The sequence below is a fragment of the Mycobacterium montefiorense genome (assembly GCF_025823255.1).
Classification (GTDB): Bacteria; Actinomycetota; Actinomycetes; order Mycobacteriales; family Mycobacteriaceae; genus Mycobacterium; species Mycobacterium montefiorense.
On sequence record NZ_JACKVL010000009.1, the window covers coordinates 170,452 to 343,559 of the forward strand.

At 65.8% G+C, this 173,108-nt stretch carries 150 protein-coding genes, 11 pseudogenes and 1 riboswitch (1 of these 162 running past the window's edge); of the genes and pseudogenes, 88 read left to right on the plus strand and 73 right to left on the minus strand.

Annotated elements, in window-relative coordinates:
• A protein-coding gene (locus H7K34_RS08420) for a PPE family protein, SVP subgroup (protein WP_264061410.1) crosses the window boundary here: on the minus strand, positions 1–10 show its 5' end (the start). Its footprint begins 1,322 nt before the window's first position; only the first 10 of its 1,332 coding nucleotides appear in the window; it begins with the start codon at positions 8–10; its stop codon lies off the left edge, out of view.
• 2 nt (positions 11–12) lie between these two features.
• A complete protein-coding gene (locus tag H7K34_RS08425) occupies positions 13–1,794 on the minus strand; it encodes an NAD-binding protein (protein WP_264061581.1) in 1,782 nt (593 codons plus the stop codon).
• 503 nt (positions 1,795–2,297) lie between these two features.
• On the opposite strand from H7K34_RS08425, the pseudogene H7K34_RS08430 reads away from it, so the two are divergent.
• Positions 2,298–4,214: pseudogene (locus tag H7K34_RS08430) on the plus strand (APC family permease); the annotation flags it as partial.
• An 11-nt stretch (positions 4,215–4,225) separates the two neighbouring features.
• Positions 4,226–6,160: pseudogene (locus tag H7K34_RS08435) on the plus strand (APC family permease); the annotation flags it as partial.
• Here the strand turns inward: H7K34_RS08435 and H7K34_RS08440 are convergent.
• Genes H7K34_RS08440 through H7K34_RS08450 form a run of 3 tightly spaced genes read right to left on the minus strand, consistent with a single transcriptional unit; the run spans position 6,154 to position 9,405 of the window.
• The gene (locus H7K34_RS08440; RefSeq protein WP_108921343.1) at positions 6,154–6,888 is read right to left on the minus strand and encodes a class I SAM-dependent methyltransferase; all 735 of its coding nucleotides are present in this window, start codon (positions 6,886–6,888) and stop codon (positions 6,154–6,156) included. The pseudogene H7K34_RS08435 and the gene H7K34_RS08440 sit on opposite strands and share 7 nt — an antisense overlap.
• Positions 6,885–8,036: a homoserine O-acetyltransferase MetX gene (gene metX, locus H7K34_RS08445; RefSeq protein WP_264061411.1), complete on the minus strand. Its 1,152-nt coding sequence runs from the start codon at positions 8,034–8,036 to the stop codon at positions 6,885–6,887. The genes H7K34_RS08440 and metX overlap by 4 nt, the downstream gene beginning before the upstream one ends.
• A 10-nt stretch (positions 8,037–8,046) precedes the next feature.
• On the minus strand, positions 8,047–9,405 hold the full coding sequence (locus tag H7K34_RS08450; RefSeq protein ID WP_264061412.1) for a bifunctional o-acetylhomoserine/o-acetylserine sulfhydrylase: 1,359 nt from the start codon (positions 9,403–9,405) through the stop codon (positions 8,047–8,049).
• A 174-nt stretch (positions 9,406–9,579) separates the two neighbouring features.
• A riboswitch (SAM riboswitch) is annotated at positions 9,580–9,701 on the minus strand.
• Positions 9,702–9,827: 126 nt separating this feature from the next.
• Between H7K34_RS08450 and H7K34_RS08455 the strand changes: the two genes are divergently transcribed.
• Positions 9,828–12,065 (plus strand): NADP-dependent isocitrate dehydrogenase, encoded by a 2,238-nt coding sequence (locus H7K34_RS08455; RefSeq protein WP_264061413.1) that lies wholly within the window; start codon positions 9,828–9,830, stop codon positions 12,063–12,065.
• A gap of 26 nt (positions 12,066–12,091) precedes the next feature.
• The gene (locus H7K34_RS08460) at positions 12,092–13,327 is read left to right on the plus strand and encodes an NADP-dependent isocitrate dehydrogenase (protein WP_264061414.1); all 1,236 of its coding nucleotides are present in this window, start codon (positions 12,092–12,094) and stop codon (positions 13,325–13,327) included.
• Here H7K34_RS08460 and H7K34_RS08465 read toward each other — a convergent pair.
• A complete protein-coding gene (locus tag H7K34_RS08465; protein WP_264061582.1) occupies positions 13,324–14,145 on the minus strand; it encodes an alpha/beta fold hydrolase in 822 nt (273 codons plus the stop codon). The two genes, H7K34_RS08460 and H7K34_RS08465, sit on opposite strands and share 4 nt — an antisense overlap.
• Positions 14,146–14,272: 127 nt before the next feature.
• On the opposite strand from H7K34_RS08465, the gene trpS reads away from it, so the two are divergent.
• Both trpS and yhjD read left to right on the plus strand, forming a co-directional pair.
• Entirely contained in the window at positions 14,273–15,292 is a 1,020-nt protein-coding gene (gene trpS, locus H7K34_RS08470) for a tryptophan--tRNA ligase (protein ID WP_264061415.1), read from the plus strand.
• A 27-nt stretch (positions 15,293–15,319) separates the two neighbouring features.
• A complete protein-coding gene (yhjD, locus tag H7K34_RS08475; protein WP_264061416.1) occupies positions 15,320–16,348 on the plus strand; it encodes an inner membrane protein YhjD in 1,029 nt (342 codons plus the stop codon).
• On the opposite strand, the gene nagA is transcribed toward yhjD, so the two are convergent.
• Both nagA and H7K34_RS08485 read right to left on the minus strand, forming a co-directional pair.
• Positions 16,345–17,472, minus strand: a complete 1,128-nt coding sequence (gene nagA / locus H7K34_RS08480) for an N-acetylglucosamine-6-phosphate deacetylase (RefSeq protein WP_264061417.1) — start codon at positions 17,470–17,472, stop codon at positions 16,345–16,347. The two genes, yhjD and nagA, sit on opposite strands and share 4 nt — an antisense overlap.
• Entirely contained in the window at positions 17,463–18,827 is a 1,365-nt protein-coding gene (locus H7K34_RS08485; RefSeq protein WP_264061418.1) for a sugar porter family MFS transporter, read from the minus strand. Before H7K34_RS08485 ends, nagA begins: the two co-directional genes overlap by 10 nt.
• A gap of 130 nt (positions 18,828–18,957) precedes the next feature.
• On the opposite strand from H7K34_RS08485, the gene H7K34_RS08490 reads away from it, so the two are divergent.
• Positions 18,958–20,259, plus strand: coding sequence for an MFS transporter (locus H7K34_RS08490; protein WP_264061419.1), 1,302 nt, complete (start codon positions 18,958–18,960; stop codon positions 20,257–20,259).
• On the opposite strand, the pseudogene H7K34_RS08495 reads toward H7K34_RS08490, so the two are convergent.
• Positions 20,256–23,160: pseudogene (locus tag H7K34_RS08495) on the minus strand (MMPL/RND family transporter). The gene H7K34_RS08490 and the pseudogene H7K34_RS08495 overlap by 4 nt on opposite strands.
• A gap of 85 nt (positions 23,161–23,245) precedes the next feature.
• Entirely contained in the window at positions 23,246–24,478 is a 1,233-nt protein-coding gene (locus H7K34_RS08500) for a D-alanyl-D-alanine carboxypeptidase family protein (protein WP_264061420.1), read from the minus strand.
• A gap of 248 nt (positions 24,479–24,726) precedes the next feature.
• Between H7K34_RS08500 and H7K34_RS08505 the strand changes: the two genes are divergently transcribed.
• Positions 24,727–24,942, plus strand: coding sequence for a hypothetical protein (locus tag H7K34_RS08505; RefSeq protein WP_264061422.1), 216 nt, complete (start codon positions 24,727–24,729; stop codon positions 24,940–24,942).
• Here the strand turns inward: H7K34_RS08505 and H7K34_RS08510 are convergent.
• Together H7K34_RS08510 and H7K34_RS08515 are read right to left on the minus strand one after the other, a co-directional pair.
• On the minus strand, positions 24,917–26,248 hold the full coding sequence (locus H7K34_RS08510) for an aspartate aminotransferase family protein (protein WP_264061424.1): 1,332 nt from the start codon (positions 26,246–26,248) through the stop codon (positions 24,917–24,919). The two genes, H7K34_RS08505 and H7K34_RS08510, sit on opposite strands and share 26 nt — an antisense overlap.
• Positions 26,249–26,280: 32 nt before the next feature.
• The gene (locus tag H7K34_RS08515; RefSeq protein WP_264061425.1) at positions 26,281–27,114 is read right to left on the minus strand and encodes a mycofactocin-coupled SDR family oxidoreductase; all 834 of its coding nucleotides are present in this window, start codon (positions 27,112–27,114) and stop codon (positions 26,281–26,283) included.
• 114 nt (positions 27,115–27,228) lie between these two features.
• Here H7K34_RS08515 and H7K34_RS08520 point away from each other — a divergent pair, with 114 nt between their 5' ends.
• On the plus strand, positions 27,229–28,137 hold the full coding sequence (locus tag H7K34_RS08520; RefSeq protein WP_264061426.1) for a sigma-70 family RNA polymerase sigma factor: 909 nt from the start codon (positions 27,229–27,231) through the stop codon (positions 28,135–28,137).
• Here H7K34_RS08520 and H7K34_RS08525 read toward each other — a convergent pair.
• The 3 genes and pseudogenes from H7K34_RS08525 to H7K34_RS08535 form a co-directional block, all read right to left on the minus strand.
• Positions 28,100–28,675, minus strand: a complete 576-nt coding sequence (locus tag H7K34_RS08525; protein WP_264061427.1) for a class I SAM-dependent methyltransferase — start codon at positions 28,673–28,675, stop codon at positions 28,100–28,102. The genes H7K34_RS08520 and H7K34_RS08525 overlap by 38 nt on opposite strands.
• A 57-nt stretch (positions 28,676–28,732) precedes the next feature.
• The gene (locus H7K34_RS08530) at positions 28,733–29,467 is read right to left on the minus strand and encodes a helix-turn-helix transcriptional regulator (RefSeq protein ID WP_264061428.1); all 735 of its coding nucleotides are present in this window, start codon (positions 29,465–29,467) and stop codon (positions 28,733–28,735) included.
• 17 nt (positions 29,468–29,484) lie between these two features.
• A pseudogene (locus tag H7K34_RS08535) lies at positions 29,485–30,100 on the minus strand (carboxymuconolactone decarboxylase family protein); the annotation flags it as partial.
• Positions 30,101–30,149: 49 nt separating this feature from the next.
• Here H7K34_RS08535 and H7K34_RS08540 point away from each other — a divergent pair.
• Complete coding sequence (locus tag H7K34_RS08540) at positions 30,150–30,596, plus strand: condensation domain-containing protein (protein WP_264061429.1); 447 nt, start codon at positions 30,150–30,152, stop codon at positions 30,594–30,596.
• Here the strand turns inward: H7K34_RS08540 and H7K34_RS08545 are convergent.
• The 4 genes from H7K34_RS08545 to sdhC are packed head-to-tail and all read right to left on the minus strand — an operon-like array spanning position 30,568 to position 33,941.
• Complete coding sequence (locus H7K34_RS08545; protein ID WP_108921289.1) at positions 30,568–31,371, minus strand: succinate dehydrogenase iron-sulfur subunit; 804 nt, start codon at positions 31,369–31,371, stop codon at positions 30,568–30,570. The genes H7K34_RS08540 and H7K34_RS08545 overlap by 29 nt on opposite strands.
• On the minus strand, positions 31,371–33,125 hold the full coding sequence (gene sdhA / locus H7K34_RS08550) for a succinate dehydrogenase flavoprotein subunit (protein ID WP_264061431.1): 1,755 nt from the start codon (positions 33,123–33,125) through the stop codon (positions 31,371–31,373). The genes H7K34_RS08545 and sdhA overlap by 1 nt, the downstream gene beginning before the upstream one ends.
• Before the next feature lie 13 nt (positions 33,126–33,138).
• Positions 33,139–33,606 carry a succinate dehydrogenase hydrophobic membrane anchor subunit gene (locus H7K34_RS08555; protein WP_108921287.1) on the minus strand — a complete coding sequence of 156 codons (468 nt, stop codon included), beginning with the start codon at positions 33,604–33,606 and terminating at the stop codon, positions 33,139–33,141.
• On the minus strand, positions 33,603–33,941 hold the full coding sequence (gene sdhC, locus H7K34_RS08560) for a succinate dehydrogenase, cytochrome b556 subunit (protein WP_235616671.1): 339 nt from the start codon (positions 33,939–33,941) through the stop codon (positions 33,603–33,605). The genes H7K34_RS08555 and sdhC overlap by 4 nt, the downstream gene beginning before the upstream one ends.
• A 233-nt stretch (positions 33,942–34,174) precedes the next feature.
• Between sdhC and H7K34_RS08565 the strand changes: the two genes are divergently transcribed.
• From H7K34_RS08565 to H7K34_RS08575, 3 genes are read left to right on the plus strand one after another with little or no spacing between them, the layout of a single operon-like run.
• Entirely contained in the window at positions 34,175–34,576 is a 402-nt protein-coding gene (locus H7K34_RS08565) for a cytidine deaminase (protein WP_264061432.1), read from the plus strand.
• Positions 34,573–35,874 (plus strand): thymidine phosphorylase, encoded by a 1,302-nt coding sequence (locus H7K34_RS08570; RefSeq protein ID WP_264061433.1) that lies wholly within the window; start codon positions 34,573–34,575, stop codon positions 35,872–35,874. Before H7K34_RS08565 ends, H7K34_RS08570 begins: the two co-directional genes overlap by 4 nt.
• Positions 35,871–36,959 carry an adenosine deaminase gene (locus tag H7K34_RS08575; protein WP_264061434.1) on the plus strand — a complete coding sequence of 363 codons (1,089 nt, stop codon included), beginning with the start codon at positions 35,871–35,873 and terminating at the stop codon, positions 36,957–36,959. Before H7K34_RS08570 ends, H7K34_RS08575 begins: the two co-directional genes overlap by 4 nt.
• Here H7K34_RS08575 and H7K34_RS08580 read toward each other — a convergent pair.
• Genes H7K34_RS08580 through H7K34_RS08590 form a run of 3 tightly spaced genes read right to left on the minus strand, consistent with a single transcriptional unit; the run spans position 36,956 to position 39,387 of the window.
• On the minus strand, positions 36,956–38,374 hold the full coding sequence (locus H7K34_RS08580; RefSeq protein WP_264061435.1) for an HNH endonuclease signature motif containing protein: 1,419 nt from the start codon (positions 38,372–38,374) through the stop codon (positions 36,956–36,958). The genes H7K34_RS08575 and H7K34_RS08580 overlap by 4 nt on opposite strands.
• Positions 38,375–38,407: 33 nt before the next feature.
• Positions 38,408–38,671 carry a CDGP domain-containing protein gene (locus H7K34_RS08585; protein WP_108921340.1) on the minus strand — a complete coding sequence of 88 codons (264 nt, stop codon included), beginning with the start codon at positions 38,669–38,671 and terminating at the stop codon, positions 38,408–38,410.
• Positions 38,672–38,709: 38 nt separating this feature from the next.
• On the minus strand, positions 38,710–39,387 hold the full coding sequence (locus tag H7K34_RS08590; protein ID WP_264061436.1) for a GntR family transcriptional regulator: 678 nt from the start codon (positions 39,385–39,387) through the stop codon (positions 38,710–38,712).
• Between the two features lie 133 nt (positions 39,388–39,520).
• Here H7K34_RS08590 and H7K34_RS08595 point away from each other — a divergent pair, with 133 nt between their 5' ends.
• Positions 39,521–40,552 carry a cupin domain-containing protein gene (locus tag H7K34_RS08595; RefSeq protein ID WP_264061437.1) on the plus strand — a complete coding sequence of 344 codons (1,032 nt, stop codon included), beginning with the start codon at positions 39,521–39,523 and terminating at the stop codon, positions 40,550–40,552.
• A 45-nt stretch (positions 40,553–40,597) separates the two neighbouring features.
• A complete protein-coding gene (locus tag H7K34_RS08600; protein ID WP_264061438.1) occupies positions 40,598–41,605 on the plus strand; it encodes a VWA domain-containing protein in 1,008 nt (335 codons plus the stop codon).
• Between the two features lie 16 nt (positions 41,606–41,621).
• On the opposite strand, the gene H7K34_RS08605 is transcribed toward H7K34_RS08600, so the two are convergent.
• The 3 genes from H7K34_RS08605 to H7K34_RS08615 are packed head-to-tail and all read right to left on the minus strand — an operon-like array spanning position 41,622 to position 44,889.
• Positions 41,622–42,605 carry a VWA domain-containing protein gene (locus tag H7K34_RS08605; protein WP_264061439.1) on the minus strand — a complete coding sequence of 328 codons (984 nt, stop codon included), beginning with the start codon at positions 42,603–42,605 and terminating at the stop codon, positions 41,622–41,624.
• Between the two features lie 15 nt (positions 42,606–42,620).
• The gene (gene satS / locus H7K34_RS08610) at positions 42,621–43,928 is read right to left on the minus strand and encodes a protein export chaperone SatS (RefSeq protein ID WP_264061440.1); all 1,308 of its coding nucleotides are present in this window, start codon (positions 43,926–43,928) and stop codon (positions 42,621–42,623) included.
• A 58-nt stretch (positions 43,929–43,986) separates the two neighbouring features.
• On the minus strand, positions 43,987–44,889 hold the full coding sequence (locus H7K34_RS08615) for an alkaline phosphatase family protein (RefSeq protein WP_264061441.1): 903 nt from the start codon (positions 44,887–44,889) through the stop codon (positions 43,987–43,989).
• A 103-nt stretch (positions 44,890–44,992) separates the two neighbouring features.
• Between H7K34_RS08615 and upp the strand changes: the two genes are divergently transcribed.
• Complete coding sequence (upp, locus tag H7K34_RS08620; protein WP_264061442.1) at positions 44,993–45,727, plus strand: uracil phosphoribosyltransferase; 735 nt, start codon at positions 44,993–44,995, stop codon at positions 45,725–45,727.
• Here the strand turns inward: upp and H7K34_RS08625 are convergent.
• A pseudogene (locus H7K34_RS08625) lies at positions 45,618–47,105 on the minus strand (phospho-sugar mutase); the annotation flags it as partial. The gene upp and the pseudogene H7K34_RS08625 sit on opposite strands and share 110 nt — an antisense overlap.
• Before the next feature lie 15 nt (positions 47,106–47,120).
• On the minus strand, positions 47,121–47,927 hold the full coding sequence (locus H7K34_RS08630) for a purine-nucleoside phosphorylase (protein WP_443677681.1): 807 nt from the start codon (positions 47,925–47,927) through the stop codon (positions 47,121–47,123).
• A gap of 102 nt (positions 47,928–48,029) precedes the next feature.
• Between H7K34_RS08630 and H7K34_RS08635 the strand changes: the two genes are divergently transcribed.
• The 3 genes from H7K34_RS08635 to H7K34_RS08645 are packed head-to-tail and all read left to right on the plus strand — an operon-like array spanning position 48,030 to position 51,036.
• Positions 48,030–48,632: a cutinase family protein gene (locus H7K34_RS08635; protein ID WP_108921271.1), complete on the plus strand. Its 603-nt coding sequence runs from the start codon at positions 48,030–48,032 to the stop codon at positions 48,630–48,632.
• A 50-nt stretch (positions 48,633–48,682) separates the two neighbouring features.
• On the plus strand, positions 48,683–49,867 hold the full coding sequence (locus H7K34_RS08640) for a M20 family metallopeptidase (RefSeq protein ID WP_264061444.1): 1,185 nt from the start codon (positions 48,683–48,685) through the stop codon (positions 49,865–49,867).
• A complete protein-coding gene (locus H7K34_RS08645; protein WP_264061445.1) occupies positions 49,864–51,036 on the plus strand; it encodes an amidohydrolase in 1,173 nt (390 codons plus the stop codon). The genes H7K34_RS08640 and H7K34_RS08645 overlap by 4 nt, the downstream gene beginning before the upstream one ends.
• A gap of 3 nt (positions 51,037–51,039) precedes the next feature.
• Here H7K34_RS08645 and H7K34_RS08650 read toward each other — a convergent pair whose 3' ends face one another.
• The gene (locus H7K34_RS08650) at positions 51,040–51,858 is read right to left on the minus strand and encodes an alpha/beta hydrolase (RefSeq protein WP_264061583.1); all 819 of its coding nucleotides are present in this window, start codon (positions 51,856–51,858) and stop codon (positions 51,040–51,042) included.
• An 84-nt stretch (positions 51,859–51,942) separates the two neighbouring features.
• Positions 51,943–52,422, minus strand: a complete 480-nt coding sequence (locus tag H7K34_RS08655; RefSeq protein ID WP_108921268.1) for a gamma-glutamylcyclotransferase — start codon at positions 52,420–52,422, stop codon at positions 51,943–51,945.
• A gap of 86 nt (positions 52,423–52,508) precedes the next feature.
• Here H7K34_RS08655 and H7K34_RS08660 point away from each other — a divergent pair, with 86 nt between their 5' ends.
• From H7K34_RS08660 to H7K34_RS08670, 3 genes are all read left to right on the plus strand, one after another.
• Positions 52,509–53,924 carry an NAD(P)H-quinone dehydrogenase gene (locus tag H7K34_RS08660; RefSeq protein ID WP_264061446.1) on the plus strand — a complete coding sequence of 472 codons (1,416 nt, stop codon included), beginning with the start codon at positions 52,509–52,511 and terminating at the stop codon, positions 53,922–53,924.
• A gap of 96 nt (positions 53,925–54,020) precedes the next feature.
• Positions 54,021–55,727, plus strand: coding sequence for a glycerol-3-phosphate dehydrogenase/oxidase (locus H7K34_RS08665; protein ID WP_264061584.1), 1,707 nt, complete (start codon positions 54,021–54,023; stop codon positions 55,725–55,727).
• Entirely contained in the window at positions 55,724–56,596 is an 873-nt protein-coding gene (locus tag H7K34_RS08670) for a pseudouridine synthase (RefSeq protein WP_264061447.1), read from the plus strand. Before H7K34_RS08665 ends, H7K34_RS08670 begins: the two co-directional genes overlap by 4 nt.
• Positions 56,597–56,928: 332 nt before the next feature.
• On the opposite strand, the gene H7K34_RS08675 is transcribed toward H7K34_RS08670, so the two are convergent.
• Positions 56,929–57,306: a DUF732 domain-containing protein gene (locus H7K34_RS08675; RefSeq protein WP_264061448.1), complete on the minus strand. Its 378-nt coding sequence runs from the start codon at positions 57,304–57,306 to the stop codon at positions 56,929–56,931.
• A gap of 142 nt (positions 57,307–57,448) precedes the next feature.
• Here H7K34_RS08675 and H7K34_RS08680 point away from each other — a divergent pair, with 142 nt between their 5' ends.
• Complete coding sequence (locus H7K34_RS08680; RefSeq protein ID WP_264061449.1) at positions 57,449–58,366, plus strand: CE1 family esterase; 918 nt, start codon at positions 57,449–57,451, stop codon at positions 58,364–58,366.
• 20 nt (positions 58,367–58,386) lie between these two features.
• Here H7K34_RS08680 and nei2 read toward each other — a convergent pair whose 3' ends face one another.
• From nei2 to hglS, 5 genes and pseudogenes are all read right to left on the minus strand, one after another.
• Complete coding sequence (nei2, locus tag H7K34_RS08685; RefSeq protein ID WP_264061450.1) at positions 58,387–59,142, minus strand: endonuclease VIII Nei2; 756 nt, start codon at positions 59,140–59,142, stop codon at positions 58,387–58,389.
• A gap of 3 nt (positions 59,143–59,145) precedes the next feature.
• Positions 59,146–63,725: pseudogene (locus H7K34_RS08690) on the minus strand (ATP-dependent helicase).
• A 38-nt stretch (positions 63,726–63,763) separates the two neighbouring features.
• Positions 63,764–64,435 (minus strand): TetR/AcrR family transcriptional regulator, encoded by a 672-nt coding sequence (locus H7K34_RS08695; protein ID WP_264061452.1) that lies wholly within the window; start codon positions 64,433–64,435, stop codon positions 63,764–63,766.
• Positions 64,436–64,481: 46 nt separating this feature from the next.
• On the minus strand, positions 64,482–66,005 hold the full coding sequence (gene amaB, locus H7K34_RS08700) for an L-piperidine-6-carboxylate dehydrogenase (protein WP_264061453.1): 1,524 nt from the start codon (positions 66,003–66,005) through the stop codon (positions 64,482–64,484).
• A complete protein-coding gene (gene hglS, locus H7K34_RS08705; protein ID WP_264061454.1) occupies positions 66,002–67,237 on the minus strand; it encodes a 2-oxoadipate dioxygenase/decarboxylase in 1,236 nt (411 codons plus the stop codon). Before hglS ends, amaB begins: the two co-directional genes overlap by 4 nt.
• Positions 67,238–67,297: 60 nt before the next feature.
• Here hglS and H7K34_RS08710 point away from each other — a divergent pair, with 60 nt between their 5' ends.
• From H7K34_RS08710 to H7K34_RS08735, 6 genes and pseudogenes are all read left to right on the plus strand, one after another.
• Complete coding sequence (locus H7K34_RS08710; protein WP_264061585.1) at positions 67,298–67,705, plus strand: Lrp/AsnC family transcriptional regulator; 408 nt, start codon at positions 67,298–67,300, stop codon at positions 67,703–67,705.
• A gap of 53 nt (positions 67,706–67,758) precedes the next feature.
• Positions 67,759–69,099 (plus strand): annotated as a pseudogene (gene lat / locus H7K34_RS08715) (L-lysine 6-transaminase).
• A 51-nt stretch (positions 69,100–69,150) separates the two neighbouring features.
• A complete protein-coding gene (locus tag H7K34_RS08720; protein ID WP_264061455.1) occupies positions 69,151–69,534 on the plus strand; it encodes a hypothetical protein in 384 nt (127 codons plus the stop codon).
• Between the two features lie 60 nt (positions 69,535–69,594).
• The gene (gene usfY / locus H7K34_RS08725) at positions 69,595–69,906 is read left to right on the plus strand and encodes a protein UsfY (protein WP_108921255.1); all 312 of its coding nucleotides are present in this window, start codon (positions 69,595–69,597) and stop codon (positions 69,904–69,906) included.
• Positions 69,907–70,182: 276 nt separating this feature from the next.
• Positions 70,183–70,620 carry an ATP-binding protein gene (locus H7K34_RS08730; RefSeq protein WP_264061456.1) on the plus strand — a complete coding sequence of 146 codons (438 nt, stop codon included), beginning with the start codon at positions 70,183–70,185 and terminating at the stop codon, positions 70,618–70,620.
• On the plus strand, positions 70,617–71,414 hold the full coding sequence (locus tag H7K34_RS08735; RefSeq protein WP_264061457.1) for an RNA polymerase sigma factor SigF: 798 nt from the start codon (positions 70,617–70,619) through the stop codon (positions 71,412–71,414). The genes H7K34_RS08730 and H7K34_RS08735 overlap by 4 nt, the downstream gene beginning before the upstream one ends.
• Here the strand turns inward: H7K34_RS08735 and H7K34_RS08740 are convergent.
• From H7K34_RS08740 to H7K34_RS08755, 4 genes are all read right to left on the minus strand, one after another.
• On the minus strand, positions 71,385–71,807 hold the full coding sequence (locus H7K34_RS08740; RefSeq protein WP_264061458.1) for an STAS domain-containing protein: 423 nt from the start codon (positions 71,805–71,807) through the stop codon (positions 71,385–71,387). The two genes, H7K34_RS08735 and H7K34_RS08740, sit on opposite strands and share 30 nt — an antisense overlap.
• Before the next feature lie 192 nt (positions 71,808–71,999).
• Complete coding sequence (locus tag H7K34_RS08745; RefSeq protein WP_264061459.1) at positions 72,000–73,793, minus strand: acetyl/propionyl/methylcrotonyl-CoA carboxylase subunit alpha; 1,794 nt, start codon at positions 73,791–73,793, stop codon at positions 72,000–72,002.
• Positions 73,794–73,899: 106 nt separating this feature from the next.
• Complete coding sequence (locus tag H7K34_RS08750) at positions 73,900–74,331, minus strand: SufE family protein (protein WP_264061460.1); 432 nt, start codon at positions 74,329–74,331, stop codon at positions 73,900–73,902.
• Positions 74,331–75,221, minus strand: coding sequence for a sulfurtransferase (locus H7K34_RS08755; protein WP_264061586.1), 891 nt, complete (start codon positions 75,219–75,221; stop codon positions 74,331–74,333). The genes H7K34_RS08750 and H7K34_RS08755 overlap by 1 nt, the downstream gene beginning before the upstream one ends.
• A gap of 93 nt (positions 75,222–75,314) precedes the next feature.
• Between H7K34_RS08755 and H7K34_RS08760 the strand changes: the two genes are divergently transcribed.
• A complete protein-coding gene (locus H7K34_RS08760; RefSeq protein ID WP_264061461.1) occupies positions 75,315–76,052 on the plus strand; it encodes a class I SAM-dependent DNA methyltransferase in 738 nt (245 codons plus the stop codon).
• A gap of 37 nt (positions 76,053–76,089) precedes the next feature.
• On the opposite strand, the gene H7K34_RS08765 is transcribed toward H7K34_RS08760, so the two are convergent.
• Genes H7K34_RS08765 through H7K34_RS08775 form a run of 3 tightly spaced genes read right to left on the minus strand, consistent with a single transcriptional unit; the run spans position 76,090 to position 78,678 of the window.
• The gene (locus H7K34_RS08765) at positions 76,090–76,743 is read right to left on the minus strand and encodes a Maf family protein (protein WP_264061462.1); all 654 of its coding nucleotides are present in this window, start codon (positions 76,741–76,743) and stop codon (positions 76,090–76,092) included.
• On the minus strand, positions 76,740–76,982 hold the full coding sequence (locus tag H7K34_RS08770; RefSeq protein WP_235616665.1) for an acyl-CoA carboxylase subunit epsilon: 243 nt from the start codon (positions 76,980–76,982) through the stop codon (positions 76,740–76,742). The genes H7K34_RS08765 and H7K34_RS08770 overlap by 4 nt, the downstream gene beginning before the upstream one ends.
• Before the next feature lie 58 nt (positions 76,983–77,040).
• Positions 77,041–78,678, minus strand: a complete 1,638-nt coding sequence (locus H7K34_RS08775) for an acyl-CoA carboxylase subunit beta (protein ID WP_264061464.1) — start codon at positions 78,676–78,678, stop codon at positions 77,041–77,043.
• Positions 78,679–78,713: 35 nt separating this feature from the next.
• Between H7K34_RS08775 and H7K34_RS08780 the strand changes: the two genes are divergently transcribed.
• Genes H7K34_RS08780 through H7K34_RS08790 form a run of 3 tightly spaced genes read left to right on the plus strand, consistent with a single transcriptional unit; the run spans position 78,714 to position 81,664 of the window.
• Positions 78,714–80,282, plus strand: a complete 1,569-nt coding sequence (locus H7K34_RS08780; RefSeq protein WP_264061465.1) for an FAD-binding protein — start codon at positions 78,714–78,716, stop codon at positions 80,280–80,282.
• Positions 80,283–80,308: 26 nt separating this feature from the next.
• On the plus strand, positions 80,309–81,136 hold the full coding sequence (locus H7K34_RS08785; protein WP_264061467.1) for a biotin--[acetyl-CoA-carboxylase] ligase: 828 nt from the start codon (positions 80,309–80,311) through the stop codon (positions 81,134–81,136).
• Positions 81,137–81,145: 9 nt separating this feature from the next.
• Positions 81,146–81,664 (plus strand): PH domain-containing protein, encoded by a 519-nt coding sequence (locus H7K34_RS08790; RefSeq protein WP_108921244.1) that lies wholly within the window; start codon positions 81,146–81,148, stop codon positions 81,662–81,664.
• Here the strand turns inward: H7K34_RS08790 and H7K34_RS08795 are convergent.
• Positions 81,619–82,278, minus strand: a complete 660-nt coding sequence (locus H7K34_RS08795; RefSeq protein WP_108921243.1) for a GtrA family protein — start codon at positions 82,276–82,278, stop codon at positions 81,619–81,621. The two genes, H7K34_RS08790 and H7K34_RS08795, sit on opposite strands and share 46 nt — an antisense overlap.
• A 109-nt stretch (positions 82,279–82,387) precedes the next feature.
• On the opposite strand from H7K34_RS08795, the gene H7K34_RS08800 reads away from it, so the two are divergent.
• The 6 genes from H7K34_RS08800 to H7K34_RS08825 all read left to right on the plus strand — a co-directional run bounded on the left by H7K34_RS08800 (position 82,388) and on the right by H7K34_RS08825 (position 88,680).
• On the plus strand, positions 82,388–83,614 hold the full coding sequence (locus H7K34_RS08800) for a 5-(carboxyamino)imidazole ribonucleotide synthase (protein WP_264061473.1): 1,227 nt from the start codon (positions 82,388–82,390) through the stop codon (positions 83,612–83,614).
• A complete protein-coding gene (gene purE / locus H7K34_RS08805) occupies positions 83,611–84,126 on the plus strand; it encodes a 5-(carboxyamino)imidazole ribonucleotide mutase (protein ID WP_264061475.1) in 516 nt (171 codons plus the stop codon). Before H7K34_RS08800 ends, purE begins: the two co-directional genes overlap by 4 nt.
• Before the next feature lie 23 nt (positions 84,127–84,149).
• Positions 84,150–85,319, plus strand: coding sequence for an acyl-CoA dehydrogenase (locus H7K34_RS08810; RefSeq protein WP_264061477.1), 1,170 nt, complete (start codon positions 84,150–84,152; stop codon positions 85,317–85,319).
• A 150-nt stretch (positions 85,320–85,469) separates the two neighbouring features.
• Positions 85,470–86,657 carry a PP2C family protein-serine/threonine phosphatase gene (locus tag H7K34_RS08815; protein ID WP_264061479.1) on the plus strand — a complete coding sequence of 396 codons (1,188 nt, stop codon included), beginning with the start codon at positions 85,470–85,472 and terminating at the stop codon, positions 86,655–86,657.
• Positions 86,651–88,237 carry a sensor histidine kinase gene (locus H7K34_RS08820; protein WP_264061481.1) on the plus strand — a complete coding sequence of 529 codons (1,587 nt, stop codon included), beginning with the start codon at positions 86,651–86,653 and terminating at the stop codon, positions 88,235–88,237. Before H7K34_RS08815 ends, H7K34_RS08820 begins: the two co-directional genes overlap by 7 nt.
• Positions 88,234–88,680 (plus strand): response regulator, encoded by a 447-nt coding sequence (locus H7K34_RS08825; protein ID WP_264061483.1) that lies wholly within the window; start codon positions 88,234–88,236, stop codon positions 88,678–88,680. The genes H7K34_RS08820 and H7K34_RS08825 overlap by 4 nt, the downstream gene beginning before the upstream one ends.
• A gap of 7 nt (positions 88,681–88,687) precedes the next feature.
• Here the strand turns inward: H7K34_RS08825 and H7K34_RS08830 are convergent.
• The 8 genes and pseudogenes from H7K34_RS08830 to H7K34_RS08865 form a co-directional block, all read right to left on the minus strand.
• Positions 88,688–90,936: pseudogene (locus H7K34_RS08830) on the minus strand (SulP family inorganic anion transporter).
• 273 nt (positions 90,937–91,209) lie between these two features.
• Positions 91,210–92,397: pseudogene (locus H7K34_RS08835) on the minus strand (CoA transferase).
• Between the two features lie 15 nt (positions 92,398–92,412).
• Positions 92,413–93,327, minus strand: a complete 915-nt coding sequence (locus tag H7K34_RS08840; RefSeq protein WP_264061484.1) for a class I SAM-dependent methyltransferase — start codon at positions 93,325–93,327, stop codon at positions 92,413–92,415.
• Positions 93,328–93,397: 70 nt separating this feature from the next.
• Positions 93,398–94,246 carry a phosphate ABC transporter permease PstA gene (pstA, locus tag H7K34_RS08845; RefSeq protein WP_264061486.1) on the minus strand — a complete coding sequence of 283 codons (849 nt, stop codon included), beginning with the start codon at positions 94,244–94,246 and terminating at the stop codon, positions 93,398–93,400.
• A 1-nt stretch (position 94,247) separates the two neighbouring features.
• Positions 94,248–95,261 carry a phosphate ABC transporter permease subunit PstC gene (gene pstC / locus H7K34_RS08850; RefSeq protein ID WP_264061587.1) on the minus strand — a complete coding sequence of 338 codons (1,014 nt, stop codon included), beginning with the start codon at positions 95,259–95,261 and terminating at the stop codon, positions 94,248–94,250.
• 14 nt (positions 95,262–95,275) lie between these two features.
• Positions 95,276–96,412, minus strand: a complete 1,137-nt coding sequence (gene pstS / locus H7K34_RS08855; protein ID WP_264061487.1) for a phosphate ABC transporter substrate-binding protein PstS — start codon at positions 96,410–96,412, stop codon at positions 95,276–95,278.
• Between the two features lie 62 nt (positions 96,413–96,474).
• Complete coding sequence (gene pstS / locus H7K34_RS08860) at positions 96,475–97,602, minus strand: phosphate ABC transporter substrate-binding protein PstS (protein WP_264061488.1); 1,128 nt, start codon at positions 97,600–97,602, stop codon at positions 96,475–96,477.
• A 22-nt stretch (positions 97,603–97,624) separates the two neighbouring features.
• Positions 97,625–98,419 carry an ATP-binding cassette domain-containing protein gene (locus tag H7K34_RS08865; protein ID WP_264061589.1) on the minus strand — a complete coding sequence of 265 codons (795 nt, stop codon included), beginning with the start codon at positions 98,417–98,419 and terminating at the stop codon, positions 97,625–97,627.
• Between the two features lie 240 nt (positions 98,420–98,659).
• Here H7K34_RS08865 and pstS (H7K34_RS08870) point away from each other — a divergent pair, with 240 nt between their 5' ends.
• A complete protein-coding gene (pstS, locus tag H7K34_RS08870; protein WP_264061489.1) occupies positions 98,660–99,769 on the plus strand; it encodes a phosphate ABC transporter substrate-binding protein PstS in 1,110 nt (369 codons plus the stop codon).
• Between the two features lie 22 nt (positions 99,770–99,791).
• A pseudogene (locus H7K34_RS08875) lies at positions 99,792–101,729 on the plus strand (serine/threonine-protein kinase PknD).
• Between the two features lie 42 nt (positions 101,730–101,771).
• Here the strand turns inward: H7K34_RS08875 and ctpC are convergent.
• From ctpC to H7K34_RS08895, 4 genes are all read right to left on the minus strand, one after another.
• Positions 101,772–103,967, minus strand: coding sequence for a manganese-exporting P-type ATPase CtpC (gene ctpC / locus H7K34_RS08880; protein ID WP_264061490.1), 2,196 nt, complete (start codon positions 103,965–103,967; stop codon positions 101,772–101,774).
• 10 nt (positions 103,968–103,977) lie between these two features.
• On the minus strand, positions 103,978–104,259 hold the full coding sequence (locus H7K34_RS08885) for a DUF1490 family protein (protein ID WP_264061491.1): 282 nt from the start codon (positions 104,257–104,259) through the stop codon (positions 103,978–103,980).
• Between the two features lie 177 nt (positions 104,260–104,436).
• Positions 104,437–105,162 carry a TIGR03089 family protein gene (locus tag H7K34_RS08890; RefSeq protein WP_264061492.1) on the minus strand — a complete coding sequence of 242 codons (726 nt, stop codon included), beginning with the start codon at positions 105,160–105,162 and terminating at the stop codon, positions 104,437–104,439.
• Positions 105,150–106,616 (minus strand): LCP family protein, encoded by a 1,467-nt coding sequence (locus tag H7K34_RS08895; protein ID WP_372510716.1) that lies wholly within the window; start codon positions 106,614–106,616, stop codon positions 105,150–105,152. Before H7K34_RS08895 ends, H7K34_RS08890 begins: the two co-directional genes overlap by 13 nt.
• Before the next feature lie 84 nt (positions 106,617–106,700).
• On the opposite strand from H7K34_RS08895, the gene rfbD reads away from it, so the two are divergent.
• From rfbD to manB, 3 genes are read left to right on the plus strand one after another with little or no spacing between them, the layout of a single operon-like run.
• On the plus strand, positions 106,701–107,615 hold the full coding sequence (gene rfbD / locus H7K34_RS08900; RefSeq protein WP_264061495.1) for a dTDP-4-dehydrorhamnose reductase: 915 nt from the start codon (positions 106,701–106,703) through the stop codon (positions 107,613–107,615).
• Positions 107,608–108,504 (plus strand): glycosyltransferase family 2 protein, encoded by an 897-nt coding sequence (locus H7K34_RS08905; RefSeq protein WP_264061496.1) that lies wholly within the window; start codon positions 107,608–107,610, stop codon positions 108,502–108,504. Before rfbD ends, H7K34_RS08905 begins: the two co-directional genes overlap by 8 nt.
• A gap of 1 nt (position 108,505) precedes the next feature.
• Complete coding sequence (gene manB, locus H7K34_RS08910; RefSeq protein WP_264061498.1) at positions 108,506–109,585, plus strand: mannose-1-phosphate guanylyltransferase; 1,080 nt, start codon at positions 108,506–108,508, stop codon at positions 109,583–109,585.
• 73 nt (positions 109,586–109,658) lie between these two features.
• Here the strand turns inward: manB and H7K34_RS08915 are convergent, their stop codons facing one another.
• From H7K34_RS08915 to cofD, 4 genes are read right to left on the minus strand one after another with little or no spacing between them, the layout of a single operon-like run.
• Positions 109,659–110,195, minus strand: a complete 537-nt coding sequence (locus H7K34_RS08915) for an NUDIX domain-containing protein (RefSeq protein WP_264061499.1) — start codon at positions 110,193–110,195, stop codon at positions 109,659–109,661.
• Positions 110,192–111,781 (minus strand): class I SAM-dependent methyltransferase, encoded by a 1,590-nt coding sequence (locus tag H7K34_RS08920; protein WP_264061501.1) that lies wholly within the window; start codon positions 111,779–111,781, stop codon positions 110,192–110,194. The genes H7K34_RS08915 and H7K34_RS08920 overlap by 4 nt, the downstream gene beginning before the upstream one ends.
• 10 nt (positions 111,782–111,791) lie before the next feature.
• Positions 111,792–113,153: a coenzyme F420-0:L-glutamate ligase gene (locus tag H7K34_RS08925; protein WP_264061502.1), complete on the minus strand. Its 1,362-nt coding sequence runs from the start codon at positions 113,151–113,153 to the stop codon at positions 111,792–111,794.
• A complete protein-coding gene (gene cofD / locus H7K34_RS08930) occupies positions 113,150–114,139 on the minus strand; it encodes a 2-phospho-L-lactate transferase (protein WP_264061503.1) in 990 nt (329 codons plus the stop codon). The genes H7K34_RS08925 and cofD overlap by 4 nt, the downstream gene beginning before the upstream one ends.
• Before the next feature lie 318 nt (positions 114,140–114,457).
• Between cofD and H7K34_RS08935 the strand changes: the two genes are divergently transcribed.
• Positions 114,458–114,835 (plus strand): WhiB family transcriptional regulator, encoded by a 378-nt coding sequence (locus H7K34_RS08935; RefSeq protein ID WP_308203175.1) that lies wholly within the window; start codon positions 114,458–114,460, stop codon positions 114,833–114,835.
• A gap of 21 nt (positions 114,836–114,856) precedes the next feature.
• Here H7K34_RS08935 and H7K34_RS08940 read toward each other — a convergent pair whose 3' ends face one another.
• Positions 114,857–115,279, minus strand: a complete 423-nt coding sequence (locus H7K34_RS08940) for a metallopeptidase family protein (RefSeq protein WP_264061504.1) — start codon at positions 115,277–115,279, stop codon at positions 114,857–114,859.
• Positions 115,280–115,452: 173 nt separating this feature from the next.
• On the opposite strand from H7K34_RS08940, the gene H7K34_RS08945 reads away from it, so the two are divergent.
• From H7K34_RS08945 to manA, 4 genes are all read left to right on the plus strand, one after another.
• Entirely contained in the window at positions 115,453–115,911 is a 459-nt protein-coding gene (locus H7K34_RS08945; RefSeq protein ID WP_264061505.1) for a DUF3499 domain-containing protein, read from the plus strand.
• 101 nt (positions 115,912–116,012) lie between these two features.
• The gene (locus H7K34_RS08950; protein WP_264061506.1) at positions 116,013–117,410 is read left to right on the plus strand and encodes a phosphomannomutase/phosphoglucomutase; all 1,398 of its coding nucleotides are present in this window, start codon (positions 116,013–116,015) and stop codon (positions 117,408–117,410) included.
• The gene (locus tag H7K34_RS08955; protein WP_264061507.1) at positions 117,407–118,531 is read left to right on the plus strand and encodes a TobH protein; all 1,125 of its coding nucleotides are present in this window, start codon (positions 117,407–117,409) and stop codon (positions 118,529–118,531) included. Before H7K34_RS08950 ends, H7K34_RS08955 begins: the two co-directional genes overlap by 4 nt.
• An 8-nt stretch (positions 118,532–118,539) precedes the next feature.
• Positions 118,540–119,775, plus strand: coding sequence for a mannose-6-phosphate isomerase, class I (gene manA, locus H7K34_RS08960; protein WP_264061508.1), 1,236 nt, complete (start codon positions 118,540–118,542; stop codon positions 119,773–119,775).
• Here manA and H7K34_RS08965 read toward each other — a convergent pair.
• Positions 119,753–121,159 carry an FAD-dependent oxidoreductase gene (locus tag H7K34_RS08965; protein WP_264061509.1) on the minus strand — a complete coding sequence of 469 codons (1,407 nt, stop codon included), beginning with the start codon at positions 121,157–121,159 and terminating at the stop codon, positions 119,753–119,755. The two genes, manA and H7K34_RS08965, sit on opposite strands and share 23 nt — an antisense overlap.
• A gap of 64 nt (positions 121,160–121,223) precedes the next feature.
• On the opposite strand from H7K34_RS08965, the gene H7K34_RS08970 reads away from it, so the two are divergent.
• From H7K34_RS08970 to lpqB, 10 genes are all read left to right on the plus strand, one after another.
• Positions 121,224–122,699, plus strand: coding sequence for an amino acid permease (locus H7K34_RS08970; RefSeq protein WP_264061510.1), 1,476 nt, complete (start codon positions 121,224–121,226; stop codon positions 122,697–122,699).
• Positions 122,700–122,799: 100 nt separating this feature from the next.
• The gene (locus H7K34_RS08975; protein ID WP_264061511.1) at positions 122,800–124,035 is read left to right on the plus strand and encodes an alkane 1-monooxygenase; all 1,236 of its coding nucleotides are present in this window, start codon (positions 122,800–122,802) and stop codon (positions 124,033–124,035) included.
• Positions 124,032–124,205, plus strand: coding sequence for a rubredoxin (locus H7K34_RS08980; RefSeq protein ID WP_264061512.1), 174 nt, complete (start codon positions 124,032–124,034; stop codon positions 124,203–124,205). The genes H7K34_RS08975 and H7K34_RS08980 overlap by 4 nt, the downstream gene beginning before the upstream one ends.
• Positions 124,202–124,384, plus strand: coding sequence for a rubredoxin (locus tag H7K34_RS08985; protein WP_108921211.1), 183 nt, complete (start codon positions 124,202–124,204; stop codon positions 124,382–124,384). The genes H7K34_RS08980 and H7K34_RS08985 overlap by 4 nt, the downstream gene beginning before the upstream one ends.
• Positions 124,385–124,411: 27 nt before the next feature.
• On the plus strand, positions 124,412–125,059 hold the full coding sequence (gene alkX, locus H7K34_RS08990; RefSeq protein WP_264061514.1) for a TetR family transcriptional regulator AlkX: 648 nt from the start codon (positions 124,412–124,414) through the stop codon (positions 125,057–125,059).
• A gap of 121 nt (positions 125,060–125,180) precedes the next feature.
• Positions 125,181–126,638 carry an adenosylhomocysteinase gene (gene ahcY, locus H7K34_RS08995; RefSeq protein ID WP_108921209.1) on the plus strand — a complete coding sequence of 486 codons (1,458 nt, stop codon included), beginning with the start codon at positions 125,181–125,183 and terminating at the stop codon, positions 126,636–126,638.
• A gap of 16 nt (positions 126,639–126,654) precedes the next feature.
• Positions 126,655–127,287: a dTMP kinase gene (locus H7K34_RS09000; RefSeq protein WP_264061515.1), complete on the plus strand. Its 633-nt coding sequence runs from the start codon at positions 126,655–126,657 to the stop codon at positions 127,285–127,287.
• 80 nt (positions 127,288–127,367) lie between these two features.
• The gene (gene mtrA / locus H7K34_RS09005) at positions 127,368–128,054 is read left to right on the plus strand and encodes a two-component system response regulator MtrA (RefSeq protein WP_007168097.1); all 687 of its coding nucleotides are present in this window, start codon (positions 127,368–127,370) and stop codon (positions 128,052–128,054) included.
• A gap of 88 nt (positions 128,055–128,142) precedes the next feature.
• Positions 128,143–129,834 (plus strand): MtrAB system histidine kinase MtrB, encoded by a 1,692-nt coding sequence (mtrB, locus tag H7K34_RS09010; RefSeq protein ID WP_264061518.1) that lies wholly within the window; start codon positions 128,143–128,145, stop codon positions 129,832–129,834.
• Positions 129,834–131,645 (plus strand): MtrAB system accessory lipoprotein LpqB, encoded by a 1,812-nt coding sequence (gene lpqB / locus H7K34_RS09015; protein ID WP_264061522.1) that lies wholly within the window; start codon positions 129,834–129,836, stop codon positions 131,643–131,645. The genes mtrB and lpqB overlap by 1 nt, the downstream gene beginning before the upstream one ends.
• Positions 131,646–131,648: 3 nt before the next feature.
• On the opposite strand, the gene H7K34_RS09020 is transcribed toward lpqB, so the two are convergent.
• Both H7K34_RS09020 and H7K34_RS09025 read right to left on the minus strand, forming a co-directional pair.
• A complete protein-coding gene (locus H7K34_RS09020; protein ID WP_264061523.1) occupies positions 131,649–132,692 on the minus strand; it encodes a class I SAM-dependent methyltransferase in 1,044 nt (347 codons plus the stop codon).
• A gap of 1 nt (position 132,693) precedes the next feature.
• Positions 132,694–133,992 carry an FAD-binding oxidoreductase gene (locus tag H7K34_RS09025; RefSeq protein WP_264061524.1) on the minus strand — a complete coding sequence of 433 codons (1,299 nt, stop codon included), beginning with the start codon at positions 133,990–133,992 and terminating at the stop codon, positions 132,694–132,696.
• A gap of 80 nt (positions 133,993–134,072) precedes the next feature.
• On the opposite strand from H7K34_RS09025, the gene H7K34_RS09030 reads away from it, so the two are divergent.
• Both H7K34_RS09030 and H7K34_RS09035 read left to right on the plus strand, forming a co-directional pair.
• Positions 134,073–135,110 (plus strand): AraC family transcriptional regulator, encoded by a 1,038-nt coding sequence (locus H7K34_RS09030; protein ID WP_264061525.1) that lies wholly within the window; start codon positions 134,073–134,075, stop codon positions 135,108–135,110.
• 64 nt (positions 135,111–135,174) lie between these two features.
• Complete coding sequence (locus H7K34_RS09035) at positions 135,175–136,158, plus strand: AraC family transcriptional regulator (protein WP_264061527.1); 984 nt, start codon at positions 135,175–135,177, stop codon at positions 136,156–136,158.
• An 18-nt stretch (positions 136,159–136,176) separates the two neighbouring features.
• Here the strand turns inward: H7K34_RS09035 and H7K34_RS09040 are convergent, their stop codons facing one another.
• Positions 136,177–137,142: an AraC family transcriptional regulator gene (locus H7K34_RS09040; RefSeq protein WP_264061528.1), complete on the minus strand. Its 966-nt coding sequence runs from the start codon at positions 137,140–137,142 to the stop codon at positions 136,177–136,179.
• Positions 137,143–137,452: 310 nt separating this feature from the next.
• Here H7K34_RS09040 and H7K34_RS09045 point away from each other — a divergent pair, with 310 nt between their 5' ends.
• Genes H7K34_RS09045 through H7K34_RS09070 form a run of 6 tightly spaced genes read left to right on the plus strand, consistent with a single transcriptional unit; the run spans position 137,453 to position 143,991 of the window.
• Complete coding sequence (locus H7K34_RS09045) at positions 137,453–138,301, plus strand: Crp/Fnr family transcriptional regulator (protein WP_264061529.1); 849 nt, start codon at positions 137,453–137,455, stop codon at positions 138,299–138,301.
• Positions 138,294–139,316: a nitronate monooxygenase gene (locus tag H7K34_RS09050; protein ID WP_264061530.1), complete on the plus strand. Its 1,023-nt coding sequence runs from the start codon at positions 138,294–138,296 to the stop codon at positions 139,314–139,316. Before H7K34_RS09045 ends, H7K34_RS09050 begins: the two co-directional genes overlap by 8 nt.
• A 40-nt stretch (positions 139,317–139,356) precedes the next feature.
• A complete protein-coding gene (locus H7K34_RS09055; RefSeq protein WP_201263441.1) occupies positions 139,357–139,515 on the plus strand; it encodes a hypothetical protein in 159 nt (52 codons plus the stop codon).
• Positions 139,516–139,530: 15 nt separating this feature from the next.
• Positions 139,531–141,165, plus strand: coding sequence for an FAD-binding protein (locus H7K34_RS09060; protein ID WP_264061531.1), 1,635 nt, complete (start codon positions 139,531–139,533; stop codon positions 141,163–141,165).
• A 58-nt stretch (positions 141,166–141,223) separates the two neighbouring features.
• Positions 141,224–142,801 (plus strand): GMC family oxidoreductase, encoded by a 1,578-nt coding sequence (locus H7K34_RS09065; RefSeq protein ID WP_264061590.1) that lies wholly within the window; start codon positions 141,224–141,226, stop codon positions 142,799–142,801.
• The gene (locus H7K34_RS09070; RefSeq protein WP_264061532.1) at positions 142,798–143,991 is read left to right on the plus strand and encodes a cytochrome P450; all 1,194 of its coding nucleotides are present in this window, start codon (positions 142,798–142,800) and stop codon (positions 143,989–143,991) included. The genes H7K34_RS09065 and H7K34_RS09070 overlap by 4 nt, the downstream gene beginning before the upstream one ends.
• Here H7K34_RS09070 and H7K34_RS09075 read toward each other — a convergent pair.
• Positions 143,966–144,169: a hypothetical protein gene (locus H7K34_RS09075; RefSeq protein WP_261861450.1), complete on the minus strand. Its 204-nt coding sequence runs from the start codon at positions 144,167–144,169 to the stop codon at positions 143,966–143,968. The two genes, H7K34_RS09070 and H7K34_RS09075, sit on opposite strands and share 26 nt — an antisense overlap.
• A gap of 89 nt (positions 144,170–144,258) precedes the next feature.
• On the opposite strand from H7K34_RS09075, the gene H7K34_RS09080 reads away from it, so the two are divergent.
• From H7K34_RS09080 to H7K34_RS09090, 3 genes are read left to right on the plus strand one after another with little or no spacing between them, the layout of a single operon-like run.
• Positions 144,259–145,425, plus strand: a complete 1,167-nt coding sequence (locus H7K34_RS09080; protein WP_264061534.1) for an aromatic ring-hydroxylating dioxygenase subunit alpha — start codon at positions 144,259–144,261, stop codon at positions 145,423–145,425.
• Positions 145,422–145,919: an aromatic-ring-hydroxylating dioxygenase subunit beta gene (locus H7K34_RS09085; protein WP_264061535.1), complete on the plus strand. Its 498-nt coding sequence runs from the start codon at positions 145,422–145,424 to the stop codon at positions 145,917–145,919. Before H7K34_RS09080 ends, H7K34_RS09085 begins: the two co-directional genes overlap by 4 nt.
• Positions 145,920–145,952: 33 nt before the next feature.
• Positions 145,953–146,312, plus strand: coding sequence for a non-heme iron oxygenase ferredoxin subunit (locus tag H7K34_RS09090; RefSeq protein WP_264061536.1), 360 nt, complete (start codon positions 145,953–145,955; stop codon positions 146,310–146,312).
• Here the strand turns inward: H7K34_RS09090 and H7K34_RS09095 are convergent.
• Positions 146,261–147,154 (minus strand): SDR family oxidoreductase, encoded by an 894-nt coding sequence (locus H7K34_RS09095; protein ID WP_264061537.1) that lies wholly within the window; start codon positions 147,152–147,154, stop codon positions 146,261–146,263. The two genes, H7K34_RS09090 and H7K34_RS09095, sit on opposite strands and share 52 nt — an antisense overlap.
• Before the next feature lie 193 nt (positions 147,155–147,347).
• Here H7K34_RS09095 and H7K34_RS09100 point away from each other — a divergent pair, with 193 nt between their 5' ends.
• The 9 genes from H7K34_RS09100 to H7K34_RS09140 all read left to right on the plus strand — a co-directional run bounded on the left by H7K34_RS09100 (position 147,348) and on the right by H7K34_RS09140 (position 157,459).
• Positions 147,348–147,797 carry a MarR family winged helix-turn-helix transcriptional regulator gene (locus H7K34_RS09100; RefSeq protein WP_264061538.1) on the plus strand — a complete coding sequence of 150 codons (450 nt, stop codon included), beginning with the start codon at positions 147,348–147,350 and terminating at the stop codon, positions 147,795–147,797.
• Between the two features lie 37 nt (positions 147,798–147,834).
• The gene (locus tag H7K34_RS09105) at positions 147,835–148,467 is read left to right on the plus strand and encodes a ComF family protein (protein ID WP_264061539.1); all 633 of its coding nucleotides are present in this window, start codon (positions 147,835–147,837) and stop codon (positions 148,465–148,467) included.
• Positions 148,468–148,802: 335 nt separating this feature from the next.
• Entirely contained in the window at positions 148,803–149,477 is a 675-nt protein-coding gene (gene hpf / locus H7K34_RS09110) for a ribosome hibernation-promoting factor, HPF/YfiA family (protein WP_372510722.1), read from the plus strand.
• 136 nt (positions 149,478–149,613) lie between these two features.
• Positions 149,614–152,457, plus strand: a complete 2,844-nt coding sequence (secA, locus tag H7K34_RS09115; RefSeq protein WP_264061543.1) for a preprotein translocase subunit SecA — start codon at positions 149,614–149,616, stop codon at positions 152,455–152,457.
• 64 nt (positions 152,458–152,521) lie between these two features.
• The gene (locus H7K34_RS09120) at positions 152,522–153,268 is read left to right on the plus strand and encodes a hypothetical protein (RefSeq protein ID WP_264061544.1); all 747 of its coding nucleotides are present in this window, start codon (positions 152,522–152,524) and stop codon (positions 153,266–153,268) included.
• A 31-nt stretch (positions 153,269–153,299) separates the two neighbouring features.
• Positions 153,300–154,868 (plus strand): HD domain-containing phosphohydrolase, encoded by a 1,569-nt coding sequence (locus tag H7K34_RS09125; protein ID WP_264061545.1) that lies wholly within the window; start codon positions 153,300–153,302, stop codon positions 154,866–154,868.
• Positions 154,869–154,936: 68 nt separating this feature from the next.
• Positions 154,937–155,692 (plus strand): methanethiol S-methyltransferase, encoded by a 756-nt coding sequence (gene mddA / locus H7K34_RS09130; protein ID WP_264061546.1) that lies wholly within the window; start codon positions 154,937–154,939, stop codon positions 155,690–155,692.
• A gap of 122 nt (positions 155,693–155,814) precedes the next feature.
• Positions 155,815–156,297: a cation:proton antiporter regulatory subunit gene (locus H7K34_RS09135; protein ID WP_264061547.1), complete on the plus strand. Its 483-nt coding sequence runs from the start codon at positions 155,815–155,817 to the stop codon at positions 156,295–156,297.
• A 4-nt stretch (positions 156,298–156,301) separates the two neighbouring features.
• The gene (locus tag H7K34_RS09140) at positions 156,302–157,459 is read left to right on the plus strand and encodes a cation:proton antiporter (protein ID WP_264061548.1); all 1,158 of its coding nucleotides are present in this window, start codon (positions 156,302–156,304) and stop codon (positions 157,457–157,459) included.
• A 3-nt stretch (positions 157,460–157,462) separates the two neighbouring features.
• On the opposite strand, the gene H7K34_RS26615 is transcribed toward H7K34_RS09140, so the two are convergent.
• The gene (locus tag H7K34_RS26615; RefSeq protein ID WP_264993209.1) at positions 157,463–157,948 is read right to left on the minus strand and encodes an Rv3235 family protein; all 486 of its coding nucleotides are present in this window, start codon (positions 157,946–157,948) and stop codon (positions 157,463–157,465) included.
• Between the two features lie 238 nt (positions 157,949–158,186).
• Between H7K34_RS26615 and H7K34_RS09150 the strand changes: the two genes are divergently transcribed.
• The 5 genes from H7K34_RS09150 to H7K34_RS09170 all read left to right on the plus strand — a co-directional run bounded on the left by H7K34_RS09150 (position 158,187) and on the right by H7K34_RS09170 (position 163,708).
• Positions 158,187–159,596, plus strand: a complete 1,410-nt coding sequence (locus tag H7K34_RS09150) for a WS/DGAT/MGAT family O-acyltransferase (RefSeq protein WP_264061550.1) — start codon at positions 158,187–158,189, stop codon at positions 159,594–159,596.
• A 46-nt stretch (positions 159,597–159,642) separates the two neighbouring features.
• The gene (ppk2, locus tag H7K34_RS09155) at positions 159,643–160,506 is read left to right on the plus strand and encodes a polyphosphate kinase 2 (protein ID WP_264061551.1); all 864 of its coding nucleotides are present in this window, start codon (positions 159,643–159,645) and stop codon (positions 160,504–160,506) included.
• A 2-nt stretch (positions 160,507–160,508) separates the two neighbouring features.
• Positions 160,509–161,021 (plus strand): DUF6912 family protein, encoded by a 513-nt coding sequence (locus tag H7K34_RS09160; protein WP_264061553.1) that lies wholly within the window; start codon positions 160,509–160,511, stop codon positions 161,019–161,021.
• Positions 161,022–161,176: 155 nt separating this feature from the next.
• Complete coding sequence (locus tag H7K34_RS09165; RefSeq protein WP_264061554.1) at positions 161,177–162,328, plus strand: ferredoxin reductase; 1,152 nt, start codon at positions 161,177–161,179, stop codon at positions 162,326–162,328.
• 84 nt (positions 162,329–162,412) lie between these two features.
• A complete protein-coding gene (locus H7K34_RS09170) occupies positions 162,413–163,708 on the plus strand; it encodes a fatty acid desaturase family protein (protein WP_264061555.1) in 1,296 nt (431 codons plus the stop codon).
• 10 nt (positions 163,709–163,718) lie between these two features.
• Here H7K34_RS09170 and H7K34_RS09175 read toward each other — a convergent pair whose 3' ends face one another.
• Positions 163,719–164,324, minus strand: coding sequence for a DUF5134 domain-containing protein (locus H7K34_RS09175; RefSeq protein ID WP_264061557.1), 606 nt, complete (start codon positions 164,322–164,324; stop codon positions 163,719–163,721).
• Positions 164,325–164,596: 272 nt separating this feature from the next.
• On the opposite strand from H7K34_RS09175, the gene H7K34_RS09180 reads away from it, so the two are divergent.
• Positions 164,597–165,133 carry a hypothetical protein gene (locus tag H7K34_RS09180; protein WP_264061558.1) on the plus strand — a complete coding sequence of 179 codons (537 nt, stop codon included), beginning with the start codon at positions 164,597–164,599 and terminating at the stop codon, positions 165,131–165,133.
• Between the two features lie 70 nt (positions 165,134–165,203).
• On the opposite strand, the gene H7K34_RS09185 is transcribed toward H7K34_RS09180, so the two are convergent.
• On the minus strand, positions 165,204–165,953 hold the full coding sequence (locus tag H7K34_RS09185) for a VIT1/CCC1 transporter family protein (protein ID WP_372510718.1): 750 nt from the start codon (positions 165,951–165,953) through the stop codon (positions 165,204–165,206).
• 244 nt (positions 165,954–166,197) lie between these two features.
• On the opposite strand from H7K34_RS09185, the gene H7K34_RS09190 reads away from it, so the two are divergent.
• A complete protein-coding gene (locus H7K34_RS09190; RefSeq protein WP_264061559.1) occupies positions 166,198–166,689 on the plus strand; it encodes a DUF2231 domain-containing protein in 492 nt (163 codons plus the stop codon).
• Between the two features lie 41 nt (positions 166,690–166,730).
• Here H7K34_RS09190 and H7K34_RS09195 read toward each other — a convergent pair whose 3' ends face one another.
• A complete protein-coding gene (locus H7K34_RS09195) occupies positions 166,731–167,918 on the minus strand; it encodes a thiolase family protein (RefSeq protein WP_264061560.1) in 1,188 nt (395 codons plus the stop codon).
• Between the two features lie 88 nt (positions 167,919–168,006).
• Here H7K34_RS09195 and H7K34_RS09200 point away from each other — a divergent pair, with 88 nt between their 5' ends.
• Positions 168,007–168,480, plus strand: coding sequence for a winged helix-turn-helix transcriptional regulator (locus H7K34_RS09200; RefSeq protein WP_264061561.1), 474 nt, complete (start codon positions 168,007–168,009; stop codon positions 168,478–168,480).
• Here H7K34_RS09200 and rsgA read toward each other — a convergent pair.
• Positions 168,467–169,459: a ribosome small subunit-dependent GTPase A gene (gene rsgA / locus H7K34_RS09205; RefSeq protein ID WP_264061562.1), complete on the minus strand. Its 993-nt coding sequence runs from the start codon at positions 169,457–169,459 to the stop codon at positions 168,467–168,469. The two genes, H7K34_RS09200 and rsgA, sit on opposite strands and share 14 nt — an antisense overlap.
• Positions 169,456–170,745: a 3-phosphoshikimate 1-carboxyvinyltransferase gene (gene aroA / locus H7K34_RS09210; protein WP_264061563.1), complete on the minus strand. Its 1,290-nt coding sequence runs from the start codon at positions 170,743–170,745 to the stop codon at positions 169,456–169,458. Before aroA ends, rsgA begins: the two co-directional genes overlap by 4 nt.
• A 54-nt stretch (positions 170,746–170,799) precedes the next feature.
• On the opposite strand from aroA, the gene H7K34_RS09215 reads away from it, so the two are divergent.
• Positions 170,800–171,564: an SOS response-associated peptidase gene (locus H7K34_RS09215; RefSeq protein WP_264061592.1), complete on the plus strand. Its 765-nt coding sequence runs from the start codon at positions 170,800–170,802 to the stop codon at positions 171,562–171,564.
• 132 nt (positions 171,565–171,696) lie between these two features.
• Here the strand turns inward: H7K34_RS09215 and H7K34_RS09220 are convergent.
• Positions 171,697–173,067, minus strand: a pseudogene (locus H7K34_RS09220) (HNH endonuclease signature motif containing protein); the annotation flags it as partial.
• Between the last annotated feature and the right edge of the window lie 41 nt (positions 173,068–173,108).

Consider the following 173,108-nt stretch of genomic DNA (forward strand, 5'->3'; position numbering starts at 1 on the left):
CGAAGTCCATGCCTATGCGGACTGGCGTTTCATCTCGTAGTTCCCATCCGGGTGCTGATCGTCGGCGACTTCGTCGTCCGCGGGCGGATCCTGGGATGGCTGTCCTTTGCGCAGCGTTGCCAGCAGTTCCCGGTACGGGCCGACGAGATACACGGTGTCTCCGGCGCTGAGCCGCGCATCGCGACGGGGATGCAGACAGGTCGGAGCGTCCTCCCGGGTGATTGCGATGACACGGGTTTGCGTTGACAGCTCGAACATCTGCATCCCGTCTAGTTCGCTGCCGGCCTGCACATGCATTCCGCCGACCAAGAAGGATCGGTTCTGTACCGAGAACGTGCCCAGCACTTGCAGACCCATTGCGGCCCCGATGAAATACGGCGCGGCTAGCTCGACGGTGGAACGGACGTTTTCGAAACCGAATCGCTGCGCGACCGCGGATCCGAGGTCATGGTCGTACACGCGCAGCACCACCGGGACCGCACCCCATCGGTTGCCGGCGGGTCCCTCGTGTGAGCTCAACATCTCGCGAAGCACGATGCCGGTCTCGATGTTGACCATGTCATCACGGGTCAATACCGCTACCGCACAGGCGGTTTCGACGCGTGCTGCTTCCAGCGTCTGTCGCAGAGTGGCGTCACCGAAGATCACCGGTACGTCGAGTTCGGCCATTGTGGACAGGAATGGGTTGCCCTGATCGCGCTCGATCACCGCCACGTCGTACCCTTCCGCGGTCAGATCGGTGACGACCCGGATGCCGAGCGCGCTGAGCCCGACGACGATGACGTGGTTGCGCAGGTGCCGTGCCCGTGGGCGTCCGGATGACCAGACGAAGCGGCGGGACAGCATCACATCGGCGACGAAGGCGACCAGCAGCGCGGTGGTGGTCACGCCGCCCAACATCAACAGCGCGGCGTACATCCGCAGCCAGGTCGGCTGCTTGGCGAAGCTGAAGTCGCCGTAACCTGTCGTGCTGATCGTTTCGTTGGTGAAGTAGAAGGCGTCGACCCAGGACATCCCGGGATTTGTGTAGGAGAAGTGCAGCAACGTCGTCGAACCGACGACCAGAATCCCGAGGGCGGCGATCATCGGATAGAACGCCGGGTTGACTTCATTGGACAGTGCGCGCGCCGCAACCAGGATCCGTCGCGGCCGCGACTGGCGTGAACGCGTTCCGGTCTGACGCGGGGCCTCGATGCCGCAGGCGGCCAGCTCCTCGGTAGTGCCGATCATCGCCGCCCAGTCACCCGCATTGACCCGCATATCACGCCCGGGACATACCACTACCTTGCCAGAGTTAAAAGAATTGTCGCCCTTGACAATTGCAACCGGGGCGAGGTCACCATGGATTTCACGCAGGGTCGCGTCGTATGGCGCCGCGGAGCCGAAGACCACGAACTGCAGGCCTGCTGCCTCGAAGGGATGCGTGGTGCGCGCCAGGCACGCCTCGACGACCGCCGGCGCCGCGAGGTCCGCGACACCGAGGATCGCGCTGGGCTCATCATCTGCGGCGACTGCTTCCCGTAGCACGTCGTTGGCCAGCCGCGCTACAACGCGAATGTCGGGGTTGGCTTTTCGTGCCAACAGTGCGATCTCGAGGTTTGTCGCGTCGTCAATTCCGGCGCAGACAACGGCCGCTGCGTGGGCCACTCCGGCTTTGGCAAGCTCGGTCTTTACGCGGGCGCCGGCGAGTTCAGAATCGAGGAGCCTGGCAACGCTTGCGCCTGCCCTTTTCAACTCCTCGATGATCGTCGTCGCCAGCGCGTCATCACCGCTGACGATGACGCACTGGTGCATGGTAATCGACACCTCCGCGTAATGTAGGTCTGGACCGACTTGTCCAGGAGATTTGGGCGATCCTAGCAGCCGATGAATAGCTGTGAGCCGCAGTAGAACTCGCTGAAATTTTGCTGAGACTCCCAATGAGATCGCTAAAGTAGTTGCTGCGCAATAGATGTAATCGAAATTGGGCTAATCGAAATGGCCGATCGCAGCGGGAAGCGTCCCCGCCACAGCCTCCTGCGAGGTAGGTGGCTTATCTCACAATAACTTTGGAAGACGACCCTTTGTCTCCGAAATGTCCTGCTGATTCTGGGCTTTTGGCCACCTGGGGGGCTCGTTTGTTACGGCGAGATGAATATCTGCGAATGTCCTGCCAGTATGCCTGGCAACATTCTGTGTCTTTGTCGACTTTCGTGTTCTCTGTCGCCAAACGGGGAGGAGACACGGCATGTTTGAGTCGCTAGGCTTTCGGCGGAATTAATCAATTGGGGTTAGGAATATGCTCTGTGGCAACACCTTTGGCTGAAGAACAGCAGTCGTGGTCTTCGTTCTCCGACGTGTGTAAGCGTGGATTGCTCGGAAAGCCATTGATCACCGATCAGCTCCAGCACGAGAGATTGTCGAATCCCGTCGCATTGGGCGTGCTCTCACCGGACGCCATTTCCTCTACGGCTTACGGTTCTGAGCAGATCATGATCGAGCTGTTGCCGGCCGCCGGAATGGCCGCGTTTGCGTTATTGCTTCCGATCACCGGCGTGATCTTGTTGATCCTGGTGCTGGTGTCAGCATCGTATCGGCAGGTCGTGATGGTTTATACACGATCAGGCGGATCATATGTGGTCGCTCGCGAGAACTTCGGTCCGCGGGTGGCGCAGGTTGCCGCCGCGGCGCTGTTGATCGACTACGTGGTTACCGTCGCGGTGCAGTGCGCCGCCGGGACGGTTGCGGTTGTCTCGGCGATACCGGCACTGGGTCCCTTCAGCCTGGAGATCACCGTGGGCGTGGTGCTGATCATGTGCTTCGCGAACCTGCGCGGACTGCGGGAAGCCGGGGCTCGTTTCGCGGTGCCGACCTACGCCTTCACGGCCATGGTCTCGCTCACGATCGTCGTCGGGATCGTCCGAGAGCTGCTCGGCAGCCTTCCGACATACGATCCGCAACACATGGCCGGAGTGGTTCCGGTTCACCAGGGCAGCGGATTGGTGATGGGCGCAACGATTCTGATTGTGTTGCGCGCGTTCGCTAATGGCGGCTCTTCGTTGACTGGTGTGGAGGCGATCTCCAACACCGTCAACAGCTTGCGCAAACCCGAGGGCAGCAATGCGCGTCGGGTAATGACCGTGATGGCATGCCTGCTCGGTTTTCTGCTGGCCGGTGTGGCGTGGCTGACGCATGTTACGCACGCCGCACCGTATGTCGACGGCTACCCGTCGATGTTGTCCGAGATCGCCCGCGCCGTCTTCGGCGACGGCGTGATCGGCCACATCTTGTATTTTCTGCTGCAGGCGTCGACCGCGGCGATCCTCTACACCGGAGGTAATACCAGTTTCAACGGATTCCCCGCGTTGGCCAGTTTCGTGGCCGAGGACCGATTTATGCCCCGCCCGCTGATGAAACGCGGTCATCGCCTGGTGTTCTCCAATGGCATCCTCACCTTGACGGCATTGGCTGTGGCATTGCTCGTCATCACCGGCGGCTCGGTGGACGCCCTGGTGCCGTTCTACGCGATTGGCGTGTTCACCGGGTTCGCGATGGCCGGCTTCGGCATGACCAAGCATTATCTGACCGATCGTGGGCCGGGTTGGCGACGCAACCTGATCGTGAACCTGTCGGCGGGGTCCTTGTCAACGGTCGTGGTGGGAATCTTCGCGGTGGCCAAGTTCACCGAAGGTGCGTGGCTCATCGTCATCGTCTTTCCGCTGCTGGTGATCGCGTTGATGCGGCTCAACCAGAAGTACCGCGCCGAGGCTTCCGTACTGGAGATGTCGCACACGGAAAGTCCCGTGCTGGCCCGGTACGCGCGACATCGAGTTCTGGTTTTCGTCGATGCCGTCGACCTTGCCGAGGTCGAGGCACTGCGCTACGGCAACGGGTTGCATGCCGACGAGCTGACCGCGGTGCACTTCATGCTGGACACTGCCAGTGCCGAGCGGCTGCGGCAGCGCTGGGAGCGCTTCGAACACCATTCCCCGCTGCGGCTGGTCGACTGCCCGGACCGTCACTTGGCCCGGGCCGCATACGAATTGGTTGTCCGGGTGCTCGACGACCACCCGGACACCAAGGTGACGGTACTGTTGCCGCGCCGAACGTATTCGCCGCTGGTAGGACGGCTGCTGCACGACCGCACCGCGGACAAGATCGCGCGCGCCGTCAGCCGCATCCCGGGCGCGACCGCGCAGATCGTGCCCTACGACATCGAGTCCCGGATCGCGGAGGTGGCTCGAGCATGACGACACCGGTCGCCGGAATACCGCTCTCATTTGTCGACAAATGTAGGCGGATCTTTCTCGGGAAGCCGCTGACCACCGATCAGTTGGACTCGGAGCGACTGTCGATTCCTGTTGCACTTGGCGCACTTTCACCGGATGCTATCTCCTCTACGGCTTACGGTCCTGAGCAGATCATGATCGAGCTGTTGCCGGCCGCCGGAATGGCCGCGTTTGCGTTGTTGCTTCCGATCACCGGCGTGATTCTGGTGATTCTGGTGCTGGTGTCCGCGTCCTATCGTCAGGTTGTAATGACCTACACGCGGTCCGGCGGCTCCTACACCGTCGCGCGGGAGAACTTCGGTCCCCGGGTGGCACAGGTCGCCGCCTCAGCGCTGCTGATCGACTACGTGGTCACCGTGGCCGTGCAACCCGCTGCCGCGACCGTGGCGGTGGTCTCGGCCATTCCGCCGCTGCGTCCCTATCACCTGGAAATCACGCTGGCCGCGGTGGCGCTCATCTGTCTCATCAACCTGCGCGGACTGCGGCGGTCGGGCCGGGCGTTTGCGATGACCACCTTCGCGTTCGTCACCATGATCACGGTGACGATCGTGACCGGTTTCGTTCGTGAAATTATCTGGGGCTTACCGAAATACGATCCAGGGCACCTTGCCGGGGCAGTACCGGTGCATCAGGGCGGTGGCATCGTGATGGGTGCGACCGTGCTGATTGTGTTGCGAGCGTTCGCCAATGGTGGCACCTCACTGACCGGTCTTGAGGCAGTCTCCAATACGGTCGATGTTTTCCAGAAGCCCGAAGGCGTCAACGCCCGTCGGGTCATCACGCTGATGGCGTGCATCCTCGGGTTCTTGCTGGCGGGGGTGGCCTGGCTGGCGCATGTCACCCACGCCGTACCGTATCTGGACGAATATCCGTCGATGTTGTCCGAGATCGCCCACGCGGTCTTCGGCAACGGCGTGATCGGCCACATCTTGTATTTTCTGCTGCAGGCGTCGACCGCGGCGATCCTGTTCACGGGCTGTAACACCAGCTTCAACGGATTCCCCAGTTTGGCCAGTTTCGTGGCCGAGGACCGTTTTCTGCCCCGGCCGCTGACGAGGCGCGGTCATCGTCTGGTGTTCTCCAATGGCATCCTTACCCTCACCGCGCTGGCCCTGACACTGCTGGTGATCACCGAGGCAAAGGTCAGCGCGCTGGTGCCGTTCTATGCGATCGGCGTGTTCACCGGATTCGCGATGGCCGGCTTCGGCATGGCCAAACACCATCTGGGCCACCGTGAGCAGGGCTGGCGATGCAAAGTCATCGTGAATTTGTCGGCTGGGGTGTTGTCGACGATCGTGGTGGGAATCTTCGCGGTGGCCAAGTTCACCGAAGGTGCGTGGCTCATCGTCATTGTGTTTCCGGTGCTGGTGTTGACCTTGATGCGGCTCAACCACAAGTACCGCGCCGAGGCGTCTGTGCTGGAGATGTCGCATGGCGACGACATCGACCTGACTCGGCATCCGCGGCTTCAGGTGCTGGTGTTCGTGGATTCGGTTGACCTCGCCGAGGTCGAGGCATTGCGCCTCGGGTACGGGCTGCATGCCGACGAGCTCACCGCGGTGCATTTCGTCATCGACGTGGATCGTGCGAGGCGGCTGCGCGTGCTCTGGGACCGCTTCGAGCACGACACCCCGCTGTGGTTGATCAACTGCCCGGATCGTCACTTGAATCGAGCTGCGCACGACTTGGTCTGGCGGGTGCTCAACGATCATCCGGGCAGCAAGGTGACGGTGCTGTTGCCGCGCCGCACCTTTTCGCCGCTGCTGGGCCGGCTGTTGCACGACCGCACCGCGGACAAGATGGCTCGCGCGGTCAGCCGCATCCGGGGTGCGACCGCGATCATCGTGCCGTATGACATCGAGTCGCGGATAGCCGCGTCGGCGCCTCAGTCGGACAGCGTCGCCGCGATGCACACGGTGACGTAGGGCATCGCCAACCCGGTCGAATTCGCCAACGCCGGATGAGTGGCCAGCAACTCGCGTACCTGTTCGAGGGTTTGGGTGCGCACCTCGGCCGGCGAGGTGATGCAGTAGCTGCGCGACGCCACCAGGTCGATCAATGCTTGTGGCGTAAGGTAATTCGTCCACTCGACTTGATGACGCTCGCGCTCGGAGAACGGAGCCGGCAGCGTCACGTCGAATCGGCCGACGTCGCCGTCGCTACCGATGATCCGGCCGAGCTCCCGCACCCAGCCGAGCCGCTCGTCGCGGGTGTTCCACACCAGGCCCAGCCGCCCGCCGGGCCGCAGCACCCGGGCGATTTCGGGAATCGCCCGTTCGGGATCCACCCAGTGCCACGCCTGGGCGACCAGCACTGCGTCAACGCTGTTGTCCTCCAACGGAATCTCTTCGGCGGTGCCGAGTACCGCGCGAGTCTCCGGCAGCGAGGCGCTCAGCACCTCGAGCATGTCCGGAATCGGGTCCACCGCCACGACCTCGAGGCCACGTTCCACCAGCCGAGTGGTCAGCTTGCCGGTGCCGGCACCCAGATCGAGCACCTGACGCGCCCCGCGTGGTAACAGCCAATCGATCGCCTCGGGCGGATACGACGGGCGTCCACGCTCATAGGCTGCGGCCGCGGAACCGAACGATAGGGAGCGGTCGTGCCTAGACCGGGTCACCGTTGGCACGCGCCTTCGGCAGGGCCGGTCTCGGAGGCCAAATCCAGTGTCTTGCGGATTAATTCGCCCACTGCTTCGGTTTCCACCAAGAAGCCGTCATGTCCGAAGATGGAGTCGACAACCTGTAACTCGGCGCAGCCCGGCAGCAGCTCGGCCATCTCCTGCTGCAAGCGCAGCGGATAGAGCCGGTCGGAGGTGATCCCGCCGACCACGGCCGGTACCGGGCACCCGCGCAGTGCTTTGGCGACCCCGCCGCGGCCGCGACCGACGTCGTGGCTGTTCAGCGTCTCGGTCAGGGTCACGTAGCTGCCGGCGTCAAAACGGGCCAAGATCTTGGCGCCCTGGTGTTCCAGATAGCTCTGCACCGCGTAGCGCCCGCCGTTGGACGGGTCCTCTCCGCGTTGGCCGTCGTTGGCGAACCTGTCGTCCAACTCGACCTCGCTGCGATAGGTCAGGTGCGCGAAACGGCGGGCGATGGCCAGCCCGGCATCCGGAGCACGCCCGGTGCCGTGGTAATCACCATCCTGCCAGTCCGGGTCGGTCTTGATCGCCGCGATCTGGGTGGTCTGGGTGCCGATCTGGTCGGCAGTGGCACGCGCGCCGACGGCCAGTAGCAATCCAGCCCGGACCCGTTCGGGGTGGCCGACCATCCATTCCAAAGCCCTTGCGCCGCCCATGGATCCGCCGACTACGGCGGCAACCTGACTGATGCCCAGCGCGTCCAGCGCGGCGATGTCCGCCTGCACCTGGTCGCGCACGGTGATCAACGGAAACCGGGAACCCCACGGCTTTCCGTCTCGGGCAAGCGAACTCGGCCCGGTGGAGCCACGGCAGCCGCCCAGCACATTGGTAGCCACCGCGCACCACCGGTTGGTGTCGATCGGTGCGCCCGGCCCCGCGATGCCGTCCCACCAGCCGGGCGTGGGGTGCCCGGGCCCGGCCGGACCGTTGATGTGGGAGTCGCCGGTGAGGGCGTGCAGTACCACCACCACGTTGTCGCGCGTCGGTGACAGCTCACCCCAGCGCTGTACCGCGATACAGACATCGTCGATCACCGCGCCGCTCTCGGTAGTCAGCGAGCCGATATCGACCAGGCCGACTTCGCCTTCGGCGGGCAACGTTTGGGTGGGGACGTCGGAGATGGTCATGTCAGAGTCCTCAGAAGGCCGCCACGGCCTGCGGGTCGCCGCTGGCGCCCGCGGGTGTGCCGAATTTCCGTGCCGCGGCGAAGCCGAGCTCGAGGTCGGCCAGGATGTCGTCAATGCCCTCGATGCCGACCGCCAGCCGCACCAATCCGGGGCTTACGCCGGTGGTCAGCTGCTCGGCGGGACTCAGCTGGGCGTGGGTGGTGGACGCCGGATGAATCACCAGCGAGCGCACGTCGCCGATGTTGGCGACGTGGCTGTGTAGTTGCAGGGCGTTGACGAACGCCTTGCCGGCCTCGATACCACCGGCCAGCTCGAACGCCAACACGGCGCCGGTTCCCTTGGGCGCCAGCTTCTTTGCCCGCTCGTGCCACGGCGAGCTGGGCAGCCCGGCGTAGTTGACCGACTGCACGCCGTCGTGGCTCTCGAGGAACTCGGCGACCCGCTGCGCGTTCGCGACGTGGCGCTCGATCCGCAGGCTCAGCGTCTCAAGGCCTTGGGCCACCAGGAACGCGTTGAACGGTGCGGCCGCGGAGCCGAAGTCGCGCAGCAACTGCACGCGCGCCTTGAGGGCGAATGCCGGCGGTCCCAACTCGGCGAACACCACGCCGTGGTAGCTGGGGTCGGGCGTGGTGAACCCGGGGAAGCGGCCCTGCGTCCAGTCGAAGGTGCCGCCGTCGACGATGACTCCGGCGATCGCGGAGCTGTGACCGCCCAGGTACTTGGTGGCGGAGTGCACCACGATGTCGGCGCCCTGCGTGAACGGCTGGATCAGGTATGGCGTGGCGATGGTGTTGTCGACGATCAGCGGCACGCCGTTGGCGTGGGCCACGCCGGCGACGCCCGGGGTGTCCAGGATGTCGATCTGCGGGTTGGAGATCGTCTCGGCGAAGAAGGCCTTGGTGTTGGGCCGTACGGCCGCCTGCCACGAGTCCAGATCGTCGGGATCCTCGACGAAGCTGACGTCGATACCGACCTTCGCCAGCGAATAGTGGAACAGGTTATACGTGCCACCGTAGAGGCGCGGGCTGGACACGATGTGATCGCCGGCACATGCGAGGTTCAATATGGCGAATGTCTCAGCGGCCTGTCCGGAGCTCAAAAACAGCGCTGCGACGCCGCCTTCGAGTGCGGCGATGCGCTGTTCGACGACGTCGGTAGTCGGGTTGCCGATCCGGGTGTAGATGTTGCCCGGGACCTCGAGCCCGAACAGCGCCGCGGCATGAGTGGTGTCGTCGAACACGTACGAGGTGGTCTGGTAGATCGGCAGGGCGCGGGCGTGGGTGGCCGGGTCGGGCTGCTGGCCGGCGTGAACCTGCTTGGTTTCGAAGGACCAGTTCGCAGTTGGGTCGCTGTCGCTATCGGCGCTCATGAGCGGGCTTTCTGCTGGAAGGGGGCGTATCGAGGTGCTGGTAGCCGCCCGGGACGCCACCATCTATGACGTCAGCCGGCGGTCGGTGGTTCAGCACCGACGCACACTTGAGACGCGGATAAGTGGGATGACTGCGCATCACGTTCCCTGTCTAGTCAGGGGCCCGTCATGGCGGACCCGCGCTTGCCGGATAGCCGGTGCTATGGCTACTCAACCTGGTCATCACCCGGGGCACCCCACCGCGGTTGGAGGGTTGCCGGCCAGCAAGCCGGGGCTTGATGCTGGCGCTCATGACCACTACGAACAATATCTTACCGAGCCGACTGGATGCCAATGCCAGGTCGACACCTGCTCAAACGCCCTTGATAACGTGGCAACCATAACGCTGAGCCCCCCAAAATCTGACCGGGAGAGGGACGTCCGTGAGCGCCGAACAACCGACCGTCATCTACACGCTGACCGACGAGGCGCCTTTGCTGGCGACCTACGCCTTCCTGCCGATCGTGCGAGCCTTCGCCGAGCCGGCGGGCATCGAGATCAAGACCAGCGACATCTCCGTCGCGGCCCGGATCCTCGCCGAGTTCCCGGAGCACCTGACCGAAGAGCAGCGGGTTCCGGACAACCTGGCAGAACTAGGCCGGCTGGCGAAGCTGGCCGACACCAACATCATCAAGCTCCCGAACGTCAGTGCCTCGGTGCCCCAGCTGGTGGCCGCCGTCAAGGAACTGCAAGGCAAGGGATACAAGATTCCGGACTTTCCGCAGAGCCCGAAGACGGACGAGGACAAAGAAGTTCGCGATCGCTATTCGAAATGCCTTGGTAGCGCTGTCAACCCGGTGTTGCGCCAAGGGAACTCGGACCGCCGGGCACCCAACGCGGTCAAGGAGTACGCGCGCAAGCACCCGCACAGTATGGGGAAGTGGTCACAGGCGTCGCGCACGCATGTCGCGACCATGAAGCACGGCGACTTCTATCACGGCGAGAAGTCGATCACGCTGGACCGTGCGCGCAGCGTGAAGATGGAGCTGGAGACCAAGAGCGGCAAGACGATCGTGCTCAAGGCCACGGTGTCACTGCGTGAAGGCGACATCATCGACAGCATGTTCATGAGCCGCAAGGCGCTCTGCGAGTTCTATGAAGCAGAGATCGAGGACGCTTACAAGACCGGCGTGATGTTCTCGTTGCACGTCAAGGCGACGATGATGAAGATCTCCCACCCGATCGTCTTCGGACACGCCGTCAAGGTCTTCTACAAAGACGCCTTCGCCAAGCATCAGGCGCTCTTCGACGAGCTCGGCGTCAATGTCAACAACGGATTGGTCGACCTGTACGACAAGATCGAGTCGCTGCCCGCGTCGCAGCACGACGAAATCATCCGCGACCTGCATGCCTGTCACGAACACCGTCCCGAGTTGGCCATGGTCGACTCGGCCAAGGGCATCAGTAACTTTCACTCGCCCAGCGACGTGATCGTGGACGCGTCAATGCCGGCGATGATCCGCGCCGGCGGCAAGATGTACGGCGCCGACGGGCGGCAAAAGGACACCAAGGCCGTCAATCCCGAGTCGACTTTCGCGCGCATTTATCAAGAGATCATCAACTTCTGCAAGACACACGGAGCCTTCGATCCGACCACGATGGGCACCGTGCCCAACGTCGGCCTGATGGCGCAGCAGGCCGAGGAGTATGGCTCGCACGACAAGACGTTCGAGATCCCCGAAGACGGTGTCGCCAAGATCGTCGACCTCGACACCGGCGAGGTCTTGCTGACACAAGACGTGGAAGTTGACGACATCTGGCGGATGCCCATCGTCAGGGACGAGCCGATCCGCGACTGGGTCAAGCTGGCCGTCACCCGGGCGCGAAACTCGGGCATGCCGGTGGTGTTCTGGCTCGACCAGGAGCGTCCGCACGAGAGCGAATTGCGCAAGAAGGTCGACACTTACCTGGCCGACCACGACACCGAGGGCCTCGACATCTCGACGATGTCGCAGGAACGGGCCATGCGGCACACCATCGAACGCGCGATGCGCGGGCAGGACACCATTGCCGCGACGGGCAACATCTTGCGCGACTACCTCACCGACCTGTTCCCGATCCTCGAGCTGGGCACCAGCGCCAAGATGCTGTCCATCGTGCCGTTGATGGCCGGCGGCGGAATGTATGAAACCGGCGCGGGCGGTTCAGCGCCCAAGCACGTCCACCAACTCGTCGAGGAGAATCACCTGCGTTGGGACTCTCTGGGTGAATTCCTTGCGCTGGGAGCGTGTTTCGAAGACGTCGGCATCAAGACCGATAACGAGCGCGCGAAGATCCTGGGCAAGACGCTGGATGCCGCGATCGGCAAGCTGTTGGACAACAACAAGAGTCCGTCGCGCAAGACCGGCGAACTCGATAACCGGGGCAGCCAGTTCTACCTGGCGCTGTACTGGGCCCAGGAACTTGCCGCGCAGTCCGACGATGAAGAGTTGCGCAACCACTTCGCCAAGCTCGCCGATTCGTTGGGCCGCAAAGAGGAAGCCATCGTGGCCGAACTCGCGAAGGTGCAGGGCGAAACGGTCGACATCGGCGGTTACTATCAGCCGGACGACGAGAAGACGACTGCGATCATGCGGCCGAGCAAGACGTTCAATGAGGCGCTGGCGGCTGCGCAAGGCTGACGCGGCGAGGGAGGATTCGGACAACGATGTCGGATGAACCCAAGATCAAACGCATCAAAGTTCAAGGGCCCGTAGTCGAACTCGACGGTGACGAGATGACCCGTGTCATCTGGAAACTGATCAAGGACATGCTGATCCTTCCGCACCTCGACGTCAACTTGGACTATTACGACCTCGGTATCGAGCACCGCGACCGCACCGACGATCAGGTGACGATCGACGCGGCGTACGCCATCAAGAAGCACGGCGTGGGCGTCAAGTGCGCGACGATCACCCCGGACGACTCGCGCGTTGCCGAGTTCAACCTGAAGAAGATGTGGCTCTCGCCGAACGGAACGATCCGAAATATCCTGGGCGGCACCATCTTCCGTGAGCCGATTGTGATCTCGAACGTGCCTCGGCTGGTTCCGGGCTGGACCAAACCGATTGTCATCGGCCGTCATGCATTCGGCGACCAGTACCGTTCGACCAACTTCAAAGTCGAGAAACCCGGCACTGTCGCAATAACTTTCACGCCCGCGGACGGCAGCGAGCCGATCGTGCACGAGATGGTCTCCATCCCCGCCGACGGCGGCGTCGTGATGGGGATGTACAACTTCAAGGACTCGATCCGTGACTTCGCGCGGGCCTCGTTCGCCTACGGGCTCAATGCCAAATGGCCGGTCTACCTATCGACGAAGAACACCATCCTCAAGGCCTACGACGGCATGTTCAAAGACGAATTCCAGCGCATCTACGACGAGGAGTTCAAGGAGCAGTTTGAAGCCGAAGGCCTCACCTACGAGCACCGGTTGATCGACGACATGGTGGCCGCCTGCCTGAAGTGGGACGGCGGCTACGTCTGGGCCTGTAAGAACTACGACGGTGACGTCCAATCGGACACCGTCGCGCAGGGCTACGGCTCACTGGGGTTGATGACCTCGATGCTGATGACGGCCGACGGCAAGACCGTCGAGGCCGAGGCCGCCCACGGCACCGTCACCCGGCACTACCGGCAGTACCAGGCCGGCAAGCCGACGTCGACCAACCCGATCGCCTCGATCTTCGCCTGGACGCGGGGGCTGCAGCACCGCGGCAAGCTGGACAACACGCCCGAGGTCATCGACTTTGCCCAGAAGCTGGAATCCGTCGTCATCGCCACCGTCGAAAGCGGAAAGATGACCAAGGATCTGGCCATCCTGATCGGTCCCGACCAGGAGTGGCAGCAGAGTGAGGAATTTCTGCACTCGATCGCGGACAACCTGGAAAAGGCGCTCGCTTAAGCCCCCGCGAGCGGGTGCTGCCCCCAGGCCGCCGGGTCGATCGCCGGCGCCGGCTGGGTGCAGTCGTCGATGAACCCGGAGATGACTTCCGTCACTCGGCCGGGTGCCTCGAACATCGGAACGTGCCCGACACCGTCGAGCCTGGTGATTTTCGTTTCGGCGGGCAGGAAGTCGGTGAAATGACGACTGAACCGGCTTGGCGGCACGACGCGGTCCTTTTCGCACAACACCAGGTGCGCGGGCACCGCGGTCTGCGCCAACTCGATCAATCCGGGCGCCACCAGCGCCTTGGCCAGCAGTTGGAAGTAGGCCGGGCAGTGCGCGGCGTCGTCGACGATGCCGGACAGCTGGCGCTCGCTGATCCCGTCCGGCGTTCCGCTCAGCGGCAGGGTGGCCAGCCGGCGGCTGAACGGCACCTGCAGCGACCGCTGGCCGAACAAGCGAGCCAATGCCAGCACCGGCAGGCCGGCCAGGAACTTGCCGATGACCTCGAATTTGATCGGGCTCCAGCGCGTCCAGCCGCCCGCCGCCGCGACGCCGGTGACGCTGCGGGCCCGGCCGCGCCGCTCGAGTTCGAACGCGACCCAGCCGCCCAGCGAATTGCCCACGACGTGGGCGGTATCCCACCCCAGCTCGTCGAGTTGGCGTTCGACGTGGTCGGCCAGCACCGCCGAACTCAGCAGCCAGGTTCGGGCATACGGTCCACCGTTGTGGCCGGCCATCGTCGGGGCGAACACCTCGTAGCGGCCGGTATCGGCCAGCTGTTGAGCCACTGAATCCCACACCGTCTGAGACATCAGAAATGGGTGCAGCAGCAGGACCGGCTCTCCAGTGCCCAGGTGGATCGGCGCGCGAGTCGTCATCTAGCCGACGTTATATGCGGTACCGCCGGTACCGCAAGCGACGGCGCGCCGGGACAAGCGCGCGTGAAAAGATCGGGACATCATGAGCACCGCTAGGAGACCCAGCCGGATTTTCTCCGGCGTGCAGCCCACGTCTGATTCGCTTCACCTCGGCAACGCGCTGGGCGCAATCACCCAGTGGGTGGCGCTGCAGGATGACCACGACGCGTTCTTCTGCGTGGTGGACTTGCACGCGATCACCATTCCGCAGGACCCCGCGGCGCTGCGACGCCGGACCCTGGCCACCGCCGCCCAGTACCTGGCGCTGGGCATCGACCCGGCCCGCAGCACCGTCTTCGTGCAGAGCCACGTACCCGCCCACACTCAGTTGGCATGGGTGCTGGGTTGCTTCACCGGCTTCGGGCAGGCGTCGCGGATGACCCAGTTCAAGGACAAGTCACAACGTCAGGGCAGCGACTCCACCACCGTCGGCCTATTCACCTACCCGGTGCTGCAGGCCGCCGACGTCCTGGCCTACGACACCGATCTGGTCCCCGTGGGTGAGGACCAGCGCCAGCACCTCGAACTGGCGCGCGACATCGCCGAGCGATTCAACAGCCGCTTCCCGCAGACCTTCGTCGTCCCCGACATGCTCATTCCGAAGGTCACCGCCAAGATCTACGACCTAGGGGACCCGACGTCGAAGATGAGCAAGTCGGCGGCCGTCGATACCGGTTTGATCAATCTGCTCGACGATCCGGCTGTGTCCGCCAAGAAGATTCGCTCGGCCGTGACCGACAGTGAGCGCGAGATCCGCTTCGACACCGAGGCCAAGCCCGGCGTATCGAACCTGTTGACCATCCAATCGGCGGTCACCGGAACCGATATCGCCAAGCTCGTGGACGGCTATTCCGGGCGTGGTTACGGCGATCTGAAGAAGGAGACCGCCGAGGCTGTCGTCGAGTTCGTCGCTCCGATCAAGGCCCGCGTCGACGAATTGATGACGGACCTGGCCGAATTGGAGGCCGTGTTGGCGGCGGGGGCGCAGCGCGCGCAGGAAGTGGCCGGAAAAACGGTCGAGCGGGTTTACGATCGGCTGGGGTTCCTTCCGCAACGGAGTTAGGACCCCTTTTTAAACAGGAGCCGCACCATGAGCGAGCCGGCCAAGCCAGGAATCTTTGACCGGTTGCGGGCTCGATTCGGATGGCTGGACCACGTGATACGCGCCTACAGCCATTTCGACGAGCGCAACGGTGGCTTCTTGGCCGCCGGTCTCACCTACTACACGATCTTCGCGCTATTTCCTTTGCTGATGGTCAGTTTCGCGGTCGTCGGATTCATGCTGGCGCAGGATCCTAAGCTGCTCACTAGCATCGACGGCCACATCCGCGACGCCGTCTCCGGTGCGCTCGGACAGCAATTGGTCGATTTGATGAACTCGGCGATCAATGCGCGCGCGTCGGTAGGCATCATCGGTCTGGCCACCGCGGCCTGGGCGGGCCTCGGCTGGATGTCGCATCTGCGCGGAGCGGTGACCGATATGTGGTGGGATGAGGAGTTCGACTCGCCGGGCTTCGTGCGCAACAAAATGTCTGATCTGGTCGCGATGGTGGGAACGTTCGTGGTCATCCTCGCCACCCTCGCGCTCACCGCGCTCGGGCATGCCGCGCCGATGCGTGCGGCCCTGAAATGGCTTGGAATACCGGATTTCTCGGTGTTCGGCGAGATCTTTAGGGGCATCTCGATATTGGTGTCGCTGCTGGTCTCGTGGATGCTGTTCGCCTGGATGATCGGCCGGCTGCCGCGACACCGGGTCAACCTGGCCGACGCGGCTCGGGCGGGCTTGCTCGCGGCGATCGGCTTCGAACTGTTCAAGCAGGTGGGCTCGGTCTACCTGCGGGTCGTGTTGCGCAGCCCGGCGGGAGCGGCATTCGGTCCGGTGCTGGGCTTGATGCTGTTCTCCTACGTCACTGCGTATCTCGTGCTTTTTGCCACCGCCTGGGCCGCGACCCTTTCCGGTGATCAGCGCAGCAGGTATGCACGCCCGCCGGCACCCGCGATCATCGCACCACGGGTGCTACTGGACGAGGGGATCAGTACGCGACAGACACTGACCGCGATGGCAATGGGAGCCGTTGGCGCGCTGGCGTTTTCTCGGCTGACCCGCCGGCTGCGTTAACGCCAGGCGCCCTGGGTCATGACGGCGGTGACCCGTAAATCGCGATCCAGCACAACAAGATTGGCGTCGTATCCGACCTGCAGGGCGCCCACCCGCTCGAGGTGCAGCGCCCGTGCCGGCGTGGTCGAAGTCATCTGCACCGCGGCGGCCAGCGCGGCATCGTCGTCGGAGCCCAGCCGCGAAACGGTGCGGAACAGCTGATCCATCGTCGCGGTGCTGCCGGCGATCGTCGACGTCGCGTGCACCCGGGCTATGCCGGACTGCACGTCGATCGGTATGGCGCCAAGCTGATACTTTCCATCCTCGGATCCGGCCGCGGCGATCGCGTCGGTGATGACGGCCACCCGGTCGGGCCCGGCGGCCCGGACAACCGCTTGCACCGTGGCGGGGTGCAGGTGCACGCCGTCGGCGTTGAGCTCGACGGTCACGTCCGGGTGCTCCAGTAGCGCGAGGCCCGGCCCGGGCTGGCGATGGTGCAGGGGCGCCATCGCGTTGAACAGATGCGTGCCGACGGTGGCTCCCAGTGCGATCGCCTGGTGGGTGCGCTGATAGGTTGCATCGGTATGTCCCAGGGCGACAACAACACCCGCGTCGAGAAGACGCCGGATCGCCTCGCTGCTACCGGGCCGCTCCGGGGCCAGGGTGACCATCCGGATCGCGCCCTTGCCGGCGGCCAGGAGACCGTCGATCTCGGCGGGCTCGGGGTCGCGGATCTGGGTGGGGTCGTGTGCGCCGCAGCGTGCCACGGACAGCCAGGGTCCCTCCAGATGGATACCCGCGATGGTGCCTTCCCGGGTGGCGTCGGCCAGCGCACGCACACCAGCGATCAGCACGTCGGGTGCGGCGGTGACCAGGCTGGCCATTGTCGTGGTGGTGCCGTGCCGCTGGTGGAATTGCGCGGCCTTGGCGATGTGCTCGGCGTCCAGGTAGTAGGCTCCGCCGCCGCCGTGCACATGCATGTCGACAAATCCTGGCACCACAAGGCAATCCGGGAAATCCCGGTCGGGTTGCCTAGGCGCTGCACCGGCGCCGCAGGCGAGGATCTGTCCGCCCGATATTTGCAGCCAACCCGGCCGGCAGATCTGACCGTCGAGGACGACGGTGTCCGCGCGGATCAGGGGCACTGGTCTTCCCAGCGGCCTCCGTTTTCCCAGAAGTGCCTGATCTCCTCGAGCTGGCGCCCCTTGGTTTCCGGCGCGTACCGGTAGACGAAGCCGAACGCGATGATGGCGAGCACCCCGAACACCGCGAAAGTGCCCGCGCCGCCGAGGGAATGCAGCATGGTCAGGAACACCGCCGCGATGATCGCGTTGGCGATCAGGTTGGAGGCCAGCATGGTGCTCGACCCGATGGAACGCAGCCGGGTGGGGAAGCTCTCGCTGGCGTAGACCCAGCCCAGCGAGCCGAAACCCAGGGTGTAGCCGATGATGTACAACAGTATGCCGGCAAACCCGGCAGCAGCGCCGCCGATGCCCTGGGCGAACACGGCCGTCAGTAGAATGTCGGCGGCGATCATCATGGCGATGCCGCACAACAGGATTGGGCGCCGGCCCACCCGGTCGACGAGTGTCAGCGCGGCGCCCACCGCTGCCAAACCGGCGACCTGGACCAGTGCCGGCAGGGCGAGCAGCGCGAAATTGCCGGTGAATCCCATGGCTTCGAATATTCGCGGGCTGTAGTAGACGATCGCGTTGATGCCGGTGATCTGGATCAGGAAGCCGAGCGCAATCACGAACAGGGTGGCCCGTAAATACGGCGGTCGCAGCATCTCGGAGATGCCCCCACTACCTTCGCTGACCGCGCGGGCGATCTCGGCGAGCTCTTCATCGGCGTTCGCGGCGGGCTCCGCCTGCAGCAGCGCGCGGCGGGCGTCATCGGCTCGCCCTTTGAGTAGATACCACCGGGCGGTTTCGGGCAGCCGGATCACCAACGGCAGCAATAGCATCACCGGCACGACGGCCAGCCCCAACATCAACCGCCAGCTGTGGGTACCGGCCAACAGGTAACCGGCGAGATACCCGAGGATAAGCCCGCTGACGATCGTCAGTTGATAGGCCGTCAGCAGCGCGCCGCGCACCGATGCCGGAGCCGATTCCGCGACGTATACCGGGACGACCACCACCATCACACCGATGGTCAGACCCAGCAGTAGTCGTGCCGCCAGCAGCATTGGCAGTGCGACCGAGAACGCACCCAGCAACGCGAACGCGGCATACGCCACCAGGATCAGCACGACCGACTTTTTTCGGCCGATCGCATTGGCGAGCACGCCGGCACCGAGTGCTCCGGCAATCTGCCCGATCACCGCCATCGCCGTCAACAGTTCTTGTTGGGATGTGGTGAGTCCGAAATCTTCGGTGATGAACAGCTGCGCGCCGGCGATGATGGACAGGTCGTAGCCGTAAATGAGGCCGACGCTGGCACAGGTCAGCCCAACGCGCGTAGAACTGCTCAATCGACGGGCTTGCGCTTGAGTCATCTCGGTGAGCTTAGTGTCGCGTCATCGTGGCCTGGTGGCCTTGTCCCCCGAACGACGGACACGCGATTCCACCCACCGCATCCGATCGGGGGATGTTATTAACTGTTGACCAGGCCTAGATTCATTTGTTATGTCCGTCACACTCGTGCCCGCCGCCCCGGCACCAACGAGCGTGTTCGGGCGCCTGCTTTCCCAGGGCACCTTCTACACCGCCGGCATGCAGCTCAGCAATGGCGCCGTGGTGCTCCCGTTGATTTGCGCACACCAGGGCCTCACCTGGCTGGCCGCTTTACTCTTTCCGGCCTTCAGCCTCGGCGATATCGTCGGAAATTCGCTGTCGCCGGCGGTGCTGCAGCGAGTGGGCCCGCGGCGCCACCAGCTGCTGGCCGCCATAGCCGCGAGCGTGGCCGCACTGACCTTGTGCGACGCACTGATTCCTTGGAACGGCACCCTCGTCGCGGCGGTGTTCCTGCTGACCTGCGCGGCGGTTGGCGTTCTGCTCGGGATTTCCGGCGTGGCCTACCCCGACCTGATCTCCAGCAAGCTATCCGCCACACGGCGCGGCGAGCTGGTCCTGTTCCAGGGGGCCATTGGATCGGTGCTGGCCACCGTTGTCACGCTGTTCGTGCTGCCCGCGCTGGCCCACGGCAACGAGATGACCTATCGCCGCGATCTGCTGTGGCTGGGTGCGGCCGGACTGGCCGCCTCCGCCGTCGCGGCATTGTCTGTGGGCCCGGTGCAGTCCAACTCGAACACCACCCGGATGTCGACGCGGGATACCTACCGGCAGGGCTTCGCGATTGCCCGCTCCCAGCCGTGGTTTCGCCGGTATGTCATCGCGTGCCTGCTGTTCGCTCCGGTCACTTTGGGTACCACCTTCTATGCCTTGCGCACCGCCCACCAGAGCGGCAGCTTGCACGTGTTGGTGATTCTGTCGAGCATCGGACTGGTTATCGGGTCGCCGCTGTGGCGCAAGGTCTACCGGCTGTTCGGAGTGCGCGGGATGATGCTGGGCAGTGCGCTGCTCAGCATCACAGCCGCCACGCTGACCATCGCGGCCGAGTCGTCGGGCCAATGGGTTCACATCTGGGCGTACGGCACGGTTTTCCTACTGGCGACGGTGGCCGGCCAGGCCGTCTTCGCCGCGGCCATTTCGTGGATCAGCGTGGTCGCTGACGAGTCGCACCGCGGGACATTGATCGCGTTCAGCTCGACGCTGGTAGCCATCGAATCCACGGCGTTGGCAGGTGTGCTCGGCAGCCTCGCACAGAACCACTCCACGATCTTGCCGGACGTGGTGGTGCTGGTACTGGCCATCGGCGCCGGCCTTGCCTCGCTGGGCGCACCGCCGGCGAAGACACGGCGGGCAGTCGACCGTCCCGTCCGGTCCTTCTCGGTAATGTCACCGGCGGTCAGCCTGCAGGCGGCCTAGCGCCGTGCCGAGTCCGGCGATTTATCGGCGGGCGTCAGCAGCAGGGCGCGCACCAACCGGCGGGGTCCGGAGGATCTGAGCATCCGGCTGGCCGGGCGTGGGCGTACTTGTTGCGGCCACCAGAACCAGCGTCCGAGCAACGCGGCGATCGATGGCGTCATGAACGCGCGCACGATCAGCGTGTCGAACAGCAAGCCCAGGCCGATCGTGGTGCCGATCTGGCCAATTACCCGTAGATCGCTGAAGACGAACAGCGACATGGTGACAGCGAAGACCATGCCGGCAGCGGTCACCACCCCGCCGGTGCCGGCCATCGCACGGATGATTCCGGTATTCAGGCCGGCGCCGATTTCCTCTTTGAGCCGCGAGATCAGCAGCAGATTGTAGTCCGAGCCGACGGCCAACAGCAGGATCACCGACATCGCCAACACCAGCCAGTACAGATCGATGCCGAGAATGTCCTGCCAGAGGAGCACGGACAGGCCAAAGGAGGAGCCCAGTGAGAGCAGCACTGTCCCCACGATGACGGCGGCAGCGATCAGACTTCGGGTGACGATCATCATGATGATCAAGATGAGACTGATCGCGGCCACCCCGGCGATCAGCAGATCGTAGAAGGCGCCCTCTTGGATGTCCCGGTACGTCGAAGCGGTGCCGCCCATCGAGATCGCGGCGCCCTGCAACGGGGTTCCCTTGATCGCCTCTTTGGCTGCCAGCTGGATCGGCTCGACCCGGGCGATGCCCTCGGGCGTCGACGGATCGCCGTCCAGGGAAATGATGAAGCGCGCGGCCTTGCCGTCCGGTGACAAGAACATCTTGAGGCCCCGCTTGAATGCCGGGTTTTCGAAAGCCGACTGGGGCAGATAGAACGAATCGTCAACCTGCGCGGCGTCAAAGACCCCGGCCCATCGCCCCGGGGTCTTTGCTGTTCATCTCCTGCTCCTCGTTCAAAGACGCAAGGGTGCTGTGCAAGACGGCCAGCATGTCCCGCATTATCGTAATCGTGGAGATCATTGGCAGGAGCTGCGCCCGCATCTGCGGTAATAGGACGGTCAGCACGCCCATGTCTTTGGCGAGATCCTTTAATTTCTCGCTCAGCTGGTCGACATTGTCGAACACATCGAATACCGACCTTATCGCCCAGCAGATGGGGATATCGAAGCAATGTTTTTCCCAGTAGAAATAGCTGCCAATCGGTCGAAAGAAATCGTCGAAATCGGCGAAGTGATCTCGCAAATCTCCGGTGATATTCGAGATGTCGTGTGTCAGGTGATCCATGTCGATGGTGTTGTCAACAAGCTGGCCCATCAGGTCGTACATGCGGTGCATCGCTTCGATCGATGCATCCATCGCGTGTTCTTGGATCACCATGTCGTCCACCCGGGACTTCGTGAATTCCATGTTTTCGGCATTCATCACGCCCTGCATGCTCATGATGAACGGAATCGACGTATGGTCGATGGACCTTCCCAGGGGTCGGGTTATCGATTTCACCTGAGCGATTCCGGGGCTGTGAAAGATTGCCTTTGCGACCTTGTCCAACACCAGTGTGTCCACCGGGTTGCGCATGTCGTGATCGGATTCGAGCAACAGCACCTCGGGGGTTAGGCTGGACCGCGAAAAGTGCCTGCCCGCGGCCGCGTCCCCCATATTGGATGGCATGCTGGCGGACATGAATTTGCGCAGATCGTAGGTTGTCTTGTAGTTGGGCAAGGCCAGCAGGCCAATGGACGCCACCGCGCACGTCGCGGCGAGTACCGGGCTGGGCCAGCGAACGATCGCGGTCCCCACTCGGCGCCAGCGCAGGGTGGCCATTCGCCGCTTGGGCTCGAACAGGTTGAACGAGCTGGCGACGGTCAGCACCGCCGGCCCGAGCGTGAGCGCGGCGAGGACCGCGACCAACATGCCGATGGCACAGGGAGCGCCGAGCGTCTTGAAGTACGGAAGACGGGCAAGGCTCAGGCAATACATGGCGCCGGCGATGGTCAGGCCCGAGCCCAGAATCACATGGGCGGTCCCGTGAAACATTGTGTAGAAGGCAATTTCGCGATCTTCGCCGGCATAGCGCGCCTCGTGATAGCGCCCGAGCATGAATATCACGTAGTCCGTGCTGGCGGCGATGGCCAGCAGGGTAAGCAAGTTCGTCGCGAAGGTCGAAAGACCGAAAACGTTGTGATAGGCGAGAAAGGCGACGACGCCGCGCATCGCCCCCAAGTCGATCCCGACGATGGCCAGGACGAGAACCGTGGTGACGACGGATCGGTAAATGAAGAGCAACATCGCCGCGACCACCAAGCCGGTGATCAGGGTGACCTTGACGACACTGCGGTCGCCGGCCTCGGTTTGGTCGGCGATCAGCGCGTACGGGCCGGTGACATATGCCTTGACTCCGGGCGGCGCCGGCGTGGTGTTCACGACGTGCTCGACGGCGTGAACCGAGTTGTATGCCTGCGTTTCGTTGTTGCCGACGAGGTACACCACGACGAAGGCGGCCTTGTCGTCCAGGCTTTGTGATCCCCCCGCGGTCACCGGATCACTCCAGAAGTCCTGGATGTGTGCGATGTGCTGGGTGTCCGCCGAAAGCTTGCGCATCAGCCCGTTGTAGAACTGGTGCGCATCGTTATCGAGCGGCTTGTCGGCTTCCAGCACAATCGTCAGCGAGCTGTTGGAAGCAAATTCGTGGAATACCTGACCCACGTGCTTAATCGCCTGAACCGCGGCCGCGTCTTTCGGGCTCAGCGATACCGAGTGGGTTTTGCCGACCACTTCTAGCTGCGGAATAGCGAGATTCACGACGGCGGTCAGGCCCACCCATAACAGGACGATCAGCACCGCAAAGCGGACGATCATCCGCGGCAGAAATGGCGGACTGGAAGCCGGTACGTCGGCCTTTTCGCTCATTCCGCGTTCACCCGATGTCTTGTCGCGTCAGGGGGGTTAGACGCTACCGCCGATGTACCGCGGCATCCGGCAGTTCAGCTAATCGTTATATCGTCCGGCGATTCATCGACCGCGCGACCATGATCAACGTGAAGACGACGATGGCGCCGATGATGCCCACACCCACCCGCACCGGCAACGCGTCGGCCGACGACAAATACCCCGCCGCCTGGGAGCCGGCGCCGATCCGCTCGGCGGCGCTGTCCTGTTTGGGTGCCAACGAGGGGTCGGGCCCGACCAGCGTGCCGACCTGGGTGCCCTGCGCGGTGGCGAAGCCGTAGTCCAGCAGGTGCGCCGCCTGTTCCCAGGGTGCGATGGGTTGCCGGGTGCCGTGCATCAATACCGCCATCAGCCGGCGGCCGTCGTGGTTTGCCGCGCCCACAAAAGTCTGGCCGGCGTCGTCGGTGTATCCGGTCTTACCCCCCAGGGCGCCCGGGTACTTGTAGAGCAGCTGGTTGTCGCTCTCCAGCTCGTAGCCCGGGTGGTCTGCGTGGCCGGGGAAGTCGAACGTGCGGGTCGCGACGATGTCGGCGAAAGTCGGGTTCTGCCAGGCGTATCGGTAGAAGAGGCCGATGTCATAGGCCGAGGTGCTCATGCCGGGCCCGTCCAGCCCGGACGGCGTCGCCGCCCGGGTGTCTTGGCCGCCGAGCTTGGCGGCCAGCACGTTGATCTTCTCCAGCGCCTGCTGCATCCCACCCAGCTGCATGGCCAGCGCGTGCGCCGCATCGTTACCGGAGTGCATCAGCAACCCATGCAGCAGCTGATTGACGGTGTAGACGCCGCCGTCGTCCACGCCCACCTTGGTACCCTCGGCGGCCGCATCGTCGGCCGTACCGACCACCGACTTGTTGAGCGGCAACGCGTTCAGGGATGCCATCGCGACGAGCACCTTGATGATGCTGGCCGGGCGATGCCGGCCATGCGGATCCTTGGCCGCGATCACTGCACCGCTATCCAGATCCGCGACGATCCAGGCATCCGCGGAGACGTCAGTCGGCAGCGCCGGTGTATCGGGCGCGGCGACGATGCCACAGCTGGACAGTGCCTCGCCGCCCACCGGCTTGGCGGGCACCGCCAGCGGGATCGGCGGGTCACCTGCTTGGGGTACCTCCGACGAGTCCACCGCGGGCGGGGTGTTCACCTTGAACGGGCAATTGGGCACCCCGGCATTGGGCCCGGGGCTCGGCTCCGCGAGCGCGGCCGGTATACCCAGCGCGGCCGGAGCGGCAATCACAAAAACGGCCGCTGCCAGGCATGATGCAGAACGTAAGAAGCTCATCGTGTGTGCAGACTAGGCGATTGGCCCCGCAATTCGCGGGAGCCGCGCTGTGACTGCTGAGGCGGATGTGACGTTCATCCGCGGCGCGGCGGCCGTACCGACGCACTACGCTGTCAGGAGCCAACAGCCGTCAACGTCGAAAAGGGTGTGCTATTCCAAACGAGCGATTGTGGTCGAAGTGGCGGCGCCGCGACGGCACAAATGGGTCTGGCACCTCGCCGCGATCGCTAGAACAGCTGCTCAAGCAGGTGGAGAAATCGACCCAGGTGCGGCGCACCGGACTCGAACAGGTGTTGGCCGAGCTGGAGATGCATCGCGACACCACACCCGATCCCGATGCGCGGTCCGCGCTCGCCTGGTTGTGCAACTCGCTATCGCGTTTCGTGAGCAACCCGAGCGCGGCGCATGCCCGCCAGCTGATGATGGCCACCGGCACCGCTAAATCCGCGTGTACGCCTCGCTGAGCACCCCGCGCAGGATCGACTCGATCGTGTCGAACTCGGCCTGACCGCTGATTAGCGGCGGGGCCAGTTGGACGACGGAATCGCCGCGGTCGTCGGTGCGGCAGTACAACCCGGCTTCGAACAGCGCCGAGGACACGTGGCCGAGTAGCGATCGGCGTTCGGTGTCGGTGAACGTTTGCTTGGTCGCCTTGTCCTTGACCAGCTCTACACCGTAGAAGAACCCTTCGCCGCGGATGTCGCCGACGATCGGCAGGTCGTACAGCTTCTCCAGGGTGGCGCGGAAGACGGGCGCATTGGTCTTGACGTGATCGTTGAGGCCCTCACGCTCGAAGATGTCGAGATTGGCCAGCCCGACGGCTGCCGAAACCGGATGGCCGCCAAAGGTATACCCGTGCGGGAACATCGTCGCGCCGTCGTTGAACGGCTCGAACAACTTCTCGCTGGCGATCATCGCGCCGATCGGTGAGTAGCCCGACGTCATGCCCTTGGCGCAGGTGATCATGTCGGGTAGGTAGCCGATGTCGTCGCAGGCGAACATCGAACCGATCCGGCCGAACGCGCAGATCACCTCGTCGGAGACCAGCAGCACGTCGTAGGAGTCGCAGATCTCCCGCACTCGCTCGAAATAGCCTGGGGGAGAGGGGATGCTGCCGCCGGCGTTCTGTACCGGCTCCAGGAATACCGCGGCCACGGTATCGGGCCCCTCGAACTCGATCGCCTCGGCGATCCGGTCGGCGGCCCACTGCCCGAAGGCTTTTGCGTCATTCTGAAACGGTTCGGGTGCCCGGTAGAAGTTCGTATTCGGCACCCGGAAGCCGCCCGGTGTGACCGGCTCGAACGGCGCCTTGAAACGGGGCAGCCCGGTGATCGCGAGCGCGCCCTGCGTGGTGCCGTGATAGGCGATCGCACGCGAAATCACTTTGTATTTACCGGGTTTGCCGGTCAGCTTGAAGTATTGCTTGGCCACTTTCCACGCGGTCTCGACGGCCTCGGTGCCGCCGGTGGTGAAAAAGACCCGGTTCAGGTCGCCTGGGGCGTACTGCGCGAGGCGTTCGGCGAGCTCGATGGCGGTCGGGGTGGCATATCCCCACAGCGGGAAGAACGCCAGTGTGCTCGCCTGGCGTGCCGCGACTTCGGCAAGCTCGGTGCGACCGTGGCCGACCTGCACGGTGAACAGCCCGGACAGCCCGTCCAGGTAGCTCTTGCCGCGGTCGTCGAAGATCATCACACCCTCGCCGCGAGTGATGATCGGCGGCCTGATACCCGTGCCGTGCCGGGCGAAGTGCAGCCAAAGATTGTCAGTCATCCTGTCCGTGAGCGTAACGCCACGGAGGGGGATCACTTGAGCAATATTCCGGCATCCACAGACAGCGTCGTGCCGGTGATGTAGCGACCGGACTTGGCGCACAGGTAGATCATCGCCTCGGTGACGTCGCGCGCATCGATCACCGAGACGGGCAGCAGATTCGTCATGGCCGCCCCGAACGAGGGATGCTTCTCGATCAAGTCATCCATCACGTCGTTTTGAATCATCGGCGTGGCTACCCCGGTCGGATGCACGGAGTTCACTCGAATCTCCTTCTCCGCCAACGTAGTCGCGTAGTAGCGCATCAACCCGATGACCCCGTGCTTGGCCGCGGTGTAGCCGGCCAGACCCGGGTTGCGCATCTCGAAATCGCGGACCGGGGACTTGAAACCCGCCGCCGAACTGGTGATGACAATCGCCCCGCCGTCGCCGTGCTCGAGGAGATGAGGCAGGGCCGCTTCGACCGTGGCGTAGACGCCGTGGAGCATGACGTCGATCGCGTCGACATACGCCTTCACCGGCGGCTCGGCGAGGCCGATGCCCGGCGCCACGCCGGCGTTCGCCAGCACGAAGTCGACGCGGCCGAGCTCGCCCACCGCGTTGGCCAGGACCGACTCCAGACGAGTGAAGTCACGGACATCGGCGTGCCGGGCGACGATACGACGCCCGGTCTTCTCCACCAGGTTCACGGTTTCGTCCAGATCCTCTGGACAGGCCATCGGGTAGGCGACGGAGTCGATCTGCTGACAGATGTCCACGGCAATGATGTCCGCGCCCTCTTCGGCGAACCGCACGGCGTGCGCGCGGCCCTGCCCGCGTGCGGCGCCGGTGATGAACGCCACTTTGCCCTGCAACCGCCCAGCCATGTGTCCCCTCAACGTTCGACTGTTTGCTGTCTCCCCCTACTGTCGGGTCAGACAGCACGTAGTTGCGAGCCATCGTGCGCACAGAACTTGCCAAGATGCGCATAGGCTCGGGATATGACCGCGACGCAGGTCACCGATTTCGAAGCATTGCGGCCGCATCTGATGGCAGTCGCTTACCGGGTAACGGGCACCGTGGCCGACGCGGAGGACATCGTCCAGGAAGCCTGGCTGCGCTGGGACAAACAAGATAACGCGATCACCGACTTGCGGGCCTGGCTGACCACCGTGGTGAGCCGGCTCGGGCTGGATCGGCTGCGCTCGGCCGCGCACCGTCGCGAGACCTACACCGGCAACTGGCTGCCCGAGCCGGTGGTGACCGGCTTTGACGGTGCCGATCCGCTGTCGGCGGTGGTGGCCCGCGAGGATGCCCGGTTCGCGGCGATGGTGGTGCTGGAGCGGCTGTCGCCCGATCAGCGGATCGCGTTCGTGCTGCACGACGGGTTCTCGATGCCGTTCTCCGAGGTGGCCCAGGTGTTGGGAACCAACGAGCCCGCCGCCCGGCAGCTGGCATCGCGAGCCCGCAAGGCGGTCGCGGGTCAGGCGCCGCCGAAGCCTGATCCGTCGCACAACGAGGTGGTCGGCAAGTTGATGGCCGCGATGGCCGCCGGCGACCTGGAATCCGTGGTGGCGCTGCTGCATCCGGATGTGACGATGACCGGCGATTCGAATGGCAAGGCGCCCACGGCAGTCAACGTCATCCACGGTGCGGACAAGGTGGCCCGGTTCTTCTTCGGCCTGGCCAACCGCTACGGCCCGGCGATGTTCACCTCGTATCAGCTGGGGCTGGTCAACGGCGAGTTGGGCGGCTACACGGTGGGCGTCCCCGCCAGCGACGGTTATCGCGAGATGATGCCGCGGATCATGGCCATGACGGTGCGCGACGGAAAATTCTGCGCCCTATGGGATGTGGCCAACCCCGAGAAGTTCACCGGGTCCCCGCTTTCCTCGCGACGAAACGCATGACGTGGCCGAGTAGCCGCGAGCTCACGCTGACCGTCAGGCCCTGTCGCGCGCATTCGGCCTGAAACTCCGCGGGCACGATCAGCCGGTGCGGCGAGCCGTCCAACCGGTGAAACGCGCTGGCCAACGGGGTTCGGACCAGGTCGTAGCCCACGAAGGTTCCGCCCGGGCGCAACACGCGTGCCACCTCGGCGAGCGCGCGCTCCCAGTCGATGATGTGGTGCAGCATCAGGCAGCTGACGACGGAGTCGAAGGAGTTGTCGGGGAATTCCATCGCGGTGGCGTCGCCGGTTCGCGCCGATGCGTGGGGGAATTCGAGCAGCCGGGCGGCCGCGGCCTGCGTCATGTGCGGGTCGAGATCCATTGCCACCCAGGCGAGCTGTGGATTTGCCGAAAGAACTTGGCGGGCAACCGATCCGCTGCCCGAGCCGATTTCCAGAATATCGCGGCCCAGTCGTTGACCGCGCAGTTCGCGGGCGATCTTCGTACTGCTGGAACGCCACAGGGCGCCACAGCAGAAGGCACGTTCGGAGCGTGACATCACAGGCATGCCAACAAGCCTGGCCCAACTCCGGTAGGGCGCGCTTGTATGGATCCGTCAGATCGAGTCTCGAACCGCCCGCGCGAAATCCCGTGGCGTCAGCCCGGTCATCTCCCAGCACACCCGGTTGGCGTGCGAGCCGTCGGCGAACCCGGCCAGGTGCGCGGCATCGGTGATCGAGCGTCCGTCGATGAGATGGCTTACCGCGGTGACCAACCGCTGCCAGCGGATCGTGGCCTGAAGCGAGACGCCGGTCTGCTGCTTGCAGAGTCGCCCCAGGTAATCGGGCGACAACGCGACGGCATCGGCGACCGAGGCGACGTCGATGTGGTCCGGTACCCGTCTCGATACGACCTCGATCGCCTGGCGCAGCTGCGGGTGCCCCGATTCCCGCCCCTCTTGCGGCCCGCAGAGCCGCTCGACGAGGAACTCGGCCGCGGCCTGGGGACCGGCGTCAGCCAGCGCCGCGGCCGTCGCTTCCGCCAGCTGCTGCCCGTCATCGACGATCCAGACACCGTTGCGAGCCAGCGTGTTCAGTGCCACGCCCTGCGGGGTCTGCAGCCCGAAGTACATCGTCAACGCCGCGGCCGTCGCATCCGAGCGCACCGCATGGCGTGCGCCGCTGCCGACGACCACCAGGCGACACATCTGATATGCATTGCCGTCGCGGGTGATTTCCAACGGGCCCTGCGCGCCGAGCGTGATCTGAACCGCGGCGTGATGGTGGATGGCGAGGTCGGAGAACGCGCCGGAGACCATCAGCCGACCCGGCTCCAGCTCCCAGACACGCATAAGCCACTTTAGCGCCGCTAGGCGGTCGCCCACGGAATGCGGCAGCTGTCACCGGAATTGAAGCCCTGCTCGGTGATGCCCAGCGCGGAGTTCATCCGGGCCCGCATGTTCTCCACGCCGATCTGGTAGGTCAGCTCGATCACGCCGGCGTCGCCGAATCGGGTCCGCAGATCGGCGACCTGTTCGTCGGTGACGGTGTGCGGATCGGCGGTCATCGCGTCGGCGTAAGCGATGGCGGCGCGTTCGTCGTCGGTGAAAGCCGCTGAGGTGGCATAGTTGTCGATCTCCTTGAGCCGCTGAATGTCCAGGCCGTCCAGGCGCTGCAGCATCGACCCGAAGTCGACGCACCACGAGCAGCCGATCGCGCGTGCGGTCCAGAACACCGCAAGCTCGCGCACGCTGACCGGCAGCGTGCGCGACGCCCGGTCGATCATCGTCTCGTGCACGGCGCCGGCGACCATCAGCCGGCGATGATGCGCGGCCACCGCGAACGGTTCGGGAACCTGGCCGTAGCGGCGCTTGGCGACCCGGTACATGGCGCGGGTAATCAGGCCGGCGCGCTTGGGTGGTAGGGGCTCGATGCGGGTTTTCTGTGTCATACCGTGCAAGACGAGACAGCTCAGCCAAATGTGACCAAGGTTCTTCCAAGAATCCTCTGAGGCTCCCCGGCAAGCCTGTGCTGATGACTTACTGCTACTTCGACGAGCCGCCCCGACTGGAAGACATCGAGCCCGCCACCCACACCGAGGTGCTGGTCGCCGAACCGCGGCTGGACCAGGCGCGGGTCCGCGCCGCGGTCGACGCGGTTTTCGCCGCTCACCCCGACCTTGGCACCGTGTTCGAGTCCAAATTGAAGATCTGGATGACTCGCCCAGGCGGCGGATGGGCGTGGGGAGTCGAACCCCCCGGCGGTACGGTCACCGACGTCGTGGCGCGCCATCTGGCCAGCTTCGATATGCACACCGGCCGGTTGTTCGCGGTCTCGCTGCTGCCCGGAGAACCCGACCGCCTGGTGCTCACCGCCAGCCAGCTCTGCATCGACGAAGCCTCGTGGCGGGCCGTGATCGACGACCTGGTCGCCGAGTGCGGCACCGCTGGTCTCAGCGTGAGAACAGCAGCGCGCGCTTGACCTCTTGAATCGCCTTGGTGACCTGAATGCCACGCGGGCAGGACTCGGTGCAGTTGAACGTCGTGCGGCAGCGCCAAACACCGTCGACCTCGTTGAGGATGTCAAGGCGCTCACCGGCGGCCTCATCGCGACTGTCGAAGATGAACCGGTGCGCGTTGACGATCGCGGCCGGGCCGAAGTAGGTGCCCTCGCTCCAGAACACCGGGCAGCTGGTGGTGCAGCACGCGCACAGGATGCACTTGGTGGTGTCGTCGTAACGGGCTCTGTCGGTGGGGCTTTGGATCCGCTCGCGGGTCGGCGGGTTGCCGGAGGTGATCAGGTACGGCTTTACCGCGCGGTAGGCGTCGAAGAACGGCTCCATGTCGACCACCAGGTCCTTCTCCACCGGCAGCCCGCGGATCGGTTCGACCGTGATGGTCAGCGACTTGCCCGACTTTTTCGGCAGCAAGTCGCGCATCAGCACCTTGCAGGCCAACCGGTTGACGCCGTTGATCCGCATCGCGTCCGAGCCGCACACGCCGTGCGCGCAGGAGCGCCGGAAGGTGAGCGTGCCGTCCAGGTAGCCCTTGATGTAGATCAGCAGGTTGAGCAACCGGTCGCTGGGCAGACACGGCACCCGAAAGCTTTGCCAGCCACCGGTTTCCGCGAACGCATCGGCGTCGTCCGGGTTGAACCGGGCGATCTTTAGAGTCACCATCACCGCGCCGTCCGGCACCGCCGGCAGCGGCGGTTCCCCGGGCAAGGCCTCGGGTGCCTCTGCTTCTTCGACAGACATCAGTACTTCCGCTCCTTGGGTTCGTAGCGCGTCTGCACGACGGGTTTGAAGTCGAGCACGATGTCGCTCAACAGCTCGCTGCCCTGCTTGTAAGCCATCGTGTGGCGCATGTAGTTGACGTCGTCACGGTTCGGGTAATCCTCGCGGGCGTGGCCGCCGCGCGACTCCTTGCGGTTCAGTGCGCCGACCACGGTAACCTCGGCCAGCTCCAGTAAAAAGCCCAGCTCGATGGCCTCCAGTAGGTCGCTGTTGAAGCGTTTCCCTTTGTCGTGCACGGTGATTCGGGAGTAACGCTCCTTGAGCGCGTGGATGTCGGTGAGCGCCTGCTTCAGCGTCTCCTCGGTGCGGAACACCGCGGCGTTGTTGTCCATCGTCTGCTGCAGGGCGCCACGAATGTCGGCGACGCGTTCGTTGCCGTGTTCGGACAGAATGTCGGCCACCCAGCCGAGGACCATCGCCTCCGGATTCGCCGGCATCTCGACGAAGTCGTGGCCCTGGGCGTAACTGGCCGCGGCGATCCCGGCGCGGCGGCCGAACACGTTGATGTCCAGTAACGAGTTGGTGCCCAGCCGGTTGGCGCCGTGCACCGACACGCACGCGCACTCACCGGCCGCGTACAAGCCCGGGACGGTAGAGGTGTTGTCTTGCAACACTTGTCCGGTGACGGTGGTGGGGATGCCGCCCATCACGTAGTGGCATGTCGGGTAGACCGGCACTAGTTCTTTGACCGGGTCCACACCCAGGTAGGTGCGGGCGAACTCGGTGATGTCGGGCAGTTTGGCCTCCAGCACGTCGGCACCCAAGTGGCGGACGTCGATGTACACGTAGTCCTTGTGCGGCCCGGCGCCGCGGCCCTCGAGGACCTCCAGCACCATCGAGCGGGCCACGATGTCGCGGGGGGCCAGGTCGACGATCGTCGGGGCGTAGCGCTCCATGAAGCGCTCGCCCTCGCCGTTGAGCAACCGGCCGCCCTCACCGCGCACCGCCTCGGAGATCAAGATACCCAGACCGGCCAAGCCCGTCGGGTGGAACTGGTGAAACTCCATGTCCTCCAACGGAAGTCCCTTGCGGAAGACGATGCCGATGCCGTCGCCGGTCAACGTGTGCGCGTTGGAGGTGGTCTTGTACATGCGGCCCGAGCCGCCGGTCGCGAGCACCACGGCCTTGGCGTGGAAGACGTGGATGCTTCCGGTGGCCAGCTCGTAGGCAACCACGCCGGTCGCCACCGGGCCGCTCGGCGTCTGGGTCAGCACCAGGTCGAGTGCGTAGAACTCGTTGAAGAACTGCACGTCGTGCTTGACGCAGTTTTGGTAGAGCGTCTGCAGGATCATGTGGCCGGTGCGGTCCGCGGCGTAGCAGGCGCGGCGCACCGGGGCCTTGCCGTGGTCGCGGGTGTGACCGCCGAAGCGGCGCTGGTCGATACGGCCCTCGGGGGTGCGGTTGAACGGCATCCCCATTTTCTCCAGGTCGAGCACCGCGTCGATGGCTTCCTTGCACATGATCTCCACGGCGTCCTGGTCCGCGAGGTAGTCGCCGCCCTTAACGGTGTCGAAGGTGTGCCATTCCCAGTTGTCGTCTTCGACGTTGGCCAGCGCGGCGCACATGCCGCCCTGGGCGGCGCCGGTGTGGCTACGGGTGGGGTAGAGCTTGGTCAGCACCGCGGTGCGTACGCGGGGTCCGGCCTCGACGGCGGCCCGCATTCCGGCACCGCCCGCGCCGACGATCACCACGTCGTATCGGTGTTGCTGGATCAACGGGGCTCCTTAATCAAGAAATGTTCGCGTCGAACGTCATCAACACGTAGGTACCCAGCACCAACGTGAACCCCATCGACAACAGCAGCAGGCTGTTCAGCCAGAACCGGGTGCTGTCTTTGCGGCTGTAGTCGTCGATGATGGTGCGCAGGCCGTTACCGCCGTGCAATTGCGCCAGCCATAACAGGGCCAGATCCCAGAATTGCCAGAACGGCGACGCCCAGCGCTGCGCCACATAGTTGAAGTCGATTCGGTACACGCCGTTTTCCCACATCAGCATGATGAACAGGTGCCCTATCGCCAAGCACACCAGCGCGACGCCGGAAAACCGCATGAACAGCCAGGCGAATTTCTCGAAGTTGGGGATGCCGGCGCGACGACGTGGTGAGCGCGGATTGTCCAGGCTGGGTGGCCGATCGTGGCTGCGCTGGGCGACCGGCGCCACCTCGCCGCGGCCGAGCTGAAGGTCGGGGCTGCTCATCGGAAGTGCTCCATCATATGAACGCCGATGGCCACCACCGCCGCCACCATGACCAACAGGTAGATCACCGCGATGACCCACAACATCGTCTTCTGATGGCGCGGCCCTTCCGACCAGAAGTCGATCAAGATGATGCGGATGCCGTTGAGTGCATGGAAAAGCACTGCGGCGACCAAGCCGAGCTCCATCAGGCCCACGATCGGGGTCTTGTAGGTCGCGATCACTTCGTTGTAGGCCTGCGGGCTCACCCTGACCAGGGCGGTGTCCAGGACGTGCACGAACAGGAAGAAGAAGATCGTCGCGCCGGTGATGCGATGCAGCACCCACGACCACATGCCAGGATCCCCGCGATACAGGGTCCGGGGTGGCCGCCGCTTGTGTGATGACTCCGTCGCCTGCGTGCTCAAACCAGTTCCTATATCTTCCGCGAAACCTTTTTGCCGGGCAGTCGAGCTTAGCCCCGTAACGATGCGTCTGGAACCAAGCAACACCATTCGCGAAAGGTGTTTTCGTGCCAGAGTTAAGGTTGGCCTTCTCGAGTAAGCCCATCGGTGATTGGGGTTGCGGTATGCCTGAAATTGATTGGAATTTGCTGCGGGACAAAGCAATACAGGCCGCAGCAGGGGCTTACGCCCCGTATTCGCAATTCCCGGTGGGTGCTGCCTCGCTGGTCGACGACGGCCGCGTGGTGACTGGCTGCAATGTGGAAAATGTCTCATATGGCCTGGGTCTCTGTGCCGAATGCGGTGTGGTGTCTGCCCTGCATACGACGGGTGGCGGCCGGTTGATTGCCCTGGTGTGCGTTGACTCACAAGGTGCGCTGCTGATGCCGTGCGGGCGGTGTCGCCAAGTGCTGCTGGAGCACGGTGGACGCGAGCTGCTGATCGCGCATTCGGCCGGCCCTCGCCGCCTCGAAGAGCTGTTGCCCGATCCGTTCGATGCCGACGATCTGGCCCGGGAACGTCGTTGACCGACTTCGCATTCGACGCTCCGACGGTCATCAGGACCAAGCGCGACGGCGGCCGGCTGTCCGATGCCGCGATCGACTGGATCGTCGACGCCTACACCGGTGGCCGCGTGGCCGACGAGCAGATGGCGGCGCTATTGATGGCGATCTTCTGGCGCGGCATGGACAGCGGCGAGATCGCCAGCTGGACGGCGGCGATGCTGGCGTCGGGCGACCGGCTGGATTTCAGCGATCTGCGCCGGCGTTCGACACCGTTGACCACCGTGGACAAGCATTCGACCGGCGGGGTCGGGGACAAGACCACGCTGGTGTTGGTGCCGGTCGTGGCGGCCTGCGGCGCTGCGATACCCAAGGTCTCCGGCCGCGGGCTCGGCCATACCGGCGGCACCCTGGACAAGCTGGAATCGATCGCTGGGTTCACTGCGGGAATCACCATTGCGCAAGTGCACCAACAACTTTGCGCCGTCGGTGCCGCGATATTCGCCGCCGGTGAGCTGGCGCCGGCCGACAAGTTGCTGTACGCGCTGCGCGACATCACCGCCACGGTCGATTCGTTGCCGCTGATTGCCAGCTCGATCATGAGCAAGAAGCTGGCCGAGGGAGTCGGCGCGCTGGTGCTCGACGTCAAGACCGGTGCCGGTGCGCTAATGGCGACCGAGGCGCAGTGTCGCGAATTGGCCCACACGATGGTCGAGTTGGGCGCGGCGCACGGCGTGCCCACGCATGCGCTGTTGACGGGCATGGACTGCCCGCTGGGGGCGACCGTCGGCAATGCGCTCGAGGTTGCCGAGGCACTCGACGTGCTGGCCGGCGGCGGGCCGCCCGACGTCGTGGAGCTGACGATCGCGCTGGCCGCCGAGATGCTCGAGCTGGCCGGGATCGACGGCCAGGACCCCGGCCAGACGCTGCGCGACGGCACCGCGATGGACCGCTTCCGGCAGCTGGTCGCGGCCCAGGGCGGCGACTTGTCGGTTCCGTTGCCAATCGGTTCACATTCGGAGACCGTGATCGCCGCGCGGAGCGGCACAATGGGAAACATCGACGCGATGGCAGTGGGGCTAACAGCTTGGCGACTCGGTGCGGGCAGATCCCGTCCGGGTGGGCAGGTGCAATTCGGATCCGGCGTTCGGATTCATCGGCGCCCGGGCTCACCGGTTGCCGCCGGTGAGCCGTTGTTCACCCTCTACACGGATACTCCCGAACGCTTCGTGGCCGCGATGGCCGAACTGGACGGCGCGTTCAGCGTCGGCGACGCGGTACCGCCGTCGCGGCCGCTGATCATCGATCGGATCGTCGGGTGAGCGCCCCGCTGGATCTGCGGCAGATCCAGCAGGCGCCCAAGGCCCTGCTGCACGATCACCTCGATGGGGGTTTGCGCCCGTCGACCGTGCTCGACATTGCCGGTCAGATCGGTTACGACGAGCTGCCCGCCACCGACGCCGAAGAGCTGGCGACGTGGTTTCGCACCCGGTCGCACAGCGGCTCGCTGGAGCGCTACCTGGAGCCGTTCTCGCACACCGTGGCGGTGATGCAGACGCCCGAGGCGCTGTACCGCGTCGGCTACGAGTGCGTGGAGGATCTGGCCGCCGACTCCGTGGTTTACGCCGAGGTGCGGTTCGCCCCGGAGCTGCACATCAACCGCGGCTTGTCCTTCGACGAGATCGTCGACGCCGTCCTGCAGGGTTTCGCCGCCGGCGAGAAGGCCACCGCCGCGGCCGGACGGCCAATCGTGGTCCGTCTGTTGGTCACCGCGATGCGTCACGCCGCGCTGTCGCGCGAGATCGCCGAGTTGGCTATTCGGTTCCGGGACAAAGGTGTTGTCGGCTTCGACATCGCTGGCGCCGAGGCGGGCAACCCGCCCACGCGGCACCTGGACGCATTTGAATACATGCGAGATCACAATGCGCGCTTCACTATTCACGCCGGTGAAGCATTCGGCCTGCCCTCGATCCACGACGCGATCGCGTTCTGCGGCGCCGACCGGCTTGGTCATGGGGTGCGCATCGTCGACGATATCGAGATCGTCGAGGGTGGTGGCGTCCAGCTGGGCAGGCTGGCATCGATCCTGCGCGACAAGCGGATTCCGCTGGAGCTGTGCCCGAGCTCGAATGTGCAGACCGGCGCGGTCAACAGTATCGCGGATCACCCGTTCGACCTGTTGGCCCGTGCACGATTCCGGGTCACCGTCAACACAGACAACCGGCTGATGAGCGACACCACGATGAGCCTCGAAATGCACCGACTGGTACAGGCTTTCGGCTACGGGTGGAGCGACCTCGAACGGTTCACCATCAATGCGATGAAATCGGCATTCATTCCGTTCGACGAGCGGCTGGCGATCATCGACCAGGTGATCAAGCCGCGGTATGCGGTGCTGATCGGTTAGAACGGAGCGGGATCGTCGTCGTCGGATGATCCGACATGGGTGTATTCCCAACGCTTTTTGCGCGCTTGGCGGGACTTTCGGTTGTGCTGGCGCTCGGCGGCGATGCGAGCAGCGCGGTTCTGCGCGCGGGTGTGGGTCCGGGTCGGCATCATCGCGTCGCGGTCGCCGCACTGCATGTCCGGCATCGCAACGACCGGCGGCGGGTCGGCGCTGACGCACAAGGCGGGGAAGAGCAAAGCGCTGCCGGGTGTGGTGACGCGGGTGTGCCCGTCGGGCAGTGCCCAGACAATGGTGCCGTCGGGCAGCTGCTGGTCACGCCAGCCCCAGAAAGTCTTGAGCAGGTGATGTTTTCGGCACAGGCATTTAAGGTTCGACGGATGGGTAGCGCCGCCGTCGCCATGGGGCACGGTGTGGTCGATATCGCACTCGGTCGCGGGCCGATCGCAGCCCGGTGCCCGGCAGGTCAGGTCGCGGGCCCGCACGTAGTCCGTCAGCGCCCGAGACGGCAGGTATCCGGATTCCGCGGCCGCCGGCGGGGTAATCGATTGCAGCTTGGCCGATCTGGACAACTCGCGGACGATTTCGGCGGGGACGATGCCGTCGCCGTAGAGAAATCCCGGAGCCGCACCGGACCCGTCCCCGGTGGCGCTGTCAGCGACCACGTGAATCACGACGGAGTTGTGCTGTCGCGGCGCGGAACCGCTCGGGCAATCGGCGCCGTCGCATCCGCACGTCAACCGGTCCCGGCCGGCCGCCAGTGCGCCCAGTGCGTCGGCGCGCAGCTGCCCGACGGTGCGGGGATCGGCATCGCACACGGTCTTGGCGAGTTCGTCGAGCCGGCGATCGAGCGTTTGCCCCGTCGTCGCGAAGACCGTGCCGCTGAGCAGCGCCATGCCTGGGTCCATCGGGGTGACCTCCAGATAGCGGTCCGCCGCATACTCGCGCGACCTGCGCACCGCGTCGGGATCGGTCTTGGCGACCAAGCGATCGATCTCCGTCGCGAGCTTCCAGTTGGTCATCGACGGCCAGCGTGGCGCTTTGATCGCCAGCCGGGCATCCACAGCGGCCAGCGCCTCGGCATCGACGATTAGGTCGGTGCGAAACACGATGGTGCGAAACAGCCGGAAGTCGATGTCGCCGGCCCGAAAGACGGCGGCCACATCCGGCAGCCGTTCGTGCATGGCTCGGGCGTAACGCAGGTTGCTGTGGCCCATCGCCACGCTGATGTCGAGTGCGGCGGCGATTTCGGCAGCCACCGCATCGCTGGTGTCGGCCGCCCACTGCGCGTGCTTGCCGTGCTGGGCCAACCGCAACCGGAACAGGTCGCCGATCGCGAGCAGGCGAGCCGCCGCGGCCTGGGCTTCCACCCGCGCCGCGTCGGTGATACGATCGAGCAAGACCAATGACTCGAACATGTGTTCGAGTATATGAAACTGGTCCGACAGCTCTCAGCCGTCGATGTGCGGGTCGAAGCCCCCAGGGCCCATTACGTTGCAGGTCCGTTCGGGCACGAAGAAAGAACTGGCACCGTTGGCCACCAGGTTGTGGGTCACCACGCAACGTTCCCAGCTGCCGTCGGGCTGGATGGGTCCGTCGCACTTGCTGATCACGGGTCCGCCGTACTGGCAGCCGGCGCCGGCCGGCGGCGCGGCGGCGATCAACCCGATGCCCATCAGTACGGCGGCCAGGCCTGAAACGATGCAGCGCTTCATGGTGCAAAGCTACCGCTGGGCGGACCTGCTCCGATAGGTCAGAGCAACGACGCATCGAGGCCGATGGCGCGCACGGTGCTGGCCAGGTGGGTCTGCACGGCCTGCAGTGCCCGCGGCAGATCGCCATCGCGCAGCGCTTCGGCAATGGCGAGGTGTTCGTGCTGGATGGTCGCCACCCGATCCGGTTCGCGCATCGCCGATTCGCCGATCATCCGCATCTGCCGGTCGCGCAGCGACGAGTAGAAGCCGCACAAAATCCCGTTCCCCGCCTCTTCCAGGGTGATGGCGTGGAAGGTCCGATCGGAGTCGAGGAATCTCCGCCAGTCGCTCGCCGCCGCCGCGTCGCGCTGCCTTTGCAGCTCACTCGATAGCCGCTCGAACACGGCGGCGCACGCGGCCGCTCCGCGTCCGACCACCTTCCTGGCGGCGTACTGCTCCATCACCAGCCGGGCCTCGATGACCGCGCGGACCTCGTCGGGCGAGACCGGGATGACGAGAGCCCCGCGCTGCGGATACAGCCGCAGCAGGCCCTCGGCTTCCATACGCAAGAAGGCCTCGCGCACCGGGGTTCGCGACATGCCCAGCGCGGTGGCAATATCGCCCTCGCTGATCAGTTCGCCGCCCGGAAAGGCGCCGGTGAGCACTTGGGTCTTGACGTACTCCAGGGCACGGTCTTTGGCCGTGCCGGAACGTGGGCCGGTCGGCTTCGCTGCCACGGCACCCCTTCTTGTAGCTAAGTCGTATCTCACAAGCGTTTATGACGGTACACCGGCGCCCGCGATTGACACTGGGATACAAGATAGATACGATTCAAACACAAGATGTACTTAAGTATGAAGGAGATGTGCAATGTCCACTGCGAAACCAGCCCAGACAGTGGCCGTGAACCTGGACCCGACGATTCCCGCGCCGATGACCAACGTTGCCGAGTACGGATTCGAGGGCCGTTTCGCCGACTGGGCCGACGAGGCCTGCTACTTCGAGTACTCCAAGGCCGCCAATCCGATCGGCTCCGGACATGCGCCGCAGGTTCCGATTACCCAGTTCGGACCCGACCTCTACCTGGACCAGCCCACCGGTGTGGTGCCCCTGGATCTCTCCGCCGACCTGGGCATCGCAGGTGCGGCGACCAGTCCCGCGCTGCTGGCCAACTTCCTGCGCATCCGCGCCGGCGAGCAGATCGGCACCAGCCCGAACGCCACCTCGCAGCTGTACTACGTGCTGTTCGGGCACGGCTTCGCCGCAGTCAACGGCCAGCTGGTCAAGTGGGAGAAGGGTGACTTCCTGACCCTGCCCGCCGGTGCCCGCTCGGTGTTCTACGCCGACTCCGAGGCGGCCATGTATTGGGTGCACGACGAGCCGTTGCTGCGCTACCTGGGCGCCGAGGCGCGCGAGCCGAGATTCGCCGCGACCAAGTTCTGCCGCACGGACGCGGTGGCCAAGCTGGACGAGATCGCTTCCCGCCCCGGCGCGAACGACAAGAGCCGGGTGAGCGTGCTGCTGGCCAACGAGAACCAGGAGCAGACGCTGACCATCACCCACGTCCTGTGGGCAATGTTCGGCGTGCTGCCGCCCAACCAGGAGCAGCGCCCGCACCGGCATCAGTCGGTCGCCTTGGATCTGATCCTCGACGCACCGCCGGCCGGCTGCTACTCGTTGCTGGGCACCCGCATCGACGAGCGCGGCGACATCGTCGACCCGATCAGGGTGGACTGGCAGGCCGGTGGTGCGTTCACGACTCCGCCCGGCATGTGGCACGCCCACTTCAACGAGACCGACCAGCCTGCCCACCTGATCCCGGTTCAGGATGCGGGACTGCAGACCCACTTGCGCAGTCTCGACATCAAATTCACTCAGCGTCGCGACCTTGTCGCTGGCTAAGGCGGGCGCTGTGCGGCGTGAATAGTTGACGAATACCCTCTTGGCATGAAGTTGCCCCTCCTAGGCCCGGTGTCGCTCACGGGTTTTCAGAACGGCTGGTTCTTTCTTTTGCTGCTGGCCGTGCTGCTGGTGATAGGGCTCTACGTCGTCCAGCAATTCGCGCGACGCCGGCGAGTGCTGCGATTCGCCAACATGGAGGTGCTGGAACGGGTTGCGCCGGCCCGGCTGTCGCGGTGGCGCCATGTCCCGACAATGCTGCTCGCGGTGTCGCTGGTGCTGCTGACGACGGCCATGGCCGGACCGACCACCAGCGTCCGAATTCCGCTCAACCGCGCGGTGGTAATGCTGGTCATCGACATCTCGGAGTCGATGGCTTCCACGGACGTGGCTCCGAACCGGTTGGCCGCCGCGCAGGAGGCCGGTAAGAAATTCACCGATGAGTTGACGCCGGCCATCAACCTCGGGTTGGTGGCTTTCGCGGCCAACGCCACCCTGCTGGTTTCGCCGACGACCAACCGTGGCGCCGTCAAATCCGCTATCGATGGCCTGCAGGCGGCGCCGAAAACCGCTACCGGGGAAGGCATTTTCACCGCGCTGCAGGCCATCGCCACGGTCGGTGCGGTGATGGGCGGCGGCGACGGCCCGCCACCGGCGCGCATCGTGCTGGAGTCCGACGGCGCCGAGAATGTGCCGCTGGATCCCAACGCCCCGCAGGGAGCGTTCACCGCGGCGCGGGCGGCCAAAGACCAAGGGGTGCAGATATCGACGATCTCCTTCGGCACCGCCGATGGCACCGTCGAGTATCAAGGCGCCACAATTCCGGTGCCGGTCGACGATCAGACCCTGCAGGAAATCTGCAAGATCACCAACGGCCAGGCGTTCCATGCCAACAGCCTCGGTTCGCTCGAGGACGTCTACTCGACGCTGCAGCGCCAGATCGGGTACGAGACCGTCAAGGGCGATGCGAGCCTGGCCTGGCTGTTGCTCGGCTCATTCGTGATGGCCGGCGCCGTATTGGCCGGGCTGTTCCTGAACCGCAGGCTGCCCGCCTGAGCGATCGCCTGCGCTGCTAAGTCGGCAGCCTGCGGTTGATCAGCAGCGCCAGCACCGTGCCGATCAGGGCGGTGAGCACTCCGAGGCGCAGCCACCCGGCGCCACCGGGCCCGGCCACGATGCGATACCCGATCTCGTTCTGGATGGCGTTGTAGTCCTTGTTGAGCTCGTCGAGATTGCCCGCGGTGTAGGACTGTCCGCCGGCCAGCTGCGCGATTTTCTTCATCTGATCCGTCGAAACGGGGACTTTCACCGTCGCCCCGTCCAGGCTGATGGTTCCGTTCGGGGTGCCGAACGAGATCGTCGAGATGGGCACGCCCTGATCCTTGGCCAGGCGCGCGGCGGTGTACGCGCCGTCATGCGGATCACCGGGATCGGTGGGCCGATTCTCGCCGCCGTCGGACAGCAGCACGATCCGCGCCGGCGGGGGAGTGTCGCCGCCGGTCGTGTTCGTTGCGTCGATCGCGTGCAACGCGGTGAAGATGGCTTCACCGGTCGCCGTGCCATCGCCGAACTGCAGCTTGGGCAGCGCATCGATGGTGGCCTGGTGCACCGGCGTCGGCGGCACCAGCAGGTAGGGCGTTCCCGCGAATCCGACGAGTCCGAGGTTGATGCCCGGCGTCAGCTGGGCGGCGAACTTGCTGGCGGCTTGCTCGGCGGCCTTGAGCCGACTGGGCTCGACGTCGGTCGCTCGCATGGACTGCGACATGTCGACCACCAGCATGATGACGGCGCGATTGCGCGGTATGCGCATGTCGTGCGTCGGGGTGCCCAGCGCGATGGTCAGCAGCGCCAAGCTGAGCAGCGATACGGCTATCGGCAGGTGCCGCCAGAACGACTGCGGCACCTGCGCCTCGGTGTAGCGGCGCAGGCGGTGCCGGCGCCGGACCTGCACCAGCACATAGACGGCGAGCAGAGCCAGCGGAATCAGCCCGAACAGCAACAGCGCCGGACGCTGGAATCCATACAGCGGCAGGGGGCCGATGGCAGGAAGCGACATCAGTTCACCTCGGCACTATTCGCGCCTGAGCCGCGAATCGACGAACTTTTCCAGGTCCTCCCATTCCCGCACCGCCGCCGAATACGGCGACGCGGGCTTGCCAACCGAGCCGGGCTCCAGCACGTAGGCCACCAGCTTGCCCAGCGGCTTGCCCGTTTCCAGGGCTTTGTCGACGGTGCTCTCCTCGGAGTAGTCACCGATATCGCGGAGCAGCTCGACGGCCAGGTCGAGTTGCTCACGATCCACGGCGTCGGGTCCGTCGGCGAAATCGTCGGCCAGCCCGCTGAGCACGTAGATGTTCTCGTCGGTGATCTCCACGGCCAGCGATCCGTCGGTGGCGGCGGTACGGATGTCGTCGTAGGTGCTCAGGTCGGACAGGTCGTGGTCGTGCTCGTCAGCCAGGTAGCGGGCCAACGAGCGCTCGGAGGTGAACACGCTGATCCGTCCGTTGCGGCCCAGGAAGATCGGGCGATCGTCCAGATAGCAGCGCAGCGTGAAGAAGGTGCCCGAATTCGTCATGATCCGGACCGGGTCGATGCCCACCTGCAGCCAGAAGTCCTCGTCGCCGCCGAGCACGGCGGTGTCGCCGGGCGCACGCTCCTCCTCCTCGGCGTCTTCGTCCTCTTCGTCGTCCTCGGCCTCGTCGTCGCCTTCGGCTTCGGTGTCCTCGTCGTCGACGGGGGCTTCGCCGTCGACGACGGCCTCGTCTTCTTCGGGCTCTTCGCGTTCTTCGGCCAATTCGTCCGCGGCCTTCTCCGACGCCGTCGCGTCGACCTCGGGAGTGCTGACGATGTCGTCGATCGCGCTGAGCACGTCGTCCCAGCTGCGCCCGATGATCTCGGCGATCGCATTCCAGCGTTTGGCGCCTGCCCTGCCGGTGAAGTGGTCGATCCCGCCGGATACCGTGCCCAGGCTGGGGTTGCCGTTGAAGAATTTCGACACCGCCGCCAGCTCGCACACCGATCCGATGGACGACACGATCGCCAGCGCGCCGGCCAGCGCGGTCACCGACTTTTCGGTCGGCTTCTCGGCCACCAGCTCCTCCACCGCGACCAGGTCGAAATGTTTGTCCTCAGCGGGATCGAAACCGTGCGCGTGGGCCGTACTCAGGTCTTTCCACGCCGGGTGGTCGACCAGGTCGTTGTCGGTGTTCGCGCGCGCGAACGCGACGAGATCGGCAACGGTCTCGAACGCGAACAGGTCGTCGTCGCGGCCCAGGAACGCCTCCCACTCGTCGCCTGAGTCGCGCCAGCGAGGTGCCCACACGGTGTATCGGTCGCCGTCGGACAGGCTCAGACGGATCGGGACAAGGTCAGCAGCCATGCGGCACAGAATAGCGACGACTGAGCAATGAGCCGGGTCCGGTGCCGGGCCGGGACACCTATCCCGCCCAAATGCTGGCGATCGCGGGAGCGTTGGCTGCGTTGCCGGTCTTGGGTAGCCCGTACATCTGCTCGATGGTGGACAGCAGGTTGTAGTGGCTTATCTGCTCGCTGTAGGTGCCCGGCGCGATGTGCGCGCCGTAGATGATCGTCGGGATCTGGTTGCGGCTGCCTGGCGACGCGGATCCGTCGTCCTCGTCCCAGGTCACGATCAGCAGGCTGTTGTTAGCCACCGCCCAGTTGGCATATCCGGACAGCTGCCGATTCAGCCAGGCGTCGCCCTGCGCGATGGAGCCGTCGTGCATGTTGTTGTCGTTGTTCGGAATGACGAACGAGACCGTCGGAAGGCTGTCGAAGTTCCCTTGCGGAAACGCGGAGAACGGCATCGAACTCGTCGGCGGCACGTTGGTGAAATTGGCCCACGGCACATGCTTGCGCGCGTACTTGCCCGAGGTGCATACCGCAGAGCCGACGGCGGGCAGGTCCTCGGCATAACCGATGAATGTGTAGCCGGCGCCCAGCAATTCGGAAGCCATGTTGGGTGCGTTGCCGGCGTTGATCGGGCACGAGTCCTTCGTCACGCCAAATGTGTTGCCAGCGAAGAGCGCTAAGTAATTCGGTTCGCTGGGGTGTGTCTCGGCAAACGACTGGGCCATGTTGGCGCCATGGGAGGCAAGGGCGTTGATGAACGGGTTTTGCGGACTGCCGATTATGTGGCCCTCAGAACGGTTCTCTTCCACCATGATTACGATGTGCGCGGGGCGGGGCAGCGCAGCCGCGGCGGTCACGCGGGGAGCCAACGGGGTGGCCGCCAGCCACGTCAGTGCCACCGCTGCGCACAGCGCTAGGGCGCGATACGCCCCGCTGATCCGCCTTCTGGGACTTGGAATCTCGCGAAACACCCGGGCAGCATATGAGCGGTTGCGCGTGACGGGTGGCAGGCGCGCGTGCATGTCAGCTGCACTTTAGGTAACCGACGTCGGATCGTTATATACCCTCGGACAGATGGACGTATGCGTGATCGACCACCCGTTGGCCGCGGCCCGGCTGACGGTGCTGCGCGACGAACGTACCGATGCCTCCGGCTTTCGGGCCGCGCTGCGCGAGCTGACGCTGATGCTCGTCTATGAGGCCACCCGCGACACGGACACCGCGCCGGTCAGGATCCGCACGCCGCTGGCCGACACGGTTGGGACGAAACTGATCAATCCGCCGCTGCTGGTCCCGGTGTTGCGGGCCGGGCTCGGGATGATCGACGAGGCACATGCTGCGATCCCGGAGGCCCAGGTCGGCTTCGTCGGCGTCGCGCGCGACGAGGAAACCCATCAGCCATTCCCGTACATGGAGTCGCTGCCCAAGAAGCTCAAACGCCGGCCGGTCATGGTGCTTGACCCGATGCTGGCCACCGGCGGGTCGATGACGTACACGATCGAACTGCTACAGCGCCGGGGCGCAACCGATATCAGCGTGCTCTGCGTGGTGACCGTGCCGGAAGGCCTTGCGGCAGTTGAGAAAATTGCGCCGGACGCGCGAGTGTTCACCGCGGCGATCGACAAGGGACTCAACAAGTCGGCGTTCATCGTGCCGGGCCTGGGCGACGCAGGCGATCGTCAGTTCGGGCCCCACATCTTCACCAGCGTTCCACCGAGGCAACCAGCTGAGCGCGCAGCGCGGCGGCGTAAGTCCGGGAAGAAATCAGATCATTGGAAGGCGCACAGCGAATCTCCAAGTAGCACTTGAGCTTCGGCTCGGTCCCGGAAGGCCGTACCACCACCCTGATCGAGGTGTCGTCGTCACCCGCGGTGAAGATCAGCGCGTCGGTGAGGTCGGTGATGGCCGCCGCGAACCCGGCCAATTGGTTTGGCGGGGCGGTACGCAGCCGCGCCATGAGCTCGGCGGCCTGGGCGCTGTCGGCGACCCGGCGGGAGACCGCCGCAACGTCGTGTACGCCGTATCGGCGGGCGAGTTCGTCGAGCGCGTCTGACACCGAACGGCCCTGCTGTTGCAGAGCGGCAACCATGTCGCACACCAGCACCGCGGCGCTGATGCCGTCCTTGTCGCGCACCGCGGCGGGGTCGACGCAATGGCCGATCGCCTCCTCGTAGGCATAGACCAAGGTGGCGCCGGGAACTTTCGAATCGGCGCGTGCCAGCCACTTGAAGCCGGTGAGGGTCTCGACGTGCACCGCACCGTGATGGGCGGCGATCGCGGCCAGCATGCGGGAGGACACCACGGTGCTGGCAACCACGGTGGTGTCCGACTGCTCGCGAGAAAGAATGTAATCACCTAGCAGCCAACCGGTTTCGTCTCCGGAGAGCATCCGCCACCCCGCAGCCGTGGGGATGCCCACCGCGCATCGGTCGGCATCGGGGTCCAGGGCGATCGCGACGTCGGCCCCGGTGTCGGCGGCCAGGGCCAGCAGTGCGTCGGCGGCGCCGGGTTCCTCCGGGTTCGGAAACGCGACGGTGGGGAAGTCGGGGTCCGGCGCAAACTGGGCGCCGACGGTGTGGACCTGATGGAAGCCGGCCCGGTGCAGCGTCTCGACGGCCACCGCGCCGCCGACGCCGTGCAGCGCGGTCAGCGCCACTCGCACCGAACCGGCGCCGCGCCGCACCCCGGCCGCCCGCCCGATGTAGCGCTCGACCAGGTCGGTGTCCGCCGGCGCTACCGGTTTACGCGCGATCTGCTCGGCGGGAGGCGCTGTGGCCATTGCAGTTTCGATCTGGGTGTCGGTGGGGGAGATGATCTGGATGCCGCCGTCGAAGTACACCTTGTAGCCGTTGTCGGTCGGTGGATTGTGCGAGGCAGTTATCTGGATCCCGGCGGCGGCGCCGGTGTGACGCACCGCGTATGCGACCACTGGCGTGGGCACCGACCCGGGTAGCAGCAATACCGAAAAGCCCTGGGCAGCAAGCACTTCAGCGGTTACCGTGGCGAAGATCGCCGAGCCGTGCCGGGCGTCGCGCCCGACTATCACCCGTGCGGAGGCCAGGCCGCGATCCGTGAGCACCTGCGCCACCGCCCACGTGACACGCGATACCACCGCGACGTTCATGCCGTCCGGACCGTCGCGGACCGGGCCGCGCAATCCGGCGGTGCCGAACCGCAGTGGTTGTGTCACAAGACCATTGTGCTAAATCCGGGCGATCACGTCGGCCAAAAGCGCGCCGATCCGGGACGCCGACGCGGCCCCGGCGGCCACTACCTCGGCATGGCTCAGCGGAGCGCCGGTGATACCGGCGGCCAGGTTGGTCACCAGCGAAATGCCGAGCACCTCGGCGCCGGCCGCGCGGGCGGCGATCGTTTCGTGCACCGTCGACATGCCGACCAGGTCGGCGCCCAGCGTCCGCAGCATCCGGATTTCGGCCGGCGTTTCGTAGTGCGGCCCGGGCAGGCCCGCGTACACGCCTTCGGTCAGCTCGGGGTCGGCCTGGCGGGCGAGCTCGCGCAGCCGCGGCGCGTAGGCATCGGTCAAATCCACGAACTGCGCGCCCACCAATGGCGAACGCGCGGTCAGGTTCAGGTGGTCGCTGATCAGCACGGGCGCACCGACTCGCATGCCGGTACGCAGTCCGCCCGCCGCGTTGGTCAGCACGACGATGCCGGCCCCGGCCGCGCAGGCCGCCCGGACCGGGTGCACGACGTGGCTCAGGTCATGGCCCTCATAGGCGTGCACGCGCCCGGCCAGCACCAGTACCCGGTGGGAACCGATGCGCATCGACAACAGCTCACCGGGATGGCCGACCGCGCGGGGCGGTGCGAAACCGGGCAGTTCGGCCTGGGGCACCACGACGTCGGCCGAGCCCAGCGCAGCTAACGCCGGCGACCATCCCGAGCCGAGAACGATCGCGATGTCGTGCTCGGCTTCCCCGGTGCGCTCGTGGATGGAATTTGCCGCGCGCTGTGCGAGTTGAGAGTCCTCGGATGCAACGTCGACCACACGCGCGAGCATAGCTTCGCTATATATGTCAGGATTTGCCGCATGAGATTTGGTAGGGGGCCGGTTACCGGCCTGGTCATTGCAATCGCTGCCTCGGTGGCCATGGTCGCCGGTGGTCCGGCGCCGACGGCACGGGCCGACTGTCCCGACGTCCAACTCATTTTTGCCCGCGGTACCAACGAGCCGCCTGGGCTGGGCGCCGTGGGTGATGCGTTGTTCGCCGCCCTGCAGCCCGCCCTGGGCGGACGCAACTTCGATAACTACGCGGTGAACTATCCGGCCAGCTACAACTTTCTGCAGACCGGCGACGGCGCCAACGACGCCCGCGATCACATCGCGGCGATGGTCGACCAGTGCCCGGGCACCCACCTGATCCTCGGCGGCTTCTCGCAGGGCGCCGGCGCGGTCTCGATGCTCGCGGGAGTGCCGCCGCTGGGCAACACCATCGGCGAGTTCGGGTCGGCTCCGGCGCTGGACCCCGGCCTGGCCAGCAAGATCAGGGCGGTCGCCGTGTTCGGCAATCCCGGCAACCGGTTCAACACCCCGCTCTCGACGGCGGGGCAGTTCGCCGGCCGTGCCATCGACCTGTGCAGCCCCGGTGACCCGGTCTGCGTCGTCGGCGGTCGCGACCGCGAGGCCCACCACGACTATTCGGTACCGCCCTACCCGGGCCAGGCGGCGAGCTTCATCGCCGGACGGGTGTAGCCCCTGCCGGGGCGGTCGGCCGCAGCTTCGGTCGATGAGATACTGCGAGGATGCCCACAAACACCGCATTGGACAGCGTCGAGGACGCGGTGCGGCGTCGTGGCGTCGATCTAGTCGAGCTGTCGCACGCAATCCACGCCGAGCCTGAGCTGGCCTTCGCCGAGCATCGCAGCTGTGCCAAAACGCAGGCTCTGGTCGCCGAGCGTGGCTTCGAGCTAACCGGAGCCGCGGGCGGTCTGGACACCGCCTTTCGCGCCGACTTCGGCAGCGGACCACTGGTCATCGGGGTCTGCGCCGAATACGACGCGCTGCCCGGAATCGGACATGCCTGCGGCCACAACATCATCGCGGCGTCGGCGGTCGGAACCGCGCTGGCGCTCGCCGAGGTGGCCGACGAGCTCGGTCTGACCGTGGCCCTGATCGGTACCCCCGCCGAGGAGGCCGGCGGTGGCAAGGCGCTGCTGCTGGAGGCCGGGATCTTCGACGACGTCGCGGCCGCAGTGATGCTGCATCCCGGGCCCACCGACATCGCCGCCGCTCGCTCGCTGGCCTTGTCCGAAGTGACCGTCGACTATCGCGGCAAGGAATCGCATGCCGCCGTCGCCCCGTATCTGGGTGTCAACGCCGCCGACGCCGTCACCGTCGCGCAGGTCGCCATCGGCTTACTGCGCCAGCAACTGGCGCCGGGGCAGCTGGTCCACGGGATCGTCACCAACGGCGGGCAGGCGGTCAACGTGATCCCCGGCAACGCGGCGCTGCAGTACGCGATGCGCGCGGTCGAGCTGGATTCGCTGCGAGAGCTGGAGGGCAGGATGTTTGCGTGTTTTGCCGCAGGCGCGTTGGCCACCGGCTGCGAATACGAAATCGCGACGCCGTCACCGGCATACGCGGAGCTGATGCCGGACGAATGGCTGGCCGAAACTTGTCGGGCGGAGATGCGCCGACTCGGGCGTGAGCCGGTGGCGCCCGAATACGAGAAGGCGCTGCCGATGGGCAGCACCGATATGGGCAACGTCACGCACGTGCTGCCGGGCATTCACCCGGTGATCGGTGTCGACGCCGGTGGCGCCACCGTGCATCAGCGCGCCTTCGCCGCAGCCGCCGCCGGACCGAGTGCCGACCGCGCAGTGGTCGAGGGCGCCGTCATGCTGGCGCGCACGGTTGTCCAGCTCGCCCAGGACGGTGCCGAACGGGACCGGGTGCTGGCCGGGGTGCAACGTCGGGCCGGCAGATGAGCCTGATCGACACGGCCGAATCGTGGCTGGCCGCCCACTACGACGACATGGTCGAGTGGCGCCGGCACATCCACCGCTATCCGGAGTTGGGCCGTCAGGAATACGCCACCACACAGTTCGTCGCCGAGCGGCTGGCCGATGCGGGCCTGAACCCCAAGGTGCTGCCCGGCGGTACCGGGCTGACTTGTGATTTCGGCCCCGAACACCAGCCCAGGATCGCGCTGCGGGCCGACATGGACGCGCTGCCGATGGCCGAGCGAACCGATGCGCCCTATGCCTCGACCATGCCGAACGTCGCGCACGCCTGCGGACATGACGCGCACACCGCGATCCTGCTGGGCGCCGCTCAGGTGTTGGCGTCGGTGCCCGAACTGCCGGTCGGGGTGCGACTGATTTTTCAGGCCGCCGAAGAGCTGATGCCCGGCGGCGCGATCGACGCCATCGCCGCCGGGGCGCTGACCGGGGTGTCCCGGATCTTCGCGCTGCATTGCGACCCCCGGCTGGAGGTCGGCAAGGTCGCGGTCCGGCAGGGCCCGATCACGTCGGCGGCCGACCACATTCACATCACGCTGTATTCGCCCGGCGGGCACACGTCGCGGCCACACCTGACCAGCGACCTGGTCTACGGCCTCGGCACGCTGATCACCGGGGTGCCCGGAGTGCTGTCCCGGCGCCTGGACCCACGCAACGGCACCGTTCTGGTGTGGGGTGCGGTCAACGCCGGCGTGGCCGCCAACGCGATCCCGCAGAGCGGCCAGTTGTCCGGCACCGTGCGTACCGCCAGTCGGCACACCTGGCTCGAGCTCGAGGAGATCATTCGTCAGGCCACCGAAGCGCTGCTGTCGCCGCTGGGCATCGAACACACGATGCAATACCGGCGCGGCGTGCCCCCGGTGGTCAACGAGGAGGTCTCCACCCGCATCCTGACCCACGCGATCGAGGGCGTGGGCCCCGATGCGCTGGCTGACACCCGGCAGTCCGGTGGCGGCGAAGACTTCTCCTGGTACCTGGAGGAGGTTCCCGGCGCGATGGCACGGTTAGGGGTGTGGCCGGGTGAAGGCCCGCAGCTGGACCTGCACCAGCCGAATTTCGATCTCGACGAGCGCGCGCTGGGTGTCGGACTGCGGGTGATGGTCAACATCGTCGAGCAGTCGGCCGTCTTCTCTTAAGGCTCAGTTCGTGGCGCGCGCCACGTGCTCGGCGATGTGGGCGTAGCTCCGGCGCGTCACGTCGGCGGCTTCGCTGATGATGTTGTAGCCGTGGTCGACACCGGCCACCTCGTAGTACTCCGCCAATGCCGCAGCGGCGTCAAGTTTTTCGGCGTATCGCCGGGCTTCGTCGCGAAGTCGATCGTGTTCGGCCGCCACGACCAGTGCGGGCGCGATGCCGGCGATTCGGTCGGCGTTATCGCCCCACGCAGGAGAGGCCAGGCGGTCGCGACGCTGTGCCGGGTCGGGTATGTAGGCGGTGTCGAAGACCTCGCTCATCCACGGCTTCATGACCGCTCGCGAGCCTGCCGTGGACGATTTGTCGGGGGCGGGCGTGACGAGGTCCAGGGGCGGGTAGTGCAGCATCTGCAGCGCGATGCGGGGGCCGTGATTCTCCAACGAGAGCCGGGCCGCCGCGGCGCTGAGATTGCCGCCCGCGCTTTGGCCACCGACGCACAGCCGCCGGCCGTCCCAGTCGCGGTCAGGGTCGGCCGCCCAGCACACGACGTCGTAGATCTGATGTGCTGCCGCGGGGAAGCGGTGACGCGGCGCCAGTACATAGTCGGGGTTGATCACCACCACGTTCGCGTGCGCGGCCAGGTAACGGCACCACGGATCGTCTTGCTCGGGGTGTCCGACCACGAATCCGCCGCCGTGCACGTTGACGTAGACGGCCGGGCGCGGCGTGTCGGCCGCCGGGCGGTAGACGGTTGCGGATACCGGGCCGTGCCGGGTGGGGATGCTAGCGCTCGAGGTTCGTCCCTGCACTTCGGGGAAGCGCACGGCAGCGCTGGGAGCCGGGTTGACCACGACGTCGAACAAACGCGCCACCATGTCGGCGACCACCGGGTGGGACAGAATCGACACTTAGGCTGTCGTCCCGGGTCCGATGTTGCTGGCCGGCCGTGTCCGTAGGTCGTGCACGTATTCTCCTGGCGCGCCGGCGATTTCGGCGGCATCGGCCATGACGCCCAGGTAGCGCGCCGACGGCAGCCCGCCCTCCCAGGCGTCGAGCACGTAGAGCCACGCCAGCGCCGGGTCGGTGGTGGTGTCCGAGGACAGGCGCTCCACCCGGCATCTGATCTTTTTATGGATGCCGAACTCGGAGCCCTCCCACCGGTCCAGGCTCATCTCGTCGGCCGATGTCATGTCGTAGAGCACGACGAACACCTTGGAATCGGGATCCTCGACGACGGTGGCCAGCGCGCCTTCCCAGCTGATGTCTTCGCCGCCGAAGGTCAGCCGCCACCCGTGCAACCAGCCCGTTCCGGCCATCGGCGAGTGGGGTGCACGCTGCTGCATCTGCTCGGGATGCATGTTCGACCCGTAGGCGGCGTAGAGCGGCACGGGTGAAAGCTTAAACGGCCGACGCGCACTCGGTATTCATCCGACCGTCTGGCGGGTTCTTGGACAGGTTTGGATAGGTTAGGGCTGTGGTGACCCGCATCGTGATCCTCGGTGGAGGCCCGGCCGGTTACGAAGCCGCGCTGGTGGCCGCCACGTCGCACCCCGATTCCACCGACGTCACCGTCATCGACTCCGAAGGCATCGGCGGGGCGGCTGTGCTGGACGATTGCGTGCCGTCCAAAACGTTCATCGCCTCGACCTGGCTGCGCACCGAACTGCGCCGCGCACCGCGGCTGGGCTTCGACATCGACATCGACGACGCCAAAATCTCGCTGCCGCAGATCCACAAACGGGTCAAGGCGCTAGCCGCCGAGCAGTCGGCCGATATCACCGCTCAGCTGCTGGCCGAGGGCGTGCGGGTGGTCGCGGGCCGGGGCGAGTTGGTCGACTCCGCACCCGGCCTGGCCCGGCACCGCATCAGGGCGACCGCCGCGGACGGGACGGTCACCGAGCACGACGCCGACGTGGTATTGGTCGCCACCGGCGCGAGCCCGCGGGTGCTGCCGTCGGCCCAGCCCGACGGCGAGCGGATCCTGACCTGGCGGCAGCTCTACGACCTGCAGGCCCTGCCCGAACACCTGATCGTGGTGGGTTCCGGCGTCACCGGCGCCGAATTCGTCCACGCCTACACCGAGCTCGGTGTGCCGGTGACGGTGGTCGCCAGCCGTGACCGGGTGCTGCCCTACGAGGACGCCGACGCGGCGCTGGTGCTGGAAGAGGCTTTCGCCGAACGCGGCGTCCAGCTGGTCAAGAACGCCCGCGCGCAATCGGTCACCCGCACCCAGGACGGTGTCCTGGTCACACTGGCCGACGGCCGCACCGTCGAGGGCAGCCACGCGCTGATGACCATCGGATCGGTGCCCAACACCGGCGGCCTCGGCCTGGAACGCGTCGGCATCGAGCTGGGGCGCGGCGGCTACCTGACCGTCGACCGGGTGTCGCGGACATCGGTGGCCGGCATCTACGCCGCCGGCGACTGCACCGGCTTGCTGCTTTTGGCGTCCGTCGCCGCCATGCAAGGCCGGATCGCGATGTATCACGCGCTGGGCGAGGGTGTCAGCCCGATCCGGCTACGCACGGTGGCGGCGACGGTGTTCACCCGGCCCGAGATCGCCGCCGTCGGTGTGCCGCAAACGATGATCGACGACGGCTCGGTGCCGGCCCGGACCATCATGTTGCCGTTGCGGACCAACGCGCGCGCGAAGATGTCCGGACTGCAGCAGGGCTTCGTCAAGGTCTTCTGCCGCAAATCCACCGGCGTGGTCATCGGTGGCGTGGTGGTGGCGCCGATCGCGTCGGAGCTGATATTGCCGATCGCCGTGGCCGTGCAAAACCGCATCACCGTCAACGAGCTGGCCCAGACGCTGGCCGTCTACCCGTCGTTGTCGGGTTCGATCACCGAGGCGGCCCGCCGGCTGATGGCACACGACGATCTGGACTGACCGCAACCCGGAACCGACCGACGAACTAGCCTTGGTGAAGCACCTCTACTGACGAGTAACCGACAGGAGTCCGTTCCCGTGAGTGACCCGTTGTCCATGTTGGGCCCGCAGCAACGCGCGGCGGCCTGGGAGCAACTCGGAGCCGAACAGTTCGACGTCGTCGTCATCGGCGGCGGCGTGGTGGGCTGCGGGTGCGCGCTTGACGCCGCCACCCGCGGGCTCAAGGTCGCGCTGATCGAGGCGCGTGACTTCGCCTCGGGGACGTCTAGCCGCTCGTCGAAGATGTTCCACGGCGGGCTGCGCTACCTCGAGCAGCTCGAGTTCGGTTTGGTGCGTGAAGCGCTCTATGAGCGCGAGCTGTCGCTGACCACGCTGGCGCCGCATCTGGTCAAGCCGCTGCCGTTCCTGTTCCCGCTGACGCATCGGTGGTGGGAGCGTCCCTACATGGCGGCGGGCATCTTCCTCTACGACAGCCTTGGCGGCGCGAAATCGGTTCCCGCGCAGAAACATTTGACTCGCGCCGGTGCGCTGCGGCTGAGCCCGGGCCTCAAGCGCAGCTCGCTGATCGGTGGGATCCGCTACTACGACACCGTCGTGGACGACGCCAGGCACACGATGACGGTCGCGCGCACCGCCGCGCACTACGGCGCGGTCGTGCGGTGCTCCACCCAGGCGGTCGCGCTGCTGCGCGAAGGCGACCGGGTGATCGGGGTGCGCGTCCGTGACTCCGAGGACGGCTCGGTCACCGAGGTTCGCGGTCATGTCGTGGTCAACGCGACCGGGGTGTGGACCGACGAGATCCAGGCGCTGTCCAAGCAGCGCGGGCGATTTCAGGTGCGCGCGTCCAAGGGCGTACACGTGGTGGTGCCGCGTGACCGGATCGTCAGCGACGCCGCCATCATCCTGCGGACCGAGCAGTCGGTGATGTTCATCATCCCGTGGGGCAGCCACTGGATCATCGGAACCACCGACACGGACTGGAATCTGGACCTGGCCCACCCGGCCGCCACCAAGGCCGATATCGACTACATCCTGTCCACCGTCAACACCGTGCTGGCCACTCCGTTGACGCATGCCGACATCGATGGGGTGTACGCGGGCTTGCGTCCGCTGCTGGCCGGGGAGAGTGAGGAGACTTCCAAGCTCTCTCGCGAGCACGCCGTCGCGGTGCCCGCACCCGGCCTGGTCGCTATCGCCGGCGGCAAATACACCACCTATCGGGTGATGGCCGCCGACGCGATCGACACCGCGGTGCAGTTCGTGCCGGCCCGGGTCGCGCCGTCGATCACCGAGAAGGTGAGCCTGCTGGGCGCCGACGGCTACTTCGCCCTGATCAATCAGATTGAACATGTCGGCGAACTCGTGGGCCTGCATCCGTACCGGGTGCGTCACCTGCTGGATCGGTATGGCTCGCAGATGGACGAGGTGCTGGCGCTGGCTGCTGATCATCCCGAGCTGCTTAGCCCGATCAAGGAGGCGCCGGGCTACTTGTTGGTGGAAGCCCTCTACGCCGCTACCGCCGAGGGTGCCCTGCACCTCGAGGACATCCTGGCCCGCCGGATGCGGATCTCCATCGAATACCCGCACCGAGGCGTGGACTGTGCCCGCGAGGTCGCCGAGCTGGTCGCTTCCGTGCTCGGGTGGAGCGCCGCGGACGTCAACCGTGAGGTCGCCAACTACAACGCACGGGTGGAGGCCGAGATCCTGTCGCAGGCCCAGCCCGACGACGTGTCGGCCGACGAGTTGCGGGCCAGCGCGCCCGAAGCGCGCGCCGAGATCCTCGAGCCGGTCCCGCTCAATTGAGACCCGCCCCGCTGCCGGTGCGCGACGGATTGGGACCCGCGCGGGTCCGGCTGCATGGCGGGGCAGTGCTGGCCGAGCTGACTGCACGGTTTGGCGAACAGGCCCGCGCCAAGGTGCTGGCCGGGGAGGTCGTCGACTCCGACGGTGCGGTGATCGACGCGGCGACCGTGCTGCCCGCCGGCGCCAGCGTCTACCTCTACCGCGACCTGCCGAATGAAGTTCCGGTGCTGTTCGATATCCCGGTGCTGTACCGCGACGACGACATCGTGGTGGTCGACAAGCCGCACTTTCTGGCGACCATGCCCAGGGGCAGCCACGTCGCGCAGACCGCGCTGGTGCGGCTGCGCAACGAGCTGGGGTTGCCCGAGCTGAGCCCGGCCCACCGGCTGGACCGGCTGACCGCGGGGGTGTTGCTGTTCACCGCCCGGCGCGAGCTCCGCGGCGCATACCAGATGCTGTTTGCCCGTGGTTTGGTACACAAGACCTACCTGGCCCATGCGGCGGTCAACCCGGCGTGCCAGTTGCCGCGCGTGGTTACAAGCCGAATCATCAAGCGCCGCGGCCACTTACAGGCTGGTTGCGAGCCCGGAGAGCCCAATGCGGAGACGCTGGTGGAGTTGTTGTCGCCGCACGGCTACTACCGGCTCACCCCGCGCACCGGGCGCACTCACCAATTGCGGGTGCAGATGGCGTCACTGGGGCTGCCGATCATCGGAGATCCGTTATACCCCAACATTATTGATGTGCCAGCCGGTGACTTCAGCACTCCGCTGCGATTGCTTGCCCAGCGCCTCGAGTTCGACGACCCGCTCGCCGGGTCGCGTCGCGAGTTCGTCAGCCGCCGAGAAATTGAGGGAGTCTGGTTATGAGCGAAGAGCCTGCCCTGGTCATCGTCGCCGGCCTTCAAGGTCTCGATGCTGATCGTCAGGGCAGCTGGCGGGTTTCCGCGTCGAATATGCCCTGATTTATCCGATCCGCTACCAGCGGGCTGGCGAACGGGGGCGGTGCCCCGCAGGCACAGGAAAATTGGTTGAACACCACGTCGGCGCTCGCCGGTGCCGCAAGTCCAACAGTGGCCCCGAGAATGACTGCACCGCCGATAATTATCTTCGCGATCATTTGTACGCCTCCGTTTGTTCACCTGATGTTAAACATTACACTCAGGCGGAGGTTAAGGATTGACGGCTCGCCGTCCGACTGTTTAAATCTGCGGCGGCGCGGCCGGCGGTGCAGGTGGCGGCATGTATTGCGGGCAGTAGGCGCGGATGGCCGCGCCGACGAAATAGCCGGCGTCGTAGTCGGGCAGGCTGCTGCTGTTCATCACGTCGGTAACCACCTCGTTGGGCGTCATGCCTTGTGAGAGGTACTCGCAGACCTTGCGGGCCGCGCCGATCGCTGCCGGGACCGATTCGTGGGTGATGCCGTCGGATACCAGGAGTTGGATGAATTTGTCGTCGTTCGCGTCGGCGTGGGCGGCAGGGGCTAAGCCTGCGCCGAGCACACCAAGCGACACGGCCATCGCAACTACGATTCGGGTGCCCGACGACACGTACAGGGGGCCGGGCTTGCCAATTTTCACGCCCCTAATCATTGCTCATATAGCGATCGTTGCCAACGCGATGGAATCTGACCAACAGTTGAACATATGCGTTTTCAACGCAAGTGAGGGTATGAACAGCCCGACCTGGTCGGCCCGGGCGCGTGGTCGGTAATTTGACGGAATGCCGTACGGACGATGGTTATCGCTGGCACTGCTGGCGATCTGTCTTGCCGGCTGCGGTGTGCAACATGTTTCCGCGGCCACCGCGCGCGATCTGTCCGGGACGTTCCGTTCCGGCGGGATGAACCGGACCTACATATTGCATCTGCCGCCCGGCGATCCCTCGGGGCTGGTACTCAGCCTGCACGGAGGCGGCGGCACCGGAAAAGGGCAGCGAGGTCTGACCGACTTCGATGCCGTCGCCGACGCCAACAACCTGCTGGTGGTCTATCCCGACGGCTACGACAAGAGCTGGGCCGACGGAAGGGGGGCGTCGCCCGCCGATCGGCGTCACATCAATGACGTTGAGTTCCTGGTCGGGCTCGCTGAAAAGCTGCGCAACGACTACAACATCGCCCCCGGGCATGTCTTCGCCACCGGCATGTCCAACGGCGGCTTCATGTCCAATCGGCTGGCTTGCGATCGCGCTGACGTTTTTTCCGCGATCGCGCCGGTGGCGGGAACGCTGGGCACGGGTGTGGCATGTAACCCGTCGCAGCCGGTCTCGGTGTGGGAGGCGCACCGAACGTCGGATCCCCTGGTGCATTTCAACGGCGGGGACGTGCGCGGTCGCGGCGGGCTGAGCCACTCTATCTCGGTCAAGACCATGGTGGACAAGTGGCGCGCTGCCGACGGCTGCCAGGGGGACCCGGTGGCCCAGGTGCTGCCCAACGTCGGGGACGGCACCGTCGTGCACCGCTTCGACTCGACGCAGTGTGCGGCGGCGACCGAGGTGGTCTTCTATCAGATCGACAACGGCGGGCACACCTGGCCGGGCGGTAAGCAGTACCTGCCCAAGGCGGTTATCGGTCCGACCACGCGCGCGCTGGACGGATCGGAAGCGATTGCCCAGTTTTTCGTGGCGCACGCCCGCGACTAGCCGACGTCGATTCGCGAGATTCAGCGCTGACAGGACGGGCACCAGTAGGCCACCCGCGGGGCGCTGTCGTCGACGATGATCGAAGCGCCGCAGCGACGGCAGCTTTGCCCGGCGCGGCCGTAGACCCACAGCTGCTTGCCCGCCCGGGTGTTACCGGTGGTGCAGCGGTTCCAACGGAAGCGGTTGGCCCACAGCATTTCCCGGGCTCGTGAGACCAAACGGCGCGGATCGGCGATCGCGCTGACCGGCGCGCCGGGCAGATGTCCGCCGACAAAACACAGCTCGTTGCAGTAGACGTTGCCCACCCCGGCCATCACCCGCTGGTCTAGCAGTGCCTCGGCAATCGGCCGCCCTGGGCATGCAACGAGGTTGCTGGCGGCGACCTGGGGATCCCAATCCGGGCCCAGCAGGTCGGGCCCCAAATGTGCGACCACTTCCTGGTCGTGGTCGCGGTCGAGGATCTCGAGCACCCCGAGGTCGACGCCGACGGCACGAATGTCGTTGGCTTCCAGCACGATACGGGCCCGGTGATCCACCCGGACCGGTCGATTCCCGACTCGCCAGCTGCCGTCCATCTTCAAATGCGAGTGAATGCTGGCCCGCCCCACCCGGATGAACAGGTGCTTGCCCCGGCTGAGCACTTCGTCCACCACGTTGCCGGCGAGGTCGACGGTGGCGAATTGCGGCACCCGGACGTCGCAGCGGGTCAGCGTCTGCCCGGCCAGATGCTCACGCAGCAGGGCCGCGGTATGCCAGACGGTGTCACCCTCGGGCATGGCTCACCGCAGCCGCATTCCGCGTGGGGTGCGGGCGAACCCGGCTGCTGAGAGTGCCTCGGCGACCGGGCTCGGCCCGCCGCCCAGCGGCTGCAGAGCGGGCACCCCGTTGATGCGTTCGACCAGGATCGACTCGACGCGACGCGCGGAGACCAGGTCGGCCAGGCCCTGAGCGGCGGCGTGGTTGGAGCCGGGATCGTCGGTGAACGTCAGCAATGACCGTCCGCCGCGTTCGAGGAACCAGGCCAGGTCGCCGTCGACCAGTACAACGAGCGCGCCAGCCTTGCGACCGGGGCGTGCCCCCTCCGACGTGGGCCAGGGCAACGCGGCGCCGTACGGGTTCGCCGGGTCGGCGGCGGCCAGCACGACCGCTCGATATTCGGGTCGCTTCCGGTCCACACCGTCGAGGTAACTGCGCAGCCGGTCGACGGTCGAGGCGACGGCGAATTGCGCGCCGCCCAGCGACTCGACGAAGTACCCGCGCTGACATCTGCCGGCCTCTTCGAATGTGCTCAGAACCTTGTATAGGGTGGCGAATCCTCCCGCCACATTTTCCGACGCGACCGCGCCTCTGGTCAGCACGCCATGGCGGTTCAGCAGCAACTCGGCTTGGTAATGGGCGCGCAGTGTGGAATCGGGCTCGGGGGCCGGCAGCGCCGACCAGCGGCCGGCAACGGTGGGGTCGGTGGTCCGAGCGTGCGGATGCGCGACGCTGTAGCGGCTCAGCCGCGGTGGCCGGCGGGTGCGGTGCGCGGGCGCGGAGCGGTTGCGGGCTCCGGTGCCCGTCAGCAGTGCGCGCACCGGGGCGAACGTGTCGCCGGTGATCCAGCCCGCCCAGATCAGCTCCCACAGCGCATCTTTGAGCGCCGTTTCGCCGATCCCGTCCTGGGCCAGTTGGCGGAAGAAGTAGGCGCCACTGCCGGCCAGCGTTTCCAGGATCGCGCGGTGGGTGTCGGTGAAGTCGATTTCGTCAGGCGTGGTCAAGGTCAACGGAGCGGAATCGCTGGCGTGCAAGGCGATCCACCCGTCACTGCCCGAGATCGACCCGGCGCCCGACCAGGTGACCTCCCCGGCCGCCAGCAGCTCATCGAGCATCGCCGGTGAATAGTCGGTCAGCCGCGGCGTCAACACCAGCGGTTCTAGCGCCGATGCAGGTATCCGGACACCGGCCAGCTGATCGATCACGGACATCAGCCCGTCGGTGCCGCTGGCGGTGCCCAGGTGATGCCAGGCGGGCAGGAACCGCCCGTAGGCGGCGGTGCTGACCGGCTCGACCTGGGCACGCAGCGCGGCCAGCGACCGGCGCCGCAGAATCCGCAGCACCTCGGCGTCACACCACTGCTCGCCGCCGATGCCGCCGGACCCGCCGGGGGTGACTTCGGGCGTGACAAAGTCGCCGCGCACCAGCCGGCCTCCCGAAGACCCCGAGCCGGCCAGCCGGTTCAGCACGTCGGCCGTCACCCGCAGCCCCAGGCCGAACCGGGCTGCGGCATCGGCCGTGGTGAACGGGGTGTGGGTGCGCGCGTAGCGGCCCAGCAGCTCGGCCAGCGGGTCGGCCACCTGCTCGGTGAACGTGGTCGGGACGCCCAGCGGGACGGCGGCGCCGACGCCGTCGCGCAGCCGGCCGATGTCCTCGATGGCTACCCACCAGCTGCGGTCCGCGAACGACACCGTCAGCGCGCGCCGGGCGGCGCGCAGGCCTTCCAGCCAGCCGCCGATATCGATGCCGTCGGCGGCCGTAGTCCGCGCGGCGACCTCATCTTCGGTCAGCGGCCCCAGCAGTCGCAGCAGGTCCGCGACCGCCTCGGCATCGCGGGCGGCCCGATCGGCGGTCAGATGCTGCAACTGGCGACCGGTCGCGGCAACAACCTCGGGATCGAGCAATTCGCGCAGTTCTACCCGACCGAGCAGCTCGGCGAGCAGCGTGCTGTCCAGCGACAAGGCCGCGGCGCGGCGCTCGGCCAGCGGGGAATCGCCCTCGTACATGAACGCGCCGACGTAGCCGAACAACAGCGACGCCGCAAACGGTGAGGGCTTGGCGGTTTCGGCCTCGAGCACCCGCACCCGCCGCGCTGCGATGCCGGTCATCAAATCGACCAGCGCCGGGACGTCGTAGACGTCCTGCAGGCATTCCCTGACGGTCTCCAGCACGATCGGGAAGTCGGGGTATTTGCGGGCCACATCCAGCAATTGGGCCGCCCGCTGGCGCTGATGCCACAGCGGTGAGCGGCGGCCGGGGTGCCGGCGGGGTAGCAGCAGCGCACGCGCCGCGCATTCGCGGAACCGGGATGCGAACAGCGCCGAGCCGCCCACTTCGGCGGTGACGATCGGGTCGATCTCGTCGGCGTCGAAGACGAAAAGCTCTGCACCTGCCGGGGTTTCCGCCAAAGTGTCGGGCAAATGCACGACGATGCCGTCGTCGGAGGCGGTCGGCTTCTCGTCGATGCCGTAGCGTTCGGCCAGCCGCCGGCCCACCGCGAGCGCGAGCGGTCCATGCACCCGTAGCCCGTACGGCGAATGCAGGATCACCCGCCAGTCGCCCAGCTCGTCGCGGAATCGCTCGACCAGCAGGGTGGTATCGGTGGGCACCGTCGAAGTAGCGGTCCGTTGGTCGTCGAGCAGCACCCACAGGTTTTCGGTTGCATATTCGTTGAAACCCAATGCGGCGCAACGTGTTCTGAATGCCTCGCGGTCCAGTCCGGCCAGCTCGCCGGTGAACGCGCCAAGCGCGGCGCCCAGCTCGGCGGGCCGGCCCACGCCGTCGCCGTGCCAGAACGGCAACCGGGCCGGCAGCCCCGGCGCGGGAATCACCAGCACCCGGTCATGGGTGATCTCGGTGATCCGCCAGCTGGTGGCCCCCAGTGAGATGACGTCACCGGGGCGCGACTCGTAGACCATTTCCTCGTCAAGTTCGCCTACCCGCGAAGGTTTTTCGGATTCGCTGGCCAGGTAGACGGTGAACATCCCGCGGTCGGGGATCGCGCCGCCGGAGGTGACGGCCAGCCGTTGCGCGCCGGGCCGGGCGGTCAGCGTCCCGGCGTCGCGGTCGTAGACCAGCCGCGGTCGCAGCTCGGCGAATTCGGTGGACGGATACTTGCCGCTCAAAAGGTCCAGGGTGGCCTCGAACACGCTGCGCGGCAGGGTTGCGAACGGCGCGGCCCGCCGCACTGTGTCGAACCAACGGTCGGCATTCAGCGGCTCCAGCGCGGCCGCCGCAATGGTTTGCTGGGCGAGGATGTCGAGCGGGTTGGCGGGTACCCGCATCGTCTCGATCTGCCCGGCCAGCATCCGTTGCACGCTGACCGCGCAGCTGATCAGGTCGGTGCGGTGTTTGGGGAACAGCACACCTCGGGAGACCTCACCTACCTGGTGCCGGCCCGGCCGATGCGCTGCAGGCCGCTGGCCACCGACGGCGGTGCCTCCACCTGGATCACCAGGTCGACCGCGCCCATATCGATGCCCAGCTCCAGGCTCGAGGTGGCCACCACCGCCTTGAGCAGTCCGCGCTTGAGGTCCTCTTCGACCAGAGCGCGTTGCTCCTTGCTGACCGAACCGTGGTGTGCGCGGGCCAGCACGGTATCCGCGCCGTAGGTCTGGCCGCTGCCCATGATGTGCGCCGGCGCCCCGCCGGGCACCTTGCGATTGGCCTCGGTCGAGAGGTCGACACCGTTACGCTCGGCGTGAATCTCGTTGAGCCGTGCGGTAAGTCGCTCGGCCAACCGTCGTGAGTTGGCGAACACGATGGTCGAGCTGTGGGCTTCGATCAGGTCGACCAGGCGGGCCTCGATATCGGGCCAGATGGAGGGCGTACCACCCGCTTGCGGGGGAGTGTCGGTCAGGTTGGCCATGTCGGGCACGGGCACCTGCACGGTGAGCTGGAAGGACTTGGCCGACGGTGGAGCCACAATCGTGGTCGGGGCGTCGCCGGACAAAAATCGCGCCAGCTCCTCGGGTGGACGCACCGTCGCCGACAGTCCGATGCGCTGGGCGGGCCGGCCTTCCCGGAGGTCGTCGAGGCGCTCCAGCGATACCGCCAGGTGTGCACCGCGTTTGCCGGCGGCGATGGCGTGTACCTCGTCGACGATCACCGTCGCGACGCCGGCCAGGGTCTCGCGCGCGGCCGAGGTCAGCATCAAGAACAGCGACTCGGGGGTGGTGATCAGCACATCGGGCGGGGAGGCGATGAGCTGGCGGCGGCGGGCCGGCGGGGTGTCACCCGAGCGGACGCCGACGCTGATGTCGGGGGCGGGCAGACCGTGCCGCTCGGCGATTCTGGTCAGACCGGCCAACGGAGTGCGCAGGTTGCGTTCCACGTCGACCGCCAGCGCCTTGAGCGGTGACACGTACAGCACGCGCGTGCCGCGCGGCCGTTCGGCCGCGTCGGTGGGGCGGGCCAGGGAGTCCAGGGCCCACAGGAACGCGGCCAGCGTCTTGCCGGATCCGGTCGGTGCGATGACCAGCGTGTTGTTGCCATCGGCGATGGCGTCCCAAGCCGCCGACTGCGCGGCGGTCGGGGCGGGGAAGGTGCTGCCGAACCACTCGCGCGTGATCGCGCTAAACCGCTCGAGTGCTTCGGTGCTCACCTAGCCATGGTGCCAACAGACACCGACAAAAGCGTCCGCTACTGCGGTTGAAGACGAGAGGTGGCCATCGCGTGGGCCAGTTCCTCGGGGATCTCAGGCACCCGGGTAATCGAGTCCAGCAGCGTGTGCGCGCACGAGTCGGCAAGGCGTTCGGCGCTGGTCGTGGGGTCCATGATGCGCTGCCGGCACAGCTCGAAGGTGAACGCGATCCAGCCGTTGAGGATGACCCGCAGGTCCCGTTCGATGTCGGGTTCCAGCTTCGCGCCGGGAACCGCGGCCACCACCTCGGTGATGCGGTCCATGATGTGTTCGAGCTGGCGGTTCTTGGCGTCGTCCTCGACGCCCAGCAAAACCGGGTCGGATCGGCCCAGGCCGACGTAGGCCGCCCAGGCCGCCTCTGGGTTCTGCTCGTGGTAGGCCATGTAGGCCAGCACACCCATCCGGGCTTCTTCGAACATCGTCAGACCGACCATGGGCTCTTTGTTGGTGGTCTCGTAGAGCCGGTCTGCCTCGTCCTTGACGACCGCGGCGAAAAACGCTCGCTTGTCGGGAAAGTAGTGGTACATCAGGGCGCGCGACACCCCGGCCCGCTCGGCGATCTCGTCGATGCGGACTTCGTCGTAAGGCCGTTTCCCGAAGACTTCCGCACCTAAAGCGAGCAGTTCGGCGCGCCGATCCTCGGGGGACAGCCGCCTCCTAGCCGTTGGCATGTGTCAGATAGTACTCACGAAGGGCACTACATAATTCAGACTGCGTTTATCCGAACTCCACACCCTGTGCCAGCGGTAGCTCGCTGGAGTAGTTGACGGTGTTGGTGGCGCGCCGCATGTACGCCTTCCACGCGTCCGACCCGGACTCCCGTCCGCCACCGGTCTGCTTCTCGCCGCCGAACGCGCCACCGATTTCGGCGCCTGACGTGCCGATATTGACGTTGGCGATACCGCAGTCGGAGCCGTCCAGGAAGCGCTCGGCCTCGCGCAGGTCGGTGGTGAAGATGGCCGACGAGAGTCCTTGCGGCACGCCGTTGTTGAGGGCGATCGCCTCGTCCAGGTCGTCGTAGGTCAGCACATAGAGGATCGGCGCGAACGTTTCCGCCGCGACGATGTCGCTTTGCGCGGGCATTCGCACCACGGCCGGTGCGACGTAGTAGGCGCTGGGATACTCGTCGGTGCGGACGTCGCGGCGCTCGCCGCCGATCACCTCGCCGCCCTCGGCGCGGGCTTGCTCCAGCGCCCCAACCATGTCGCGGTAGGCGGTTTCGTGAATGAGCGGGCCGATCAGCGCGCCGGGCACCGACGGATCGCCGATCGGCAGCTGCGCACACGCGGACGCCACCCGTGCTACCACTACGTCCGCCACCGAGCGATGCACGATCAGCCGGCGCAGGCTGGTGCACCGCTGACCGGCGGTGCCGGCGGCGGCGAAGACAATCGCGCGCACCGCCAGGTCCAGGTCGGCCGACGGCGTGACGATCGCGGCGTTGTTGCCGCCCAACTCCAGCAGCACCCGCCCGAAGCGCGCGGCCACTCGCGGGCCGACCTGCTGGCCCATCCGCACCGAACCGGTCGCGGACAACAACGCGACCCGCGGGTCGTCGACCAGCTGCTCGCCGAGCTCGCGATCGCCCAGCACCAGCCCGCTCACCGCGGGCGGCGCGCCGACGTCGGCCGCGGCCCGGCCGATCAGCGCCTGACACGCCAGCGCCGTCAACGGCGTCAGCTCCGAGGGTTTCCACACCACCGTGTCCCCGCACACCAGTGCCACCGCGGTGTTCCACGCCCAGACCGCGATCGGGAAGTTGAACGCGGTGATCACCCCAATCACGCCCAGCGGATGCCAGGTCTCGGCCAGCCGGTGGCCGGGCCGCTCCGAGGCGATGGTCCGGCCGTAGAGCTGGCGCGACAGGCCGACGGCGAACTGGCAGATGTCGATCATTTCCTGCACTTCGCCCAGGGCTTCGGAACCGATCTTGCCGACTTCGAGGGTCACCAGCGTGGCGAGGTCGTTGCGGTGTTCGGCGAGCAGCTCGCCGAGGCGGGCCACCAGCGCGCCGCGCACCGGGGGCGGGGTGTTTCGCCACACCGTGAACGCCTCGGCGGCGGCCGTCAGCACGCGGTCGGCCTGCTCAACGGACGTGGGCGCGACGGTGAAAAGCACCTCGCCGATGATCGGCGTGCTGGCCGGCAGGCCGTGCCCGCCGGGCTCGCCGAGGCCGCCGTCGGCGCCGATTGCCTGTAGGGCCTGACGTGCCCGATCGCGTAAGTCGTCAGCGGTCGTCATGCCGATGCCTCCTGGTAGAGAGCGTAGGGGTCGTGAATATGGTGGCCGATCGCCCCGGCGAGCCACTCGACGCCGTATCCAGAGTCGTCGGTGCCGCGCCCGGCCCGGGTGTCGCGGTCCAGATTGGAGCGGAAGATGCCCGCCGCCGAAGCCGGCAAGAAATCTTCGTAGACGATGGGTGCCGCCGGGTCGCCGCCGCGATAGTAGGCCAATCGCTGCGCGGCCATCTCGGTGTCGGTCGACGGGAAGTAGTCGCGCCACACCCGGGCCGGATCACCGGAAGCCATCGCCGCGTCGTAACGCTGGCGCCCGCGCGGGGTCAGTGCCACACCGCGCGCCTCTACTTCGCCGAAGCGGACCCGCAGATGTCCGGAGCTCACCGTGCCGTCCCTGCCGCGAAACAGGCAGGGTTCGGCCAGCGCGCGAAACGACGTCTGGCGCAATAACACCGCGGGTCCATCGCTGCGGGGCGGGCCCTGGATCGCGTCGATCATGGTGATGCCGCGGCGGCTCATCCGCTGGTACAAGTCGTCGATGTCGAGGACGCGCGGCGTCAGGTGGTTGATGTGGGTGGAACACACTCCCGCGATGTCGGCGGCCACCGCGGACACCCGCGACAGCTCGTCGTACCAGGACTTGTTGATCGGCTCGCGTGACAGCGCGAATGCGCAAACCGCGGCGGCGACGAACGCCTCGGCCTCCTCGGCGTCGCAGGCGCCCTCGGCGGCGACGATCCGGGCCCGATCGAGCAGCGCGGGGTCGAATAGCTGGCGGCGTGCGACGAACGTCTCGACGCGGGTGCGCAGGTCGGGATCGAAGTATCGGGGGTCGCGGGTGGCCAGCATCGACGTGAACACACGAAACGGATTGCGCGCCAACTCGTTTGTGTCGATGGGCCGAAAAGCCGTCGACACCACCGGAATCGGGGAGGCCGCCGAACGCAGGTCGTAGTAGCCGACCGGCAGCATGCCGAATGCGGCGAACAACTCGGCGACCGCGCTCAGTTCGGCGGGGCTGCCCACCCGGATCGCGCCGTGTCGTTCGGCGGTGACCCGCCGCAACGAACCAAGTCGTTCGGCGCCGGGATTGCGGGCCACGTAATCGGAGTTGACCTGCTCGGTTACCTCGACCAGCGTGCCGTAGGCGGGCACCTCGCCGGCGTACATGGCCGACAGCCCGGCCGCGAATCGCTCGCGCAGCTGCCAGGTGAGGAGTCTTTTGGTGTGGCTCACGGCTAATCTCTGGCCATGAGTGAGTCGCTCGACGAGATCGACCGGATCCTGGTACGCTAGCTGGTCGCCGACGGACGCGCGACGCTGGCGGAGCTTGCCGCGAGCGCCGGGCTATCGATCTCGGCGGTCCAGTCCCGGGTGCGCCGATTGGAGGCCCGCGGCGTAGTCGCCGGGTATTCCGCGCGGATTAACCCGGAGGCGGTCGGGCACCTGCTATCGGCGTTCGTGGCCATCACTCCTCTTGATCCTTCCCAACCCGATGATGCGCCCGCCCGCCTGGCCCACATCGAGGAGATAGAAGCGTGTCACTCGGTGGCAGGCGAGGAGAGCTACGTCCTGCTGGTGCGCGTCGGGTCCGCGCGGGCGCTTGAGGATCTGCTGCAGCGAATCCGGACCGCGGCGAATGTCCAGACCCGAAGCACCGTCATCCTCAATACTTTTTACAGTGATCGCCAACACGTACCATAATATTTACGATAATAGCGTCATGATTCCGTAAAAACTCAGCTACCATGGCTGGCATGACTGCCGTCCTGAACTCCCTTGCGCTGACTGGCGTGCAGCCCGAACCCGACCGGGTCCACGAGGTGCTGTCGCGCAGCATGCTGGTCGATGGTTTCGATTTCGTGCTCGATCTGACCCGGTCATCCGGGTCGTATCTGGTCGACGCTCGCGACGGCCGGCGCTATCTGGACATGTTCACCTTCTTCGCCTCGTCCGCGCTCGGGATGAACCACCCGGCGCTGGCCGACGACGAGGAATTCAGTGACGCACTCGTCGAGGCCGCGCTGAACAAGCCGAGCAATGCCGACGTGTACACGCCGGCGATGGCCGGCTTCGTCGAAACCTTCGCACGGGTGCTGGGCGACCCGGCGCTGCCGCACTTATTCTTCGTTGACGGCGGCGCCCTGGCGGTGGAGAACGCGCTCAAGGTCGCCTTCGACTGGAAAAGCCGGCACAACGAACGCCGCGGCATCGATCCCGAGCTCGGCACCCGGGTGCTGCACCTGCGCGGCGCCTTCCACGGCCGCAGCGGCTACACGCTGTCGCTGACCAACACCAAGCCGGTCACCGTGGCCCGGTTCCCGAAGTTCGACTGGCCACGCATCGACGCACCTTTCATCCGGCCGGGCTTAGATCAACGGGCCATGGACGCGGCCGAAGCCGAGTAGCTGCGCCAGGCCCGCGCGGCCTTCGAGGCGTATCCGCACGACATCGCGTGCTTCATCGCCGAACCGATCCAGGGCGAGGGCGGCGACCGGCACTTCCGGCCCGAGTACTTCGCCGCGATGCGCGACCTGTGCGACGAATTCGACGCGCTGCTGATCTTCGACGAGGTGCAGACGGGCTGCGGGTTGACCGGAACCCCTTGGGCCTACCAGCAATTGGGTGTGCAGCCCGATGTGGTGGCGTTCGGCAAGAAGACACAGGTGTGCGGCGTGATGGCCGGCCGCCGGGTCGACGAGGTCGCCGACAACGTCTTCGCGGTCAGCTCCCGGATCAACTCGACGTGGGGCGGCAATCTGACCGACATGGTGCGAGCACGCCGCATCCTGGAGGTCATCGAGGCCGACGGACTGTTCGACCGCGCCGCCGCGCAGGGCCGCTACCTGCGCGACCGGTTGGGCGAACTTGCCGACGAGTTCCCGGCATTGGTGTGCGATCCGCGCGGTCGCGGACTGATGTGTGCGTTCAGCCTGCCGACCACCGACGATCGTGACGAGTTGATCCGCCGGCTGTGGCACCGCGGCGTGATCGTGTTGCCCTCCGGGACCGACGGCGTTCGATTCCGTCCCGCGCTGACGGTGTCGCGGTCAGAAATCGACGTGGCCATTGCGGCGATTCGTGAATGTCTTGAATAACGGGTAACTAATCCTTCGTCGTGGACGAAATGCCACGCGGGAGGTTCTCAAATGCCGAAAGCAGATGAGCGATCACCGGGTGATCGCCTCGGGCAGGACGACGGCGAGGTGCGCGCCGCCATCCGTTTCGCCGTCCTGGCCACGGCCGCGGCGGTCGGATTTGTCGTGATGGCGACCCTATGGGTCAGCACCTGCCCGGGAACGGGCGTGGACACGGTGGCGTGCGGTGCGCCGCAGCGGACCCTGCTGGCATTCGGCGGACCGCTGATCCTGCTGGCCGCCGGCCTGTGGGCGTTTGTGCGGACCTACCGGGTGTGGCGCAGCGAAGGCACCTGGTGGGGATGGCACGGCGCGGGCTGGTTTTTGTTGACGCTGATGATCGTCACGGTCTCTATGGGCGTCCCGGCAATCGCCGGTCCCGTGCTGGCCGGGTAAAAGGCCTGGCAAACACATTCCGGGAGATCTACCGTTAATGGGGCGACCCTAGGAGCAGCCATGGGAGACACCTACCGCGACCCCGTCGACCATTTGCGCACGACGCGGCCACTTGCCGGCGAATCACTGATCGACGTCTTGCACTGGCCCGGATACCTGATGGTGGTGGCCGGCGTCATCGCGGTGTGCGGAAGCCTTGCGGCCTTCGGCACCGGACATCAGCACGAGGGCATGACCGCGGGCGTGACAGCGATCGTCCTCACGGTGGCGGGCCTGGTGTGGCTGGCCGTCGAGCACCGGCGGGTGCGCCGGATCTTCGATCGGTGGTACCTCGAACATCCCGAGGCGGCCAGGCAGTCCCCCGACAGCTAATCGACGGAATAGGCCGCCCGAAATTCGTAGGTTACGGGCCTCGTTGAGCGGGTATCAGGTCTGAACCATGATGAGTGCCTGCGATGATTTGCGCGCGGCGCTCACCCCATCATGGGGGGACAGAATCATGAAAGCACCGACGTAGATGGGCCAGTGTGATTCCGGCAATCAAAGCGATGCGCCCGAGCGCGTGTCCGGGGTGTGCCGGGGCTGTAGCGTCCAATGGCGCGCTCCAATGCGAGGGGTAGTGTGAGTCAAACGTTGCCAGGAGACCAAATGACCGATGTTGGTTTAGGCGCTGACAAGCGTCAACGCGGCCACAGAGCCGTCGAATTGCATGTTGCTGCGCGCCTGGAAAATCTGGCGATGCTGCGCACGTTGGTGGGTGCGATCGGCACCTACGAGGACCTGGATTTCGACGCTGTCGCGGATCTACGGCTCGCCGTCGATGAGGTGTGCACCCGGTTGATCCGGTCGGCCACGCCGGACGCGACGCTGGTTGTGGTGGTCGACCCGCGAGAAGACGAATTGGTCGTCGAGGCATCCGCGGCGTGCGAAACCCACGACGTGGTGTCGCCGGGCAGCTTCAGCTGGCATGTGCTGACATCGCTGGCCGACGACGTCCAGACTTTCCATGATGGTCGCGAGCCCAATGAAACCGGCAGCGTATTCGGTATCACGCTGACGGCGCGACGGGCGGCCGCTAGCCGGTGACAGCGAAAGCTGACGGCGGTTCGGGCTCGAAGCGCCCAAACGAATACGCCGATGTTCCGGACATGTTCCGTGAGCTGGCGACCGTCGCCGGGGACTCGGCGGAGTTCCAGCGCCAGCGGGACAAGATTGTCGAGCGGTGCCTGCCGCTGGCCGATCACATCGCCCGCAGGTTCGAGGGCCGCGGCGAACCACGCGACGACTTGGTTCAGGTCGCGCGGGTCGGACTGGTCAACGCCGTGGTGCGCTTCGACGTCGAGGCCGGGTCGGACTTCGTGTCATTCGCGGTGCCCACGATCATGGGCGAGGTTCGCCGCCACTTTCGCGACAACAGCTGGTCGGTCAAGGTTCCGCGGCGTCTCAAGGAGCTGCACCTGCGGCTCGGCAGCGCCACCGCCGACCTGTCGCAACGGCTCGGGAGGGCGCCTACCGCAACCGAACTCGCGGCGGAGCTGGAGATGGACCGCGCCGAGGTCGTCGAGGGCCTGGTGGCGGGCAGTTCGTACAACACCCTGTCCATCGACAGCGGCGGCGGTGGTGGCGGCGATGACGAGGACGCCCGCGCCATCGCGGACACCCTGGGCGACGTGGATGCCAGCATCAACCGCATCGAGGACCGCGAGTCGCTACGCCCGTTGCTGGAAGGCCTGCCGGAGCGCGAGCGAACGGTGTTGGTGCTCAGGTTCTTTGAGTCGATGACGCAGACACAGATTGCCGAGCGCGTCGGCATCTCGCAGATGCACGTGTCGCGACTGTTGGCTAAATCGCTAACGCGCCTGCGCGACCAGTTGGAGTAGCGGCCGCGCGTGCGGGCCAGCGGTCCACGCGGCCGGTTCCAGAAGCGGTTCCTCGATCGGCGTCGTCACCGGCAGGGTGCCGTCGGGATCGCAGACGCGCAACAACCGCAGTACCGCCGGGCTCGGCACCATCGCCCAGCTCAACTGGGCGCCCGAGCACGCCACATTGATGCGGTGCAGCGCTGAAAAGCCTGCTGTACCAATGAAATCCAGCTCGCGCAGGTCCAGGATCACCCGCCTGGCACGCCGGGCGTTGCGCTCAACGTAGACCGCGAGCTGATCTGCGTTGGCGGCGTCCAGCTCGCCATCGATCGCGATGACCGTGCCGGACGCACTCCAGGTGGCGCTGAATTGAGCCGTTCGGCATTGTTGCCAAGATTGAGCCACAGTCATTGCTTCACTCCCTCAACCGGGGATTGGTGACTACGCCAACGGTGAAGTAACGCTGAAGGTAGGGAATTCGCCTTCCGCGCGGCGCTGACGTGGTCCGGGCGGCTGTGAACTCAACCTGACCTGAACCCTACCCCGGTTATGGGGAGACCGACAACGTTTACCTAGCTGATTCCCAGGAAGCCCGGTCAACAGCTATTTGATCTCGGCGAGCACCGTGCCTTGAGTGATGGCAGCACCCGGCTCGACCGCGAGACCGGTGATGGTGCCCTCCTTGTGCGCGGTGACCGGGTTCTCCATCTTCATCGCCTCGAGGACCACGACCAGGTCACCGACGGCGACCTGCTGACCCTCGGAGACCGCGACCTTGACGACGGTGCCCTGCATCGGCGCGGTGACCGCGTCACCGGAGGCCGCCGCGCCGCCGTGGCCGCCGCGCTTGCGCGGCTTCGGCTTCTTGCGCACGACACCGGCCGGATCAGCGGCGCCGCCCGACAGCGCCAGATCACCGGGCAGCGACACCTCGAGCCGACGGCCGTCGACCTCGACGACCACCTTTTGCCGAGGCTGGGTGTCCTCCTCGTCCAGGGGCTCGCCCGCGGTGAACGGCTCGACGGTGTTGTCCCATTCCGTCTCGATCCAGCGGGTGTGCACCGTGAAGCCGTTGTCATCACCGATGAACGCGGGGTCCGAGACGACGGCGCGGTGGAACGGAATGACCGTGGCCAGGCCCTCGACGTGGAATTCGTCCAGCGCCCGGCGCGAGCGCGCCAGCGCCTCCTCGCGGGTGGCGCCGTACACGATCAGCTTGGACAGCATCGAGTCGAACTGGCCGCCGATCACCGAGCCGGCCTCCACGCCGGAGTCCAGCCGGACACCGGGCCCGGTGGGGATGTCGTAGCGGGTGACCGGGCCGGGAGCGGGCAAAAAGCCTCGTCCGGCGTCCTCGCCGTTGATCCGGAACTCGATCGCGTGACCGCGCGGCGTCGGGTCTTCGGTGATGTCGAGCTTCTCGCCGTTGGCGATCTTGAACTGTTGTCGCACCAGGTCGATGCTGGCGGTCTCCTCGGTGACCGGGTGCTCGACCTGTAGACGGGTGTTGACCTCCAGGAACGAGATCAGGCCGTCCTGGCCGACCAGGTACTCGACGGTGCCCGCGCCGTAGTAGTGGGCTTCCTTGCAGATTCGCTTGGCCGACTCGTGGATCTCCTTGCGCTGTGCGTCGGTGAGGAACGGCGCCGGCGCCTCTTCGACCAGCTTCTGGAAGCGGCGCTGCAGCGAGCAGTCGCGGGTGCCGGCGACGACGACGTTGCCGTGCTGATCGGCGATCACCTGGGCCTCGACGTGGCGCGGCTTGTCCAGGTAGCGCTCGACGAAGCACTCGCCGCGACCGAACGCGGCGACGGCCTCACGGGTGGCCGACTCGAACAGCTCGGGGATCTCTTCGATGCTGCGAGCCACCTTCATGCCGCGGCCACCGCCACCGAAAGCCGCCTTGATGGCGATCGGCACGCCGTACTCCTTGGCGAAGGCCACCACCTCGTCGGCGTCCTTGACCGGGTCGGGGGTGCCGGGCACCAGCGGAGCCTGCGCGCGGGCGGCGATGTGGCGGGCGGTGACCTTGTCACCGAGGTCACGGATCGACTGTGGGCTGGGCCCGATCCAGATCAGGTTCGCGTCAAGCACCGCCTGGGCGAATTCGGCGTTCTCCGACAGGAATCCGTAACCGGGGTGAATCGCGTTGGCGCCGGATTTGGCTGCCGCGTCGAGAAGTTTGCCGAAGTCCAAGTAGGACTCTGCGGAGGTCTGGCCGCCCAAGGCGAAGGCCTCATCCGCCAGACGCACATGGGGTGCGTCGGCGTCGGGCTCGGCGTACACCGCCACGCTGGACACGCCCGCGTCGCGGGCTGCGCGGATCACCCGGACAGCGATTTCGCCGCGGTTTGCGACGAGCACCTTGGAGATCCTCGAGCTGGCGTGACTGGGCACCTGCGCCTCCTGTGTTCCGTCTTCGTCGTCTCTAAGAGAATTTCTTACAAGTCTTATCGGGGGAAGTTTAGGCGGCGCGCCGTGGGCGCCGGTAACCGGTCTCCGCTCAGCGAGTTTCGGGACCGGACTCGCGCAGCCGCCGCTTGATCCGGGCCAGCATCGCCGACATGCCGCGCAACCGCAGCGGGCTGATCAGAGCCGCCAGGCCCAGCTCGCTGTAAAAATCCTCGGGCACCGCCAGGATGTCGGCGGCGGGTTGCTCGTCGAGGCCGGCGGCCAGAATCGCGGCAAATCCGCGGGTGGTCGGCGCTTCGGCGGGAGCGCTGAAATACAACCGCACCCGATTCGGGTCGTCCGCGTCGACATGCAGGAACAGTGGCGATTGGCACTCGGGAACCGGCTCCATCGCCGCTTCGGCGAGGTCGTCGGGCAGCCCCGGCAGGTCGTCGGCGAACTCCAGCAGCAGCTTCAGCTTGTCGGAGCCCTGAACTTCGGCGAAGTCTGACACCACCTCGGCCAACGGCGCGGGCAAAGTCATCAGGACGGTACTACTCCCGGGCTCTCGCCCGCGACGATCGGCACCCGCACGGTGTTACCCCACTCGGTCCACGACCCGTCGTAGTTGCGGACGCCGGCCTTGCCCAGCAGGTGGGTGAGCACGAACCAGGTGTGGCTGGATCGCTCGCCGATGCGGCAGTAGACGACGGTCTTGTCGTCCGGCGCCAGGAAGCCATAGAGCTCTTCGAGCTCTTCGCGACTGCGGAACCGGCCGCTCTCGTCGACCGCCTTGCCCCACGGGATGGACCGGGCGGTGGGGATGTGGCCGGCGCGCAGCGCGCCCTCCTCGGGGTAGTCGGGCATGTGCGTGCGCTTGCCGGTGTACTCGTCGGGCGAGCGCACGTCGATCAGCGGCTGGCTGCCGAGGATGTCCAGCACATCGTCCTTGTAGGCGCGGATCGGTGCGTCATTGCGCGCGACGACCGGATAGCCGGTCGAGGTGTTGGTCGGCACCTCCAGGCTGGTGTCGCGGCGGTCCGACAGCCACAGGTCACGCCCGCCGTTGAGCAGCCGCACATCGGGGTGGCCGAACAACGTGAACACCCACAGCGCGTAGGCCGCCCACCAGTTGCTTTTGTCGCCGTAGATCACCACGGTGTCGTCGCGGGCGATGCCCTTGCGGTCCATCAGTTCCGCGAACTGCTCACCGGAGATGTAGTCGCGGACTCGCGGGTCGTTGAGGTCGGTGTGCCAGTCAATCTTGACCGCGCCGGGGATATGCCCGACGTCGTAGAGCAGCACGTCCTCGGCGGATTCCACGATTGCCAGACCGGGCGAACCCATGTGGCCGGACAACCAGTCGGCGGTGACTAGTCGTTCGGGGTGGGCGTAAGCCGACAGCGTCGGGCTTGAATCGGGAGGAAGTGGCACGTCGTAAACCCTACCGGTGGCGTCGAGATCGGGCTGTTCACCCACTCGCTGCGGCTCAGTGGACGGATGGCCGTCGCGTACCATGCACGCTCGATGGGCGACGACGGTTACTTCAGTGCGGAGATCGCGGCAACCTACGACACCGATGTCTCCGAGATGTTCGACGAGGGCGTCGTCGAACCCACGGTCGACTTCCTCAGCCAGCTCGCAGCCGGGGGCAGAGCGCTCGAATTCGGTGTTGGCACAGGGCGCGTCGCAGTTCCGCTGGTGGCGCGCGGTGTCGAAGTCCACGGTATCGATATGTCCGCGGCGATGGTGGCTCGTTTACGGATCAAGCCGGGCGGCGTAGCTGTCGGCACCACCATCGGCGACTTCGCCACCGCTTGTGCGCCCGGCGAGTTCAGTCTCGTCTACCTCGTCTTCAACACGATCTCTAACCTCACAACCCAAGACGCACAGGTCGCTTGCTTCAACAATGCGGCCCGACACCTGAAGCCGGGCGGCAGTTTTGTCATCGAGGTCGGTGTCCCTGCCTTGAGGCTGTTACCCCCGGGCCAACAGGCCGTCCCGTTTGCGGTCGAAAACGACCGTTGGGCCTACGACTGGTATGACTGCGCAACACAGGCGATGAGTTCCAACTATGTCCACCAAGACGGCCGTTTCCGGTCGATTCCCTTTCGCTATGTCTGGCCCGCTGAGCTCGACCTGATGGCCCGGATAGCCGGTCTAACGCTCACCCAGCGTTGGGCGGACTGGCAACGCCGACCGTTCGAACATGAAAGCACTCGCCATGTCTCGGTTTGGCAGAAGCCAAGCCTGCGCGACACATGACCGGCTGCGACGATCCGCCGCGTTGGCTCGCAATGGATTACGTGTCGAGGCCTTGGTCGACGTTTCCCGCCCACAACGTCGCGATGGACAGGCCCGCACGGCGCAGCAGCGAGCGGGTCAGCGGCAGCCCGATTCCCACCACGGCCGACGGGTCGCCGTCGACACCGTCGATGAACCAGCCGCCCAGGCCGTCCAGGGTGAAGCCGCCGGCCACCCGCAATGATTCCCCGTCGGACAGGTAGGCCTCTAGGTCATCGTCTTCCGGTGTTCCGAAATGCACTGTGGTGATTGATGTTTGCGCCTCGGAATGCACAATTGCGTTGTCCAACAACCGGATTACGCAGTGACCGGTGTATAGCTGGCCGCAGCGTCCGGCCATCGACTGCCAGAGTTGGCGCGCGGCGGCGATGGACTCCGGCTTGCCGCACAGTTGGTCATCGAGGTAGAGCATCGAATCACAGCCGATGACAACACAATCTGCCGCGACAGAGCGGTCCAGCTCGCTTGCCACCTGCTCGGCCTTGGCCCGGGCTAGCGCACAAACCACGTCGCCGGGTGGGGCTTTCGGTCCCAGATCGGCGATCAGGCGATCTTCATCGACGCCGGAGACGAGGACCAGTGGTTCGATGCCCGCCTGGCGCAGCACTTTGAGACGGCCGGCCGACGCCGACCCGAGCACAACTCGGGTCAATGCTTCAGATGGGCTATTTGCTGCATCGTGAGTCGCTGGTAGTTGGACATCGAGAAGCGCAACTTGTCGACCGGAAGGCCCCAGCGGGTGCTCTCGGTCGGCGGCTGCGCGGGCGTGCCCTCGGAGCTGCTGAGCACCGCGATCAGCGCGGCGATCTCCGCGTCGGTGGGGCGGCCCCGCAGGATCTTGATGTGCGGCTCGTGCGGCTGCGCGGTGTCGGTAGCTTCGGCGTCGCTCACCGGGGCTGAACCATTCGTCTCGTTCCCGTCACTCACTTCGTCGTTCCGCTCACTCGACTCACAATGGAATGTTCCCGTGCTTCTTCGGCGGCAGGTGCGAGATCTTGCGTTCCATCAGGCGCAGCGCCGTGGCGATGTAACCGCGGGTGTGCGATGGCGGGATAACCGAGTCGACGTGTCCGCGTTCGGCGGCGACGTACGGGTTGACCAACGTGTCCTCGTACTCCTGCTGCAATTGCAGCCGCAGCTCATCGACGTCCTTGCCTTCGGAAGCGGCCTGCTTGAGCTGCTGGCGGTACACGAAGCCGACGGCACCGGAGGCCCCCATCACCGCGATCTGCGCGGTAGGCCAGGCCAGGTTGACGTCGCAGCCCATGTCCTTGGAACCCATCACGCAGTAGGCGCCGCCGTAGGCCTTGCGGGTGATGACGGTGATCTTGGGGACGGTCGCTTCGCCGTAGGCGTACAGCAGCTTGGCGCCGCGCCGGATGATGCCGTTGTATTCCTGGCCGGTGCCCGGTAGGAAGCCCGGGACGTCCACCAGCATGATGATCGGGATGTTGAAGCAGTCGCAGGTCCGCACGAACCGGGCGGCTTTCTCCGAGGCGTTGATGTCCAGGCAGCCCGCGAATTGGGTGGGCTGGTTGGCCACGATCCCGACCGGCCGGCCGTCGATGCGACCGAACCCGACAACGATGTTCTGCGCGTAACCGCCCTGGACTTCCAGAAATTCGTCGTCGAGGATCCGGGTGATGACCTCGTGCATGTCGTAGGGCTGGTTGGGTGAGTCCGGGATCAGGGTGTCCAGCTCGAGGTCCTCGTCGGTGAGGTTCTCTTCGATCGGACCTTGCGGCGCCGGGACCGCGTAGCGCGGCGGGTCGGTGAAGTTGTTGGGCGGCAGGTAGCCGAGCAGGTCGCGGACCCAGTCGAAGGCGTCCTGCTCACCGGAGGCGACGTAGTGCAACGTGCCCGATTTGGCCATGTGGGTGTGGGCGCCACCGAGCTCCTCCATCGTGACGTCCTCGCCGGTGACCGTCTTGATGACGTCGGGTCCGGTGATGAACATCTGGCTGGTCTGGTCGACCATCACCACGAAGTCGGTCAGGGCCGGGGAGTACACGTGCCCGCCGGCGGCGGCACCCATGATCAGCGAAATCTGCGGGATGACGCCCGACGCCAGGATGTTATTGCGGAAGATGCGGCTGTACAGGCCGAGCGAGACGACGCCCTCCTGGATCCGGGCGCCGGCGCCGTCGTTGATGCCGATCAGCGGACGACCGGTTTTGATGGCCAGCTCCTGGACCTTGACGATCTTCTCGCCGTACACCTCGCCGAGGCTGCCGCCGAACACGGTGGCGTCCTGGCTGAAGATGCACACGTCGCGGCCGTCGATGGTGCCGTAGCCGGTGATCACGCCGTCGCCCAGCGGGCGGTTGGCTTCCAGGCCGAAGTTGGTGCTGCGATGCTTGGCCAGGGCGTCGAGCTCCACGAACGAATCCTCGTCGAGCAGGGCCAGGATGCGCTCGCGGGCGGTCAGCTTGCCCTTGGCGTGCACCTTCTCGACGGCCTCTTCGCCGACCGGGTGCAGCGACTCTTCCCTGCGCTTGTGCAGTTCGGCCAGCTTGCCCGCGGTGGTGTGGATGTCGATGGTGTGCTCGGCAGCGGGTTCCGCAGTGTGGTCGGTAACGCTCGTCATGGGAGTCGAGCTTAGCGGCGCGGTAGTCTCCGCTGATGGACGCCCGCCCGTTGGCAACCGCTGACTGGGCGCGCGAGTGCGACGTACTGGTTGCGGGGTCGGGAGGCGGCGGGGTCACCGGCGCGTACACCGCGGCGCGCGAGGGTCTCGAGGTGCTGCTGGTCGAGGCGACCGGCAAATTCGGTGGCACGACTGCTTACTCCGGCGGCGGCGGCGTCTGGTTTCCCTGCAATCCGGTGCTTGTCCGGGCCGGCACCGACGACAGCATCGAGGACGCGCTCACCTATTACCAGGCAGTGGTTGGCGACCGCACCCCCCGCGAACTCCAAGAAACGTTCGTTCGCGGCGGCGCGCCGCTGATCGAGTACCTGGAACAAGACCCGATCCTGAAGTTCGTGCCGTTGCCGTGGCCCGACTACTACGGCAAGGCACCGAAGGCGCGCCTGGACGGTCAGCGCCACATCGCCGCGAAACCCTGGAAGGTGGCCGCCGCTCCCGAGCTGCGCGACGCGATCCGCGGGCCGCTGGACACCGATTGGCTCGGTGCCGAAACGCCGTCCGACTACTACCTCGGTGGCCGAGCCCTGATCGCGCGATTCCTCAAGGCCATCGAGCAGTACCCGACCGCGTCGCTGCAGCGTGACACTGCGCTGGTCGAGCTGGTGGTGTCCGACGGGGCCGTCACGGGAGCGATCGTCGAGACCGCCGGCGAGCGCCGCGCGATCCGCACCCGGCGCGGCGTGTTGCTGGCCGCCGGCGGCTTCGAAGCCAACGAGGAGTTGCGCCGCGAATACGGCGTGCCGGGCGTGGCACGAGACACCATGGGCGGCCCGGGAAGTCGCGGTCTGGCGCTGCAGGCCGGCGTCGCGGCCGGCGCGGACACCGACCTGCTGGATCAGGCGTGGTGGTCACCGGGCATGACCCATCCCGACGGTCGCTCCGCGTTCGCGCTGTGGTTCACCGGCGGCATCTTCGTGAACCAGTTCGGCAACCGGTTCGTCAACGAGTCCCAGGCGTACGACCGGGCCGGTCGCGAGATCATCGCGCAGCTGCAAGACGCGTCAATCACGTTGCCGTACTGGATGATCTACGACGACAGGGAAGGCGAGGTGCCGCCGGTGAAGGCGGCCAACGTCAGCATCGTCGAGACGGAGAAGTACGTCGCCGCCGGCTTGTGGCACACCGCGGACACGCTCGAAGAGCTGGCCGCCAAGATCGGGGTGCCGGGCGCTGCGCTAGCGGCAACCGTGGCCCGGTTCAACGGTTTTGCCGCCCGCGGCGTCGACGAAGACTTCGGCCGGGGCGACGAAGCATTCGATCGTGCGTTCTGCGCCGGTGCGTCTCCGCTGGTCCCCATCGACTCACCGCCGTATCACGCCGCGGCGTTCGGCCTGTCTGATCTGGGCACCAAGGGCGGCTTGCGCACCGACCCCGCGGCGCGGGTGCTGGACACCTCGGGCAATCCCATCCCCGGCCTGTACGCGGCGGGCAACACGATGGCCGCACCCAGCGGGCTGGCGTATCCGGGTGGGGGCAACCCGATCGGGACGAGCATGCTGTTCAGCCACCTGGCCGTGATGGACATGCGAGACCGGCGCCTTTGACGCATCCCGGCGCTCTAGGGTGGACGGTGATGGATCGAGACTCATTGAGGCCGGCACTGGATGCGGCCGCACTGCGCAACGAGCTTGTGGGGACCGGATTGGGTTGGCGGCACCTCGATGTCGTCGAGCAGACCGGTTCCACGAACGCTGATCTGCTGGCCCGTGCGGCGGCCGGCGAGGACATCGCCGGGGCGGTGCTGATCACCGAGCATCAGACCGCCGGCCGCGGACGCCACAACCGCGCGTGGTCGGCTTCCCCGCGGGCGCAGATCACCATGTCGGTCGCGGTGAGCGTCGTCGACGTCCCGGTCACCGGGTGGGGCTGGCTGCCGCTGGCCACCGGTGTGGCGGTGGTCGATGCGGTGGCTCCACTGCTGGGATCCACCGGTGTGGAACTGGGCCTCAAGTGGCCCAACGATGTGCTGGCCGGCTCCCGGGATTCCCAAGGCAAGCTGGCCGGTATCCTCGCCGAGGTCTCGCGGCCGGTGGTGGTAATTGGCTTGGGGCTCAACGTAACTCAGGAGCCCGAAAAGGTGGACGGGCCGGGGGCAACCTCGCTGCTCGACCTGGGCGTGGCCGCGCCCGACCGCGGCGCCTTGGTCAGCGCGGTGTTGCGCGAGCTCAGCGGGCGGATCGTCGCGTGGCAGGCCGCGCGCGGGGCCGATTGGCAATTGGCGGCCGACTACCGTGCGCGCAGCCTGACCATCGGGACCCGGGTGCGCGCTCAGATGCCCGGCGGCAGGGAGATCGTCGGGACCGCCAGCGCTGTCGACGATCACGGCCGGCTCTGTCTGGAGACCGGTAACGAGACCGTCGTCGTTTCCGCCGGTGACGTCGTGCATTTGCGGAGCTAATGTCAACACATGAGTTATCCCGATAACGCCCTGGCCGCCGGCGAACAGGTCGTCATACACCGCCATCCGCATTGGAAGCGATTGATTTGGCCCGTCGTGACTTTCATCCTGGTGACCGGGCTGGCGGCGTTCGGTTCCGGGTACGTCAACTCCACGCATTGGGAGCAGGCCACCAAGAACATCATCCACGGCGTGATCTGGGGAATCTGGTTGGTGATCGTCGGCTGGCTGACGCTGTGGCCGTTCTTGACTTGGCTCACCACACATTTCGTCGTCACCAATCGCCGGGTGATGTATCGGCACGGATTGCTGACCCGCAGCGGCATCGATATCCCGTTGGCGCGGATCAATAGCGTCGAATTCCGGGACAGGATTTGGGAGCGTCCGTTTCGCACCGGGACGCTGATTATCGAGTCGGCGTCACAAGATCCGTTGGAGTTCTACAACATTCCGCGGCTGCGCGAGGTGCACGCGCTGCTATATCACGAAGTTTTCGACACCCTGGGTTCCGAAGAGTCACCGAGCTGAGCAGTCCGGCTCGCCCGGTTGCGCCACGCGCGCAGCAGCGTGACGTTGCCCGACTCGACCTCGTCCTCGAATACCTCGGCGATCCCGCCCGCGGTGAGCGCGGATTCCAGCACCCTGTCGGGGGTGCGGGCGAACTGGTCGGGGAACACCCAGCGCCGGAACGCCCAGAAGCGAAATGCCATCTGCAGCAGGTTGCCGATGATGTAGGCGGAGATGAAGTCGGCGATGTTTTCCACGGTCAGCGACACCATCGGCTCGCGCAGCTGCAGGACGTAGCTGGAGACCCACAGCGGCGCCATGCTGAGCAGCACTCCCACGCCACTGAACGCGAAGAACAGCAGCGCCTCGTGGTGGCGTTCGCGGCCGCCCCGGTTACGGAAGCTCCACTCCCGGTTCAGCACATAGGACGCGATGACCGCGACGATGCCGCCGATAACCTTGGCCGTGACCGGCTTGGTCTCCAGAATCGTCAGCTTGAGGGTGTAGAAAATTGCCGAGTCGATGATGAATGTGGTGCCCCCGACGATGGCAAATTTGATGAATTCATGATGGCGCTGTGCGTAGGGCTGAAAGGCCGCAGGCAGGCGCGCGATCGTGGCATCGGCAAAGGACACAAGACGTGAGTGTACGGACGGACTCGAAAACGGCGCAAAATGGAACCTGACGATTTCGCGTTGCAGCCGGTCAACACGCTTTGGTCAGCACACTGTCTGCCGTGACACCATGATGCCCGTGCCGAGTAAACGCATCCCGTTGGTCGCCATGGTCGGCGGCGGCCAACTAGCCCGGATGACGCACCAAGCCGCCATCGCACTCGGCCAGAGCCTGCGAGTGCTGGCCACCTCCGCCGACGAGCCTGCGGCCCAGGTCAGTCCGGATGTGGTGATCGGTTCGCATACCGATCTGGAAGATCTGCGCCGGGTCGCCGCCGGCGCCGATGCCCTGACTTTCGACCATGAGCACGTCCCGACCGAACTGCTGGAGAAGCTGGTCGCCGAGGGCGTCAACGTGGCGCCGCCGCCGCAGGCTTTGGTGCACGCCCAGGACAAGCTCGTGATGCGCCGCAAGCTTGAGGCGCTGGGCGCCGCAGTGCCGCGTTATGTGGGGCTGGATTCCGTCGAGGCACTCGATGAAGTGGACGACTTCGCGCGCCGCATTGGCGGTCCGCTCGTAGTGAAGGCGGCCCGCGGCGGTTACGACGGGCGCGGCGTGCAGCTCGCGCGCGACCTGACGCAGGCCCGCGAGATCACCCGCGCCTACCTGGCGGACGGCGTGCCGGTGGTGCTCGAGGAAAAGGTGGAACTGCGCCGCGAGTTGTCGGCGCTGGTGGCCCGCTCCCCATTCGGTCAGGGCGCGGCGTGGCCGGTGGTCCAGACAGTGCAAGACGACGGCATCTGCGTGCTGGTGATCGCGCCCGCCCCGGAACTGCCCGAGGACATGGCCGCCGCTGCACAGCAGCTGGCGCTGCGGCTGGCCGCCGAACTGGGTGTGGTCGGTGTGCTCGCCGTCGAGTTGTTCGAGACCACCGAGGGAGCGCTGCTGGTCAACGAGCTCGCGATGCGGCCGCACAACTCCGGGCACTGGACCATGGACGGGGCGCGCACCAGCCAGTTCGAACAGCACTTGCGCGCGGTGCTGGATTACCCGCTCGGCGATACCGATGCGATCGCACCGGTGACGGTCATGGCCAACCTGCTGGGCGCCGCGCAGCTGCCGGAGATGACCGTCGACGAACGGTTGCACCACCTTTACGCGCGGATGCCCGACGCCCGGGTGCACCTGTACGGCAAGGCCGAGCGCCCGGGCCGCAAGGTTGGGCACATCAATTTCCTGGGTGCCGCCGTCGCGGACTTGCCGAAGCTGCGTGAACGCGCCGAGCTGGCGGCACACTGGATGTCAGTTGGGCAGTGGGCGGACGGATGGGATCCACATGAGGAGCGGCGCCAATGAGTGAAGACCCCCGCGTCGGGGTGATCATGGGCAGCGACAGCGACTGGTCGGTGATGCAGGATGCTGTCGAGGCGCTGGCTGAGTTCGGTATTCCCGCCGAGGTGCGGGTGGTCTCGGCGCATCGCACCCCGGGCGCGATGTTCGACTACGCCCGCAGCGCGGCCGACCGCGGTATTGAGGTGATCATCGCGGGCGCCGGGGGAGCCGCCCACCTGCCGGGCATGGTCGCGTCCATGACGCCGCTGCCGGTGATCGGGGTGCCGGTACCGCTGTCCCGGCTGGACGGCATGGACTCGCTGCTGTCGATCGTGCAGATGCCCGCCGGTGTTCCGGTGGCCACCGTCTCCATCGGCGGTGCCCGTAACGCCGGCTTGCTGGCGGTGCGGATTCTCGGATCCTCCGACCCGGCGCTGCGGGCCCGGATCGTCGCGTTCGCCGAACAGCTGGCCGACAGCGTGCGGGCCAAGGATGCGGCGCTTCAGGAGCTCCAGGGTAAAGTTACCGGCGAGTAGCAAGAGGGCTAGGAGATCTCACGATGGCTGCATGGGCCGGACACCCCGACTTCGATTTGTTCCAATTACCGGAGGAACACCAGGAATTACGGGCCGCGATTCGGGCGCTGGCGGAAAAGGAAATCGCTCCGCACGCCGCCGATGTGGACGAAAACGCCCGCTTCCCGCAGGAGGCGCTGGACGCGCTGAACGCCTCGGGTTTCAACGCGGTGCACGTGCCCGAGGAGTACGGCGGCCAGGGCGCAGACTCGGTCGCGGCCTGCATCGTCATCGAGGAGGTCGCCCGGGTCGACACGTCGGCTTCGCTGATCCCGGCGGTCAACAAGCTCGGCACCATGGGCCTGATCCTGCGCGGCTCCGACGAACTGAAGAAACAGGTTTTACCGTCGATCGCCGACGGCTCCGCGATGGCGTCCTACGCCCTGAGCGAGCGCGAAGCCGGCAGTGACGCGGCGGCGATGCGCACCCGCGCCAAGGCCGACGGGGGCGACTGGATCCTCAACGGCACCAAAGCCTGGATCACCAACGGCGGCAAGTCGACTTGGTACACCGTGATGGCGGTGACCGATCCCGACAAGGGCGCCAACGGCATCTCGTCGTTCATCGTGCACAAGGACGACGAGGGCTTCACCGCCGGTCCGAAGGAACGCAAGCTGGGCATCAAGGGCTCACCGACCACCGAGTTGTACTTCGAGAACTGCCGCATCCCCGGTGACCGCATCATCGGCGATCCCGGTACCGGTTTCAAGACGGCGCTGGCCACGTTGGACCACACCCGTCCCACCATCGGTGCGCAGGCCGTGGGCATCGCGCAGGGTGCGGTGGACGCCGCGATCGCCTACACCAAGGACCGCAAGCAGTTCGGTTCGTCGATCAGCACCTTCCAGGGCGTCCAGTTCATGCTGGCCGACATGGCGATGAAGGTCGAAGCCGCCCGGCTGATGGTCTACAGCGCCGCCGCCCGGGCCGAACGCGGTGAGTCGAATCTGGGATTCATCTCGGCGGCGTCGAAATGCTTTGCCTCCGATGTCGCGATGGAGGTCACCACCGACGCCGTGCAGCTGTTCGGCGGCGCCGGCTACACCATTGACTTCCCCGTCGAGCGGATGATGCGTGACGCCAAAATCACCCAGATCTACGAGGGCACCAATCAGATTCAGCGCGTGGTGATGTCGCGCGCGTTGCTGCGCTGACCTTTCTCCGGTACCCGTTGGCTTGAAAATCAGCCCGCCTAATAGGATCGAGCGCTACAACTAAGCTCACGTAGCGCAGGCCGTTCGGGGATGTAGCGGCCACGCGCAACGCCGAGTGAGCGAGGGCACGACGGCGGCAAGGGGTGCGAGATGCTTAGCCCAGTCACCCCCGCGGCGACCTGGCAGACACTGTCTTTGCTTTTGGTCGAGGACGACCGGGCCGACGCGATACTGGTCGAAGATCTGATTGCCGACGCGGTCGACGACACCCGCGTGACCTGGGCACAGTCGATGGCACATGCCGAGCGCGAGCTGGCTTCCGCACGGCCGGACTGCGTGCTACTGGACCTGCACCTGCCCGACGCCAGCGGCATCGAGGCGCTGGACCGCATCACCCAACGCGACGCGACGGTGCCGATCGTGGTGCTGACCGGTTTGAACGACGAGTACTTCGGCGCCTCCGCGGTCGCGGCCGGGGCACAGGATTACCTGGTCAAGGGCCGAGTCGAACCCGACATGCTGCGCCGCGCGCTCCTTTACGCCATCGAGCGCAAGCGCGTCGAGATCATCGCCGCGGATCTGCACGCGACTCAGCTGCGAGCCCGCGAGAACGCGTTGCTGGAACGTGGCCTGCTGCCCTCGCCGATGCTGCTGGACAACCCGGGTGTCAAGATCGTGACCCGGTACCGGCCGAGCCGTGCCGACGCGCTGCTGTGCGGCGACTTCTACGACGTCGTGCAGACCCCGGACCGAGTCGCGCATGTGTTGATCGGAGATGTCGCCGGGCACGGACCCAACGAGGCCGCGCTGGGCGCGGCGCTGCGGATCGCTTGGCGCGCACTCACATTCGCCGGCGTACGCGCCACCGAATTAATGCACCAACTCGACCGGGTGCTGCGCGCCGAACGCACCGACACCGGGATCTTCGCGACGGTCCTGTCCCTCGAGATTGCGCCCGACACCGGCCACATCAGCTCGATCCGGGCCGGCCATCCGGGTATGTTGCGCCAAGGCGGCGGAACGGTGGACTGGATCGAGCCGCCGGCCGGGCCGGCGCTGGGCCTGCGTGCCGACGACTGGCCGCAGCACGAACTGGAACTGCGGGTGGGCCAGGGGCTGTTGCTGCTCACCGACGGACTCTTCGAGGGATACTGCGGAACCGGCAACAAGCGACTTGGGGAGGACGGCTTGCTCGCACTGGCGCGTACCCACAACGGTTTGCAGGGTCCGGCGTTCGTCGACGCGCTGATCGACGGCGCCGAGGAACTCGCCGGGCCGCGCGGCGGACTTACCGATGACATCGCCGTGGTCCGGGTAGAGCGGACGGCGACATGTTGACCGACTCGCACTGGCGAGCTCAGCTCACCGTTCGAGGCTGGCTGTTTGTAGTGCTGCTCAGCATGGGCTTGCTGGTGCTCGCCGGTGCGGTCGCGGGCGGGGTGTTGCTGCATCGCACCGACGACGTGGCGCGCAGCCTCAGCGAGCAGATTCAGCCGGCGCGGCGGGCCGCGTTCCAGCTGCAGGCATCGTTGCGGGACCAGGAGACCGGTGTGCGAGGCTACGTAATCGCCGCCGATAGGCAGTTCCTCACGCCGTACTACGACGGGCAGCACGCCGAACATGCAGCGGCCGAAGAGATCCGGCGATTGCTCGGTCAGCGCATGGACCTGGTCAATGATCTGGACGCGATCGAGAGGGCGGCCGCCATCTGGCGGGCCAGCTCTGCCGAGCCGCTGATCGCGAACGTGACACCAAACTCTCCGGGCGTCGCAAACGCTAGGGTCGCCGATCGCGCGAAGGCCGAATTCGACCATTTGCGTGGACTTTTCGATACCCAGAATGCTGATTTCGCCGCAGCGTCCGCGCAGGCGACTGACGAATTGAGGGACATCACCGCATGGCGGGACTGGGTGCTGGGCGCCGTGGTGCTGGTGTTCTTCGGTCTCGCCGTCACGCTGGGCCTGCTGACCCGCGCCGCCATCACGCTTCCGCTCGCGGCGCTGGCCGCATCCTGCCGGCGAATCACCGAGGGTAGTTTCACCGAATCCATCTCGCCGCCGCCGCGGCCCAAGGACATTCGGGACATGGCGATCGACGTCGAGAACATGCGGCAGCGGATCGTTTCGGCGCTCGACAACTCGCGCGCGGCGGAGGCGCGATTGGACGAGCAGGCAATCGAATTGAAACGCTCCAACGCCGAACTCGAGCAGTTCGCCTATGTCGCTTCACACGATCTGCAGGAGCCGCTGCGCAAGGTCGCTTCGTTCTGTCAGTTGCTGGAGAAACGATACGGCGACCAGCTCGACGAGCGCGGCATCGAATACATCAACTATGCGGTCGACGGCGCCAAACGGATGCAGGTACTGATCAACGACCTGCTGAGTTTCTCGAGGGTCGGCCGGGTGGGCGCCAAGCAGACAGAGGTCGATCTGGACGCGACGCTGGATGCGGCCGTGGCCAACCTTGGTGTCGCGATCGAGGAGTCCAACACCGAGATCGTGCGCCCTGGCCAGCCACTACCGCGGATCGTCGGGGATCCGACACTGCTGACGATGTTGTGGCAGAACCTGATTGGCAATGCGATCAAGTTCCGGCACATTGATCGATCGCCCCGGGTCGTCATCGATTGCGAACTGCGCCCCGATACTCACCAGTGGTTACTTACCGTGTCGGACAACGGAATCGGCATTGCCGAGGAGTTCACCGAAAAGGTCTTCGTCATCTTCCAGCGGCTGCACGGCCGCGAGGTCTACCCGGGAACGGGTGTTGGCCTGGCGCTGGTGAAAAAGATCGTCGAATATCACGACGGCACCGTCGCGATCGACACGACCTATGTTGACGGAACCCGGTTCGAGTTCACGCTTCCCGTTCCCGCGGACGCAGAACGCTCAACCGCCTTGGAAGGAGCGCGCCAATGACACCAGCCGGCCGAGCGATCGAGATCCTGCTTGTCGAGGACGACCCCGGAGATGAGCTCATCACGAAAGAAGCCTTGGAGCACAACAAGTTCCAAAATCGGCTGCATGTCGCGCACGACGGGGAAGAGGGCCTGGACTTTCTCTACCGGCGCGGTCAGTTCGAGGGCGCGCCGCGGCCGGATCTGATCCTGCTGGATCTGAACCTGCCGAAGTACGACGGTCGCCAGCTACTGGAAAAGGTGAAGTCCGACGCCGACCTTGCTGGCATCCCGATCGTGGTGCTCACCACCTCCTCGGCAGAGGAAGACATCCTGCGCAGCTACAAGCTGCACGCCAATGCCTACGTCACCAAGCCCGTCGACCTCGACCAATTCATCAACGCGGTGCGCCAGATCGACGAATTCTTCCTTCAGGTCGTCCGCCTTCCGGGTGTGGACGGCTAGGTCTCGGTCAAGCTGGTGGCCTGACTGGCTCCTCGGGGCACACGATGCCGCGGGGTGTCACTTCGTACACCCGGGTGGTTCCGATGTCGAAGAAGATGCCGACCACCTGCACATCACCGGAAGCGATCGCGGGTGCCAGGACCGGGTGGCCGGTCAGCCTTTCCAGCTGGATGACGGCCACGATGCTCAGCTGGTCGACCTCCGGGTAGGCGACGGATTCCGCGGTCCTGCGTGCCGGATGGTGATCCTGGAAGGCGTCGCGACTCTCGTTCGCATATTCGAGCCACTGGCCCATCGGTGTGGTGGCTGGTTCGGAGCTCTGGTCGAGGAGCACCTTCATGGCGGCGCATGACGAATGTCCGCAGATGACAACCGAACGCACGCCGAGTTGGTCGACGGCGAATTCGAGTGCGGCGTCCACCGATCGGTCGCCCCCGCCGGTCGGCACCAGATTGCCGAAGTTGCGCACGGTGTAGAGGTCGCCGGGGCCGCTCGCGGTGATGACGTTGGGGAGGATACGTGAGTCGGCGCAGGTCAGGAATAGCGCATACGGGTCGTGTGAACCCTTGAGCCCGGAAATGTGCTGATGTAACACCGCGGATCCGTTGCGATGGTACTCATCGACGCGATCGAGAATGGAAGCGTCGCCATTGTTTTGGTGATGGGCACGCGCCGACCGCCACGGCACCAGTCCAATCGGGTCCGAGGCGAAGTGACGCTTCGGTGGACTGGCGTGCGCGTTGTGCAGCGTCGCGGGCGTCGTCTCGAGGATGGCCACGACTCCTCCCCGCGCCTGGTAGCCGCGCTGCCAATCCTCGATCGTTTCGGAAACGGAGTCGTCGATGTAGTCCGCGTTGAGGTTCAGGGTTACCTCGGATCCCTGGGGCACCGAGGCGAGCGCTTTGGTCAATCGGGGCAGCAGCAAAAAGCTCAGCGTGCCGTCAATATCGATCCGCCACTGCTTGGACTCCTCGCCGCCAACCGGCTGCACCGAGACGGGGGCGCGCGTCACCCGGATCAGCAGGAAGCCGATCGCGACCGCCAGTCCAATGGCTACACCTTCGAGCAGGTTGAGAAAGACCACTGACAAAATCGTGATGGCGTAGACCGCGAAATTTCCTGTCCGCCAGGCGAGTTTGATGTGAGCCAGCTTGATCAGCTGGGCGCCGATCACAATCAGCAGGCCGGCCAGGGCGGCCTTGGGGATGAGTTCGACGAGTTCGGTGAACAGCGAGGCAAACAGCAGAATCCATACACCGTGCAGCACCGCTGACATCCGGGTGCGCCCGCCGGCGGCCACGTTGACCGAACTGCGCACGATGACACCGGTGATGGGCAGCCCACCCAGCAATCCGGACACCACGTTTGCGGTGCCCTGACCGATGATCTCCTTGTCGAAGTTGGTACGGGGGCCGTCGTGCAGCTTGTCGACACCGACTGCGCACAACAGGGATTCGACGCTGGCGATCAGCGCGATCGTGAGGATGCCGACGACGATGTCGTTGGTCTCGTCGATCCATGGCCTGCCCTTCGGGGTTGCTCCAGAGATATGGGGCAGGTTGAGGGCGTCGAAGAAGTTGCCCGACAAGGAGATTCGATCGGCATCCAGTCCTGCCGCGGTGGCCAGGGCAGTCGCCGCCACGATGGCGACCAGCGGGGCGGGAATCATCCGGACCTTGGCAGGTAGCCGTGACCACAGCAGCAAGATGACGATGACCGTTCCGCCGGTGATCACTTCGTGCAGTTCGTGATGAAGGATGCCATTGGGCAGTGCGACGAGGTTCTGCCATGCCGAACTATGTGACGATCCACCCATCAGAACGTGAACCTGCTGCAACATGATCGTGATACCGATACCCGCCAGCATCGCGTGCACGACCACTGGAGCAATTGCCAACGCGGCGCGGGCCATCCGGCTCAGACCGAACCCGATCTGCAGTGCACCCGCGGCAATGGTCATCAGGCACAACATCGGAAAGCCCAGATCGTCGATCAGCCCGGCGACCACGACCGTAAGACCGGCAGCCGGGCCACTGACCTGAACCGAGGACCCGCCGAGTGCGCCGGCGACGATGCCGCCAACCACGGCAGCGATCAAACCGGCGGCCAGTGGGCCCCGGAGGCGATCGCGATGCCCAGCGAAAGTGGCAGCGCCACAAGGAATACGACAAGCGAGGCGGGAACGTCGTGGCGCAGATTCTGCAGAAACGACCCGGATTTGGCCGTTTCCCCGATATTGCTGCTAGGCGCGTTCATAAGTCGACTCCTCCGGCTTGACGACTCTTTATGACCGGTAGAACGTCGTGTGTCAATGCGAGCGTACGCGGTGCTGGCGCCAAGACAGCTCAAATCAGCGAACGGCAAGACATTGCGCCGCCTGCGGGTAGTTCGTATGAGGAACCTTTCTCCGATTGCCCGATTGCCTCGATATACGGCCACTAACTCATCGACAACTCAAAGAAAGCCAGCTACACCGGCGTTGACAACCGGCTCTTTCATGGGCAATTCAAAGAATGTCCATGCAATAAATCAGGACTCGGCCAGGAACGTGTCGTTGTGCTGGCCGGGAGCCGGCGGCGGATCGGCGGCCGCCGCGTCGAAGCTGGAGTAGCGCGCCGGCGTGCGGATCACCGTGATTTCATCGGCACCACTGCCGACCGTGAGAGCGAGTTCGTTCTCGGTGAACAGCGGGGTGCCGACCACCTGCTTCCAGGTTTAGGCAAGGCAAGCCATCAAGCCACCTTCTTGCAGCAGCCCAACCCATTCGGCGGCGGTCTTGGCGGCCAGCGCCGACTCGAGCTCCTCGGTCAACTCGTGGTAATTCACCGCGCGGGAACGCTGGTCGATGAACCGTTCGTCGTCGCGCATGTCGGGCCGGCCGATGATCTCGCACAGCTTGGCCCAGTGCTTGGGCACGTACGCGCTGATCACCAGGTACCCGTCGGCGGCCTTAAAGGCATCCGATGGCTGGGTGGCAAAGCCAACACCCTTGCGCTTCTTGGTAGTTGGTGCCGCGTCCGGCTTCGGCGTGGGCTGCTCGCTGGGCTTGTTCAGATGAATGGTGAGTTGGCTGGCCTGCAGGCCCACCGCGACGTCGTACATCGCGACGCGCACCACGTCGGCCACGCCGTGGCGCTCGCGGTGCAGCAGCGCGGCCAGCACCGCCTGGGCCAGCACGTGGCCGCTGGCGGCGTCGACGAGCTGGAACGGAATGATCTGCGGCTTGCCGCTCGGTGTGGGCATTCCGGTGGTCATGCCCGACTCGGCGGCAACCATCAGGTCGACGCCCGGCCTGCTGCCTTCCGGACCGTTGCCGCCGTACGCGGACAGGCGCGCGTAGATCAGCTTGGGGTTGCGGACGCGTAACTCGTTGGGGCCCAGTCCCATACGTTCCATTACTCCGGGGCGAAAGCCCTCCAGCACGACGTCTGCGGTGTCGACCAGGCGCAGTATCTGCTGTTTGGCTTCGTCGTCGGTCAGGTCCACCGCCACCGATTTCTTGCCCCGGTTGTGCGGCCAGAACAGCGTAGGCAGCGGTGGTCGCCCGGGCAGCACCGCGACGATGTGCCGGGCCGCCTCGCCACCGGGTGCCTCGACCTTGATGACTTCGGCGCCGAGGTCGGCCATGATCTGTCCAGCCAGCGGCCCGGCGATGTTCTGCGTGAAATCGAGAACCCGGTAACCGTCAAGTGGCTTGGCCGGCTGGCTGTTTGGCATCGTGGAGCCTTCCTTTTACCCTGCCTTGTGCAAAACTGCGGTGCAGTAGTAGTTCTTGGCGAACGCCGCGTCTTCGCCGTCGGGCTGCAGCGGTAATCCGTTGTCCGCCAACAACTGATTCAGCTCAGTGTTTGCCGGCTGCCAGCCAAGGTTGCTTAGGTAGGTGGCCGCATCGTTGCGCTCCCCGGGAAAGCCCAGATCGACGAGTGCGACGTCGAGTCCGTTTTCCCGCCACCGCTGGGTGGCGCCGTCCAGGGCGTTCTGGTTGCAGCCGGTATTGATAAAGATTTCGGCCACCAGCCGGCTGCCGTCGGCGGACAGCGCGGTGATGCTGTCCAGTAGGCGGTCTTGGGCCTCGGGCGGCAAGAAGCCGAGTAGGCCTTCGGCGGCCCAGGCGGCAGGTTGGTCGGTGTCGAACCCGGCTTGCTTGAGCGCCGTCGGCCAATCGTCGCGCAGGTCGACCGCGACGGCCCGGATCTGCGCGGTGGGCTTGGCGCCGAGCGCTTCGATCGTCGCGGTCTTGAACTCGATGACTTCGGGCTGGTCGATCTCGAACACCGTGGTCCCCGGCGCCCACGGGAGTCGATAGCCGCGTGCGTCCAGGCCGGCGGCCAGGATGACGACCTGGCGAATGCCCGCGGTCGCGGTGTCGGCGAAGAACGCGTCGATATAGCGAGTGCGCGCCGCCAGCAGGTCGGTCATGCGTTGCATGCCCCACGGCGCTTCGGGTTCGTCGACGTCGGCCGCGCTGATTTCGCCGTTGGCCCACCGGGTGAAGAAGTCGACGCCCACGGCGCGGACCAGTGGCTCGGCGAACGGGTCGTCGATCAGCTTGTCCTTGGTGGCGCGGGCTCGTCCGGCGGCCACCATCGTGGCGGTGGCTCCGACGCTGGTGGCCAGGTCCCAGGTGTCGTTCTCGCTGCGTGCCATGGTTAGACAGAATAACGATACGGTCTTGACCGGTCTTAGCCGCCCATGCGCCAGGGGATCCTGAACCGGCTCAACGTGATTCGGAATGCCGCCGGGCGAACCAGGTGATCATCCTACCGACGACGATTAGCAGTAGCACGAATACGATCAGCAGGAACGCCGCGTCGTAGGACAGGTCACGAGCCGCCTTTGACGGCAGGTTGTAGAACGTCCAGATCGGGTAGGTCAGATAGCCGACCGGTGAGTCGGTGAGCTTTCCGGTCGGCGCGGAATTCGACCAGCCGGCCGTGTACAGCATCGGCGCCGTCTCGCCGACCGCCAGCGCGAGTGCTACCAGCAGACCGGTGACGATTCCGGGGATTGCCGACTTGAGCACGATCTTGCGCAGCGTCCAACCGAGCGGCAACCCGAGCGCTTCGGCTCCCTCGCGGTAGGACGTCGGCACCTGAGATAGTGCGGATTCGGTGGCTTTGGCGATGTAGGGAATGCTCATCGCCGACAGCGTCAGCACCCCGGCCGCCAGGGAAAATCCCCAGTGGAACGTCACCACGAGCGCTAGATAGCCGACGTAGCCAAGCACGATGGACGGGACGCCGGACAGCATCTCGTAGGCGCCGCGCAGAATCGATCGCGTTCTGCCGCGGGCGAATTCAGACAGATAGATCCCGGTCAACACGCTGACCGAGCCGCCGACCAGCATCACGCCGACACCGACCACCACGGTGCCGATGATCGCGTTGCGCAGGCCGCCGCCGTTGCCGCGGGTGTTCGTCACCAGCACCCGCCAGTGGAATACCGGCAAGGCACGGCCGACGACTTCGATCAGCATCCACAGCGTGGGCACGACGACCACCGCCAAACAGCACACGCACGCGATCCAGAACAGCGCGTTGGCGACCTTGCGCCTGGTTGCGCTCACCTCACACCCCCCGTCCCACGGGTAGCGCGGTACCCGACACCCTGCGCACCAGTGAGCGAGCCGCCACGTTTGTCAGCAGGGTGATCACCATCAGCACCAGGGAGGCCTCGGCGAGGGTCTTCACCGCGAAGTCCGTGAAGTCGGTCATCGCCGAATCCAGTTGTGATACAACGGTTGCGGCGATGGTTGTCATCGTCGAATAGATGCTGGTGGGCATCGCGCCCAACACCGCACCCGACACCATGGCCACGGCCATCGTCTCTCCCAGCGCGCGGCCCAGGCCTAGCACCACGGCGCCGACGATGCCACTGGACACCCACGGCAGCGTGACCCGGCGCGCGCACTCCCAATCGGTCATGCCCAGGGCGACGGCACCCTCGCGCGGCAGCACCGGTACCTGTCGGATCAGATCCCGGGTGGTGCTGGCGATGATGGGAATGACCATCACCGCCAGCACCAGGCCGGACACCAACAGGCCCTCGCCGTTACCGGTATTTCCGCGGAAGTAGTCGAGCACCGGCACGTCGGGCGCGTTGCGGGCGATCGCCGGGGCGACGTGGTGGGCAATGAACGGCCCGAATGTCATTGCGCCCCAAAGGCCGACGATGACGCTGGGAATTCCGGCGAGCAGTTCGAGCACCATTCCGATGGCCGACGCGAGATGCCTGGGTAACCGCTCGACGATCACCAGCGCCGCGCCGATGGAGACCGGCACGGCGATGACCAAGGCGACCGCCGAGCTCGCCAGGGTCCCGACGATCAGCGGCAGCGCGCCGTAGTAGGCGCCGGCGGGATGCGCGACACCGTGCGTGACGACGGCGTCGCTATACGTGTTGCCCGGATTCCAATCGGTTGCGGTGAAAAAATGCCAACCGTTGACCCTGATCGCGGGCAGCGCCTCGAGGAGCAGTGTCGCCAGCACGAAGGCGAGCAGCAGCAGCGGTATCACCGCACCCGCCGCACCGAGCGAACGAACCGCGAGACCCGCGCGGCTCACGCCGCGAATCCGGTCCAGCGCGCGCCGCACGTCTACTGGGCGCTGATCTTGGCGATCAGGGCGTCCGACAACTTCACCACCGGGGCCGGCAGTGGCTGGAAGTGAACCTTGTCTAGGAAGGAGGCGCCGTTGCCATCGGTGATCGCCCAGTGCAGGAAGGCTTGCAGGGTCTGGGCGGTGGCCGCGTCCTTCTGGCCGCTGTTGACGATGGCGTACTCGTAATTGACGATCGGGTACCCGTCGGCGGCCGGCCCGTTGATCAGCGAGATTGCCTGGTTCGCCGGTGTTGTCGACGCGAAGCCGGCGGCCGCGGCTTGGATGCTCTGCGCGTCGGGCATCAGATACTTACCGGAGGCGTTGGCCAGTTGCGCCTCGCCGAGACCCTTTTGCTGGGCCTGGTCGAGGAAGCTGATGCCGATATAGGCCACGCAGCCGGGGGTGTCCGCACAGCCCGTCACCATGCCGCCGTTACCGTTTTCACCGAGCGCGCCCGGCACGGCCGGGAAGTCGACGGTGGTGCCGAAGGCAGGTGATTTGCCCCAGCCGTCGGGGTCTTGCTTGGACAGGTACTGGGTGAACAAGAAGGTGTCACCGGAACCGTCGGATCGGTGCAGCGGAACGACGGGGGTGGCGGGCAGATTCACCCCTGGGTTGAGGCCGGCGATCTGTGGGTCGTTCCACGTCTTGACGGAGCCGTTGTACATGCCGGCCAGCACCTTGCCGTTGAGCTTGATGTGTTCGGTGACGCCGGGGAGGTTGTAGTTGATCTGCTGGGCCGAGATGGCCAACGCGATGTTCATCAGCCCCTTGTGCTGGGCCATGTCCCCCTCGGACAGGTAGGCATCGGAGGCGCCGATGTTGACCGCCCCCGCGGCGGACTGGGAGATCCCGGTTCCCGAACCGGTGCCCTGCGTGGTGATCGTGACGTTCGAGTACTTGTCGTGATAGGCGGGGCCCCACAGGTTGAACAACGGATACAACAGCGTGCTACCGGTTTCCGACAGTGTCACCGGCGATGTCGCCGGTGTCGTGGCGACCGGGCCCGCGCTGGCGCCGGGGGTCGACGAACCAGACGAGCTAGTCGACGAGTTCGAACCGCAGGCAGCGGCGGCCAGCACCAGTGGCGCGGTGGCCGCCAGGGCCAATAATTTCTTCAAACGAATTTTCACGGTCTCACCTTTTCCTTCGCGTTACTCACGGTGTGGCCCCGACGAGGACGACACCTGGCTGTTCACCCGCTGATATTGGCGATCTGGGCGACCGACATCTGCACCACCGAATCCGGCAGGGGCTGGAAGTGCATGTTGTCCAGGAATGTGGGGGCACTGCCCTCGGTCACCGCCCAGCGCAGAAACGCCCGCAGCGTCTGGGCGGTGGCGCCGTCGGTCTGGGTGCTGTTGACGATGGCGTACTCGTAGTTGATGATCGGGTACCCGTCCGTGGCCGGCCCGTTGACCAGCGAGATCGCCTGGTTCGCCGGTGTCGTCGACGCGAAGTCGGTGGCCGCGGCCCGGATGGTCTTGGCCTTGGGCAGCAGGTACTGGCCGGAGGCGTTGCCCAGCTTGGCCTCGCCGAGGCCCTGCTGGTCGGCGGCGTCGAGCGAGCCGACGCTGGTGTAGGCGACACAGCCGGGGTTCGCCGCGCAGCCGGTCACCATGGCGCCATCGCCATTCTCGCCGAGCGCGCCGGGCACCGCCGGGAAGTCGACCGTGGTGCCGAAACCGGGCGAGCGGCCCCAGCCGTCGGGGTCCTGCTTGGACAGGTACTGGGTGAACTGAAACGTGCTGCCCGACCCGTCGGAGCGGTGCAGCGGAACCACCGGGGTGTCCGGTAGTTGCAAGCCGGGATTGATGGCGGCGATCTGCGGGTCGTGCCAGGTCTTGATCGTGCCCCGATACATGGCGGCCAGCACCTTGCCGTTGAGCCGCAGGTGTTGGTGCACGCCGGGGAGGTTGTAGTTGACCTGCTGCGCGGAAATGGCCAGCGCGATGTTCATTAGCCCCCGGTGTGCGGCCATGTCGCCCGCGGACAGGTAGGCATCGGAGGCGCCGATGTTCACCGCTCCGGTTGCGGCCTGGGAGATTCCGGCCCCCGAACCACTGCCCTGGGTGGTGACGGTGACATTCGGGAACTTCTGGTGATACGCCGGACCCCACTCGCTGAACAGCGGGTAGAGCAGCGTGCTGCCGGTCTCGGAAAGTTCGACCTGGGACGGCGCAGGGGCGACACTGCCTGCGGTCGACGCTGGATTCGGCGAACCGCAGGCCGCGGCCACCAGGGCCAGCGGTGCCGCGGCTATCAGGGCCAGCAGCATCGCCGAGCGGGACTTGGTGTCCTCGCTTGGCGGTGCCCCCTTCATCCGGCGGGCCGTCCTTGCGCCCCTAGCCGTCGGTCGCCCCTACCTTGTCAGTCCCGGCCGCCATCGAGGAGTCGTTGGCGGGGCGAAACGGGGCGAAGTAGCGGACGGTTTCTTCGTGCTGAGGCGCGAGGAACAGCTGCTCGGTGGGCCCCTCCTCGACGAGCCTGCCCTCGAAGAAGAAGGCGGTCCGGTCGCTGGTGCGGGCGGCCTGGGCGAGATCGTGGGTCACCATGATCACGGTCAGCCGGTCGGCGAGCGATCGAATGAGTTCCTCGACCTTTTCGGTCGTGGTCGGGTCCAGCGAGGACGTGGGCTCGTCGAGCAGCAGCACCTGCGGGTCGACCGCGAGCGCACGGGCCAGGCACAGCAACTGCTGCTGGCCACCGGAGAGCCGGAACGGCGAATCACCCAGCCGATCCTTGACTGCGTCCCAGAGGCCGACCTCGGTGAGGCGAGCCTCGGCGACGCTTTTGAACTCCTTGCGCGGCGCCATCTTGTGGGCACGCACGCCCGCGACCACGTTGTCGATGATCGACATCGGGAACGGGTTGGGACGCTGGAACAGCATGCCGACACTGCGGCGGAGTTCCATCAAATCGCGGTATTTGAATACGCTGCGACCGCCCAACAGCACCTCGCCGGCGTGCCGGAAACCGGACACTTTGTCGTTCATCCGATTCAGGGTCCGCAGGAAGGTCGTCTTACCAGAACCGGTCGGTCCCAGCAGCGACGTGACGGCGTGCGCCGGAAAGTCGAGGCTCACCCTCTCGAGAACGGTTTTGGCGCCGAAGCCTAAGGTCAGGTCCACGGCTGCCATCGCGGAACCGGCGCAACCGGTGCCGGCGTTGAGTTGCTGGTGGCCGATCACGGCACGATGCTACTGCCGCATTCTGTGCTGTCTGTGAGGAAAATCGCTCCCAGTCTCAGCCGGCTCCAAGGCATTGTTAATCAGCCGCCCATCTCCGCGCGGTTTTGTATATTCACGATTAGTTAATGTGCACGTCGTCGACGCTCTCGCGTTGAGCGCGCGCGTGGCCCGACTGAACTGAGGTGCTTCTTGAGGTTGACCCGAGCTGGCGCGGCACTGACCCTGCTGGCCGCCAGCGGGCTGGTGCTATCGGGGTGCGGCGGCCACGACAACAACTCGGCTCCGTCGAGTGCCAAGGCGGCGCCGGTGAACTGCGGCGGCAAGAAGGTGCTGCACGCCAGCGGTTCAACCGCGCAAGAGAACGCCATGGAGCAGTTCGTCTACGCATACGTTCGCGCGTGCCAGGGCTACACGCTGGACTACAACGCGAATGGGTCCGGTAGCGGGGTCGAGGAGTTTTCGAACAACGTCACCGACCTGGCCGGCTCCGACGTTCCGTTGGACCCATCGACGGGTCAGCCAGACCGGGCGGCGGCCCGGTGCGGTTCCCCGGCCTGGGACCTGCCGACGGTCTTCGGTCCGATCGCCGTCACCTACAACGTCAACGGCATCGACTCGTTGAACCTCGATGGGCCCACCGCGGCGAAGATCTTCAACGGCACCATCACCAGGTGGGATGACCCGGCGATCAAGGCGATCAACGGCGGCGCCGCCTTCCCGTCGACGCCCATCCATGTCGTGTTCCGCAGCGACAAATCTGGGACAACGGCCAACTTCCAGAAGTACCTCGACGGCGCGAGCAACGGCGCCTGGGGCAAGGGGACCGACGAGAAGTTCAGCGGCGGCGTCGGAGACGGCGCCAGCGGCAACAACGGCACGTCGGCGTTGCTGCAGAACACCGACGGGTCGATCACCTACAACGAGTGGTCATTCGCGGTGGGCAAGCAGCTGCACATGGCTCAGATCATCACGTCGGCGGATCCGACCCCGGTGTCGATCACTGCGGACTCGGTCGGCAAGACCATTGCAGGCGCCAGAGTCCAGGGGCAAGGCAACGACCTGGTCCTGGACACGTCGTCGTTCTACAAGCCGACCCAGGCCGGCGCGTATCCGATAGTGCTGGCGACCTACGAGATCGTCTGCTCGAAGTACCCGGATGCCGCGACTGGGACGGCGGTGAAGGCGTTTATGCAGGCCGCAATCGGCCCGGGCCAAGATGGGCTGGTGCAGTACGGATCGATTCCGCTACCCGGCTCGTTCCAGGCAAAGCTGGCGGCGGCCGTAGATGCAATCGCGTGAGCAGGCGAAAGGAGTGCCGACGGTGAGCGGCCCAACTTCGTGGGTGGGGTCCCAGTTCGGACCGTATCGCCTGCTGCGGCTGCTGGGCCGCGGCGGGATGGGCGAGGTCTACGAGGCCGAAGACACCCGCAAGCACCGGGTGGTGGCGTTGAAGCTGATCTCCAATCAGTACTCCGGCGACCCGCTCTTTCGCGCGCGGATGCAACGCGAGGCCGATGCCGCGGGTCGGCTGACCGAGCCGCACGTGGTGCCGATCCACGACTACGGCGAGATCGACGGCCGCCTGTATCTGGACATGCGCCTGATCGAGGGCAGCGACCTGGCCACCCTGTTGAAGCGCTACGGGCCCCTGTCCCCGCCGCGGGCGGTGGCCATCGTGAGTCAGATCGCGGCCGCGCTGGACGCCGCGCACGCCGGCGGCGTGACGCACCGCGATGTCAAGCCGGAAAACATCCTGATCGCCAACAACGACTTCGCCTATCTGGTGGACTTCGGGATCGCCCGCGCCGCAAGCGATCCCGGCCTTACCGCGACCGGGACGGCGATCGGGACATACAAGTACATGGCCCCGGAGCGGTTCACCAGCGATGAGGTCACCTACCGCGCCGACATCTACTCCCTGGCTTGCGTTTTGGGTGAGTGCCTGACGGGGGTGCCGCCGTATCAGTCCGACAGCGTCGAACGGTTGATCGCCTCACACCTGCTCGAGCCCGTACCTCGGCCCAGCCAGCAGCTACCCGGGCGGGTGCCGGTGTCGTTGGATCAGGTGATTGCCCGCGGCATGGCCAAGAACCCCCAGGAGCGCTATCGCAGCGCCGGAGATCTGGCCGCCGATGCCCACAACGCTTTGACCGCGTCCGACCAGCACCAGGCCTTCGCGATTTTGGAGCACGGCAAGCACGCCTCCGGGGCAAGCGATTACGCCGAGACGATGGCGCGTCCGATGATCGCCGACGGCGGCGGTGCCGGCGGGCGTCGCCAACCCGAGCCGTGGTCGTCCGTCGGCCCCGCGGTCCAGCCGCCGTACTAGCAGTCGCCCGCCGCGCCCCCGGCGGACCACTGGCGCGCCGGGAGCGCGGCCAACCGAAAGCGCAAGCTGTTGATCATCGCCGCCGTCGTCGCGGCCGTGTTGGTGGCCGCGGCTGTCATCGCCACCGTCGAACTACGCGGATCCCACAGCTCGCCGTCGACGGAGGCGTCCGGGCAGACCACCTTGCCGTTTGCCGGTATCGATTTCCGGCTCTCGCCGGGCGGGGTCGCGGTTGACCAGGCCGGCAACGTGTACGTCACCAGTGAGGGCATGTACGGGCGGGTGGTGGAGTTGCCGGCGGGGTCGAGTACTTCGACGGTGCTGCCGTTCAACGGCCTTTACCAGCCGCAGGGGCTGGCGGTGGACGATACCGGCACGGTGTACGTCGCTGACTTCAACAACCGGGTGGTGAAGCTGACAGCCGGGTCGGACAACCAGGTGGTGCTGCCGTTCACCGGCCTCAACTATCCCGAAGGGGTGGCGGTGGACCCGCAGGGCGGTGTGTACGTCGTAGACCGGGGCAACAGCAGGGTGCTGAAGTTGGCGGCCGGGTCCAACGCCCAGACCGTGCTGCCGTTCACCGATCTCAAGAACCCGGATGGGGTGGCGGTCGACACCTCGGGCAACGTCTACGTCACCGACACCGACAACAGCAGGGTGGTGAAGCTGGCGGCCGGGTCGAATGCCCAGACTGTGCTGCCGTTCACCGGCGTCAGCGTGCCCTGGGGTGTCGCGGTGAACAACGCCGGCGACGTGTTCGTTACCGAGCACGACAGCAATCAGGTGATGAAGTTGGCGGCCGGGTCGAATATCCCGACGGTGCTGCCGTTCACCGGACTCAACACCCCGCTGGGGGTGGCGGTCGACAAGACCGGGAACGTCTACGTCGCCGATCGCGGCAATGACCGGGCCGTCAAACTGGTGCCCTGAGTCGCTCAGGCGAGGATGTCATCGTGCGCGACCCGGTCGCTCTCAGTCCAGCCGGTAGCGGATTAGCCGCGAGCTGTTGGCCACCACCGCAACCGACGACGCGTTGTGCAGGATCGCGGCCAGCACGGGGGACAGGGCCCCGCCCGCGCCGATGATCAGCCCGGCGGCGTTGACGGCGATCGACATGCCGTAGTTCTCCCGGATCACCTCCACCGCCCGGGCGCCCAGGTCGCGGACGTCGAGCAGGCGATGCAGGTCGTCGTTGGCCAGTGCCACGTCGGCGGTTTCGACGGCGACGTCGGTACCGGCCAACCCCATCGCGATCCCGATGTCGGCGGCCGCCAGTGCCGGGGCGTCGTTGATGCCGTCGCCGACCATGCCGACGATGTAGCCCTCACCCTGCAGCTCGCGCACCACCTCGAGCTTGTCCTCAGGCATCACCTCGGCGCGCCACTCGTCGATCCCCAGCTCGTCGGCAACCACCTGGGCGATGTCCGGATGGTCGCCGGTCAGCATCACGATGCGACGAATCCCGTTGGCGCGCAACTTCGTCAACACCTCAGTGGCCTCGGGCCGAACCTCGTCGCGCAGACTGATCAGCCCCACCAGCTTGCCGTCCACCGCCAGTAGCAGCGGGGTCTCTGCCTGGCGTCGCAGCTTCTCGACCCACTCCGTCGCCTTCTTCGACACCCTGACCTTTTCGGCCTTCAGCAGCGACGGGCTGCCCAGCAGCAGGGTGCGCCCGTCCGCCCAGGTCCGCATGCCCAGGCCCACCAGCACCTCACACTCCTCGTGCGGCGGAATACTGATGTGGCGTTCCTCGGTGGACCGGATCACTGCTTCGGCCAGCGGATGCCGGGAGTGAATCTCCGAGCTGGCCGCATACGCCAGCACCTGCTCGGGCTGCCAATCCTTATGCATGGCAACGATATTCGTGACCACCGGCCGTCCAACCGTGAGTGTGCCGGTCTTGTCGAACACGATCGCGTCGACCCGGCCCGCCTGCTCGAGGTGGGAGCCGCCCTTGATCAGGATGCCGCGGCGCGCGCCGTTGCCGATCGCGGCGCTGATCGCGGTCGGGGTGGCCAAACCCACTGCGCAAGGGCAGGCGATCAGCAGCATGGTCATCGCACGCCGGACGTCGCCGGTGACAGCCAGCGTGAGCGCCGAAACGATGAACGACGTGGGAACGAAACGGCGAGAGAAGTTTTCGCCGACCGTCTGGATAGGCGCCCGGTCGTGCTGAGCCTCCTCGACGCGGGTGATGATGCGGCCGATGGTGGTCTGGTTGCCGACAGCCTCGGCGCGCACCACGACGCGTCCGCGCACCACGACCGAACCGGCATGCACGTGGGTGCCCATGCCGACGCTGACCGGCAGGTTTTCACCGGTGATCGCGGACTGATTGACGACGGCCTCGCCGTCGACGACTTCGCCGTCCACCGGGATGGCGACGTGGTCGTGCACCACCACCTCGTCACCGATCTCGACGCTGTCGATCGGCACCTGGATTTCCGTCCAGGGGCTAGGGCTCCCAGCAGGCGCGGTGAGCCGGATCCACGCCGTGTCCTGGCTGCCGCGCAGCAGCTCCGAGATGGCCCGCCGGGTCCGTCGCAACGTCAGATCTTGTAGATACTCACCGATGTTGAGCAGCCACAGCACGGTGAGCGCAACCACATTCTCGCGCAGTATCAAGCTCGCCACCGTCGCGGCCGAGACCAGCGCGTCGGTGCCGGCCTTGCCGGACCGCAGCGAACTCAAGGCGCCGCGCAGGAACGGGTATCCGGTGAAGATCGTTACGCCGGTGGCAACCATTCGGCCGCTCGGGCCCAGCAGTGGTGGTCGGCCGAACACGTAACGGCGCACGCCGAGCAGGCTCAGGGCAACCCCGCCGATGACCATGCGCAGCACCTCGGAGTTGCGGATCTCCGACGAATGTGGCGCACGCACCGGAATCAGTTCTGCGGCAACGTATTCAGCACCGTTGATTGCCGCCATTACCTCGGAGCGTTCACAGCGGCGCGGTGAATACCAAACGACAACCGATCCGGTACGCGGGTAGGCGTGCACGGCGCGCACGCCGGTCTGCTTGGCCACGGCCTCCTCGACCGCGACGGCGCGGCGAGAGTCAGAGCGCACCCAGGGGACCGCGACCCGCATGCGGCCGGCTGCATCCGAAAGTACTTCCAGGGCAGGGTCTTCGGCAGGCGCGATGTCTTCAACGATCGCGAGGCTCATGTTCGGGCGATCAGTGCTCGTGATCGTGGGCGTCGCCGACGGTTGGGGTGGGCGCCTCCTCGCCGATGCGCTCGCGGGCCTCGGCCATCACGTCGGCGATTTTGAGTCGCGCCGACTCCGCGGCCGTCTCGGCCTTGCGTGTCCCGCTCAATCCGAGCTCCGCGGTCACCACCGCGGTCTGATGCAGCGGCGCCTTTGCCGCGGCTTTGCGGACTACCTCGTAGGCCGTCACGCCGACCAGGCCGGTGAATACCGTGCCCGCCGCCTTTACCAATAACCCGTACGCCGCCATTGCTTAAACCTTTCTCCCCGTTCGCCGTAGCGTCAACCAAGTACGTTAATGGCAATCATTATCAGTAGGCTATCTAGCGGCTACCGAAGCGAGCCAGGTGACCTGCTTGCTGTCGCCGTGTTCAGCCCATGATTGTTCGAGGTTAACATCGAAGTATTGCTATATCAATATGTATTTTCAGAGGACGCGGGAGACCTTCTCGGTCTCGACTCGGCGCTGCAGCGCCGCCGGATCCGGATTCGCCACCTGCACCAGCGACGCACCGACGGCCATGATTGCCAGCAGGCCGTCGACCAACTCGGCGGGGCCGGGCCACGAGGCGCTGGAAAGCACGCGATCTTTGGACGTCAAACCCTGCGCCGCCGCCGAGTTTGCACAGTCGGTCAGGATCTCGTCGACGGAGCGGCCGGCCAGCGCCGCACCGGGGTGGCGTTCGGGGACTATCTGGTCTGCGTGCACCCGCACCGCGGTGGCGTAGTCGGTGACGCCGATCGGCAGGTCGGGTGCCGGGCGGCCGAACGGATCCAACGACAACACCGCGACCTCGCCACCGGGCTCGACGATCGCGTCGGCCTCGTCCATCCGTTCGGCGGTGCACAGCGCGAGGTCGGCCGGTCCGGCCTCGTCCAGTACGGCTTGCGCGCCGATCCACCACACCCCGAACAAGACCGCGGCGGTCTGCCAGTGCGCCGGCAGCAGAATCGCCACCCGGCTGGTCGGACCCGCACCCAGTTCGTCGCGTAATAGATTGCCGGTCTTGGCAGCCCAATTGGCCAGCGTCACCGCGGACAATTCGATCCGCTCGCCGGTGGCGTCGTCGTAGTAGGTAATGCGCGGACCGACCGGGTCGGCCCGCAACATCGGATCGAGGATCGCTGCACTCACGGTGGTCAGTTGATGCACTCCGGCTTGTCGCTGCCAGCCGTCAGGATCGGCGAGGGCGCAGGAACATTCGGATCGGTGGCCGACTGGTTGGTCACCCGGGCCGGTGCCACGGTGGTGCCGGACAGGCCGGAGCCCGGCCCGGTGTAGTCGTTGGCCAGCACCACCCGGACCGCTCCCGGTGCCAGCGACGCGTCGGAGACGACAGGCAACCCGCCCAGTTCCTTGGACACTTCCTGTGCGCCGACATCGTCGGGTTTATTGGCGCGAATCTGGCTGGCTTTGACATGACTGCCGTCGTTGTTGCCGACGGTCCCGGCGGTAAATCCTTTGGAGCTCAACACGTCTGACACTGCGGCGGCCAATCCGTTGATGTCAGTGTCGTTGACGACGGTGGCGGTGGTCTTGGCGGGGGTGTAGGCCAATTGCTCGGTCTTGCCCTGATCCTGGTCGTGCAGCAGGCCGGCGACCCAGTCCTGCACCTGATGCGGGTCCACCCGGACCACGCTTTGCATGCCGTCGTCGCTCCAGCCGGCTCCATCGAGCACCGGGACGGTGGCAAACGCGACGTTGCCGCCGGCCAGCTTTTGCAGCTGCTGGACGAAATCCATGACGTCCCAACCCTGGGAAATCACCACCGAACGCTGCACGGCGGACTCCAGCCGCTTGAGCGTGCCGGGGCTGGACAGCGTCTGGCCGGAGATCACCCGGTGGGCCAGTGAGGCCATCACTACTTGCTGGCGCACTACCCGGTCCAGGTCGCCGCGCGGCAGGTCGTGGCGCTGGCGCACAAAGCTGAGCGCGTCCGAGCCGTCCAGTTTCTGCGGGCCGGCTGGGAAGTCGGCGCCCGAAAGCGGTTCGTACACAGCGTCTTTGAGGCACACATTGACGCCGCCGAGCGCATCGGTGATCAGCGCGAAACCGAGCAGCCCAATTTCGGCGTAGTGGTCGACGGTGACGCCGGTGAGGTCGGCGACGGTCTTGATCAAGGCCTCGCGACCGGCTTCGGTTCCCTGGACGGCGGCGTCCTCGGCCGAATCACCGGCCTTGACCAGGTTGGCTCGCTTGGCCTCGCGGGTTTGTCCGTACACGCCGTTGATCTTCGTCTTGCCCAGGCCGGGGGCTGTGACATACGAGTCGCGCGGAATCGAGATCGCGGTGGCCGACTTCCCGTTGTTCGGGATCCGGACCAGGATGATGGTGTCGGTATTGGTGGCTTCTTCGTCACCGGCCTTCAGCGTGGCCAGTTCCTCGGGTGTCAACGCATTGCCATGGGCGTCCGTGCGACTGTCCAGCCCGACCAGCAGGATGTCGATCGCGCCGTCGTCGCCGCCCTTGCCCAGCGATGGCGCGGACATGTGGAAGATGCCGTCTTCAAATGCTCGGACGTTGTTCCAGGCCACGCCGGTGCCGAGCACGACGGCGACAGCTAGCACAGTGGCAACAACACGAACCACACGTTGCACAGGCATCACATTAGGTTACTTGCGGAACAGCTGCTTCTCGGGTAGCCAGCAGCGGCGTGGCCCGAGCTTTCCGGGACATGCCAGACTCGAACCATGTCAGCCAGGATCGTCGTCACCGGAGCCGGTGGGCAGTTGGGCGGCTGTCTGGCGGCACAGGCCGTTGACCAGCGGCGCAGTGTCCTCGCGTTGACGTCCGCGCAGTGGGACATCACCGACCCGGCCGCCGCCGAGGCGATTGTGACAAGCGGCGATGTCGTTATTAACTGCGCCGCGTACACCAATGTCGACGGTGCCGAGAGCGATCAAGCAAGGGCATACGCGGTCAATGAAGCGGCGCCGGAACACATTGCGCGGGCATGCGCGCGGACTGGCGCCAGGCTGATCCACGTCTCGACGGACTTCGTCTTCGCCGGCGATTTCGGCGGTGGGGATCCCCGCCCCTACGAACCCAGCGACGAGACCTCGCCGCGTGGTGTTTACGCGTGCAGCAAGCGGGCCGGCGAGGTGGCCGTCCTGGCGGCGCTGCCCGAAGCCGTCGTGGTCCGCACCGCCTGGGTCTACACCGGCGGCACCGGCAGCGACTTCGTCGCGATCATGCGCAAGCTCGCGGCCGGTGACGGCCCGATCAAGGTCGTCGACGACCAGATCGGCTCGCCGACCTACGTCGCCGACTTGGCCGTCGCCCTGCTACAGGTGGCCGACCTCGTTGTTGGAGGTCTCTCCGGCCGCATCCTGCACGCCGCCAACGAGGGCGTCGTCTCCCGATTCGAGTTGGCCCGCGCGATCTTCGAGGAGTGTGGCGCCGACCCCGACCGGGTGAACCCGGTGAGCACCGACGAATTTCCCCGCCCCGCGCCCCGGCCGACCTACTCCGCGCTGGCGAGCCAGCAGTCGGCCGCGGCGGGCATGGCGCCGCTAAGGCCCTGGCGCCCTGCACTTGTCGCCGCGCTGGCCGTGTCGGGGGGCCCAGTCCCAGCCGAACGACCGATAATCTCTACGCGTGACTGACGTCCTGCCGGTCGTGACGGTGACCTATTCGCCGGGCCACCACCTCGAACGTTTTCTGGCTTCGCTGTCGCTGGCGACCGAGCGCCCGGTCAGCGTTCTGATGGCCGACAACGGTTCCACCGACGGCACCCCAGAGGCGGCAGTGGAGCGCTACCCGAACGTGCGGTTGTTCAACATCGGGGCCAACCTCGGGTACGGAACCGCGGTCAACCGCGCAATCGAGCACCTTTGCGAGCGCGGGGAGGTCGACGACTGGGTGCTGGTGGCCAACCCGGATGTGCAGTGGGGCCCGAACAGCATCGACGCGCTCCTGGAGGCGGCCACCCGCTGGCCGCAGGCCGGCGCGCTGGGCCCGCTGATCCACGACCCCGACGGATCGGTGTATCCGTCGGCACGCCACCTGCCCAGCCTGATCCGAGGCGGCATGCACGCGGTGCTCGGGCCGTTCTGGAAACGCAATCCCTGGACCGCGGCGTACCGCCAGGAGCGGCTTGAGCCCAGCGAGCGGCCGGTGGGCTGGCTATCGGGCTCATGTCTGCTGCTGCGCCGCTCGGCGTTCGGTCAGATCGGCGGATTCGACGAGCGCTACTTCATGTATATGGAAGACGTCGACCTCGGCGACCGGCTCGGCAAAGCCGGCTGGCTCAACGTCTACGTGCCGTCGGCAGAAGTGCTGCACCACAAGGGCCACTCCACCGGGCGCGATCCGGCAGGCCATCTGGCCGCGCACCACCGGAGCACCTATATCTTCCTGGCCGACCGGCATTCCGGATGGTGGCTGGCTCCGCTGCGCTGGACGCTGCGGGCATCGCTGGCGCTGCGGTCGGCTCTGATGGTGCGCAACTCGCGCCGGGAGCGAACCGAGAAGCTGGCAGAAGGGCGGCACTGAATTGGCGACTCTTCCAGTGGATGCGGTGATCCTGGTCGGCGGTAAAGGCACTCGGCTGCGGCCGCTGACGCTGTCGGCGCCCAAGCCGATGCTGCCGACGGCCGGGGTGCCGTTTCTGACGCATATGTTGTCGCGGGTCGCCGCTGCGGGCGTCGACCACGTGATCCTGAGCACCTCATACAAGGCCGGGGTGTTCGAAGCGGAGTTCGGTGACGGGTCCGCGCTTGGTCTTGCGATCGACTACGTCACCGAATCCGAACCGCTCGGGACCGGCGGCGGCATCGCCAACATCGCCGACAAGCTGCGCCATGACACCGCGTTGGTGTTCAACGGTGACGTGCTCTCGGGTGCTGACCTCGGTCAGCTGGTTCAGGCGCACCGGGCCAACCAAGCCGACGTCACGCTGCACCTGGTTCGGGTTGGCGATCCGCGCGCGTTCGGTTGCGTGCCGACCGACGAGAACAACCGGGTGATGGCTTTTCTGGAGAAGACCGAGGATCCGCCGACCGATCAGATCAACGCCGGTACCTACGTCTTCGAGCGCGAGATCATCGACCGGATTCCGCGGGGCCGGCCGGTGTCGGTCGAGCGCGAGGTGTTCCCGTCGCTGCTGTCGGACCCCGACGTCAAGTTCTGCGGCTACGTCGACGCCGCCTATTGGCGCGACATGGGCACCCCGGACGACTTTGTCCGCGGATCGTCGGACCTGGTGCGCGGCATCGTCACGTCCCCGGCGCTGCAGGGACATCGGGGCGAGCAGCTGGTGCACGACGGCGCGGCGGTGTCGCCTGGTGCGGTGGTGATCGGCGGCACGGTCGTCGGGCGCGGCGCCGAGATCGGTCCCGGGGTGCGGCTGGACGGCGCGGTGATTTTCGAGGGCGCCAAGATCGAGGCCGGCAGCGTGATCGAACGCTCGATCATCGGCTTCGGGGCCCGCATCGGGCCGCGCGCCCTGATCCGCGACGGTGTGATCGGCGATGGCGCCGATATCGGTGCCCGGTGTGAGCTGCTGCGCGGCGCCCGGGTGTGGCCCGGCGTCTCCATTCCCGACGGTGGGATCCGCTACTCGTCGGATGTGTGACCCTCTTTTCGCCGAACGTGACGCTGCAGTCACGTTGGGCGCCGAACGTGACGCTGCGGTCACGTTGGGCGGGTCAGGAAGACGTCGCCCGCGAAACCAGGTGGGCGAGCGCGTAATCGGTCCCGGGCGGCAACGCGTCGGCTGGCCACCAGCGCAAGTCCTCGGATTCGTCGCTGATCGCGATCTGCGCGCCCGCCGGCGCGTGCGCCACGAATTGCAGGTCGAGATGGCGGGTCGGGACGCCCAGCGAGCAGGTGAGCGGATGGACGTGAATCGCGGCCAGATCCGGTGCGATGCGCAGATCGGCGATACCGGATTCCTCGACGGCCTCGCGCAGCGCCGCGGCCACGATGTCTGAGTCGTCATCGTCACAATGGCCGCCGAGCTGCACCCAGCGGCGCAGCCGGCGATGCAGCGTCAGCAGCACCCGGGTACCGGTGTGATCGAGCACGATCGCCGACGCCGTGACGTGGCCGGCTTCGCACTCGCGCAGGCACGCGTCGGGGCGGCCGTGCACGAAGGCCAGCACGGCATGCCGCAGCGAGTCCTGCGCCGGGTCGGGCGCCTGCCAGTCGGTGAGGAGCGAGATCGCCGAGTCGCGGATGCTCATCGCGCGCTGCGCCGGGTTCGGCGATCGCGCAGAGTCTGCCATGCCGCTCGGCACTGCGCGACGACATCCGGCGACCAGCCGAGCCCGTCGATCAGGACATGACGGTCGACGGTGTCGAGTGCCTTCTCGATTTCGTTGGCTTTCAACAGGAGATCGACATCTTCGGCGAGTCCCGCGCCGGCATGCGCCGGTGCGGGAATGGGCAGCTGCTCGGCTTCGCGCGGCTCCAGTTCCAAGATTCCTCCACCGTAACTACGGCCCATCACCTCGGCGAAGGCGAACGTCGCGCTGTTGTGGAACACCGCGGCAAACGCCGCCGGGTCGACCCGGCTTTCGCGGGAGCCGATGAGCCGCACCCGATGCACGGTGTCGGTGCTCGTCGCGCCGGCGGCGTTCACCGTCAGGCGCGGGGCCAGGTGAATCTGGCGCAGCAGGAACAGGTCGGGGACCCATAGCGACGGAGTACGCCACCACGGCGTCCGGATCGAGCACTTGTAGCCGCGGTGGACGCCGTCGGCCTCACCCGCATCGATGTGGGCGGCCAGAGCGGAATCGGCCGGGGTGTCCGGGGCGTTGAGCAGCCAGGTCCGGTGCCCGGCCGCGACATCGCTTGCCCGGCAATCGGTGTCGTAGACCAGGCCGCTCAGCTGTCTGCTGCGCGAGACGAGCGGGACGCAGTGCGGCCGCAGTCCCAGCTCGTGGGCTTGTGCGTTGGTGAAGGTGAAGAAGCTGTTGCGGCCTGTCACGATGCCGACGTCGACATCGGCGATGGACCCGAGCCGCGTCATCGTGTCGGATCCCTTGAGGGTGCGCAGCAGTCCGATCGCGGCGGGGTCCAAAAAGTATTTGGTCCACTTCTCCTGTTCGTGCAGCAGCGCGGGAGCGGAATCCACATCGAGGTCAGCGTCCTCGAGTGCATCGGCGTCGGTGAGATTGACCGTGCGAATCCGCGCGGGGCCCGCACCGGTCACCCCGCAGAACAACACGACTTCCTGCAGGATGCCGTCGAACACCAGACGTTCAAATGTGATCAGGGTGATTTCGCGATAGCGGGTGAGCAGAAATTCGCGCAATTGCGCGGCATAACCGACTTGCAGCAATTCGGCGGGCAATACCAAACCCACTCGTCCACCATCGCGCACCAATGCGGTGCTTGCTACGACGAAAGGAACCCACGCATTGGTCAACCTGCTGGGGCGCAGACCTTCGCGTCGCATCAGCTCGAGCGCCGGCTCTCGTTGCTCGGATGCCCAGTTGCCGAATCGAATGTAGGGCGGGTTGCCCGCGACCCCGTCGCGGTCGGCGGACTGGATCTCGGTCAGCCAGACGAACAGGTTCGCGGCGTCCACCGGAGCGAACGCTCGCGACTTCGCCGCCTCGCTGTCGACGAGTTCCACGCCGTGCGCCTGGTTGCTCAGCTCGGCCAGCTCACGCAGGATTGCGCCGTCGCCGCAGGAGGGTTCGACAATCCGGGGGCCGGCCTCGCGGACCCAGCGGGCCAGAAATCGCGCCACCGATGTCGGTGTGTAGTAGCCGCCGCGGACCTTGTCGGCCGATACGGCCGCCTTGCCCGCGAACGTCTTCACCGGCTCAGTATCACTTGTCGATCAGGAGATCCCCGGGATGCACGGGATCGCGCAACCCGGCGGCCCGCGCTTCTTCGGAGGCGTAACCGATCGCGATGGCGCCCAACGGCTCCCAATCGGGCGGCAATTCCAGCTCGGCCCGCACCAAATCGGCGGCAAAGATCGTCGAGCCGATCCAGCAGCTGCCCACCCCCCGAACGGCCAGCGCGACCAGCAGAGCCTGCACGGCCGCGCCGACGGCGACGGTGAACATCGTGTGCTCGGCATCGGTGCGCTCGGCGTCGGTATAAGTGTGTGCCCCGTCGAGCACCAGCATCGGGATGACCACCTCGGGTGCGTCGTAGAGGATCTGGCCGCGTGCCACCCGCCGGTCGATCGAGACGGCGGCCCTGCCGTCACCGGCGAGGTCGGCGCGCCACTTGTCCTGCATGCGGTCGAGCAGTCGGGTCCGGGTGGCCGCAGTGCGCAGCCACACGAACCGCACCGGGCGAGTGTGATGCGGGGCCGGTGCAGTCAGGGCCTCGGCGACGGCGGCCTCGATCAAATCCGGCGGCACCGGCTCGTCAGAGAACCGGCGCACCGATCTGCGCAACAGCTGGGCCTGTCGGCGGCCCATGTCGATGGCTTCGGCGGTGCCGAGCCAGAACAGATCGTCGGGACCGGATCGCAGCAAATGCCGTGCCGTGGTGCCGTCATCGACGACGCGCAGGCCGCGCACGACGGCCACCGGCATGGCGGTCAGCTTGCCCTTGACCAGATCGGCAGCCGCGGCGACTTCGTCGGCCACCGCGATCTCGGTGACCACCAGCTCGTTGCCATGCTCGTCGACCGCACCGCAATAGCCGTGCAGCACAGCCAAACCCGCTGCACCGACCGCGGCGTCGATCTGGCCGTTGCGCCAGGCCCGGCCCATGGTGTCGGTGATCACCACCGCGACGCCGACACCGAGCTTGTCGCGCAATGCGGTCCGCAGCGCCGCCGCGCTGGCGTCGGGGTCGACGGGCAGCAGCGCGAGTTCGGTCCGGCCGACATTGGATCCGTCGACACCGGCGGCGGCCTGGACCAGCCCGAGCCGGTTCTCGGTGATCAGCGTTCGGCCCTTGCGGGCCAGCACCCGCACCGCCTCGTCGTCGACCAGCTTGCGCCGGAGCTCATCGCGCTCCTCGGGATTCTCGGGCGCGGCGACCAACCGGCCCTCGCATTTGGACACCACCTTGCTGGTGACCACCACGACGTCGTTGTCTCGCAGCCATGGCACGGCGGCGGCGATCGCGGCACCGAGATCGTCGCCGGGGCGGAATTCAGGAAGCCCGGTGACGGGCAGGATCTCGATCGCCGCGGCGGTGCCATGCTCTTTCGGCGTAGGGGTCATGGCAGCACGCCCGCAATGTCGAATCCGGCGGAGACCATTTCGGCGGTCGCCTTCGGGTCGCTCATCAGCAGCGGCACCGAGCGCACCGCGACGCCTTCGATTTCCGCGTGATCGCCCTCGTGCACGAGCCAGCAATCCAATATCCCGGTGGCCGCGCGCGCACCGTAGTACCTACCGACGGCTTCGGCGGTGGAATCGACCCCGATCACCTCGAGGCAGGCATCGGCCATGCCACGCAATGGCTTTCCACCGATGATCGGCGAGTAGCCGACGACCGGTGCGGAAGCCGCCCGCAGCGCGCCGCGAATGCCCGGGACGGCCAGAATCGCGCCGACGCTCACCACCGGATTCGACGGAGCCAGCAAGATAATGTCGGCGTCGCCGATGGCCTGGACCGCTTCAGTTGTCGCGCTGGCCGTTTCGGCGCCGACGAACGCGAAGCTGTGGGTGCTCACGTTGGCCCGATAGCGCACCCACCATTCCTGGAAGTGGATCGCGCGCCGGCTGCTGTCGGCGGGATCGGTGATCACCACGTGTGTTTCGCAGCGGTTGTCGCTGGCGGGTACCAGTTGCGCGCCCGGTTGCCACCGGTCGCAGAGCGCCGTGGTGACCGCTGACAGCGGGTAGCCGGCGTTGAGCATCTGGGTGCGTACGAGATGGGTTCCCAGATCGCGGTCACCCAGTTGGAACCAATCCGGCTGCACACCATAACGCGCCAATTCCTCTTTGGCATGCCAGGTTTCGTCCCGGTGACCCCATCCCCGCTCGGGGTCGACGCCTCCACCTAAGGTATACATGCAGGTGTCCAAATCTGGACAAATCCGGACCCCATGGATCCAGGCATCGTCGCCAATGTTGACGACGGCAGTCAGCTCGTGGCCGGTTGCTCGTCCCTCGGCGCTGAACTGACCCAGCCCGAGTAACTGTTGAACACCCAGCAGGAATCGGGCGCCGCCGACCCCGCCGACCAGAACGGTGACCTTCACATCGCACGACAGTACCGGCCACCGAAGGTTCGAAATCGACGACCACATCCAACAGTTGGGAGCGGTTGTGATGGATACGCCGAAGGGCCGGAATAACAGAAACGCCGGAATTTGATCACGAGATGGTATGGAAATACGCCGAAACGCTTGACCCGGCAGATTAACCCGTGTCTAATCACATCAGTGTCATTTCCCGGTTGGCCGGCCGGTTCCGGTGTCGCAGACCGAGATTCGATCACTTGTTCGAATTGTCTGTTACATCAGAACAGCGGGAAACAACCACTCTCTCAAACACGAAGCTGAGGAGGCGTACGACGCATGTCTTACGAGCACCTACGGGGCGTCATGCCAAGCACTGAGCACGCCGCGATCAGCTCCTCGCCGGCGCCGATTTTCCGGCCGCACTTGACCGTGGTTCCCGATGCGCCAGTCGCATTCGAGCCCGAGCCGTTGCCGTTGCCGGAATCCGAACTCACTCCGGACCAGTGGCAGGACCGCGCGCTGTGCGCGCAGACCGACCCGGAGGCCTTCTTCCCGGAGAAGGGGGGGTCGACCCGCGAGGCCAAGAAGATCTGCCTGGGCTGCGAGGTACGTCACGAGTGCCTCGAGTACGCCCTGGCGCATGACGAGCGCTTCGGCATCTGGGGTGGCCTCTCCGAGCGCGAGCGCCGCCGCCTCAAGCGCGGCATCATCTGACGCGACAAACCCTTATCGGTTTTATTCGTCCTCGATCGTCGGGTCGATAACCGTTGGTTCAACGTCGAGATAAATGGCGACCTGAGCCACCAGAATCTCATGCAATAATTCGCCAAGTTCGACGGTGTCTTTAGCGCGCCGTTCGATGGGTTTGCGAAACAGCACAATTCGCGCCCTTGTCGAATTGCCTCGGACATCCACCCCGGCCGGGATCAACCGGGCCAGTGCGATCGGTCCGTCGGCGACGACCTCGGGCGGCCACTGCACGCTTTCCGGATCCTTGGCCGCGATGCGGGGAATTTCATCGACTGCCACATCAAGTTCGGCCACTCGCGATTGCCAGCGCCGCTCGATGGGTTCGTAAGCCTCGAGCACCGCCATGTCGAATCGCTCGGCCCGACTGCGCCATCCGGGCACCGTCGTCGGCAGCAAAGGGCTGCGCATATCGCGCCCCCGCCGAGTTGCCCGGTGCCCAGACGTTCGGCCTGACGGCCGCCCGTTGCGCGGGAAACTGCGCCAATTACCCACGCGCCGATGGTAACGGTTGAACATCGTGCGTCGAACGGATGCGCGTGTCCGGCGCTTCGGGGGCGTTTCCGCACGATAGCCTTTGCGACGTGAACGTTCCCCGTCGCTGCTGCCGGCCCGGGTGCCCGCATTACGCCGTGGCGACCCTGACGTTCGTCTACTCGGACTCGACGGCAGTTGTAGGACCACTCGCGACCGCGCGCGAGCCGCATTCGTGGGATTTGTGCGTCGGCCACGCCGGCCGGATCACCGCGCCCCGCGGATGGGAGCTGGTGCGGCACGCCGGACCCCTGAATTCGGAGCCCACGAATCCCGACGAAGACGATTTGGTCGCCCTTGCCGATGCCGTGCGCGAAGGCGGTCAGGGGGAGGCGGCGGTGTCGTACGCCGGCGGAACCGGCATGCCGCTGAACGGCTTTTCCGATCAACACGTCCAGCACGCCGGAGCTCAGGCCACCGCGCCCAGCAGCCATCTGCTCGCGCCGTCCGAAAAATGCTCCGGACGCCGCCGCGGGCATCTGCGGGTGCTGCCCGATCCGTCCGACTAGCGCGGCGGGGTTTCTTCTAAACCGTTTGGAACCGTAACTTCTGCGGGCCGATAGGCTGACGCCAAGAGGCAAATCAATCTATGGCGTCAAGGAGGCCCCGCATGTCCCGGCCCGCCGCGACTGTCCACCGTGTCATCAAGGCTTATGACATCCGGGGGCTGGTTGGCGAAGAGATCGACGAGTCGCTGGTCGCCGACATCGGGGCCGCGTTCGCCGCGTTGATGCGCGGCGAGGGTGCCCAACGTGTGGCGATCGGATACGACATGCGCGACAGTTCGCCGTCGCTTGCCGCTGCCTTCGCGACCGGGGTGACCAACCAGGGCCTGGACGTGGTGCGCATCGGGTTAGCGTCCACCGATCAGCTGTATTTCGCCTCGGGCTTGCTGGACTGCCCAGGCGCGATGTTCACCGCCAGCCACAACCCCGCCGCCTACAACGGCATCAAGCTCTGCCGGGCCGCCGCCTTGCCGGTCGGCGCGGACAGCGGGCTGAAAGTGATCACCGAAGACCTGATCGCCGGGGTCGGGGCTTACGACGGGAAGCCCGGGACCATCAGCGATCGTGACGTGCTCGCCGACTACGGCGAGTTCCTGCGTTCGCTGGTCCAGACCTCCGGATTGCGCCCGCTGCGGGTGGCGGTGGACGCGGGCAACGGCATGGCCGGGCACACGGCACCGGCGGTGCTTGGCGCGATCGGCTCAATCACGTTGCTGCCGTTGTACTTCGAGCTTGACGGTTCGTTTCCCAATCACGAAGCCAACCCGCTGGACGCGGCCAACCTGCTGGATCTGCAGTTTTATGTGCGCGAAACCGGTGCCGATATCGGGCTGGCCTTCGACGGCGACGCCGACCGGTGCTTCGTGGTCGACGAGCGCGGGATGCCGGTCTCGCCATCGACGGTGACCAGCCTGGTGGCCGCCCGCGAACTCGGCCGGGAGATCGGCGCCACCGTCATCCACAATCTGATCACGTCTCGCGCGGTGCCCGAACTGGTCGCCGAGCGCGGCGGCACACCGCTGCGCTCGCGCGTCGGACACTCCTATATCAAGACGCTGATGGCCGAAACCGGTGCGATCTTCGGCGGTGAACATTCGGCGCACTACTACTTCCGTGATTTCTGGGGCGCCGATTCGGGCATGCTGGCCGCGCTGTACGTGCTGGCCGCCCTCGGTGAGCAGGACCGGCCGCTCTCGGAGCTGACCGCGGACTACCACCGCTACGAATCCTCCGGCGAGATCAATTTCAAGGTGGACGACGCCGCATTGTGCGTGGACGCCGTGTTGAGGTCGTTCGGCAGCCGGATTCACTCCATCGATCACCTGGACGGGGTGACGGTGGATTTGGGCGACGGCAGCTGGTTCAACCTGCGCACCTCGAACACCGAGCCGTTGCTGCGGCTCAACGCCGAGGGGCGCACCGCCGAGGATGTCGAAGCGATGATTGCCGAGATCAGCACCGAGATAACCGGCCAGGTGCAGCGCAACGAGGGTGTGCCGTGAACGCCACCCGCGCGATCGATCTAGAAGACATCGACGGCCTGCTCGCCGCCGACGGACAGGGCTTGTTGCGATCCGTCTCGTCGGCGGGAGCGCAGGTGCGCGCCGTCGCCGCGGCGGTCGACGAAGGCGAACTGAACTCCCTGCGCACCGGCGACCGCCCACGCAGCGTCATCTGGGTGGCCGGCCGGGGGACCGCCGAGGCGGCCGGGGCGATGCTGGCCGCGACGCAGGGCGGCGCGGCGTCGGCGCCGATCGCGGTCGTCAGCGAGGCCCCGCCGTGGGCGGGTCCGCTCGACGTGCTGATCGTCGCGGGCGACGACCCCGGCGATCCAGCTCTGGTCAGTGCCGCCGCGACCGGGGTGCGCCGCGGTGCCCGGGTGGTCGTCGTCGCGCCGTACGAGGGTCCGCTGCGCGACGCCACCGCCGGCCGCGCCGCGGTGCTGGCGCCGCGGCTGTGGGTTCCCGACGAGTTCGGATTGTGCCGGTATCTGGCCGCCGGATTGGCCACGTTGCAAACGGTGGATTCCCGACTGGATATCGATGTGCCGGCGCTCGCCGACGAGCTGGACGCCGAGGCACTGCGCAACAGTGCGTCCCGTGAGCTATTCACCAACCCGGCCAAGACAATTGCCGCACGCCTGTCCGATCACCGGGTTGCGCTGGCCGGTGACTGTGCGGCGACGCTCGCGCTGGCCCGGCACGGCAGTTCGGCCCTGCTGCGGATCGCGCGCCAGGTGGTCGCCGCCACCGGGCTGGCGGACGCGGTTGTGGCACTGCGCGAGCCCGCCGAGGTCGGCTCCGGGTTGGCCGGATCCCCGTCGTCGGTCGATGCGCTTTTCCACGACGAAGAGCTCGACGGACCGTTGCCGCAGCGACTGCGGGTGCTGGTGCTGACGTTGTCCGGCGACCGCACGGTGGCGGCCGCTCGGATTGCCGGGCTCGACGACGTCTACTTGGTCGCGGCCGAGGATGTGCCCGATGTGTCCAACACGTCCGACGCCGTGACCGTCCCTGCTGCTCCGCGCGAACCGACCGGTGCCGGGCGCGCCGAGCAGCAACTGGCAGTATTGGCCGTTCGGCTGGAGATGGCCGCCGTTTACTTGCGACTGGTGCGGGGATAGATAGATAAGTGGATGTGCTTCGCGGTGCGGTACGGACCTACGCATGGGGGTCGCGTACCGCTATCGCCGAATTCACCGGGCGCCCGGTGCCCGCGGCTCACCCCGAGGCCGAGCTCTGGTTCGGCGCGCATCCGGGCGACCCGGCCTGGCTGGAAACCGACAAGGGCGAACTTTCGCTGTTGGAGGCGGTGGCCGCCGATCCGGAGGGACAGCTCGGCACCGCGTCGCGCGACCGGTTCGGCGACGTGCTGCCGTTCCTGGTGAAGGTGCTCGCTGCCGACGAACCGCTCTCGCTACAGGCGCACCCGAGTGCCGAACAGGCCATCGAGGGTTATCTGCGCGAGGAGAAATTGGGCATCCCGGTCGCCTCACCGGTGCGCAACTACCGCGATACCTCGCACAAGCCCGAGTTGTTGGTGGCGTTGCACTCGTTCGAGGCGCTCGCCGGTTTTCGTCAGGCGGCCCGAACGATCGAGCTGCTGCGGGCGCTGGCGGTCACCGACCTCGACCCCTACATCGAATTACTGAACGACCAGTCCGACGCCGACGGTCTGCGTGCGTTGTTCACCACCTGGATTACCGCGCCGCAGCCCGACGTCGATGTGCTGGTGTCCTCGGTGATCGACGGGGCCATCCAGTACGTCAGCTCCGGCGCAACGGAATTCGCGGCCGAAGCCAGGACGGTGCTCGAACTCGGCGAACGCTACCCCGGAGACGCCGGTGTGCTGGCGTCGTTGTTGCTCAACCGGATCAGCCTGGCCGCGGGCGAGGCGCTCTTCATTCCGGCCGGCAACCTGCACACCTATTTGCGTGGATTCGCGATCGAGGTTATGGCCAACTCCGACAACGTGTTACGCGGTGGCATGACCCCCAAGCACGTCGATGTGCCCGAGTTATTGCGGGTGCTGGACTTCGCGCCCACCGCCGAGGCGCAGCTGCGGCCGCAGCTGCACCGCGAGGGGCTCGGGCTGATCTACGACACCCCGGCCGACGAGTTCGCGGTCGCGCTGCTGACCCTGGAAGGCGAGCATCTGGGCCACGAGGTCGACGCGTCGCCGAGTCACGGTGACGTTCAAGGCCCCCAGATCTTGTTGTGCGTAGAGGGTTCGGCGACGGTGCACGGGAAATCCGGGTCGCTGGAGCTCAAGCGCGGGATGGCCGCCTGGGTCGCGGCCGACGACGGCCCGGTGGGGTTGGTCGCACACGAGCCCGCCAAGTTGTTCAGGGCGACCGTAGGTTTGTGACGGCCTTGCCCGCCCGCCGCGACTCCCGGCGGTCGCGCAGCCACAGCCGCAGGTTGTGGGCCATGGTCCGGCCGATGATCCGCGGCGGCGGCACCATATAGAGGCTGTCGAGCAGTGAGAAACGGCGCAAAAACCATTCGGCGAGAACGGGTTCGGTCTCGGCGGCGCCGAGGAATTGGTCGAACAGCGCACCCGACGGCCGCCACCACCAGGGGATCGGCCCGGGCGTGCCGGCGTGGTGAAAGGCGACGTCGCCGATGGCATTCATGATCCACACCGGCCAGGTGGTCTTGGCGGTCGCCCGATTGAGTTCGCCGGCGATGTCGGCATTCGCGGATCGCAATGCCCGCCGCAGATGACCGGCCTGCAGCGACGTCATCGTCATGCCCTGCCCGAAGGTGGGATTGAAGCTGGCGACGGCATCGCCGAACGGGATGATCCCGGCCGGGAAGCGGTCCAGCTTGTCGTAGCGGCGCCATCTGCTGGCCGGGAAGGCGTGAAATGCCGGCGTGCCAACGGGTTCGGCCTGCGCTAGGGCGTCGGCGAAATGAGCCGGGAGCAACGTACCCGTCAGCGCAAGCATCTCGGGAAACGTCGTTGGCGGCTTGGCGCCGGCCACGCCGAAGGTGGTCAGCACCCAGTTGCCGCCCTCGTAGCACAGCATGCCCATTCCCAGCGACTGGCCGTGGGAGGCGCCGGCCACCACCACCCTCTCCTGTACCAGTCCCTCCGGCATGCGGAACTCGTGACTGGCGTAGTTGATGCGGATGTCCAGTGTTTCCTCGGTGGGACGCTGATATCCCCACTGCGCCAACCACACTGGCAGCCGAGTGCCGCGGCCCGCCGCGTCGACAACGAGGTCTGCGCTGACGAATTCTGGCTCCCCGTCGGGGTCTAGCAGCACACCCGTCACCCGCTGGCGCGCGCGGTCGAATCGTGGCTCGGCGACAGCGCGCCGCACGATCGTGACATTGTCGATTTCCTGGACGCGGCTGCGTAGCTGCCATTCCAGATGCGGTCGGCTGGGCACGTAAGCGGTGAACTCGTCGCGCAGCGTGTGTCCCGTCCCAAGCACATGGCCCGCGGCACCCAAGTGGATGCAGTCCGGCCGGTTTTCCAGGATGGGGACGCCGGCGGCCACCATGTCGTTGAGCAGGCCGGGGAACAGGGTGTCGAATTCCGCCGCCCCGCGCGCCATCAACAAATGCAAATGCCGATCCTGCGGGACTGTCGCGCGGTTTGCCGGCATGCTCGGCAGTTCGTCGCGCTCATAGATGCTGACCTGGGAATACCAATCCGAGAGCACCTTCGCGGCGCACAAGCCAGCGATGCTGGCGCCGATCACTACCGCATGACCCTGCATGTTGTCTCCGCCATCTGACATCCCGGGGGAGTACCCAGTAACGTGCGCTCCAACGACGTTCCCACGATTCAGGAGAGAGCGGCAGATGGCCAACCGATGGCGCACCAAGTCGGTCGAACAGTCGATCGACGACACCGACGAGCCAGACACCCGGCTGCGCAAAGACCTCACCTGGTGGGACTTGACGGTGTTCGGCGTCGCCGTGGTGATTGGGGCCGGCATTTTCACGGTGACCGCATCTACCGCCGGGGATATCACCGGCCCGGCGATCTGGATTTCGTTCGTGTTCGCCGCGGTCACCTGTGCGCTGGCGGCGTTGTGCTACGCCGAATTCGCCTCGACGTTGCCGGTCGCCGGCAGCGCGTATACCTTCTCCTACGCCACGTTCGGTGAGTTCCTGGCCTGGATCATCGGCTGGAATCTGTTGCTGGAATTGGTAATCGGTGCCGCCGTGGTGTCCAAAGGCTGGTCGAGTTACCTGGGGACGGTCTTTGGATTCGCCGGTGGCACAGTCAACTTGGGCTCGATCAACTTCGATTGGGGTGCGCTGCTGATCGTCGCGGTGGTGGCGACGTTCGTCGCCGTGGGCACCAAGGTGTCGTCGAGGATCTCGGCGGTGATTACCGCCATCAAGGTTTCGGTGGTGCTGTTCGTCGTGGTGGTCGGTATCTTCTACGTCAAGGGTTCCAACTACTCACCATTCATCCCCAAGCCGGAAGCCGGGCACGAAGCCACTGGCATCAACCAGTCGGTGCTGTCGCTGGTGACCGGGGCGCAAAGCAGCCATTACGGGTGGTACGGCGTGCTGGCCGGTGCCTCGATCGTGTTCTTCGCGTTCGTCGGGTTCGACATCGTCGCGACGATGGCCGAGGAGACCAAACGACCGCAACGTGACGTGCCACGCGGGATCCTGACGTCGCTGGCGGTCGTGACCGTCCTTTACATCGCGGTCTCTGTCGTGTTGTCCGGGATGGTTTCCTACACCCAGCTCAAGACCATGCCCGGCGGCAAGCCGGCGAACCTGGCCACCGCGTTCACCGCGAACGGGCTCGATTGGGCGAGCAAGATCATCGCGATCGGGGCACTGGCCGGGCTGACCACCGTGGTGATGGTCCTCGTTCTCGGGGGCTGCCGGGTCCTGTTTGCGATGGCGCGCGACGGGTTGTTGCCGCGGTCGTTGGCCAAGACCAGTTCGCGCGGGACGCCGGTGCGGATCACCGTGCTCGTCGCGCTGGTGGTCGCGGCGACCGCGTCGATCTTCCCGATCAGCAAGCTCGAGGAGATGGTCAACGTCGGGACATTGTTCGCGTTCGTCCTGGTGTCCGCCGGAGTGATCGTGCTGCGCCGAACCCGGCCGGATCTGGAGCGCGGATTCCGTGCGCCCTGGGTGCCGGCGCTTCCGATCGCCTCGATCTGCGCGTGTGCCTGGCTGATGGTGAACCTGACCGCGCTGACCTGGGTGCGCTTCGGGGTGTGGTTGCTGGCGGGAGCCGCGATTTATGCCGGCTACGGATACCGCCACTCGGTGCAGGGCCGCCGGCAGGCGGAGCAGCTGGTGTAACCATCGTCTTTACAAAAACGCCATACTTGTCTATACACAAGACGCAGATAGCAGTATTGTCAACTTCCAGCGTGGTATGACTCACAAGGAGGTTTGGCATATGACCATCCAGATCCAGGCGGCCCAAGAGCCCGGGGTAACCGAATGGCGCGATAAGAAGCGTTACCTGTGGTTGATGGGCCTGATCCCGCCGACGGCGTTGTTCGTGATGCTGCCGATCGTCTGGGGACTGAACCAGGGCGGCTGGCATGGCGCGGCCCAGGTGCCGCTGTGGATCGGGCCGATCCTGCTGTACGTCCTGCTGCCGATCCTGGATCTGCGTTTCGGCCCCGACGGGCAGAACCCTCCCGATGAGGTGATGGAGCGGCTGGAGAACGACAAGTACTACCGCTACTGCACTTACATCTACATCCCGTTCCAGTACCTGTCCGTGGTGGTGGGCGCCTACCTGTTCACCGCTTCGGACCTGGGATGGCTGGGTTTTGACGGCGGCTTGGGCTGGATCGGCAAGGTCGGCGTCGCGCTCTCGGTCGGTGTGCTCGGCGGCGTCGGCATCAACACCGCGCACGAGATGGGGCACAAGAAGGACTCGCTGGAGCGCTGGCTGTCCAAGATCACCCTGGCGCAGACGGCCTACGGTCACTTCTACATCGAGCACAACCGCGGTCACCACGTGCGCGTCTCCACCCCCGAGGACCCGGCGTCGGCCCGCTTCGGCGAGACCTTCTGGGAGTTCCTGCCCCGCAGCGTGTTCGGCAGCCTGCGCTCGTCGGTTCACCTCGAGGCGCAGCGGATTCGCCGGCTCGGCCGCAGCCCGTGGGACCCCAGGACGTACGCGTCCAACGACGTGCTCAATGCCTGGGCCATGTCGGTGCTGCTGTTCGGCGCGCTGATCGCCGGCTTCGGCGTGGAGGTGATTCCGTTCATCGTCATCCAGGCGATCTTCGGCTTCTCCCTGCTGGAAACCGTCAACTACCTCGAGCATTACGGCCTGCTACGACAGAAGAACGCGAACGGCCGCTACGAGCGTTGTGCCCCGGTGCACAGCTGGAACTCCGACCACATCGTCACCAACCTGTTCCTGTACCACCTACAGCGGCACAGCGATCACCACGCCAACCCCACCCGGCGTTACCAGACGTTGCGCAGCATGGCGGGCTCGCCCAACCTGCCCAGCGGGTACGCGTCGATGATCGGGCTGACCTACTTCCCGCCGGTGTGGCGCAAGGTGATGGACCACCGGGTGCTGGCGCACTACGACGGCGACATCACCAAGGTCAACATCCACCCGCGCAAGCGCGAGCGAGTGCTCGCGAAGTACGGCGTGCCGGCATGACCGCCTACCGCTGCCCCAGCTGCGACTACACCTACGACGAAGCGAAAGGCTGCCCCCGCGAAGGCTTTCCCGCGGGCACGCCCTTCGGTGACATTCCCGACGACTGGTGCTGCCCCGATTGTGCGGTGCTCGAGAAGGTTGATTTCGAAACCATAGGAGTGAACCAGTGAACGACTTCAAGCTCTTCATCTGCGTGCAGTGCGGATTCGAGTACGACGAGGCAAAGGGCTGGCCCGAAGACGGCATCGCCCCCGGCACCCGCTGGGACGACATCCCCGACGACTGGAGCTGCCCGGACTGCGGCGCCGCAAAATCCGACTTTGAGATGGTGGAAGTGGCGCGGCCGTAGCCGCCAGCGACGATGCAGAACGAAGTGATGAGGAGGAGCGGCACAGTGATAGGAGCTATTGTCGCGCCTGTGAAGCGGATTCCTTACGCCGAGGCGTCGCGCGTGCTGCTGCGTGACTCGGTGCTGGACGCGATGCGCGACTTGCTGCTGACCCGGGACTGGTCCGCCATCACGCTTTCCGACGTGGCCAAGGCGGCCGGCATCAGTCGGCAGACCATCTACAACGAGTTCGGTTCACGGCAAGGTCTGGCGCAGGGATACGCCCTGCGCCTGGCTGATCGTTTGGTCGACGCGGTGCACTCCGCTATCGAGGCCAACGTCGGCCAGATCTACGAAGCGTTTCTGCAGGGGTTTCGGTCCTTCTTCTCCGAGTCTGCGGCCGACCCGCTGGTGATCTCGCTGCTCAGCGGAGTCGCCAAGCCCGATCTGCTGCAGATCATCACCACCGACAGCGGGCCGATCATCACCCGGGCCTCGGAGCGGTTGAGCTCGGCCTTCACCCACAGCTGGGTGGCCACCAGCGACGAGGATGCCGGTGTGCTGGCGCGTGCGATCGTGCGGCTGGCGTTGAGTTATGTGTCAATGCCGCCCGAGGCCGACCATGACGTGGCCCGCGACTTGGCCCGTTTGATGACGCCTTTTGCGGAGCGTCACGGCGTCATCAACATCCCCTGACCTGGCGGGCTTTCTGACGCCGACTACAGTGGCGGAAGAGCGTACCCATGCTAACTAAAGCCACCTGGTCGTCGCTCATACCTTTGAGCCCCCTTGAACCGCAGTAAGGAACAGACACGCCATGACTCTGACGCCCGACGTTCGTAACGGCATCGACTTCAAGATCGCCGATCTGTCGCTTGCGGAATTCGGCCGCAAGGAGCTCGACCTTGCCGAGTACGAGATGCCCGGCCTGATGGAGCTACGCCGCGAGTACGCCGAGGTGCAACCGCTGAAGGGCGCTCGTATCTCGGGCTCGCTGCACATGACCGTGCAGACCGCGGTGCTGATCGAAACGCTGACCTCGCTGGGCGCCGAGGTGCGCTGGGCTTCGTGCAACATCTTCTCGACCCAGGACCACGCGGCCGCGGCGATCGTCGTCGGCAAGCACGGCACGCCCGAAGAGCCCAAGGGTGTCCCGGTGTTCGCCTGGAAGGGCGAGTCGCTCGAGGAGTACTGGTGGTGCGCCGAGCAGATGCTCACCTGGGAGGGCGAGCCCGCCAACATGATCCTGGACGACGGTGGTGACGCCACCATGATGGTGCTGCGCGGTGCGCAGTACGAGAAGGCCGGCGTGGTCCCGCCCGCCGAGGACGACGACTCCGCCGAATGGAAAGTCTTCCTGGGCGTGCTGCGGAGCCGCTTCGAGTCCGACAAGACAAAGTGGACCAAGATTTCCGAGTCGGTCAAGGGCGTGACCGAAGAGACCACCACCGGTGTGCTGCGCCTCTACCAGTTCGCGGCGGCCGGCGATCTGGCGTTCCCGGCGATCAACGTCAACGACTCGGTGACCAAGTCCAAGTTCGACAACAAGTACGGCACCCGGCACTCGCTGCTCGACGGCATCAACCGCGGCACCGACGCGCTGATCGGCGGCAAAGCCGTGCTGATCTGCGGTTACGGCGACGTCGGCAAGGGCTGCGCCGAGGCTGCCAAGGGCCAGGGCGCGCGGGTGTCCGTCACCGAGATCGACCCGATCAACGCGCTGCAGGCGCTGATGGAGGGCTTTGATGTGGTGACCGTCGAGCAGGCCATCGGCGACGCGGACATCGTCATCACCTCGACCGGCAACAAGGACATCATCTCGCTGGATCACATGAAGGCGATGAAAGACCACGCCATCCTGGGCAACATCGGTCACTTCGACAACGAGATCGACATGGCCGCGCTGGAGCGCTCGGGAGCGACGAGGCTCAACATCAAGCCGCAGGTCGACCTGTGGACCTTCGGGGATTCCGGCAAGTCGATCATCGTGCTCTCCGAGGGCCGGCTGCTGAACCTGGGCAACGCCACCGGACACCCGTCGTTCGTGATGAGCAACAGCTTCGCCAACCAGACGATCGCCCAGATCGAGCTGTGGACAAAGAACGACGAGTACGACAACGAGGTGTACCGGCTGCCCAAGCACCTCGACGAGAAGGTGGCCCGCATCCACGTCGAGGCGCTTGGCGGTCAGCTGACCAAGCTGACCAAGGACCAGGCCGAATACCTCGGCGTCGACGTCGAGGGCCCGTTCAAGCCGGACCACTACCGCTACTGATTCGCGACCTCGCGGCGTGCTGATCGCGATCGAGGGTGTTGACGGCTCCGGCAAGCGGACGCTGACCGAAGGGCTGCGTCAGGCCTTTGAAGCTGCCGGCAAGACGGTCGCCACCATGGCTTTCCCGCGCTACGGGCGGTCGGTGACCGCTGACGTCGCGGCCGAAGCGCTACATGGTGAGCACGGGGACCTCTCGTCCTCGGTGTATGCGATGGCGATGCTCTTCGCGCTGGACCGCGCCGCCGCGATCGCCGACATCGAAGCCTTGTCGGGCAACCATGACGTGCTGATTCTCGATCGCTACGTCGCCTCCAACGCGGCCTATAGCGCCGCGCGCCTGCACCAGGACGCGGCGGGAGACGCGGCGGCCTGGGTGCACGCCCTCGAGTATCAGCGGCTTGGGCTGCCCGCGCCGGATCGGCAGGTGCTGCTCGCGGTGCCCGCGGAGCTGGCGGGGGAACGGGCCAAACGCCGGGCCGAGTCCGATCCGGACCGGCCGCGCGATAGCTACGAACGTGACGATGGACTGCAGCAGCGCACCCGCGCGGTGTACGCCGGACTGGCCGACGCGGGCTGGGGCGGGCGATGGCTGGTGGTCGACGCAGACGTCGATCCGGGTCGCCTGGCCGCCGATTTGGTGGCCAAATAGCACAAAATTGTCACGATTTGGCCCTATCGATTAAGAAACGCCCGTGTGGCGCCCGAGTTTTGTCCCGATCTGGTGACACCATGGACTCCATGAGGCAAAGGATTTTGGTCGTCGACGACGACGCTTCGCTTGCGGAGATGTTGACCATCGTTCTTCGTGGGGAGGGCTTCGACACTGCGGTCATCGGTGATGGCACGCAGGCTCTGACCGCGGTGCGTGAGCTGCGACCCGATTTGGTGCTGCTGGACCTGATGTTGCCCGGCATGAATGGCATCGACGTGTGCCGGGTATTGCGCGCCGATTCCGGCGTTCCGATTGTGATGTTGACGGCCAAGACCGACACCGTGGATGTGGTGCTGGGCTTGGAGTCGGGTGCCGACGACTACATCATGAAGCCGTTCAAGCCCAAGGAGCTGGTCGCCCGGGTGCGGGCGCGGCTGCGGCGCAACGACGACGAGCCCGCCGAGATGCTCTCCATCGCCGATGTCGAGATCGACGTGCCCGCGCACAAGGTGACTCGCAACGGCGAGCAGATCTCCCTGACGCCGCTCGAGTTCGACCTGCTGGTAGCGCTGGCACGCAAACCGCGCCAGGTGTTTACTCGTGATGTGCTGCTCGAACAGGTGTGGGGATACCGGCACCCGGCGGATACCCGCTTGGTGAATGTGCACGTTCAGCGTCTGCGGGCCAAGGTCGAGAAAGACCCTGAGAACCCGACCGTGGTGTTGACCGTTCGAGGAGTGGGTTACAAGGCCGGACCTCCGTGATCCGCGCCGGCGACGATGCAGAGCGCAGCGATCAGGAGAAGCGGCGCGTAGGCAGAGCCGGCGAGCGTCACGATCCGGAGCGCCGCCATTGATCTGGGGGTCGCGGCGACGCATTCACGGTCACCGCTGGGGACGCACCGGCCCCATGACTCGGGGCATGAGTGCGTTGAGTCGAACCGTCGGCATTGCCTGGCGCCGTTCGTTGCAGCTGCGGGTCGTGGCGTTGACTCTGGGTCTGTCTTTGGCGGTGATTTTGGCGCTCGGCTTCGTGTTGACCAGTCAGGTCACCAACCGGGTTCTTGACGTCAAGGTCAAGGCGGGCATCGAGCAGATCGAACGGGCGCGCAACACTGTCGGCGGAATCGTCAATGGTGAGGAATCGCGCTCGCTGGACAGCAGCCTGCAGCTCGCCCGCAACACGTTGACCTCGAAAACCGATCCGTCTTCCGGTCCCGGTCTTGCCGGCGCGTTCGACGTGGTGTTGATGGTGCCGGGCGACGGCCCGCGCGCCGCCACTACCGCCGGACCGGTGGATCAGGTGCCTGCCTCGCTGCGGGGCTTCGTCAAGGCCGGGCAGGCCGCTTACCAGTACGCCACGGTGCACACCGAAGGCTTTTCGGGGCCGGCGCTGATCGTCGGCACACCGGCGTCGTCGCAGGTGGCCAACCTGGAGCTGTACCTGATCTTCCCGCTTACCAGCGAGCAAGCCACGATCACACTGGTGCGCGGCACGATGATCACTGGCGGCGCGGTGCTGCTGGTGTTGCTGGCCGGGATCGCGCTGCTGGTATCACGGCAGGTGGTGGTGCCGGTGCGGTCGGCGTCGCGGATCGCCGAACGTTTCTCCGAGGGGCATCTGTCCGAACGCATGCCGGTGCGTGGTGAAGACGACATGGCCCGGCTCGCCGTGTCGTTCAACGACATGGCGGAGAGCTTGTCCCGGCAGATCACCCAGCTCGAGGAATTCGGCAACTTGCAGCGCCGATTCACGTCCGATGTCAGCCACGAGCTGCGCACCCCGCTGACTACGGTGCGGATGGCCGCAGACCTGATCTACGACCACAGCGACGACCTGGACCCGACGCTGCGGCGATCGACCGAGCTGATGGTCAACGAGCTGGACCGCTTCGAGACGCTGCTCAACGACCTGCTGGAGATTTCCCGGCACGACGCCGGTGTCGCCGAGCTGTCCGTGGAGGCAGTCGATTTGCGCACCACGGTGGGCAGCGCGCTCGGCAACGTCGGCCACCTGGCCGAGGACGCCGGCATAGAGCTGCAGGTAGACATGCCCGCCGAAGGGGTGATCGCCGAGGTCGATCCGCGGCGGGTGGAACGGATCCTGCGCAACCTGATCGCCAACGCCATCGACCACGCCGAGCACAAACCCGTGCGGATCCGGATGGGTGCCGACGAGGACACCGTCGCCGTCACGGTTCGCGACTACGGCGTGGGGCTGCGGCCCGGCGAGGAGAAGCTGGTGTTCAGCCGGTTCTGGCGGTCGGACCCGTCACGGGTGCGGCGGTCCGGCGGGACCGGGCTGGGTCTGGCGATCAGTGTCGAGGATGCACGCCTGCACCAGGGCCGACTGGAGGCGTGGGGCGAGCCCGGTCAGGGCGCCTGCTTCCGGCTGACGCTTCCGCTGATCCGCGGCCATAAGGTCACCACCAGCCCGTTGCCGATGAAGCCGATCCCACAGCCGACGCCGCCGCCCGGTGCGCCCGGCCAGCAATCGGGCATCCAGCGTCCGCGCCAGCACGAACACGCCGACAGGAGCGTGTGATGAGGCGAAAGCCTGATTACCCGCCTTCTCAGCGGGCCGGTTCGGCCCGCATCGTCACCGGGTGGAAATTCATCGCGCTGCTGGCGGTACTGCTCGCCGGCTGTGCGGGCGTACCCAGGTCGTCGGCGCCGCAAGCCATCGGCACCGTCGAGCGACCCGCCCCGTCGAATCTGCCCAAGCCGACCCCGGGCATGGATCCGGACGTGTTGCTGCGCGAATTCCTCAAGGCCACGGCCGATCCGGCCAACCGGCATTTGGCGGCGCGGCAGTTCCTCACTCAGTCGGCATCCAACGCCTGGGACGATGCTGGTAGCGCACTGCTGATCGACCACGTCGTTTTTGTCGAAACCCGTGGTGCCGAACGGGTTTCGGCGACCATGCGGGCAGACATTCTGGGTTCGCTGTCTGATATCGGGGTGTTCGAAACTGCCGAGGGCGTGCTGCCGGACCCGGGCCCAATCGAGTTGGTCAAGACATCCGGCGGCTGGCGAATCGACAAGCTGCCCAACGGAGTTTTCCTGGACTGGCAACAGTTTCAGGCGACCTACAAGCGCAACACGTTGTATTTCGCGGACCCGACCGGTAAGACGGTGGTGCCCGACCCGCGCTATGTCGCGGTCGCCGATCACGATCAGCTGGCCACCGAACTGATGTCCAAGCTGGTGGCCGGGCCGCGCCCGGAGATGGCGCATACGGTCCGCAACCTGCTCGCCCCGCCGCTGCGGCTGCGCGGGCCGGTGACCCGGGCTGACGGCGGCAAGAACGGCATCGGGCGCGGTTACGGCGGTGCGCGCATCGATTTGCAGAAGCTCTCGACCACCGATCCACACAGTAGGCAATTGCTTGCCGCGCAGATCATTTGGACGCTGGCCCGAGCCGACATCCGGGGTCCGTACGTGATCAACGCCGACGGGGCGCCGCTGGATGACAGGTTCGCCGAAGGGTGGACCACCTCCGACGTCGCGGCCACCGACCCCGGCGTGGCCGACGGCGCCGGCGCGGGGATGCACGCCCTGATCAATGGTTCGCTGGTGGGCCTGGACGGACAGCGATCCGCCACAGTGCCCGGTGCGTTCGGCCGGATGGGCGATCAGACGCTGGCCGCGCTGTCTCGCAGCGGGCGGCAGGTGGCGTCCGTCGTGACCTTGCACCGTGGCGCCCCGGACATGGCGGAATCACTGTGGATCGGTGATCTGGGCGGCGAGGCGGTGCAATCCGCCGACGGGCACAGCCTGTCGAGACCCAGCTGGTCGCTGGACGACGCGGTCTGGGTGGTGGTGGACGGCAATAACGTGCTGCGCGCCATTCAGGAACCGGCATCCGGGCAACCCGCACGCATCCCGGTGGATTCCGGGGCGGTGGGTAGCAAATTCCCGGGGCCGATCACCGACCTGCAACTGTCCCGGGACGGCACGCGCGCCGCGATGGTGATCGGGGGCGAGGTCATCCTCGCCGGTATCGAGCAGACACAGGCCGGGCAGTATGCGCTGACCTACCCGCGGCGGTTGGGTTTTGGACTGGGCAACACGGTGGTGTCCCTGTACTGGCGAACCGGCGACGACATGGTGGTGACTCGCAATGACGTCGCTCATCCGGTCTCCTACGTGAACCTCGACGGGGTCAACTCCGATGCACCGGCGCACGGTTTGCAGATTCCGCTGACCGCGATCGCGGCCAACCCGTCGACCGTCTACGTTGCCGCTCCGCAAGGCGTGCTGCAGTATTCGGCGTCTGCCGCCGAAAGCCAGCAGACGTGGTCGGACGTGCCGGGCTTGATGGTGGGCGGCGCCGTTCCGGTGCTGCCGGGCTAGACGTTAGATCTTCGTCGCGATCTGCAAGCCGACATCGCCACCGCTGAGCATGACCGGTTCGGCCGCGGGCCGCAGTCCCGCGTCCCGCTGCCATTGCGCGGTATCCTGCGCGGTCCAGGTCCCAGAGTGGCTGGTCACGCCAAAGTACAGCTCGTTCAGTGCTGCGAATTGACTTGCACCATGACCACTTTCGAGTCGGATGGGTTCGATCACCGCAAAGACACCGTGCGGCCGCAGCGCCTTTCCCAGCCGCTGGAACAATAGCGCGTTCTCTGCCGCACTGAGGTGGTGTGCAAGATTGCACAGCAGCACCACGTCGTAGGACTCGGCTCCGAAATCATGCGTCAGCGCGTCGGCCTCGAGGTGGACGACGCGAGCACCCATCTTCTCGGTGGCTAACAGCGGCGCCGAAACACGGACGGCGGGGGTCAAGTCCAGGACCACCGAACGCAGCCGGGAATGACGCCGGCACAGCGCAACCGAGTAGCGACCGTGCGATCCGCCGACGTCGATCATGTCGGTAGCACCGCCCGGCACCGGGATGAGCTGCGCGACTTCGTGCGCCGTCAGGCCGGCTAGTGCCCGCATGGATCGCTGGTAATGGTCCCACTGCACGCCGGTCATGGTCTGGTGCAGCTCGAGGGGGATGCCGGTGCGCACATACTCGTCGACGTGCGTCATGAGCTCCCATTCATCGAATGCGAAGAGCACCGCGTCGACGATCGAGGAGGGACTCCCCGTCAGCAGCCAGGTGCGCGCGTTCGGCGTCAACGCGTACCGGCCATTGCGGTAGAGCAGATAGTCAGCCCCGGTCAGGGCAACCAGCAGCTTCTGGGTTGCGACGGTGTCGGTGGCGCACCGTTCGGCGATTTCGGCTGGTGTGGCTGCTTGCCGGCTCAGCGACTCGAACACTCCGAGCTTGGTTGCCGCCATGATCGCGCGCGCAAGCCCCAGTGCGAAGTGGGTTTCGAAGAATGGCAACGGTAGTTGTCGTGAGGCCAGCGCCTTCCATTCCGCCGGGTCATCCGGAATCATGCCCAAGTGCATGTCAGCTATGCCGTTCAATCACGTTGGCGGGAGGTATGTTTGGGTTGCTGTTGAAGATATTACCCGGGTCGTACTTGGCCTTGATCGTGGCCAGCCGCTCGTACTTCCCGTTGCGGTAGGCCTCGGGCACCCGCGCCTCGTCGTCATAGGCCAGAAAATTCGAATAGATCCCGCCGCTGTGCCAGGCGGATGTCGTTTCGAAAGTCCTTCGTGCCCAATCGATATAAGGCCCGCGTTCGTCATCCGGATGCCATCGGGTGAGCACATTGAGGAAATGGTCGGCATGGCGATCCGGAAACGCGGTGTCGTCCTCGGCTAGCCGGCCCTGGGCGCCGTGTTGGTAAGAGATCTCCAGCACCGAAATCGCCGAAGGCAGCCGGCGCGCCGATTCGACCAACGAATCGATGCAGTCATCAGTTATCGCACCGAGATAGCCACCCTTTGTGTAGTTGGACGCGCCGGGGCCGAGCAAGGCATCGTTGGCCGACTGCAGCTCGATGAAAGGCATTGCCTGGATGCCCGAGAACACCGGCGGCGCACCGCGCAGAAGTTCCTGGTTGACCGATCGCGCATCCTCGGCCTCGCCGGTCCACACGCTTACCATCACGCACACCGGGGCGTCGACCAGCTCGTCTGGCACTCCCGGCTCGGCGAATGCGCGCCGTAGATAGACCACAACCTTCAGGTCGTCGGGAGCGCGGCGCATCAGCTGGTCGTAGTGTGCGATGGCATCGGCCGCATTGTCCAGGCGATACATTGCGGTGCCAACTGGAAGGTGTTGGGCGACAACGTGTGTTGTGAATTCGAACTCGGTTACGACACCGAAGTTGGTTCCCGCGCCGCGCAGACCCCAAAACAGGTCCGCATTCTCGTTCGCGCTGGCGTTGACTACCCTGCCATCGGCCAACACCACCCGAGCGGAAAGCAGATTATCGCAGGTGAGGCCATATCTACGAGTGAGCCACCCGACGCCGCCGCCGAGTGCCAGTCCCGCGACCCCGGTTTCTGACATCACGCCGGCCGGTGTTGCCAGGCCGTGGATCTGCGTCGCCCGATCCATATCGGCTAGCAGGCAGCCCCCACCCACCCGTACCGTGCGTGCCTCGGGGTCGACGCTAACCCGGCGCATCGGGCCGAGATCGATGACCACGCCGCCGTCGATCATGGAGTGGCCGGCGACGCTGTGGCCGCCGCCCTTGACGGTCAGCCCAGCGCCGTGCTCACGCGCGAATTCGATTGCGGTGACGACATCGTCATCGGTTTGACAGCGGACGATCACCGCGGGGTGACGGTCGATCATGGCGTTCCAGATGCGGCGCGCTCGCTGATAGTCCGGATGCTGACAGGGGTGTCAGTGGATTGGAGGAGGAAGGCGACCGAGTGACGGAATCACCGACGGCGGACCCTTCGGATACGCACATCTGGAAGTCGGCGAAGAGTTTTGACGACTTCGCCACGGTGTGCTGCGGCCGGCGTCACATGAGCATGTTGACCGATCCCGAGTCGTTCGCAGTGTCTCATCGGGAGGCGCGAATCGGTGCAGCGACGTTGTCCGAAATCGCGATCGGGTCCGAACTGTCGCTGGATGCGGGCGAGCTGTGCGGCTCCTATCGAATCATCGTGCTGTGCTCGGGACGCTCCGAGGGCGCGTACCGGGGTCTTTCTTTCTTGGGCGGGCCCGGCGCTGTCGCCGTATACCCCCCACAGGGTCGGGCCGCGGCGCGATGGAGCGCTGGAAGCCGATTGATCTCTTTCAAGATCGATGGTTGCGCCGTCGACGACGCGCTCAGCGATGCACTCGGCTGGCAGGTGATGTCCCAGCCCGATTTCACGCCCGTCATGCCAACCGGTGCTTCAGCGACCCGAAGCTGGATCAACATGGTGGCGCTGTTCAAAGATCAAGTCTTTCAGCCCGACAGCGTGCTGTATCAGCCGTTGGTGGGATTTCCGTTCGTCGACAGCTTGGTGCGTGGCTTTCTGCTTGCCGCTGATCACCCGCATCGCGAAGCCCTCGCCAAGGACGTACGGCTGTTTGCACCCCGTGCGATTCGGTCCGCGATCGAAATCATCGAAGAAGAAGCGCATTTGCCCTTGACGTTGACCTCGATCGCCACCCGTGCGCACATCAGCGTCCGCACGCTTCAGCAAGGATTTCAGCGTCACCTGGACACCTCGCCGATGGCATATCTGCGCGAGGTCCGGCTGCGCAGAGCACACCAGTCGCTGCTGAGGTCGGATCCCTCGACGGTGACCGTTGCGTCGGTTGCGTACCGATGGGGCTTCACCAACCTCGGCAGGTTCGCCGCGGCCCACTCCGCGCGCTACCGCGAGACGCCGACGGAGACCTTGCGCCGCAGGGCATTCCACCGCTTCACCGCCGATGAACGGGTCAACGTCAGAACCGTTCGTCGGCGATAGGTCTTATTACCCAGCTAGTAGGAATTTCGACACAGCGTTTCAGTAGTGAGTAGGAGGTACCACGGTGACGGCAGACAACAGGGCCTGGATCGCCGTGCGCTCATTGGACGAGTTCGCCGAGCTGCGCAAAAACCAGCCGGAGTCATCGCCCTGCTGGTGGCCCGACATCGGGCCGATCGAGGACGCAGACTCGTTTTCATTCACACACCGAGTGCGTCGACTCGGTCCGATTACCTTGCTGGACGTGATTTTTCACAATGACGTGTGGGTGAATGGCGGTGATATTCGTCCGCACTATCACGTCACCCTGCCGGTTGCGACATCCTTGTCCGCAAGAGGTAGCTCACTCTCCTTCGTCTCGAAACCGGATTCGGTGGTGGTGTATCGGCCTGAGGGCAAAGCCGCCATCTCTCGCTACACCGGCCGGCTGCTGGCCGTGATGATCGATCGGCATGCCGTAGAGGATGCTCTCGCGGCCGCGCTGGGGCGCTCCGTCACTACGCAGATCGACTGCGACCCCATCATGGTGACCTCGACTCAAGCCGTGCGCAGCTGGATCAGCATGGTGTCGCTATTTGCCGAACTGCTGTTCCAGCCCGGCAGCCCGGTGCACCAGCCGATGGTCGGCATGCCCTTCGTCGAGAGCTTGGTCCATGGTCTGCTGCTGGCCACCGACCACTCCTACCGCGCGGCGTTGGAAGGCGAGGCGGCCGAGCCCGAGCCGCGGGCGATCCGAGCCGCGATCGACGTCATCGAGGCCGAAGCCGATCAGCCGTTGACGGTTTCGCTCCTGGCCGAGCGCAGTTGCGTCAGCGTCCGCACGCTGCAGCAAGGGTTCCGCCATCACCTCGGTGTCACACCGATGGCGTATCTGCGTGAGGTCCGGCTGAGGCGTGCGCACCAGGCCTTGGTCGAGTCCGACCCGTCCAGGGTGACCGTTGCCTCGGTCGCGTGCAGGTGGGGTTTCACCAATCTCGGCAGGTTCGCCGCCGCCCACACGGCTCGCTATCGGGAATCGCCGTCCGAGGCGCTGCGCCGCAGTGCTTAGCGACGGCCGGGCGCACGGTCAATACCGGTCTCTGGACGCGCGGAACTCTCTGCGACGCAGTGTTTCTGAAGGCGGCTCGCCGTAACGCTCGGCATGCGCAGTCGCAAATCGGCCCGGATTGGTGAAGCCCCAGCGGAATGCTATTGAGGAGACGGTGACCGACGAGGGATCCGAGTCGAGCAGGGCCTGGTGTGCCCGGCGCAGCCGGACCTCACGCAGATACGCCATCGGAGAAACATCCAGATGGTCGCGAAAGCCCTGTTGCAGGGAGCGAACGCTGACGTGGGTACGCGTCGCAAGCGCGGACACCGTCAGCGGCAGATGCGCCTCCGCGTCGATGATGTCGAGGGCGGCGCGAATTGTGCGAGGCGCCGGTCGCGGTGCAGCTGCCGCGACGGCCTCGCGATCGGGGTGGTCGGCAGCGAGCAGGAATCCACGGATCAAGCCGTCCGCGAACGGCAATCCGACCAGCGGTTGATTGAACAGGCTGTCGGGGCGGGAGATTTGTTCGTAGAAGAGCAACAGCATGCTGATCCAGCCGCGGCCGGCCGGGGTCGTCATCGCCACATTGGGTGCGAAGTCGACTTGCGACGTCACCTGCCGGCCCAGCGCATCGCTCAGCGCATTGTCGACAGCGTTGCGGTCGAGCTTCACCCCCAACATCTGGGTGCCGGCCGCCCATCGTGCTGCGGTGTGGCCTTCCGGCCGGTACACGGCGACAGTGCCCCGACCCGCGTGCTGGGCCGAACCCCGGTGCGTCGACTCAAAACGTCCCGATCGCATCACATTCACGCGGTAACCGCTGCAGTGCTCACCGCAATCCAAGGCCACGTCGGACCTGACCACAAGTTCGGAAAGGGTGACCGGACCGACGCCACCCGCGCGCTGGGTCAGCGCAAACGAGTCCGGGTTGCTCAACAGTGTGAGGTGGGGGTGTTCTTTGCAACACAGGATGGCGAACTCGTCGAGCGTTTTCGCAGTCATCCATGCGGCGCTATCCGGTACGACAGCTCTCGGTGAATCGGTCATCCGATTGCCAGGCTACGCTCGCCAGTAGCAGAGGTCACGTGCACAAGTCTCACTTTTGCGCATTTTGGCCTAAATCCTGCGTGTGATGGCTCGGACCTGTCCGCGGCTGCCGCGGGGCACGGCTGATGCCCGGGTGTGTGCCTGAGCCGGGGTCGGTACGCAATCTGTCCAGCACGTCGCGTGCGGTGGCTACCCGATTTATCCTGGCCTGCATAGCGTTAACGGTGTGACGAGTCCGGCTGCGATTGCCCTTACGCCCATGTTGATGACGGTGGCGCTGTTGGGGTGGGAGACAGCAAGCCCGAGCGGGCTGACGCTGGACAGAAAGCGGGACAACGGAAGTGCGTTCGGTGCCGCCGCGTCGGCCGAAGCCGACACAGCACCAGCGCTGCAACTCTCGGAGCATGACGAGGTGCACCGGGCGCTGGCCGCATCCGGAATATTCAGCAGAACCAGTCCCGAGGTGGTCACCGAATTATCCAGGCAGCTGAAGCCCGCGCGCTTCCCACCGGGACAGACTTTGGAGACCCAAAGCAGCTTCGGGCGTTACGTTTACGTGATCGTCTCCGGAAAAGTCAAAGCTTTCTACCAGCGACCCGACGGTCGCGGAATCGTGCTGAAGCTACTGGGTCCGTCCGAAATCTTGGGAACTGACTCACTTTTCGATGCGGGTCCGCAAGAGATGAGCATGATCACCCTTACCGATGTTGTGGCGGTGCCGATCGACCGCGATCGACTTCTGCAGTGGATGGTCGAACAGCCGGAGGTTTGCGATCAGGTGCTACGCCTGTTCGCCCGCCGGCTAAAGGCAATGACCGACAGTTTGTTCGACCTCGCGTTCGCCGACGCACAGAGCCGTGTCGCAAGTCGGCTGTTGTTGTTGAAGAAACAATTTGGCCAACAGGACGGCGATGTCGTACGGGTGGTGCACGATCTCACGGCGGACGATCTCTCTGATCTTGCCGGCGTCGATCCGGAGACGATCTGCGCGACGTTGCGTGGATTCGAGGCCAACGGGTGGATCCGTCTGGATGACGGCAGCATCGTCATTGTCGACGGTCACGCTCTTAGTCAGGTGCGGCAGGTAAGTATGGGGGAGGTTTGTGGTGTTTGACCGATTTGCGCTGGGGGATTTGAGTGTTCGTGTACTCGGTGCGCCGATGGCGGGTGGAGTTTCGACACCCGCATTGGCGGCCGCGGTGTCCAACGGCGGCGGCCTGGGCTTTCTTGCGGGGGGCATGCTGTCCGCCGAAGAATTGGCCGATTCGATCCTGGCGGCTCGCAGGCTGACCTCAGGCCCACTGGGAGTGAATTTGTTTGTGCCCCACGCGCCGGTGGCGACCATCGAGGAACTGGGTGCGTTCGCGGCCATGCTCGAGGACGAGGCTGAACATTACGGTGTGGCGCTCGGTGAACCGCATGATGATGACGACGAGTATGCGGCGAAGCTCGATGTGGTGTGCGATCTGCGACCAGAAGTGGTCTCCTTCACCTTTGGTTCGCCGACCGAAGCGGCATGCCGTCGACTCACTGATGCCGGCATCCTGACGCTGGCCACGGTAACAACCGTGCGAGAAGCGTTGATTGCGGTCAGCTTTGGTGTGGACGCAGTGGTAGCGCAGGGTCCCGATGCGGGCGGGCATCGGGCCACGTTTGATCCGCTCGCCACGCCGCCTGGCGATACTCTCGATGACCTGGTGTCGGCGCTGGTCGCCTGCTTTGACTGTCCTGTCGTCGCGGCCGGGGGACTGGGGACTGCCGCGGCCGTGCGGCGGGTGCGCGGTATCGGCGCCGCAGCGGTCCAGCTCGGCACCGCGTTTTTGCTGGCGGACGAAGCCGGAACCAACCCGGTGCACCGCGCGGCATTGCGCGACGCGGAATTCACCGAAACCGTGGTGACGCGAGCGTTCACCGGACGGTATGCACGTGCGTTGCGCAATGGCTTCATCGATAGGCATGACGCTCACGCGGTATTCGGGTTTCCTCAGGCCGCCATGATTACCGGCCCCATCCAGGCGGCCGCGGTCAAGCTGGGCGACCCACATGGCGTCGGCATGTGGACGGGCGCGGAATTCCGCAATGTGCGAACGGGTTCGGCCACCGACATTGTGCAAGAGCTGGCGGGCTGACCGCCGGATACTTCGGGCGCTGCGCAGAAAGGTACTGACTATGGGTTCCGGTGACCAGAACGTCGAGATCAGCACGGGCGCCTCACGCGGAACCGGCGCCGTCGACGACATCGTGCACGGTGCGCTGTATCTGGAGATAATCTCCTTTGTCACCGGCGAAATCCTCCACATCGACGGCGGCATGAGCGCCGGCCACTGAGGGATCGGAGCCGAGGTGATCGTTCCTGCGGACAACGAATTCGACGTGGTAATCGTGGGATTCGGCGCGGCCGGCGCATGCGCGGCAATCGCGGCAGCCGAGCGCGGTGCCCGGGTACTTGTCGTAGACCGGTCGCTGGGCGGGGGAGCCACGGCTTTGTCTGGGGGAGTGGTGTATTCGGGCGGCGGTACTCGCTACCAGCGAGCCGCCGGCTTCGAAGATACCCCCGTCAACATGTTCAATTATCTCCGGCAGGAGGTGGCCGGCGCGGTTGACGACGAAACTTTGCGCACGTTCTGTGACGGCAGTGTGCAGCGGCTTTCGTGGCTCGAGCGTCACGGTGCGCGGTTCGCCGCCTCGTTGTGTGACTACAAGACGTCCTATCCGACCGATCGGCACTATCTTTACTTCTCCGGCAATGAACGGGCCTTTCCCTACCGTCTGAACGCCGCACCGGCTCCACGCGGGCACCGGCAGGTTGCCAAAGGCATGGGTTCTGGTCGCGCTCTGTATCGGGCGCTGCGCCGATCCGCCGAGGGGTTGGGCGTGGAGTTCTTGCCCATGACTCGCGCCGAGGAACTGGTGATGGCCGACGGTCGGGTAGCGGGGCTGCGTTGTCATACCGTCACTGATTGCAATCCGCTTTTACTGCAGCACTATTGGCGCACCACCCGGCTGCGCGACTGGCTGACGAACTGGGCACCCAGTGTTGCCCGCGCGCTTCCCACGGGCGCGGCGCGATTGTATCAGCGCACCAGTGAGCTGATACTAGTGGCGCCGAACGTGATCTTGGCTGCCGGTGGATTCACATTCAACCGCGACATGTTGCTTCGCTATGCGCCATCCTTCGCCGGCATATCGCCCCTGGGGACAGAAACCGACGACGGCAGCGGCATCATGCTCGGGACGGGGGTCGGCGGTGCGACCGGGTATCTGCACAGCGTGGCCGCCTGGCGATTCCTGAGCCCGCCCGCGGCGATGCAGGAGGGCATCATCGTCGGACTCAGCGGCGAACGCATCGCCAGCGAAGACCTGTACGGTGCCACCCACGCCGGCATCATGGTGCAAAAGTTCGGTGGGCGCGGATATCTGATTCTCGATTCGGTCATGTTCAAGCGGGCGCGTGCCCAGTTGTCGACGCAGACGTCGCCGTTGCAACGAGTCCAGATGAGCACTGTCTTCGCTACCGCATTCCGTAAGGCAGCCACGCTGCCTGAACTTGCTGCCGCGCTGGGAATTTCGGCGACAGGGCTGACGGGCACCGTGGCTGCCTACAATGATGCGGCGGACTCCGGCCGCGAAGACCCGGCGCGCAAGACACCCTCAATGTGCCGTCCGCTGAGATGCGGGCCCTATTACGGCCTCGACATCTCGGTTCGACCCTCGCTGGCGTATTTCGTCCCGGGAATGACCTTGGGCGGCTTGCGGGTGGATGGCGCCAGCGGCCAGGTATTGAACGAGTCGGGGTCTCCGATTCGCGGGCTCTATGCCGCCGGCCGCACCGCGGTAGGTATCTGTGCCAACTCCTACGTCAGCGGGCTGTCGCTGGCCGACTGCGTGTTTTCCGGAATCCGTGCCGGCGAACACGCTGCCGTCGACTGTCTCACTGGGTCGCGTGAATTAGACAGGGGGGCAACGGGTGTCGATTGAGTCATCCACCGACGTCGACAATGACCTGGACCGGCGGATCCGGGAGAACCAGCGGCGACTGATCGCCGACCTCGCGCCGCACTACGACTTCGTGGTATGCGGTGCGGGATCTTCGGGATCCGTCGTTGCTCGGCGGCTGGCCGAAGACCCGGCGGCCAGTGTGCTGCTGGTGGAGGCGGGCGGCAGTGACGACATGCCCGGAGTTACCGAGGTCAGCCTGTGGCAGACGAACCTCGGCAGCGAGACGGATTGGGCCTTTCCGGCCGAGTCGAACCACCATCTCAATGGGCGCTCGCTGTTGCTGTCCATGGGCAAAGTACTGGGTGGGGGCTCGAGCATCAACGCGATGACGTGGGCACGCGGCCACAAGGCGGATTGGGACTTCTTCGCCGATGCGTCTGGTTGCAGCGCTTGGGGCTACGAGTCGGTCCTGGACATCTACCGGCACATAGAAGATTGGCAGGGCACCCCCGATGATCGCCGGGGCAGCGGCGGCCCCGTCCACGTGGAACCGAAACGCGATCCACACCCCGTCGGTCCGGCAGTGCTGGAATCCGCCAGATCGGTGGGCGTGGTCACTTTTGACAATCCGAACGGAAAGATGATGGAGGGCAAGGGCGGTGCGGCGATCATGGATCTTCGTACTCGCGGGAACAAGCGCGCATCGGTCTTTAAGTCTTACACCTATCCGTATATGGACCGGCCGAATCTGACCGTCTTGACGCATGCGTGCGTCCGGCGCGTGATCATCCAACACCAGCGAGCCATCGGCGTCGAGGTCCGTTATGAAGACGAACTGCGCCAATTCCTCGCAGGCACAGAGGTAGTCCTGTCAATGGGCGCAATCCACACGCCGAAGACTCTGATGCTTTCGGGGGTGGGAGACCAACACCAACTCCGGCCCTGGGGGATCCCGGTCGAACAGCATCTGCCGGGTGTGGGCCGCAACTTTCACGACCATGTCGCGATCAGCTGCCTGTGGCAACGGTCGGACGGTGGCCCTGCCCACCACACCGGCGACACGGTGCTGTTCTGGCCGAGTGAGGCCGGCGGCGAGGAGCCCGATCTCTTTGCGTGCCAAGGCGCGCTGACGATCGGTAGTCCGGAGAGTGTCGCGCGATTCGGCCTGCCCGACGCCGGCTGGGGATTTTTCGGTGGGCCTACTCACCCCCAAAGCCGTGGCAGGGTCCAATTGATCAGCCCGGACCCCGACTGTGCCGTCAAGGTCGTGCACAACGCGCTGTCGGACTCCGACGACCTGCGGCTTGTCGTGAGATGCGTTGAGCAGTTGCGGGAAATCGGAAACTCAGCGCCGCTGCGGCCCCACACGAAGCGTGAGGTGATGCCCGGCGACCTGGCGGGCGACGATTTGCTGACATATCTGCGCGACGGCGCACTGTCCTACTGGCACTACGTCGGCTCCGCCAAGATGGGACGCGACGCGTTCTCTGTGGTCGACGGCACCCTGAAGGTCTACGGCGTGGAAAACCTGCGTATCGCCGATGCATCCGTGATGCCCAGAATCACCGCGGGCAACACCATGGCGCCGTGCGTGGTCATCGGCGAGCGCGCGGCGCAGGAGATCAAGTCCGAACACCGTCTGGCGAATTGCGCAGGGTTGGGGGATAGAGCATGACCAAAGTCTTAGATATCGATCTGGCCGATGGTTGCTTCTATGCGGGTGGATTCGCACATGAGGCCTATCGCTGGATGCGCGAGCACCAGCCCATCTTCCGTGACCGCAATGGCTTGGCGGCCGCGGCGACGTATCAGGCCGTCATCGATGCCGAACGTAATCCGGCCCTGTTCTCCAATAGCGGCGGAATCCGGCCCAACCTTGCGCCAATGCCTTACATGATCGACATGGATGATCCCGAACATCTGCTGCGCCGCAAGCTCGTCAACGCAGGCTTCACACGTAAACGCCTACAGGAGAAGGGATCAGCGATCATTCGGCTATGCGACAAGTTGATCGATGTGATCTGCGAGTCGGGCCAGTGTGACTTCGTACGTGATATCGCCGCGCCGCTACCAATGGCGGTAATCGGCGACATGCTGGGCGTGTTACCCGAGGACCACGAGACGCTGCTGAAGTGGTCCGAGGATATGGTCGGTCGGCCGAGTGCGGACGGCAGCGAGGCGGCACTACAAACGGTGGCGGACGCATTCGCCGGATACGCGGCCTACGCATTGGACACCGTCGCCAAGCGCAGGACACGCCCAACGGATGACCTGCTCAGTGTCCTAGTGAATGCCGAAGTCGACGGGCACAAGCTGTCCGACGACGAGATCGTTTACGAGTCATTGCTGATTCTGATCGGCGGCGACGAGACCACCCGGCACACTTTGTCCGGTGGAACCGAGCAGCTGTTGCGGCATCGCGACCAGTGGGAGAAGCTGTGCGCGAGCCCGCAACTGTTGCCCGGTGCGATAGAGGAAATGTTGCGCTGGACCACGCCGATAAAGAACATGTGCCGCACGATGGCTGTGGATACCGAGTTTCATGGCACTTCGTTGCATGCTGGCGAAAAAATCATGCTGTTGTTCGAGTCGGCCAACTTCGACGAGACCACCTTCGGTGATCCGGAGAACTTCCGCATCGACCGTAAACCCAACAATCACTTGGCATTCGGATTCGGCACGCACTTTTGTCTGGGCAATCAGCTGGCGCGCCTGGAACTGTCCCTCATGCTCGGCCGGGTGTTGCAACGTCTGCCCGACCTGCGCTTGGCCAGTGCGGACGAATTGCCCTTGCGGCCGACGAATTTCATTTCTGGCCCGGAGTCAATGCCGGTGATATTCACCCCATCGAAACCTGTTGGCTAACAATGTTGGTCGAGATATCAATCCCTAAACACGTGGTGTGGATGTCGGTCACCCGGCGGCCATCCTGCGTGACGGAAAGAAGAATATTATGCGCAGCCCTGATGTTCACCAGACGGCATTCGGCACAACCGATCCCTTGGTGATCGATGATTTCTGCGAAGGAATATTTCGGGTTCATCGTTCAGTATTCACCTCCCCGGAGATAGTTGAGCTCGAACAGGATCGGATCTTCAATCGCTGCTGGCTTATGTCGGACATGAATCAGAAGTGCCTCACCCCAACGATTTTCAGACCCGCAGGGTTGGGGGCAGGGAGGTAATCTACAGCCGCGACCGACACGGTCAGATCCGCGTCATGCTCAACACCTGTCGACATCGCGGCGCTGAAGTGTGTCGCGAACCTCGGGGCAACCGGAAGGTCTTCACCTGCTTCTACCACGGGTGGGCCTACGACGACACCGGTGCACTGATCAGCGTGCCCGGCGACGATGCCTACAGTGCGGGCTTTCGCAAGGCGGACCATGGACTGTGCCGCCCCCGTTGCGAAAGTTACCGTGGTTTTACCTTCATCACCTATGGCCCGGACGCTCCCGAGCTGCAGACCTATCTTGCCGACGCGCGTTACGTGTTCGATCTGGTGGCAGACCAGTCTTTGGCCGGTATGCAGATCGTGTCGGGGACCCACTATTACTCGATGAACGCCAACTGGAAGCTCTTAATGGAAAACAGTTGCGACGGCTATCACGGGTTCAGCGTTCACCAGACATATTTCGAAATGATGCTCAGCATGGGGGTCACCCCGGGCTTGGCGGCCGAACAGGGCAACGGCCGGGCGGTGTCGCTGGGGAATGGCCACGCCGTAATCGAAGGCCCCGAACTCGGCATGCCGATCGCGTCCGAGAAGATTCTGTCCGCCATCTCGCAACGACGCGCCGATTTTGTCGCCCGGCTGGGCGAATCTCACACGAAGCGGATGCTCAATACCAGCCGCAACCTGATCGTGTTTCCGAACATGGCCGTGATCGACCTAAACTTCGGCATCCAGGTGCGCACCATGTTCCCCACTGCGCCCGACCGAACCGAAATCACCGGCTGGCAATTGATTCCCACCGATATACCCGCCGATGTGTTGTCCTACCGCTTAGACAACGCGATGAGTTTCTGGGGGCCTGCGGGCCTGGCGACTCCGGACGATGTCGAAGGACTCGAGCAGTGTCAGCGCGGATTCTCTGCGGTGAAAGAGGTTCAGTGGTCCGATGTTTCGCGGGGAATGGGCGCCGCTGAGCCCACCGTCGTCGACGAATTGCAGATGCGAGCCTTTTGGCGGCAGTGGAATACCGCGCTAACCGGTCAACCCGCACGTCACGAAGGGCCGCGGTATGACACCTCCTACCTCGGCGTAGAGCAGCGATCCGCGGCAAGCGGTGTGCGATGACCAGCGTGGCGCTTGCGCTGGTCTCCCGCGCAGATGTCGAGGACTTCCTGTATCACGAAGCAGCGCTGCTCGACGAATGGCGCTTGGGGGAGTGGCTGGATCTGTTCACGATGGACTGTGTGTATGAGGTGCCGGCAACCGACCGCCCCGACGAGGCGCTCGAGGAAAGCTTTGCGCTGATTCGTGATCTACGCCCGATGCTCGAGCAAAGGGTGATCCGCTTACAAAAGCCGACCGCGCACGCCGAGTTTCCGCATTCCAGGACACGACGACTGATCACCAACGTGCGCATCATTTCTCGCACTGACGGCGAGCTGAGCGTCGCTGCGAATTTCGTCGTCTTTCGGATACAGCGTGGCGTTGAGGTGAGCTATGTGGGTCGATATCATTACGTCTTGGCCGCTACCGCTGAAGGTTTTAAGATCCAGCGCCGCAAAGCCACGCTGGATCACGACGTGTTGGACCCCCACGGCAAGATCAGCATCATCCTCTGAAGGCGCGATACAGATGGAGGATTAGCGCAAATCATGCTTATATTAGCCTGCAGCACACAGGAACTCGCTGATGGTGATGGCCGGCCGGCGCTCGGCGCGCCGGATGTCGCGATTTTTCGCGTTGCAGGTGAGTTCTACGCTACTCAGGACTCCTGCAGTCACGAACAATGGTCGTTGGGCGAGGACGGCGAATTCGAGGGCTACCAGGTAGTCTGCCCACTTCACCAGGCGCGCTTCGATATTCGCGACGGCCGTCCGCTATGCCTTCCCGCCCTCACCGCGCTCAGAACCTACCCCGTAGTGGTGCGCGACGGTCGGGTGATGATCGACATCCCCGACGATCACGACAGCGCCGCTGTAGATGCGGCCGCAGACTTGTCATCGCCCGAGTAGGGCAAGGTGAGCCCCCCGGCGGCCGGGATCTGGCCGGCGATGTGCTCGGATTCCTCCCAGGCGGTGATCCGGTCTTGGTAGATGTGCTTGACGGTCGGCAGCATTGTGCGGCCGAGGATGATGCGCAGCGGCGGCTTTTCGGCGTCGACGACGGCCAGCAGCGCGGGCGCGGTCGCTTCCGGATCACTTGGCTCGCCCAGAATGTTACGCACAAACGCGTCCGCGTCCGGATGGCGTTTGGCGTAAGCCGGCAACGGGGTGGCGCGTTTGGCCGACGATCCGGCCCAGTCGGTGGCGAAAATCCCGGGCTCGACCAGTGTCACGTGGATGCCAAAGGGTTGGACCTCGAAAGCCAGGGACTCGCTGAACGCCTCCATAGCGAATTTGGATGCACAGTACAGACCCAGATTGGGACCGGAAAAGAGGCCGCCGGTCGATGAGACCTGAACGATGTGCCCACTGCCCTGCTCGCGCAGGAAGGGCAATACTGCCTGCGTTATCCACACGGCGCCAAAGAAGTTCGTCTCCATCTGGTCGCGGACATCGCTCTCGGAGAGTTCCTCGATGAAGCCGAATTGCCCGAACCCGGCGTTGTTCACCACGACGTCGATCCGGCCGAAGTGCGCATGGGCCTGTGCGACACGGGCGAAGCCCGCCTCGCGGTCGTTCACATCCAGCTCGAGCGGCAGTAGCGCGTCGCCGAAGCGCTGTTGAAGGTCGGCCACGGTGGACGTATCGCGCGCGGTAGCCGCAACCTTGTCGCCCCGTTCCAATGCGGCCAGCGCCCACAGGCGGCCGAAGCCACGGGAAACCCCGGTGATGAACCACACCTTCGATGACATACCTGCTCCTCACTCTCTGACATCTACGAATCGTGCGGGCACTCGCCAACAGGGGCTCCTGAAAGTAACTAGCGCACTAGATACCTGCGTACCAATAGATTGGATACCAGGCAATGTGGCGTGGAACACCGCCGCAGAAGCCTTGGCTACGAGTCACTCGAATCCCTAGTGACTTTGGCTAGAATGTGCAGCTATGAACGCCGCGCCATCGCCCAAGACCGACGAGGTACGGCTCAACGACATGGTCTGCTTCGCGTTGCACGCGGCATCGCGGGCGGTCACCGCCACGTACCGCCCGCTGCTCGAGCCTCTTGGCTTGACGTATCCGCAATACCTTGTGCTGGCGGCATTGTGGGAGCAGGACGACCGGACCGTCGGCGAGCTGGTCGAACTCCTGCAACTCGACTACGGGACGATGACCCCGTTGCTGAAGCGACTCGAAAAGCGCGGGTTCCTCCGGCGCACCCGTAGCCCCGACGACGAGCGCAGTGTCATCGTCGGTCTGACCCGCGAAGGCGAGCGGCTGCGCGCGAGCGCCAACGGGATCTATCAGGCGATCAGCGAGAAGTTCGACTTGTCGGCGAATCGCGCCCGGTCCACGCACAAGATGCTGCAGTCCATCATCGAGAAGGCGAACCACTAGCGGGTCAGCTGTCAGCCCCGGTGGCGACAATGGCGGCGTGCTTGATTTGATCCTGCCGACCGAATGCGGCGGCTGCGGGGCTCCGTCGACCCGCTGGTGCGGCGCGTGCGCCATGGAGTTCGTCGTCAAGCCCGACGAACCGCGCCTGGTCAGTCCGCGAGTCGACGCGCAAGCACCGGTGTTCGCGCTCGGGCGCTACGCCGGTGCCCGTCGTCAGGCGATCCTCGGGATGAAGGAGCACGGGCGCGGCGACCTGGTCGCGCCGCTGGCCCAAGCGCTGGCAGTCGGCGTACATCGGTTGCTGGCCTGGGGGATCGTCGCAACGCCGTTGACGATCGTGCCCGCGCCGACCCGGCGTTCGGTGGCACGCCGGCGCGGCGGCGATCCCGTCACCCGGTTGGCAACGCTCGCGATGGCCCGGCACCCGGACGTCGCCGTGGTGTCGGCCCTACGCATGCGGGCGCTCACTCGTGACTCGGTGGGTCTGGGGACCGCCGAGCGCGAGCGCAACGTCGCGGGCCGGGTGCTGCTGCGGGGCCGGCGGCCGCTCACCGAGGTCCTGCTCGTTGACGACATCGTCACGACCGGCGCCACGGCGCGCGAATCGGTCCGGGTGCTGTGCGCCGCCGGGGTCCGGGTGACCGCGGTGCTGGCGATCGCCGTCGCCTGAATCGCCGATCTCGCCGTAAACCAGTGAAATAGCCAAGAAGACGTGAAGAACTCGCTACGGGTTCATCAAATTGGTGGCACGGCAGGGCGAACACGAGCTAACGTCGAGGACAACGTTCAAGAACTCTTCGGGACTCACCGGTTCCGACTCACGGGTCGTGATTTCCCAGGTTGAGACGCCAAGTGCGGAGGGGGTGAGCATTCGACACCTTGCACCGGCGGGCTGCCTGCGGCCGCAACCGCGCGAACCCCGTCGGCGCTCATTCAAATGATCCGGCACGCAGGCGCGTGCGACGTGAAAAGAGAAATGAGTTGTCACGTATGTCAAGACTCACCGTGGATTCCACTCAGCTGCTGGACGAACCGCCGGTAGGCATCGACGCGCAGGAACCGACAGCCACCGCCGAGGTCGTCTTCAAAGGCCGCAATGTCGAGATTCCCGATCACTTCCGCATCTACGTCTCGCAGAAACTCGCCCGCGCGGAACGATTCGACAAGACTATCTACCTCTTCGACGTCGAACTCAAGCATGAACGCAACCGTCGCCAACGTAAGTCCTGTCAGCGCGTGGAGATCACCGCGCGGGGCCGTGGGCCGGTAGTTCGTGGCGAGGCGTGCGCCGACAGCTTCTATGCCGCACTCGAATCCGCGGTGGTCCGGCTGGAGAGCCGGCTGCGCCGTGGCAAGGATCGCCGCAAGGTCCATTACGGCGAAAAGACCCCTGTGTCACTGGCCGAGGCCACCGCGGTGGTCCCACCGCCAGAGAAGACTTTCGGTAACACCGCGTCCGCCGACGCGCACCAACACGACACCGGCGACGACGACCACCAGCCGGGGCGGGTGGTGCGCACCAAAGAACACCAGGCCACCCCGATGTCGGTTGACGACGCGCTCTACGAGATGGAACTTGTCGGACATGACTTCTTCTTGTTCTACGACAAGCAGAGCGAGCGACCGTCGGTGGTCTACCGCCGCCACGCATATGACTACGGACTGATCCGGCTGTCCTGACGGGTCCTCGGACGGCGACCCGCTGCACCCGGCGGTGCCGCGCTTGCGATCGCCGCTACGGCGGTCACCACGGCGTCGTCCCCTACCATGGGAGTCGCTTTAACGAAGACGACTCCTACCAACAGGGGACATAGCTGTGCTGGAAAAGCTGCTGCGCCTCGGTGAAGGTCGCATGGTCAAGCGCCTCAAGCGGGTGGCCGACTATGTCAACACCTTGTCCGACGACGTCGAAAAACTCACCGACGCCGAGCTGCGGGCCAAGACCGACGAGTTCCGCAGGCGCCTCGAGGACGGCGAAGTCCTCGATGACCTGCTGCCCGAGGCGTTCGCGGTGGCCCGCGAGGCCGCCTGGAGGGTGCTGGACCAGCGCCCCTTCGACGTGCAGGTGATGGGTGCCGCGGCCCTGCACCTGGGCAACGTCGCCGAGATGAAGACCGGTGAGGGAAAGACCCTGACCTGTGTGTTGCCCGCCTACCTCAATGCACTGGCCGGCAACGGCGTGCACGTCGTCACCGTCAACGACTACCTGGCCAAACGTGACAGCGAGTGGATGGGCCGGGTGCACCGCTTCCTCGGTCTGCAGGTCGGGGTGATCCTGGCCAACATGACACCCGACGAGCGTCGGGTGGCCTACAACGCCGACGTCACCTACGGCACCAACAACGAGTTCGGCTTCGACTACCTGCGCGACAACATGGCGCACTCGCTGGACGACCTGGTGCAGCGTGGGCACACCTTCGCCATCGTCGACGAGGTGGACTCCATCCTGATCGACGAGGCCCGCACGCCGCTGATCATTTCCGGGCCCGCCGACGGTGCGTCCAACTGGTACCTCGAGTTCGCCCGGTTGGCCCCGTTGATGGACAAGGACACCCACTACGAGGTTGACCTGCGTAAACGCACTGTCGGTGTGCACGAGCTCGGGGTGGAGTTCGTCGAGGACCAGCTCGGCATCGACAACCTCTACGAGGCCGCTAACTCGCCGCTGGTCAGCTACCTGAACAACGCGCTGAAGGCCAAAGAGCTGTTCAACCGCGACAAGGACTACATCGTGCGCGACGGCGAAGTGCTGATCGTCGACGAGTTCACCGGCCGCGTCCTGGTCGGCCGTCGTTACAACGAAGGCATGCACCAGGCCATCGAGGCCAAGGAGCACGTCGAGATCAAGGCCGAGAACCAGACGCTGGCGACGATCACGCTGCAGAACTACTTCCGGCTCTACGACAAGCTCGCGGGCATGACCGGTACCGCCCAGACCGAGGCCGCCGAGCTACACGAGATCTACAAGCTGGGCGTGGTCGGCATCCCGACCAACAAGGAGATGATCCGCGAGGATCAGTCCGATCTGATCTACAAGACCGAGGAAGCCAAGTACATCGCGGTCGTCGACGACGTTTCGGAACGTTACGAGAAGGGCCAGCCGGTCCTGATTGGTACTACCAGCGTCGAGCGCTCGGAGTACCTGTCGCGCCAGTTCACCAAGCGCCGCATCCCGCACAACGTGCTCAACGCGAAGTACCACGAGCAGGAAGCCGGCATCATCGCGGTGGCCGGCCGCCGGGGCGGCATCACCGTCGCCACCAACATGGCCGGCCGCGGTACCGACATCGTGCTGGGCGGCAACGTCGACTTCCTCGCCGACCAGCGACTGCGTGAGCAGGGCCTCGATCCGGTGGAGACGCCCGAGGAGTACGACGCGGCCTGGCACGAGGAGCTGCCCCGGGTCAAGGAAGAGGCCAGCAAAGAGGCCGAGGAAGTGATCGAGGCCGGCGGCCTGTACGTGCTGGGCACCGAGCGTCACGAGTCGCGGCGTATCGACAACCAGTTGCGCGGCCGCTCCGGCCGGCAGGGCGACCCTGGCGAATCCCGCTTCTATCTGTCGCTGGGCGACGAGCTGATGCGACGGTTCAACGGTGCGGCGCTGGAGTCCCTGCTGACCCGGCTGAACCTGCCTGACGATGTGCCGATCGAAGCCAAGATGGTCACCCGCGCCATCAAGAGCGCCCAGACACAGGTCGAGCAGCAGAACTTCGAGGTCCGCAAGAACGTTCTGAAGTACGACGAGGTAATGAACCAGCAGCGCATGGTGATCTACGCCGAACGCCGTCGGATTCTCGAAGGCGAGAATCTGCAGGAGCAGGCGTTCGACATGGTCCGCGATGTGATCACCGCGTATGTGGATGGCGCGACCGCCGAAGGCTACGCCGAGGATTGGGACCTTGACGCGTTGTGGTCGGCGCTCAAGACGCTGTACCCGGTCGGGATCGCGCACGAGAGCCTGACCCGTCGAGACGCCGACTCCGAGCATGACGATCTCACCCGCGACGAGCTGTTCGATGCGCTGGTTAAAGACGCCGAACAGGCTTATGCCACAAGGGAAGCCGAGCTGCAGGAAATCGCCGGCGAGGGTGCGATGCGGCAGCTGGAACGCAATGTCTTGCTGAACGTCATCGACCGCAAGTGGCGTGAGCACCTCTACGAGATGGACTACCTCAAGGAGGGCATCGGGCTGCGCGCGATGGCGCAGCGCGACCCGCTGGTCGAATACCAGCGCGAGGGCTATGACATGTTCATGGCGATGCTCGACGGCATGAAGGAGGAGTCGGTCGGCTTCTTGTTCAACGTGACCGTGGAGGCGGTGCCTTCTCCCCGGGTCGCTCCGGTGGAAACCCCGGCTGGGCTGGCGGAATTGGGGACGTCGACGGCCGCTGCCGATGAACAGCGGGAGGAAGCTGCGCCCACCGCGCCGCGCGAGCAGGCTGCAAGTACGTTGCGTGCCAAAGGTATTGACAACGATGCGCCTGCTCTGACGTATTCCGGTCCGGCAGAGGACGGTTCGGCGGAAGTCCAGCGCAACGGCGGTGGAACGCAGAAGACTCCGGCCGGAGTGCCTGCCGGCGCCAGCCGGCGCGAGCGCCGCGCTGCCGCACGCCAACAAGGCCGGGGCACCAAGCCGCCGAAGTCGGTCAAGAAGCGCTAGCTCGCTGTTGATTTGAGGCATAAGCCTCATGCGCCGGCGTGGCCTCGCCACGCAACATCGCTGCATGACCACGTTGCACACTCCCGCCGATGCTGCTTCGGCCGTCCTGCATGATCCCGCGTTGCCCCCCGGCGACGACGAAAGATTCGCCGGCTTCGGAGTTTTGGGGCTTCCCTTTGCCAGCGGGCACTACCTCGCGCTGCGCTGTATACCCACGGCGTCGTTCGCGCCGGGCTACCGGTCGGTGTGGCATCGCGACCCCGCCGGGGTGTGGACGTTTTACGCGACAAGCCCCGGAGAGCTCAGTTGCTCCCGCTACTTCAGCGCTGCCACGCCAAGCGACGCGGTGCAGTGCGACATCGACGTCGCGTGGGTTAGCCCGTGGTCGCTGTACGTCGGCATTGAGGGCTTGCTCGAATGGCATCTCGATCTCGGGACCGCCGCGTCAACACGGTTGATCAGCGGGATCGCGTCCCGGCTACCCGAACGGACATGGACCAACCGGGCGGCCCTGCGCGCTCTGTCGCGGGTCGCCGGACCGATGCTGGGCGCCGGGCGGGTTCGGCTATCCGGCAGAGCCCCGAACGGACAGCGATTCATGATCGCCCCCAAACGATTCTGGGCCGTCACCCGGTCGCGCGCGGTGTGGCGGGGCGAGGGCCTCGGCCCAGTCGAGCCGCTGGGCACGCAAGCCCGCCTGGGCGACTTCTGGGCCCCACAACGCGGGTTTTTCGTCGTTGGGGGTGGTCGTCTGGACACTTTCGACCCGAGCCGCCATCGCGCCGTGGAACGCACAATTTCGATTTGCTGACCCGGACGCAACTGAAGGGGACAATGAGCCGATGGCGTCGCACATCACCGAGTCGGCGGCGGGCGAGACGCCCAGCCGGGCGGAGCTGCTGGCGGCGCTGTCGGTGGCAATCGACCTTGGCCTGGGGCAGCCCGCCGAGCACATGTTGCGCTCGGCGATGATCGCGACCCGGCTCGCTAATCGATTGGGACTTAGCGACGCGCAACGGGATTGCGTCTACTACACGACGTTGATCATGTGGATCGGGTGTCATGCCGACTCCCATGAATATGCGCGGTGGTTCGGCGACGACATCGCGGTGCGGCATGACTCGTACCTGGTGGACTGGTCGGGGCTGCCGTACTGGCGGTTCCTGATGGGCAACATCGGTCGCGGTCAGCCGTTGACGCAGCGGTTGGTCATGATGGCAACACTGTTCGCCAATGCGCGCGGCCAGTTGTCCCGGCTGATCCATTCGCACTGCACCTCCGCGGCGCTGCTGGCGGATCGAATCGGCCTGGGCCCCGACGTCCAGGCGTCGCTGGCGTTCGCTTTCGAGCGTTACGACGGTGGCGGGCTGCCCACCGGCGCGCACGGCGGCGACATCCCGATACAAATGCGGGTCGCTCAGCTTGCCGAGATGATCGAGGTGCACCACCGCGCATACGGGGTCGAGGGTGCCGTGGCCATGGCTCGCAGCCGCCGGGCCGGCCAGTTCGACCCGAAGGTCGTCGACACGTTCGTCCAATCTGCCGAGGCGATCTTGGCCGGCCCGGCTCCCGGCGATGCATGGGCGGCCGCATTGCAGGAGGCACCCGATCGCCGCCAGCGGCTTGACGACAACGCGCTGGACGCACTCCTAGTCGCGTTCGGAGACTTCGTCGACCTCAAATGCCCATTCACCCTTGGGCATTCGCGTGCGGTGGCCGCGCTTGCCGGCGACGCGGCTCTCGCGGCCGGCCTCGATGACGGCTCGGCGGCCCTGACCCGACGCGCGGGCCACGTCCATGACTTGGGTCGCATCGGTGTGTCGAATCAAATCTGGTCCAAACCGGGGTCGTTGACCGCGGGCGAATTCGAGCGGGTGCGGCTGCATCCCTATCTCACCGTGCGGATCCTCAACCAGGTCCGCGGCCTCGGGCGGCTGGCGGAAGTCGCCGGCAACCACCATGAATGCCTGAACGGTTCGGGATACCCACGCGGGCTTGCCGGGACCGCGCTGAGCCTGCCCGACCGCATCCTGGCAGCGGCGGTCTGCTACCAATCTGGTTGCGAGCCAAGACCATACCGAGGCGAGCTAACACCCGGCGCGGCGATGCAGCGGCTGCACGAGCGGGTCCGTGCCGGTGACCTCGACCCCGTCGCCGTCGAAGCGGTGCTGCATGCGGCGGGACAGTCGGCGCAAAGGCCGAAGTCGCGGCCGGACGGGCTCACCCCACGCGAGATCGAGGTGCTCTGCCTGGTCGCTCGCGGGGCGTCCAACAAGGAGATCGCGGCGGCGCTGGTGATCAGCGAGAAGACCGCCCGCAACCATGTCGAGCGAACGTACGCGAAGATCGGCGTCTCAAATCGCATCGGCGCCAGCATGTATGCGTTACAACAGGGGTTGTCGATCACATGACCGCTCTCGACGGGAATTGAGGCAATCGCCCCATTCCCTTACCCGGAATTCGGCGGACAATCGATCCCATGAGTCGATATTTGACGGTCTGTTATGGCGCAGTGGCCTATCTGCTGTTCTTGGTGTCGTTCGGGTACGCGATCGGATTCGTGGGCAACATCTGGGTGCCACGCAGTGTCGACCACGCGCTCTCGTCGCCGGTCGGCCTGGCGGTGCTGATCGACGTTGCGCTGCTTGGTGTCTTCGCAATTCAGCACAGCGTCATGGCACGGCCCGCGTTCAAGAAATTGTGGACCCGGATTGTGCCCGTCTCGATCGAGCGCAGCACCTACGTGGCGCTGGCAAGTGCGGCGCTGCTGCTGCTCTACTGGCAGTGGCGGATGCTGCCTGGCATCGTTTGGGACGTGAGCCTGCCGGCGGCACAGGTGTTGGGATGGGTGTTGTTCTGGCTCGGTTGGGCCACAGTGTTCTTCTCGTCTTTCATGGTCAGCCACTTCGACCTGTTCGGGCTGCGCCAGGTGTACCTGGCCTGGCGTGGAAAGCCATACCGCAACTTGGACTTTCGTGTTAGGTACCTGTACCGTTTGGTGCGCCACCCGCTGATGCTGGGTTTCCTGATCGGGTTCTGGGCGACACCGGTGATGACGGTCGGGCACCTGCTGTTCAGCGTCGCCACAACGGCTTACATCCTGATCGCTTTGCGGCTGGAAGAGCACGACCTGGTCGAGGCACTCGGCGATCAATACCGTGCCTACCGCGCCGAGGTGCCGGCGCTGGTGCCGGGGACGCGCAGGCACCCGAATGCGGCCGCGGGTCAGCACTAACCCTCGAGCAGCGTCGCGATCCGTTCCAGATGCGGCCACCCGCTTGCGGGGGCATATGAGATCGGTCTGTATCGCCGCGATCCGTGCGGATTTTCGTTGCGCATTCCCGGTATGTTGCGGATATGGATGTCAAGGAGGTGTTGCTGCCGGGCGTCGGTCTGCGATACGAGTTCGTCAGCCACCAGGGCGACCGGATTGGCATCGTCGCGCGGCGCGGCGGCGACTTCGACATCGTTCTGTATGGTTCCGATGATCCCGACCAGGCCCGGCCGCTGTTCCACCTCACCGACGAAGAGGCCGATACCGTGGCCCAGATCCTGGGCGCTCCCCGCATTGCCGAGCGATTCACCGAGCTGACCCGCGAAGTGCCCGGCCTCGAGGCCGGGCAGGTCGACATCGAACCGGGCAGCCCGTTCGTCGACCGGCCGCTGGGTGACACCCAGGCTCGCACCCGGACCGGGGCGTCGATCGTCGCGATCGTGCGCGACGAAGACGTGCTTGCCTCACCGGGTCCCGCCGAGATGCTGCGGGAGCGCGACGTTTTGATAGTCATTGGCACCGACGAAGGCATCGCCGCAGTCGAGCAGATCATCGACAAAGGCTGAGCCAGTGCAGGTTTCGGGGGCGCTGCTGTTTCAGCTCGGCGCTCTCCTGGCCGCGCTGGCGATCATGGGCGCCGTCTCGCGACGATTCGCATTGTCGCCGATCCCCGTCTACCTGATGGCGGGTCTTTCGCTGGGCAAAGGCGGCATCTGGCCGGTGGCCGCCGCCGACGACTTCATCATGACGGGCGCACCGCTGGGCGTCGTCCTGCTGCTGCTGACCCTGGGACTGGAGTTCTCCGCGACCGAATTCGCCGCCAGCTTGCGCCACCATCTGCCGTCGGCCGGCGTCGATGTGGTGCTCAACGCCACGCCCGGGGCGGTGGTGGGATGGCTGCTCGGGTTCAACGGGGTCGCGATCCTGGCGCTGGCCGGCGTCACCTACATCTCCTCCTCGGGAGTGATCGCGCGCCTGCTCGAGGACCTGCAACGGCTGGGTAACCGCGAAACGCCGGCCGTGCTCTCGGTGCTGGTACTCGAGGACTTCGCGATGGCCGCATACCTGCCGCTGTTCGCCGTGCTCGCGTCCGGCGGCACCGGGCTGGAGGCGGTCGCCGGAATGGTCGTCGCGATCGGTGCTCTCTTCGCTGCGTTCTTCGCGTCGTATTACTGGGGTCATCACATGGGCCGGCTGGTGGCACACGCCGACTCCGAGCAGCTGCTGCTGCGGGTGCTGGGAATCACGCTGATGGTGGCGGCGCTGGCGGAGTCGCTGCACGCCTCGGCGGCCGTCGGCGCATTCCTGGTCGGGCTAACCCTGACCGGTGACACCGCGAAGCGGGCGCGCAAGGTGCTGGGTCCGCTCCGTGACCTTTTCGCCGCGATTTTCTTCGTAGCGATCGGTCTGCAGGTGGACCCGAAAGAACTACTTCCGATGCTTCCGGCGGCACTGGTGCTCGCCGTCGTCACCGCTGCGACGAAGGTAGCCACCGGAATGGTCGCCGCCCGGCGCGACGGCGTGGCCCGGCGCGGGCAGTTGCGAGCCGGCACCGCGCTGGTCGCGCGGGGTGAATTCTCCTTGATCATCATCGGATTGGTCGGTACCGCGCTCCCCACGGTGGCCGCGCTGGCAACGGCGTACGTGTTCGTGATGGCGATCCTGGGTCCGGTACTGGCCCGATTCTCCGGCGGCTCGCCGCGGGTGGGAGCCGGATCGCTGGCCTAGCGCTCAACCGATGTGCAGGGCCACCACCTGCCAGCGGGTACCGCCGCTAAGCGGCAGCTTCTCCACCCGCGCGGCGATGGCATGGATGCGATCCCCGCGGCTGTACGAGCCGAATACCTCTGCCGCGTGCTCCGGAACCCGGTACCCGGCGGGTTGCAGCCGCATCCGGCGCAGCACCGCGGCACCCTGGCGTCCGGATGCACAGTGGCTGACCGACAGCACTGAGTCGACCAGGCCGGGTACCAGCAGTCCCCGGAGCTGGGTGACCGGACGGCGGTGGTCGATGACTTCCAGCACCCGGCGCAGCGCGGCGTCGGCGAAGATCGCGGCCTGGCGCATTGCGGCGGACCGGGCCGCCGCCGTCGGCTCGCCTGGCCTGACCGCTCGCCCGCTATAGGGGCGGCGCGGCGTGGCGCCGGTTCGGCGCGACACGGTCGACTGCTGGCACCCGGAGACGCTGGGTGGCGGTTCGTACTCGACGACAGGCACGACGGCGAAAGCATCACGGGCGGGCGGGCTTTCGGGGCTGATAGTCGACACGCACTCTCCAAGTCGTCGATGAACGAGCAGTCTGCAGGAGAGTGACAGACAATTGATCTTCAATTGCCAATCATCATCGCATAATTCGACATCGCGTGTACCCGCGCCGTGTTGCGCCCTAGCGGACGATTACCGTGGGCGAGAGCATGGGGAACGCGAAGGATTGACCTAGGAGGCCAGGCCCGCAATGGTGACCCGGTTGTCCCCATCGGACGCTTCCTTCTATCGGCTGGAGAACAGCGCCACCCCAATGTACGTCGGATCGCTGTCCATCCTGCAGCGTCCGCGCGCCGGGCTGAGCCACGAGACACTGCTAGCCGCCGTCGAACAGCGGCTGCCGCAAATTCCGCGTTACCGCCAGAAGGTCCGCGAAGTGCGGGTCGGCATGGCCAGGCCGGTGTGGATCGACGACGGCGATTTCGACATCACCTACCACGTGCGGCGCTCGGCGCTGCCGTCGCCGGGCAGCGATGAGCAGCTGCACGAGCTGATTGCCCGGCTGGCCGCACGGCCGCTGGACAAGACGCGGCCGCTGTGGGAGATGTACCTGGTCGAGGGCCTCGCCGGGAACCGCGTCGCCCTATACACCAAGTCGCACCAGGCCCTGATCAACGGGATGACCGCGCTGGAGATCGGCCACGTGATCGCCGACCGGACGCGGCAGCCGGCGCCCTTTCCCGAAGACATCTGGATCCCCGAACGGGAACCCGGCTCGACCCGGCTGCTGGTCGGGGCGGTCACCGACTGGGTGGTAGGGCCGGGCGCGCAGATGCAGGCCGTCGGATCCGCGATGGCCGGATTGGCGACGAACTACGGCGAATTGGTCAACGTGGGTCGCCGGGTCTACGACATCGCCCGCACGGTCGCGCGTGGGACCGCACCCAGCAGCCCACTCAACGCCACCGTTTCGCGCCATCGACGGTTCACCGTCGCCCGCGGGAGACTTGAGGACTACCGCGCGGTGCGCGCGCGCTACGACTGCGACATCAACGATGTGGTGCTGGCCGTCGTGACCGGCGCCTTGGGTAACTGGCTGATGTCGCGCGGGGAAGCGGTGTCGTCGAGCGCGACTATCCGGGCGATGGCACCGCTTTCGATCTATGCCGAGGGTCAACACGACTCGACTGGCCCGGGCCAGATGATCAGCCAGGTCAGCCCGTTCCTGGTCGACCTGCCGGTGGGCGAGGGAAACGCCGTGGTGCGGCTGTCGCAGATCGCGCACGCCACCGAATCGAATCCGTCCGCCTCCCGCCTGGTCGACGCCAGGACCATCGTCACGTTGTCGGGCTTTGCGCCTCCCACCCTGCATGCCATGGGCATCCGGGTCGCCACCAGCTTCTCGGCGCGCTTGTTCAATTTGCTGATCACGAATGCGCCCGGAGCTCAGTCGCAGATGTACGTCGCCGGCACCAAACTGCTGGAGACCTACGCGGTGCCGCCGCTGCTGCACAATCAGGCGGTGGCCATCGGTGTCACGTCCTACAACGGCACGCTGTATTTCGGAATCAACGCCGACCGTGATGCGATGAGCGACGTCAACCTGCTGCCGGCGTTGTTGAACCAAGCACTTGAGGAACTTCTCGAAGCGTCCCGGTAGCTGCCGGCGATGAAAATTGCCGTATGTGGATCTACCATTCGTTGATGTGAGCACCTCGAAAGACGGCACGCCGGCAAAGGCGAAGAATAAGAAATCATCCGCACAAGGCGCAGCCAAGATCTCCGGTGCCGTCTATGAGGCCGAATTGTTCCGGCTACAAACAGAATTGGTGAAGTTACAGGAGTGGGTACGGCATTCCGGCGCGCGGATCGTGATCCTCTTCGAAGGGCGGGACGCCGCGGGCAAGGGTGGCGCGATCAAGCGGATCACCGAATACCTCAGCCCCCGCACCGCCCACATCGCCGCGTTGCCCGTTCCCACCGATCGGGAACGCGGACAGTGGTACTACCAGCGGTACATCGCGCATTTGCCCACCAAGGGCGAGATCGTGCTGTTCGACCGATCGTGGTACAACCGCGCCGGCATCGAGAAGGTGATGGGATTCTGCACGCCGCAAGAGCATGCGCTGTTTTTGCGGCAGACGCCGATATTCGAGCAAATGCTGATCGACGAGGGGATTCTGCTGCGTAAGTACTGGTTTTCGGTTTCCGAGGCCGAGCAGCTGCGCCGTTTCAGGGCGCGCCGCAACGACCCTGTCCGGCGCTGGAAACTGTCCACGATGGACCTGGAATCGGTATATCGATGGGAGGACTATTCGCGCGCCAAAGACGAGATGATGGTGCACACCGATACTCCGGTAAGTCCTTGGTACGTAGTGGAATCCGATATCAAGAAACATGCACGGCTGAACATGATCCACCACCTGCTTTCCAGCATCTCCTACCACGACGTCGAAGAGCCGAAGGTCGACTTGCCGCAACGGCCGGTGATAACTGGTAACTACCAGCGTCCGGCGCGCGAGCTGTCGAAGTACGTCGACGACTACGCGGCCACCTTGGTCGAGCGCTAACGATGGACGCTGCCTCGATCCAGGTTTACATTCCGGCCACGCTGGCGATGTTGCAGCAGCTCGTCGCCGATGGCTCGCTTCTACCCGTCAACGGCACCGCGTTCGCGGTGACCCCGACGCTGCGGGAGGCCTATGCCCAGGGCGATGACGATGAGCTCGCCGACGTGGCGCTGCGTGAGGCGGCGCTGGCCTCGCTGCGCCTGCTGGCCGCTGGCGAGGACCAGACGGTAAGGCCGCGGCGCGCGGTGCTGGCGGCTGAAGTCGACGGAGCCACCTTCCGTCCCGATCTCGACGATGCGGTGGTCAGACTCGCCGGGCCCGTCCCGCTGGACCGGGTGATCGCCGCCTATGTCGACAACGATGGCGCCGAGGAGGCCGTCGCACAGGCGATTGAGGCCATTGATGCCGCCGACCTGGGGGATGAGGATGCCGACTTGATCGTCGGCGACGCACAAGACCACGAATTGGCCTGGTACGCGAACCAGGAGCTGCCGTTTCTGCTGGACCTGTTGTGAACACCACGACGCGTCGACGGTGTGACGCAGTCCGGTGCCGCGAGCCTGGATAAGATACCGTAACTTACGGTACCGTAGCCTTGTGTGACGGGCGCGAATGCCCTCCGAGAAGTCGAGCGGAAGCTAAGCGCCCGCAGCCTGAGCAGGAGCTTCCTATGGGTCGGAAATACCAATCGATCACCGCGCATGTCGTCGATACCAAGCGCCCCATGGTGGTGGGGGCCGAGCGGCATCCCGGCTGGCACGCGCTGCGCAAGATCGCCGCGCGCATCACGACGCCGCTGCTGCCCGACGACTATCTACATCTGGCCAACCCGCTGTGGTCGGCGCGGGAGTTGCGGGGCCGCATTCTGCAGGTCCGTCGGGAGACGGAGGACTCGGCGACCCTGGTGATCAAACCCGGCTGGGGCTTCAGCTTCGACTATGAGCCTGGCCAGTACATCGGGATCGGATTGCTGGTGGACGGGCGCTGGCGCTGGCGGTCGTACTCACTGACGTCGAGCCCTGTCGCGCAGTCCGGGTCGGGGCCCGAGCGCACGGTCACGATCAGCGTGAAGGCGATGCCGGAGGGCTTCTTGTCCACTCACCTGGTGGCCGGCGTCGAGCCAGGGACGATCGTGCGGCTGGCCGCACCGCAGGGCAACTTCGTGCTGCCCGACCCTGCCCCGCCGTCGATTCTTTTCCTCACCGCCGGATCGGGAATCACTCCGGTGATGTCGATGTTGCGAACATTGGTGCGCCGCAACCAAATTAGCGACATCCAACACGTTCATTCGGCGCCGACAGAATCGGATGTGATGTTCGGCGCCGAATTAACAGACCTGGCGTCCGCCCATCCCAGCTACCGGTTGCGGGTACGCGAGACCCGGGCGCAGGGCAGGCTCGACCTCGCCCTGCTCGACGACGAGGTGCCGGACTGGCGCGAACGTCAAACCTGGGCCTGCGGGCCGGAGGGCATGCTCACCCAGGCCGAGAAGGTCTGGGCAGCCGCGGGCATTAGCGACTGGCTGCACCTCGAGCGATTCGCCGTGTCCAGGGCCGCACCCGCCGGAGCCGGCGGAACGGTGACCTTCGCCCGAGCCGGTCGGACGGTGGCCGCCGATGCGGCGACATCGCTGATGGATGCGGGGGAGGGCGCAGGAATCCAGATGCCCTTCGGCTGCCGGATGGGTATCTGCCAGTCGTGCGTGGTGCCGCTGGTGGAAGGTCACGTGCGTGATCTGCGGACCGGGCAGGAACACGAGCCCGGTAGTCGGGTGCAGACCTGCATTTCCGCCGCGTCCGGCAATTGCGTGCTCGACATTTAGATGCTACTCATTGGTAACCTACGCAGTCGTAGGTTACGATAGCGTAGGTACGGACCATGAATCGACCGCCGGGAGGTGAGAACGATGGCGATCACAGACGTCGACGTATTCGCACATCTGTCGGACTCTGATATCGAAGCCCTGGGCGTTGAGCTGGATGCTATCCGCCAGGACGTTGAAGACTCACGCGGCGCGCAGGACGCCCGCTACATCCGTCGCACCATCGCAGCCCAGCGCGCGCTGGAGGTAACCGGCCGTGTGCTGCTGGCCGCGGGTTCGCGGCGCTCTGCGTGGTGGGCCGGCACCGTGACCCTGGGCGTGGCCAAGATCATCGAGAACATGGAGATTGGCCACAACGTCATGCACGGCCAGTGGGACTGGATGAATGACCCGGAGATTCACTCCTCGACGTGGGAGTGGGACATGAGCGGGTCGTCCAAGCACTGGCGCTACACCCACAACTTCGTGCACCACAAGTACACCAACATCCTTGGGATGGATGACGATGTCGGCTACGGCCTGTTGCGCGTCACCCGCGATCAGCGCTGGAAGCGCTTCAACCTCTTCAACGTGTTCTACAACGCGATGCTGGCGATCGGCTTCGAATGGGGCGTCGGCTTGCAGCACGTCGAGATCGGCAAGATCGTCAAGAAGCGGATGGATCAGGACGAAGCTCGGGAGCGAACCGAGGAGTTCTTCGCCAAGGCCAGCAGGCAGCTGCTGAAGGACTACGTGGCGTTCCCGGCGCTGACCTCGTTGTCACCCGGCGCGACGTACAAGTCCACGTTGAAGGCCAACGCGGTTGCCAACGTAATCCGCAACGTGTGGGCCAACGCCGTGATCTTCTGCGGCCATTTCCCTGATGGCGCAGAGAAATTCACCAAGACCGACATGATCGGCGAGACGAAGGGCCAGTGGTACTTGCGCCAGATGCTGGGCAGTGCCAACTTCGAAGGCGGGTGGCTGCTGCGCTTCATGAGCGGCAACCTGTGCCACCAGATCGAGCACCACCTGTACCCCGATCTGCCGAGCAATCGGCTGCACGAGATCTCGGTGCTGGTGCGCCAGGTCTGCGACAAGTACGACTTGCCTTACACCACAGGCTCATTCCTGGTGCAGTACGGCAAGACGTGGCGCACGATAGCCAAACTGTCGCTGCCCGACAAGTACTTGCGCGACAACGCCGACAACGCGCCGGAGACCCGCAGCGAGCGGATGTTCGCCGAACTGGACGTCGATTTCGCCGGTACCGATCCGGAGACCGGTCGCCGCCGCGGGCTCAAGACCGCGATCGCGACCGTTCGGGGTTGGCGCCACAACAAGCGCGCCATGAAGAAAATGGAGCAGCTACTCAAGGACGCCGACGACCTGGCGGCCTAAGCCCTTACGCCTACAACTGCGCAAAGAGCATCATCGCGGTGCCGGCGGCAGCGCACGCTTGATAGAGCGGTTCCAAACGCGTGGACTTCCGCCGGGCTGCGCAACGGCATGACCAAAACAGCGCCACGACCGCGAACCCGAGGGCCGCGATCCAGTTGACGGTGGTGATCCACCCGGATCCGGTTGGTGCGCTGGATAGTTCGTGTCCGGGCATTTCCATCTCGGGCATGTTCATGGCCAGCGAATCCGATGGTGGGTGAGTGGTCTGGCCTGGTAGGTTGCCGCTCATCACCGCGTACATCCACACCATCGCCGCCGTCATCACGGCGTAGTAGGAGTTGGTCAATCGCACGCTGACCGTTGAGGAGATTTGTCCGGCGGCGCGCACAAACCAGGCACCCGTTAAAACGAAGAAGATCATCGGCACGATTACCGGGACGGCCATGTCGATGCTCCAGGCCATCAGGATCATGGCCGTCGCCATCGCCAGGTGCAATACGTGGCTGACGGTGCTCGTTGATCGGTCACGTTGCGCGACAAGGGTATAGATGTAGGTCGCAACACTGACGCCGAAGAGTACGGTAACGATCCACCGCAGCGTGGGGTCGCCGATCAAGAGCTGGCCGCACCTTTGAGCATGCGGCGAACGGTACCCCCGTAGGGTACCAAGGTCAAGCAACGCGGCCGCACCGCGCGCCGAATCCCGGGACCGCGACGCTGCCGGGTTCATGCCGAGTTGGTCCGCGGTGCCAGGTAATTCGGTCGCTGATTTCGGCGAGAGTCGTCGCCCCACTCTGTCTATGTCCCGGACACCGGGGCGACGATTGGCCGGTCCCGGCTGGCGACGGAATAGGTCTACCCTTGAGGAGGTACGAAGAAAGGTGCGCGATGCTCGCAGCGTTCGGATTCGAATCCATGGGTGTAGTCGTCGGGGACATGTTTTTCGTCGACCCGACCCCCAACGAAGGTCAAGAAACCCCGGAACGGGGAGTCAGGCTGGAACTCCGCCTGGTCGATAAGGCCGAGCCACACGGGTCGATCTATGCGGGCATCCCGATTGCGTTCAACCGCCCGGTGTGGCGGGTGGATCTATTCGGGTCCACCGAGAGCCCGCCCGGGACGCTGGACCGGGCCCATCACCACCCTCGGTTCAACGGCTGGGAACCCGGACGCCGAAACTTTGTTCCCGAGCTGTCCGCCGACCCGGTCGCCTGGCTGGCGGGTGAGTTGGCCGACCCGGCCGCCGTGCTGGCCCGGGCGGGTGTCGACACCGATGAAGTCACCGAAGCCGATCTTACGGGACTCGCTGCGGCGGCACCGGAGATCGTCGCCGCGGTCAAACGGATGCTCGACGGCGTGCGGGACGGCAAGCTAGCTCCCGCTCCTGCTGAGCCGGTCGCCGCCGCCCGCACCGGCTGGCTCTGATTCGACTGGGCGCTGATCCACGCCAGCGCCAAAGAGGTTGCTGGGCACCAATATTGCTAGGGGTGCGGCACTAGTGGACCGCGGTGCCGAAAAGACATCCGATGCCGTAGGTAAACCCCAGTCCCACTGCGCCGCCGAGTACGACGCGCAGGACTGCCCGCCATGCGCTGCCGCCACCGATCCGGACGCTGAGCACCCCGGTGAGCGCCAGCGCGGCGAGCACGGCGATAAAGGTCACCGGAACCCGCCATGCGTTGGGAGGCAACAGGATAGCGACGAGTGGCAGCAGCGCACCGACGATGAACGAGGCCGCTGAGGCAGCCGCGGCCTGCCAGGGGTTCGCCAAATCGTCGGGATCAATGTTGAGCTCGGCGTGAGCGTGGGCGGTCAGCGGATCGTGCGCGGTGAGCTCTTCGGCTACCCGCGCCGCGGTTCGAGCTGATAAACCTCGGCTTTGGTAGATAGCGGCTAGCTCAGCCAATTCGGCGTCGGGTACCTGTTGCAATTCGTTGCGTTCGATGAGCAGCTGGGCCGTTTCGCTGTCGCGCTGGCTTGAGACCGAAACAAATTCGCCCAGTGCCATCGAGACTGCGCCGCCTACCAGGGCTGCCAGCCCGGCAGTGAAGATCGGGCCCCGTTGTGAGGTGGCACCGGCCACGCCGATCACGAGGGCGGCCACCGAGACGATGCCGTCATTGGCACCCAGCACTGCAGCGCGCAGCTTATTCAGGCGGCTGGAGCTGTGGTCGGCGTGCGGCTCGTCGGTGTGTGTCGATTCCCCGGCCACCGCCGCGTCTACTTCGCCGTGAGTCGGCTTCACCGGGTGCTCCGGCGTTGTCGGTCGTCGCTCATGCCGCCCAGCCAAGCGCATATTTGTCGGGTGCGCCAGCAAGCGAAGCCTCATCAAACTCGCAGGCCAGGGCTGTAGTTAGCCTTGCCTCGGTCGGTTAGGAGGACTTTATGATCGCGGCCTCCCGGTCGCACGATGCCGGTTCCAGCTGGTGCAACAGAGAAGCGCAAGCCCCTCGGCGCTCGCGGTGTGGCACCCTCAGAAAAGGATTTCTATGACGGTGATTCATGGCCTGCCAGCGCATTTGCTATTCGTGCATTTTCTCGTCGTGCTTGCGCCGTTGACGGCACTCCTAGAGATCATCTGCGCTCTGTGGCCCGCCGCTAGACGAGGACATCTGGTCTGGTTCACCGGCATCCTCGCCGCTGCGACAGTGGTCCTGACGCCGATCACAACGAATGCCGGCGAATGGCTCTATGACTTGAGACACAACCCCTCCGCGGTCCTGCGTCAGCACGCCGAACTGGGTTCCACCATGATCTATTTCACAGTTGCCTTATTGATCGTTGCGGCGGGCCTACTCGCGCTGCGTCGTGTTGAGCGGCGATCTGGACCGCGTCACCGAGTTATCAACGTGTCCATCGCGATTCTTAGCATCACCGTGGGCATCGCAACGATGATCCAGACCTATCGCATCGGCGATGCGGGTGCACAATCGGTGTGGGGCAACGAGATAGCGCATCTCGAGCAGAAGTCAGCCAAATAGGCTGGTACCCATAGCCAATGCCAGTCTTGGCGGCGAAGTTACTAGCCCAGTCGCTCGATGATGGTGGCGTTGGCCATGCCGCCGCCTTCACACATCGTCTGCAGGCCGTAGCGACCGCCGCGCTGTTCCAGGGCGTTGACCATCGTGGTCATGATGCGGGCACCGCTGGCGCCCAACGGGTGTCCGATCGCGATGGCCCCGCCGTTGACGTTCGTCTTGGCCAGATCGGCCCCGATGTCATGAGCCCAGGCGAGAACCACGGGCGCAAAGGCCTCGTTGACCTCGAACAGGTCGATGTCGGCCAACGTCAGGCCGGCCCGCTGTAGCACCTTCTGGGTCGCCGGGAGGACGCCCGTCAGCATGTAGAGCGGGTCGTCGCCTACCACGGTCGTGGTGTGGATGCGGGCCAGCGGACGCAGGCCTAGCTTCTTGGCGACCTCACTGGTGGTGATCAGCACCGCGGCGCTGCCGTCGGACAACGGCGATGAGTTACCCGGCGTGATCTCCCAATTGATTTGCGGGAAGCGCGTTTCCATCTTCTCGCTGTAGAACGCCGGCTTCAGCGTCGCCAGCGTCTCCACGGTGGTGGCGGGGCGGATGATCTCGTCGGTGTGCAGCCCGGCGACCGGAGTCAGCTCGTTCTCGAACAGCCCGTCTTTGGTGGCGCGGGCGGCCTTGTCGTGGCTGCCGGCGGAGAACTCGTCGAGCTGAGTGCGCGAGAAACCCCACTTCGCGGCGATCAGCTCGGCGCTGATGCCCTGCGGCACAAGGCCTTCTGGGTAGCGGGCACCCATACCCTCGCCAAACGGGTCGCTGCCCGGCAATACCTGGGTGCCCATCGGTACGCGGCTCATCGATTCCACGCCCGCGGCGATCACGATGTCGTAGGCACCCGCGATCACGCCCTGAGCCGCGAAGCTAATGGCCTGCTGGCTGCTGCCGCACTGGCGGTCGATCGTGACGCCGGGAACCGACTCGGGGAAACCCGCTCCCAGCAACGCGTTTCGCGCGATGTTGACCGCCTGATCGCCGACCTGCGTGACCGCACCGGCGATGACGTCGTCGATCTGTGCCGGGTCCACACCGGTGCGGGCCACGAGTTCGCGCAGGCTGTGCGCCAACAGGTCAACAGGCAGCACGTCGTGCAGTGCGCCGCTGCCCTTGCCCTTGCCGATGGGGGTGCGGACGGCGCCGACGATCACCGCGTCGCGGCCTTGGAATGCGGTCATGACTCCTCCTTGAGTCCTGGGTACGTCTCGGTATACCCAGCAAAACGCCTAGGTATACTAAAATCAACCCAGACGGGAGGTGATTTAGATGACATTTCTGCAGGGTGCCCTTAGGGACCGGGAGGAATGGTCGGCGGTCGGTGAGTGTGCGATTGAGAAGGCGATGGCGGTGGTCGGCACCAAATCCGCGATGCTGATCATGCGCGAGGCGTACTACGGCACCACCCGGTTCGACGACTTCGCCCGCCGGGTCGGCATCACCAAGGCGGCCACGTCCGCACGACTGGTCGAGCTGGTCGACCTAGGCCTATTGGCGCGCCAGCCTTATCAGGAGCCGGGACAGCGCAGCCGCGAGGAATACGTGCTGACCGAAGCCGGCAAAGGCTTCATGCCGGTAGTCTGGGCGCTTTTCGAGTGGGGAAGGCACCATTTGCCGGGCCACAATAGGCTGCGGCTGACACATCTGGGCTGCGGCGCCGAGGCCAGCGTCGAAATCCGGTGCACCGAGGGCCATCTGGTGCCGCCCGACGAACTCGGCATGCGGCTGACTAAGTCTCCCTGAGCGCTGCCAGCAACCGCCGGGCCGCTTCGACGCGGCGGACGGCGGGGCCCGAGAGTGTGTCCAGCGCGCACTCCGGGTCCGCCGGTGGTCCCATGTGGCCGCAGCCGCGCGGGCAATCCTGCACCGTCTCAGCCAGATCCGAGAAGGCCAGCATCACGTCATCGGGCCGGATGTGCGCCAGCCCGAACGAGCGGATGCCCGGTGTGTCGATCACCCAGCCCGAACCCGCGGCCGTCGGCGTCAGGGGCAGCGCCACCGACTGCGTCGAGGTGTGCCGGCCCCTGCCGATATCGGTGACCTCTCCGACGGCCCGACCAGCCTCTGGCACAAGACGATTCACCAATGTCGACTTGCCGACACCGGAATGTCCGAGCAGAACGGTGATCTTGCCGGCGAGCAGGTCCGCCACCGCCAGCAGGGGATCGTCACGGCCCGCGGTGACCACCGTCAAGTCCAGATCCGCGAACTGCTTGGCGAACGGCTCGGGCGGGGCGAGGTCGGTCTTGGTCAGGCACAGAATCGGCGTCAACCCGCCGGCGTAAGCGGCGATCAGCGCCCGGTCGACCAGACCGGTCCGCGGCGGCGGGTCGGCAAGTGCCACCACGATGAGCAGTTGATCGGCGTTGGCGACAACCACCCGCTCGGTGGGATCGGTGTCATCGGCGGTGCGCCGCAACACTGTTCGCCGTGGTCCACGCCGCACGATGCGGGCCAAGGTGTCCGGCCGGCCGGACAGATCGCCCACCACGTCGACTTCGTCGCCGACCACGATCGGGGTGCGGCCCAGCTCGCGGGCCCGCATGGCGGTGACCCGGTAATCGGGTTGGCCACCCAGCACGCACCCCCAGCGGCCCCGGTCGACGCTGACCACCATGGCCGCCTCGGCGTCGGCGTGCTCGGGACGGGTTTTGGTCCGGGGTCGTGAACCCCGGCCGGATCGGACTTTGACGTCGGACTCGTCGTAGTCGCCAGGCCTCAAACGCTGGACTCCAGCATGCGTGCCCACAGCTGCGGGAACTGCGGCAGCGTCTTGGAGGTAGCGCCGATGTCGTCGATCTGAACTCCGGCGACCCGCAACCCGACGATCGCGCCGGCCATCGCCATCCGATGGTCGGCATATGCGCGCCAGATCCCGGCATGCAGTGGCGTCGAGGTGATCTCCAGGCCGTCGGCCGTCTCGGAGCAGTTGCCCCCGAGCCGGTTGATCTCGGCGCTCAACGCGGCGAGCCGGTCGGTCTCGTGTCCGCGCAGATGGGCGACGCCGGACAGGCGCGACACCGACCCCGGTGTCGCCAGTGCCGCCAGCGCCGCCATCGACGGCGTCAGCTCTCCGACAGCCCGTAGGTCGACATCAAAGCCGTCGTAACCCGCCGAGCCCTGTACTTCCAGCGATGAATCTGTATGGGTGACAACGGCATTCAGCTTTCCCAAGACGTCGAGGATGTCACCCGCGGGTTGCACGCTGGTCGCCGGCCAGCCGGTGATGCGCACGCTGCCGCCGGTGACGACGGCGGCCGCCAGGAACGGAACGGCGTTGGTGAGATCGGGTTCGACGTCCCAGTGCCGGGCGGCGACGGTGCCGGGGTGCACCTGCCAACGGTTGGGCACCGAATCATCGATGTCGACTCCGGCTTGGCGCAGCATCACGGTCGTCATCGCGATATGCGGCGCCGACGGTAGCGACGTGCCGGTGTGTTGCACGGTCAGGCCATTGCTGAACGACGCGCCGCACAACAGCAGGCCGGACACGAACTGCGACGACGCTGAGGCGTCGATAGCCACGGTGCCGCCCGCGACCGATCCACCGCCCCGCACCCGGAACGGCAGGCCCGTTCCCTCGATCGGAACGCCCAGGTCGCGCAGTGCGTCCAGCAGCGGCGCGATCGGCCGGGCGCGGGCCTGTTCGTCGCCATCGAACTCCACCGCGGCGTCGGCCAACGCCGCCAACGACGGCACGAATCGCAAGACGGTGCCGGCCAGACCGCAATCCACACGTGCGTCGGGGCCGGGGTCGAGGCGGCCGCTGACCGTCAGTTCGGAGCCGTCCCCGTCCACCCGCAATCCCAGTGCGGTGAGCGCGCCGATCATCAGGTCGGTATCGCGGCTGCGCAGCGCGCCGCTGATCGTCGAGGGTTCTTGGCCCTGCGCGCTGGACAGGCCCGCGAGCACGAGTGCCCGGTTGGTCTGCGACTTGGAGCCCGCAACGGTCACGGTCGCGTGCACCGGTGTCGGCGCGACGGGGGCCGTCCAGGGCTCGGTGGTCACGGCTTCATCCTGCCGTGTCGGCGGGTGTCGTGGGTACCGGGCACCATGGAAGTCATGTGTGGACGGTTTGCGGTCACGACGGATCCAGCCCTGCTGGCCGAGAAGATCAAGGCGATCGACGAAGCTACCGGTACCTCGGAGCGTGCGGCGGAACCCAACTACAACGTGGCCCCCACGACCACGGTCGCGACGGTGGTGACCCGCCACAGCGAGCCGGACGACGAGGCGACTCGCCGGGTGCGGATGATGCGCTGGGGACTGATCCCGCCTTGGGTCAAAGCCGATGCGGACGGTGCTCCGGACAACAAGGGTCCGCTGCTGATCAACGCCCGCGCCGACAAGGTGGCCACCTCGCCGGCTTTCCGCGGTTCGGCGAAAAGCAAACGCTGCCTGGTGCCGATGGACGGCTGGTATGAATGGCGGCCCAATGCGGACAACGCCGCAGGCAAGAAGACCGCCAAGACACCGTTCTTTATGCACCGCGACGATGGCGAACTGCTGTTCATGGCCGGCCTGTGGTCGGTCTGGAAGCCGGGCAAAGAAGAAGACCCGCTTTTGAGCTGCACGATCATCACCACTGATGCCGTCGGGGAGCTGGCTGAGGTACACGACCGGATGCCGTTGATTCTCACCGAGCGCGACTGGGACGCCTGGTTGAATCCCGACGCCCCGCTGGACGCCGAGCTGCTGGCCCAGGTTCCGGATGTGCGCGGCATCGAGTTGCGTGAGGTGTCGCGGCTGGTGAACAGCGTGCGCAATGACGGACCCCAACTGCTAGAGCCGGCCGAGCCGGAGCCCGAACAGATCACCCTGCTGTAGTCGCTATGCCGGCTCGTCGTTGTCGGGGTTGAGGAGGAGTTTGTTGGGGTGGTGGTAGGTGTTGGTGCGGGGTTGGCCGCGGTCGAGGTGTGGGGGTGGGATCCATTCGGTGTCGCCGTTGGGGTGNTATGCCGGCTCGTCGTTGTCGGGGTTGAGGAGGAGTTTGTTGGGGTGGTGGTAGGTGTTGGTGCGGGGTTGGCCGCGGTCGAGGTGTGGGGGTGGGATCCATTCGGTGTCGCCGTTGGGGTGTTTTCGGGTGGTCCAGCCTTGGGGTTGGAGCAGGCGGTGATGCGGGCCGCAGGTCATGGTGAGGTTGTCGATGCCGGTGGTGTGGCATTGCGCGTAGTCGGTGATGTGGTGGACTTCGCAGTAGTAGCCGCCGATGTCGCAGCCGGGTGCGCTGCAGCCACGGTCTTTGGCGTACAACACGATTCGTTGCCCGGGTGAGGCGAGTCGTTTGCTGTGATACAGGGCCACCGGTTTTGCGTTGTCGAAGACTGCGAGGTAGTGGTGGGCGTGGCGGGCTAGGCGGATCACGTCGTTGATGGGTAGTCGGGTGCCGCCGCCGGTGCTGCCGTGGCCGGTGACTGCTTCCAATTCCGCGAGGGTGGTGGTGACGATGATCGAGGCCGGCAATCCGTTGTGCTGACCCAGTTTCCCGGATGCCAGTAGCGCGCGCAGGGCGGCGCCCAGGCCGTCGTGGTTGCGTTGGGGGGCGCTGCGGACGTCATGGTCGATGGCATTCTGCGAAGGCGTCCCGTCGGTGCAGGGTGTCTGGTCATTGGGGTTGCACATGCCGGGGGCGGCCACTTTGGCCAGCACCGCCTCCAACGACGCGCGGACCTCCGGCGTCAACCAGCCGCTCAACGCCGACATGCCATCGGCCTGCTGCTTGCCCAACGTCACACCGCGCCGGTGGGCGCGGTCGTCATCGCTGAAGCTGCCATCAGGGTTGAGGCAGTCGGTGAGGCGGTCGGCCAGTCCGGCGAGCTGGTCGGGCCGGTACTGGGTGGCCAGCCGGGCTAGGTCGGCTTCGGCGTGCGCGCGGGTATCGATGTCGATCCAGCCGGGCAGCTGGTGGTAGAAGCGGCGGATCACCGCGACATGTTCGCGGCCCAGCCGGCCGGCGCGTTGCGCGGCCGCGGTCGCGGCCAGCACTGGTGGTAGGGGTTCGCCGGTCAGGGTGCGGCGTTCGCCGAGGTCGGCGGCTTCGCGGACCCGGCGGGCGGCTTCGGCGCGGCTGATCAACGTCGCATCGGCGAGGGCATGGGAAAGCTTGCCGCCCAACTCGGCCGGGGTGGCCTGCTGCGCAAGTTGATTGATCAGGGCATGTTCACCCGCGCACAGCCGCCGCCGCGCGCGTTCGTAACGGGCCAGCATTGCCAGTCGCTCCGGGTTGCACAGCATCTCGGGATCGGCGCCCAGGACGGTTTCCAGCGCAGTGTCGAGCACATCGAAGGCCGCCGAAAGCGTCTCCCCGTCGACCATGACACCGCAACTCATACTGACGAAACTAGACCGACCCACCGACAAAACACCCCGCC

Bases quoted from the DNA above. Each gene is read 5' to 3' on its own strand.
- H7K34_RS09160 (WP_264061553.1), top strand. From the start codon at position 160,509: ATGGACGCTGCCTCGATCCAGGTTTACATTCCGGCCACGCTGGCGATG.
- H7K34_RS08940 (WP_264061504.1), bottom strand. From the start codon at position 115,279: ATGCGCAGCCCTTTGCTGCCGACGACGGTGCCCGGATGGCGCAGTCGG.
- H7K34_RS08965 (WP_264061509.1), bottom strand. From the start codon at position 121,159: ATGTCAGATGGCGGAGACAACATGCAGGGTCATGCGGTAGTGATCGGC.
- H7K34_RS08730 (WP_264061456.1), top strand. From the start codon at position 70,183: ATGACCGATGTTGGTTTAGGCGCTGACAAGCGTCAACGCGGCCACAGA.
- H7K34_RS08970 (WP_264061510.1), top strand. From the start codon at position 121,224: ATGGCCAACCGATGGCGCACCAAGTCGGTCGAACAGTCGATCGACGAC.
- H7K34_RS08460 (WP_264061414.1), top strand. From the start codon at position 12,092: ATGTCGGATGAACCCAAGATCAAACGCATCAAAGTTCAAGGGCCCGTA.
- H7K34_RS08820 (WP_264061481.1), top strand. From the start codon at position 86,651: ATGTTGACCGACTCGCACTGGCGAGCTCAGCTCACCGTTCGAGGCTGG.
- H7K34_RS08485 (WP_264061418.1), bottom strand. From the start codon at position 18,827: ATGACTCAAGCGCAAGCCCGTCGATTGAGCAGTTCTACGCGCGTTGGG.
- H7K34_RS09200 (WP_264061561.1), top strand. From the start codon at position 168,007: ATGACATTTCTGCAGGGTGCCCTTAGGGACCGGGAGGAATGGTCGGCG.
- H7K34_RS08790 (WP_108921244.1), top strand. From the start codon at position 81,146: ATGAGTTATCCCGATAACGCCCTGGCCGCCGGCGAACAGGTCGTCATA.
- H7K34_RS08635 (WP_108921271.1), top strand. From the start codon at position 48,030: ATGGTCGCCGGTGGTCCGGCGCCGACGGCACGGGCCGACTGTCCCGAC.
- H7K34_RS08865 (WP_264061589.1), bottom strand. From the start codon at position 98,419: ATGGCAGCCGTGGACCTGACCTTAGGCTTCGGCGCCAAAACCGTTCTC.
- H7K34_RS08750 (WP_264061460.1), bottom strand. From the start codon at position 74,331: ATGACTTTGCCCGCGCCGTTGGCCGAGGTGGTGTCAGACTTCGCCGAA.
- satS (WP_264061440.1), bottom strand. From the start codon at position 43,928: ATGGCTGCTGACCTTGTCCCGATCCGTCTGAGCCTGTCCGACGGCGAC.
- H7K34_RS09055 (WP_201263441.1), top strand. From the start codon at position 139,357: ATGGGTTCCGGTGACCAGAACGTCGAGATCAGCACGGGCGCCTCACGC.
- H7K34_RS08510 (WP_264061424.1), bottom strand. From the start codon at position 26,248: ATGACTGACAATCTTTGGCTGCACTTCGCCCGGCACGGCACGGGTATC.
- H7K34_RS08680 (WP_264061449.1), top strand. From the start codon at position 57,449: ATGCCGTACGGACGATGGTTATCGCTGGCACTGCTGGCGATCTGTCTT.
- H7K34_RS08425 (WP_264061581.1), bottom strand. From the start codon at position 1,794: ATGCACCAGTGCGTCATCGTCAGCGGTGATGACGCGCTGGCGACGACG.
- H7K34_RS08950 (WP_264061506.1), top strand. From the start codon at position 116,013: ATGTCCCGGCCCGCCGCGACTGTCCACCGTGTCATCAAGGCTTATGAC.
- mtrA (WP_007168097.1), top strand. From the start codon at position 127,368: ATGGACTCCATGAGGCAAAGGATTTTGGTCGTCGACGACGACGCTTCG.
- H7K34_RS08815 (WP_264061479.1), top strand. From the start codon at position 85,470: ATGCTTAGCCCAGTCACCCCCGCGGCGACCTGGCAGACACTGTCTTTG.
- alkX (WP_264061514.1), top strand. From the start codon at position 124,412: ATGAGGAGGAGCGGCACAGTGATAGGAGCTATTGTCGCGCCTGTGAAG.
- H7K34_RS09095 (WP_264061537.1), bottom strand. From the start codon at position 147,154: ATGTCATCGAAGGTGTGGTTCATCACCGGGGTTTCCCGTGGCTTCGGC.
- H7K34_RS08530 (WP_264061428.1), bottom strand. From the start codon at position 29,467: ATGCGTGTCTGGGAGCTGGAGCCGGGTCGGCTGATGGTCTCCGGCGCG.
- H7K34_RS08565 (WP_264061432.1), top strand. From the start codon at position 34,175: ATGCCTGAAATTGATTGGAATTTGCTGCGGGACAAAGCAATACAGGCC.
- upp (WP_264061442.1), top strand. From the start codon at position 44,993: ATGGACGTATGCGTGATCGACCACCCGTTGGCCGCGGCCCGGCTGACG.
- mddA (WP_264061546.1), top strand. From the start codon at position 154,937: ATGAGTCGATATTTGACGGTCTGTTATGGCGCAGTGGCCTATCTGCTG.
- H7K34_RS08585 (WP_108921340.1), bottom strand. From the start codon at position 38,671: ATGAAGCGCTGCATCGTTTCAGGCCTGGCCGCCGTACTGATGGGCATC.
- H7K34_RS09195 (WP_264061560.1), bottom strand. From the start codon at position 167,918: ATGACCGCATTCCAAGGCCGCGACGCGGTGATCGTCGGCGCCGTCCGC.
- H7K34_RS09020 (WP_264061523.1), bottom strand. From the start codon at position 132,692: ATGCACTTGGGCATGATTCCGGATGACCCGGCGGAATGGAAGGCGCTG.
- H7K34_RS08720 (WP_264061455.1), top strand. From the start codon at position 69,151: ATGCCGAAAGCAGATGAGCGATCACCGGGTGATCGCCTCGGGCAGGAC.
- H7K34_RS08580 (WP_264061435.1), bottom strand. From the start codon at position 38,374: ATGTTCGAGTCATTGGTCTTGCTCGATCGTATCACCGACGCGGCGCGG.
- rfbD (WP_264061495.1), top strand. From the start codon at position 106,701: ATGTCAGCCAGGATCGTCGTCACCGGAGCCGGTGGGCAGTTGGGCGGC.
- H7K34_RS09120 (WP_264061544.1), top strand. From the start codon at position 152,522: ATGACCACGTTGCACACTCCCGCCGATGCTGCTTCGGCCGTCCTGCAT.
- H7K34_RS09170 (WP_264061555.1), top strand. From the start codon at position 162,413: ATGGCGATCACAGACGTCGACGTATTCGCACATCTGTCGGACTCTGAT.
- H7K34_RS09125 (WP_264061545.1), top strand. From the start codon at position 153,300: ATGGCGTCGCACATCACCGAGTCGGCGGCGGGCGAGACGCCCAGCCGG.
- trpS (WP_264061415.1), top strand. From the start codon at position 14,273: ATGAGCACCGCTAGGAGACCCAGCCGGATTTTCTCCGGCGTGCAGCCC.
- H7K34_RS09215 (WP_264061592.1), top strand. From the start codon at position 170,800: ATGTGTGGACGGTTTGCGGTCACGACGGATCCAGCCCTGCTGGCCGAG.
- H7K34_RS08545 (WP_108921289.1), bottom strand. From the start codon at position 31,371: ATGTCTGTCGAAGAAGCAGAGGCACCCGAGGCCTTGCCCGGGGAACCG.
- H7K34_RS08540 (WP_264061429.1), top strand. From the start codon at position 30,150: ATGACTTACTGCTACTTCGACGAGCCGCCCCGACTGGAAGACATCGAG.
- H7K34_RS09025 (WP_264061524.1), bottom strand. From the start codon at position 133,992: ATGATCGACCGTCACCCCGCGGTGATCGTCCGCTGTCAAACCGATGAC.
- H7K34_RS09040 (WP_264061528.1), bottom strand. From the start codon at position 137,142: ATGACTGCGAAAACGCTCGACGAGTTCGCCATCCTGTGTTGCAAAGAA.
- H7K34_RS08500 (WP_264061420.1), bottom strand. From the start codon at position 24,478: ATGAGCTTCTTACGTTCTGCATCATGCCTGGCAGCGGCCGTTTTTGTG.
- H7K34_RS08450 (WP_264061412.1), bottom strand. From the start codon at position 9,405: ATGAGCGCCGATAGCGACAGCGACCCAACTGCGAACTGGTCCTTCGAA.
- H7K34_RS08600 (WP_264061438.1), top strand. From the start codon at position 40,598: ATGAAGTTGCCCCTCCTAGGCCCGGTGTCGCTCACGGGTTTTCAGAAC.
- H7K34_RS08525 (WP_264061427.1), bottom strand. From the start codon at position 28,675: ATGTCACGCTCCGAACGTGCCTTCTGCTGTGGCGCCCTGTGGCGTTCC.
- H7K34_RS08520 (WP_264061426.1), top strand. From the start codon at position 27,229: ATGACCGCGACGCAGGTCACCGATTTCGAAGCATTGCGGCCGCATCTG.
- H7K34_RS09045 (WP_264061529.1), top strand. From the start codon at position 137,453: ATGACGGTGGCGCTGTTGGGGTGGGAGACAGCAAGCCCGAGCGGGCTG.
- H7K34_RS09085 (WP_264061535.1), top strand. From the start codon at position 145,422: ATGACCAGCGTGGCGCTTGCGCTGGTCTCCCGCGCAGATGTCGAGGAC.
- H7K34_RS08840 (WP_264061484.1), bottom strand. From the start codon at position 93,327: ATGGCACGCAGCGAGAACGACACCTGGGACCTGGCCACCAGCGTCGGA.
- metX (WP_264061411.1), bottom strand. From the start codon at position 8,036: ATGACCATCTCCGACGTCCCCACCCAAACGTTGCCCGCCGAAGGCGAA.
- H7K34_RS08810 (WP_264061477.1), top strand. From the start codon at position 84,150: ATGGCTGCATGGGCCGGACACCCCGACTTCGATTTGTTCCAATTACCG.
- H7K34_RS09100 (WP_264061538.1), top strand. From the start codon at position 147,348: ATGAACGCCGCGCCATCGCCCAAGACCGACGAGGTACGGCTCAACGAC.
- H7K34_RS08605 (WP_264061439.1), bottom strand. From the start codon at position 42,605: ATGTCGCTTCCTGCCATCGGCCCCCTGCCGCTGTATGGATTCCAGCGT.
- H7K34_RS08695 (WP_264061452.1), bottom strand. From the start codon at position 64,435: ATGCCAACGGCTAGGAGGCGGCTGTCCCCCGAGGATCGGCGCGCCGAA.
- H7K34_RS09165 (WP_264061554.1), top strand. From the start codon at position 161,177: ATGGGTCGGAAATACCAATCGATCACCGCGCATGTCGTCGATACCAAG.
- H7K34_RS08515 (WP_264061425.1), bottom strand. From the start codon at position 27,114: ATGGCTGGGCGGTTGCAGGGCAAAGTGGCGTTCATCACCGGCGCCGCA.
- purE (WP_264061475.1), top strand. From the start codon at position 83,611: ATGAGTGAAGACCCCCGCGTCGGGGTGATCATGGGCAGCGACAGCGAC.
- H7K34_RS09150 (WP_264061550.1), top strand. From the start codon at position 158,187: ATGGTGACCCGGTTGTCCCCATCGGACGCTTCCTTCTATCGGCTGGAG.
- sdhC (WP_235616671.1), bottom strand. From the start codon at position 33,941: ATGTGGTCGTGGGTGCTGCATCGCATCACCGGCGCGACGATCTTCTTC.
- H7K34_RS08760 (WP_264061461.1), top strand. From the start codon at position 75,315: ATGGGCGACGACGGTTACTTCAGTGCGGAGATCGCGGCAACCTACGAC.
- H7K34_RS08775 (WP_264061464.1), bottom strand. From the start codon at position 78,678: ATGACGAGCGTTACCGACCACACTGCGGAACCCGCTGCCGAGCACACC.
- H7K34_RS08885 (WP_264061491.1), bottom strand. From the start codon at position 104,259: ATGGCGGCGTACGGGTTATTGGTAAAGGCGGCGGGCACGGTATTCACC.
- ahcY (WP_108921209.1), top strand. From the start codon at position 125,181: ATGACTCTGACGCCCGACGTTCGTAACGGCATCGACTTCAAGATCGCC.
- H7K34_RS08490 (WP_264061419.1), top strand. From the start codon at position 18,958: ATGTCCGTCACACTCGTGCCCGCCGCCCCGGCACCAACGAGCGTGTTC.
- H7K34_RS08825 (WP_264061483.1), top strand. From the start codon at position 88,234: ATGACACCAGCCGGCCGAGCGATCGAGATCCTGCTTGTCGAGGACGAC.
- H7K34_RS08595 (WP_264061437.1), top strand. From the start codon at position 39,521: ATGTCCACTGCGAAACCAGCCCAGACAGTGGCCGTGAACCTGGACCCG.
- H7K34_RS09135 (WP_264061547.1), top strand. From the start codon at position 155,815: ATGGATGTCAAGGAGGTGTTGCTGCCGGGCGTCGGTCTGCGATACGAG.
- yhjD (WP_264061416.1), top strand. From the start codon at position 15,320: ATGAGCGAGCCGGCCAAGCCAGGAATCTTTGACCGGTTGCGGGCTCGA.
- H7K34_RS08645 (WP_264061445.1), top strand. From the start codon at position 49,864: ATGAGCCTGATCGACACGGCCGAATCGTGGCTGGCCGCCCACTACGAC.
- amaB (WP_264061453.1), bottom strand. From the start codon at position 66,005: ATGACGACCGCTGACGACTTACGCGATCGGGCACGTCAGGCCCTACAG.
- lpqB (WP_264061522.1), top strand. From the start codon at position 129,834: ATGAGGCGAAAGCCTGATTACCCGCCTTCTCAGCGGGCCGGTTCGGCC.
- H7K34_RS08935 (WP_308203175.1), top strand. From the start codon at position 114,458: ATGTCTTACGAGCACCTACGGGGCGTCATGCCAAGCACTGAGCACGCC.
- H7K34_RS08780 (WP_264061465.1), top strand. From the start codon at position 78,714: ATGGACGCCCGCCCGTTGGCAACCGCTGACTGGGCGCGCGAGTGCGAC.
- H7K34_RS08665 (WP_264061584.1), top strand. From the start codon at position 54,021: ATGTTGGGCCCGCAGCAACGCGCGGCGGCCTGGGAGCAACTCGGAGCC.
- H7K34_RS08980 (WP_264061512.1), top strand. From the start codon at position 124,032: ATGACCGCCTACCGCTGCCCCAGCTGCGACTACACCTACGACGAAGCG.
- H7K34_RS08555 (WP_108921287.1), bottom strand. From the start codon at position 33,606: ATGAGCAGCCCCGACCTTCAGCTCGGCCGCGGCGAGGTGGCGCCGGTC.
- H7K34_RS09075 (WP_261861450.1), bottom strand. From the start codon at position 144,169: ATGAACCCGAAATATTCCTTCGCAGAAATCATCGATCACCAAGGGATC.
- H7K34_RS08925 (WP_264061502.1), bottom strand. From the start codon at position 113,153: ATGACCCCTACGCCGAAAGAGCATGGCACCGCCGCGGCGATCGAGATC.
- H7K34_RS09070 (WP_264061532.1), top strand. From the start codon at position 142,798: ATGACCAAAGTCTTAGATATCGATCTGGCCGATGGTTGCTTCTATGCG.
- H7K34_RS08915 (WP_264061499.1), bottom strand. From the start codon at position 110,195: ATGAGCATCCGCGACTCGGCGATCTCGCTCCTCACCGACTGGCAGGCG.
- H7K34_RS08800 (WP_264061473.1), top strand. From the start codon at position 82,388: ATGATGCCCGTGCCGAGTAAACGCATCCCGTTGGTCGCCATGGTCGGC.
- H7K34_RS09180 (WP_264061558.1), top strand. From the start codon at position 164,597: ATGCTCGCAGCGTTCGGATTCGAATCCATGGGTGTAGTCGTCGGGGAC.
- usfY (WP_108921255.1), top strand. From the start codon at position 69,595: ATGGGAGACACCTACCGCGACCCCGTCGACCATTTGCGCACGACGCGG.
- ctpC (WP_264061490.1), bottom strand. From the start codon at position 103,967: ATGAGCCTCGCGATCGTTGAAGACATCGCGCCTGCCGAAGACCCTGCC.
- nei2 (WP_264061450.1), bottom strand. From the start codon at position 59,142: ATGCCCGAGGGTGACACCGTCTGGCATACCGCGGCCCTGCTGCGTGAG.
- H7K34_RS09090 (WP_264061536.1), top strand. From the start codon at position 145,953: ATGCTTATATTAGCCTGCAGCACACAGGAACTCGCTGATGGTGATGGC.
- H7K34_RS08975 (WP_264061511.1), top strand. From the start codon at position 122,800: ATGACCATCCAGATCCAGGCGGCCCAAGAGCCCGGGGTAACCGAATGG.
- pstS (WP_264061488.1), bottom strand. From the start codon at position 97,602: ATGAAGGGGGCACCGCCAAGCGAGGACACCAAGTCCCGCTCGGCGATG.
- H7K34_RS08640 (WP_264061444.1), top strand. From the start codon at position 48,683: ATGCCCACAAACACCGCATTGGACAGCGTCGAGGACGCGGTGCGGCGT.
- H7K34_RS09190 (WP_264061559.1), top strand. From the start codon at position 166,198: ATGACGGTGATTCATGGCCTGCCAGCGCATTTGCTATTCGTGCATTTT.
- H7K34_RS08740 (WP_264061458.1), bottom strand. From the start codon at position 71,807: ATGACTGTGGCTCAATCTTGGCAACAATGCCGAACGGCTCAATTCAGC.